Origin of the sequence: Enterococcus sp. AZ040, assembly GCF_050499185.1 — a bacterium.
Classification (GTDB): domain Bacteria; phylum Bacillota; class Bacilli; order Lactobacillales; family Enterococcaceae; genus Enterococcus_D; species Enterococcus_D entomosocium.
Genome location: NZ_JBMHEW010000001.1, coordinates 2,021,371 through 2,252,056, shown reverse-complemented (window position 1 = coordinate 2,252,056; position 230,686 = coordinate 2,021,371). Strand labels below are relative to the sequence as shown.

201 protein-coding genes, 1 tRNA gene, 1 pseudogene and 3 other annotated features (2 of these 206 running past the window's edge) are annotated in these 230,686 nt (G+C 42.5%); of the genes and pseudogenes, 157 read left to right on the top strand and 46 right to left on the bottom strand.

Annotated features, from left to right (window positions below):
- From IGK63_RS10355 to IGK63_RS10335, 5 genes are all read left to right on the top strand, one after another.
- Positions 1–1,934: the 3' portion of an HAD-IC family P-type ATPase gene (locus IGK63_RS10355; RefSeq protein WP_034872272.1), read on the top strand. Its footprint begins 733 nt before the window's first position; only the last 1,934 of its 2,667 coding nucleotides appear in the window; its start codon lies off the left edge, out of view; the stop codon is at positions 1,932–1,934.
- 209 nt (positions 1,935–2,143) lie between these two features.
- A complete protein-coding gene (locus IGK63_RS10350) occupies positions 2,144–2,551 on the top strand; it encodes a MarR family winged helix-turn-helix transcriptional regulator (RefSeq protein WP_008378808.1) in 408 nt (135 codons plus the stop codon).
- Between the two features lie 14 nt (positions 2,552–2,565).
- Positions 2,566–3,201, top strand: a complete 636-nt coding sequence (locus IGK63_RS10345; RefSeq protein ID WP_008378805.1) for a nitroreductase family protein — start codon at positions 2,566–2,568, stop codon at positions 3,199–3,201.
- Positions 3,202–3,215: 14 nt separating this feature from the next.
- Positions 3,216–3,503, top strand: coding sequence for a putative quinol monooxygenase (locus IGK63_RS10340; RefSeq protein ID WP_016613517.1), 288 nt, complete (start codon positions 3,216–3,218; stop codon positions 3,501–3,503).
- 2 nt (positions 3,504–3,505) lie between these two features.
- Entirely contained in the window at positions 3,506–3,865 is a 360-nt protein-coding gene (locus IGK63_RS10335) for a DUF1304 domain-containing protein (protein ID WP_016613516.1), read from the top strand.
- A gap of 132 nt (positions 3,866–3,997) precedes the next feature.
- Here IGK63_RS10335 and IGK63_RS10330 read toward each other — a convergent pair whose 3' ends face one another.
- The gene (locus IGK63_RS10330; RefSeq protein WP_016613515.1) at positions 3,998–4,600 is read right to left on the bottom strand and encodes an ECF transporter S component; all 603 of its coding nucleotides are present in this window, start codon (positions 4,598–4,600) and stop codon (positions 3,998–4,000) included.
- A gap of 110 nt (positions 4,601–4,710) precedes the next feature.
- Here IGK63_RS10330 and IGK63_RS10325 point away from each other — a divergent pair, with 110 nt between their 5' ends.
- The 3 genes from IGK63_RS10325 to IGK63_RS10315 all read left to right on the top strand — a co-directional run bounded on the left by IGK63_RS10325 (position 4,711) and on the right by IGK63_RS10315 (position 9,100).
- The gene (locus IGK63_RS10325) at positions 4,711–5,331 is read left to right on the top strand and encodes a TetR/AcrR family transcriptional regulator (protein ID WP_005225615.1); all 621 of its coding nucleotides are present in this window, start codon (positions 4,711–4,713) and stop codon (positions 5,329–5,331) included.
- 367 nt (positions 5,332–5,698) lie between these two features.
- A complete protein-coding gene (locus IGK63_RS10320; protein WP_016613514.1) occupies positions 5,699–7,204 on the top strand; it encodes an NlpC/P60 family protein in 1,506 nt (501 codons plus the stop codon).
- A gap of 33 nt (positions 7,205–7,237) precedes the next feature.
- Positions 7,238–9,100, top strand: a complete 1,863-nt coding sequence (locus tag IGK63_RS10315) for a glucosaminidase domain-containing protein (protein ID WP_016613513.1) — start codon at positions 7,238–7,240, stop codon at positions 9,098–9,100.
- Between the two features lie 62 nt (positions 9,101–9,162).
- Here IGK63_RS10315 and IGK63_RS10310 read toward each other — a convergent pair whose 3' ends face one another.
- Complete coding sequence (locus IGK63_RS10310) at positions 9,163–9,786, bottom strand: hypothetical protein (protein WP_005234960.1); 624 nt, start codon at positions 9,784–9,786, stop codon at positions 9,163–9,165.
- A gap of 488 nt (positions 9,787–10,274) precedes the next feature.
- Here IGK63_RS10310 and IGK63_RS10305 point away from each other — a divergent pair, with 488 nt between their 5' ends.
- The 3 genes from IGK63_RS10305 to IGK63_RS10295 all read left to right on the top strand — a co-directional run bounded on the left by IGK63_RS10305 (position 10,275) and on the right by IGK63_RS10295 (position 12,960).
- Entirely contained in the window at positions 10,275–10,652 is a 378-nt protein-coding gene (locus IGK63_RS10305) for a DUF7006 family protein (RefSeq protein WP_005234961.1), read from the top strand.
- Between the two features lie 138 nt (positions 10,653–10,790).
- The gene (locus IGK63_RS10300; protein ID WP_005234965.1) at positions 10,791–11,558 is read left to right on the top strand and encodes a putative ABC transporter permease; all 768 of its coding nucleotides are present in this window, start codon (positions 10,791–10,793) and stop codon (positions 11,556–11,558) included.
- A 205-nt stretch (positions 11,559–11,763) separates the two neighbouring features.
- On the top strand, positions 11,764–12,960 hold the full coding sequence (locus tag IGK63_RS10295; RefSeq protein ID WP_005234966.1) for a 3D domain-containing protein: 1,197 nt from the start codon (positions 11,764–11,766) through the stop codon (positions 12,958–12,960).
- Positions 12,961–13,258: 298 nt separating this feature from the next.
- Here IGK63_RS10295 and IGK63_RS10290 read toward each other — a convergent pair whose 3' ends face one another.
- Positions 13,259–14,728 (bottom strand): helix-turn-helix domain-containing protein, encoded by a 1,470-nt coding sequence (locus IGK63_RS10290; protein WP_005234967.1) that lies wholly within the window; start codon positions 14,726–14,728, stop codon positions 13,259–13,261.
- Between the two features lie 857 nt (positions 14,729–15,585).
- On the opposite strand from IGK63_RS10290, the gene IGK63_RS10285 reads away from it, so the two are divergent.
- The 18 genes from IGK63_RS10285 (at position 15,586) to wecB (IGK63_RS10200) (ending at position 34,770) form a co-directional block, all read left to right on the top strand.
- A complete protein-coding gene (locus IGK63_RS10285; protein ID WP_016613512.1) occupies positions 15,586–16,455 on the top strand; it encodes a hypothetical protein in 870 nt (289 codons plus the stop codon).
- 45 nt (positions 16,456–16,500) lie between these two features.
- On the top strand, positions 16,501–17,433 hold the full coding sequence (locus IGK63_RS10280) for an LCP family protein (RefSeq protein ID WP_005234969.1): 933 nt from the start codon (positions 16,501–16,503) through the stop codon (positions 17,431–17,433).
- Between the two features lie 15 nt (positions 17,434–17,448).
- A complete protein-coding gene (locus IGK63_RS10275) occupies positions 17,449–18,228 on the top strand; it encodes a YveK family protein (protein ID WP_008378786.1) in 780 nt (259 codons plus the stop codon).
- 9 nt (positions 18,229–18,237) lie between these two features.
- On the top strand, positions 18,238–18,945 hold the full coding sequence (locus IGK63_RS10270) for a CpsD/CapB family tyrosine-protein kinase (RefSeq protein WP_005234973.1): 708 nt from the start codon (positions 18,238–18,240) through the stop codon (positions 18,943–18,945).
- A gap of 23 nt (positions 18,946–18,968) precedes the next feature.
- Positions 18,969–19,733 carry a tyrosine-protein phosphatase gene (locus tag IGK63_RS10265; protein ID WP_016613511.1) on the top strand — a complete coding sequence of 255 codons (765 nt, stop codon included), beginning with the start codon at positions 18,969–18,971 and terminating at the stop codon, positions 19,731–19,733.
- 12 nt (positions 19,734–19,745) lie between these two features.
- On the top strand, positions 19,746–21,563 hold the full coding sequence (locus tag IGK63_RS10260; protein ID WP_016613510.1) for a polysaccharide biosynthesis protein: 1,818 nt from the start codon (positions 19,746–19,748) through the stop codon (positions 21,561–21,563).
- Positions 21,564–21,575: 12 nt separating this feature from the next.
- Positions 21,576–22,190 carry a sugar transferase gene (locus IGK63_RS10255; RefSeq protein ID WP_176257001.1) on the top strand — a complete coding sequence of 205 codons (615 nt, stop codon included), beginning with the start codon at positions 21,576–21,578 and terminating at the stop codon, positions 22,188–22,190.
- Entirely contained in the window at positions 22,187–23,053 is an 867-nt protein-coding gene (locus tag IGK63_RS10250) for an NAD-dependent epimerase/dehydratase family protein (RefSeq protein ID WP_016613508.1), read from the top strand. The genes IGK63_RS10255 and IGK63_RS10250 overlap by 4 nt, the downstream gene beginning before the upstream one ends.
- On the top strand, positions 23,050–24,273 hold the full coding sequence (locus IGK63_RS10245; RefSeq protein ID WP_016613507.1) for a glycosyltransferase family 4 protein: 1,224 nt from the start codon (positions 23,050–23,052) through the stop codon (positions 24,271–24,273). Before IGK63_RS10250 ends, IGK63_RS10245 begins: the two co-directional genes overlap by 4 nt.
- A 2-nt stretch (positions 24,274–24,275) precedes the next feature.
- Positions 24,276–25,298 (top strand): polysaccharide biosynthesis protein, encoded by a 1,023-nt coding sequence (locus IGK63_RS10240; protein ID WP_016613506.1) that lies wholly within the window; start codon positions 24,276–24,278, stop codon positions 25,296–25,298.
- Positions 25,295–26,404, top strand: coding sequence for a capsular polysaccharide biosynthesis protein CapF (locus tag IGK63_RS10235; protein WP_016613505.1), 1,110 nt, complete (start codon positions 25,295–25,297; stop codon positions 26,402–26,404). Before IGK63_RS10240 ends, IGK63_RS10235 begins: the two co-directional genes overlap by 4 nt.
- A 2-nt stretch (positions 26,405–26,406) precedes the next feature.
- Complete coding sequence (gene wecB / locus IGK63_RS10230) at positions 26,407–27,531, top strand: non-hydrolyzing UDP-N-acetylglucosamine 2-epimerase (RefSeq protein WP_034872267.1); 1,125 nt, start codon at positions 26,407–26,409, stop codon at positions 27,529–27,531.
- Positions 27,528–28,616 carry a hypothetical protein gene (locus IGK63_RS10225; protein WP_016613503.1) on the top strand — a complete coding sequence of 363 codons (1,089 nt, stop codon included), beginning with the start codon at positions 27,528–27,530 and terminating at the stop codon, positions 28,614–28,616. Before wecB (IGK63_RS10230) ends, IGK63_RS10225 begins: the two co-directional genes overlap by 4 nt.
- Positions 28,613–30,076, top strand: a complete 1,464-nt coding sequence (locus tag IGK63_RS10220; RefSeq protein ID WP_422708817.1) for a hypothetical protein — start codon at positions 28,613–28,615, stop codon at positions 30,074–30,076. Before IGK63_RS10225 ends, IGK63_RS10220 begins: the two co-directional genes overlap by 4 nt.
- Positions 30,077–30,261: 185 nt before the next feature.
- On the top strand, positions 30,262–31,152 hold the full coding sequence (locus tag IGK63_RS10215) for a glycosyltransferase (protein WP_429972494.1): 891 nt from the start codon (positions 30,262–30,264) through the stop codon (positions 31,150–31,152).
- A 43-nt stretch (positions 31,153–31,195) separates the two neighbouring features.
- Entirely contained in the window at positions 31,196–32,407 is a 1,212-nt protein-coding gene (locus IGK63_RS10210; protein ID WP_429947922.1) for an oligosaccharide flippase family protein, read from the top strand.
- Positions 32,404–33,618 carry a nucleotide sugar dehydrogenase gene (locus IGK63_RS10205; protein ID WP_016613498.1) on the top strand — a complete coding sequence of 405 codons (1,215 nt, stop codon included), beginning with the start codon at positions 32,404–32,406 and terminating at the stop codon, positions 33,616–33,618. The genes IGK63_RS10210 and IGK63_RS10205 overlap by 4 nt, the downstream gene beginning before the upstream one ends.
- 18 nt (positions 33,619–33,636) lie before the next feature.
- A complete protein-coding gene (wecB, locus tag IGK63_RS10200) occupies positions 33,637–34,770 on the top strand; it encodes a non-hydrolyzing UDP-N-acetylglucosamine 2-epimerase (RefSeq protein WP_016613497.1) in 1,134 nt (377 codons plus the stop codon).
- A gap of 115 nt (positions 34,771–34,885) precedes the next feature.
- Here wecB (IGK63_RS10200) and IGK63_RS10195 read toward each other — a convergent pair whose 3' ends face one another.
- Complete coding sequence (locus tag IGK63_RS10195; RefSeq protein WP_034872263.1) at positions 34,886–35,500, bottom strand: helix-turn-helix domain-containing protein; 615 nt, start codon at positions 35,498–35,500, stop codon at positions 34,886–34,888.
- Between the two features lie 635 nt (positions 35,501–36,135).
- Here IGK63_RS10195 and IGK63_RS10190 point away from each other — a divergent pair.
- Positions 36,136–39,039, top strand: a complete 2,904-nt coding sequence (locus tag IGK63_RS10190; RefSeq protein ID WP_429972493.1) for a MucBP domain-containing protein — start codon at positions 36,136–36,138, stop codon at positions 39,037–39,039.
- Between the two features lie 82 nt (positions 39,040–39,121).
- Here IGK63_RS10190 and IGK63_RS10185 read toward each other — a convergent pair whose 3' ends face one another.
- Positions 39,122–39,793 carry a CPBP family intramembrane glutamic endopeptidase gene (locus tag IGK63_RS10185; protein WP_016613494.1) on the bottom strand — a complete coding sequence of 224 codons (672 nt, stop codon included), beginning with the start codon at positions 39,791–39,793 and terminating at the stop codon, positions 39,122–39,124.
- 234 nt (positions 39,794–40,027) lie between these two features.
- Here IGK63_RS10185 and IGK63_RS10180 point away from each other — a divergent pair, with 234 nt between their 5' ends.
- Positions 40,028–41,590, top strand: a complete 1,563-nt coding sequence (locus IGK63_RS10180) for a polysaccharide deacetylase family protein (protein WP_429947646.1) — start codon at positions 40,028–40,030, stop codon at positions 41,588–41,590.
- 71 nt (positions 41,591–41,661) lie between these two features.
- Here IGK63_RS10180 and IGK63_RS10175 read toward each other — a convergent pair whose 3' ends face one another.
- Complete coding sequence (locus tag IGK63_RS10175; RefSeq protein ID WP_016620542.1) at positions 41,662–42,546, bottom strand: helix-turn-helix domain-containing protein; 885 nt, start codon at positions 42,544–42,546, stop codon at positions 41,662–41,664.
- Between the two features lie 1,152 nt (positions 42,547–43,698).
- On the opposite strand from IGK63_RS10175, the gene IGK63_RS10170 reads away from it, so the two are divergent.
- From IGK63_RS10170 to IGK63_RS10115, 12 genes are all read left to right on the top strand, one after another.
- Positions 43,699–53,073, top strand: a complete 9,375-nt coding sequence (locus IGK63_RS10170; RefSeq protein WP_016613490.1) for an Ig-like domain-containing protein — start codon at positions 43,699–43,701, stop codon at positions 53,071–53,073.
- A 102-nt stretch (positions 53,074–53,175) separates the two neighbouring features.
- Positions 53,176–54,645: an adhesive domain-containing protein gene (locus IGK63_RS10165; RefSeq protein WP_016613489.1), complete on the top strand. Its 1,470-nt coding sequence runs from the start codon at positions 53,176–53,178 to the stop codon at positions 54,643–54,645.
- Positions 54,646–54,659: 14 nt separating this feature from the next.
- Entirely contained in the window at positions 54,660–54,968 is a 309-nt protein-coding gene (locus IGK63_RS10160; RefSeq protein ID WP_016613488.1) for a hypothetical protein, read from the top strand.
- A complete protein-coding gene (locus tag IGK63_RS10155) occupies positions 54,965–55,612 on the top strand; it encodes a WxL domain-containing protein (protein WP_016613487.1) in 648 nt (215 codons plus the stop codon). Before IGK63_RS10160 ends, IGK63_RS10155 begins: the two co-directional genes overlap by 4 nt.
- A gap of 111 nt (positions 55,613–55,723) precedes the next feature.
- Positions 55,724–56,767 (top strand): DUF916 and DUF3324 domain-containing protein, encoded by a 1,044-nt coding sequence (locus IGK63_RS10150; RefSeq protein ID WP_016613486.1) that lies wholly within the window; start codon positions 55,724–55,726, stop codon positions 56,765–56,767.
- A gap of 657 nt (positions 56,768–57,424) precedes the next feature.
- The gene (locus IGK63_RS10145; RefSeq protein ID WP_016613483.1) at positions 57,425–58,153 is read left to right on the top strand and encodes a LytTR family DNA-binding domain-containing protein; all 729 of its coding nucleotides are present in this window, start codon (positions 57,425–57,427) and stop codon (positions 58,151–58,153) included.
- Positions 58,154–58,181: 28 nt separating this feature from the next.
- The gene (locus IGK63_RS10140) at positions 58,182–64,112 is read left to right on the top strand and encodes a bacterial Ig-like domain-containing protein (protein ID WP_016613482.1); all 5,931 of its coding nucleotides are present in this window, start codon (positions 58,182–58,184) and stop codon (positions 64,110–64,112) included.
- A gap of 272 nt (positions 64,113–64,384) precedes the next feature.
- Positions 64,385–66,061: a potassium-transporting ATPase subunit KdpA gene (gene kdpA / locus IGK63_RS10135; protein ID WP_016613481.1), complete on the top strand. Its 1,677-nt coding sequence runs from the start codon at positions 64,385–64,387 to the stop codon at positions 66,059–66,061.
- Positions 66,062–66,073: 12 nt separating this feature from the next.
- Positions 66,074–68,104: a potassium-transporting ATPase subunit KdpB gene (gene kdpB / locus IGK63_RS10130; RefSeq protein ID WP_016613480.1), complete on the top strand. Its 2,031-nt coding sequence runs from the start codon at positions 66,074–66,076 to the stop codon at positions 68,102–68,104.
- Between the two features lie 48 nt (positions 68,105–68,152).
- The gene (locus tag IGK63_RS10125) at positions 68,153–68,689 is read left to right on the top strand and encodes a potassium-transporting ATPase subunit C (RefSeq protein WP_016613479.1); all 537 of its coding nucleotides are present in this window, start codon (positions 68,153–68,155) and stop codon (positions 68,687–68,689) included.
- Positions 68,690–68,701: 12 nt separating this feature from the next.
- Positions 68,702–71,302 carry a sensor histidine kinase gene (locus tag IGK63_RS10120; RefSeq protein WP_086299311.1) on the top strand — a complete coding sequence of 867 codons (2,601 nt, stop codon included), beginning with the start codon at positions 68,702–68,704 and terminating at the stop codon, positions 71,300–71,302.
- An 11-nt stretch (positions 71,303–71,313) separates the two neighbouring features.
- Positions 71,314–72,015, top strand: a complete 702-nt coding sequence (locus tag IGK63_RS10115) for a response regulator transcription factor (RefSeq protein WP_016613477.1) — start codon at positions 71,314–71,316, stop codon at positions 72,013–72,015.
- A 286-nt stretch (positions 72,016–72,301) separates the two neighbouring features.
- Here the strand turns inward: IGK63_RS10115 and IGK63_RS10110 are convergent, their stop codons facing one another.
- Complete coding sequence (locus IGK63_RS10110; RefSeq protein WP_016613476.1) at positions 72,302–72,733, bottom strand: GNAT family N-acetyltransferase; 432 nt, start codon at positions 72,731–72,733, stop codon at positions 72,302–72,304.
- A gap of 282 nt (positions 72,734–73,015) precedes the next feature.
- On the opposite strand from IGK63_RS10110, the gene IGK63_RS10105 reads away from it, so the two are divergent.
- Entirely contained in the window at positions 73,016–74,356 is a 1,341-nt protein-coding gene (locus tag IGK63_RS10105; RefSeq protein WP_016613475.1) for a peptidoglycan DD-metalloendopeptidase family protein, read from the top strand.
- A 77-nt stretch (positions 74,357–74,433) separates the two neighbouring features.
- Here IGK63_RS10105 and IGK63_RS10100 read toward each other — a convergent pair whose 3' ends face one another.
- Entirely contained in the window at positions 74,434–74,802 is a 369-nt protein-coding gene (locus tag IGK63_RS10100; protein WP_005235074.1) for an iron chaperone, read from the bottom strand.
- A 418-nt stretch (positions 74,803–75,220) separates the two neighbouring features.
- On the opposite strand from IGK63_RS10100, the gene IGK63_RS10095 reads away from it, so the two are divergent.
- The 23 genes from IGK63_RS10095 to IGK63_RS09985 all read left to right on the top strand — a co-directional run bounded on the left by IGK63_RS10095 (position 75,221) and on the right by IGK63_RS09985 (position 102,285).
- The gene (locus IGK63_RS10095) at positions 75,221–75,733 is read left to right on the top strand and encodes a hypothetical protein (protein ID WP_034872259.1); all 513 of its coding nucleotides are present in this window, start codon (positions 75,221–75,223) and stop codon (positions 75,731–75,733) included.
- On the top strand, positions 75,717–77,072 hold the full coding sequence (gene celB / locus IGK63_RS10090; RefSeq protein ID WP_016613472.1) for a PTS cellobiose transporter subunit IIC: 1,356 nt from the start codon (positions 75,717–75,719) through the stop codon (positions 77,070–77,072). Before IGK63_RS10095 ends, celB begins: the two co-directional genes overlap by 17 nt.
- Before the next feature lie 101 nt (positions 77,073–77,173).
- On the top strand, positions 77,174–77,902 hold the full coding sequence (locus IGK63_RS10085) for a GntR family transcriptional regulator (protein ID WP_008378710.1): 729 nt from the start codon (positions 77,174–77,176) through the stop codon (positions 77,900–77,902).
- Between the two features lie 790 nt (positions 77,903–78,692).
- On the top strand, positions 78,693–79,778 hold the full coding sequence (locus IGK63_RS10080) for a DivIVA domain-containing protein (protein WP_422705854.1): 1,086 nt from the start codon (positions 78,693–78,695) through the stop codon (positions 79,776–79,778).
- 137 nt (positions 79,779–79,915) lie between these two features.
- Positions 79,916–81,223, top strand: a complete 1,308-nt coding sequence (locus tag IGK63_RS10075) for a hypothetical protein (protein ID WP_008378705.1) — start codon at positions 79,916–79,918, stop codon at positions 81,221–81,223.
- Positions 81,220–81,594, top strand: a complete 375-nt coding sequence (locus IGK63_RS10070) for a hypothetical protein (RefSeq protein WP_005235091.1) — start codon at positions 81,220–81,222, stop codon at positions 81,592–81,594. Before IGK63_RS10075 ends, IGK63_RS10070 begins: the two co-directional genes overlap by 4 nt.
- On the top strand, positions 81,527–82,906 hold the full coding sequence (locus tag IGK63_RS10065) for a glucosaminidase domain-containing protein (RefSeq protein WP_034872257.1): 1,380 nt from the start codon (positions 81,527–81,529) through the stop codon (positions 82,904–82,906). Before IGK63_RS10070 ends, IGK63_RS10065 begins: the two co-directional genes overlap by 68 nt.
- Positions 82,899–83,942 (top strand): hypothetical protein, encoded by a 1,044-nt coding sequence (locus tag IGK63_RS10060; protein WP_008378699.1) that lies wholly within the window; start codon positions 82,899–82,901, stop codon positions 83,940–83,942. Before IGK63_RS10065 ends, IGK63_RS10060 begins: the two co-directional genes overlap by 8 nt.
- Positions 83,943–83,955: 13 nt before the next feature.
- Positions 83,956–85,410, top strand: a complete 1,455-nt coding sequence (locus tag IGK63_RS10055; protein WP_016613464.1) for a hypothetical protein — start codon at positions 83,956–83,958, stop codon at positions 85,408–85,410.
- Positions 85,411–85,448: 38 nt separating this feature from the next.
- Positions 85,449–85,772 carry a hypothetical protein gene (locus IGK63_RS10050; RefSeq protein WP_016610400.1) on the top strand — a complete coding sequence of 108 codons (324 nt, stop codon included), beginning with the start codon at positions 85,449–85,451 and terminating at the stop codon, positions 85,770–85,772.
- A gap of 22 nt (positions 85,773–85,794) precedes the next feature.
- Positions 85,795–86,493, top strand: coding sequence for a type IV pilus modification PilV family protein (locus IGK63_RS10045; RefSeq protein WP_016613463.1), 699 nt, complete (start codon positions 85,795–85,797; stop codon positions 86,491–86,493).
- Positions 86,494–86,536: 43 nt separating this feature from the next.
- Positions 86,537–87,223: a PulJ/GspJ family protein gene (locus IGK63_RS10040; RefSeq protein WP_016613462.1), complete on the top strand. Its 687-nt coding sequence runs from the start codon at positions 86,537–86,539 to the stop codon at positions 87,221–87,223.
- Positions 87,210–89,258 carry a hypothetical protein gene (locus IGK63_RS10035; RefSeq protein WP_016613461.1) on the top strand — a complete coding sequence of 683 codons (2,049 nt, stop codon included), beginning with the start codon at positions 87,210–87,212 and terminating at the stop codon, positions 89,256–89,258. Before IGK63_RS10040 ends, IGK63_RS10035 begins: the two co-directional genes overlap by 14 nt.
- Positions 89,259–89,272: 14 nt before the next feature.
- A complete protein-coding gene (locus IGK63_RS10030) occupies positions 89,273–90,847 on the top strand; it encodes a GspE/PulE family protein (RefSeq protein ID WP_429972492.1) in 1,575 nt (524 codons plus the stop codon).
- Between the two features lie 91 nt (positions 90,848–90,938).
- Positions 90,939–92,249 (top strand): type IV pilus twitching motility protein PilT, encoded by a 1,311-nt coding sequence (locus tag IGK63_RS10025; RefSeq protein WP_016613458.1) that lies wholly within the window; start codon positions 90,939–90,941, stop codon positions 92,247–92,249.
- 3 nt (positions 92,250–92,252) lie between these two features.
- Positions 92,253–93,464 carry a type II secretion system F family protein gene (locus tag IGK63_RS10020; RefSeq protein WP_016613457.1) on the top strand — a complete coding sequence of 404 codons (1,212 nt, stop codon included), beginning with the start codon at positions 92,253–92,255 and terminating at the stop codon, positions 93,462–93,464.
- Positions 93,465–93,542: 78 nt separating this feature from the next.
- On the top strand, positions 93,543–94,034 hold the full coding sequence (locus IGK63_RS10015; protein ID WP_016613456.1) for a pilus assembly FimT family protein: 492 nt from the start codon (positions 93,543–93,545) through the stop codon (positions 94,032–94,034).
- Between the two features lie 67 nt (positions 94,035–94,101).
- A complete protein-coding gene (locus tag IGK63_RS10010) occupies positions 94,102–94,854 on the top strand; it encodes a prepilin peptidase (RefSeq protein ID WP_008378680.1) in 753 nt (250 codons plus the stop codon).
- A gap of 108 nt (positions 94,855–94,962) precedes the next feature.
- Complete coding sequence (gene pilM / locus IGK63_RS10005) at positions 94,963–96,009, top strand: type IV pilus biogenesis protein PilM (protein ID WP_086316320.1); 1,047 nt, start codon at positions 94,963–94,965, stop codon at positions 96,007–96,009.
- Between the two features lie 2 nt (positions 96,010–96,011).
- Positions 96,012–96,635: a hypothetical protein gene (locus tag IGK63_RS10000; RefSeq protein ID WP_086316319.1), complete on the top strand. Its 624-nt coding sequence runs from the start codon at positions 96,012–96,014 to the stop codon at positions 96,633–96,635.
- Complete coding sequence (locus IGK63_RS09995) at positions 96,628–97,254, top strand: hypothetical protein (RefSeq protein ID WP_086316318.1); 627 nt, start codon at positions 96,628–96,630, stop codon at positions 97,252–97,254. Before IGK63_RS10000 ends, IGK63_RS09995 begins: the two co-directional genes overlap by 8 nt.
- A 21-nt stretch (positions 97,255–97,275) precedes the next feature.
- Complete coding sequence (locus IGK63_RS09990) at positions 97,276–101,319, top strand: pectate lyase-like adhesive domain-containing protein (RefSeq protein WP_429972491.1); 4,044 nt, start codon at positions 97,276–97,278, stop codon at positions 101,317–101,319.
- Between the two features lie 252 nt (positions 101,320–101,571).
- The gene (locus IGK63_RS09985) at positions 101,572–102,285 is read left to right on the top strand and encodes a demethylmenaquinone methyltransferase (protein WP_016613450.1); all 714 of its coding nucleotides are present in this window, start codon (positions 101,572–101,574) and stop codon (positions 102,283–102,285) included.
- A 97-nt stretch (positions 102,286–102,382) separates the two neighbouring features.
- On the opposite strand, the gene IGK63_RS09980 is transcribed toward IGK63_RS09985, so the two are convergent.
- The 5 genes from IGK63_RS09980 to IGK63_RS09960 all read right to left on the bottom strand — a co-directional run bounded on the left by IGK63_RS09980 (position 102,383) and on the right by IGK63_RS09960 (position 107,141).
- Positions 102,383–104,188: an ABC transporter permease gene (locus tag IGK63_RS09980; protein ID WP_005235129.1), complete on the bottom strand. Its 1,806-nt coding sequence runs from the start codon at positions 104,186–104,188 to the stop codon at positions 102,383–102,385.
- Positions 104,189–104,201: 13 nt separating this feature from the next.
- Positions 104,202–104,954: an ABC transporter ATP-binding protein gene (locus IGK63_RS09975; RefSeq protein ID WP_005235131.1), complete on the bottom strand. Its 753-nt coding sequence runs from the start codon at positions 104,952–104,954 to the stop codon at positions 104,202–104,204.
- A gap of 7 nt (positions 104,955–104,961) precedes the next feature.
- Positions 104,962–105,324 (bottom strand): YxeA family protein, encoded by a 363-nt coding sequence (locus IGK63_RS09970; RefSeq protein ID WP_005235132.1) that lies wholly within the window; start codon positions 105,322–105,324, stop codon positions 104,962–104,964.
- 168 nt (positions 105,325–105,492) lie between these two features.
- Complete coding sequence (locus IGK63_RS09965) at positions 105,493–105,843, bottom strand: hypothetical protein (protein ID WP_008378669.1); 351 nt, start codon at positions 105,841–105,843, stop codon at positions 105,493–105,495.
- Positions 105,840–107,141, bottom strand: a complete 1,302-nt coding sequence (locus IGK63_RS09960) for a DUF1576 domain-containing protein (protein ID WP_005235137.1) — start codon at positions 107,139–107,141, stop codon at positions 105,840–105,842. The genes IGK63_RS09965 and IGK63_RS09960 overlap by 4 nt, the downstream gene beginning before the upstream one ends.
- Before the next feature lie 361 nt (positions 107,142–107,502).
- Between IGK63_RS09960 and IGK63_RS09955 the strand changes: the two genes are divergently transcribed.
- A complete protein-coding gene (locus IGK63_RS09955; RefSeq protein WP_429972490.1) occupies positions 107,503–109,296 on the top strand; it encodes an oligopeptide ABC transporter substrate-binding protein in 1,794 nt (597 codons plus the stop codon).
- A 311-nt stretch (positions 109,297–109,607) separates the two neighbouring features.
- Here the strand turns inward: IGK63_RS09955 and IGK63_RS09950 are convergent, their stop codons facing one another.
- Complete coding sequence (locus tag IGK63_RS09950; protein ID WP_016613447.1) at positions 109,608–110,471, bottom strand: helix-turn-helix domain-containing protein; 864 nt, start codon at positions 110,469–110,471, stop codon at positions 109,608–109,610.
- 1,046 nt (positions 110,472–111,517) lie between these two features.
- Here IGK63_RS09950 and IGK63_RS09945 point away from each other — a divergent pair.
- From IGK63_RS09945 to IGK63_RS09935, 3 genes are all read left to right on the top strand, one after another.
- A complete protein-coding gene (locus IGK63_RS09945; RefSeq protein ID WP_008378663.1) occupies positions 111,518–112,360 on the top strand; it encodes a PRD domain-containing protein in 843 nt (280 codons plus the stop codon).
- Positions 112,361–112,529: 169 nt separating this feature from the next.
- The gene (locus tag IGK63_RS09940) at positions 112,530–114,431 is read left to right on the top strand and encodes a beta-glucoside-specific PTS transporter subunit IIABC (protein ID WP_016613444.1); all 1,902 of its coding nucleotides are present in this window, start codon (positions 112,530–112,532) and stop codon (positions 114,429–114,431) included.
- Between the two features lie 91 nt (positions 114,432–114,522).
- The gene (locus IGK63_RS09935) at positions 114,523–115,992 is read left to right on the top strand and encodes a glycoside hydrolase family 1 protein (protein WP_008378658.1); all 1,470 of its coding nucleotides are present in this window, start codon (positions 114,523–114,525) and stop codon (positions 115,990–115,992) included.
- A gap of 50 nt (positions 115,993–116,042) precedes the next feature.
- Here IGK63_RS09935 and IGK63_RS09930 read toward each other — a convergent pair whose 3' ends face one another.
- The 3 genes from IGK63_RS09930 to IGK63_RS09920 all read right to left on the bottom strand — a co-directional run bounded on the left by IGK63_RS09930 (position 116,043) and on the right by IGK63_RS09920 (position 118,174).
- Positions 116,043–116,228: a hypothetical protein gene (locus IGK63_RS09930; protein ID WP_016613442.1), complete on the bottom strand. Its 186-nt coding sequence runs from the start codon at positions 116,226–116,228 to the stop codon at positions 116,043–116,045.
- Positions 116,229–116,574: 346 nt separating this feature from the next.
- Positions 116,575–116,832 carry a hypothetical protein gene (locus tag IGK63_RS09925; protein WP_005235163.1) on the bottom strand — a complete coding sequence of 86 codons (258 nt, stop codon included), beginning with the start codon at positions 116,830–116,832 and terminating at the stop codon, positions 116,575–116,577.
- A gap of 106 nt (positions 116,833–116,938) precedes the next feature.
- Positions 116,939–118,174 (bottom strand): helix-turn-helix domain-containing protein, encoded by a 1,236-nt coding sequence (locus tag IGK63_RS09920; RefSeq protein WP_016613441.1) that lies wholly within the window; start codon positions 118,172–118,174, stop codon positions 116,939–116,941.
- Between the two features lie 100 nt (positions 118,175–118,274).
- On the opposite strand from IGK63_RS09920, the gene IGK63_RS09915 reads away from it, so the two are divergent.
- The 7 genes from IGK63_RS09915 (at position 118,275) to IGK63_RS09885 (ending at position 127,931) form a co-directional block, all read left to right on the top strand.
- Positions 118,275–120,476, top strand: a complete 2,202-nt coding sequence (locus tag IGK63_RS09915; RefSeq protein ID WP_429972489.1) for a glycoside hydrolase family 3 N-terminal domain-containing protein — start codon at positions 118,275–118,277, stop codon at positions 120,474–120,476.
- Between the two features lie 19 nt (positions 120,477–120,495).
- Entirely contained in the window at positions 120,496–121,848 is a 1,353-nt protein-coding gene (locus IGK63_RS09910) for a PTS sugar transporter subunit IIC (RefSeq protein WP_016613439.1), read from the top strand.
- 9 nt (positions 121,849–121,857) lie between these two features.
- Positions 121,858–122,763 (top strand): ROK family protein, encoded by a 906-nt coding sequence (locus tag IGK63_RS09905; RefSeq protein WP_429972488.1) that lies wholly within the window; start codon positions 121,858–121,860, stop codon positions 122,761–122,763.
- Positions 122,756–124,120, top strand: coding sequence for a glycoside hydrolase family 1 protein (locus IGK63_RS09900; RefSeq protein WP_016613437.1), 1,365 nt, complete (start codon positions 122,756–122,758; stop codon positions 124,118–124,120). Before IGK63_RS09905 ends, IGK63_RS09900 begins: the two co-directional genes overlap by 8 nt.
- A gap of 3 nt (positions 124,121–124,123) precedes the next feature.
- Entirely contained in the window at positions 124,124–125,095 is a 972-nt protein-coding gene (locus IGK63_RS09895; protein WP_429972487.1) for an alpha/beta hydrolase, read from the top strand.
- Positions 125,096–125,097: 2 nt separating this feature from the next.
- The gene (locus tag IGK63_RS09890; protein WP_016613435.1) at positions 125,098–126,798 is read left to right on the top strand and encodes a DUF4091 domain-containing protein; all 1,701 of its coding nucleotides are present in this window, start codon (positions 125,098–125,100) and stop codon (positions 126,796–126,798) included.
- Positions 126,799–127,043: 245 nt separating this feature from the next.
- Positions 127,044–127,931, top strand: coding sequence for an SDR family oxidoreductase (locus IGK63_RS09885; protein ID WP_005235175.1), 888 nt, complete (start codon positions 127,044–127,046; stop codon positions 127,929–127,931).
- Between the two features lie 81 nt (positions 127,932–128,012).
- Here IGK63_RS09885 and IGK63_RS09880 read toward each other — a convergent pair whose 3' ends face one another.
- Complete coding sequence (locus tag IGK63_RS09880; RefSeq protein ID WP_005235177.1) at positions 128,013–129,518, bottom strand: helix-turn-helix domain-containing protein; 1,506 nt, start codon at positions 129,516–129,518, stop codon at positions 128,013–128,015.
- A gap of 139 nt (positions 129,519–129,657) precedes the next feature.
- On the opposite strand from IGK63_RS09880, the gene IGK63_RS09875 reads away from it, so the two are divergent.
- From IGK63_RS09875 to IGK63_RS09865, 3 genes are read left to right on the top strand one after another with little or no spacing between them, the layout of a single operon-like run.
- Positions 129,658–130,278: a WxL domain-containing protein gene (locus tag IGK63_RS09875; RefSeq protein WP_016613433.1), complete on the top strand. Its 621-nt coding sequence runs from the start codon at positions 129,658–129,660 to the stop codon at positions 130,276–130,278.
- A 16-nt stretch (positions 130,279–130,294) separates the two neighbouring features.
- A complete protein-coding gene (locus IGK63_RS09870) occupies positions 130,295–131,344 on the top strand; it encodes a DUF916 and DUF3324 domain-containing protein (protein WP_016613432.1) in 1,050 nt (349 codons plus the stop codon).
- 18 nt (positions 131,345–131,362) lie between these two features.
- Entirely contained in the window at positions 131,363–133,522 is a 2,160-nt protein-coding gene (locus IGK63_RS09865) for a lectin-like domain-containing protein (RefSeq protein ID WP_016613431.1), read from the top strand.
- Positions 133,523–133,576: 54 nt separating this feature from the next.
- Here IGK63_RS09865 and IGK63_RS09860 read toward each other — a convergent pair whose 3' ends face one another.
- Positions 133,577–133,753: a hypothetical protein gene (locus tag IGK63_RS09860; protein ID WP_005235184.1), complete on the bottom strand. Its 177-nt coding sequence runs from the start codon at positions 133,751–133,753 to the stop codon at positions 133,577–133,579.
- A gap of 455 nt (positions 133,754–134,208) precedes the next feature.
- On the opposite strand from IGK63_RS09860, the gene IGK63_RS09855 reads away from it, so the two are divergent.
- Positions 134,209–134,577 (top strand): DUF7006 family protein, encoded by a 369-nt coding sequence (locus IGK63_RS09855; RefSeq protein WP_005235188.1) that lies wholly within the window; start codon positions 134,209–134,211, stop codon positions 134,575–134,577.
- Positions 134,578–134,855: 278 nt separating this feature from the next.
- Positions 134,856–135,218, top strand: coding sequence for a hypothetical protein (locus tag IGK63_RS09850; RefSeq protein WP_008378626.1), 363 nt, complete (start codon positions 134,856–134,858; stop codon positions 135,216–135,218).
- A gap of 50 nt (positions 135,219–135,268) precedes the next feature.
- On the opposite strand, the gene IGK63_RS09845 is transcribed toward IGK63_RS09850, so the two are convergent.
- Positions 135,269–135,703, bottom strand: a complete 435-nt coding sequence (locus tag IGK63_RS09845; protein WP_005235192.1) for a MarR family winged helix-turn-helix transcriptional regulator — start codon at positions 135,701–135,703, stop codon at positions 135,269–135,271.
- 58 nt (positions 135,704–135,761) lie between these two features.
- Positions 135,762–136,172, bottom strand: coding sequence for an organic hydroperoxide resistance protein (locus tag IGK63_RS09840; RefSeq protein ID WP_034872372.1), 411 nt, complete (start codon positions 136,170–136,172; stop codon positions 135,762–135,764).
- A gap of 185 nt (positions 136,173–136,357) precedes the next feature.
- On the opposite strand from IGK63_RS09840, the gene IGK63_RS09835 reads away from it, so the two are divergent.
- Both IGK63_RS09835 and IGK63_RS09830 read left to right on the top strand, forming a co-directional pair.
- The gene (locus tag IGK63_RS09835; RefSeq protein ID WP_005235196.1) at positions 136,358–136,633 is read left to right on the top strand and encodes a hypothetical protein; all 276 of its coding nucleotides are present in this window, start codon (positions 136,358–136,360) and stop codon (positions 136,631–136,633) included.
- On the top strand, positions 136,630–137,589 hold the full coding sequence (locus IGK63_RS09830) for an SPFH domain-containing protein (RefSeq protein ID WP_005235198.1): 960 nt from the start codon (positions 136,630–136,632) through the stop codon (positions 137,587–137,589). Before IGK63_RS09835 ends, IGK63_RS09830 begins: the two co-directional genes overlap by 4 nt.
- Positions 137,590–137,654: 65 nt before the next feature.
- On the opposite strand, the gene mprF is transcribed toward IGK63_RS09830, so the two are convergent.
- Together mprF and IGK63_RS09820 are read right to left on the bottom strand one after the other, a co-directional pair.
- Positions 137,655–140,201, bottom strand: coding sequence for a bifunctional lysylphosphatidylglycerol flippase/synthetase MprF (gene mprF, locus IGK63_RS09825; protein ID WP_005235200.1), 2,547 nt, complete (start codon positions 140,199–140,201; stop codon positions 137,655–137,657).
- Positions 140,202–140,203: 2 nt separating this feature from the next.
- The gene (locus tag IGK63_RS09820) at positions 140,204–140,929 is read right to left on the bottom strand and encodes an alpha/beta fold hydrolase (RefSeq protein WP_005235202.1); all 726 of its coding nucleotides are present in this window, start codon (positions 140,927–140,929) and stop codon (positions 140,204–140,206) included.
- A 266-nt stretch (positions 140,930–141,195) separates the two neighbouring features.
- On the opposite strand from IGK63_RS09820, the gene IGK63_RS09815 reads away from it, so the two are divergent.
- The 3 genes from IGK63_RS09815 to IGK63_RS09805 all read left to right on the top strand — a co-directional run bounded on the left by IGK63_RS09815 (position 141,196) and on the right by IGK63_RS09805 (position 143,597).
- Positions 141,196–142,221 (top strand): NAD(P)/FAD-dependent oxidoreductase, encoded by a 1,026-nt coding sequence (locus tag IGK63_RS09815; protein WP_005235204.1) that lies wholly within the window; start codon positions 141,196–141,198, stop codon positions 142,219–142,221.
- A gap of 198 nt (positions 142,222–142,419) precedes the next feature.
- Positions 142,420–143,295, top strand: a complete 876-nt coding sequence (locus IGK63_RS09810; protein WP_016613428.1) for a cation diffusion facilitator family transporter — start codon at positions 142,420–142,422, stop codon at positions 143,293–143,295.
- 131 nt (positions 143,296–143,426) lie between these two features.
- The gene (locus IGK63_RS09805; RefSeq protein WP_005235207.1) at positions 143,427–143,597 is read left to right on the top strand and encodes a hypothetical protein; all 171 of its coding nucleotides are present in this window, start codon (positions 143,427–143,429) and stop codon (positions 143,595–143,597) included.
- Between the two features lie 113 nt (positions 143,598–143,710).
- Here IGK63_RS09805 and IGK63_RS09800 read toward each other — a convergent pair whose 3' ends face one another.
- Positions 143,711–143,974: a hypothetical protein gene (locus IGK63_RS09800; protein WP_034872255.1), complete on the bottom strand. Its 264-nt coding sequence runs from the start codon at positions 143,972–143,974 to the stop codon at positions 143,711–143,713.
- Between the two features lie 171 nt (positions 143,975–144,145).
- Here IGK63_RS09800 and IGK63_RS09795 point away from each other — a divergent pair, with 171 nt between their 5' ends.
- Positions 144,146–144,649: a GNAT family N-acetyltransferase gene (locus IGK63_RS09795; RefSeq protein ID WP_016613426.1), complete on the top strand. Its 504-nt coding sequence runs from the start codon at positions 144,146–144,148 to the stop codon at positions 144,647–144,649.
- Between the two features lie 14 nt (positions 144,650–144,663).
- Positions 144,664–145,401 carry a MurR/RpiR family transcriptional regulator gene (locus tag IGK63_RS09790; RefSeq protein WP_016613425.1) on the top strand — a complete coding sequence of 246 codons (738 nt, stop codon included), beginning with the start codon at positions 144,664–144,666 and terminating at the stop codon, positions 145,399–145,401.
- A gap of 23 nt (positions 145,402–145,424) precedes the next feature.
- On the opposite strand, the gene IGK63_RS09785 is transcribed toward IGK63_RS09790, so the two are convergent.
- Positions 145,425–146,195, bottom strand: a complete 771-nt coding sequence (locus IGK63_RS09785) for a MurR/RpiR family transcriptional regulator (protein WP_016613424.1) — start codon at positions 146,193–146,195, stop codon at positions 145,425–145,427.
- A 171-nt stretch (positions 146,196–146,366) separates the two neighbouring features.
- On the opposite strand from IGK63_RS09785, the gene IGK63_RS09780 reads away from it, so the two are divergent.
- The 9 genes from IGK63_RS09780 (at position 146,367) to IGK63_RS09740 (ending at position 156,103) form a co-directional block, all read left to right on the top strand.
- The gene (locus tag IGK63_RS09780; RefSeq protein WP_016613423.1) at positions 146,367–147,758 is read left to right on the top strand and encodes a glycoside hydrolase family 1 protein; all 1,392 of its coding nucleotides are present in this window, start codon (positions 146,367–146,369) and stop codon (positions 147,756–147,758) included.
- Between the two features lie 12 nt (positions 147,759–147,770).
- Positions 147,771–149,075: a PTS sugar transporter subunit IIC gene (locus IGK63_RS09775; protein WP_008378600.1), complete on the top strand. Its 1,305-nt coding sequence runs from the start codon at positions 147,771–147,773 to the stop codon at positions 149,073–149,075.
- 387 nt (positions 149,076–149,462) lie between these two features.
- Positions 149,463–150,761 carry a PTS sugar transporter subunit IIC gene (locus tag IGK63_RS09770; RefSeq protein WP_016613422.1) on the top strand — a complete coding sequence of 433 codons (1,299 nt, stop codon included), beginning with the start codon at positions 149,463–149,465 and terminating at the stop codon, positions 150,759–150,761.
- A 27-nt stretch (positions 150,762–150,788) separates the two neighbouring features.
- Positions 150,789–151,040 carry a hypothetical protein gene (locus IGK63_RS09765; protein ID WP_016613421.1) on the top strand — a complete coding sequence of 84 codons (252 nt, stop codon included), beginning with the start codon at positions 150,789–150,791 and terminating at the stop codon, positions 151,038–151,040.
- Position 151,041: 1 nt separating this feature from the next.
- Positions 151,042–152,136, top strand: a complete 1,095-nt coding sequence (locus tag IGK63_RS09760; protein ID WP_429972486.1) for a DUF871 domain-containing protein — start codon at positions 151,042–151,044, stop codon at positions 152,134–152,136.
- A gap of 4 nt (positions 152,137–152,140) precedes the next feature.
- A complete protein-coding gene (locus IGK63_RS09755) occupies positions 152,141–153,253 on the top strand; it encodes an amidohydrolase/deacetylase family metallohydrolase (protein ID WP_016613420.1) in 1,113 nt (370 codons plus the stop codon).
- On the top strand, positions 153,237–154,343 hold the full coding sequence (locus tag IGK63_RS09750; RefSeq protein ID WP_016613419.1) for a DgaE family pyridoxal phosphate-dependent ammonia lyase: 1,107 nt from the start codon (positions 153,237–153,239) through the stop codon (positions 154,341–154,343). Before IGK63_RS09755 ends, IGK63_RS09750 begins: the two co-directional genes overlap by 17 nt.
- The gene (gene dagF, locus IGK63_RS09745) at positions 154,340–155,089 is read left to right on the top strand and encodes a 2-dehydro-3-deoxy-phosphogluconate aldolase (protein ID WP_016613418.1); all 750 of its coding nucleotides are present in this window, start codon (positions 154,340–154,342) and stop codon (positions 155,087–155,089) included. The genes IGK63_RS09750 and dagF overlap by 4 nt, the downstream gene beginning before the upstream one ends.
- A gap of 9 nt (positions 155,090–155,098) precedes the next feature.
- The gene (locus IGK63_RS09740) at positions 155,099–156,103 is read left to right on the top strand and encodes a sugar kinase (protein ID WP_016613417.1); all 1,005 of its coding nucleotides are present in this window, start codon (positions 155,099–155,101) and stop codon (positions 156,101–156,103) included.
- 106 nt (positions 156,104–156,209) lie between these two features.
- Here the strand turns inward: IGK63_RS09740 and IGK63_RS09735 are convergent, their stop codons facing one another.
- The 8 genes from IGK63_RS09735 to IGK63_RS09700 form a co-directional block, all read right to left on the bottom strand.
- On the bottom strand, positions 156,210–156,788 hold the full coding sequence (locus IGK63_RS09735) for a TMEM175 family protein (protein WP_034872253.1): 579 nt from the start codon (positions 156,786–156,788) through the stop codon (positions 156,210–156,212).
- Between the two features lie 99 nt (positions 156,789–156,887).
- Positions 156,888–157,448: a TetR/AcrR family transcriptional regulator gene (locus IGK63_RS09730; protein WP_010747950.1), complete on the bottom strand. Its 561-nt coding sequence runs from the start codon at positions 157,446–157,448 to the stop codon at positions 156,888–156,890.
- A gap of 2 nt (positions 157,449–157,450) precedes the next feature.
- Positions 157,451–158,374, bottom strand: a complete 924-nt coding sequence (locus tag IGK63_RS09725; protein ID WP_008378577.1) for a phytoene/squalene synthase family protein — start codon at positions 158,372–158,374, stop codon at positions 157,451–157,453.
- Entirely contained in the window at positions 158,364–159,851 is a 1,488-nt protein-coding gene (locus IGK63_RS09720) for a phytoene desaturase family protein (protein ID WP_005235239.1), read from the bottom strand. The genes IGK63_RS09725 and IGK63_RS09720 overlap by 11 nt, the downstream gene beginning before the upstream one ends.
- The gene (locus IGK63_RS09715; RefSeq protein WP_005235241.1) at positions 159,848–160,564 is read right to left on the bottom strand and encodes an ABC transporter ATP-binding protein; all 717 of its coding nucleotides are present in this window, start codon (positions 160,562–160,564) and stop codon (positions 159,848–159,850) included. The genes IGK63_RS09720 and IGK63_RS09715 overlap by 4 nt, the downstream gene beginning before the upstream one ends.
- A gap of 11 nt (positions 160,565–160,575) precedes the next feature.
- Positions 160,576–161,640 carry an ABC transporter permease gene (locus IGK63_RS09710; protein ID WP_016613416.1) on the bottom strand — a complete coding sequence of 355 codons (1,065 nt, stop codon included), beginning with the start codon at positions 161,638–161,640 and terminating at the stop codon, positions 160,576–160,578.
- A 315-nt stretch (positions 161,641–161,955) separates the two neighbouring features.
- Entirely contained in the window at positions 161,956–162,603 is a 648-nt protein-coding gene (locus tag IGK63_RS09705) for an HD domain-containing protein (RefSeq protein WP_016613415.1), read from the bottom strand.
- A 22-nt stretch (positions 162,604–162,625) separates the two neighbouring features.
- Complete coding sequence (locus IGK63_RS09700) at positions 162,626–163,516, bottom strand: dihydrodipicolinate synthase family protein (protein WP_034872252.1); 891 nt, start codon at positions 163,514–163,516, stop codon at positions 162,626–162,628.
- A gap of 336 nt (positions 163,517–163,852) precedes the next feature.
- Between IGK63_RS09700 and IGK63_RS09695 the strand changes: the two genes are divergently transcribed.
- Genes IGK63_RS09695 through IGK63_RS09685 form a run of 3 tightly spaced genes read left to right on the top strand, consistent with a single transcriptional unit; the run spans position 163,853 to position 168,064 of the window.
- Positions 163,853–165,685, top strand: coding sequence for a beta-glucoside-specific PTS transporter subunit IIABC (locus IGK63_RS09695; protein WP_008378572.1), 1,833 nt, complete (start codon positions 163,853–163,855; stop codon positions 165,683–165,685).
- A 46-nt stretch (positions 165,686–165,731) separates the two neighbouring features.
- Positions 165,732–167,195, top strand: coding sequence for a glycoside hydrolase family 1 protein (locus tag IGK63_RS09690; RefSeq protein WP_005235257.1), 1,464 nt, complete (start codon positions 165,732–165,734; stop codon positions 167,193–167,195).
- 20 nt (positions 167,196–167,215) lie between these two features.
- Entirely contained in the window at positions 167,216–168,064 is an 849-nt protein-coding gene (locus tag IGK63_RS09685) for a PRD domain-containing protein (protein WP_429972485.1), read from the top strand.
- 67 nt (positions 168,065–168,131) lie between these two features.
- On the opposite strand, the gene IGK63_RS09680 is transcribed toward IGK63_RS09685, so the two are convergent.
- Positions 168,132–168,533: an HIT family protein gene (locus tag IGK63_RS09680; protein WP_254905026.1), complete on the bottom strand. Its 402-nt coding sequence runs from the start codon at positions 168,531–168,533 to the stop codon at positions 168,132–168,134.
- Between the two features lie 172 nt (positions 168,534–168,705).
- Here IGK63_RS09680 and IGK63_RS09675 point away from each other — a divergent pair, with 172 nt between their 5' ends.
- The 4 genes and pseudogenes from IGK63_RS09675 (at position 168,706) to IGK63_RS09660 (ending at position 171,578) form a co-directional block, all read left to right on the top strand.
- Positions 168,706–169,686, top strand: coding sequence for an aldo/keto reductase (locus IGK63_RS09675; protein WP_005235260.1), 981 nt, complete (start codon positions 168,706–168,708; stop codon positions 169,684–169,686).
- A 75-nt stretch (positions 169,687–169,761) separates the two neighbouring features.
- Positions 169,762–170,165, top strand: a pseudogene (locus IGK63_RS09670) (MerR family transcriptional regulator).
- Between the two features lie 66 nt (positions 170,166–170,231).
- A complete protein-coding gene (locus IGK63_RS09665; RefSeq protein ID WP_016613413.1) occupies positions 170,232–170,792 on the top strand; it encodes an NAD(P)H-binding protein in 561 nt (186 codons plus the stop codon).
- Between the two features lie 168 nt (positions 170,793–170,960).
- Entirely contained in the window at positions 170,961–171,578 is a 618-nt protein-coding gene (locus IGK63_RS09660) for a YitT family protein (protein ID WP_008378566.1), read from the top strand.
- Between the two features lie 52 nt (positions 171,579–171,630).
- Here IGK63_RS09660 and IGK63_RS09655 read toward each other — a convergent pair whose 3' ends face one another.
- Genes IGK63_RS09655 through IGK63_RS09640 form a run of 4 tightly spaced genes read right to left on the bottom strand, consistent with a single transcriptional unit; the run spans position 171,631 to position 174,710 of the window.
- Positions 171,631–172,395, bottom strand: a complete 765-nt coding sequence (locus tag IGK63_RS09655) for an ABC transporter permease (protein WP_016613411.1) — start codon at positions 172,393–172,395, stop codon at positions 171,631–171,633.
- On the bottom strand, positions 172,392–173,303 hold the full coding sequence (locus IGK63_RS09650) for an ABC transporter ATP-binding protein (RefSeq protein WP_008378547.1): 912 nt from the start codon (positions 173,301–173,303) through the stop codon (positions 172,392–172,394). The genes IGK63_RS09655 and IGK63_RS09650 overlap by 4 nt, the downstream gene beginning before the upstream one ends.
- A complete protein-coding gene (locus IGK63_RS09645) occupies positions 173,300–173,527 on the bottom strand; it encodes a PLD nuclease N-terminal domain-containing protein (RefSeq protein ID WP_005235274.1) in 228 nt (75 codons plus the stop codon). Before IGK63_RS09645 ends, IGK63_RS09650 begins: the two co-directional genes overlap by 4 nt.
- Entirely contained in the window at positions 173,520–174,710 is a 1,191-nt protein-coding gene (locus tag IGK63_RS09640; protein ID WP_016613410.1) for a helix-turn-helix domain-containing protein, read from the bottom strand. The genes IGK63_RS09645 and IGK63_RS09640 overlap by 8 nt, the downstream gene beginning before the upstream one ends.
- A gap of 167 nt (positions 174,711–174,877) precedes the next feature.
- Here IGK63_RS09640 and IGK63_RS09635 point away from each other — a divergent pair, with 167 nt between their 5' ends.
- The gene (locus IGK63_RS09635) at positions 174,878–176,044 is read left to right on the top strand and encodes a glycerate kinase family protein (protein WP_016613409.1); all 1,167 of its coding nucleotides are present in this window, start codon (positions 174,878–174,880) and stop codon (positions 176,042–176,044) included.
- Positions 176,045–176,113: 69 nt separating this feature from the next.
- Here the strand turns inward: IGK63_RS09635 and IGK63_RS09630 are convergent, their stop codons facing one another.
- Positions 176,114–176,452: a RidA family protein gene (locus IGK63_RS09630; RefSeq protein ID WP_016613408.1), complete on the bottom strand. Its 339-nt coding sequence runs from the start codon at positions 176,450–176,452 to the stop codon at positions 176,114–176,116.
- Between the two features lie 269 nt (positions 176,453–176,721).
- Between IGK63_RS09630 and IGK63_RS09625 the strand changes: the two genes are divergently transcribed.
- The gene (locus tag IGK63_RS09625; RefSeq protein ID WP_016613407.1) at positions 176,722–179,286 is read left to right on the top strand and encodes an HAD-IC family P-type ATPase; all 2,565 of its coding nucleotides are present in this window, start codon (positions 176,722–176,724) and stop codon (positions 179,284–179,286) included.
- A 16-nt stretch (positions 179,287–179,302) separates the two neighbouring features.
- On the opposite strand, the gene IGK63_RS09620 is transcribed toward IGK63_RS09625, so the two are convergent.
- Complete coding sequence (locus tag IGK63_RS09620) at positions 179,303–180,754, bottom strand: helix-turn-helix domain-containing protein (protein ID WP_016613406.1); 1,452 nt, start codon at positions 180,752–180,754, stop codon at positions 179,303–179,305.
- Between the two features lie 812 nt (positions 180,755–181,566).
- Positions 181,567–181,779 (top strand) — a binding site (T-box leader).
- Positions 181,780–181,845: 66 nt separating this feature from the next.
- Positions 181,846–182,091, top strand: a binding site (T-box leader).
- Between the two features lie 58 nt (positions 182,092–182,149).
- Here IGK63_RS09620 and trpE point away from each other — a divergent pair.
- The 7 genes from trpE to trpA are packed head-to-tail and all read left to right on the top strand — an operon-like array spanning position 182,150 to position 188,559.
- Positions 182,150–183,556, top strand: a complete 1,407-nt coding sequence (trpE, locus tag IGK63_RS09615) for an anthranilate synthase component I (protein WP_034872251.1) — start codon at positions 182,150–182,152, stop codon at positions 183,554–183,556.
- On the top strand, positions 183,537–184,133 hold the full coding sequence (locus tag IGK63_RS09610) for an aminodeoxychorismate/anthranilate synthase component II (protein ID WP_005235288.1): 597 nt from the start codon (positions 183,537–183,539) through the stop codon (positions 184,131–184,133). The genes trpE and IGK63_RS09610 overlap by 20 nt, the downstream gene beginning before the upstream one ends.
- The gene (gene trpD, locus IGK63_RS09605) at positions 184,133–185,167 is read left to right on the top strand and encodes an anthranilate phosphoribosyltransferase (RefSeq protein ID WP_016613403.1); all 1,035 of its coding nucleotides are present in this window, start codon (positions 184,133–184,135) and stop codon (positions 185,165–185,167) included. Before IGK63_RS09610 ends, trpD begins: the two co-directional genes overlap by 1 nt.
- A 26-nt stretch (positions 185,168–185,193) precedes the next feature.
- The gene (gene trpC / locus IGK63_RS09600; RefSeq protein WP_016613402.1) at positions 185,194–185,952 is read left to right on the top strand and encodes an indole-3-glycerol phosphate synthase TrpC; all 759 of its coding nucleotides are present in this window, start codon (positions 185,194–185,196) and stop codon (positions 185,950–185,952) included.
- Positions 185,949–186,596 (top strand): phosphoribosylanthranilate isomerase, encoded by a 648-nt coding sequence (locus IGK63_RS09595; RefSeq protein ID WP_016613401.1) that lies wholly within the window; start codon positions 185,949–185,951, stop codon positions 186,594–186,596. The genes trpC and IGK63_RS09595 overlap by 4 nt, the downstream gene beginning before the upstream one ends.
- Positions 186,593–187,786, top strand: coding sequence for a tryptophan synthase subunit beta (gene trpB / locus IGK63_RS09590; RefSeq protein WP_016613400.1), 1,194 nt, complete (start codon positions 186,593–186,595; stop codon positions 187,784–187,786). The genes IGK63_RS09595 and trpB overlap by 4 nt, the downstream gene beginning before the upstream one ends.
- Positions 187,783–188,559, top strand: a complete 777-nt coding sequence (trpA, locus tag IGK63_RS09585; RefSeq protein WP_005235298.1) for a tryptophan synthase subunit alpha — start codon at positions 187,783–187,785, stop codon at positions 188,557–188,559. The genes trpB and trpA overlap by 4 nt, the downstream gene beginning before the upstream one ends.
- 153 nt (positions 188,560–188,712) lie before the next feature.
- Here trpA and IGK63_RS09580 read toward each other — a convergent pair whose 3' ends face one another.
- The gene (locus IGK63_RS09580) at positions 188,713–189,570 is read right to left on the bottom strand and encodes a PhzF family phenazine biosynthesis protein (RefSeq protein WP_034872250.1); all 858 of its coding nucleotides are present in this window, start codon (positions 189,568–189,570) and stop codon (positions 188,713–188,715) included.
- A 114-nt stretch (positions 189,571–189,684) separates the two neighbouring features.
- Here IGK63_RS09580 and IGK63_RS09575 point away from each other — a divergent pair, with 114 nt between their 5' ends.
- Positions 189,685–190,008 (top strand): hypothetical protein, encoded by a 324-nt coding sequence (locus tag IGK63_RS09575; RefSeq protein WP_016613398.1) that lies wholly within the window; start codon positions 189,685–189,687, stop codon positions 190,006–190,008.
- Between the two features lie 39 nt (positions 190,009–190,047).
- On the opposite strand, the gene IGK63_RS09570 is transcribed toward IGK63_RS09575, so the two are convergent.
- The 3 genes from IGK63_RS09570 to IGK63_RS09560 form a co-directional block, all read right to left on the bottom strand.
- Entirely contained in the window at positions 190,048–190,470 is a 423-nt protein-coding gene (locus tag IGK63_RS09570; RefSeq protein WP_429972484.1) for an HIT family protein, read from the bottom strand.
- A gap of 340 nt (positions 190,471–190,810) precedes the next feature.
- Positions 190,811–190,884 (bottom strand) — tRNA-Arg (locus IGK63_RS09565).
- 145 nt (positions 190,885–191,029) lie between these two features.
- Positions 191,030–191,728 (bottom strand): O-methyltransferase, encoded by a 699-nt coding sequence (locus IGK63_RS09560; protein WP_034872576.1) that lies wholly within the window; start codon positions 191,726–191,728, stop codon positions 191,030–191,032.
- Between the two features lie 576 nt (positions 191,729–192,304).
- Between IGK63_RS09560 and IGK63_RS09555 the strand changes: the two genes are divergently transcribed.
- Genes IGK63_RS09555 through leuD form a run of 4 tightly spaced genes read left to right on the top strand, consistent with a single transcriptional unit; the run spans position 192,305 to position 196,836 of the window.
- Positions 192,305–193,825, top strand: coding sequence for a 2-isopropylmalate synthase (locus IGK63_RS09555; RefSeq protein ID WP_016612263.1), 1,521 nt, complete (start codon positions 192,305–192,307; stop codon positions 193,823–193,825).
- Entirely contained in the window at positions 193,822–194,886 is a 1,065-nt protein-coding gene (gene leuB / locus IGK63_RS09550) for a 3-isopropylmalate dehydrogenase (RefSeq protein WP_016612255.1), read from the top strand. Before IGK63_RS09555 ends, leuB begins: the two co-directional genes overlap by 4 nt.
- Complete coding sequence (gene leuC / locus IGK63_RS09545) at positions 194,867–196,249, top strand: 3-isopropylmalate dehydratase large subunit (protein ID WP_016612253.1); 1,383 nt, start codon at positions 194,867–194,869, stop codon at positions 196,247–196,249. The genes leuB and leuC overlap by 20 nt, the downstream gene beginning before the upstream one ends.
- Positions 196,249–196,836, top strand: a complete 588-nt coding sequence (gene leuD, locus IGK63_RS09540) for a 3-isopropylmalate dehydratase small subunit (RefSeq protein WP_016612252.1) — start codon at positions 196,249–196,251, stop codon at positions 196,834–196,836. Before leuC ends, leuD begins: the two co-directional genes overlap by 1 nt.
- A 17-nt stretch (positions 196,837–196,853) precedes the next feature.
- Here leuD and IGK63_RS09535 read toward each other — a convergent pair whose 3' ends face one another.
- On the bottom strand, positions 196,854–197,507 hold the full coding sequence (locus tag IGK63_RS09535) for a uracil-DNA glycosylase (protein ID WP_034872574.1): 654 nt from the start codon (positions 197,505–197,507) through the stop codon (positions 196,854–196,856).
- A gap of 169 nt (positions 197,508–197,676) precedes the next feature.
- Positions 197,677–197,747: a sequence feature (ribosomal protein L21 leader region), on the top strand.
- A gap of 19 nt (positions 197,748–197,766) precedes the next feature.
- On the opposite strand from IGK63_RS09535, the gene rplU reads away from it, so the two are divergent.
- From rplU to IGK63_RS09350, 37 genes are all read left to right on the top strand, one after another.
- Positions 197,767–198,075, top strand: coding sequence for a 50S ribosomal protein L21 (gene rplU / locus IGK63_RS09530; RefSeq protein WP_005225751.1), 309 nt, complete (start codon positions 197,767–197,769; stop codon positions 198,073–198,075).
- Positions 198,076–198,101: 26 nt separating this feature from the next.
- Positions 198,102–198,446 (top strand): ribosomal-processing cysteine protease Prp, encoded by a 345-nt coding sequence (locus IGK63_RS09525; RefSeq protein WP_005225752.1) that lies wholly within the window; start codon positions 198,102–198,104, stop codon positions 198,444–198,446.
- 12 nt (positions 198,447–198,458) lie between these two features.
- Positions 198,459–198,752 (top strand): 50S ribosomal protein L27, encoded by a 294-nt coding sequence (rpmA, locus tag IGK63_RS09520; RefSeq protein ID WP_003126181.1) that lies wholly within the window; start codon positions 198,459–198,461, stop codon positions 198,750–198,752.
- A 109-nt stretch (positions 198,753–198,861) separates the two neighbouring features.
- Positions 198,862–199,326: a GNAT family N-acetyltransferase gene (locus tag IGK63_RS09515; protein WP_016612250.1), complete on the top strand. Its 465-nt coding sequence runs from the start codon at positions 198,862–198,864 to the stop codon at positions 199,324–199,326.
- 463 nt (positions 199,327–199,789) lie between these two features.
- Positions 199,790–200,725: a phosphate/phosphite/phosphonate ABC transporter substrate-binding protein gene (gene phnD, locus IGK63_RS09510; protein ID WP_016612249.1), complete on the top strand. Its 936-nt coding sequence runs from the start codon at positions 199,790–199,792 to the stop codon at positions 200,723–200,725.
- A gap of 95 nt (positions 200,726–200,820) precedes the next feature.
- A complete protein-coding gene (gene phnC, locus IGK63_RS09505; protein ID WP_005235328.1) occupies positions 200,821–201,609 on the top strand; it encodes a phosphonate ABC transporter ATP-binding protein in 789 nt (262 codons plus the stop codon).
- Positions 201,606–202,388: a phosphonate ABC transporter, permease protein PhnE gene (gene phnE, locus IGK63_RS09500; RefSeq protein WP_005235330.1), complete on the top strand. Its 783-nt coding sequence runs from the start codon at positions 201,606–201,608 to the stop codon at positions 202,386–202,388. The genes phnC and phnE (IGK63_RS09500) overlap by 4 nt, the downstream gene beginning before the upstream one ends.
- Positions 202,385–203,176, top strand: a complete 792-nt coding sequence (gene phnE / locus IGK63_RS09495; protein WP_016612248.1) for a phosphonate ABC transporter, permease protein PhnE — start codon at positions 202,385–202,387, stop codon at positions 203,174–203,176. Before phnE (IGK63_RS09500) ends, phnE (IGK63_RS09495) begins: the two co-directional genes overlap by 4 nt.
- Positions 203,177–203,321: 145 nt before the next feature.
- Complete coding sequence (locus tag IGK63_RS09490; protein WP_008378502.1) at positions 203,322–204,230, top strand: diacylglycerol/lipid kinase family protein; 909 nt, start codon at positions 203,322–203,324, stop codon at positions 204,228–204,230.
- Positions 204,231–204,327: 97 nt separating this feature from the next.
- Complete coding sequence (locus IGK63_RS09485) at positions 204,328–204,861, top strand: GNAT family N-acetyltransferase (protein ID WP_034872572.1); 534 nt, start codon at positions 204,328–204,330, stop codon at positions 204,859–204,861.
- A gap of 230 nt (positions 204,862–205,091) precedes the next feature.
- Entirely contained in the window at positions 205,092–207,866 is a 2,775-nt protein-coding gene (locus IGK63_RS09480; protein ID WP_016612246.1) for a sigma-54-dependent transcriptional regulator, read from the top strand.
- Between the two features lie 229 nt (positions 207,867–208,095).
- On the top strand, positions 208,096–208,590 hold the full coding sequence (locus IGK63_RS09475) for a PTS system mannose/fructose/N-acetylgalactosamine-transporter subunit IIB (RefSeq protein WP_026008065.1): 495 nt from the start codon (positions 208,096–208,098) through the stop codon (positions 208,588–208,590).
- Between the two features lie 68 nt (positions 208,591–208,658).
- Complete coding sequence (locus IGK63_RS09470; protein WP_008378493.1) at positions 208,659–209,651, top strand: mannose/fructose/sorbose PTS transporter subunit IIA; 993 nt, start codon at positions 208,659–208,661, stop codon at positions 209,649–209,651.
- Positions 209,652–209,681: 30 nt separating this feature from the next.
- Positions 209,682–210,485, top strand: a complete 804-nt coding sequence (locus tag IGK63_RS09465) for a PTS mannose/fructose/sorbose transporter subunit IIC (protein WP_008378492.1) — start codon at positions 209,682–209,684, stop codon at positions 210,483–210,485.
- 20 nt (positions 210,486–210,505) lie between these two features.
- Complete coding sequence (locus tag IGK63_RS09460) at positions 210,506–211,417, top strand: PTS system mannose/fructose/sorbose family transporter subunit IID (RefSeq protein WP_005235347.1); 912 nt, start codon at positions 210,506–210,508, stop codon at positions 211,415–211,417.
- Positions 211,418–211,533: 116 nt separating this feature from the next.
- Complete coding sequence (locus tag IGK63_RS09455; RefSeq protein WP_005235348.1) at positions 211,534–211,899, top strand: DUF956 family protein; 366 nt, start codon at positions 211,534–211,536, stop codon at positions 211,897–211,899.
- A 74-nt stretch (positions 211,900–211,973) separates the two neighbouring features.
- Positions 211,974–212,213: a GlsB/YeaQ/YmgE family stress response membrane protein gene (locus IGK63_RS09450; RefSeq protein WP_005225767.1), complete on the top strand. Its 240-nt coding sequence runs from the start codon at positions 211,974–211,976 to the stop codon at positions 212,211–212,213.
- Positions 212,214–212,427: 214 nt separating this feature from the next.
- A complete protein-coding gene (locus IGK63_RS09445) occupies positions 212,428–213,492 on the top strand; it encodes a M24 family metallopeptidase (RefSeq protein WP_005235349.1) in 1,065 nt (354 codons plus the stop codon).
- Positions 213,493–213,701: 209 nt separating this feature from the next.
- Positions 213,702–214,127 (top strand): Asp23/Gls24 family envelope stress response protein, encoded by a 426-nt coding sequence (locus IGK63_RS09440; RefSeq protein ID WP_005225770.1) that lies wholly within the window; start codon positions 213,702–213,704, stop codon positions 214,125–214,127.
- On the top strand, positions 214,120–214,584 hold the full coding sequence (gene nusB, locus IGK63_RS09435; RefSeq protein ID WP_016612245.1) for a transcription antitermination factor NusB: 465 nt from the start codon (positions 214,120–214,122) through the stop codon (positions 214,582–214,584). The genes IGK63_RS09440 and nusB overlap by 8 nt, the downstream gene beginning before the upstream one ends.
- A 293-nt stretch (positions 214,585–214,877) precedes the next feature.
- The gene (locus IGK63_RS09430) at positions 214,878–215,729 is read left to right on the top strand and encodes a bifunctional methylenetetrahydrofolate dehydrogenase/methenyltetrahydrofolate cyclohydrolase (protein ID WP_005235351.1); all 852 of its coding nucleotides are present in this window, start codon (positions 214,878–214,880) and stop codon (positions 215,727–215,729) included.
- Entirely contained in the window at positions 215,730–217,082 is a 1,353-nt protein-coding gene (xseA, locus tag IGK63_RS09425; protein WP_016612244.1) for an exodeoxyribonuclease VII large subunit, read from the top strand.
- On the top strand, positions 217,063–217,284 hold the full coding sequence (locus IGK63_RS09420) for an exodeoxyribonuclease VII small subunit (protein WP_005235356.1): 222 nt from the start codon (positions 217,063–217,065) through the stop codon (positions 217,282–217,284). Before xseA ends, IGK63_RS09420 begins: the two co-directional genes overlap by 20 nt.
- A complete protein-coding gene (locus tag IGK63_RS09415; protein WP_005235358.1) occupies positions 217,281–218,177 on the top strand; it encodes a polyprenyl synthetase family protein in 897 nt (298 codons plus the stop codon). Before IGK63_RS09420 ends, IGK63_RS09415 begins: the two co-directional genes overlap by 4 nt.
- On the top strand, positions 218,174–218,995 hold the full coding sequence (locus IGK63_RS09410; protein ID WP_008378483.1) for a TlyA family RNA methyltransferase: 822 nt from the start codon (positions 218,174–218,176) through the stop codon (positions 218,993–218,995). The genes IGK63_RS09415 and IGK63_RS09410 overlap by 4 nt, the downstream gene beginning before the upstream one ends.
- A 97-nt stretch (positions 218,996–219,092) precedes the next feature.
- Positions 219,093–219,542 carry an arginine repressor gene (gene argR / locus IGK63_RS09405; RefSeq protein ID WP_005235362.1) on the top strand — a complete coding sequence of 150 codons (450 nt, stop codon included), beginning with the start codon at positions 219,093–219,095 and terminating at the stop codon, positions 219,540–219,542.
- Between the two features lie 15 nt (positions 219,543–219,557).
- A complete protein-coding gene (recN, locus tag IGK63_RS09400) occupies positions 219,558–221,231 on the top strand; it encodes a DNA repair protein RecN (protein WP_008378481.1) in 1,674 nt (557 codons plus the stop codon).
- A 96-nt stretch (positions 221,232–221,327) separates the two neighbouring features.
- On the top strand, positions 221,328–222,059 hold the full coding sequence (locus tag IGK63_RS09395; protein ID WP_008378480.1) for an alpha/beta hydrolase: 732 nt from the start codon (positions 221,328–221,330) through the stop codon (positions 222,057–222,059).
- Positions 222,060–222,458: 399 nt separating this feature from the next.
- Positions 222,459–223,313, top strand: a complete 855-nt coding sequence (locus tag IGK63_RS09390) for a phosphate ABC transporter substrate-binding protein PstS (RefSeq protein ID WP_008378479.1) — start codon at positions 222,459–222,461, stop codon at positions 223,311–223,313.
- 97 nt (positions 223,314–223,410) lie between these two features.
- Positions 223,411–224,331, top strand: a complete 921-nt coding sequence (gene pstC, locus IGK63_RS09385; RefSeq protein ID WP_005235375.1) for a phosphate ABC transporter permease subunit PstC — start codon at positions 223,411–223,413, stop codon at positions 224,329–224,331.
- On the top strand, positions 224,331–225,215 hold the full coding sequence (pstA, locus tag IGK63_RS09380) for a phosphate ABC transporter permease PstA (RefSeq protein WP_008378478.1): 885 nt from the start codon (positions 224,331–224,333) through the stop codon (positions 225,213–225,215). The genes pstC and pstA overlap by 1 nt, the downstream gene beginning before the upstream one ends.
- Before the next feature lie 13 nt (positions 225,216–225,228).
- Positions 225,229–226,035 carry a phosphate ABC transporter ATP-binding protein PstB gene (pstB, locus tag IGK63_RS09375; protein WP_005225783.1) on the top strand — a complete coding sequence of 269 codons (807 nt, stop codon included), beginning with the start codon at positions 225,229–225,231 and terminating at the stop codon, positions 226,033–226,035.
- A gap of 31 nt (positions 226,036–226,066) precedes the next feature.
- Positions 226,067–226,825, top strand: coding sequence for a phosphate ABC transporter ATP-binding protein PstB (pstB, locus tag IGK63_RS09370; RefSeq protein WP_005235379.1), 759 nt, complete (start codon positions 226,067–226,069; stop codon positions 226,823–226,825).
- A gap of 11 nt (positions 226,826–226,836) precedes the next feature.
- Entirely contained in the window at positions 226,837–227,514 is a 678-nt protein-coding gene (phoU, locus tag IGK63_RS09365; RefSeq protein ID WP_008378477.1) for a phosphate signaling complex protein PhoU, read from the top strand.
- A gap of 525 nt (positions 227,515–228,039) precedes the next feature.
- A complete protein-coding gene (gene liaX / locus IGK63_RS09360) occupies positions 228,040–229,602 on the top strand; it encodes a daptomycin-sensing surface protein LiaX (protein WP_016612240.1) in 1,563 nt (520 codons plus the stop codon).
- Positions 229,603–229,651: 49 nt separating this feature from the next.
- A complete protein-coding gene (locus IGK63_RS09355; protein WP_016612239.1) occupies positions 229,652–229,960 on the top strand; it encodes a PspC domain-containing protein in 309 nt (102 codons plus the stop codon).
- Entirely contained in the window at positions 229,960–230,319 is a 360-nt protein-coding gene (locus IGK63_RS09350; RefSeq protein WP_005225788.1) for a phage holin family protein, read from the top strand. Before IGK63_RS09355 ends, IGK63_RS09350 begins: the two co-directional genes overlap by 1 nt.
- Positions 230,320–230,382: 63 nt before the next feature.
- Here IGK63_RS09350 and IGK63_RS09345 read toward each other — a convergent pair whose 3' ends face one another.
- A protein-coding gene (locus IGK63_RS09345; RefSeq protein WP_008378475.1) for a M3 family oligoendopeptidase crosses the window boundary here: on the bottom strand, positions 230,383–230,686 show its end. It continues 1,397 nt past the right edge of the window; the window shows 304 of its 1,701 coding nt (coding positions 1,398–1,701); its start codon lies beyond the right edge, outside the window; it ends in the stop codon at positions 230,383–230,385.

Below are 230,686 nucleotides of genomic sequence, written 5' to 3'. Positions count from 1 at the left end.
CAATCATTATTGCAGCGCTCTTTGCTGCGGTGGCAGTTTTGGTCGCAGGTATTTTGACGAATCAGCCATTTGTCGAAATGATCCATATTTCGATTATTTTAGCGGTCGCAGCCATTCCTGAAGCAATGCCAGCCGTTTCGACAATCACATTGTCTCGAGGCATGCGGACGATGGCCGAGCACAAAGCACTCGTCAAATCGTTATCTGCCGTCGAGACTCTTGGCGCCACCAGTATCATTGCCAGTGATAAAACGGGGACGCTGACAGAAAACCAAATGACGGTTGCCGAGATCATTTTAGGTTCTGGGGAAATGTTCAAAGTGACAGGAAATGGGTATGAACCCAACGGAAAATTCTATAAGGCAGACTCGGATGATAATTCCGAGATCGACGCAACCAATCATGATGCACTGCAAGGGATGGTTGCAAATGGCGCTTTATGTACCACCGCCACTTTACGTGAAAACGAAGGGCAATACGAGATCCTCGGTGATCCAACGGATGGGGCGTTTGTCGTTTTAGGTCAAAAGATTGGCATCGATCGGCAAAAAGAGCAGGACAGCGGGCTGAAGAAAATCGCAGAAATGCCCTTTGATTCCGACAACAAATACATGGTGACCGTGTATGAAGGAGAGCAACGGACATTGATCATCAAAGGGGCACCAGATGTCTTAATTGATTTAGCTGATGCTGATGCCACAGAAAAAGAACAACTTCATGAATACAATGACACGTTAGCCAGTCATGGGCAGCGGGTGATCGCTGTCGGTTGCATCAAGGATTATCAAGGTGGGACGGACGAAGCAGAACTGAAAGCAGCATTACAGGAAATCAAGATCCAAGGCTTTGCGGGCATCGTCGATCCGCCACGAACAGATGTCAAAGAGGCAGTGAAGGTCGCCCAAGAAGCGGGGATCCGAGTGAAGATGATCACGGGGGACCATCCGAAGACCGCATCAATGATCGCCAAAGAAATTGGCTTAAAAGATCATGAAAAAACCATGACAGGTCGCGAGATCGATGAATTGGCAGGGCAGGAAGGCTTTAACGAAAAAATCGAAGAAGTCGCTGTCTTTGCTCGAGTCTCTCCAAAAAATAAATTACAACTTGTGGAAGCCTTGCGTGAAGAAGGCGATATCGTTTCTATGACTGGCGATGGCGTTAACGATGCGCCGGCACTCAACGGCGCCGATATCGGGATCGCCATGGGGATTCGTGGGACAGAAGTAGCCAAAGAATCTTCCGATATGATTTTAACGGATGACCGTTTTGGAACAATCGTCGATGCCATCAAAGAAGGACGCATCATTTTTGACAACATCAAAAAATATGTTTCTTTCTTATTCTCATGTAATATGGTTGAGATCGTGACGATCTTTTTAAGTGTCATCTTCTTGATGCCAATGCCGATCCAACCGCTGCATATCCTTTTCTTAAATCTAGTCATCGATATTGCGCCAGCAATGGCGTTAGCCTTTGAACCAGCAGAAGACGATATCATGAAACGTCAGCCACGGTCGAAAGCTGATGGCCTCGTCAACAAACGCTTCTTAGGACGCATCATTTTAAGTGGTGTTGTGATTGGTTTGGTGGCGTTTGGCTTCTTCAATTTCTTGATGTTGACGGATCACGAGTTGCTTTATGCACAAACAGCGACCTTTACCTTTATGGCAGTAGCGCAATTGATGCATATTTTCAACGTTCGTAAGAGCAGCGGTTTTGGCTTAGACAAAACTCTCTTGAAAAACAAACCGTTGATGGGGGCATTGCTCCTTTCCGTAGGTTTGCAGCTTTCAGCAGTCTATGTACCGTTTATGAATGAGCTATTAGACACGATGCCAATTCAAGCCGGCACGTGGGGGATCATCTTCGCTGCTGCAGCGATCTCTACACTGATTGTGATGGGCTTGAAGAAACTCTTCCAATTAAAATAAAATAAATTCTCCAGTATTTTCTCAATACCGGAGTAACGAAGACCCGCAGCCTAATGGCGCAACTTCGCCAAAGGATTCTTGATTCGATCCTTGATGAAGTTCGCCTAGCTGCGGGTCTTTTTTGCTTACTCTTTACAAGCAAAAGAAAATGATTTATACTTGACTAGTCAACAGTTGACAAGTCAATGTTGAAAGGAGCGGTTTATGCAATGAATTTACGTGAGCTAAGCGGATTGCTGTATCGGATGAAAATCGTGAATCAAGAATTAACGGCGATCTTTGAAAAAGAGACTGGCTTTAGTCTGACCCGTTATCAGTTGCTGCAGTTTTTGAATGAGCAAGGACGCTGTACCCAAAATCAAGTACAGAATGAATTGAAGATCGATAGTGCAGCGGTCACTCGGCATTTGAAGATTCTCGAAGAAAAACAATTTGTGACACGGGAACGAAACAAAGACAATAACCGCGAGATTTTTGTTTCTTTGACACCGAAAGCACAAGCCGATTTGGCTAGTTGTGCTTCAAAGCATGCCAGCTCTGAGGAGTCGTTAGGCATCAATTTGACCGAAGAAGAAGAAGCACAGCTTCTAACATTACTTATGAAATTAGTTCCATGAAAGAAGGCAAACCCATGACAGAATACAGCAATAACAATTTTTCAGAGATTACCTTTGGCCGAAAATCGGTCCGTGTCTATGATGAAACCTACAAAATCCCCCATGAAGAAATGTTGACCATGATCCAAGAGTCAACGACAGCACCTTCCTCAGTCAATATGCAGCCTTGGCGCTTTGTCGTTGTGGAAAGCGATGAGCAAAAAGCAAAATTGAAACCGTTGATTCGTTTCAACGTCCGACAAAATGATACATCTTCTGCAATGGTCTTGATTTTTGGCGATATGCTTTGTCATGAACTAGGAGAAGAAATTTATAACAAAGCAGTAGCAGAAGGCAAAATGCCAGCGGAAGTACGTGACCAACAATTAGCAGCGATCATTCCTCATTACGAAAATCTTACAAAAGAACAAATGAATGATGTGGTGAAGATCGACGCTAGTTTAGCAGCGATGCAATTTATGTTAGTTGCGCGGGCGCATGGCTATGAAACCAACCCAATCGGCGGCTTTGAAGCAGATCAATTAGCAGAAGCTTTTGGCTTAGACAAAGAACGTTATGTTCCTGTCATGATCCTTTCAGTCGGAAAAGCCAAAGAATTAGGCTATGAATCCGTTCGGTTAGACGCAGAACAAATTACGACATTTCTATAAGAGGAGGGAAAACGATGGAAATCATCAATGCAACGTTTTACATCAAAGAAGAAAAGCGGGCAGATTTTTTAGCCGCTGTTACCCCATTAATAGCATCGGCAAGAACTGAGGATGGCTGCCACGGCTATCATCTCTATGAATCATTGGAAGAAAACAATCGGTTTGTCATGGTCGAAAAATGGGCGAGTCAAGAAGCGATCACCGCCCACAATCAAAACCCGCTGCTGCAACAATTATTCCAGCAAATGCCTGACTTTGCAGCCAAACCGAGCGAGATCATTGTCGCTCAACAAGGAGAATAAAGATGACGATTTTATCGACGATTTTAATTGTACTGGTTGCCTTAGAGTTTTTCTATATTCTCTATTTAGAAACATTTGCCACTACGTCCAAAGCAACGGCGCGGGTCTTCAACGTGACGAAAGCAGAACTTGAACGACCGATCGTTGTGACCTTGTTCAAAAACCAAGGGGTTTACAATGGACTCATTGGTTTGGGGTTACTGTATAGTATTACCTTTGCTTCAGCACCATTGGAAATCAGTCGCTTGTTGCTGATCTACATTATCTTAGTAGCTGCATATGGCAGTGTGACTAGCGACAAGAAAATTATTTTGACCCAAGGCGGTCTAGCGATCCTTGCCTTGCTGTCCACCTTTTTTTAACCAATAAAAGAAGAAGCCCCCTAATCTAAGAAAGCCTTTCTATACAATAGAAGCTTTCTTAAATCGGGGGCTTTTAATGTTTGGGCAAAGAGTACTCAGAACGTGAAAAAAATGATAGGATAAGAGAAGGGACTAACGATTTTCTGGACGTAAACTGGTTGCCGCAAATAAGGCTTTTACTAGAATGGGTGTTAAGATCGCAGCTGTGATCACCTCAGAGATTCCATTCGTTATAGCAATTCCACCGAGGGTCACGAATAAAGCCGAAGCATCGACACCATAGGTATTGGCAACTAAGCCAGTATATAAGGTTCCCATTAGGGTTAAGACCAAAACTGTATTGGTGATGGTCCCAAAGATTGCTGCAACAATCGAAGCAGCGACGACTTTTTTGGTCTTTTTGTAAATGATCGTAAACAAGAGACCAGCCACTAAGCCAACCAACACACGGGGAACCACCGAGATGATTGGGTTGGTGAAAACGGCAATGTCCAAGGGCGTTGTCGGAGAAGTAAACGCACGGATCATGGTAAAAACACCCCAGACTAAGCCGATGAACATCCCGTCTTTTGTCCCTAAAACGATGGCAGCGACGATCACCGTGATATGGATGATCGTTAAACTAGTGATACCGATCGGAATAAATCCAAGGAAAGGTACCATCGTCTGTAAAATAATAATAGCAGTCAAAATGGCACGAATGACAAGGCGATAGGTTTTGCTTTTTGTATTCATTGTAAAAACTCCTTTTTTTATAATGACACTCGTGTCATTTTTAAGTTAGGTTGATTATACAACAAAATGACACGAGTGTCATTAATAATGTGATGAAAGGAGCCAAAAAAATGGCGAAGAAGCAGCAGAGCGAATTGACTACAGCGGAAAAGAAAAAACAACAAAAGCGTGATTTGATTCTTGAAAGTGCCAAAGTCGTCTTTAGTAAGAAAGGTTTGATTGATGCGACAATGAAGGACATTATCGAAGAGTGCGGCATTAGTCGCGGCGGCATTTATTTGTACTTTCGTTCGGTGGATGAGATTTTTTTGGCAGTGTTAGAGCAGCGTTCCAAACGAAAATTTGATGATGTACGAGAGATGATCATGGAGCAAGTACCCTTTGAAACGATTTTAAACAAATATTTTTCCGACCATCGCAAGCGTCTACTCCACAGCATTTCTGACGGTATGCTGCGAGCCGTCTACGAGTATTACTATACGCATAAAACCGAAGCCTCCAGTTCACTGCAGCAAGCTCAACTCGCTGAGACGAAACGGACGATCCATGAGATTTTTCAAGTGGGCGTTCAGCAAGGTGTATTAAAAGATGAAAACTTGGCAGTGATTGCAGAAAACTATATGTTCGTGATTGAAGGATTAGGGATTTTGGCTCTGACCGGTCACATCACAGAACAGACCATTGATGACCAAATCGCCGTAATGAGACAACTACTCCCTTATCGTGAATAACACAGACAAAAAAACTCGCTCTTTTCTAGAAAACACTAGGAAGGAGCTTTTTTCGTCTGTTTATAACTTTGTGAATCAAGCATATTTTGCAGAAAATTAATGTAATAAAAGTGAAATCTACAACATTATTTATTTTTTCTTAAGAAAAAGGACTTTTTCTATGAAGTTTTCTTGAACAGTTGATACATAGGGATTCACTCGGCGTGTCGGTGGGATAGGAGTGGGGAACATGCAATAAAAAAACAGAGCTTATTTATGTAACTAAAATGTAAATCGCTTACGGATTGGGTTTGTTGCTGAACTATGGTAAAATGAAAATGGTCAAATAAATGAAAAAAAAGTTTTAAAATTGAATTTGGAGGATCAGATGAAGAAGAAAATCTTTGCAACAGTATGTATGTGCGGCATTGTATTGTCATCATTCGGCGGACCTGTGACCGTTTTTGCTACGAATCACGATCAATTGATCGAACAAAAAAATAACGAAATTGATCAGTTGAGGCAGCAACGTCAAAGCGTACAAGGGGAAATTGACGGATTGTCTGCAGAAATTGATTCGTTAAATCAAGAAGCAGCAATCATTTTAGCGCAGCAAAGTGATTTGTTGCAAGCGATCGAAGGATTGGATCAGGAAATCAGTCAGTTAGAAGAGCGCATTGCCAAACGCTCAGAAAACATTGAAAAGCAAGCCAGAGAAACACAAGTTAATGGAAAAGGCGACCATTTTCTAACAGCGGTACTAGAGGCGGACTCTGTCAGTGATTTAGTCGGTCGTTTGCATGCGATGACGACGATCATTCGAGCGAATAATGAAGTGATCGAACAGCAAAAAGCCGACCAACAAGCTGTTGAACAAAAGCGTGCGGAATCACAAGAAAAAGTGGCAGAATTGCAAGCAGCACAGAGCCATCTGGAAGCACAAAAAGGTGTTTTGGAAGCAAGCCAAGCAGAATTAAATGTCTTAGTTAGTAATTTAGCCTACGAAGAAGCAACGAAAGAAGAAGAAAAAGAACAGCTGCGTGCGGAAAAAGAAGCCTATGAAGCGGAGCAAGCGAGAATTCGTGAAGAAGCTGCCCGAGTAGCTGCTTTACAAGCCCAAGCGGAACAAGCGGCGCAACAGCAGGCAGAACAAGCTGCAGCGGAAGAAGCAGCCTTGAATGAAGCAGCTGTTCAAGTAGAGAGCACAGAACCTGACGCAGAAACAGAGAGCCCAGCGCCAGTGGAAGAGCCAGAAGCACCAGCAGAAACGCAACCAGAGGAAACGCAACCAGAGGAAACGCAAGAATCTGAACCGGTTGAAACACCAGAGGTTCCAGAGGAAACACCAGTAGATACACCAGAAATTCATGAGCCAGAAACACCAGTGACACCTGCAGCACCGGAGACGCCAGCGGACAGTGCACCTGCAGTTCCTGCACCAACGCCAGCACCGACGCCAGTTACACCAACACCGGCGCCAACGCCTGCTCCGTCACCTGCACCGATCGTGACGCCGCCAGCACCTTCTGCACCAGCATCAACAAATGGTGCTGCAATCGTGGCAGAAGCCTATAAGCATATCGGAAAACCCTATGTGTGGGGTGCCAAAGGACCGGACAGCTTTGACTGTTCTGGGTTTACTCGCTATGTCTTTTTACAAGTAACAGGGAGAGATATTGGTGGATGGACGGTGCCACAAGAAACAGCCGGTACAGTGATTTCCGTTAGCCAAGCACAACCAGGAGATCTTTTATTCTGGGGTTCATCAGGTAGCACCTATCATGTAGCCATTGCTTTAGGTGGCGGACAATACATTCATGCACCACGCCCAGGACAAAATGTTTCTGTTGGCAGCACCGCTCATTTTACACCTAGCTTTGCAGTAAGAATGTAAGAAGTAGCTAGCTGTAGTTTTAAGGAGAGACAAATGGAAGAAAGAAAACAACTTCGTTATCGTGCGAAGAAACAAAAAAGAGGGCTTCTTTACCGTAAAAGTGCGGCGGCAACCGCTGCACTTGTTAGTACGGTGAATATTTTGCCGATGAATGTTTTAGCAGATACACTCGAGTCAGCAGAAGCCCAAAATGGTGTTCAAGTAGTTGAAACAGCAGAGTCAACCCAAGATACATCGACGCATGATTCAGTGAGCATTGTAGAAGATCAAGAAGTGAAAGAGGGATCACCAGCAACTCAAGATAGTACCGATCCATCAGAAGCTGAAAGTGCGGATGGAGTAGACATCCAAGAGGTACCCGAAAATGCACCAGCAGATGATGCTTCTGAACAGAATGAAGCAGAAACCGATAGTGATATTCCTGTTCTGTCAGAAGAAGAGCGGATCGCCATTGAAACGAAGGTCATGCCCAACTACAATAATCCAATGGCACGTTCCAACAATCAGCAAGCATTTATTCAGCAAGTAGGACCAATGGCACAAGAAGTTGCCGGGGCAAATGACCTCTACGCTTCGGTCATGATTGCCCAAGCGATCTTAGAATCAGGTTGGGGGCAATCCACGCTGACCACTCTTGCAAATAATATGTTTGGTATCAAGGGATCTTACAATGGACAATTTGTAGAGATGCAAACCATGGAAGATGACGGGAATGGCAATCTCTATCCGATTATTGCTAGGTTTCGTAAATACCCCTCATTAAAAGAATCTTTTCAAGACAATGCGCACGTTTTGAGAACTACCTCATTTTCGCCGGGTGTTTTCTTCTACCATGGGGCATGGAAGTCTAATACAAATTCTTATCGTGACGCGACTCAATGGCTGCAAGGACGTTATGCCACCGATACTTCTTATGCAAGTAAGCTAAACAACTTGATTGAAACGCACAATTTGACCCAGTACGATACATCAAGTGGTGGCGGTTCAAATGATAACAACAGTAACAATTCTGAGCAGGCGATCAATAAGCAATTCAGAACAAATGCAGCACTCAATATCCGTTCGGATGCTTCCACTAGCGCCTCGATCGTTGGTTCATTGGCTGCCAATGCAACATTTGAAGCAGTAGCGCAAAAAACTGGTACCAGTGTGAACGGCAATACGACGTGGTATCGAATTCAAGGACGTGGCTGGGTAAGTGCTGCTCACGTGACGGAGATCTCATCGAATACGGGTGGAAATGATAACAACAATAATAATGGTAACAACAACAACAACAATAACAACAATGCCGAACAAAGCATCAACAAAGAGTTCCGCACAACTGCTGCCTTGAACATCCGTTCAGATGCATCGACTAGCGCTTCTGTTGTTGGCTCCTTGGCAAGTAATGCGACATTTCGAGCAGTCGCTCAAAAGACGGGAACGAGTGTCAACGGAAACAATGTGTGGTATCGAATTCAAGGACGCGGCTGGGTGAGTGCTACGTACGTGACAGAAGTGAACGCTGGAAGTAATAGCTCTGAGCAAAGCATCAACAAAGAGTTTCGTACAACCGCAACATTGAATATTCGCTCTGATGCGTCTACCAGTGCCAGAATAGTTGGTTCTTTGTTAAACAACTCCTCTTTTCGCGCGGTTGCGCAAAAGACCGGAACCAGTGTGAATGGCAACAACGTCTGGTATCGAATTGAAGGGCGTGGCTGGGTAAGTGCAGCGTATGTTCAAGAAACGAACACTTCCTCATCAAACAGCACCACCTATACCGTACGTTCGGGAGACACTCTATGGGGCATTTCGCAACGCTACAGTGTGACTGTGAATCAGTTGATGCAGTGGAATAATCTTTCTGGCTCATTGATTCTTGTAGGACAGCGTCTTGTAGTCCGTAGATAAAATGAAAAAACATCTGGAACCATTTTTGCGGCTATTTGCCAAAATGGTTCCAGATGTTTTGTTTATTCTTCTTTGAAGCTGTTCATGATCGCTGTTAGCTCGTCTTTTGAAGAGTCGTATAAGCTTTCTAACGTCCAACCATACAACTGAACATAATTATTGTCGGTTTCAAGTACATAATAAATATAGTGGATATTTAGCCCTTCAACTGTCGCTGGGAAATCAACGAAATAGGCCTTCGTGTCAGGAATTGGTAAAAAGGTGGCGGTCGTATCGAAGCTTGTTGCCAAATTTTCTTGAACCAATCCGAGATAAGTTTCTAAATCGGCAAAATCTTGTTTCGATTCAACGACTGCAGCTAAGTATTTCGTTTCTAACGCATCTGACAACATGAAATCATTGTCAGGATTCAATGAAGTGAAATCGGGTACCTCTTGCCAATTACTAGGCAAATCGATGGTATAGTTTGTTCCACTCACGCCTGTGATGGTTTGTTCCGAACTCGGTAAAGCCGCTTCGCTGGAAGAGCCCGTCGATTCTTGCGCGACTTCTGTTGACGAAGTCATAGATAAGCTTGTAGCGCTTGCATTTTCCGTGCTTTCTGAAGCTGGTTTCTCCTCTTTTGGCGTACAGCCAGCAAAAAGAAGTGTGAACCCCAATAAACTAAAAACAACACTTTTTCTCATTATTCTCACGTTCCCCTTTGTTTTCTATTTTCAAATAACCAACATTATTTAGTTAATCGTATAATAGGAAAGGAAATAACGCAATAAAATATTCTCAGTTACTGCATGAAAAGAAAAAAATAAAGGATTGTTAAATAATAAATTTAAAAAATGAAGCCGAAATAACTGACTGTTACCGCTTATTTTCACTTTTTTCTTAGATTGATGCAAAAGTTGATTATAAATACGGGGCGACTTTTGCTATGCTTTAGAAAAGAAAGGAAGCATTAAAAGAATAGTGAAGTTAAAAATTGTGTCGGTTATATCTATAAAATAATAGTGTGTTTTTTATTTATCTAATTGTTTTGAATAATTGTCAGAATTTTGTTGCGAAATACTATGGCTTCTTTCGATACAAAAAGTAGGGCGACATCAGCGACAGCCGGATAGAGAAAGATAGCTCAAAGCGGCGAGGAATAGAAGAAACATAAGATCTACGTTTAAAAATAATGGAACTAGGGGGAAGGAAATTGTTTTATCAATCAGTAAATGAGTATCTAGTAAAAATGAGAGAAGGATTATCTGCTGAAACCATTAAAGGTGAAATGCCATCAGTCTATGCGTACTGGTTAGCACAGGAAGCAGAATTGAAAAAAATATTGAAAAACAAAGACATGGCTTTTTGGATGGATATCCAAAGAGTTCTCTTGATCGATGCAAAATTAGTATTACTTCGCAGTTATATCAATGACTACGATTTTCACGGATTTTCCGAAGATGAGATCATTGCAAATGTGGAACAAGATCATTTTACCTTTAACAAAGAACTGTGTGGCTATAGTTTGAAAGAACAAGTGCACCCATCAATTATTTTTGGTGATCAATAAGCAACGAAAAAAGAACGTTCAAACAGGGAATAAGCTACTGCACTGATTCAAAATAAGACTGATTGATTTGTGGTATGATTGTGATGACAAGTACGATTGCACAGATCATTGTGACAGTTTGAAAAGGAGCGGATAGGTATGGTTCAATTTGAACGGATCATTTTATTATTTTTCTTGTACTCATTTATCGGTTGGCTTTGGGAAACCATTTATTGCTCACTAAAAGCCAAGCACTTTGTTTATCGGGGCTTCCTTGTTGGTCCCATCACACCCATCTACGGCTTTGGGATTCTTGGCGTTGTCTATTTATTGCGGCCATTGCATGAGCAAGTGATTCCACTGTTCTTTGCGGCAGCGTTGTTGGTTACCGTGCTTGAATATGTGACAAGTTATTTACTTGAGCGTTTTTTTCATGCCTCATGGTGGGATTATAAAGAAGTCCCATTAAATATCAATGGACGGGTGGCATTGCCGATTTCTCTTTTTTGGGGCGTGTGCTGTGTGCTCATTGTTCGATTTGTTCATCCGCAAATGCTGGAGATTGTTCAAACATTGAGTGCTCGCGTAGGATTCTTATTGCCAGTTTTCTTATTGATGGTTCTCTCTTTTGATATGGGCTATACCCTAGCTAACTTGGTTGCCTTTCAGAAAGCGGTGCAACAGGTCAATCAAGCCTTTGAACAGCACAAAAAAGAATTGGCTGAAAATATTGAGCAATATAAAAACGATTGGCAAGGGCGCTTCGCAGCGTTTCCAGAAGAATGGCGCGTATTAAAACAGAATCTACCGAGATTGAATTTCCATCAAAGAAGACTCTTAAAAAACTTTCAAAAGTTAGAAATCAATCAGATAAAAAGCAGTCAGGAATTGTCTCGATTTATTGAAGCGATCCGTAAGAAAAAATAAGTTTGTTACGGTAAGGTTACAAAAAATAAACCCTTATCAATGCTGATTCTTCCCACTTCTGACTGATTTCAGTTGAAAAAGACGATTAAAACACCCACTTTTACGATAATTTGTAACAAATTGTAAAGGTCCTGCAATAAAATTCTTCTTAAGAATTTGTATAATAGGATATGTTGGAAAACATAGTGAGAAGTGAGGGAATTTTTTGAAGGCAAAGAAACTACGAACAATCGTTGTCGCTGTCTTTGCGGCAGGAATCGTTTCTCCAATCTTTGCGCAGGCTGAGTCACTTGAATCATTGCAAGAGCAAGAAAGTGCCGTCATGCAGCAAAGTCAGGAAATCAGTACGGAAGTACAGATTGCATTGACTGATGTGAATGCGAAATACAGTGAGGTAGAAGAGCTAAAAGCTCAAATCGCTGAAAATGAAGAATCATTAGCAACAACCAAAGCAGAAATCAAAACTGCACAAGAAACAATTGAAAAGCGTGAAGCAGTCGTTGCGGAACGTATGAAAGACATCCAAGTCAATGGCGGGGCTACCAGAGACTGGACGGTACTGTTAGAATCATCAAACATCCAAGATTTTATCAATCGTGCCTATGCGATGACGATGTTACAAAACTTGGAAAAAGAAAAGATCGATTCATTAACAGCTGAAAAAGAAAAGCTAGAAGCTTTAGAAGAAAAAGCACAGTCAACACAGCAATCATTGAAAGAAAATCAAACCGCATTAGAATCAGAAGCCAAAACACTGGATTCAAAAATTGCGAATCTACAAGCCCAATTGAAAGAAAACGAATCAACCTTGGCACAAATCGCTTCAAGCAAAGAAGCTGAAACAGCCCGCTTAGCTGCTGAAAAAGCAGCAGAAGAACGAGCAGCTAAAGAAGCGGCAGAACAAGCAGCGAAAGAAAAAGCAGAAAAAGAAGCAGCCCAAGCTGCCGAACGTTCAAGCGCTTCTGAATCACAAGCGGCTGCTTCATCGAGCAGCGATACGACTGAAAGCAGCACCTCATCATCGAGCAGCTCTTCAAGCAGTAACAATAGCTCAAATAGCAGCTCAAGCAATACAAACAATAACAATAACAATAGCAACAACAGCAATACAAGTAGTGGTCGGACATTGATGATGGAATCAACTGCCTACTCTTATAAAGAAGCTGGCTCCAGTTTCTTTACAGCAAGCGGTACAGACTTACGTAAAAATCCAATGGCAGTTGCCGTGGATCCAAGCGTGATTCCGTTAGGCACCTTAGTCAATGTTGAAGGCTATGGCGTAGCACTAGCGCTTGATACTGGTGGCGCGATCAAAGGAAATATCATTGATGTTCACTTTGATAACGTAGCACAATGTATCCAATGGGGACGTCGTCAAGTAAAAGTAACGATTCTTGATTAATCAATCAACTAGCAAGAAGCAGCTCACTGAATGAAGTGGCTGCTTCTTTTTTTGCTTTTAATAGAATAAGGCATAAGTAGAGAGCGTATCGCTGTGTCAGTGCCGACCCGAACGATACGCTCTATTTTGATTTAAATTGCTCACAAGTCCTTACAATCGTTCTCTCAGTTATTTATTTTGTGGTGATCTAATCATACTAGAGAACGATATGCTTTTTAATACCTAAAATGAAAATGGGGCTGAAGAATCAGTTATGATTCCTCAGTCCCATAAATTAAAGAGTCAAGATTTTCATTTATCAAGGATTGAAGTTGGCATTCAGTTTTTCTTCTAAAGCTTCCCAGTCATGCTCATCGGGAAAAGTTTTGAATAGCAAATAATCAATGTCTTGGGCATATTCGGTAATGTATTCCGTATAGTTGGTGACGATCAAGTCAATTTGATTTTTTTCCAAATAGCCTGCCGACAATTCATTGGAGTCTGGAAAATAAAATGTCCGAGAGCTGCGCAAATAACGAACAGATTTGCATTTTAATAATTGGCATAAATAAAAGGGGCCTTCAAACAAAAAAGCGATATTCTTCTTTGCTTGCCAGTACAAAGATTTAATAGAGGTAACGTACATCGTAAGACTCGTTCCTAAGTGTTCCAGTGTGATACTGTCCCAAATTTCTCTGGCTAATGGTTGCGTCAACAGATAGTTTTTAAATAGATGGTAATCATCCATATACGCCTCTTCGACAAAATGAACGGTATCCGAAATCATATGGTTTAATAAGGGGGATAATAATTGCTTGATTTTTGCTACCGTAAAAAAGGATTCTACTAAGAGCCGGTCACGAGCGCTATCTTGAGTATCTGGCAAACAATCCTTGACAAAGGCTGCAGCAAGCTGCTTAATTTCAAGCCAATGATTATACTCTTTACAAAAGGTTTGTTCGATCGCCAAATTGCTGATCGAGCGACGGGTTTTTACCAATAAGAACAAATAAAGGACTTCCTCATAGGGAAGTTCTTTTTGGTATTGTTCACTCATTGCCTCGTTGATTTCAGAAAATAGCCGAAAATCATTATATTGCTCAAATATTTTTTTTATTTGCTTAGGCAACTCGATACCTTGACCCGCACAATGGCGCTCAAAGGTGATATACAAGTAATAATTGAATTCACCAAACGAACAAGCATGCTGGTCAAGTTGATAACATCTAGAAAAAGCGCTAGCAGTGATATTTTGGATGGCGATCGGCGGGAAAATCGTATGGGCAGTAATTTCCGATTCGTAATAGAAATCATGGAAAAACTTGCGAATATTGATCTCCTCACCAATAAAGCAAATAGGATTGGTTTGGATCTCCAAACGATAGAAAGAAAAAATCGGTTGCACTTTCCGCAAATAGCGAAGAACAGTGCTTTCTGATATATGGTACTTCTCTGCCCATTCAGATGAGCTATAAAGATCATTGTGGAAAATACTTTCGATGATATGGAACAGAATCTCATTGGCAATCAGCGCACGTTTTTTCGTTAAATAAACAGTGGAATGTTTGATCGAAAAAATATACCCCTTGTGAGAAGAGTCGATCGATAAACAATCGCCAAAGTACTCTTTTAGATCCGTCACATCCGTAACGATCGTTCGCGTGGTACTTCCTGAAATTTTTGCCAAACCTTGAGTCGAACATTGATAATTTTTCTCGAATGCCCTCAAAATTTTCAGCCATCGAATCGTTGCAGTGTTAGTAATAAAATTTATTTGAAAATTTCTCAAGACGTGGCTCCTTTCATGAACAAAATCGCAAATCTTACTTATTCATCTTAAAGAAGATAGGGAAGAAAAAACAAATCACGTATTTCATCGATTGGTGAAATCTATACCTGAGTCTATGCGAGATTTTTTGCATTTTCTATAAATCAACTGACGATCGGTATATATAGGTAGAAACACGTTTTTTCCAGCATGTCGAAGAAGATTGATGGAAATTGAATAGCCAGAGAGGGGCGAGACGATAAGTTTTTAGTGGTGGAATAAAAATTAAATGATTATTGTTTTTCGGGTGGCGATTGAATATTAAGGGGAATAGAATTGAAGAAAAAAGTCACTTTGCGAAAGACAACTTATAATTTTAACAGGAACGATTGACGTAAAAAAATAGCAGCCGCAATGGAAACCCTAAGTGCGCCAAGAAAAGAATTCAGCTTTGCCAAATTAATTTATAATAACAAGAAAAGTGTATAAAAATACTTTCTGAATTTCTTATCTTTTCTATTTATAATGAAAAGATGTTGAGAAAGTGAACGAATATAATCTCTTAAGGTTATTTTTCTATAATGTGACAACCTTCAAAGGTGATGAGAACAACGATTATAACTGAATTAATCATTATTTAAAATGAGGGTTTAAAAAAACTGTCAAGTAAAGTAGACGTTATTTATGGTTTTTTAAAATAACTGATGTTTGGCATTATATAAGTCTTTTATTGACGAAAAATATACCTTAATAAATAAAAAACGGGAATTTCCTTTATTTAATGATACATTTCTCTTATAATAAACTAGAATTGCCTTTATTATGTGAGAGGAAGGCAGAATGCTTAAACAAGCACAATTGAAGTAGGGAGTGTGTTCATGGGAAAGCCGTTAATAAAGACTTTGACTGTTTTAGCCGTTGGTATTGGCGCCGTTGCAATTTGTTTTATTGGTTACCGACAAAATAACCAAAGGCAATATCAGCAGCGAGTCGAATATGCACAGACAGCGATTGCCAGCGAAAAAGATCGCATCAATGAGTTGTCAAATGAAATTGCTGAATTTTACAGCAACGAAGATCAAACGTTTTTGCGAAAAGATCTTAAAGAAGAAGACGTTCTTAAAACAGTCGCAAAACTTTCTGCAGTGAAAGTATCTGCAGACGATTATGGGATCGATGATGATGCACTGCCAAGTGAGTCAGTGGAGATCCAACAAGAAAAAACCGCCCTTGATGATCAGCTAAAAGACATCGAGGCAAAATTAAAAGTACAAGCGGATACGGAAGCCTTATTTACTGAAGGTGTTTCAAATTGGCAAAGTGCTGAAAATGATGTCACCATTAGAGCTGATCTAAAAGAAACGGATGTCGGGAATGTCCGTGAAAATCTGAGCTTTTTTGAGGATAGTAAATGGAAAGAGTTAGTTGTTTCCTATTTAGAATATGCGGATACTCAATTGGACCGCATTGCAAAATTACAAGAAACTTTTGATGAAATGCTTGATGGGGATGAGGTGACAAGTGAAGTCACCTTAGAAAAATACCTGAGTGCAGTCGACAGTATCAGCAAAGTTCGCAACGAAGAATTGAAAGAGAAATTCACCGAATTAGCAGATAAAGTCGCTACCCAAATGGGGTACACAGGATACAGCACGTATACACCCCCCGCTTCAACAGAAAGTTATTCAGAGGATACATCCGCAGGAGATGGCACCTGGACAGACCAAAGTTCAGACACTGTTTACTAATTTAAAGATGTATCGAAGAAAATAGAGATAACTGGAGGAAAGCAAATGTCAAAAGGAAAAAAAATCTTTTTAATCATCTTTTCAATCGTTGCAGTGTTAGTCATCGGAATGATCGGTGTCGCTGCAAAATTATATTTTGATGTATCAAACTCAATTCAAGAAACCTATCAATCAGTCGAACGTGATCGAGAAGATCGTCTACGTGAAAATGATGTCGACCTATCCCAGAAAGATTCCTTCTCGGTTTTACTGATGGGGATCGATACCGGTGATTTAGGAAGAGTCGAACAAGGACGTTCTGATACCATGATGGTGGCGACCATCAGCCCACAAGACAATCAGACGACGGTGGTGAGTATTGGAAGAGATTCCTATGTTGATATCGTTGGACATGGGACGACAGATAAAATTAATCATGCCTATGCTTTTGGTGGACCAGCGATGGCAATGAATACCGTAGAAAAATTCTTGGATATTCCGATCGATCATTATGTATCAATCAATATGGCTGGTTTGAAAGAATTAGTCGATGCGGTTGGCGGCATTGAAGTTGATAATGAAATCACCTTTTCGCAAGATGGCTTTGATTTTGCTATCGGACGTACATCACTAAATGGCGAACAAGCCCTTGCCTATTCAAGAATGCGTTATGAAGATCCAAACGGCGATTATGGACGTCAAGAACGCCAACGTAAAATCGTTGAAGGGATCGTTAAGAAAGTCTTGAGTCTTGATGGAATCACCCAATATCAAACGATCTTAAATGCCGTTGAGCAAAACATGAAGACAGATATGAGTTTCGATGACATGCGAACCTTAGCATTTAACTATCGCAGTGCCTTTCAAACGATCAAACAAGATCAGTTGCAAGGGGAAGGATTCATGCAAGACGGCATCTCATATCAGCGTGTGAGTGACGAAGAACTAGCAAGAGTTCAAAAAGAGTTGAAAGCTCAACTAAATCTAGAGAATGAATAGGAAAGTGGAGAAAAGATGGAAGAAACAATTAGCTTAAAAGAAATATTCGCAATTCTACGGAAACACTTAGCTGCTATTTTTATTTCAATGTTTGCTGGTTTAGCTTTAGCAGGAATATTCACCTTCTTTGTCATTACACCGAAATACAGTTCACAAGCTCAGTTGATTGTGACATTGCCGCAATCTGAAACTACCAATGCCAACGATGTGAATACAAACTTGCAAATGATCAATACGTATAAAGATATGATTGTCAGTGACTTGGTTATGACACAAGTAAAGGATCGTTTGGAGTCTGAAAATAACCTTGACTTGACTGTCGGACAATTGAAAGAATCCATTTCGATCAACCAGTCACAGAACTCGCAGATGTTTTCCATTCAGGCAACTAGTACAAATGCAGTGTCAGCGCAAAATATTGCCAATACGACAGCATTGGTCTTTCAAGAAAATGCTCAAGATGTTATGAATGTTGATAAAATCTCAATCATTTCAAGTGCGGTAGCTAGTACTACACCAGTTTCACCTAACAACAAACTAAATTTAGCCATTGGTCTGGTATTAGGGATCATGGTCGGTGTCGGTTTAGCCTTCTTATTGGAGCTACTAGATCGAACTGTCAAAGATGATAAATTTGTAACCGAAACATTAGGCTTTACCGTATTGGGGACTGTACCCCAAATGTCACCAAAAGAATTGGCTGCGACCATTCAGAAAAAGCCGAGCGCACCATTTATTAAGAAACCACAAGGCGACAAAACGGCAGAATCACGCCGTAGTCGTAGCCGGGTCTAGGAGGGAACAATGATGGCAAAAAAACAAGAACGTACTGGGACACAGACACATGCAGTAAGTTTGATCACGCTAATTGATCCTTCTTCACCAATCTCAGAGCAATATCGTACGATCCGTACAAATATTCAATTTGCGTCTTCAGCAGATAAACAAATCAAGACCATTGTTGTTACTTCTTCTGGTCCAGGTGAAGGGAAATCGACAACTTCAGCTAATTTAGCGGTTGTTTTTGCAAAATCAGGACAACGAGTATTGTTAGTTGATGCCGATATGCGAAAGCCTACTGTATACAAAACATTCAGCTTAAACAATGCGAGTGGATTGAGTACCGTATTAAGTACCTCAACGAGCGTCCTTGAAGCAGCTCAAAAAACGGTGATTGATAATTTATCTGTCTTAACCAGCGGACCAAAACCACCAAATCCATCTGAGCTACTTGGGTCAGCACGAATGAACCAAGTGATGGAAGAAGCGAAAAACCTTTACGATGTGGTTATCTTTGATATGCCACCAGTTGTAGCAGTCACCGATGCACAAATCATGGCATCTAAAGCAGATGGGACGATCTTAGTGGTTCGAGAAAATGTTGCACGTAAAGAATCCTTAACAAAAGCGAGAGATCTTTTGAATATGGTTCAAGCAAGAATCATTGGGGTGGTCTATAACGGTGCCGAACACTCGAAAGATTCAGGTTACTACTATTATTATGGAAATTAATTAATTTGAAGGAGACGAGAGAAATGATTGATTTACATTGCCACATTTTACCAGGAATTGATGATGGTGCAGAAGACATCAATGCGAGCATTGCTATGGCTGAAAAAGCGATTAGCCAAGGAATTACGCATATCCTTTGTACCCCACATCATAACAATGGAAAATACCGCAATCCGAAGTCAGAGGTCATTTCTCTCGTTACCTCTTTACAAGAAGAATTAGACGCACGGAACCTGCCCTTGACAGTTCTTGAGGGGCAAGAGGTTAGGATAACAGGAGATTTAATTGAGGATATACAGAAAAATGACATCCTTTTTACAGATCTTGATGATACGTATATCTTGATAGAATTTCCTACGATTGAAGTGCCTACGTATACAGAACAAATATTCTTCGATTTACTACAGCTGGGAAAGATTCCAGTCATTGTCCACCCCGAGCGGAATGCTCATTTTAGAAAAGACCCTAACAATCTCATCCCTTTTTTGGATATGGGCTGTTTGGCACAGTTAACTGCGCCAAGTTATGTCGGCGTATTTGGAAAAGAAATCCAAAAAACAGCAAAAACAATGGTTGAACATAATCTTGTTCAGATGGTCGCTTCGGATGCCCATGGCGTTACAAAACGCACCTTTAATTTAAAAGAAGCTTATGAGCAAATTGAGCAAGATTTTGGCATGCTCAAAGTAACCTTGATGAAACAAGTAGCAAAAGATTTGATAAACGGGGATCAAATCAGTTTTCCAAATTATATAGATGTGAAAAAAAAGAAATTCGGGTTATTTTAGGGGGCAACTGGGTTGTTTGAATTAACGAGAAGAAGAAAAATTGTAACTTTAATAGTTGTAGATAGTTTATTGATCATAGCAGCAAATATTGCAGCAGTTTATTTTATGAAACCCTTTGTGGCGATTCCAAAAGAATTTACATTGATGTCGGTGAGCCTTTCTGTCGGTTTCTATCTTTTTTATGGATCAGTGTTTCGTGTTTTTTCTCGAATCAATCGTTACACGAACTTGAAAGAAATGATCGCTATCTTCTTGGCTGTATCATGCAGCGCTTTTACTTGTAACGTGATCTTGTTTTTCGGTGATGAAACCTATAGCATGCGCTTAGTGATCTTTACGTACTTTCTTTCGCTCTTTTTGATCATTGCTAGTCGATTGATATGGCGGATCTATATAGAAAGAAAAAACATGAGAGGGGCATCCAATGAGGTTGTTAAGAATACCTTGATCGTCGGCGCAGGTGAAGGCGGCAGAATTCTTTATAATAGCTTTGTAGGTTCGAAAACGGCAAGTGACATTAATATTATCGGATTTGTCGATGATGATCCGAATAAACGAAACACTTATCTTTCTGGAAAAAAAGTCTTGGGTTGTATCAGTGATTTACCTGATTTGATTCAAAAGTATGAGATCAATATGGTTACGATCGCTATTCCATCCTTGTCACGGAAAAAATTGCGGAGTATTTTTAGCTTAATTGAACCTTTGCATGTCAAAGTCAACACGATGCCATCAATGGAAGAAATCGCCTCTGGAAAAATCAGCACCTCACGTTTGAAGAAAATCGATGTCGTTGATTTGCTAGGGAGAGATGAAGTCAAATTGGATATCGACTCCATCAAAGATCAAATTACTGGAAAGACGATATTAGTGACTGGTGCTGGTGGATCGATCGGTTCCGAAATCTGTCGCCAAGTGATTCAATTCAATCCTAAAAAACTAGTTTTGTTGGGACATGGAGAAAACTCGATTTACTTAATTGACCGTGAGTTGAAAATCAATTTTAAAGACAATATTACCGAAATCGTTCCTGTTATAGCCGATATACAAGATCGAGAAAAGATGTTTGAAATCATGAAGGAAGTCAAACCGGATATCGTTTATCATGCGGCAGCCCATAAACACGTACCGTTGATGGAATACAATCCTAAAGAGGCAGTCAAAAATAATATTTACGGAACCAAGAATACTGCTGAAGCTGCCAAAGCCGCGAAAGTGAAGAACTTCGTAATGGTCTCTACAGATAAGGCCAATAACCCTCCTAACGTCATGGGAGCGACAAAACGCATCTCTGAGATGATTGTTACCGGCTTAAATGAAAAAGGGTGCACGAAATTTTCTGCTGTGCGTTTTGGCAATGTATTAGGTTCAAGAGGCAGTGTGATTCCAGTATTCCGTGAACAAATAGCAAAAGGTGGACCAATCACAGTAACTGATTTTCGTATGACTCGCTATTTCATGACGATCCCAGAAGCTAGTCGCTTGGTTATTCAGTCAGGGGCACTTGCTAAAGGTGGCGAAATCTTCATTTTAGATATGGGCGAACCGGTGAAGATTGTTGATCTTGCGAAGAACATGATTCGTCTAAGTGGTTATAGCGAAGAAGAGATTGAGATTATTGAAACTGGGATTCGACCTGGGGAAAAATTATATGAAGAGCTTTTGCTGGATAAAGAACGAAATGATAAAGCAGTCTTTGAGAAAATTTTTGTTGGGAATATCAAAGGATATTCATTGGAAGAGGTACTTTGTTTTGTAGAAGCACTTCCTAAAGACAGTGCTACATTGGCTAATGAAATTGTGAAATTTGCAAATGCTTCAAACAAATAGGAGTGGGTTTTGTTGTATAAGGATGGAATGAAAAGAATTATAGATTTTCTATTATCGCTAATAGGGATAATTGTTTTATCACCAGTACTATTACTATTATGTCTAGCGATAAAAATCGATTCAAAGGGTCCCATTATATTTAAACAAAAACGGGTTGGAAAGAATAAAACCTATTTTAATATTTATAAATTCAGAACAATGAAGATTGATACACCAAAAGAAATGCCAACACATCTTTTAGAAGACCCTGATTTTTATATCACAAAGGTCGGAAAATTTTTAAGAAAAACAAGTTTAGATGAACTGCCTCAGTTGTTCAATATTATCAAAGGTGATATGGCTGTCATTGGGCCTCGTCCAGCGCTATGGAATCAATATGATTTGATTGAAGAACGTGATAAGTATGGGGCAAATAATATTCGACCAGGATTGACTGGGTTGGCTCAAATTAGTGGTCGAGACGAGTTGGAAATTAAACAAAAAGCTCTTTTAGATGGGAATTATACTGAAAGCATTTCACCCTCTATGGATCTGAAGTGTTTTCTTGGAACGATTGTTTCTGTTTTTAAAAGTGAGGGTGTTATAGAAGGCGGAACAAGTAGTATTAAGAAGGAGGATGGGCAATGAAGCGTATCCTCATCACAGGAGAGAATAGCTATATTGGTACATCATTTAAAACATGGATAGAGCAATATAAAGAATATTATCAAATTGAAACGATTAGTGTTAGGGAGAGTACTTGGAAAGATGTTGATTTTTCTGTATATGATGTTTTGATTCATCTTGCAGCTATTGTTCACGTCAAAGAAAAGAATGAAGAATTGTATTACAAAGTAAATCGTGATTTAGCTATTAAAGTAGCAGAAAAAGCAAAGAAAGAACATGTACAGCATTTTATTTTTTTTAGCACGATGTCTGTTTTCGGAGTAGAGAGCGGAGCTATTTCTGCAGAAACTAAAATAAATCCTACAACACCGTATGGTAAATCTAAGAGAGAAGCTGAGATACAGATCGAAAGGTTAGCAACTGATTCTTTCAATGTAGCGATAATCAGACCTCCTATGATTTACGGTCCGCAATGTGTTGGAAATTACCAAAGATTATCAAATGTGGCAAAAAAAACTATTGTATTTCCTAAAGTAAACAACAAGAGAAGTATGCTTTATATTGATAATCTCCATTGCTTTGTCAAAGTAATTATAGATAATCAGTTAAATGGAACGTTCCATCCACAGAACAAAGTGCTCGTCAACACGTCTTTAATGGTAAATGAGATCGCAAAATTTCATAGAAGAAACATATATTTAATAAAAGGGTTCGATACCCTTATTTCTAAACTTTCGGAGCATAGCAACTTACTTCAAAAAGTTTTTGGCACGCTCTTCTATGATTCAACCCTGGAGGGTTATCCAGAATCGATTTTTAATAATGTGAAATTTGATTATCAAATCAGAGACTTTAAGGCTAGTATTGAGGAGAGTGAAAAGTGAAAAGAGATATACTATTTATGTGCCAATTCTTTTATCCAGAGTATGTTTCTTCGGCACTCTTACCTTATCAGACTGCTCAAGGATTAAGTAAAGCAGGTCTAACAGTCGATGTCCTATGCGGTTATCCTCGAGAATATACACAAAAAAATGAAAAAATACCAGTTAACGAAAAAATCGACGATATGACGGTTTATCGAAAAAAATATATCCAACTTGGTAGAAAGAATTTTTTAAGTAGACTAATAAATTACTTTTCATTTACATTCACAATATTATTGAATGTACGGATGTGTAGAAATTACAAAACAATCATTGTCTATTCAAACCCACCTATTTTGCCTGTAATATCCATTATTGCAAAAAAAATTTATGGATGTAAAATTGTTTTTGTTGCATATGATCTTTATCCTGAAATTGCTGAAAGAACAGATACGATTAGGAAGAATAGTTTTATTTCTAGATTTATGCGAAAAATAAATGAACGATTATATCCGGAAGCATCAAATATTGTGGCTTTGTCAAATGACATGAAATCGTATATTAAAAAAAATAGGAACATTGATCCAGAAAGAATAATAGTAATACCAAATTGGGCAACAGAAGAAAAATCATTGAATAAACTAGTGACACCGGAGTTCATAGAGATAAGTAATAAGTATCCACTCATAGTTTCTTATTTTGGTAATATGGGAACGGCACAGGATATGGATACCATTTTGAAGACAATTTCTGATGAACGTATTGCTAAAGAAAAAATCGCCTTTTTATTTGCTGGTCACGGCAATAAGAAAAAAGAAATATCAGAAGTCATCGCAGAAAAAAGTCTAAAGAATTGCTTTATGTTTGATTATTTAAGTGGGAATGAATTTAATGATGCTTTAAGCATTACTTCTATATTTATTGTTTCACTTGAAGATGGTCTCTCTGGATTAGCAGTTCCTAGTAAAACATACAGTTATTATCAAGCCGAAAAACCAGTAATTGCGATCATGGATACGAACACTGACATTGCTCGTGAATTATTATTAAATAACGCAGGGATCGCAGTGGATAATGGAGACTCGGAAGAATTAATAAGTAGTTTATTGACTTTAAATAATGATAAAACAACACTTCGCTCTATGAGTAAGAATATGTCAACCAAAGTTTCCAAAAACTATTGTAGAAATATTCAAATTCAAAAATACATTAAATTATTCAAAAGAATATTGGAGGAATAAAAGTGTTTAATAATAAAGTGTTATTAATAACAGGTGGTACAGGTTCATTTGGTAATGCAGTAATGAAAAGATTTTTAGACTCCGATATAAAAGAAATCCGTATCTTCTCTCGAGATGAAAAGAAACAAGATGATATGAGAAAGAAATACAACAATGACAAATTGAAATTTTATATTGGGGATGTACGCGATATAAATAGTGTTAAAAATGCAATGTACGGAGTAGATTACATATTTCATGCGGCTGCTTTAAAACAAGTTCCTTCATGTGAATTCTTTCCGATGGAAGCTGTTAAAACAAATGTCATGGGTACGGATAATGTTGTGACAGCTGCTGTTGAGATGGGGGTAAAAAAAGTTATTTGTCTTTCAACAGATAAAGCAGCTTATCCAATCAACGCAATGGGGATTTCAAAGGCAATGATGGAGAAGGTTTTTGTAGCAAAAGCAAAAACTGTGGCAGATGAAAATACAATGATTTGCGGAACTCGTTATGGTAATGTCATGGCATCCAGAGGTTCTGTGATTCCATTATTTATTGAGCAAATAAAAGCAGGAAAACCGTTAACTGTTACGGACCCGGGCATGACTAGATTCTTGATGAGTTTAGAAGAAGCAGTTGAATTAGTTGTTTTTGCATTTCAAAATGCAAAAGCAGGAGACATCATGGTTCAAAAATCTCCTGCGTCAACGGTAGGTGATCTAGCACAAGCAGTGAAAGAACTTTTTAAAGTTGAAAATGAGATTCAAATTATAGGCACCCGTCATGGTGAGAAAAGATATGAAACGCTTCTTACAAAAGAAGAATATCTCGTTGCGAAAGATATGGGCGGCTTCTATCGTGTACCAGCCGATACTAGAGATCTTAATTACGAGAAATATTTTAGCGAAGGCAGTACCGAATTGACACACGAAGGCGAATACAATTCTGATAATACGGAACGACTATCTGTAGAACAAATCAAGGAAAAATTATTAGCATTAGATTATGTTCAAGAAGAGTTGAAAGAGTGGAAAAATCGATGAATATTTTAGTTACAGGAGCCAATGGATTTGTAGGTAAAAATTTAATTGCAGAGCTTCGAAACGAAGGTTATGAAAATGTTTTTGAATGTGATATAGATACTCCTCCACATTTATTAGATGAATATTGCTTAAAAGCAGATTTTGTTTTCCATTTAGCGGGCGTGAATCGACCCAAGGAAGAAGAAGAGTTTATGGAAGGGAATTTCGGTTTCACCTCAGTTCTTCTAGATAAACTAAAGGAATACAACAATACATGTCCAGTAATGATATCATCCTCTATTCAAGCTGCTCTTAACAATGCTTATGGTCGCAGTAAGAAAGCTGGAGAAGATCTCTTACGAAAATATCAAAGTGAAACTGGAGCGAAAGTCTACATTTATCGATTCTCTAATTTGTATGGAAAATGGTCGAAACCAAATTATAATACGGTAGTAGCGACTTTTTGTTATAAAGTGGCTCGAGGTGAAGAAATAACCGTCAATGATAAAAATGCAGAAATTGAACTTTGCTATATTGATGATGTTATTAAGGAATTGCTGCATTGCCTTCAAGCAAAACCATTTATTGTCGATGACTTTTGTTCAGTAAGAGAGACGGATACAGTAACTGTGGGCGCTTTGAGAGATATAATTCTTTCTTTTAAAGAAAGTAGAAGAAATCTATCTGTACCTCAATTAAATCGTAGAATAGAAAAAAATCTGTATAGTACATTTCTTAGCTTTTTACCAGAGGATGAGTTTTCATATCCTTTAAAGATGAATATCGATGATCGCGGATCATTCACCGAATTTTTGAGGACTGAAGATCGCGGACAAGTCTCAATTAATATTTCAAAGCCGGGGATTGTTAAAGGAAATCACTGGCATCATACCAAAAATGAGAAATTTCTGGTAGTAAGTGGAAAAGGCGTTATCCGCTTTAGAAAGATTGGTTCTGAAGAAATTATCGAGTATTTTGTTTCTGGTGAGAAATTAGAAGTAGTCGATATACCTGTTGGTTATACTCATAATATTGAGAACCTAGGTAATACTGACATGGTCACTGTTATGTGGGTAAACGAAACGTTTGACCCTGAAAATCCTGATACTTATTACGTGGAGGTCTAGCATTGAAAAAATTAAAAGTTATGACAGTCGTTGGGACTCGTCCAGAAATCATTCGCTTATCTGCAGTTATTAATCGTTTAGAGAGTTCTGAAGCGATTGACCATGTACTTGTACATACTGGTCAAAACTATGATTATGAACTAAATGAAGTTTTCTTTGAAGACTTTAAATTAAAGAAGCCAGATTATTTTTTGAATGCAGCAACAGGTACAGCCATTGAAACCGTTGGGAATATACTGATCAAAATAGATCCAATTCTTGAAGAAGTAAAACCAGATGCATTTTTGGTCTTGGGAGATACCAACAGTTGTTTATGTGCCATTGCCGCGAAGCGAAGACACATTCCTATTTTTCATATGGAAGCTGGAAATCGCTGTTTTGATCAAAGAGTACCAGAAGAAACAAATCGAAAAATTGTTGACCATACAGCTGATATTAATTTAACGTATAGTGATATCGCCAGAGAATATTTATTGAGAGAAGGGCTTCCAGCGGATCGAATCATTAAAACCGGTAGTCCCATGTTTGAAGTGTTGAATTCTAGAAAAAAAGATATTGAGCACTCACCTATTTTGGAAAAACTAAGCCTTAAGCAAAATGAGTACTTTTTAGTATCGGCACATAGGGAAGAAAATATCAGTTCAAAAGAAAATTTTCATGATCTAGTGGATTCACTAAACTCAATTGCTGAAGAGTATCAATATCCAATCATTATTAGTACCCATCCACGGACAATGAAAATGATAGAAGCAGAGGGAGTTCAATTCCATAAATTGATTCAAACTATGAAACCTATGGGTTTTAATGATTATAATAAACTTCAAATGAACGCTAAAGCTGTTTTAAGTGATAGTGGTACGATTAGTGAAGAAGCATCGATCCTCGGGTTTAAAGCTTTAAATATCCGTCAGGCCCATGAAAGACCAGAAGCTATGGAAGAAGCTAGTGTAATGATGGTAGGCTTGAAGAAAAATAGAATTCTTGAAGGATTAGAAGTTTTAGAAACACAAGAAAATGATACTCTCCGACAAGTATCAGATTATTCAATGCCAAATGTATCTGAAAAAGTATTACGTATTATTATTTCTTATACAGATTATGTGAATCGTGTGGTGTGGTATAAATGAAAGTTGCGATTTTAAGTATAATGAATATTAAACATATGTCAATGATAAGTATTTATACAGATATATTAGATAAAAATGGTATCGAGTATGATTTAATTTATGTTGACAAGTATAATGAAGTGGAACCTAATACGGCGGCAACAGCCCATAAATATAACATTAAATTAAATAAAAGTGACAGAAAACTGATTAAATTACTTAAGTATTATAAATTTAGAAAATATGCGAGAGGAATACTATACAAAAACAAGTATGATCTCATAATTGTTTGGAGAACTGAAACAGCAATTTTATTTTGGGATATTTTACTAAAAAAGTTCCGAAATAATTTTGTTCTGAATATTAGAGATTATTTTTACGAGAATTTTTTTCCCATTAAGATTATACAAAAGTTGATTATTAATAATTCCAAATTTACAACAATTTCCTCAACTAAATTTTTAAAATTTTTGCCAACTAGTAAAAAATACTGCTTTGTTAATAGTTTAAATCCCATTATTTATAATGAAGTGAAAAATAAAAAAAATTATTTTGTTAAAGCAAATCCTATTAAATTATGTTTTATAGGATATGTTAGATTTTTTGAAGAAGATAAAAGATTATTGTTAAGTTTAAAAAATGATAATCGGTTTGTAGTACAGTATTTTGGTGCTGGATCAGATATTCTTAAAATGTTTGCAGAACAGAATAATATCTATAATGTTGAATTTAAATCTTCTTTTAATCCATCAGAAACTTTAGATTTGTTAAATGATTCAAGTATAATAAATAATCTATATGGAAATAAAAATATCGCATTAGACACAGCTATTTCAATTAAGTATTATTATTCAATAATTTTGAAACTTCCCATTTTGGTTTATAAGGATACTTATATGGAAGAGATAACTCGAAACTCAGGACATGCATTTGTATTTAATGGACAATATGAGAATTTAGGTGATAATTTGTATAACTGGTACACAAATTTAGATGAAAATATTGTTAATGATAACTTAGATAATGAATTGTCAAGGATAATTCAAGAAAACTCAAGTTTTGAAAAAAAGGTATTAGAAGTGTTGAGATGTGGTGATGATAATTGAAAACTATAGTTTCTATATTTTTAACGGTGACTTCAGTAATAAGTACTATTTTTTCTTTATTTTTCTATGAAAATTATCCAAATGGATATGGTGGGATGGTTTTTTTGCCATTTATATTTTTAGTACTATTTTTTCTATTTTATTATGACTATATTGAGAGTAATTCAAATCCATTTGTCATTTATGGAATAATTATAATGCAATGGATTCGATTCGTTTTAATGCCACCTTTTTGTGCAATGGCTGGAAATGATAATGGTATGATATATATAAATCCAACTGTTTCAAGTTTAAAATTAGCTATATTCTTTATGGTAATTGAATTCTTAGGTGTAAGTATTTTAGTTAAATTACTTGTTAAAAAGAATAAGCCAAAACTTAATAAAAATTACAGTATAACGGGAAATAGAATTGTTTATGGATTATTTTTTGCTTTTTCATTTTTGCTCTATTTTGCCTTTGCTAGAGGTAGTAACCTAGTTCGCTTTATTATGATAGACGTAGGAGAAGGTGAGCGTATTGGAGATGTTACAAATTTTATTGATTTAATAATAAGACAATTCGTACTTTGCTCTTTTATTTTATTTTTTGTAGTCTCTGTAAATCATTTTTGGATAAAGTACCTAAAAACTTCTAAGAAAAAATATTTTTATTTCTCCCTTGTAATTGCTTTAATTAACGTCTCAATTATTGTAGGTGAGAGACGTTCAGCTCAAGTTTATGCTGCGTTATGTTCTATTTGGATTTTAATCATATTGTTTCCTAAATTTAAAAATCTTATAATAACGTATATCTTAGTGACTGTGGGAATCATTTTGTTTTTTATGAGTGTTTATAAATTTTTTGGTGCATTTTTGTATGATTCATACACTGAGGCTCTTTCTAATTCAACTTTGGATACAGGATTTATTGCACAAACACTTCAAAGCTATTTTTTTGGTCCAGAAAATATAGCTATATCTATTGATTTTTTTAATGGTTTTAATACAAATATATTTCAATTATTCTTTGACTTTCTTCGGAGTATATTTGGCCTAAATTTTATATTCAAAGATATGGGAACAATAACTTCAATCCCCTTTAATACATTTGTATATGGCTTTTATCAGGAAACTGGTCACGTCTTATCGGGTGCTGCATATAGCTATGGTTTTTTTGGTCCCTTATTTATACCTTTGATATCTTCAATAAATATTGTCTTAGCGATTTTGATTGAAAATTTACTTTATCGTGTTAAATCTTTGGAGGTAATCTATATTCTGGTATATATATTGTCCAGATTTATTACTAATCTATTTGTTAATACTCCTCCTCTTATAAATCAGGCAACTCTAATGGGCTTTACTTGTTTGATGGTCGTTATTTTAGCAAATATTTTTAATCTAAAAATCAATAAAAAGGAAGGTGTAAATTTACTTGAAAGAGATGATATTAATATCATACGGGATAAAAGAATTTGATGGTCGATTGAATGAAATTATAAAATCGATTGAAAAAAATTATACCTTAAAAATGATTTGTTTGACCAATAGTAATGTTGCTCAAAGCGATAATCATGAATATATATATGTGAATAAAAGAAAATATCTGAGTATGAAATTGTATCTTGAATTTTTTATTAAATCCATAATTAATATATATAAAATTGGAAATAAAAAAAAAAAAAGAAAGATTAATTTTTATTGATAATTTTTATGCAGCACCTGTTGGTTTTGTAGCCAAAATTTTATTCAGGCGTGTAAAAATTGTTCAAGATTGTAGAGAATTATACTTTAGTGAAGATATGCCCAAACTAGGTAAAGTTTTTTGCTTATTTGAAAAAATGTTATTAAAAAAATCAGTTTTAGTTTTCTGTGCAAACAAGTATCGTAGTCAAATAATGAAAGAAAAATTTCAATTGGATTTTTTTCCAGAAGTTTATGATAATATTAGATTACTGGAATATCATCCGGAAACAGATATGGATTTTTTAGAAAAAAAATATCAATCTTTTTTTCAATATGAATGGAATATAATAAGTACCGGAGGATTTTCAATACTAAGAAAAACAGATATATTGATCCAAAACTTTAAAAATATTGATAACCTTAATATAGGCTTATATATTGCAGGTACCGGATCAAATAAAGATAAACAGATACTAAACAGCTTTATTGAAGAAAATAATATAGATAATGTACATTTTATAGGTCGTGTAGATATGAATGAATTGAAATTTGTAGTAAGTAAGTGTGATATTGGGATTGTGTCCTATCATCAAAATGACTTAAATAATGAGTTTTGTTCATCCGGAAAAATTTATGAATACATGGGTGAAGGATTACCTGTGGTCACAACAGAAAACACACCTTTAAAAATCTTATGCGATGAGAATATGATAGGAATTTCGGATAATAACTTTACTGATGGAATCATAGGTGTAATTAAAGATTATGTTTTTTATAAGAAAAATGTTAAAAGTTTTATGAGCGATTTTTCAGTTGAAGAAAATAATATTGATATGGCAAATAAAATTAAAGAGGCTATAGAGAATTGATAAAGAATATTATTAATACATTAAAAAAAGATAAATTTATTAGATCGGTTTCAGTTTTAGCAACCGGTTCAATATTATCTCAAGTAATAACTATATTAGTTTCTCCTTTTACAACAAGATTTTTTCTCCATCTGACTTTGGTTATTACACATTATTCACTACTGTTGTGTCTATTTTTGGACCTATACTTTGTTTAAAGTATGATATGGCTATAGTAAATTCAAAATATATAAATAAAATGAATTTACTGGTATTAGGTAGCGGAATAACAATAATTATAAGTTTTTTTGCTAGTTTTTTTTATGGTAAAATAGTTTTTAAACAAAATTTTAATATATTTGTTTTTTTAGTTCTTTTGTTGCTTCTTATGAGTTATGGAGCAAATAATTTATTAATTGCTCTGAATAATAGTAATTCAGAATATAAATTACTTTCAAAAGTTACTATTATTAAATCATCTGTTCAGGCAGTATTAACTATTATTTTTGGATTATTTAATTTAACTAAATTTGGCTTGATTTTTGCTCAGCTTATTAGCCAAGTGTCGGGTAGTTGGAAACAATCTGAAAGTATTAGAAATAAGCAAAATTTAGCAAAAGTTATATCGAGAAAAAAAATATTAGAAGTTTTTAAATTAAATTACAAGCAAGCATTATATAATACACCTGCCGCATTAATTACTACCTTAACATATTCAGTTATAAATTTATTTATATCATATAGTTATTCGAATGAAATGTTAGGTTTCTACTCTTTTTCTTATCGTATGCTTGGATTGCCATTTATGATTGTGAGTGCAAATTTTGCGAAAATATTTTTTAAGGAAGCTAGTGATGAATATTTAATAAGCGGAACATTGTCCACTACTTTTAAAAGATCTGTTAAGATATTATGTGCAATTGTTCTACCTTCAATGACTATACTATTTATTTTAGCGCCTAGTCTTTTTTCGATTATCTTTGGACAGGAATGGGTAGTTTCGGGCACAATTGTACAGATTTTAACTCCAATGTTTACTATAAGACTAATTGTGGATTCTATTTCTAGCGCATATATTGTTAGAGGAAAACAAAAGACTGAATTATGGATACAGTCTTTTTTATTCATTAGTGAACTAGTTATATTTTTTGTAAGCACTATAAACAACTTTAATATATACTATTTTTTAGGCGCAATATCTTTAATGTATTTTTTTGTATATGCCATAAATTTTTATGTGATTTTTAGATTAAGCTGTAGAGGAGATAACTCATGATTAATATAATTGGATTGGGATACATTGGTTTACCCACGTCACTTATTTTAGCGGCAAATAACAATAAAGTAGTTGGTACGGATTATAATATGGAACTAGTTTCCAAACTAAACAGAAAAGAATTAACATTTGAAGAAAATGGACTAGAAGATTTATTTAATGAAGCTATAAGTAAAGATATTAAATTTACTAATGAGTACATTGCTTCTGATGTTTATATTGTTACAGTACCAACACCATACGATAAATTAAACAAAAAGATTGATCCTTCCTATGTTATATCAGCAACGAAAGAAATATTGAAGGTATGCAAAAAAGATACTATATTAATTATTGAGTCTACCGTTTCTCCAGGTACAATAGACAAATTTATTAGACCATTAATAAAAGATTCTAATTTAGAACTAAATAAGGACATTCACTTAGTTCATGCACCAGAAAGAATACTACCTGGTCAAATGATTTATGAGTTAGAGAACAATTCAAGAACAATTGGGGCTGATCTACCGGAAATAGCTGAAAAAGTTAAAACCATCTACAAAACATTTTGTAAAGGAGAAATTATTTGCACTGATATTAGAACAGCGGAGATGAGCAAAGTTGTTGAAAATACATTTAGAGCTGTTAATATCGCCTTTGCGAATGAATTAACTAAAATAGCAAGATATGATAATCTGGATGTTCATGAAATTATTAGAATTTCAAATATGCATCCTAGGGTAAATATATTAAATCCTGGTCCAGGAGTGGGGGGACATTGCATACCTGTTGATCCGTGGTTTTTAGTTGGAGATTATCCAAGATTAACGAAATTGATTTCAGCGGCATTAGAAGTTAATGAATCTATGCCTGACCTAGTTTTAAGCAGAATTACAGACATAATGAAAGACCACGGAATTACTGATAAGTCAAAGGTAGGTATTTACGGATTATCCTATAAACAGGATGTTGATGATTATCGAGAAAGTCCAACAGTGCAAATGTTTGAGAAAATGGGAGAGCACTTCGCGGAACCTTTCAGAGTTTATGATCCAATGATTCATAATAGAGTAGTTCAGAGTCAAATCATGGATTTTGATTCTTTTATTAATGATAGTGAGATTGTGGTAGTAATGGTTCCACATTCACAAATAAAATCCCAACAAGATAAGCTTAAAAACAAACTAGTTTTGGATCCTCATAACATATTTGATTTTTCATACAAACTTTAACGAAAATAGAGGAATAAAATGAATAAAATTAAAATCATGACAATATTTGGTACAAGGCCTGAGGCAATAAAAATGGCACCACTTGTCAAAGCTATTGAAGAAGATCCTCGATTCGAGTCAATTGTAACTGTGACGGCCCAGCATCGCCAAATGTTAGATCAAGTAATGAATATTTTTGATTTATCAGCGGATTATGACTTAAACATAATGAAAGATGGCCAAACATTAGCAGGTATAACAAGTCGCGTAATAAAAGAATTGGATCAAATTCTGGAAGAAGCAAATCCAGATATTGTTCTAGTTCATGGTGATACGACAACAACTTTTTCGGCATCAATAGCTAGTTTTTATCATCAAATAAAAATTGGGCATGTAGAAGCAGGTCTAAGAACTTGGAATAAGTACTCTCCGTTTCCCGAAGAATTGAATAGACAGCTCACTGATGTTTTAGCAGATATTTATTTTGCTCCTACTGAGATGAGTAAGAAGAATTTAATAAATGAAAAAAGAAATGTCAGCGATATTTACGTTACCGGAAATACGGCTATTGATGCTATGAAATATACCATTTCAGACCAATATAGTCATTCTTTATTAACAGATATAGGAGATAAAAAAATAATACTAGTTACAATGCATAGAAGAGAAAACTTAGGAAATCCTATGAGGAACGTTTTCAAAGCGATAAATCGAATTGTCGAACGCTTTGATGATGTACATGTGGTATTCCCTATGCATAAGAATCCGATAGTTCGAAAAACCGTAAAAGAAACTTTGATTGATTGCGATCGAATTCATTTAATTGAACCATTAGACGTGGTGGATTTTCAAAACTTTGCTAATCATAGCTATATGATTATGTCAGATTCTGGAGGAGTGCAGGAAGAAGCTCCTTCCTTAGGAAAACCTGTATTAGTCTTACGTGATACAACTGAGAGACCAGAAGGAATAGAGGCTGGCACATTAAGATTAGTTGGTACAAGTGAAGATAAAGTATTTGTGTCTGCCAAAGAATTGCTTGAAGATAATGATATTTACGACCAAATGTCTAAAGCTTCAAACCCATACGGAGATGGATTTGCTAGTCAGAGAATTTTAGATGCTATTGCATACAGCTTTGGCTTAACTAATGAAAAACCTTCTGAGTTTTAAAACAAAGTACTCTGATATCTTGTATAAATATCAGAGTACTTTTCTATTTAATATGGATTTTAACTGTTTATCTGAATAGAATAAAAACACGCGTTTTTTAAACTGCTTAAATTATTTAGTAGATGAACTTCCGCCAATCAAACAAATAAATCACCCCAATTGCTTTAAACATCAAATAGACAAAATGACCATAATTATGGCCGATCAGATGTAACGCATCAGCGGAAGCTCCTTTATTCGACCAAAGGGTAAAAACTAATATAATGGCTAAGATCAACAGACCTTTTCCTAATGCAAAGACAATTGTTTTTGCAGGGAGGGGTCTTTTTTTTGTGAGGAAAAAAACGAATAAAAGGACAAAATTAACTAGTAACAAAAAATGTGCAGCAGCTGTCCATAGGGTCATTGTTCCTGTAGGTGTTAAGAAGTCGGTGAAAACGCAAGCGACGACTGCAGTCAAATTGAGCACATATAGAGGAAGGCGGAAGGTTGGTTTCTTTTCTTCACGCTTTATTCCTGGTTCTTCTGCTAATTGTTCTGGTTTCAGCAGTGCCTCTAAATCGATTTGATAGAGATCACTTAATTTGATCAATGTATCGATGTCTGGGGTACTTCGATTGTTTTCCCAATTTGAGATCGTTTGTCTGGTAACAAATAATTTTTCGGAAACTTCTTGTTGGGTGAGTCCTAATTTCAAGCGACTCTCTTTTATTTTTTCAGCTATAGTCATTTCAATGCTCCTTCTGACATATCCTATCATAAAGCGGTTCAAAGAAACAATTGTAAAGCTCGATTTAACGAAGAAATGCACAAGTGTATTTCTTCGTTTTCAAAAAATGAAAATAAAATGAGTTTAGCTTAGAATTTCGCATTGGGTATTCACGGCAACTCGATTATTGTTAGTGATTTTTTCTTTTAAATAATACCTAATTCAATTATGCTGAGTTGGAAATTTGAAAAAATATCTCTTTTGAAGATTAGGAGGTATTTTTATATGAGTCATTTAAAAAAGAAAGGAAATCTTAGGTGAAAATAGTGTCCTGTTTTCGGAAAACGGAAATCGTTGATAAAACAAGGATGCAAAGAAGCTTTGCGCTGATTTGCACTGGATTTGCTTGAAGGGAAGGGTACTTGAATTATAAAATTCTGAAGAGGTGATGTAGTGCAATGATAAATGAATCAGGTATACACAAGATAAAGGGCATTTCATGAGTCCGCTTAAAAACTTCAGCTAGGAGTGTAGCATACGATAAATAAAAAAATGTTTGTAAATTAAAATTTAATAAATTATAATGATTTTCAGGCGTGAAAAAAGCTTGAATAAAAAAGTCTAAATTTTGAAAAAGAAGGTTAAGGTGAAAGATTGTGAAAAAGAAATTTAAACATATTATGTCTTTAATAATCCTATTAAGTGCTGCGGTGGTAACGCCAGCATTTCAGGTAATGGCGGAAAGCGAAGGTTTTTCAGATTCCCAACAGTTGGAGCAAGACGAAAAGCTAGCTACACCATCTAATGATACAAATGATTCAACGGAAGCAGATAATGCTGCGATGACATCAATGACTTCATCGAGTGTGGATGCTAAAAACGAGCAAACGCAAGTCAACAGTGATAATGAAAAAAATATTTCTGAATCAGATATTAAAGAAGATTCTGCTGTAAGCACTGTAGATAAGGTCCCCTCATCTGTTAATGCTTCAGCTGCAAGAGCTGTCAATGGGCACCTGACGGTTCAAGTGTTAGATGGTAATTCAAACCAACCGATCCAAGGAGCTTATTTCACATTGACCTCCTCGACATCTGGTGAAGTGACATTGTTAGTCACGGACAGTTCAGGAAAGGTTACAATTCAACTTCCTTCAGGTGGCTATATTATTAAGCAAGTTGGTACCACGAATCAAAGACAAAACTATGCATTCACGTCGGTTGGAAATTCCATCACCTTGCAGCCTGGGGAAACGAAAACACTTGAACTCTACGAGCGTTTAATTACGGGGGAGTATGCTTTTGGAAACAGTCCCGATACGATTCATATTCCTGTAAACAGTACGTTTGATTTCTCAACCAAAGCATTAGGCATTGAGGCATTTAAACTAAATTTTAGCGGCAATATAGAAAAAAGCATTTCTGACTCGCAAATCTATCCTTACTACACCAATGTTGACCCAAGCAACCCAGGTTCCTATGTAGCAATTTTTATGGCTCGACAAGCCTCCTATAGCGTGAATACCACACATGTGGTCAATGTCATTGTCGATCCGGAGCAAATTGGAGAGGTAAATGTCCGATACCTTGATGGTCAAGGGCAAGAAATCCATGAGATGCAGACCTTGACCGGTACGATTGGTGAACCATATGATGTTAGCAACGAAGAATATAAGTTAACAATTGATGGCTACACGTTAGATGAAACTAAGTTACCAGAAAACAGTAAAGGTATCTTGGGAGAAACAGCACAGACGGTCACCTATGTGTATACAAAAAATCCCGTACCAGCAGCGGATGTAACGGTCGAGTACGTAAATACAGAAGGTAAAGAAGTTCATCCTTCTCAAACGATCAGTGGAAATGTAGGGGACCCATACGATGCTAGCACAGAACAATATCAATTAAAAATCGAAGGCTACACTTTAGACGAAACTAAACTACCAGAAAATGGTATCGGTGTATTTGTCGAAACGGTGCAAACAGTCACTTATATCTACACAAAAAATGCCGTACCAGCTGCGGATATCACGGTCGAATATATAGATACCGAAGGCAACGAAATCCACGCTTCTCAGACGATTAGCGGTAATGTGGGCAATCCATACGATGCCAGTACAGAGAACTATCAATTAACGATCGACGGCTATACACTGGATGAAAGCCAACTGCCAGAAAATACCACAGGAGTGTTTGGAGAAACGGTGCAAACAGTCACTTATGTGTATACAAAAAATCCCGTACCAGCAGCAGATGTAACGATTGAGTATGTGGATAAAGAAGGCAATGAAATACACGCTAGCCAAACGATTAGCGGTAATGTAGGTGAATCATATGATGCCAGCTTAGAAAAATATCAAATAAAAATCGAAGGCTACACTTTAGACGAAACTAAGCTACCAGAAAATGGTATCGGTGTATTCAGCGAAACGGTCCAAACTGTTACCTACATTTACATAAAAAATCCGATACCAGCAGCGGATATAACAGTAAAATACGTTGATACAGAGGGCAATGAAATTCATGACTCCCAAACGATTAGCGGAAGTATAGGTGATTCATACGATGCCAGCACACATCAATATAAAGTAACGATCGAAGGCTATACTCTAGATGAAACCCAGTTGCCAGAAAATAGTAAAGGTATTTTTAGCGAAACAGCGGAAACAGTTGCGTATATCTATATAAAAAATCCGGTACCAGCAGCTGATGTCACAGTGGAGTACGTGGATACAGAAGGCAAAGAAATTCATCCTTCACAAACGATCAGTGGAAATGTAGGCGACCCATACGATGCTAGTACAGAAAAATATCAACTAATAATCGACGGCTACACCTTAGATCAAAGTCAATTACCAGAAAACAATAAGGGTGTGTTTGGAGAAACGGCACAAACAGTCACCTATATCTACACGAAAAATCCGGTACCAGCAGCTGATGTCACAGTGGAGTACGTGGATACAGAAGGCAAAGAAATTCATCCTTCACAAACGATCAGTGGAAACGTAGGCGACTCTTATGATGCCAGCACAGAAAAATATCAACTAACAATCGACGGCTACACCTTAGATCAAAGTCAATTACCAGAAAATAGTAAAGGCTTGTTTAGCGAAACAGCACAAACTGTCACATACATCTACACAAAAAATTCTGTACTAGCAGCGGATATAACAGTCGAGTATGTGGACACCGAAGGCAAAGAAATTCACTCTTCACAAACGATCAGTGGAAACGTAGGCGACTCTTATGATGCCAGCACAGAAAAATATCAACTAACAATCGACGGCTACATATTAGACGGAAGTCAGCTGCCGCAAAATGCCAAAGGCACATTCGGTAAGCAGGAGGCAACTGTGACGTATGTTTATACAAAAGAAAACGTAGCAACAGTGGATAGTTCTGATAAAAAAGAAAAAGACCCAACAGCGACTGTCACTTCGAAAAAAAGCAATTCTGCGCAAAGATTGCCGCAAACCGATGAGCAGGGGACGTTGTTCCCATTTGTAGTTGGTTTGTGCTTCGTCGCCACAGCAAGCTGGCTTTATTTCAGAAAGCAAAAATAGCGATCAAGTAAGTCATTGGGGAAAGGCGTTACTGACTATCAAAAAAGGACAGCTACGATTCAGCTGTCCTTTTTTTGATTATTTAACGAAAGAATGAAATAAAACCGAGTCCATCATAAAGAAAATGACAGATCCAGCTGACCCAAACACTATTGGATTTTTTCCAGACGTAGTTGAGTGCCAATCTTGCGGGCATCAAGGTGATCAATAATTGTGCTGGATGAAAACCGTACGCTGGGATATGCCACAAAGCGAACAGCACACTGCAAATGATGGAAGACCAGAGGAAAGAGAATCCTTTTTTCTGTAAAGCTAACAAGAGATTGGTACTAAGCAACTCTTCTCCCATCAACATGAAGGGTACTTGTAAAAAGACCATTTGGACAGTGATGGTTTCGCCGATCGAGTTAGTTGTTGGTTGTCCAAAAATAGCGGCATAAATAAAGGAAAAGAACACGCCAGTCAAAATGACGAAAGGCACACCCCATAATAAAACGATGAACCGAAAATGCTTGAATTGTTCCAAAAAGGTCCTTCGTAAGAGAAAGTACCCTGCACCAAATGCCAAAATCACATTCCATACAGTACCAATGATGGATAAAACGGAATCGCTTAGGGGTGTATAGGGAAGCATTTGATAGGTTAAACCGATGACTAATGTAAGAATAAATAAATACGTTGCTGACTTGTGTTTCATTTTGAACACATCCTTTAAAGTAATTGCCACACGCTGAATTATAAACAGAAAAAACATCAAAGTACAAAAAGATATCTCTCATTATTTTTAAACGAAAATAAAACGGAGTGAATACGATATCATGGCTGATAGGCTTGCTTTTATTAGTATCAGAATAAAAGATTTCTTAGAACAATTCTCAAAAATGGTGAACAAAAAGAGAAGTTTATAAGAATCTCTGTAACACTGTTGAAATATTATTACGCTTATGTTACATTTTGTTTACGTTATTATGTTTTAGGGAGAATGTTTATGAAGAAATCAAGCAATTATTCAAATAATTCACAACATAAAGAAGCGACGTCTGAAAAACAAGCACCTTTTTCAAGGGTCGAATCACATCAAAAGCAAACAACGGGAACGGCAAGACGCACGCAAACCACCAATCGTCAAGTTTCTAAAAAGAAGCCAACCCATCGCAAGTATCTCTTTTCATTGATGACGCTGCTGACAATCGTCATTATCGCCACTGGCGGCTATATTGCTTTCACGTTGAAGCAGCAAGAAGCCTTGGCACGGGAAAAATATGAGGCTGCTGCTGAAAAGTTATTGGCATCGATCCAAGAAGAACAAGCTAAAGAGGGAATCCCAGCAAAACTCGAAACATTGTCTAATGGGGACAAGAAAGAATTGATTTTCCGACCAAAAGAAGAAAGTACGATTCCTGTCAAAGATGCAAGCAAGAAATTGTCGACCATGGCGAACAAATTATGCAAAAAACACACAGATAAAGAGACAGTCACCGTTGCTCGGATTGAAGCACAAGCGGTCGCATCGAAAGTGTCAACCTATTCTTTAAAAGCGGACAGCTATGTTTGGAACCGGGAAACTGGTCGCTTTGAAGATGCGGATAGCGTGGTTGCCGATCCAATTTTTATTTCCGAGAAAACCGGCAATGAATTATCCTTGAAAGACTTGGTTCCAGACGAGGGCAGCTTGCTAGGGATCCAGCAAGTCATTCAGCAAAAGATTTTAGACCAAGCCAAGGAACCTGATAAAGTCATTGATGCGGTCTTGGCGATGGATCGAATCACCTATGAGTCGAAATTTACGTATGATCCTGAAAAAATAACGATTCAGTTGCCACAAAATCAAACTGGTGTATCTGAGATCACGTTGGCGTACAAAGAGATTGCACCGTTTATTGATCCGGAACTTGTTAACGCGGATCAATTGAAAGAGCAACAATCGACATTGGACGAAAACAAAAAATATGTTGCACTGACTTTCGATGATGGCCCTAACGACACAACCACATTAGATCTTTTGAAGATTTTAAAGGACAACGATGTCAAAGCAACGTTTTTTGAATTAGGACAAATGGTGGATCGATATCCTGAAGTATCGAAAAAAGTCCATGAGGAAGGGCATGAAATTGCCAGTCACTCCTATTCACATCCGCAATTAAATACGTTGTCGCCGGAGGATGTCAAAGCGGAAATAACCAAAACTGACAAAGCAATCTATCAGGCAACAGGAGTCTTACCTAAGAATTTGCGCCCGCCGTATGGGGCGATCGATCAACAGAGCGCCCAAGCGGCAGGAAAATCGATCATTCAATGGAGTGTTGATACCGAGGATTGGAAGCTAAAAGATCCGAACAAAATTTTGAAGGTCGTACAAAATAATGTCTACGATGGTTCAATAATTCTGCTCCATGATATTCATCCGAAATCCGTTCAAGCCGTACCTGGTATTATTCAAACGCTGAAAGCGCAAGGCTATGAATTTGTGACGGTGGATCAGTTGCTCAATGGCAAACAAAAACCAATGTATCAATACTTTGGTGCCACAGATGAACGCAGTGTTAGCTAATAGCTCAAAAAGGAAGTGATGGCAATCATCGCTTCCTTTTTTTAAAAACGAACGCTGCAGTTGCCGCTTTATCACTCGGAGGAGGCAAATGCTCGGAGATAATCTTCATCCAATAGTAAAGCAAAATCATCGGCAAGGGCTTCTTGATCCAGTTCTCGCATAATAGCCAACATCTTTTGCGTGATCGTTTCACCAGCTTTTTGATCGCCGGTTCTTATGAGCAACACGCCTTGGAAAAACTTGCAGACGGTTTGGTGGAAAAATTCTTTGTAGTCTGTCGCTAAAAGTTTCAATTGGACAACGAGAACTTCCGTCGCATCGTACTGCTGGTGTTTTAGCGTATATTCAATCAAATTGATCAGCAAGGCGCAGTAGATTTCACGACCTTTTTCCATATCGATGTAGTACTCGAGCATCTTGGATACTTTTTTGAAAAAGAGGAAATTATGGTCGTTGTCCAGAAGATCGATGGTGTTGCCAAATAGTTGGATTTCTTGTAACGTCCAGCTCTCAACATCAATGAGGTAAGAAGTGATCGTTTGGCGATCGCATTCTAAAACAGCACTTTGTCGATAGACCCCATGTTCTGCCAAGCATTGTAGCATGCGAATTCGCGAGCGAACCTCTGCAATACGGATATTGTTCAGTCTACTAGTGGTTTGTTGTAGTTCCTGTAACAGCTTTTGTAAATTTGGCAGATCGTGTTTGTTTGAATATTGATTATACCGATGATTATAGCTGTTTTGCTCATCCAGGCGATAGCCATTCGCGATATAGAGAAATTCGTCGATATCCATTGAGAGATTTTCTAAAATTTGCAACAGAAGGTTGGCAGCAATTTGATGCTTGCCTTTTTCGAACTCGATGGCATAAGACTTTGAAATAATCGTGCCATAGACTTCTTTTTGGGTGAAGCCTTTTTTCAATCGGATTTGTCTGATCGTTTCGCCATACATAAGAAAGCCTCCGCTCTCGTTGAATTAATGAGATCTTGTATCCCCATTATAGTAAAGTAAAGCCAATAGAGGAATCTAAAAGGTCTTTTATTTCAGACTTTCCTTGATTTGGTGGAAGAAATCGTTCAGTAATCTTTGTGATAGAGGATCCTCAGAGGGGGATCGTAGAAAAGCGTGAGAACATTCGGTTCTCACGCTTTTTTAGACAAAACTGAGGCAGATCAATAGAAAAATCATTACTAGCCAATGCATCGTTTGTTGCTCCTTAAGTCGTATTAGAAGAAGTCAACTGGGCACCGGTGTTTCCTTCTTACCAACAAGTATAACCGCTTCGAGTAGAATGAACGCTTACGTCCGAAATGTAGGACCAAATAACTAGGTGAGGATGAAAAGCAGCGAAGAGCAACTGAAGAAATAATCGTTCATAATAGTGCTACGTTGATTTTGATAGAATAGTTTCATTCTTTTTTCACAGAACTTTCTGCGAGCGTTTCGATTCCTTTTTTTCGTTAGCAAGAGTTATTTTAGGTGATATCGTGAAAAAACGTCTAAATTATTTTTGTTTTTTTATTTGCGGAGGTAAAAAACGAGGTTAAAATCATGAAAAAACACAATCATCATTTTTCTCTATCCAGATGTATAAACATGCAATTGAAATCGTATTCATTATATTGATTAAACATAAAAAAAAGAAAGGTTAACTGACGAAAAAAAGCAATATTTTATCATTATACATTTGTTTATAAGATAAATATAAATAATTTCTGCTTGTTTATAAAATAAACCTTTTGTGTTTTGAAAGGTGAAATTCAGTGTTTTTTTAATTATTTATCGTGTTTATAATTTGTTGGAAAGAAATAAATTTGCTAGAATTTTGGTACACAGTGTGTTCGTTTAGTTATTTTATTTTTTAGTTTCACAAGAGTGAGCTAATGTGCTTCTAAACTATTTGAACAAAAATCACTGGGTTTTTCAGAAAGCATGCGAAAAAATCTTCGCTTTGCGATCGGTTACTTTTTGTTTTCTCTCTATGCCTTTAGGTGTTGGGTTGAAATAGATTTTCATCTGGTTTTAAAGGGGGAAAGAAGGATTCCAGAGATCATCAGTTTTATCTTTTGTCGGTTAAATTTTTTTCGAACAGGAGGAGAATGAATGAAAGGCATTAATTATAAAAAGCTCATGGATTCAAAGAAAAACACACGCGTTCGAACAAAGAAAAATATTATTGCGAATTTAACTGTCAGTGGAATGTTGTTGACAAGTACGGTGGTCGTGCCAGCAAGTTTGTTATGGGCACCAACGACGGTTGAAGCTGCTTTGGTTTCAGCTGAACTTTTCTCAGATATCACAGCGTCTAATAACTCAGGCACGAGTGCGTCTGCACCTTATGCAACTCCTGGTGCAACGAACCAAGTCAATTTCTCGATTTCTGGATCGAATGCAGTAACGGTTGATGTCTTGAATGGGGATAAAGTCGCGGTTGTTGGGGTTCCTCAAGGCCTTACTGGTTTGGTTCAACCGGCAGGGAATGCATCGATTTCCACCAATGTGATACTCCAACTGGGGAATTTCCCAGCCTTGCAAACACTGATCGGTACAGTCACACCAGCAGTCAATACCTTGATCAGCACGGTGGATGGAATCGTCAATCAAAATTTAGCTGATGCACTTGATATTCCGCCAACAATCGTTGGCGGCTTGCCAAATCCGTTGTATACAGCGGCTTCAATCGTGGATGTTAGCCAAGTGATTTCCGTCAACTTAGATGAAATCACTACCCAGTTAGACTTATTAAATCAACTTGGACAATTTGGCCAAGCGAATTTTGAAGTTCCAGCTGGACTAACCGATAACGAACGTGCCCTGATTGCCAATGTGGATGATGGTTTATTTATCGTTATCAATCAACGCATCAATCAAATTCTCGATAATTTACAAGCAGCCCAGATTCAAGTCAGTATTTTGGATGGTGCAAGTGGGATTCCAGGCATCGGTACCTTGATCGGTCAAATCAATACGTTGGTACAAAGTACCGTTAATACAGCTAAAGCCACTTTAAACGCAACGGTTGAAACGGCACAAACAGTCTTCAATGCAACGACAGATTTAGCAGATCAAATCGCTTCTGCATCTGTTTTAGGTCAAACCAATGTGGTCATTCCAACGAATGTCACCAGTCCGACCTATGCACAATTGGTTGAAAACGGCGTGGCGAATCCATCTAATCCTTATGAAGCCCGCTTCGAAGGAACGATGTCTCAACTTGATTTGATCACCATTGATTTATTTACGGATGCTGACGGCAATAACTCGATTTGGTTTGCGCCAGATACACCAGAAGATCAAACCGATACACCAACAATCAATCCATTGACAGCAGGGGAAACGACGATCAGCGGAACAGCTGAGCCAGGCGCAGCCATCACATTGGCGATCAACGGCGGTGCACCTATTACAACAACCGCAGATGGTGACGGCAATTGGACGGCGGATGTCCCTGAATTGGTGGAAGGCGATACAGTCACAGCAGTAGCGGAAGCTGAGGGGGAATCGGCGAGTGAGCCTGCAACGGCAACGGTAGCAGCACCAGTGGTTAATGCACCAACGGCTTCGATTACAGGAAATAGTACCGATGGGTACCCTGTGACGGGGACAGCCGCAGCAAATGCAGCCATTGAAATCACCAATGCCGAAGGTGAAGTCGTTGGCTCTGGTACGGCAAATGAGAACGGCAACTACAGTATCACGTTGAACCCAGCAGATGTAGCAGAAAATGAAAACTTGAATGTTGCCGCAATCGTCACTGCCGGTGGGCAAACTTACCGTAGTGGCAATACGCCAATCGTCGTTCCAGCAGACGATGCGGAGCAACAAACGGGAACACCAACGATTCAACCGGTGACTGCCGGGGATACAAGCGTCAGCGGAACTGCTGAGCCTGGTGCCTCGATTACTGTGACCGTCAACGGTGCAGATCCGATCGTGACGGAAGCCGATGAAGAGGGCAATTGGCGTGTTGATGTGGACGAAGTGTCAGAGGGCGATACGGTTTCAGCTATCGCCGAACTAGCAGGACAAACGCCAAGCCAACCGGCTAGCACCACCGTGTCCGCCTTAACAGTCAACGCACCAACGGCTTCGATCACAGGAAATAGTCAAGAGGGCTATCCAGTGACTGGAACCGCAGCACCAAATGCGGCCATTGAGATCACCAATGCGGATGGCGAAATTGTCGGAACAGGTACCGCCAATGAGAATGGTATTTATACAGTCACGTTAGATCCAGCGGATGTTGACGCGGAAGAAACCCTGAATGTGACAGCGGTTGTGACCGCTGGCGGCGAAACCTATCGAAGCAACCCAACACCTGTTGTGGTGCCTGCAGATATCCTGCAGACGGAAACACCAACGATCGATCCAGTCAGTGCTGGAGATACGACCGTTAGTGGGACAGCGGAACCGGGGGCAACGGTAACGATCACGCTTCCTGAAGGCGATCCAATCACGGCTGAAGCCGATGATGAAGGCAACTGGGAAGCAACGGTTCCTGAATTATCAGAAGGCGATTCCGTGACCGTCGTAGCTGAGTCTGAAGGCAAAGATCCGAGTGCACCAATCACCGTGAGTGTAAACGGTTTAACCGTGGCGGCGCCAACGGCTACGATCACCGGAAATAGCACAGATGGGTATCCAGTAACGGGAACAGCGACTGCCAATGCAGCAATTGAAATTTTGAATGAAGTAGGAGATGTCGTTGGTAGCGGAACAGCTGATGAGGATGGCAACTTCACGATCACCCTTGATCCTCAAGAGGTGACAGCTGGCGACAACTTACGAGTGGAAGCGATCGTGACGGCTGGTGGTGAAGACTATCGCAGTACAGGCACACCGCTTGTAGTTCCTGCAGATGATGTCGAAAATTTAACTGAAACACCAACGATCGACCCAGTAACAGCTGGGGATACGACCGTCAGCGGAACGGCTGAACCAGGGGCAACTGTGACGATCACGTTGCCTGAAGGCGATCCGATCACGGCAGAAGCCGATGACGAAGGCAATTGGGAAGCGACGGTACCAGAATTAACGGAAGGTGATACGGTAACAGTCGTTGCCGAAGTAGAAGGCAAAGAGCCAAGTGCACCGATTACCGTGACCGTTGATGGTGTGACTGTCAGTGCACCGAGCGCTTCCATCACAGGCAATAGTACGGATGGCTATCCGGTCAGTGGAACAACCACGCCGAATGCGGCAATTGAGATTTTGAATGAAGCAGGAGATGTCGTTGGTAGCACGACGGCGGATGACACGGGTGTTTATACCGTCATCTTAGATCCAGCTGATGTGACGCCAGAAGAAGCCTTGCAGGTGGTGGCAGTTGTGACAGCGGGCGGTCAAGACTACCGCAGTAATGCCACGCCAATCACGGTACCAGCAGACATTGAACAAACAGGGACACCAACGATCGATCCGGTCACAGCAGGTGATACCACGATTAGCGGAACGGCAGAACCAGGTTCGACGGTTACTGTTACGATTACCGGTCAAGAACCAGTAACGGCTGAAACGGATGACGAAGGAAACTGGCTTGCGGAAGTGCCAGCAGTCTCTGGTGATGATACAGTCACAGTCGTTGCGGAAGCCGAAGGCAAAGAGCCAAGCGCGCCAGTCAGCGTTGGAGTCAATGGAGTCACCGTTGCAGCACCAACAGCGATCATCAGCGGCAATAGTACCGATGGCTATCCAATCACGGGGACTGCTCCAGCGAACGCAGCGATCGAAGTGTTGAATGAGTCAGGCGATGTGATCGGTACTGGGACAGCCGATGGGGATGGAAACTATACGGTAACCATCGCACCATCCGATGCAGCACCAGAAGAAACCTTGTCTGTCGTTGCGATCGTTACAGCAGGCGGAGATCAGTACCGCAGTCCTGCCACACCGGTGACGGTCCCAGCAGATGAGCTTGAACAAACAGCATCACCAACCATCGATCCAATCAATGCCGGGGATACGACGATCAGTGGGACCGCAGAACCAGGCGCTACGGTGACGGTAACGATCCCAGGTGAAGAACCTGTTACTGGTGAAGCCGATGACGAGGGGAACTGGACAGTTGAAGTTCCTGAAGTTTCTGAAGGAGAAACCGTCACAGTGGTCGCACAAGCACCAGACAAAGACCCAAGTGCACCGATCAGTGTTGGAGTCAATGGGTTGACGATCGCTACACCAACCGCGACGATCAGCGGCAATAGTACCGCAGGTTACCCAGTAACGGGGACGGCACCAGCCAATGCAGCCATCGAAATCTTGAATGCCGATGACGAGGTCATAGGTACTGGCACCGCCAATGACGAAGGCCAATATACGATCACGTTAACGAGTAATGACGCGTCTCCAGCTGAAGCCTTACGGGTGGTGGCGGTAGTCACAGCCGGTGGTCAAGAGTACCGCAGTGCGGCTGCACCAATCACAGTACCTTTGGATCAAACTGCAGTCCCAACGATTGAATCGGTGACAGCCGGCGACACGACCATCAGTGGTACGGCTGAACCTGGTGCGACAGTCTCAGTCACGATTGGTGACGCAGAGCCAGTCACTGCCGAAGCGGATGACGAAGGCAATTGGACGGCAACTGTGCCCGAGGTTTCTCAAGGAGAAATTGTTTCTGTGGTAGCGACCCTTGATGGGGAAACACCAAGTGATGCAGCTACGGTCGTCGTAAATCCACTCACTGTGGCGACACCGACAGCAGCGATCAGCGGCAATAGTTCGGAGGGGTATCCAGTAACCGGAACGGCCACGCCAAATGCAGCGATTGAGATCTTAAATGCAGCCGGTGAGGTTGTTGGTAGCGGTGAAGCAAATGAGGAAGGTGCTTACAGCATCACATTGAGCAGCGACGATGTTGATCCTTCAGAAGCACTTCAGGTGGTGGCAGTGGTAACAGCTGGCGGCGATGAGTACCGCAGTACGCCGCTCTCCATCGTGGTACCAGCAGACCAAACGACCACCCCAACGATCGATCCAGTGCAAGCAGGTGATACATCCGTCGGAGGAACTGCCGAACCTGGTTCAACGGTGACGGTAACGATTCCTGGAGAAGATCCAGTGACTGCCGAAACGGATGAGGAAGGCAATTGGACAGTCACCGTACCAGAACTTTCAGAAGGCGACACGGTCACAGTGGTTGCTGAAGCTGAAGGCAAAGACCCAAGTGCACCAATCAGTGTTGGTGTCGGTGCCTTGAACGTGGCTGCACCAACCGCAACGATCACGGGCAACAGTACTGACGGCTATCCAGTCACAGGAACAGCACCAGCCAACGCAACCATTGAAATCTTAAATGCTGCCAATGAAGTGGTAGGCAGTGGTACTGCCAATGGAGACGGTGAGTATACGATCACCTTGACAGAAGGTGTTTCACCAGCAGAAACCTTGCGCGTGGTGGCTATCGTATCAGCCGGCGGTCAAGACTATCGCAGTCCGGCAACTACTATCGTGGTGCCAGAAGATAACGCAGAAGACCAAACAGCGGCACCGACTGTCGCACCAGTGATTGCTGGGGCTACAACCGTTAGCGGAACGGCTGAACCTGGGGCAGATGTAACGGTTGAACTACCAAACGGCGATACTGTTACAGTGGCAGCGAATGACGAAGGTGAGTGGACGGCAACTGTGCCGACGGTTTCTCTGGATGATGTCTTGACAGTTACTGCCTTGGCAGACGGCAAAACAGAAAGTTTACCAGTAACAGTGACGGTGCAAGGGCTGATCGTGGCAGCACCAACGGCAACGATTTCTGGCAATAGTGCAGATGGCTATCCAGTAACTGGTACAGCACCAGCTAATGCGTCAATCGAAATCTTAAATGCTGATGATCAAGTAATTGGCACAGGGACGGCCAATGAGAATGGTGTTTACACCGTTACCTTGACCAGTGAAGAGGCATCAGCAGGAGAAACGGTCCGTGTCATTGCCATCGTTTCAGCAGGTGGGGATGACTTCCGTAGTCAACCAACGGCTGTCGTGGTACCTGCGGATCAAACGGCGACACCAACGATCAATCCAGCAGTTGCCGGCGCAACAGAAATCAGCGGGACAGCCGAACCAGGAGCAATAGTCAACGTGACGGTCGGTGAGCAAGACCCAATCTCAGCCGAAGTTGACGAAGAGGGCAATTGGCAAGTTGATGTGCCAGAGCTTTCCGAAGGGACGACTGTTACGGCAGTAGCAGAAGTAGAAAATGAAACACCAAGTACACCAGCAACGATCACAGTCGGTGCATTAACGGTGGCGGCTCCTAGTGCGTCCATCAGTGGCAATGCAGCCGATGGTTATCCAGTGACCGGAACAGGACCAGCGAATGCGACCATCGAAATCTTGAACGAAGCTGGCGAGACAGTTGGAACGGGTACGACCAATGATGCAGGGCTTTACACGATCGATTTGACCAGTGAAAATGTCTCTCCTGAAGAAAACTTGACGGTAGTTGCGGTGGTCACAGCTGGTGGTACAGATTATCGTAGTCCAGCGACACCAATCATGGTGCCAGCTGAACCGGGTGAAAATCAAACAACGGCACCAACGGTTGATCCAATCAAAGCAGGCGATGAAACAGTTAGCGGAACGGCAGAACCAGGCTCAACTGTGACTGTGACACTACCTGACGGCACAGAAGAAACCGCCGAAACAGATGATGAGGGCAACTGGAGTGTCGATGTGCCTGAATTGTCTGAAGGGGATACCATCACAGTCGTCGCAGACAGTGACGGCAAAGACCCAAGTGATCCAATCACTGTCATCGTTGAAGGAGTGACTGTCGCAGCACCAACAGCTTCCATCAGCGGCAACAGCACGGATGGCTACCCAGTGACTGGTACAGCACCAGCCAATGCAGCGATCGAGATCTTGAACGCAGACAATGAAGTCGTTGGAACAGGCACTGCCGATGGAGACGGCAACTATACAGTGGACTTAACTGCTGAAACTGTCAATCCAGAAGAAACCTTAAATGTCGTTGCCATCGTAACAGCTGGTGGGAAAGAGTATCGCAGTAATCCAACAGCGGTCATCGTACCAGCAGATACGGTAGTGGATCAGACAGCTGCACCAACGATCAATCCAATCACGGCAGGAGATACCAGCATCAGTGGGACCGCAGAACCAGGTTCAACCGTGACGATCACTGTACCAGATGCGGAACCAATCACGGCTGAAACGGATGACGAAGGCAATTGGACAGCAGAAGTACCAGAAGTTTCTGAAGGCGATGCAGTCACTGTTGTGGCTCAATCACCTGACAAAGAGCCAAGCGCTCCAGTAACAGTTGGTGTGGGGGCGTTGACGGTCACTGCTCCTAGTGCAACCATCACAGGCAATAGCACGGATGGCTATCCAGTAAGTGGAACGGCACCAGCCAATGCCACCATACAAATCTTGAATAGCGATGGACAAATCGTCGGTTCAGGAACCGCAGACGCGGAAGGAAACTACAGTATCACTCTTGAACCAACAGCTGTTGCACCAGCGGAAAGCCTAACAGTCGTCGCAGTTCTGACAGCTGGCGGCAAAGAATACCGCAGTAATGCGACACCAATCGTGGTACCTTTGGATCAAGAAGAGCAACAAACTGCAACACCAACGATCGATCCAGTCAAAGCTGGCGATACGACGATCAGCGGGACTGCCGAACCAGGTTCGACGGTGACGGTAACGATTGGTGAAAATGAACCGATCACAACTGAAACGAACGAAGAGGGCAATTGGACAGTCGAGGTACCTGAAGTTGCGGAGGGTGATACCGTCACTGTTGTGGCACAATCCCCTGAAAAAGACCCTAGTGCACCAATCACAGTGAGTGTGGATGGCATCACGGTTTCAGCACCGACCGCTTCCATCACTGGCAATCCAGAGGATGGTTATCCAGTGACGGGGATGGCAGCACCAAATGCGGCGATTGAAATCGTGAATGAAGCGGGGGATGTCGTTGGATCAGGCAATACTGATGAAAATGGCAACTACACGATCACGCTCTCTGGTGAAGATGTTTCTCCTGAAGAATCATTGAACGTCGTTGCGATCATTACAGCCGGCGGCAAAGACTATCGGAGTAATGCCACACCAATCGTAGTGCCCGTTGAGAATACGATCGATCAAACCGCCACACCAATCATCGAACCAGTCACAGCTGGTGACACGACCATCACTGGTACTGCTGTACCGGGATCGATGGTCACCGTGACGGTAACGGGAGAAGAAGCGGTTGAAACCGAAGCAGATGAAGCAGGAAATTGGTCAGTGGAAGTTGCAGAAGTTTCTCGAGATGAAATCGTAACAGCAGTGGCGCAAAGTGAAGGAGAAACCACCAGTGAACCAGCAACGACCGTTGTTAATGGCATCACGGTCAACGCACCTTCAGCGTCAATTACTGGGGATTCCCAAGATGGCTATCCAGTAAGTGGGAACGGACCTGCCAATGCAGCAATTGAAATTCTTAATGAAGCGGGTGTTGTCGTAGGAACAGGCACGACCGATGAAAATGGTGACTATACGATCACATTGACTAGTGAGGATGTCGCACCAGAAGAAAACTTAACGGTTGTGGCGATCGTCACTGCTGGTGGGGATGACTACCGCAGTAATCCGACACCAATCGTCGTACCTGTCGATGATGAAAGCATCAAGACAGATACACCAACCATTGACCCAGTTACGGCTGGTGATACAACGATCAGCGGAACGAGTGAGCCAGGTGCTACGATCACCGTTACCATCAGCGATCCGTTAACAAGTAGATTCCTGACCATCTTCGCGGCTGAAGGACCAATCACAACGATCGCCGATCAAAATGGTGACTGGGATGTTGAGTTATCCGCGGAAGCGACGGAAGGCGAAACTGTTACGGTTCTTGCTTTAGCCGAAGGCGAAACCTTAAGTGATCCGACGACGACCGTAGTCAGTGCCTTGACGGTTGACGCACCGGTTGCCACGATCACTGGCAATCCTACCGATGGCTATCCAGTCTTCGGGAATGGTCCAGCCAATGCGACGATCGAAATCTTGAATGAAGCGGGTGACGTTGTCGGAACTGGAACGACCAATGGGAATGGTGCCTTCAGCATCACATTAGACCCAGAGGATGTTTCACCAGAAGAAACCCTTAACGTTGTGGCTATCGTTACAGCAGGTGGCAGAGAATACCGCAGTGCAGCAACACCAATCGTGGTACCAACGGGTGACAATGGTACGGATGGTACCGACGGCACGGACGGTAGCAATGGCACGGACGGTACCAATGGAACGAATGGTACCGACGGAAGCAACGGCGCTTGGGGTAACTGGGGCAGTTGGGGGAACAACAACGGCAACGGCAGCAATAACAACCAAAGCTGGTGGGGAAGTAAGTACCTACCGAAAACGGGATCTGAAGGAACTTGGTATGCTTCACTGATTGGGGCAGCAGTCTTCGTTGTAGGAGGAATTGGTTTGTTCTTCAAAGCAAGAAAGAAAAAAGACCAACAAAAATAGCATGACTTTACCAGCGGAGTGGACATCCTCCGCTGGTATCTCTAGTGAACAATAGTTTTGAAGCAATGATCATCGTTTCGTAAAGAAAGGGTTAGAAATGGTATGAAAAGCAGAAGGAGGGAAAAACGTCTTTACAAATGGACGATCGGCCAATTAATTCTCTTTTTGACCAGCATCAGTTTCGTCAATTTGTATCTTTTAACAACGACAATAAAAGCCGAAGCAGCAGTGAATGTTTTAGATGTGGAGATTTTAAGCAATTTAACGAGTGCCAATACAAGTGGCACCTCAGTAAGCGTTCCATGGCCAAGCAGCGTGACAAATCGACCAGTGACTTTTTCTATTAAAGGCAACGGCGGGTTGAACGCTTCTGTCAATGTCAGTGGGGAAGATAAATTTGCTTTATTAGCGATCCCAGCAGAATTGAGAACTAGCATTAGTGCCAATGGATCCGCATCGATCAAGACGTCGACCACAGTCAATATTGCCAATGTCCCACTTTTGAATGCGATCTTAACAGCGCTTGATTCCTTGACCAGTTCACTAAATCTCAACCTTGGGATTGTTCAAATCGATTTGACAGCGATCAATCAGCAGATTTCTTTACTAAAGACTGTCGGAAATATTGGGAATGTTGAATTTACCAGTCCGTTGCAGTTTACGACCCAGAAAGAAGCTTTATATGCCAATATGAGTTCGAACCTTGGTGTCGTCTTAGGAACCAATGTCCCGCAAATTCTACGGAATTTAAGTACCGCGATTCAAAATACCCAGATCCGAGTGATCGGCATCGATATTGGCGGCGTCGTGCGCGCATTGCTGCAAGGGTTGCTCAATACTCTACTTAGCACCGTGAACTCAGCGTTGAATGATTTGACAACTGTCCAAGAACAGCTGGCGGATGCAGCTGTTTTAGGAGCAACGGATGTTCAAATTCCGACGTTACTTTCAGGTCCGGGTCAGTTGACTGCAAATTGGACAGCTAATTTTTCCGCTTCTGTTTTGAAAGCAAAGCCGACGGACATCAATCTCTTGAACTTTAGTGCGCTAAATATCAGCAGTCGCCAAACCATGATTTATTTCATGGTCGAAGCACTGACGATGGATCGGACGAATCTACCGACTCAGCTGAATTTTGGCCGACATGCCATTCAAACGAAAAAGAGTGAGACGTGGCGGGCAACCGCCAACGGCGATCAAAGCGCAGCTGCTACAACTGGGATTTTACGGATCAATGATACCCGCAATCGGCAGAAAAAATGGCAAGTCAAGGTCAGACAATCCACCAATTGGGTCAATGGCACGCGAACATTGCCAGCTGCCGAATTAAGGGTTCAGCTTGGAACTGTCAATTCGACATTTACAGACGGTCGAGTGGTTTTACCTGATAATGCAACGATTGCCCTGCAGCAAAATGTCGAAAAAAATGTGGTGACGTTGGAAAATGCGGCATCGACTGGTGGACTGACTGTTAATTTTTCCCAGTTCAATTTATTTGTACCTGAGAAAACACCTAAATTTCAAGGTCAGTATCGCGCCACAGTCGTATGGACCGTTTCTGATACACCTTGAAAAGGAAGAGCAGAATGAAAAAGAATTCCCTTGTGCTGCTTCTGATTTTGATGATCGGCAGTTTCTGCAGTTTCGTTCCATCAGCAGTAGCCAATACGACGACTGGCAACATTGAGTTTTATGAAGGACCAACGGAAACAGCTAGCAGTGATTCAATTGATGAAGAAATTGAACCACCAACCAATCAAGAAACGGTCACTAACGTAGAAGAACCACTGCCGCAGCTTGCTGAAACCAATCACTTTTGGCTGCCCTTAATAGGTGGATTCTTCATTAGTCTGACATTGATCATTTGCATCAAAAAAAGGAGGATGGCAAAATGATTTCAAAGAAATCGGTAATAGGCACATTAGGGGTATTGACCGCCCTTAGTATTGTGACCACGGTGCAAGCGGACGACACGACCGGTGTCGTAGAATATACCTCTGGTGGCATCGTGTTTGACCCGGATAAAGGCGGGAGTGATCCCAATACGCAGCTACCAACGAATTTAGATTTTGGTGCCCATGAGATCCAAACAGAAAATGGCGAAACGTGGGTGGCTACTACGGATGGGACTGGACTACCTGGCGATGGGTCCACGCTGCAAAGAGGGGCAGTTGCAGTCAGTGATAACCGAGGACAGGCGAACTCTTCTTGGGCAATTAAAGTACGGCAAGCAACCCAATTTACGGCAGGAGACAGTACGTTGGACGGTGCGGTATTAACGGTAGATACGGGTACATTGACCAACAACTTAAGTTCGCCGCCAACCGGAACCAGTGATATTGCCAATGGCGAGCTTGATTTTGCGGCGATCAACAATGAATATGCTTTCTTGACCGCCAATGCTGGTGAAGGGATCGGTGAAACATCGATGCCTCTAGAACAATTTACCCTTTCGATCCCAGCCAATACGGAAAAACAATCGGCAACCTATCAAACGACCCTCGTTTGGACGATCAGCAGTGCGCCGACGACCCCATAGGTTAGTAGTCATTGCTTAACAGTTAGCAGAAAAAAAGCAGCTTGCCTAAGCGGCTGCTTTTTATGCTAGCTGATTTTTCTTTCCTATTTTGTGTAGAAAGGATCTGACAGGATGCATCAGAACAAACTTCGAGGCAAAGGATTTCAGTATTGGGTAGTAAGTATTCTAACGGTCTTATTTTTAATTGGTACTAGTAGTACGGGGGCAGCAGATTCACTTGATACCTTCGATGTTCAAATCAAATTGCCGGAGTCACAGCGGGACAAAGAGTTGATGTACTATGATTTGTTGCTGGAGCCCAAGGCAGAAGAAAAACTAGCAGTCATGGTTTCCAATAAAAGCGAGCAACCAATCAATCTACAGCTATCGTTTAATCGAGCGGTCACGAACATGACTGGCGTCGTTGAGTACTCTGGGGCAAATGAGGAAGCAACGCCTTCTGCTCCGTACGCGATCGAAGAACTCGTTACTTTGAGTGATGAAACACTTTCATTAGCCCCTAATGAACAAAAAGAAATCACCTTGACAGTCCGGATGCCATCTAAATCATTTGATGGGATTTTGGCAGGGGGACTATACGTACAGCAAACCGGCAGTGAAGAATTTCAAGGGAATGTTCAAAACCTATTAGCAAGAGAAGTGGCGGTATTGCTCCGAAATAAAGAGTCAGACATCCCGCCAGCGGTCCGAATTGAAGAAGCCCATTTGGAAGAGATCAACCGCCGCAATGTCATCATCGTAGCGGTGGAAAATGCAGCAGCCGATTATCTCAGTAAAGCCACGCTTGCTTATGAAGTGTTTCATGAAGGAAAAGCAACAGCCATCAAAGGAGAAAAAGAGATCCAATTAGCGCCCAATGCATTAATGAATTACGCACTTCCGCTGGATGGAAAGGAACTGCTATCAGGAGAGTATGAAATAAAAGCGACCCTCAAAGCAGCCGATCAAGAATGGCAGGGAGAGCCGACATTCCAAGTTGCAAGGCAAGAAGCGCAAGAAAGAAACGAGCAAGATGTCAGTATTGAAGAAACCGCTTCGTCGATCCTTCTCTATCTATCGATTGGGGGTGTTTTATGTTTGATCATCGCCTATCTGATTTGGCATAATCGAAAACTAAAACGAGCATTAAAAAAAACAGATGATAAAACCCCATGAGCACTTGTAAGAAATTCCTTATTAATATAGAAGGAAAAAAAGAAAACAATTAAAATTCACGGGATGCATGTAAATCAGAAGCATAATAAAAGCAGCAAACAGGCCATTTATTGTTCGAAATAAATGGTTTTTTGTCGTGTCCATGAAGATTCGATATGGTAAATTAAGTAGAAAAATTTTTTGATTGCATCTTGCAGCAGCGAACGATCACTTTTATTTTGATGGAAAATCTTCAGAGGAAACAGTTGATTACCCTTAACCGGACTGCCCAAAGAGAAGGTTAGCTTTTTTTTGCGAAAAAACGAAGAATAAATAACGATTAATATTTTATTTGAACGAAGGTTATTTTTTTTGAAATCATTAGAAAGGTTGGGCAGTAGTCGGTAAGTTTTGGAATTGTTAATTAGTTAAACTACTTAAAAAAACATAAGTTTTTATTGTTGTTTGCGCTTTCTGTCTTATAAATGTGTTAAGAAAGCAGTACGACGGGAACTCCTTTACTATAATAGGTTTAGACCAATTATAAAGTCTTTTCTTACTTTGTTTTTAATTTAAACTACCTTTTTTGCATAAACGTTTCGCTAATTCGTTTGAAAGTGCAAGCAGGCATTTTTAATTAAGAATACAATTAGAAATGATGTGAAAAGGAGAATTAAGATGTCTGCAAATTTGAGCAATTTCGCTGTTTATATAGTAGATGACAACTTTTTTAATGGAAATTTGATGAAAAAAATGATCACTGAAAGTCATGTTCCTTATTCTATGGTGGAGATCATTTCACCGGAAGGACTAGATTCTTTTCTTGAAGGGTACTTAACAGATGTGAACGATTTATTTTTATTTTCCATTGAAATGATGGGCTTTGATCGAAGTTTTCAATTAGCAGGGCGATTGAGGGAGCAGTGCAAAAAGTGTCAAATTGCTTTTTATGGTGCCTATGCGTCCAAAATCGAAATCAAGAAACTGAATCTTATCTGTCCTTTAGGAATCATCGATACAGAAGAAAAGGATGTGGCAATGCAGTTAAGAAATTTGTTAACAGAAGCAATTGAAGTGAAACGATCATTGCTGGGAAAAAAACACTTATTAAAAATTGTTAGTAAACGAGAGTTGATGATCGTTGATGCAGAAGCAATCAACTACATAACAACGATCAAAGGTGAGCGAAACCGAATCGTATTCCATCAAAAGAAATCAGTTGAGTGCATTGAAACTTCGTTAAAGGTCATCAAACAGCTAGATTTGCCTGAGTATTATAAAGTATTCAAATCGTACATTATTAATGCGCGACAAATCAAAATGATTGATCGAACAAACAATGTTCTTTGCTTTTTTAATGGGGAAGAATTAGAAGTTGGAAAAAAAATCCGTAAAGCAATCAGTTAAAACTACATATATTTAATGGAGGAAAAAAATGAAAAAGAGAAATAAACGAATTCGTCATGGCATTGTTGTTACCGCTTTAGGTCTGTCCCAAGTGATCACTCCGGTCATGGCGCTTGCGGAAACCACGGAACAGGAACAGACCATTCGTACTTTAGATAACTCAAATCATCTGCTGGAATCAACCAGCGGCGTTGCCAATGAAACAAACACAAGCGACGCGCAAACAACTGAGACTACTCAAACGGATCGTTCTTCAGAAGAAAGCGGCGAAGCAACCTCCAAGACGGATGCAGCAACAACGAGTCAAAGTGAAACGCCTGCTACAACTTCATCAACGCATACAGCAGATACTACAGATTCGACGCAAACAAGTTCTTCAGAAACTGAATCGAAAGAGGCAAAAGGAGCCGAAAAGAGTTCCCGTGTCAGCACCCGCATCAATGGACAAGAGCTTTTAGAAAAAGGCACATTACTGACGATTGCTGGTGAGGAGTTCAGTCAAACGGAAGAAACGCGGATTTTAAACAATAGTCCGGTAAAACTGAAATTAGACTTTGAAATCAATGACGAAGACTACTTAGCCGGCACCACTGCTGTTTTTGACCTGCCGGAAGGCCTTGGTTTTAGTGATATGCAAGGAACAAATGAAGCAATCAATGCTTCGTGGGCAGTAGATAGCGCCGCCCATCAATTAACGATCACCTTTAACCAATCCATTCATGATGCATCGTTTTCGATCGAGTTGACTAGTTATCTTTATTCAGAAGACAAGCCTCAGCTAACCATTGAGATAGGCGATCAAAACCAGACAAGCTACGCCATTGATTTGTATGAAGAAGTTGACCCGATTCAATATGTGTCAGAAAAAAATGTCTTTGGGATGCAAGGAATGGTTTACTACAATACTGATCGGACATTATCTGGAACGGAAACTCTTTCACTGCATTTGGTTGATACGCCGGGTGCGTCCTTCAAAAAGATTGAGACCCAACCGTTAAAAGTCTTCAGCTATGAAGTGGATATCAAAGGAAAGATCAAGCCAGAAACACAGACAGCATTAGTCGAAGGGACAGACTATACGATCACCTCAAATAGTCTTTACAATACTGCTGTTGAAATCAAACAGATGGACAAACAAAAGGCTTATGGGGTTTCTTATCAATTCACCATGAGTTTGACCGAGCTGACGGATTATACGCCTTCTTTTTCAAAAGGGTATCCAACGACCGGATTTGGTTCGGTACAGCTAAAACAAACAACTGCCCAAAACAGAGGGTTTTCCTTTACCGCAGCAACCAGTAAAGATGAAAAAGAAGTCGATTCTAGGTATTATATGGGGGTTGCTTCTGCCAGTTTTATGAATGGCCTTTCTAAAGGAAACTACTATGTATCAATTCATCAAATGCCGACGGAGATGAAAGCAGGTCAACAAATCATTCTTTCGAGTCAAAACGGACAGCCGATCACGGCGAAACAGTTAACAGCAAGAGACGCCTTCTATCAAAATGTGACTTTTACGGATTATTTTTCTGTCGAAAATAATGGGGACAAACTGATTGTGACGGCCACAAAAGACAGCAATCTCACTCTTGGTTCCACGAACATAACCGTACCCTTTGATCAGAAAGATATCATCCTCAATGTCTCGACACCGTTAATTGCTAATAAAGAATTCAAAATCGTTGAAGACAACTACGTCGAACCAATCAGTGTTCTTAATCCCAATAACGCTGAAACTGCTTGGGGAAATTATGATCAAAATGGTGCCTATGCCAGTGACACTTCAGTCAATATCGAAGGCAGCACCTCACAACCGATCGAAAATTTACAAATGTTTATTGAACATCCCGAGTATCTTTCTTTAAGAAAGGTACCAAAAGTCGGCTTCTATTATACTTTAGGAACTGATTATACGATTGAAGAAGTAGCAGGCGGAACGATGGTCACCTTTACGTCGCCCATTACCTATTCTGTTCAATTTGATATTGGCTTCAATTATGTGCCAGACAGTTTAGCACCGACAAAATCAATTCCTAACGATACAATTCCAATCACGATTTCCGCGACAGGACTTGACACGGTTCATACCTCCGTCTATACCGGAAGAAAACTGTATTCTGAACGCACGCTCCAAAGCAGTAAGAATCAGTTTTTAGTCAACGCTCGTCAAGATACCATCAGTGATTTGACTGTTGAGACCCATGTTCCGAAAAATACGGATGTTGTGTTTTCGATCATCGATGTTTCCAATGAACAAGTCAGTGGCATTTATCCACAGTACTGGGATCGTGGTTATTATGATAATCAAGCCATGAAAGAAAGCGATCCGAATTATCCAACGATCACCCATGATGAGGCAACCAACTATTATACCTTTGATTTTGGGACGACTAACCATCGCTACATCATTTCCTATCAGTACGCCAATGGTTGGCAGGAAATGAGTACGATTTATGTACCTGGTTTTGCAAAAGAGCCGCTATCAAATAATCAGCAAGGCTCAACTACCGTTTCGGTTTCCAATACAGCGACGGATATTATTGGGATTACTCAAAATACCGTGAATAATACAAAAAACATGACTCAGGTCAAGGTCACAACAAAAAATATCGATGATGGCTCGAAAAAAGTAGCAAATCCAACGATCCTTCTAAAATCATTGGGAAATACCAATGGTGAAATCGATCTTAGGTCAATCAATGTTTCAAATGTGCCAGACGATAGCTACGAAATCAAAGAAATTGACGGAGATGTACAGCTTGTCTTTTCAAACTATGTTTTAACGAAAAATATCGAAATCAGTTACAACGTACTTTCACAAAACGCCGGCCAAATCTCAGCTTCAGCAACGATCGTTTCTGATACGATTGATACCTTGTCGGAAGCCAAACGGACGGCTACTTCGACGGTGACTAACCTGCAATTTTCGGCAGGTGATTCAAACGGGATCATTTACAAAACTAGTGCGTCACTTGATGTTTATAATACCGAAGAACCAACTCAGAAAATTGCAGGCGTTACATTGATGCTTTGGAATCAGTTGACTGGAGATGTTATTTCTGTTGTAACGGATGAGAAGGGAGAGTATCAATTAGCTGATATTTATACAGGGACCTATACGCTTTATGTTTCCTACGTCCCAGAAGGTTACGTCATACCACAGGAACTTCAGCTTGGTAAAGAGGTGCAAGTGAACCGGACGGGCAATCATCTTTCTGTCGGCATCACACCAGAAGAAGACTTGTCGACGATCGACGCCAAAGATAGCACGATCTACGTGGGAGATGAATGGCATGCTGAAGACAACTTTGTTTCAGCGACAGACAAGCATGGCAATGCGTTGACCTTCTCGGAAATTACCGTCAACGGTGAGGTCGACACATCTAAAGTCGGCACTTATGAAGTCAAATACATGAATGGCAACGTGAGCGAGACAGCGACGATCACTGTGGTGGCCAACCAAGAAACGGTGGCAGCCAAAGACAGCACGTTATATGTGGGCGATGCATGGACACCAGCTGATAATTTTCTAGCGGCAACGGATAAAGACGGTAACACAGTGGCAATCACAGAAGTGACCATCACCGGTGAAGTTGACACGGATACACCTGGAGAATACCAAGTAATCTATCGTAACGGCAAAGCCGAAGCAACAGCGACGATCACGGTCTTAGCAGACCAAACTTCGGTTAAAGCCAAAGACAGCACCTTATACATCGGGGACGACTGGCATGCGGTTGATAACTTTGTTTCGGCAACGGACAAAACAGGAGCGAACGTTCCATTTTCAAATGTGACAGTTAGTGGAGCCGTGGATACTTCCAAAGAAGGCCAATATTTAGTGGTTTATCAAAATGGCAATCAAAAAGCAGTCGCCACGATCACCGTGGTTGCCAATCAAGAAACAGTCGTTGCCAAGGATAGTACACTTTATGTTGGAGATGCGTGGGAGCTTGCGGATAATTTTGTTTCAGCAACGGATAAGAAGGGACAACCGTTAAGCTTGGCAGAAGTCACCACCAGTGGTGACGTGGATACGAAAGTACCAGGAGAATACCAAGTAATCTATCGTAACGGCAAAGCTGAGGCGAAAGCGACGATCACCGTGATAGCTGATCAAACATCAATTAAAGCTAAAGATAGCACCTTATATGTTGGTGACGACTGGCAAGCAATCGACAACTTTGTTTCGGCAACGGATAAAGCAGGAGCAAACCTACCATTTTCAGCAGTGACCGTTAGTGGATTAGTTGATACGAGCAAAGAAGGTCAGTACAAAGTTACTTATAGCAATGGTAAAACAGAAGCTATTGCTACGATCACGGTTGTTGCGAACCAAGAAACGGTGGCAGCTAAAGATAGTACGTTGTATGTAGGTGACTCATGGGAAGCCGCGGATAATTTTCTTTCCGCAACAGACAAAGACGGCAAGGCATTGCCGCTAACAGAAGTAACCGTTGATGGCACAGTTGACACCTCTAAAGCAGGCAGATATGAAGTGGTTTATCGCAATGGCAAAGCCGAAGCGACTGCCACGATCACCGTGTTAGCTGATCAAACGAGTGTCAAAGCCAAAGACAGTACCCTATACGTCGGCGATGACTGGCAAGCTGCCGACAACTTTGTCTCAGCCACAGACAAAACGGGAGCAAACCTACCATTTTCAGGAGTAACCGTTAGTGGCTCAGTCGATACCTCCAAAGCAGGCGAGTACCCAGTGGTTTACCAAAATGGTCATGTCAAAGCAACGGCGACGATTACAGTCGTTGCGAACCAAGAAACCGTAGTCGCTAAGGACAGTACGATTTATGTGGATGATAACTGGCAAGCTGCCGACAACTTCGTGTCAGCCAAAGACAAGGACGGTAATGAGCTAAAACTTGCAGATATCACAACAGTAGGTACAGTCGATAGCGCCACACCAGGGAAATATGAAGTGATTTATCGCAACGGCAAAGCCGAAGCGACTGCCACGATTACCGTGTTGGCAGATCAAACGAGTGTCAAAGCCAAAGACAGTACCCTGTATGTCGGCGATGACTGGCAAGCTGCCGACAACTTTGTCTCAGCCACAGACAAAACGGGAGTAACGGTTGAATTATCAGGAGTAATGGTTACTGGTACCGTCGATACCAATCAAGAAGGCACATACGAAGTCACTTATACGAATGGAAAAGTCAGCGACATAGCGACAATCACTGTGGTTGCTCACGAAGAAACGGTCGTAGCAAAAGATAGTACAATCTATGAAGGAGAGATGTGGCAAGCCGTCGATAATTTTGTCTCGGCAACAGATAAAAGCGGACAAGCAGTCGATTATGATCAAGTATTGATTAGCGGTACAGTCAATACTGATGTGCCTGGAAAATACCAAGTCATCTATCGCAACGGCAAAGCCGAAGCCACTGCCACAATTACCGTGTTGGCAGACCAGACCTCTGTGACTGTGAAAGATAGCGTGATTTATGTCGGTGATAACTGGACAGCTGGCGACAATTTTGTCTCCGCTACAGATCGTGACGGTAAGTCACTCACGTTGGAGCAACTACTGGTGGACGGTTCGGTGGATACGAACAAAACGGGTACCTATCAAGTCACCTATTCAATCGTAACCGATGAAGCAGCAACTCCTAACTTTTTCGCACGCTTATTTGGTACTGACTCACAAGAAGCAGTCACCGCCACAGCGACGATCAAAGTCATTGAAAAAGCAGAAGAACCAGAGGAAAATGATAAGCAGCCAGAGAAAGATGATTCTAATAAAGGGCAAGAAAAACCAACGGATGCAGGACAGCCTGGTAAACAAAGCAAAGCGACCGCAAAGGACAAGCGGGTGTTACCAAAGACCGGTACAGCCATCACTCAAGGCTATTCGATTGCAGGAGTGAGCCTTATTGCACTAGCGGGGATCGTCTTCTTTCGTAAGAAACACACGAACAAAAGCAGAAAAACAAAATAAGTCTCAATGACTCTAACAGCGGATATCCTTAAGGATATCCGCTGTTTTTAGTTTGTTTTCTAAAAAAATCCTACAGTATTGCGGTTTTCTTGTCTGATAAGCAGACGTATAAAGAAGATATAAAGATGCTAGCAGAAGATTTACACTATTTTTATTTCTTTTTGCGTATGCTTACGTCATGAAGGAGTGAAGAATATGAATCTTGTTTTAGGAATAATCGGAGTGATCGTAATGATCTATCTCTTTTGGTACTTGTTTGAGGGGGGAGAACGATGAGTAGCTATTTTGTGCAAGGCTTTTTATTTTTACTGATCTTACTAGCAGCAGCGGTTCCTTTGGGCTGGTATATCAAAGAAATCATGCAAGGAAAAACACCGCGGTTTGTCCGCTTTATTCAACCCATTGAACGGTTGACCTATCGAGTGATTGGTTCGGTCAGCAAAAAAGAAATGACCGCCAAAACTTATCTATTTTCAGTCTTGGCCGTCAGCGTCTTTTCCATCATCGGATTGACCGGATTATTGATGGTCCAGCACTGGTTACCGCAAGGGGCGGCCGTTGAGAATTTGTCCTTTGACTTAGCATTGAACACAGCCGTCAGTTTTGTAACGAACACGAACTGGCAAGCTTACGCTGGGGAAGAAGCACTGACCAATCTTTCCCAAGCATTAGGCTTAACGGTGCAAAATTTCTTATCTGCGGCAGTAGGACTAGCCGTACTTTGTGCATTGATTCGTGGGCTGCAGCAAAAACAAAAACGAACGGTAGGGAATTTTTGGCAAGACATCACCCGTTCCTTGCTCTATATCCTTTTACCACTCTCATTGATTTTAGCGATCTTGCTCCTGTCTCAAGGCGTCGTCCAAACGTTGAGCAGCGGCGTTGAAGTCAATGGATTTGAGGGAGAATCCTTTTGGATGGCGCTCGGACCGGTAGCGAGTCAAATCGCCATCAAGCAATTAGGGACCAACGGCGGCGGTTTTTTTGGTGCCAACGCTGCCCATCCATTTGAAAACCCAACGATGTTCAGTAATTTTTTAGAAAACTTAGCGATCTTGTTGCTGCCAGCTGCTGTGATTTTTGCCTTTGGCTTTTGGATCAAAGAGTGGAAACAAGGACGTACGATCTTGATCACCGCAACCGTCTTTTTGATCCTGGCTTTTATTGGCGTAGTGATCAGTGAAGCTTATGGGCCGCAATTCAGTCAAGTGCTTGGGAATGCCAACCTAGAAGGCAAAGAAGTACGTTTCGGTATCGGTTGGTCGAGTCTCTGGGCAGTGAGTACCACCGCCGCTTCCAGTGGATCAGTCAATGCCATGCTGGATAGTTTCACACCACTCGGGGGTGCGATCCCGATGTTCTTGATGCAGCTGGGGGAAATCATCTTTGGCGGTGTCGGTAGCGGACTTTATGGCATGATCGCTTTTCTATTATTGACGGTCTTTATCGCTGGTTTACTCGTGGGACGAACACCAGAATATATCGGTAAAAAAATCGAAGCCTTTGACATTAAAATGACGAGTATCGTTATTTTGACGCCATTGCTACTGACGCTTTTCGGGGCTATGTTGATGACCTTGCATCCTGACATCATGAGCTGGCTAACCAACCAAGGCGCCCATGGCTTTAGCGAATTGTTGTATGCAGCAACTTCCTTCAGCAACAACAACGGGAGTGCCTTTGGCGGCTTGACCGCAGATACTGTTTTCCTGAATAGTTTGGGTAGTATCTTGATGTTCGTTTCACGTTTCGTTCCCATCGCAGCCATCTTGTACATGGCAGAAAACATGGGGGCCAAAAAGAAAACCGTTCGTAATGAAGGAACCTTGTCAACCACGAGTCCAGTCTTTGTCACGATGCTAATCATTGTGATCATCGTGATCGGTGCACTGAGCTTTTTACCAGCGATGGCTTTAGGCCCAATCGCAGACTTTTTTACAATGAAATAGGAGAGAGAAAAAATGAAAAAAATCTATCAATGGGCGATCGGCGAATCCTTTAAGAAATTGGACCCTCGCCAACAAATCAAAAACCCCGTGATGTTTGTGGTTTACCTAGGGGCGATCTTGACAACGATTTTATGTTTTCAAGAACAAACGGTCCCGTTGTGGTTTAGCATCAGTGTGACCGTCTTCTTATGGTTGACTATATTGTTTGCCAATTTTGCCGAAGCAGTGGCAGAAGGGCGCGGCAAAGCACAAGCGGATAGTTTGAAGCAAGCCAAAAAAGACATCATGACCTACAAAGTCATGTCCTTGGAAGATGTCGCCAAAGAGGCTTTTATCGAAATCCGTTCCTCCGATTTGAAAAAAGGCGACTTGGTTTATGTTCCTTCTGGCGAACAAATTCCTGCCGATGGGGATGTCGTGGAAGGTGCTGCTTCGGTGGACGAAAGTGCCATCACAGGAGAATCAGCACCTGTCATTCGTGAATCTGGTGGCGACCGTAGTGCAGTCACGGGAGGAACCTTAGTCGTTTCCGATTACTTGGTCATTAAAGTGACCGCTGAAAATGGTCATTCTTTTTTGGATAAGATGATTGCGATGGTGGAAGGGACACAGCGGAAAAAAACACCCAATGAGATTGGCTTGCAGCTGTTCTTAGTGACACTGACCATCATCTTCTTGGCTGTTTCCATCACATTGATTCCCTTTACTGATTTTAGCAGTCAGTTATCTGGTCGGGGAACGGCGATTTCCAGTGTGATCGTGATCGCTTTACTGATTTGTCTCGCACCAACCACGATCGGCGCCTTGATTTCCTCGATTGGGATCGCTGGAATGAGCCGTTTGACCAAAGAAAACGTCATCGCCATGAGTGGACGCGCGATTGAAGCTGCAGGAGATGTGGATGTTTTGCTGCTGGATAAAACAGGAACCATTACTCTGGGAAACCGCCGGGCCAGCGAGTTCTTACCGGTACCGGGGGTCACCGCCAAAGAGTTAGCAGATGCAGCGCAGTTGGCATCTTTTGCCGATGAAACGGCAGAAGGACGCAGTATCGTAATTTTAGCCAAAGAAGCCTTCAATATTCGTGAACGGGTATTTCAGCAAGCTGATGTCCATTGGATCGATTTTAGTGCCAAAACACGGATGTCTGGGATCGACTATCGTGGTGATGAGATCCGTAAAGGAGCTGCTGATACGATCAAGCAATACGTGACGGCAAAAGGGCAGATCTATCCCACTGCATGTGACGAGATCGTGGAAAAAGTCGCTAAAGCTGGTGGAACCCCATTGGTCGTAGTGAAAAATGGCCAGGTACTCGGGGTCGTTTATTTAAAAGACATCGTGAAAAACGGCGTCAAAGAAAAATTTGCCGACATGCGAAAGATGGGCATCAAGACGATCATGATCACTGGAGACAACCCTTTGACGGCAGCTGCTATTGCTGCGGAAGCGGGCGTCGATGATTTCTTAGCCGAAGCAACACCAGAAAACAAAATGAACCTGATTCGCGAATATCAGGAAAAAGGGCATTTGGTGGCGATGACGGGGGATGGAACCAACGATGCACCCGCACTCGCCCAAGCCGATGTGGCAATGGCGATGAACACTGGTACACAAGCAGCCAAAGAAGCGGGCAATATGATCGACCTTGATTCCAGCCCAACCAAATTACTGCAAGTGGTGCAGATCGGTAAACAGCTGCTGATGACCCGTGGGGCATTGACGACCTTTAGTATCGCGAATGATATCGCCAAATATTTCGCAGTGATCCCTGTTCTGTTTTATGCGATTTATCCAGAACTCGCAGCGCTGAACATCATGAATCTTGGTAGTCCCTTAACGGCGATTTTGTCCGCAGTCATCTACAATGCAGTCGTGATCATCGCCTTGATCCCTCTGGCGTTAAAAGGGGTCAAATACCAAGAAAAACCAGCCAGCCAAATGCTGCGGCACAATCTTGTCGTCTACGGCCTAGGCGGCATTATCGCACCATTCATTTGTATCAAGCTAGTAGATTTGCTTTTGTCAGCTGTTCTACTATAAGAGAAAAGAGAAGTCCATCAGAGATAAAGAGTCATTTAGGAGGAAAACATGATGAAGAACACCCTCTTTGCCAGTATCAAATTTTTACTATTTAGTACCGTGCTATTTGGCGGTCTCTATACATTGTTGGTCACCGGTGTCGGACAAGTCTTTTTTGCCCATCAAGCCAATGGCAGTCAAATCGTGGAAGGTGGAGAGGTCAAAGGGTCTGAGCTGCTTGCGCAACCCTTTGACCAAGCAGGTTACTTCCAAGGCCGTGATCAAACTGTTTCACAATTGTCGCCCTATGATCCGACCAAAAAAAAGACTGTAGCTGAGCGGACAGCGGCGTTACTGGCAGAAAACCCAACCCAAACCAGTGTGCCGATCGATCTCGTGACCGCTTCGGGTAGTGGCGTTGATCCTGATATCAGTGTCGAAGCGGCACTTTTTCAACTGCCGCGGATCGCTGACACAAGAGGCATCGATGAACAAACAATTCATGATATAATAAACAGAAATAAAGTAGCTGATCTGTTCTCCACGAGAGAATATGTCAATATCATGACCTTGAATCAGCAGCTCGATCAATTACCCGAAGAATAGGGGGAAGCATCTATGAGTGAAAACAACCAGCAGACGATCCCAGAAGAGATGCTGCTGCAAGCCGGCTTTGGACCTAAACGTGGCAAACTACGGGTGTTTTTCGGTTTTGCTGCCGGTGTCGGAAAAACCTATACGATGTTAACCGAAGCCCATGAGTGTTTGCTCATGGGCAAAAATGTGGTGATCGGCTATATCGAACCCCACAAACGTCCCGATACCAATCGATTGCTTGAAGGGTTACCACAAGTACCATTAAAGCAATACCAGCACAAGCAATTGACCCTATATGAGCCGGATATCGATCGACTGATCCAACTAAAACCAGATATCGTCTTGATCGATGAGTTAGCACATACCAATCCCATTGGTGCGCGAAACAAAAAACGTTACCAAGATGTTGATGAACTATTGCATGCAGGAATCACCGTCTACACGACCATCAATGTCCAGCATATCGAAAGTCTGAATGACATCGTGGAAAAGGTCACGGAAGTGGAAGTCAGAGAAACTGTACCCGACACCTTTTTCCAGCACGCCAGCTTACGAGTGGTGGACGTTGAACCAGACGAACTGATTGATCGGTTGGAACAAGGCAAAATCTATGCCGATGAAAATGCCAAGCGGGCACTAAAAAACTTTTTTACGCCAGAAAAACTTGATCATTTACGTGGATTAGCGATCCAAAAAGCTTCCAATCATATCAATCAAATGAACGGCGGTCGAAAACGAGTCCAAAGCAAGCTTTTGACGATCATTGATGATCGCTTGCCGAAAATGGCAGAGAAATGCATTCGTTGGACCGCCCGCTTAGCCCAAGGAGTGGGGGCGGAATGGACGGTGATTCAAGTTCGATCGTTAGATGATACACCTACCGAGGTGCCATTGGCAGAGCGTTTGGGAGCAGAAGTCATCAACATCGAAGCGGATGACAGTTTTGAGACCATCGTAGAGTATGCCAAAATGACGGGTGCCAGTGACATTATCATGGGGAAACAGGTTTCTCAGAAGTGGTTCCAAAAATTGTTTGTCGAGGATTTGGAAGACCGCTTGATTCGGCGCCTTGATGATATTGAGATCCATTTGATTCCTTTTAAAGAAAAAATGCAGCGACCACGGCTGACGTTTTCGCAATTATTTGAAGGCGGTGGTCGAGATTTCAGCTTGACCTTTGGGCTGATCATGCTCGCTACCATAGTGACAGAAGGCATGCAGTACTTACATTTCGGCGATCAGAATTTGATGCTGGTTTATATCTTTTTTGTTCTCTTAGTGGCACGTTACACGAGTGGCTATCTATGGAGTGCCATGGCATCGATCATTAGTGTCCTTTCTTACAACTGGTTCTTTGTCGAACCTTTGTATTCCTTGACGGTCTATAAAGCAGGCTATCCAATCACATTAGTGATCATGCTGATCGTTGCCTTAATGATCAGTAATTTGATGGTTCGATTGAAGACCCAGGCAGAAAATGCCAAGGAAAAAGAGCATCAAATGGAGATATTGTATGAGTTGAACAAACAATACATGGAAACGCGGAATGAGCAAGACATTTATGAAAGTACGACCACCTATTTGGCACGCTTACTCCAGCGAGAAGTGGCGTTATATGACAGGGAAGGTCACTTGAGAAGTCTGCATTCTTCAAGAGAAACATTGTCTCAAATGACTGGCAAGGATGAGAAAGCCGTCGCTTTTTGGGTCGTGAAAAATCAAAAAGAAGCCGGTCGCGGCACAGATACTCTGATTGGTGCCAATGGATTTTACTTGCCGATCGTTTTAAACGGCAAACCACTAGGCGCCCTTGGGGTAGAACGCAACGAGGAGCATCAGTTGGCCAATAGTCAATTGAATTACTTGCGCCTTGTGATCACCCAAATTGCTACCGTGTTGGAGCAAGTCTCTCTGGCGAGTGAGAAAGAACAGATCCAATTAGAAAACGAACGGGAAAAAGTCCGCAGCAATCTACTGCGTGCGGTTTCTCATGACTTGCGGACGCCACTGACGACGATTTCTGGCATTGCCGAAACATTGAGCGAAACCGAAGGCGCGATCAAAAAGGAAACGAAACAAAAGCTGCTAGGAGATATCCAAAGTGAATCCCAGTGGTTGATCCGCATGGTCGAAAACTTACTGTCGGTGACCCGCATCAATTTGACTAACATGGCGGTCAAGCGCAGTGAAGAACCAATCGAAGAAATTATCGAAGCGGTTTTAACGCACCTAAAAAAAGTCTATCCGCAACAAAAAATCATCGTGAAGATGCCCGATCAGCTGATTTTTGTCAAAGTCGATCCAATCTTGATCGAACAAGCCTTGTTTAATTTGATTGAAAATGGCGTACGCCATGGAACCGCCGATACACCGATTTTCTTGCGAGTTTTTCAGGAGCAAGAAGTGGTCATTGAAATCGAGAACCAAGGGGAGATCCCCCTAGGGCAATACCAAAAAATCCAAGCGAATTTGACTAATGACACCGAAGTGCCGGTGGATTCCAAAAATGGACTAGGCATCGGACTGAGTATCGTTAAAACCATCATCCATGCCCATGAAGGCAAATTGGCGATCGAAACGAAAGCTGGCAGTACCATCTTTCGTATTTATTTAAAGCAGTAAGGAGGAAGAGCATGCAGCGACATTTTTTATTGATTGAAGATGATTCGAATATCGTTGATTTTATGGAGGTCGTCTTGCAAAGAGAACACTACAACTTTACGTCAGTTGGCACGGGCATGGAGGCATTGATGCTCTTGCAGGAAGAAACTATCGACTTCATCTTGCTGGATCTGGGCTTACCGGACATTGACGGCATGGAGCTGCTGAAAATCATTCGTAAGCGCATGAACACACCGATCATCGTGATCTCTGCCCGCAAAGATGAACAAGACAAAGTGCAAGCGTTAGACCTCGGTGCCGATGATTATGTAACAAAGCCCTTCAGTACCAATGAATTATTTGCCCGTATCCGCACGGCATTGCGGCACAAGGAGTCAGCTGCCTTTAGCAGCAGCCCGATTCTCGTAAACAAGGAGTTAACGATCGATTTTGAGAAGAAAATCCTGTACAAGAATCAAAATGAGATCCATTTGACCAAAAACGAATACCGCATCATGGCAGTAATGTTCAAGAATTTAGGCAAAGTCGTCACTTACGATACGCTGACCAGTGAAGTCTGGGGACCTTTTGCAGCGGATGCACAAACCTTACGAGTCAATATCTCAAACATTCGCAAAAAAATCGAAACCAATACGCTGCAGCCAGAATATTTGATCACTGAAATCGGTGTCGGGTATCGCTTGCGGGAGTATCCAGCAGAATCTTCTGTATAAGTTCGATTCAATCCTAAACAGCCTCCTCCTAAAATTTAGGAGGAGGCTGTTTACTTTCATTGCATCGATGACCATAGTATCCACTGCTTTATACCATTTGACAGTGCCAATCCAAAGGAAGATGGGACTGCACGAAGGGGAAAATGTCGCTCATTCAAATTTTGTATATTTGTCCTATATGTATTGCTGGGAAATATGTTGTTTGATCAGTTATACTTTTTTTATTAAACAGTTTCCAAAGGGTTCGTTAACTAACAGGTAGAAAAAAATAGGAAAAAGAGCAGCATCAACGATGCCACTCCATGGTGTTTTCGATTTCATTGGTATCAGAATCCAGTTGTTCAGAAACGATGGTAAAGCCGTTTTTGAGATAAAACGCAATAGCAGCTGTATTTTTTTGGTAGACATTCAGAGTCAGCTTCTCGTGTTCTGCTTGTGCTTTTTGTAAAAGCTGCTTGCCAATGCCGTGGGCACGATAGTCTTTCAAAACGAAAATACCAGCGATATAATCACCCAACATCCCGATGAAGCCGACGGGCTGATCATCCACCGAATAGGTGTAAATAAGGGCATCAGAGAAGGCTTTTTTCACAAAATCATAGTTATCTTGCCAATGGGCAGCCGAAATAAAGTCATGGGCATCCAAATTACTTTGCAGCCAAATCTGGGCGATGGTTTCTAATTCAGAATCAGTAAATTGGGTCACTTGTTGTATCATGAGATCCTCCGTTTTTATTCAGTATAGCATAGGTACATTGCTGATTGCTGCAAATAGCGGCACTTTTGTAGGCAATCGGTCAGGAGACGAACCGCTTGATAAGTAACGAAGGTTAAATGACGAAGAAAAGCAATCTTTTTCGTTGAAATATTCTAACAATTTTGTTTCAGCTAGATGTCAATTTCTTGCAGCCAGATGTTATTTGTGTGAAAACAACCCCAAGAATGAAATCTTTCGGTATGCTAGAGAAAGCGATAAGACACATCTAGTTAAGGAGAAAAAATGAAAAAGACACTTTTGGTTGCAAGTTCACTTGTTTTGCTGACGCTGCCTGTCGTGACGGTATCCGCAGACAGCTTTGATCAGAAGATCCAGCAGCAAAATGAAAAAATCAATGACATAAAAAATGAATCTACCTCATTAGAATCACTGAAACGCTCCACAGAGGCAGAGATTCAATCGATTGAAGGAGAAATCCAAGCAATCCTACAAAAGAAAACGACGACGGAAGAAGAAGTCAATTCCTTGGCACAAGAGATCCAAGTCCTTGAAGAAAAAATCATCAAGCGCACAGAGGTACTGGCTAATCAAGCGCGTGACATTCAAACGTCGGAACCTTCCAATCGGTTGTTCCAAAAAATCGTTGATGCTGAATCCATCGGAGAAGCCATTCAACGGGCGATCGCTTCAGTAACGATCATGAATGCCAGCAATAGCATCGTCGAACAACAGCAAGAAGATATCGCAACGAGCCAGCAATTGGAAAAAGAGTTGCAGGAACAATTGGTTGTGATCGAAGAGCAGTCAAACGCATTGCAAGGAAAACAAGCGGAATTAGCTGATGTCAAATTGAATCAAGAAGTTGAACTAGCGGACCTTGCCTTGGCATTGAACACCGAAGAAGAGAAAAAAGACCGATTGGAAGCGGACCAAGCAGAAGCAAAACGGCAACGAGAAGCAGCGTTGAAGCAACTGGCTGAGCAAGAAGCACAAGAAGCAAAAGCGCGCAAAGAAGCAGAAGAAGCAGCAAAACGCCAGCAAGCAGCAGAAGCCGAGTCAGCAAAAACTGCTGAAAATCCTGCCGTTCAACAAGCAGCAGTGGCAGCAGCACAGCCGAAGACGGAAGCAGCAGTGGCGCCAGAAACATCGGTGGCTCCAGAAAAAACTGCAGCTACTCCTGCACCTGTGAAGCAAGCAACTGAGCCAAAAGAACAAGCAAGCACAGGTGGATGGCAAATGCCAGTCGATTCGGTTCATATTTCGAGTCGTTTTGGGTATCGAACAGATCCAACAGGGGCATCAGGAAATCAACATAATGGCATCGACTTTACCGGGGGGACAGGAACACCGATCTATGCGATTCAAGCAGGCGAAGTTGTCGAAGCGGGCTATGGTCCGTCAACTGGTAACTATGTGATCATCAAACATGCCAATGGCATTTACAGCTACTACATGCACTTTAGTACACTGCCAGCTGTCTCGGTCGGACAAAGCGTCTCAGCTAGACAATATGTAGGCGGTATGGGAACGACTGGAAATTCAACTGGCGTCCATCTACATTTAGGGATGTCAACAAGCTTATGGTCAGGATTCTTTGATCCGGCACCAGAATTGGGCTTATAATAGTCAGAAAATCCGCAGAAGCGAACAGGCTTCTGCGGATTTTTTGGTTGCTATTCTTTTACGAAGTCTCAATTGGCTCAGCGCCAAAAGCGGGTCATCTCCGCTTTGTCTTTCAGGTTGAAAGCGATCATGTCTTCAATCAATGCTTGATCGATCGGCTCAGTCCACTTGATGCGAAAAATGTTATCCGTATGGCTGTAGCCAGCTTTTTCAATGGCATCGATAAACTGTTCAAGACACTTGGTTTCTGGAGAGACAGAAAAGTGCGGTTTTGAAACGCTGAAACCGATAATAAAGGTTTCATGGGCGGTGAACATCGGCTGATTCCATTTAATGACTGGAACGAGGTCAGGAAATTTCTTGGTAATAGCGGCAAATAAGGCACGCAGTTTTTCTTGTTTTACTGGATCTTCAATGCTGGTTAAGTAAGTTTCTAATACATCCATTGGGAGATCTCCTTTCGTTTTAAGGAACGAGTACAGGCAATGTCGATTAATAAAAATAACGCATGTTTGAAATCAACTATTTTGTTACTTAGAGTGTACTGTAAAGTTAGTAAGTTGACAAACCTGTTGCCTTGCATGGGGGATAAAGCCTTCAGAAACAAACATTTTTTGCAAAAAGTAACGCTAAAAACAACTTTTTTTCTGCTCGAACAAAAGCCAAACATCAGGAACATTCCAGTATTATCCTGCACGGTTCCTTGAGATCAGCTTAACTTTTCAGAAATAACAAATGAAAAAGCAGATTATTTTCAGAGAAAACTTTCAAAAAGAAATCGGTTGCATTCAACAAGAATTCTGCTAGAATATAACTTGTTCGAACAAGTTGTTGAGCGAAAGCAAAAAGAAAGGAGGAGGACTTGTGACCAAAAGGAAACCGGTAACCCAAGCAGCCAAGAAAGAATATGCAAACAAAAGTATGCGGTTTAATCGTTTTTTACTTTTTCGTTATATGACTGCGATCTTTTTCTTTGTCAATCTTTATTGGACCCTATTGACTCTGTCTCAATGGACATGGGCTGGTTTGATTCCCATTGCCTTATTGATCGTTGATGGACTTATACTTATTGAACAAACTCAAAAATATTGGCAGCAATCGAATCGTTTACTGGTGACAAAAATCGGATATTGGCTCCAATTCGGTGTCAATCTGATTGCAATTCTATTTATTTTGATCGGACAGCAAGCAACATTGATTCCTTTTATGAATCAATCGGGTAGAGGCATCTTACTTGCCTTGTTTACTGTCGGCATGATCGCGTGCCTGTTCATCCAGCGTAAAGCGTGGTTGATCGAGCATGACCGCGACAAATATTTCACGTATTTGACTACATTTGAAACTCAAGGAGGAACAGTCAATGGATTCAGAAAATAACAAAATGTTTGCCTTCTTGGACCGCTACTTAATGGGTCCAATGGGGAAAATCTCACAATTACGGATCGTTCGTGGGGTCATGGCAGCCGGGATGGCGTCGATTCCTTTCACTATTGTAGGATCTATGTTCTTGATCATCAGCGTTTTACCCCAAAGTTTTCCTGTATTAGAGGGCATTTGGAGCACATCATTTGATAAAGTAGTTAATCTATATATGCTGGGTAATACTGCAACAATGGGGATTTTAGCACTATATTTTTGTATTGTCTTTGGATATGAGTATACTAAGATTCAAGCACAAGAAGAAAAACTTGTTTTAAGTCCAGTCAATGGGGCATTGCTTTCAATGATGGCGTTCTTTATGTGCTTACCGCAACTAGTGTTTGAAGGCGGAGTAGCCACGCTAGTAGAAGTGATTTCTGACGATCAAAAAATCATTAATGGTTGGGAAATCGGAGGAGGCGTTACTCGTTTAGGAACAACTGGGATCTTTACAGCGATCATCATGGCGATCATTGCGGTAAAAATCTACGCGTTTTGTGTGAAGCGCAATATTGTCATCAAAATGCCTGATACAGTGCCTACAGGTGTTTCTTCCTCATTTACTGCTTTGATTCCTACAGCGCTAATCGCACTTACTGTAATCGTCATCAATGGTGTATTAGTCGCAATGGGCACAGATATTTTCAAAGTCATTGCGATTCCTTTTAGTTTCGTGACGCAATTGACCAGTACTTGGGTCGGACTACTTGTTATCTACTTCTTCATGCATGCGCTCTGGATCGTGGGTATTCATGGGGCAACGATCGTGACCTCATTCTTGACGCCAATCGTATTGTCGAATATGGTGGAAAACCAAAATGGTGCCAACATTGCCTTTGCGGGTGAGTTTAACAATAGTTTCGTAACGATCGGTGGTTCAGGAGCGACGTTAGGAATGGTGATTTTCATCGCCTTCTTTGCAAAATCAGCGCAGTTAAGTGCTTTAGGAAAAGCAGCGATCGTGCCATCCTTCTTCAATATCAATGAACCGATTTTGTTCGGGATGCCAGTGGTATACAACCCGTACACAGCGATCCCATTCTTCTTAGCACCGATGGTTTCAATGTCCGTTGCTTATTTTGGCATCAACTTAGGCTTTGTTAACCCACCGATTGCCCAAGTAGCGTGGCCGACCCCAATTGGCTTATCCGGCTTTATTGGTTCAGGTGGTGACTGGCGTGCCTTTGTCTTAGCAATCATCTGTGCAGTCGTTGCTTTCTTGATTTGGTTCCCATTCATCAAAATGTATGATGGCAAATTATACAAGGACGAACAAGCAAACGCAACGAAGGCATAATCAATCCGTTTTTTTGATAAGCCGGCTATGAAAAATAGCTGGCTTTTTTTACGCCAAAGATCATAATAGTAGTAGAGAATCCGAAGGAAAGGAGTAGGCAGATGACGAAACTCAGTATTGAAGACTTAGCAGCAGAATTGATCAGAAAGATCGAAGCCGGTGATATTGGAAATGAGCAGGGGAAGATGCCTAGTGAACGAGAGCTTTTGGCAATTTATCCAGTTTCTCGTTATACGTTACGCCAAGCCCTCAATAAGTTGAGCAAGATGGGCTGGATCTACCAGATGCAAGGCCGCGGCTCTTATATTCGTTTTCATAACAACCAAAAACCGACCATTGAACAAGGTGATCTTGGCTTCAATGAAGACTTGACACGGGGCGAGAAAAACATTCGAACGGTCAAAGCCTCAAAGCGACTGGTCAAAGTATCAGAGGCGTTGTTTCTCCCAAGTCAAAAACAATTTGCGAAAGATCAGCACTTTATCGAAGTCCAACGGTTTCGCACGCTAGATGACAAACCGTATTTGATTGAGCGTTCCTATTATATACCTGAAATCGTAGGGGAGATCTCCGAAACAATGATGGAGGGGTCAATGTTCCAAGCTTTGGCAGAAGAAAAACAACTGACAGTTGCCTTCATCGACAAGTTCATCCAAAGCAAACCGCTATCACAGGAACAAGCTGCGTTTTTTCATCTAGAAGAAGGCATGCCCGCACTGATCGTACGAGACGACAGCTATCTGAGAAATGGGGAGCTATTAGCCTTTTCGATGATCCATTATGATTATCGGATGGCGACATTATACATGCATAAAAAGTTATTCGTTTAAAGCAAACTGATTTTCAAGAAACGGTTCTTTCTTTTTTTGAAGGCAAGAGAAAAGCAGCCCATCAGGGAGAAAAAAGACTTACAGTTGCTGAGCAGCGGACTGGAACCGGCTTTCAAACTGAGAGAAAAAGGATCGCTTCCAATGGATGAAAGATGACTGAGCAGTAAAACTATATAATAGGTAAAGAATCGATCAGCGACCTTGGCTTATAAGGTCGCTGTTTTTTTTTGAGGGGATTGATCGGCGGTTAGGAAGGCGTGATTGTTGATTTAAGATAAAGATCGTTTAAAGAAGACTATTCGTTTCCTTAATACGAGGATATTTTGCTCATTTTTTAACAATATCATGTGGATAACCGACTTGCTCTGACAAATATTTCATCAAGTGAAGAAATATCTGATTTTTCAATCTGTTTTTGCTTTGATACTATCAAATAGACAGCAGATGTTTTGCGAACGGAAGCCGTCTTTTCGTTTAATGGCTATTTTATTGAGAAACAGGCCGATTCACTGACTTGATTTCTATCCTCCAAAATAAATGGAGGTCGTGGAAATCATGGGGTGTGGTGGTTTTGCTTTCTTTTTTTGAACGAATGATGGCAAGAAGGAAACGGACATCACTGCTCAAAAGGTCACAGCAGAAACGTCAGCTCGTTTGAAAGAACGACCGCGGATAGAACAGCAAAAGTGCAACTTTTCACGAAAGCAGACGAACAAGCAGACCAATTTGTAGACACACTAAATTGTTAACGAATCAAATCATCGATGAGTGAGGAATCAGGAGGGGTAACATGGCATTATTTCGCAAAAAGAAAGATGAAGAAACTTACGAAGGCGTTCATGTCTACGACGAGGAATATGATGAAGAAGAGTACGACGAAGACGAGTACGATGATGAAGAATATGATGACGATGAGTATGACGATGAAGAATATGAGGACGACGAGTACGAGGACGATGAGTACGATGATGAAGAATACGAGGAAGACGAGTATGACGATGATGCCCAAGAAGAGCTGCTGGCATTAGAAAATACCGTTTCACAACTGACCAAGACCGTCGAACATTTGACCAAGCAATTGGAAAACAAACAAGAATCCATCAATCGGATGGCTTCGCAAGCGACGCAACAAGAAAGTATCATTTATGAAAATAAGCAGCTGCAAATGCGTTACAACGAGTTACAGCAGCAGTTAAAAGAAGCAGAACGTCAACAAGAAGCCCTCAAAACCAATTATGAGCAGGAAATTGAGCAGTTGACGAGTCAAGAAGACGAATTGATCGAAGTGGAAGAAGAGCTCGAACAATTGCGTCAAAGAGAAGATGAACTGCTAAAAGAATTAGAAGAAAAAAGCAAGCAAGTCCAAGCTTTTGAAGAAAAAGCGATTCATTTAGAAGAAAAAGCGGCGATAATCGAAAACTACAAATTAAAAGAAGTCGAAAGCATGCGCCGGATCACTTCGCTTGAAAATGAAAATCAACAGTTGAACTTGCGCTTGCAAGAAGCGGAAGCGAAATATCGGGATCTCGAACGTTCAAGAGTCGAACAATTGGCGGATAAGAATGTCTTACAGCGTGACTTGGAACGTGAGCTGGCAAAGGTCGAACAAATGAAGGACGAGCTGGCGACGATTTTGATCGAAGCAAAAGAAAAAGCACGGGAAACCGCTGCTGAAGCAGAACTGGAAGCCGACAGAAGACGTCAGATGGCGGAAAATGAAGCCCACAAGATCATTTCAGAAGCATCGATGGAAGTGATGAAAATCCGTCAAGAGATCAAGCAATACCAAGAACGACTTACGACGTTTCATCATGAATCGAAAGGGTTGTTTGAGCAGTTGATCCAGCATAGCAAAGTGTTGAATCTGCCAGACTAAAAAGAAGGTTATGAGTCGGAATAGACGAAAAGGTCTGCTAAATAATTTCCGAGAGCGACACGACAAAGGAGGGAAACCCACTAGGACCATATATGCTGTATAAGAAATCACAGGCAACAACTACGACTTGATTTCTTATGAGCATGTTGGTTATTGGGACGAATGTGACGAATGATATTTTAAAAATTGCCATCTATCCAACCTTGAGTCCAAATCTTGAGGAATTATTTTACAAACAAGAGGCACTTCCATCAGTAATCACTGCCTGTGACAACCTCTATCAAAAAAAGTGGCCGCTCAAATCGTCGATTCGCAAACAAGTGACGCATTACTTTGAGCAATTTTATTCCATCGAAGCCTTCACCCATCATATCGAGATGGAGATCTTACGGAAAAAAATCGATTACTCAAAATTACGCATTCCATTGGAACAGCAATTTCCTCAGTTTGTGTGGACGCAAATCGGCATCAATCATGTGTCCGATGAGAAAAGCAATTTGTTTTTGGAGTTTGTACCAATCGCATACACAGAAGAAGAGTTTCCCTTTACGATGCAGTTGCATGCTAGCTTGCAGCAGCAAGCCCCCGCTGGTGTAAGTGATGCGAACGACTTTAAAGAGCAACTGGTAAAAATCGTACAAAGCGTGATCGACGAACAAAATGTCACGTTTGTGAGTCGCCCGAAAGCGCAAGTCCATGAAGAAAAACGTCAGGGCAAAACCAATGCAATGAAAAAAGAACTGGAAGACACGCTCGAGTTCCAAAAGGTCAGTGCGGATGAGCCACCAAAGTTCAAAAAGAAAGTTCGAAAAAAAAGCAGCAAAAAAAAACAGTCAAAAAAAGCCAAGCAATTGTCCAAAGTCAACGCCAATGAATTAGCGTTGGAGGAAGAGGCGAAACGAGAACGAGCAAGCAAAGAGCGCTTGCGCTTGGCCAATCAAAAGCTTGAGATCTACATCGAAAACTTAGAAGCCTCTTTGATCAAAAATAGTATCCACTATTTAAACAGCTTGACCGATGAAGAAGACGAGAACTGGCATACGCAATTGAAAATCAGCTTACGAGAATATACCTATCTTTTTCAAAAAGCCAAATACCTCGAACAGGTTTGGCGCATCAATGACAATCTCGTACAAAAGATCGAAAAAATGACGTTGAACGAAAAAGAATTGACCTATGAGAGAGGGCAAGTGCAGCAAGTGGTCGACAACAACCTATCTGCTAAAGATATCAGTTTAGTTTTTTATGAATGCAGCGTGATTGAATCACGAGTCAAATTGTATGAGCGACCATGGTTTAGAAAACCTTACGCACGCATTATGAAGATGGACTATGACAATCTTTTACGAAAAGCCGCTTACTTTGATCTTCTCCAAAGCGAAAGCTATCTATTAGAAAAAAAAGCATTGATCGAAGGCAATACAGACGTTAGGAGCAGTCTATGAGAACCCAAAAGCAAAAACAACGATTCTTATTCTTATACCGCATCTACTTTATTGCTTCTTTGATCCCATTAGCGGTATTTTTGCAGCTGACCGCCTATTTTTATCTCTCTGCCTTTCGAGAATATGTCACTATCAGTCACTTGTTTTTACTCGCTCTTTTGCTAGGTTTTACGATGTATTTGCGGAACAATGCCTTTCATTATCAATTGCTGCTTGTGCAGCTTGAGAAAAATGAAAGCAAAGACCATGAACGACCAAAAAAAGGCACCAGCAAGAACAGCCCCAAGGAGGAGGATCAAGAAGATGAAAAAGCCCAGAAGAAACGTAAAAAGTCTGTTAGCGATCGGAGCATTTATCGGAATCATCAATAATCAAACGATTTCTGAAGCCATGGTTCGATCGATCTTAGGTGTAGAACCATCTACTTATATGGAAACCATCGATGCACAACGAGAAAGTCGTGGGCAATCGATAACGGATGCCCTCCGACCGGTCTCTTACGAAGGAGCTGACAGGATAACGGAGCAACTTGATACTCCTCCAGAACAAACAAAAGAAACCCTTCCAGAAGAAGCGGAGCAGGGCGAAAAAGGAACGGAAGTCCAAGTCGTAAATGATGTGGAACGACCGGCAGACGAGGGACAGACAGACGAGGAAGAAATGGAGAGCGGCACGGATGAAACAGAAAATCAAGAGGCCGAAGACGTTCCGTCGACGCCAGATCCTTCAGAAGGCGATCAACAGCCGAATCAGCCTGCTGGACCTGAAACGAATGAGCAAGAAACCAACGATACCAACAGCAGCAACAATAGCGGAAACAACCAATCAAATGGGAATCAAACCAATCAGGACAAAGAAAAAGAGCCCGATCCAATCACTGAAGAACCCGAATCGCCGATCGATGAAGAAGAGCGGGAAAGCAACTTTCAATTTTCGGTTTCTCGTAATCTAACGACACAACAATTCATCAATGAGATTGGTTCTGACGCGCAGGATGTTGCCTATAACAATGATCTTTATGCTTCAGTGATGATCGCACAAGCCATCTTGGAGACTGGCTCAGGAAATAGTGCCTTATCCAGTCCGCCAAACCACAATCTCTTTGGCATCAAGGGCAGCTTTCGTGGGCAAAAAGTGACCTTCAATACGCAAGAAGATGATGGAAGTGGTGCGTGGTATACGATCTCTTCCAATTTCCGTAAATACCCAAGTTACCGTGAATCCATCGAAGATTACGCTCGCTTACTAAGAGGAGGCATCACAGGCAACCCGCGCTTTTATGCCCCCGTTTGGAAAGAAAATGCCCCAACTTATCGGGAAGCAACTGCGTGGTTGACAGGGCGCTATGCTACGGACATCCATTATGACCAAAAGCTGAATGCGTTGATTGAGGCCTATGATCTAACCATTTATGATAATGAGCCGACCGAAGAGATTTTGGAAGAGATTGAACGCACACGTGCACAAGCAATCGAAGCAGCCCGCAAGGAAGAAGCGGAGACGACCCGTTCGTTGTTTGAAGACTTGCAAAGAAGCGCGGCAAATCGTCGAGGCTCAGGGAATTTGCCAGCGTCCATTCGGACCGTCAAGGATCGCTTGCAGGAAAATGCCAATGCCAATACTTATGCAAACCAATTAAGAGGGATGGAACGAGCGGGCAGCGAGGTAGATGCCAATGAGTAATCAGTCGCAAGCACCTAGAAGAAAAAAACGTCCGCCACAGCCTGCCAAACGTGAAAAAAAACGAGACCAATCAGAGGATACACCGAGAAATCCCCGAATCGAAAAGTTTCAGGCGCAAGGAAAGCAAGCCAGCCCTTCTAGTGGCAAGAAACGACCAAAAAAGCCGACCCAAAAAGAACCGACAGGACAGGCGCCTGTGAAAAAGAAACGAAAAAAAGCGGCTGGCACAGCGAATCGCCCCAAATTACCGACCGAAAAGCAGCATCCTAGCAAGCAAAAAGAAAGAGCAGCTGCCAGTACGACCAGTGAAGCACCACGCAAAAAGAAAAAGCGTCCACCGCAGCAAGCACGACCAAGTCAGCACAACGAGCAGGGGAAAATCAAAAAATCAAGTCATCCTAATGCCAAATCAAAAGGGACCCACAAGCACGGCAAAAAACCAGCGGAAGTTTCCCAGAAACGACGTCCCCCGCAAAAAGGCAAAGCCGCGACGAAGAAACCAACAGCCAAAAAGAAATCTGGCAATCTCGTACTGAAAATCATCTATCTGATTTTCTTGGTTTGTAGCATGACTGTCCTATTTACGTTTATCGGCTTATATGTGACTGATCAAAACGAAATGACAGTTTTTAATCATCGGGTGGTGCGTTTATCAGATAATGGGATGGCGAATCTTGACAGCTCCGCATTACGCACACAAGATTTGATCATTTTAAGAGAACAAGCCTTCACTCAAGTACAGCCAAACGGGCTCGCGGTCTTTACAAATGGCTCAGGAACCGGCTATATTGCTCGCCGAGTACTATCGATCGAGGCTGACGAAGAGCAGGGCTATCATTTATCCGTCATTGGTGATGGACAGGCATTTGGGGAAGAAGCCATCGAAGCAGACCGTTTCGTTGGAGAAGTCTCAATGAGTATCAACCATGTAGCAGATGTGTTTCGTTTTATTGATCAAAACTTGATATTATCCATCATCTTCTGTGTATCATTGATCGCCTTATTCATTCTATTAGGCATTTATCTCTTTACTTGAGAGCCGTCATTACTTGAGAAAAGAGGAAACAAGGGTGCAAAAAAAAATTGTGTTAAGAAATAGTATCGCGGGTCTGCTTTTCTTTCTTTTGTTGCTTAGCATCTTGATTTGGCAGAATAATCAGTCTATTCATATTCGTCGATTAGCGGATGAAAATGAAGTGTTCGAAAAAATCGAGATTTTGGAAGAATGGCAGGAACGAATGACCCTTACAGGGACGACGATCCAACGATCCGTTCGGGTAATGAACGCTAGTGAAGTGCCAGTCTTTGTCCGAGCAAGTTTTGAAGAAGTGCTGCGCTATATCGCGCCAGACAGTGAGGAAGCAGCTTTTGAGCAGGCGGCAGATGCGAGTGATGCGCCAGACTTATTACCAGTACTGTCTCGCTTTGATGAAAACGAAATTTTAGCAAGGGGGTATCAGAACGTGACCCAGCAGATCCCAGAACTCATTGGAAATGCTCTTGATGGTCAAGTGATGGTTTGGATCAGCGATGAGACGATCGAAGAGTTGGCACCCACGCCTCCCTTGGATGCCTTCGATAGTGAAGAGATGCAGGAGTTATTGGGGGAACTAGACGCTGAAGAACAGGAAAATCCTGAGAACTTCTACGATCGCACCGAAGGCAATGAAGAAATGGAGGAGCTACCGTCATCAGACTTGATCGATGGTCCACCAGATCTCTGGCAAGAACCGGTCCTTGTCGAAGCTCACTTCAGCTATTCCTTTCGACGAAACCAACAACCGGTCATGCAGAAAATGAGTGGGGAACTGCTGCTGCTCAATCCTGCTGATCCGGTTGCTGAGTGGACCTTTGAAGCAGCCAACTTGACCTATAGTTATTATCTTGAAGGGTATCGTTATTTTGTTCGAAACTGGGCGGAGTCGCAGCTAGCCAGCCCCTTTTCCACCAATGAAGAACCTACGGGATTCACGTATCTCGGAGAACAGGGAACGATTGACCAGTCGTCATTTGATTACACGACGACAGAATCTGGGTTAGGCAGTGCCTTTCAATTGCCAGAGATGATCAGTGCGTTTCCCGATGCTGCTGGGTTGTATCCGACCCAAACGGTGAAAACGCTAAGCAGCTTTGTCTCTGAAAGTCCTGCCCAGATCGATTCAGAAGCCATCATGATCGAATTCGGCTCTTTGAGCGATTACCGTCAGATCGATCGCAACACTTGGATCTATAATCCCGATGATGGCTGGTTTTATTATAGTTTCCCTTTGGACCGATCCTATCAAAGTGAAGACGGTTATGGCGTCACCCGTTCACTGATCGAACAAGTGATGATCGATACAAGTGTCGCAGATGATAGCCATCTTGCCTACGAACTTTTACCGAAAGTCGAAGTCATTCAAGCTTCTGATCGACAATCATTAAAGGAGGTCTTTCAGTTAGACAATGATCGGCCAGAGAGTGCTACTGCGATCATCTATCGGCATTTGTACTCACTTCAATAAGTTGCTAGAAAATAAGTCAAGGAGAGATTCACGTGAAAATGGTCATTGAAGAAATTGAATACCGTTATTTTCTTCAATACGGGAAGTATTTGGATTATTTCTACCAACAATATATGCAAGCGAATGTCGAAGATCCTGATGTTGAAAAAGGGATCGCCGAGATTCAGCGACTGGTTGAAGAAGAAAGGTATCATTATATCAGGGAACGAATCCGCATCACACGCAAAGCCAAAAAAAGTATTCCATTAGCTGACTACCCTGATTTCAATAAACTGATTCACTGGGGGTTTACCCTTAGCAAATTATCTTTTCTTGACCCAGATACAAGTATCAACCAGCTAGAAGAAAAGGATTCTCCTTGATCGGGGGCTAGGCAAAAAGCAGGTGATAAAACTGAAAAAAGGCAGACAAGCACATAAAGTACTTGATGAATCAGGGTTCAGCCTGGTTGAGATCCTTGGAGCGATCGTCATTCTCGGGATCGCAATGGTCATGATCGCCATGCTGATCATCCAAAACAACATGATCCTTAGCTACAATACCCGAATGGAAGAGGCCATCGCAGCACGAGATGATGTCAAGGAATGGCTAATATACCGGGCACAGACTCAAGACTTGGCGGATTTGAATATCGGGATCTTTACGGCTAGACCTTCTTGGATGATGGTCGATCCAGATAATCCCTCAGAAGTTCGCCGACACCATTTGGTCCTCGATAATTCAGGAATTCAATACAATGCGCAAGGGCAACCGATGTATGAAGAAATCCCGATTGCTGTAGATGATCTCAATCGGGGCCGATTTATTCGCAAGGTGGTATACGATCATTCTGGCGCTCATTTGCCGCAGCCCTTGGTAAATTCGGAAGAAAATCGCCTCTATATGGGAACGTACTTGTCGGAGAATGAAGAAACCACCAACTATTTGGTCAAGGTCTCCATTCGCGAAGACCCCAGACATGGACTGCGAGAAGACAGTTACGACCGTCGTCAGCTCGGGCTCGGACTTATTATTCAGGTCTTCGATAAACAAACGGGCGCATTTTTGACAGAAACGTATCTGCATTGGGTAGTAGACTATTGAAAGGGCTGGCTGTTCTTGCGGAAGTTGCAAAGGAGGGGCGCAGATGAAGCATCGATTACAGGATGAGCAAGGAATCACGCTTGTCGAATTGTTAGGGGCGATGGTCATATTCGGCATCATCATTGCACTCTTTTCTGGGACACTCTTTTTGATCGTCCAAGCCTCTGTTCGTCAAGGTCGAATTGCTGCCTTTCAAGGGATAGCGAATGAAATCTTGGCGCAAGCAGACCAAATCGCCAAAATTGATGGTATCTATGAACATGCGGGGTATTTAGGAAAATATGATAGTCTTCTTTTCCACGAGGAACATATTGTCAAAACAATGCCCGAAGGAACCTTAGGGGCAACGATTACGGAAGAGGGCAGTCCGCGAATGGTTGTGACGGATATCACAGATACCAACAATATTCGTGCCAGAGTCTATGATACGAAAGATCCTACGATTAAGTTAAAGATCATTCAACAAAAAAATGAGAATGAAGCGACGTTGACCCATCACTATACGCCAAATTATCGCGATACGTTCAGTATCCAGACCAAGTTTTTCGTTTTATTTTACACGGAAACGATCAACTTTGCGGATTATTATGATGATTTGACTGGCTGGTGGCAGATGGAGGAGCTGGTCACTGATTACCACAAGCAGATTATCTATAAACGAGAATTTACGATCAATTATCGTGACAATGAGAAAGCAAGAGGGGGGGTACCCGGGAATGGACGATGGTAGACAAAATGAAGCTGGTTTTGCGCTGATTTATGCCCTCGCGGCGATCATTCTTTCCTCTTTGATGATTGGCTTGGTCTTCCTTGTTGCTCGAAATGTCAATTCACAAATTCGAACGATAGATAGCTTCCGTCGAGTGGAAGATGTACACGAATATTCCTTTCAACTCGCTTCTCAGGAGCTAAAACTGAGAATAGATGATTTCATCACTCGAACCATGCAGAATGGCGGCTTCTATTCTAATAATAATGAATGGCAAGACCATCTAGATAACGAATTGAGATTTGTGCTGGACGAAGTCGATGTGAATGAGACCATCGATGATAAATTTTCTTTTACCTCCTCTGTCGTTGACTATGAATATAATGAGATCGCCCCTTATGTAATGACCAAATCTGGTGGGGAGCAAGGATGGATCCAATCCGCCTCGATGCTGCCAGATAAAACCAATCTTCAAATCATTATTCAAATTCAATCGCAAGTCACGGATCAGACGCAATTGGCTGAAGGGCAACCGCGAGTACATACAGCTTCTGCCGAATATATCTATGAAATGCAGCTTGAAGAAGAAGACCTCGAACAAAGACAAACACAGCTGGATATTTGGCGAAACATTTTTTATCCCTATTACTTACCCTCTACAGCAGGGCAAGCTGTATCCGCCGATACTTGGGTTCGAAAATTGTTTGAAGTCGCTGATTTTCAACGCGTACGTCCATCGTTTGATTATCTCGCTTTTGAATCGGATGACTTCTTGCAATTCGGGTTTGCCAACAATGTCCTGCAAGATTTTCAAGACGGCAGATTTTTAGATTTTCGAACAAAGCCGATTCTTAATTGGCTGCATTTCGATGGTTCCTTTTTCTTTAATCATGGGGTCCAGATGGAAGGACAGGGAAGCGGGCAATTTTCGGCAAAAAGTCTGCTTGCGATCCAGAATGATGGCGGACAGCCTAGTAACGGGTTGAACGTGATCAAAGACATCTTCTTGCAAGCCGGTTTAGGAATGTATATCGATTTGGGCAGTCGAGCTGGCAGTCGCTTGGTCCTCTCACAAGCATATACGGATATCCTTGCTGGAAACGTATGGATCAACAACACCAATAGTTCGGCTTCGAGAGTTGAGCAAGAAGGGGTTCTCTTTGCTGAAGGCCATCTAAATGTTTCCGTAAATTCACCGGATGCGGGCACTGGGTTAGGCGAATTAAATAGCAATTATTTTAATTTTTATCATCGAGAAGCCACGAAACAGAATCCTGCGGCAGATGGTAGTTTGACGTTTATGAAGCCGTCGATGGTTCTGACGAGCAGCAATTTTTATGCGGGACCAGTCACGGAAGGCTCGATCGTGCATAGTACCGAAGATACGGAACGAAGGATTACTGTTTATGGTGATTTTATGCTGACGAATACGATGATGCCTAGTGGTGGAACAATCGATGATTTCTCGTATTTTCAGAATCAAAATCAATTCACAGTGCCCCATGACCCGTCAAGAATCACATTGGATGGCAGCAATACCATAATGGAGGTTCACGGGCTTTCATTTATCGATGCGCCGAAAACTGCTCGTAGATTGGCATTAGCAGAAGCCGGCAGTTCAGCGGTTTTTGATTCTTATTATGAAGATCCAGCGTATTGGAATCAAATCACCTTAAAAAATGGTGCCCAGCTGATCTTGGGTCATACAGGCGTTGAACCCTTTCATTTAGCTGTGGATAGAGAGTCGACCTTTGTCATGGAAATACTGCCAGATTTGGCATTATTTGACCCGACTTTTTTAGCAACAGGGGCTCATAACCGTCGTCTTGAAGGAACGGTCGTTCTCGTACCTTACTATATGGATGACCAGGTGGAACTAGAAAATCAACTGCAACAATTAGGCGTCAATTATCGCGTCCGCGACTTTGAAAGTCAGGCACAACCGGGGGAGGTAACGATCCTCAGAAGTTTTTTGGATCGAAACATGTGGTCTGATGATGAAGCATATTTAACCGTTACACGAATGTTTGACTATATCAACAAACTCGATTATTGAAAGGAGGGCGCCAGTTGCCGCAATCAAGTGAAAGAACGCCACGTAGAAAACCTAGAAGGCCTCTCAAAAAGTCTGAGAGTAGTCCAAGTTCAACCACCGCTGAGAAAACACAAACAGGCAACCTGTTTGACTTAGAGATCAGCTCAGAGGTTTTGTCACTGATCCCCCGCTCGTTTGCCAAACAGCACAGCGTCTTTCCATTAGAAAAAAAAGGCAACCGCTTGACCGTTGCGATGGCAAACCCTGGGGATTATGCGGCGATCAATGAAATGCGTTTGATCACTGGGTTATTGATTCGTCCGCAAAAAGCCCACAATGCCGATATCCAACAACTGATCGTTCGCGATTACCCTTCTGAGATCAGTTTGGATGGCTTGAGCGACTCTCTCGTTGAAACCATCGATCCAGAAGGCGACTCAAAATTAGATGATTCGCCAATCGTAAAATTGGTCAATACCCTGCTGCAAGATGCAGTGGATCGGGGCGCCAGTGATATCCATTTCGATCCCCAAGAAAAAGGATTAGTTGTCCGCTTACGGGTCGATGGGGAGCTTCGTACCCATGAAAACTTGCCTAAGAGTATTCAGACTGGTGTGACTTCACGACTGAAAATCATTTCCTCCTTGGATATCACCGAAACACGTGTGCCACAAGATGGTCGGGCAATGATTCGTAACGGGGGCAACGTGGTTGATTTGCGGGTCTCGGTTTTGCCTGTCATTCATGGGGAGAAAGTTGTGATTCGGGTGTTGGATCGCTCCAGTGGCATTCGGCGCCTAGATGAGTTTCGCTTTGAACCGAAGGTATTGGCGACCTTTAAAGCGATTTTGCATAAACCCCATGGAATCATTCTTGTCACAGGACCGACAGGATCAGGGAAATCATCTTCCTTGTATGCGGCGCTGCAAGAGTTGAACACGCCGGAGATCAATATTATCACCGTCGAAGACCCAGTAGAGTTTCAGCTGCAAGGTATCAACCAAGTGGCAGTCAACAGCAATGTCGGTTTGACCTTTTCCGCTGGGTTACGGTCGATCTTGCGACAAGACCCCAATGTCGTGATGGTGGGAGAGATTCGAGATGGCGAAACGGCGGAGATTGCGATTCGGGCTTCCATGACCGGGCACTTGGTAGTATCCACCCTGCATACCAATGATTCCGTCAGCACCATCAATCGCTTAGTCGACATGGGGGTAGAACCGTTTCTGGTCGCTAATGCGTTAGAAGGCATCTTAGCTCAACGGCTCGTCCGAACCCTTTGTTCTTCTTGTAAGACAGTAGGACCAGCCAGCGACAAGGACAAGCAGTTATTTGAATCCTATGGCATCACGGTTACGGAACTGGCACAGCCTGTGGGCTGTCCAAAGTGTGGCAATACGGGATTCAAAGGGCGAATGGCCGTCCAAGAGCTGTTGACGATCGATGCCAAGCTGCGTCGTATGATCACGAACAAAGCGACTAACGACCAGCTGATGGATTATGTTCAGGAACGAAAGATGCGCTTTTTGTTGGATGATGGGTTAGACAAAGTGCAACAAGGCTTTTCCACCATCGAAGAAGTCTTGAAGGTGGTCGCTGCAGAAGAGTGAGGCGCTGATTGATTTATCGGTGATCCAGGGATCACCGGAGAACTACATACATTGTTTTAGAAGAAAATGCACATAGAAAGGGGCTGGTTTAATGGATCAAACGAGAGTGGCAACACAAGAGCGAGCAACCAAAAGGACGACGAGAGAAAAAACAGCTCCGACCCGTACCCGCATTCGGGAAAATCGTGAACTGAGAGAAAAAAAACGTGCCCACAGTCGCCAGAGCGATCAAGACCGATCTGTCTCGACGCGGGAGATCATTCAAAAAGCAGAACGGCAAGCAGTGACAAAAACGACGACTGCCAACAGTACACAGGGCGTCAATCGCAACGAAGCGGCGCAATTTGCTGCCATGTCACCTAAAGAGCGGATCGATCATTGGTTGATGATCGCCGTCGAACAAAAAGCATCGGATATCCATTTAGTCGAAGGCGTCCCACCGATTTTTCGTCGCCACGGCGACTTGCTACCGATCGAAGGGGTGCCGACCATCGACACCAAGGACATCGAAGCCATTGCCGAAATCCTTTGCAACCAACGGCAATGGGAGGAATTCAAGGAAAAAGGCGAAACCGATTTGGCCTACGAATTAGGCGACATCTGCCGCTTTCGGGTCAATATTTTCCGTCAAAAAGATACCGTTTCGATCGCCTTGCGGCAGATCCCCATCGAGATCCCGAAATTAAGCAAACTCGGTATGCCGACCGTCTTGCGGACTCTGATCCATAAAAGCCAAGGCTTGTTCTTAGTTACAGGGCCGACCGGCTCAGGGAAATCAACGACACTGGCTGCGATGCTGGACTATTTGAATGACACCAAAAAGACGCATATTTTGACGTTGGAAGACCCGATCGAGTACATCCATAACCACAAAAAAAGCATCGTTGCCCAGCGCGAAGTCGGCAGCGACACCCTGTCCTTTGGCAATGGCTTACGAGCTGCCCTGCGTCAAGATCCAGACGTCATCTTAGTAGGGGAGCTGCGGGATTTTGAAACAATCTCGATTGCTTTGACGGCAGCGGAAACGGGACACTTGGTATTAGGAACCTTGCATACGTCAAGTGCCCCAGCGACTATTGAACGGATCGTCGATGTCTTTCCTGCCGATCAGCAGACTCAGATTCGTACACAGCTTGCTGGCGCATTACTAGGGATCTTGTCCCAGCGCTTGCTGCCAACGATCGATGGCAACGGACGGGTAGCAGCAACCGAAATGATGCTCAATACCCGAGGGATCGCCAGCTTGATCCGTCAAGGGAAAACCCACCAGATCCATAATATGCTGCAGATGGGAAAAAACGAAGGCATGCATACCATGAGCGCTTCTTTAGAAGAACTCGTTGCTGCGGAACGGGTCGATGCCGATGTGGCAGATAACTTGATGGAGGAAGGGGGCGAATAGCCGATGGCACTCTTTGCCTATCAAGGCACCAATGTCCGAGGCGAAACGTTTTCTGGCAGCTTACGTGCCAATTCCTCCGTTGAAGCCCGCCAAAAGCTGCGCCAAAAGCATATCAAAGTCAACAGTTTGATCGAACAGCCAGAAACCTTGGCGAATAAAGAGATTCAATTGTTCAACAAAGTATCTCTAAAATTATTAGTTGCATACTTACGCCAGTTTTCGACATTGATCGCTTCGGGGATTACGATTGTTGATGCTTCACGAATGCTGGAAGAACAGCAAAAAAATCCGAATTTCAAGAAAATTCTTGGCGAAGTTCGGGATGAGATTGATGGCGGACGACCACTTTCAGAAGCCTATAAAGCCCACCCAAATGCTTTTCCAGTTTTGTTGACAAGCGTTATCGCCGTTTCGGAAATGTCAGGATCTTTGGAAAAAAACTTAACGGATATGGCGGATTACTATGAGAAAAGTGCTGAAAATCGGAGTGGTCTCGTAACAGCGATGGTTTACCCAATCATTTTGATCTTGATGACGTTTGTTGTAGGTATCATTTTACTAGTTATGATCGTCCCGATGTTTGTCGAAGTATTTGAAAGTTTTGATACAGACTTACCAAGAATTACTGTGATTACCATGGCTATCAGTGACTTTCTTCAAACTAGAGGATGGGTTTTAGCAATCTTTATTGTAGGCATTATGATCGGCTTTTGGCTCATCCGTCGAAATGAAAAAATCGATTTTGCCGTTCATCGTTTCATTTTAAAAATACCATTATTCGGTGAATTAGCGATTAAAAATAATTATTCACTGTTTATGACAACTTTGTCGACTTTACTGGGTAGTTCGGTTGGTATGGTCACAGCGTTGAATATGAGTCGGGATGTCGTGTCCAATAAATCAATCAAGCGAATCATTGATAATTGTGCCTTTCAAATAGAAGAAGGGGGCAAAATGAGTGATATTTTTCGTGGAAACATTAACGTTCCTTTATTAGTCACTCAGATGGTAGAAATCGGGGAAAGTACTGGTTCCCTTGAAGATATGCTGAAAAGACTAAGTATTATCTTTCAAAAAGAAGTGGACGAGTCCAGTAAACGAATCAAAACAGTTCTTGAACCGACAGTGATATTAGTTATTTGTGTCATTGTTGGATTGATCGTCGCTGCGATCATGGTACCGATGTTTGATCTTTTTGGTGCTATTCAAGGATAACAATTTGGATATTAACAGAGTTCCTAGACATTCTGTTTGATATATATTTTTAGGAAAAGTAGGAGGAGTAAATAAAGTATGCTTAGTGCAATTTTAGTAGAAGAAAAAACAGAAAATCGTTTTAACAAATTAATGAAAGATGAGACAGGTTTGTCGCTGGTTGAGTTACTTGCTGTTGTTGTGATCATTGCGATTCTATCAGGGATTGGTGTGATTGCAATCGGAAATATTATTCAGAACGCCCGTGAAGATGCAGCGATTTCAGATGTTCAGACTGCTTATTCGGCAGCGGTATTGCACCAGTCAACATCTGAAGGTCTTGCTAGTGGAGGAAATAATAATACCTTCACACTTGCTGATGTAAATACTGCTGGTCTTTATAATGGAGGGGGCTTCGCTTCATTATCAACTGTGCAATTCACTATTACATCAGAAGGGACATTAACAATGGATCTCCCAGCTGCTGCCCTATCTGCGGGAACAAAACCATCTGTTGCTATAACAGGTATGGATCAAGATGCAGTAAGCAGTTTAACACGTGCTCAGTTATTCGGTTCCGGAACACCATAAAACATTTAACATAAACATGAACCAAATTACTTAAGCACTACCACCCCCAGGAAAAAAGGAGTTTTTTATGAACGAAATTTTGCAACAGATCCCAATGGGCCTAATCATTGGTTATCTTTTCATCATAGGAATGTGTCTAGGTTCTTTTTTCCTAGTGGTTGGTTGGCGGGTTCCCAAAAAGGAATCCCTGCTGACTCGCTCGCACTGTGATGACTGCCAACAGACATTAGGTGCAAGGGACCTCATTCCAGTTTTATCATACCTTATTTTAAAAGGCAAGTGCCGTAAGTGTCAAAAAAAGATCCCGCTGATTGCTTTTCTTTATGAAGTGTTGATCGGCATGCTATTTACGGGTACGACCTTGCTGTTTTGGGGCACTGCTGAAGTGATTGCCGCTTGGTGTTTATTAGCCTTATTAGCCATTATTTCTGCCAGCGACATCTTCTATCAGCTGATCCCCAATAAAGTGTTAGCCCCTTTTTTCGCCGGAGGGATCGGTTTACGGTTGATCCAACCGCAAAATGAATTTTGGTGGTATTGGCTCGTCGGCTTCTTTGCTGGCTTCTTGCCATTGTATCTCTTAGCGGAGCTCAGTAAAAAAGGCATGGGTGGCGGCGATATCAAATTATTTGCCGTCTTAGGCGTGTATATCGGCCCAGTGCAAGTCTTGACGGTTTTATTTGTCGCTTCTTGCTTGGCAGTGATCTTTTACGTGATCCAAATGCTACGGGGCAAAGTCAAAAGCCGCTACATTGCTTTTGGTCCCTTTATCGCCATTGCTACCGGCATGGTTTATCTTGGCAGCGGCTGGTTCCTTTGAATTGGGTTGCTGACCTTGGCGTTTGCTTGATTTGCTAAGCAAGCGTTGTACATAGAAATAACGTTGGTTCCTTCATATAAAACCAACAAGAAGAAAGCAGGTCCTCGTATGTTTGGCAAAAAAACAATTCCCCGCTTAGTAGGGATCGACATCCAAAAAAACTGCATCCGTTACTGTACCAAAAAAGGTGACCGTCTCAAATACGGCGAGCTGGTTGTGAATGGTACGATTTTTAAAGATGATAAGCTGCGCAATCCTGATAGTCTTGAAGCCGCCTTCAATGAGATTGCCAAACGCTTGGGATTACGCACGATGAGTGTGGTGATCACGGCACTAAATTCTCGTCTGCTGATCAAACAGATCCCAATCGGTAAGATGAACTCGGAAAAAGAGATTCGCGAGTACTTGTATTTTGAATTGGGGGAGTCCATCTCTTTGCCTTTTGAAAACCCGATTTTTGATCTACTGATCCTTGGTAAAGGTAACAAGGAAAAAGCACCAAAAGCACAAAAGAAAAAAGCCAGCAAGAAGGAAGAGAAAGCAGAACCGCAAGCTGTGGTCATCCAGCGGAATCGGTTTACCATCAATGGCAATGTGCCAGTCGTGGTCACATCAGAGCCGATTTTGATTCAACTCGGCGACACATTGAAAAAAGGCGGCCATCAGCTGATGGGCGTCGATTGCAGTTTTCTGGCGTATAGTCGTATGTTTCAGCGACAGATCAACTGGAGTGAAAATTTTGTGCTGGTCGAGTTAGATGCTGGCATCGCTAATATCACCTTTTTTGAAGAATTGGTGCCGACTTACGTGCAGTATGAAGATTATAATCAAGCCAACTGGAAATATATTGAAAAAGCCCAATCTGTGCAAGTGAACTTTAGGGAAAGTGCGGAGATCCAAGCACTGGAAGGGTTAGCAGAAACCTTGAATTCGGTGATTGCTTACTATTATCAGGAAATCTCGCCTGATTGTGAATTGAAAAAAATCTACTTAGTCGGCGGTCATCCAATGCTGCGGAAAGAAGTCCAAGAAATATTTCATGAGTTGTCTTCTTTGCCGGTCAAAACGATTTCCGCAAAAGTAAGTGAAACCAGCAAGAAAAAAATTCCCGACCGCTATATCTTGGCTGCGGGATTAGCGACGAAAGAGGTGTAACCATGAACATCAATCTATTGCCTAATAAATTTATCCGTAATCGGGCGTTTGAAGTCATTCTTTCGGTTTCGCTTCTCCTTTCGTTAGTAGTCGTTGGGGTTTGTGGGTTAGGCTTTTGGTATTATCAAAGGCTGGTGACCAATAATCAAAGCAATATCATGTCTAGTCAAACAGAGCGCATCGTTTTCCAGCGCCAGTTAGAAGAGATGCTAGCGTCAAAATCTCAAGACCTGCAAGAATTCATTGCCTTGCAAAAGCAAGAGAAATATTTCACAGCGCCTATTATGGAAACCTTTGAGGAAGTGGCATCAGGAATCGATGTGACCATCAATTCGTATAATTTGCTGCTAAATGGCGAGGGGACAATGTCCGAAACAGCCCAAGACGGTACACCATTGTTTCCTTTGGTGAGCATGGCAGTCCAAGGGGATGTTTATGAAAGTCTGATTCGCCTTAAATCGGCTTTTGAAGCAATCGATTGGGTACATCATGTGACTTATCAATCTTTTTCTCATAGTTCAACGCCGCAAGATGGGCGCATCACTGTCTACCTCTCACGAATCGCTGCACCACAAGTGATCAGTGAAGAGAGCGAAGAGGAAAGCGAGGTGGAAGCGGATGACTAAAGTCTTTTTCTCCAAAAAACACATCATCATCTCCGCGGTAATTGCGCTAGTTCTCGCTACCTCCGTACTTATTTTCTGGCTATTTTTACTGAATCCCAAACGTGCCGAAGGGATCGAATTGGCTCAGGAATTAGCTGGGATCGAAGCAGAGATCCGCGACATTCAGGAACAGCTGGTTTACCTACAAGGGGAACCAGACCTTCTTTCCTCAGAGACGGTCAATGAGGTGCCGATCATTCCCAATGGCATGGCGATCGAGTCTTATTTTACCGATCTCGCTGCCCTTGAAACGGAATTGCCGATCACGATTTTGCAATCGACCTTTAATGAGGAGATGCTTTACCCTACACCAGAACAAATGGCAGATCAGACTGGTGACAATCCTTTGGCTACGCAATTTCGGGTCACAAGGATCGGCTTTGACCTCCTGAGTGAGACGAATGAAGGAATCGTGCGTTTTATTGATCGGATGGAAAACCTGAATCGCTTTTTAAAAGTTGAATCAGTCGAATATCGGCAAGGAAGCAATACGTCAGGAGCAGATGCGTTTTCGGCAAGTGTCGTTATCAAGCTGTATTATCTATCAAGCTTTGAAACGGGACAAGAACTGTTGGAGTAATCAAAGGAAAGGGGTGCCTAGATGAAATCATTTACTGTTCTAGCGACTGTCTCGAAAATCAAACTGGCTGCCGCTGCATTAGGGGTCTTTATCGTTATTTCTGTCTTGTATGCGGTCTTTGCTATCCATGGTGGCAATTCTTATGAAGTGTCCGGTCACTTTGACCCAGAAACAGGACAATATGTATTGACGATCGAATCGGAACAAGCCGCTGGCGAGACGCTTTTCTTGATGGCAAATCATGAAGCGCTGGTGTCATTAGAAATGTTTGAAATGCTTGAGCTTGAGGAAGCGACCTTGCATCCAGCTGAACAAGAGGGTGTTTATGGTGTGGCGATCGAAGTGGCGCCTACGGAAGAAACGTTGTCCTTGGCATTACCAGTTTCTTTAGGAGAAGAAGAAGCCATCGAATTTGTCCTTAAGCGGGGAAATCGGACGCTGCAAAAAATCGCTCCGCCTTCTCTCGAGGAACGACAAGCCTTGCGATTGGAAGCTGACAAGGCTGTAGAAGAAGTAGCCTTGCTTGACATTCAGCAGCAGGAAACCAATGAGTCAGCGGCAGTCGAACTGCTTTCAGAACGGGCGACGCAAGGAGAGCGTGCCGAAGTTTCGGACTATCAAGCGCTGCGGGCTGCTTTTAGTGATTCATCGATCTCTGAAATCGTGTTTCTCGCTGACATTACCGCTGATTATACGGATGAGGCCAACAATCGTTTAACAGCGTTGGATCGGTCGGTGTCCATCGATGGGAATGGCTTTACCTTAACCACACCGAAGCGTTTCAACACGAACGGGACACCAAACTATAGCACGAATCCTACTGGACGTTTCTTTGAACTGACGACTACCCATGATCATCAGCCAGCGGTCTTTGAGTTGAAAAATATGACGATCGATTTTCAGGGAAACAATCTAGGATTAAACGCGTTGATCTATCAACAATCGTTGGCAGCCTCAGCTTTTTGGACGGTCAAAATAGAAAATATCGAGGCAAAAAGTGGTGTGCTAGAGGGAAGTACAGGCAATAATTTCCTTTATTTGCAACAAGGAAATCTCGAGATTCGCGGAACATTCCATTGGGTGGCTCACAGGAACCCAGCCGCGGGCAACAGTTCAGATACTGGCAGCTTTAATGTCAAAAGTGTCTTGATCACAGATGAGGCGGATGTCAAGATCTCAAATACGCAGCCGATTTTTCGGCTCCGACCAGACAACAATAATATCTCAACCTCGTTTCGGGTCAATAAGGGTTCCAAAGTAGATCTCTATAGTGTCCAGTGGCAAGCAATTTGGGCAAATCTCGAAGGACGTACTAACGAGGTGATTTTTGAAGTCGATGGAGAAGGCACGGTCTTAAATGCCTCATCACAAATGAATTTAGCGGGAGCGAACGGCGCAATCATTTCCTTGATTGGACAACGGGATGAAACGCAAAATAAGTTTTCTCGTACGATTATTTCTGGTGGTGCGGTCGTAAACTCCTATTCTAGAGCGCCTGCTCCCACGAGTGGTGTACCGAGAGGAACCACTGCTTTTGTCAATCAAATTTCAAAAGCGGGATCGACCACCAAACTCGGCGGCAATGTGACGGTAACTGGGGAAGGGTCGCAGTTTAATATGTTTGGTGATGGGCAACATCATGAGTATGGTTCAGTTATGCGGTTTCGCTTAGTCGGGGAACAGACCTTTGTGCTTGCCGACCAAGGGAAAATGAATATCGTCAAATACCACGGAAATGCGGCTGCAGTGCGGATGTACGGGCGGAACAACGAGTTCTATGTGGAGTCAGCCGGTCAGTTGAATATCTTTAACCATGCAGGCACCAGAACTGCGGCAGATGATGGCATCTATATTGATGAAACAGGTTTTACCGTATTTGATCAGTACAATGATGAAGAACGAGAATTTGACCCATCTGCTGATTCCACCATTACTGCCAGTAATGGCTCAGATACGGCTGGTCGACAAGGCATTCAATTTCCTCTTGATGGCAGTGGAACTTCGGTTTTTCATGCACAAGGTGAAAACAGTCGAATCCATATCTATGCACATCGTGGACCTGCTGTTTGGATGCAAGGCGGAGAAGCCGAGTTCTTAGCTGGAAAAGACGCGACTTTTCGAATGGAAGGTCGGACCCTAGGTGCAAATAATGGAATAATCAGTTCGGTTGCCAGAAGCAATTTTGTGATTGATGAACCACTGTTTTATGACTTCCGAAATAACCGTCCGAATGGCGGACAAGCATTCTCAAACACAAATCGCAACAGTACCTTTACGTCTAATCGTGTTGGACTAGCGGTTTGGGAAAAGCGCAACGACGTGAATCTAGATGGTGATCCGGACAATTTCTGGAATCCACTGAGCTATCAACTAGGCAATGTCAATTTTGCACAAATCGTTAGTCCGCAGCCGGGAGAGCCTTTTTCAAATGAATTCAACAGTACGACTTTTAGGGGCGGGAATGCCTATACGCGATTTTCTGCCAATAATTATCCGCCAATGATCCAGCACTTAGTGACCCCGACCAATGCCGACAAAACCTTTTATGCCAAAGCGGTCGTTCCGTATGAATACACGGGGGCGATTCGCGATGCCTGGGATGATGAGGTCTGGGTGGAAGTTGCTTTGAAGGACGAAGCAGGCAACCAGCTTGAAACGCAATGGCTTTCCTCCAAATCAACTGTCGATGTTTTTGGTGAGGTGCATAATGGTGTGATCGCATGGACGCGGGACGACTTTTTCAAGACAGGTCAACGTTTTGAAGTGCTGCGTGCCCACCGAGGATTAGACCCCACGATGGAGGATGTTGACGATTCGATTTTCATTCATGCAACAGAAGAGAGTATTGCCGCTTTGCCTGATGCGGTCGTCGTGGATGTACGACCACCGACTGGTCTGCAAGTGGCAGAGGATCAGGTCTTTAATGAACGGACGACAACAGTTTCGGGGATCATGGATTTTCATTCTCCGCAAGACGACCAGCCAAAAGAGCGAGTCGCCATTTATGCGAGTACCGCGCAAGGATTGATCCGTGATGCTTCAGGTGACCCATATGTCATTACGCTTGATGCCGAACAAGGCAACTCCGTGCCATGGCAGTATCAATTACCACGTCGCCTTGATCCTGAAGAGGATGTGTATATCGAATTTTACGCGAAAGATTTTGCAAATGATCGTTACGACGATTTCGTAGGAACCTTACCAGATACGACCACGACGGAACCCAATGGTCAGTTGGGGAGCACGAATCCGTCCGCCAGCGATTATGAGGACTATTTAGGGTATCGTGATGCCATTGGCGATGAACGTTTCCCACCAGCGCTCTCCTTTGAAGTCACCAGTATTCGACCTTCTGACCCATCGATTACGTTGCGAGTACCGCAAAGCTTTGATCGTGATGAAGAAGGCAATCCGATTATCACCGTCGGCAATCAATTGATCTTGCGGACGATCGTAGAAAGCAACGATGCGCGAAATTCTGGGAAAGACGATATTGAGAATGCTGTCGTGACACTAGATATCTCGCCGAATTTATTGACGTTCTTAAATGTCGATACGCTCGTGTACCAAGACAATATAGCCTCGTCTAGTCTTTCTGGCGATCGTATCACGATCCACTTAGAACGACCAATCGCACCGGGGGATCGCATGGAATGGAACTTGACTGCTCGAGTGGATGAACAGGCAGCTGCTGGTAATGTTCTGACCCCGGTAACGATCAACGGTAGAGTTTCGGGGAATCAGCCAGAGACGGAAAACATTTTGATAGGGGAAGACAGTCTCACGCTTCAGACCGGCACACGCGCTGTCACTGGTGAGTTGATCAATCTTGCTGTTCATAACAATCAGCTGCAAATTTTTTATTCCAATCTTAGTACCTTTGACGTCTATATGGATGGCACCTTTTATCGAACATACAACGTGCAACAAAGACCCGTAACGGATTCTGTCACCCTTGACATTCCTGTTCATGACATCCGTAATTTGATTTCTGTGCGCTACAAAGATGAAAATGGCGCAGACCGTGTTTCTTATTGGAACAATATCTGGGACTTCATCGATTAAACGTGAACAACCTTTTTTAAAACAAACAGAAGAAGAACAGTCTTTCACTGCTGGATCCGCTTGTTGCTGACCGAATTGCCTTGGTCAACAAGCGGGGAGCTATGTAGGAAAGACTGTTTTTTTGTGGGGAAATGACTGGAGGAAAAGCCGAAAGCAGGGTTTTTGTTCCGCAGGTTTTTTCGTGCTAGACTAAAAAGCAGAAGCACGTGAAGCAACAGCAAAACGAAGGGAACAAAGAAAGGACGTGCCGCAATGGCAACAACAGCCAAAGAAACCAAAGTACATGATGTATTTGAATCGATCGCTTCCCGTTATGATCGAATGAACGGTATTATCTCCTTTCAGCTCCACAAACGGTGGCGCAAGGACACCATGAAACGGATGGCAGTACCAATGGGTGCGGAGATATTAGATTTATGCTGCGGGACCGGGGATTGGGCGTTTGCTTTAAATGAAGCGGTCGGTCCGACGGGGCAAGTGACCGGCGTTGATTTTAGCGAAGAAATGTTAACGGTTGCCAAAGCAAAGGCACAGAAAAAGCAACAAACGCAGATCCAGTGGCAGACCGGCAATGCGATGGCATTAAGTTTTCCAGACGCGCACTTTGATTATGTGACGATCGGGTTCGGGTTGAGAAATGTCGCGGATCGCCAACATGTCTTGGCGGAAATCCATCGGGTGCTGCGCCCAGACGGGAAAATCGTTTGTCTCGAAACATCACAGCCCACACTGATCGGCTGGCGGCAACTGTTTACTTTTTATTTTCACCATGTCATGCCGTTATTTGGCAAATTGTTCGCCAAAAGCTATCAAGAATATTTCTGGCTCCAGGAGTCTGCGCGGGATTTTCCTGACAAGGAGGCATTGAAACGGGAGTTTCAGGCAGCTGGCTTTGATGTGTTGCAAGTCAAAAGCTATGCAGGAGGTGCGGCGGCGATGCATATGGGCGTTAAACCTCAAAGCTAACGGCGTTTTTTTTCGATAGAAGAGCGACGAAATGAAAGAGACCATCAAGCGGATTGATGGTCTCTTTGCGTTGAGCAATTCAGAAAGTCTGTACGAGTTATTTTTTGTTTGGTCGTAAAACGATGTTGGTGTATAACCAGATGGTCACCACGTAATAAATGGCATAGAGAGCAATAAAGATGCCAAAGGGCAGCCATAGATCGTGGTACGGATCGATCATCAATGTTGTGAACATTTGTAATCCGAACAAGACATGGATCATCCCTAAGATACCAGGAACTAGGAAGAGCACACCAATCTCTTTGCGGATCGATCCTTTCAATAAGCTAGTCCGGGTTCCGATTTTTTTCAACATCGTATAGCGTTGAATGTCGCTGTTGGCCCCAGAAAGAATTTTAAACATCAAGCAGCTTGCTAACATCGTCAAGAAGGCTATCCCCAAGAAAAAGCCCATAAATTCAAAACCGGAGAAGAGACCATTATACGTGTCATAGACGAAGACCCGTTGCGAAAAATTCGTATCGGCAGTTTCAGTAGTATTGGTTTCTTGGTTTGTTTGCGCCAATTCATGTAATGCATCGTAACTTGCTTGAAAGTCTTTGACTTGCACCATTCGCAAGCTGGATTCAGGGGCATTGATTGTGTCAAAAGCGGTTTGATCGACAACTTGGATCTCTTTGCCTCGTTGTTCTGGCAAGAGGTAGCTACGCAATTGGTCCTGCGCGGTGATATCTTTGGCTAATTGGTCTCCCGACAGCTTGTTGTAGGTAACGTCGATACTCAACTGATTCGTACTGGTGCTGAGCAAGTTGTTCTTGTTGAATTGATCTTTATTGTAATAAAGGGTGTCGTCTGTTTCCTTCAGACTATAAGTGACATCAAGAGTCGGCTTTAAGGCTGCAACTTTTTCGTCAGAAGCATTTTGGGCATTATTCAAATACAAGTCATAAGGGGCAACGGATTTTGCCATAATTGGGATCTCGTTTTTGAAGCCCAGACCAACAGTCAAGGCACCTAATGCAAGAGCAAAGAGCATGGCTACCATCGATAGCATCTGCGTATAATCACGAATCCGAAAGCTTAGCTGAGACAAGGTGAAATTGTTTAACCTTTTCAAAGCAATGGCATCGGTCCTCTTCAGCAAAGATAAAATCGTGATGATCACGGAACGAAAGACAAGGTAGGTCCCTAAAATAATAGTAACTAGGGCAACACCGATCCCCACTAATTGGAATTTCATCAAGTCGCTCATCATATAATAACCGACTGCTAAAGAACAAATCCCTAAGACAGTTTGCAAAAAGAGCATGAAAGGACGTTGCTTGACTTGCGCCGGAGTGCTGGTTTCTCGTAACAAGGCTAAAATTGATTTCTTGGCAATTGCCCGTGCATTAAAGATAGCAGCGATCAAAAAGAGAATCGAGAAGAATGCAAGTGTCACGACTAATGCTTGTAGATTAAAGGCCGCATAATGGCTGATCTGTAAATTTAATTGGTTCACTAGTAAGGTATTGACACCACTGGCTAATCCAATACCTAGTAAAGAACCAACAGCAGTGGCGGCGATCCCGACCAAGAATGTTTCAATGAAAATCATTTGGGCGATCTTACGTCCTTTGGCTCCTAACATCATAAACATGGCATAGTCTTTTTGCCGCATCGCCATTAAGAAAGAATTGGCGTATAAAATGTAGGCAAAGGTGATGATTCCTAGTAAGACAGAACCAAAGCGAAAGATAAAAACCACCATACTGATGATCGAGTTGCTTTTTAAAAAGGCTTCATTGCTGGCCATTGATTCGAACATATAGAAGATGGCTGAGGCCATGACTAAACCAGAAAAGAGGACGATATAATCCTTCAACCGGCCTTTGATTCCGGTAAGTGATAATTTCCAAAGCATGTGTTCTTCCTCCTTATTGTTCCAAGTTTCCTAGAATGACAAGGATCTTGCGGTAAAATTCTTCCCGGCTTTGATCCTCACGTTTCACTTCTTGATGGATCTTCCCGTCCTTGATAAATAAAATACGTTGGCAATAGCTGGCAGAAAGGGGATCATGAGTGACCAATAAAATCGATACTTGGTCATTGGTATTCAAGTCGTCCATCATATTTAATAAGTCTTTGGCACTTTTTGAATCCAAGGCACCTGTCGGTTCATCCGCAAAAAGAATCGTTGGTTCCGTGATCAAGGCTCGAGCGGCTGCCACCCGTTGTTTTTGCCCACCTGAGATTGCTGCCGGATAGTTGTCGAGGATATGCGTGATAGACAAACGTTCTGCGACTCGTTTGATCCGTTGTTGGATGATCTTTGGTTTGACTCCTTGTAAAGAAAGGGGCACCGCAATGTTTTCAGAAGCTGTTAAGTTTTCTAGGAGATTGAAATCTTGGAAGATGAAGCCAATTTCACGGCTGCGAAAATCTGCCAAGGCATCGCCTTTTAGTTTGGTGATGTCGCTGTTGTTGATGCGGATCGTACCTTTGGTTGGATGATCCAAGGTTGAAAGAATGTTCAACAAGGTAGACTTACCGGAGCCTGAAGCTCCCATGATTCCGATAAATTCACCTTTTTCAATATCAAAGCTGATGCCTTTCAAGGCTTCGGTTTGTTTTTCGTTGGCTTTTCCGTAAACTTTAGTAAGTTCACTTGCTTGAATAATTTTTTCCATGATTAAGTTACGCTCCTTTTAATTGAGTTAGTGCTTTTGCGGGAATGTCTTTTTCTTTGACCTCTTCATAGCTGGTCACGCCTTTTTTCTCATTCCATGTAAGTTTCAAATAGGCTTCTTTACGCAAAGGCCGCTCTTGGAAACCATTGAAATCAAGGGTTTTGCTTTTGCCATTTTCGTCATAAGCCGGTAGTTCATAGTGGTATTGAGTATAGACATTGCCACTGTCATCTTTAGAAGTCGTCTTTTCGCCATCTGTCGTGATTTGGACATAATAGCTGTCGCCCCCCATGATGACTGATTCAGCAATTTGCAATGCACCAAATCCCACAAGCACGACAACTGCTAGTCCAATCAAAAATTTTTTCATAAATAGGTCACCTCGTTTTTTATTATGATGAAAGTATAACGCTAGTTTTCTGAAAAGGAGTGTGAAAAATCTATCAATAAACTTTCAATTTTGTCACGAGGAACGAACAAAAAAACGTTTCTGAATTGTGTGATCCACAAATCAGAAACGTCGTTTGCTTGTTACTCTTCAGTCATATTTTTTGCGAAACAGTTCAACGACTAGTTGTCCCTCATCATACATAATGGCGGCTTCATCGATCATTAATCCCAATAAATAGTAATCTTTTTCTTCATGGATCGTTTGATGACCGCCCAACAGTTCAACGTAATAGTTTTCCAAGGTACTGTCTCTTGGTGTATTGAGCATGTTGATAAAATGTTCTAGATCAGAGGGCTGTTCAGGGAAAGGGCCCTGCACGACTGCTTTGAAACCTTCTGCTTCAAAGGCCATCTCGCTCGTTATCTTTTGACAGTCATGGGACAAAAAGTAGGTGACTACTTCATCGACGATTCGTCGTGCCCGTTCTTTTTCAATCATTTTTTTCGCCGCCTTCTGATTTGTTGGTATTCATCTAACAATGGTACCATTGCCGCCGCGACAAATCCACTGGAAAAACCGTTATTGTATAAGTTCAATCCTCCATGTAAATAAGTGATATTTGTGACCAGTGCTGCATGGACGATGCCTGCTAAGATACCAGCTACAGGACCATAATACCCACTGATCGGAGCTAAACTTGTTCCAAAGATCGCTGTGAGTAATAAGCTGAAGGTGGATACATCAGAAGTCAAACCGACTTTGGTGGCTAAGACCACCCCAATCATCACGGGCAAACTATTTTTCCAATGGTTTCCAAAGGCACTGAAACCAATCACGGTCAATACAGCCCCTAAAAGTGGACCGGAAAGCTCGCCTTGCAGCAGGAAAATAAAGACTAACATCAAGAGCCCCATCATTGCCATGTTCATCATGGTGATTCCTAGTGAAAAAATTGTGACATAATCGGTCATCAGTTTCCCAGAAGTTTTAAAAAGATCCGTTAAACCTTTTATTGATCGTTTATTTAAAAAATAACCAATAAAAAACAAGAAAAAACAAAGGATGAGCAAGAAAGCCGTCAGATAATAGTGATAGTCAGTCGTCAATTGCTTGTTCGAATAGACTTCCATGTCGAATAATCGTAAAAAGCTAGTGAAAAACATAGTGATAATACCGGTGGCAAAGCCAATATTGTACAAAGAAAATCCTTGATGGAATTGTAAAAATTGTGCTGCCAGTGGGGGGAGTGTTAAGCCAATCAAAATGCCGATTCCATAACCTAACGCGATTCCTAGGGGCAAAGGTAAGCCTAAGCCAAATGCTAAGTAACTAATGACGGGTGAGGCAGCACTGCCAAATAAAGCGACAAGTGAGTACTGGGTTGAGGGCCGTTGCTGTATGTAAGAGTATAGATAGACACCCAAGGGAATGGGGATTGAGTTAAAGATGTTTTTTCCAAAAAAAGAAAAGCCGGATATGGTAAAGAAAGCTGCGATCATCGGACCACTAATAATGGTTCCTTGCTTTTTAGCAAGCAGGATACTAATCAAAGTCAATAAGCCGCTATTCAAAAAGGCGCTTCCGAGATTGCCGATTGCAAAATAATCAGAAATCAAATTGCTAGGGGCATTCAAAATAGCCAACGATCCTTGCCACAATGCCTGAGGCGGCGAGGTGAACAAGCCGAGTAGAATCAACACACAGCTGTAAGCCAGAAGCAACCGCTGAGTTAAGAGCTGTGAGATCGGTGCAAAAGGTTTCGATTTCGTTTGTAAGAAAATTCGTTTGTCTGACATAGTTTCACTGAACGCTCCTTTTTTTTCATAGTATCACATCTTTTCTCGTCTAAGAAGGTTTTTTTGACAGTTTCCACAAGGCGTTTTTCGAAAAATATGAGAGAAAAGGAACGTCATAAAAGAAAAACTTAAGAATATTTGAAAAAAAGCAATAGCGATTTATCAATGATTTTCGTCTTATTTTCAATAATTTCATAGATTGATGAAATTATTGACGGAAAGAGTTTTGAGAAAATTGTTATAATTTAGTTAATCTCGTTCAGATTTTCTAATAAAAAAGCCATTTTAAGATAAAAAAACTGTTTGCTTGGTTTTTTTATCAGTGAATCACAAATGAGGGGATTTAATAAGGAGGAAGAGTATGAAGAAAACGAAGTTTGGCATGATTACTTTATTGGCAGCGCTTGTTTTAGGGGCTTGCGGACAAAGTAACGAAGGTGGAACAGGTTCGACAGATACAGGAGAGTCGTCATCAGACGCTGCAGCATCAGATATCAGCACATTACCGTTAGCGGTAGTCAATGATGATGAAGTGATTGAAGGTGGAGTTTTAGACGTTGCTGTAGTAATGGACACCCAGTTCCAAGGATTATTCCAGTGGGAGTTCTATCAGGATGCCTATGACCGTGACTTTATGTTACCAAGTCATGAATATCTATTCTTACAAGATGAGGATTTTAAGATTATTGATGGTGGACCTGCAGACTTAGACTTGGATGTCGAAAACAATAAAGCGACGATCACATTACGTGATGAACTAAAATGGTCGGACGGGGTAGATGTTACAGCCGAAGATGTCATTTTTTCTTATGAAGTCATTGGTCATCAAGACTATGATGGCGTTCGCTACAATAATGACTTTACTAATATTGTTGGAATGGAAGAATACCATAGCGGTGAAGCAGATACGATTTCTGGGATCACAGCAGTTAGCGATAAAGTAGTTGAGATCGAATTTAAGGAAATGCATCCTGGAATGCAGCAATCCGGTGGAGCAATTTGGAACGCGGCATTACCAAAACATACCTTTGAAGGTATTGAAGTAGCAGATATGCCATCCAGTGATCCTGTACGGACAAACCCAATTGGTTTTGGTCCTTACAAGATGACGAATATCGTACCTGGGGAAACCGTAGAGTATGTTCCGAATGAACATTATTATGGGGGAACACCAACATTAGAAAAAATTGTGATGCGTAATGTTCCATCTGCATCGATCAATGAAGCACTAAATGCAAAACAATATGATTTAGTATTGAAAATGCCAACAGATACGTTCGATACGTATCAAGATATGGATGGCTACCAAATGTTAGGACGACCAGAACAATCATACACCTATCTTGGTTTTAATTTAGGAACATGGAATGACGAAACAAATAGTGTTGATTTTGATCCAAACGCAAAAATGGCCAACAAAGCATTGCGTCAAGCAATGGGCTATGCTATCGATAATGATGCGATTGGTGAGCGTTTCTACCATGGCTTGCGTTCAAATGGTACAACATTGATCCCACCGGTTTATGGTAGTTTGCACAGCACTGATGTGGAAGGCTACCACTTAGATATGGATAAAGCAAATCAACTCCTAGATGATGCTGGCTTTATCGATGTTGATGGTGATGGCTTCCGGGAAGATCCAGATGGCAATAAATTAACCATCAATTTTGCTTCAATGTCAGGTGGAGAAGTGGCACAACCACTGGCAGATTACTATGTCCAACAATGGCAAGAAATCGGTTTGGATGTCCAATACTCTACAGGACGTTTGATCGACTTCCAAGCATTCTATGACAAGTTGAAAAATGATGATCCAGATATCGATGTTTTCCAAGCTGCTTGGTCTACTGGATCAGATCCATCACCAACTAGCTTATGGGGACCAAATTCAGCCTTTAACTACACTCGTTACGAGTCTGAACGCAATACAGAATTGTTAGCAGCCATCGATTCAAATGATTCCTTCGATGAAGAAAAACGCAAAGAAGCATTTGATGCATGGCAAGAATATGCATTTGAAGAAGCGTTTGCTATTCCGACATTGTACCGTAACCAAGTTTTGCCGGTCTCTGATCGTGTCGCAAACTTTACGTGGGCATATGATCCAGATCATAATCCATGGGCGACTATCGGAGTGACTTCAGAATCTCGCTAATCGATTTGTTGAATCACTGAAATCAAAAGAGAACAACGCTTTTGTCGTTTTCTGAAAAGCCAGCTCAGTTTACTTCTATAGTTAACCGGAGGGATGAGTTGTGTAAAATCAAATCTGGGTCAGGATAAACCAGATACGTTTTAAGATTTTAGCCCGAAAACCAGTTAGGTCTACGCACCTAACTGGTTTTTTGTGTACAAGTTAGGCTAGCATTTGACTGAAAAACGCCTGTCCTTCAATAAGCAGACAGGCGTTTACGAAAAAGATAAATCATGTTTGTAAGGATATAGGATGATTCAAAGGGAAGAATGTTAAATGGAGATATTCGTCACGGTATGAATCAAGTTTTGCAGGTCATTTTTATGGTTCTGGTAACCGGCTTGTTCGATAACGATTAAGCTGTTTCTTAACACTTCTTTGTTTAATTGAGAAGATTGCAAATAGGAGTAAATTTCTTGATACAAGACTTGATGGATTTTCAAATAAAAATACAGAGGTGTATTAGGCAAGGGATGAGACAAAAGCAGAAACTTGTTAAGCAGATAGGAATCCTTACTTTCACTGGCAAAGGCGCAGCCATTTAAGATCACAACACTTAACAAATTTGCATAAAAGGGATCATTGGCGTAGTGAAGGATTTTTTTGATCCCATGATCTAAGTAATAACTGATGGTTTCTTGGTCAAAAATAAATAACAAATTTGAGAATAAGTTTAACTCAAAGCGCCCCCATGTTTCGATATCAAACAAGTATTGCTTTACCAGTTCAACTTCTTGGGTGTAAGCTCCTCGATTCATCAGAAATGATTCACGGTTGAGCAGCAGCAGGCCTTGGACATACAAAGAATAATAAAAAAAATTTTGTGTCTCAAAGTAGCGTTCCTCAAGGCTAGTCAAGTAGTCGATAGTCAGTGTTCGATCATAGTATCGGGTATAGAAATCTTGCACCAGCTGACGTTTTTGACCTGTGGCTTCGCTGTCGATCAACAGACTGAACTCATGAACCGTGATATTCATTTTGTCTAAGTAGTCAAACAAGGTTTGTGAAGAGAGATTTGTTTTGCGATTTTCGAAAGAAGAAAGGGTGGTGCGAGAGGAAATACCTTCGGCAAGCTTGGCTTGCGAGATTTTGCGATCTGTGCGCAGTTTTTTGATTAAAGAGCCTTGCTGTTTCATGGGGGACCTCCTTAATTGTGACGCATTTCTGAACAATGTGATTTTAATAACATGTTATCAAATATAATAGGGTATAGCAAATAATAAAGGAGGTCGTTTTTCATGGAATTTGAACCATTTGGTCCTTGGGAAATCAACCCATTTAAAAACTAGTACAGGCTTTCATTTAGAAACTTGTCATTGAAGGATCAGTGACAGATTGATAAATGAAATTTAGTTTACGTCCTGCTTTTTTCGCGGCGAACTGCGAACATTCTAAGCAGGAAAGAGAAGATCTTGAAGAATCGAAAGGTTATTTGGTTGATTCCCCCACTCAAAGAGACCTTTTCGTTTGTGGAAGTCATGAAACGCATGAATCGCGCAAGGTGGTCAGTCCCGTTGAATGTCTGTCATGCACCAGACCTTCCCCAATTTTCTGATTCTTTGTGATTGATCGTCTTTCAAGCATCATACTTCCAGCTATGACCGTAATGCACGAAGATTACGGTTTTTTGTGGTCTTATTGTGCTACACAGTAAACCTTGTATTTCAAGTGAACTAAAAGACCAAAGCTAGAAAAGAAATTCAGTGAGAAAGATAGTGAAAAAAAGTCAAAAACAAAAAAGAAAAACGTTTGCAAAAAAAGTGTTGACATTTTTTCTCAGAATGAGTACTATTATCTCAACGGAACACGAGAGTGTTCTCATTACTGGATTCGTTACTGTTCGGCAGGCAAGACCAGAGGAAAAAAGTGCATTGATTACCCAAAGTTTCTTGGGTTGTACACTTTTTTGCTTTGGTCTTCTTTTTTTGCTCCATTATTTCTATTCGCTAAAAAAGAACCGGTTCCAAGGTAAGGTCCAGTCATTGATCATCAAAGGAGGGGAGAAGTAAAACGCAATGAAGTGCCAGCTAGGTTTGACGATATCCTGCAGTACTGCCTGGAGCAGACATTTACCTCGTCACTTAATGGCAAGTCAGAGAAAGAAAAAAATACAAGACCTTCTGCATAGACGTCAAACGATGCAAAGCTGTGTATGCGCTATGCTGATCAAGGAGGATCGTTCGTGAAGATTATCAAGAGGATCAACAACAATGTTGTACTTTCAAAAGAAGATGAAGTTGAAGTGATCCTAATGGGAAAAGGGATCGGCTTTCAAACGAAACCGGGTGACCTGATTCCGGCTGAGCGAATCGAAAAAAAATACTACCCAGAAGATGACTTGACAGTGGAACATATGTCGAAAGTCATGACGAAGGCTGACGAGAAACAAATGGCCGTCATTTATGAAATCGTGCGTCTTTTTCGGGAAAGTGTTGGAACCGATTTCAATCCAAACGTTTATTTCACACTGATGGATCATATCTTGTTTGCCATCAGTCGTCAAAAGCAAGAAATTGTTTTGACCAATCCCATGCATTGGGAAATCAAGAAAATCTATGCCAAGGAATATGCGGTCAGTGTCCAAGCGGTCGAGTTGATCCGCAAAGAGCTGTATCCCGATTTTTCGCAAGAAGAAGCTGCGTTTATCACTTTGCATTTCGTCAATGCGCAAATTGAAAAAAGCGCCAATCAAAGTGCCTATGAGCACACCGAGTTGACCAACAATATTTTACGGATCGTTAAGTATAGCATGAACATCGAGTACGATGAGAATTCTTCCTACTTCCAACGGTTTGTGACCCACATTCGCTATTATTTAATTCGACAAAGTCAAGAAAAAGAAGAGCCAGTATTGGCTAATCCGATGATTGCCTTGGCTTTCAGCAGCTATCCGAAAGAAAAAGAAACCGCAGATTCGATCAAAGAATACTTATTTGAACAAAAGGGCTGGCATGTCAACGATATGGAATTGATGTATTTGATTCTGCATATCGGTAACTTAGCCGCTCACTCAAAATTAACCTAAGAATGGAAATGGATTCGTTACAGTTCGGCTGGCAAGACCTGCACTTTCTTACAATACTCGTTGAGGAGACCCGTCTCGTTTTTTATGGGTGATACTCCTGCTTGTTTATTGTAGAAATGGCCGGTCTTTTTATTTTTATTAAATGATCTATTAAAAAGGAGAAATCAAAATGGCAAAATATACTGAATTAGCACAAGACATTTTGGCCCACGTTGGCGGCAAAGAAAATGTCTCTTCTGTAAAACACTGTGTGACTCGCTTACGTTTCCACTTAAAAGACGAAAGCAAAGCAGACACAGATTATTTGCAAAAACGTGACGGTGTCGTGACCGTTGTCAAAGCAGGCGGACAATACCAAGTGGTTATCGGTAATCATGTGCCAGATGTTTACGATGAAGTGCTGAAAGTCGGCGGATTAGCCGATGGCGGCAGTCTTGATATCGACGAAGGCGACGAAAAGAAAGGCAGTTTGTTTGACCGCTTTATCGATGTCATCTCAAGCTTGTTTCAACCGTTCTTAGGTCCATTAGCGGCAGCCGGTATTTTAAAAGGGATCACAGCGCTACTTGCAGCAACTGGGATGGAAGCGACCAATGGAATCTATGTAGTAATGAATACCCTAGGCGATGGTTTGTTCCAATACTTACCTATGATCTTAGCCGTAACTGCTGCAAAGAAATTCAAGATGAATACCTATACAGCATTAGCGATTGCAGGTGCGATGGTCTATCCTGGTTTAGCAGAAAGCGTTGCTGAAGCGAGCAAAGTCTTTGGTCTAACCTTGACCTTACCAGCAGGTGGCTACTTTAATAGCGTATTGCCGATTATTTTAGCGATTTTTGTCGCTTCGAAAATTGAACAGTTTATGCGCAAAGTTACACCTGATGTAGTCAAAATGTTTGTGGTTCCTTTTGTAACGATTTTGATCACTGTGCCGTTGACCTTCTTTGTGGTAGGTCCAGTCGCAAATACAGCATCTAGCTGGATCGGTATTGCTTTCCAAGCGGTTTATGATTTCAGCCCAATCATTTATGGATTTGCTTTAGGGGCATTATGGCAAGTATTGGTAATGTTTGGTCTTCACTGGGGTCTTGTGCCATTGGCGATCATGGATATGGCGCAAAACGGCTCTTCGATTATTTTGACCGCCGCAGTGCTACCATGTTTCACGCAAACGGGTGTGCTAGCAGCGATTTGGTTGAAAACGAAAGAACCAAAAGTCAAACAAGGCGCAATGCCAGCATTGATCTCATCGATCTTCGGTGTGACTGAACCTGCGATCTACGGTTATACTTTGCCAATGAAAACACCATTTATCGTTTCTTGTTTAGTTTCAGGTTTCGTTGGTATCTACTTGTCAATCTTTAACGTTACTGGTTACGCAATGGGCGGTATGGGTATCTTCTTGTACCCTGCATATATCGATCCAGCAACAGGCAGCTTCCATAGCGTGATCCACTTAGCCATCGGTACAGTTATTGCAATCGTAGCGTCATTTATCATCATGATGTTATTGAAAGTACCAACTTTGTATACAACTGTTGATTCACCAGTCGACGGTCAAGCAACACCAGCAGCACCAGCACCAGAAGTAAAAACCGTTTCTGCCAGCGTCAAAGATGAAACAGTCAAAAGCCCAGTAACCGGTCAAGTGGTTGCTTTAGCAGATGTGGAAGACAAAGTCTTTTCTTCAGGTGCTATGGGAAAAGGGATCGCCGTTGAACCAGCGATCGGTGAAATCACTGCTCCAGCAGATGCAGAAGTCAAAATCTTGTTTCCAACAAAACATGCCATCGGCTTAGTCACTGAGGATGGGACAGAATTATTGATCCACATCGGCATGAATACGGTGGAACTTGAAGGCAATCACTTTACTGCCTACATCAACCAAGGAGACAAAGTCAAAGCCGGTCAAAAATTGATCTCTTTTGATACTGAAGCGATTCGTGCGGAAGGCTATTCCTTACTGACACCAGTCATCGTCACAAACTCTAACGACTACAGTGACATCCAAACGACACAGTCAAAAGAAGTAACAGCGAACGACAATTTGATCGAAGTCGTAAAATAAATGCGTTTATCGGCACGTCGTAGGATCAGTAAGAATGCTTTCTTACTGATCCGCTGTGTCGATCAATAAAGAAAAAGAAAGTAGGCTAATCATGACAGAAAAACAATTTCCAAAAGGCTTTTTATGGGGCGGCGCCACTGCAGCCAACCAATTTGAAGGAGCATGGAACGAAGGCGGACGTGGCCCAGCGACATCCGATACGGCGATCGCTGTCAAACCAGAAGACCGTAAAAACATGGCAGAATTTGCTGCACCAATGACTCGGGAAAAAGTCTTGTTTGCCTTAAATGACAAAGAAGGCTTGTATCCAAAACGTTGGGGATCAGATTTCTACCATCGTTACAAAGAAGATATCGCCTTGTACGCAGAGATGGGCTTTAAAACGTTCCGTCTGTCCATCGCTTGGTCAAGAATTTTTCCAAATGGTGACGATGTTCAGCCAAATGAAGAAGGCTTGCAATTTTATGACAACGTGTTTGATGAGTGTGCAAAATACGGGATCGAACCCTTAGTGACCCTCTCTCACTACGAAACACCTATCGGGATCGCGTTAAACTATGGCGGCTGGAAAAATCGCCAAGTGATCGATTTGTTCGTCAAATACGCAGAAACTGTGTTGACCCGCTACAAAGACAAAGTCAAATATTGGTTGACCTTCAATGAAATCAATATCATGGGGATCTCTGGCTATGTTGGCGGTGCCTTGTTATCCGAAGATGGCACGCAAAACCTTTCTGACATGTATCAAGCTGTGCATCATCAATTTGTGGCTTCTAGTTTAGCAACAAAATTTGCCCACGAAATCAATCCTGATATCAAAGTAGGGATGATGTTGGCACGGATGCAAGCCTACCCAGCTACACCAAATCCAGCAGATGTGATGGAAGAAATCAAGCGTGACCACGAGAATCTCTTCTTCTCTGATGTCCAAGTTCGTGGGAAGTATCCAGCGTATACGAAGCGCTTCTTTAAAGAAAACGGCATCGAAGTGACCTTCGAAGATGGCGATTTAGACATTCTTGCGCAATACCCTGTCGACTTCATGTCCTTTTCTTACTACATGAGTTCTATTGCCCGCCACAATCCTGAAGAAGGCGGCGAAGCAACGGCCGGCAACTTTTCTTTAGGCGAATCAAACCCATACTTGGAAGCCTCTGACTGGGGGTGGCAAATCGATCCAATCGGCTTGCGTGTGACTTTGAATAACTTGTACGACCGCTACCAAGTACCATTGTTTATCGTTGAAAACGGCTTAGGTGCCTTGGATACGGTGGAAGAGGATGGTTCGATCCATGACAGCTATCGAATCGATTATTTGAAGGCGCATATCGAACAAATGTATGAAGCGATCGAAGATGGTGTGGAATTGATGGGCTATACGCCTTGGGGTTGTACCGACTTAGTTTCGGCTTCAACGTCAGAAATGTCGAAACGCTACGGCTTTGTCTATGTAGACGCGGATGATGAAGGAAACGGTAGCTTTGACCGTTCCCGTAAAGATAGTTTTTACTGGTACAAAGAAGTCATTGCTACCAATGGCGGTAGTTTGTTACAGGATTAAAAAATAAACCAAAGCGGCTCTCAAAAAAGAGAGCCGCTTTTTTGTTGTGCTCAGTAAAAAAAGAAGAGAAAGGGGGTTAGCAGCTGCCATGCTAGAAAGATCAATGAAACAGTCAACGCCCATTTTTTCATTTTGGGCTTAGGCACAACGGCTTCGGGCATCAAATAGACAAGAGAGAATACTGTAAGAAAAAACAACAGGGTCAGTGGTTGGACGACAAAGGTCAGCCAGTTCATAGGGCAAGCTCCTTTTATGAGGATTGATGATTTGTTCTTTCGTGTTATTATTTTGCAAATTCATTATATATTTAGTTCGTTAAAAAGGCAAGGAGCTCATGGAATAACGATTGTGTGCAGGAAGGGGGGAGAAAAACGAGTGGCACATCCTTGTATTTTGATTCGAATCTTTCTAGAGTAACACAGTAAGCTTGAGGTTAGAATCAGAACTAGCAATAAAAAAGCCCCTTTTCAGGGGAGGGGAGTTCTTTAAAAAGATAGGAAGAAACCCGTGTATTTGATGAAGCTATTGGTCCCTAGTTACTGGGGACCTGACTAATTTACGTGGAAAACCCGCCACTGTCATTCACCGTTTTCTGATCCTCAAGTAGAAAATAAAACAAAGAAGACTAGCCGAAATCAAGAAACCCATAAAATAGAAAGTTAGCTGCATGTCAGGCATCGTATAGGAATACTCTAAAATCTTACAAACAAAGATCACTAAAGAAACCGTGATGGATAAGGAAACCCATGTGAAACGCGGCAATCGTTTCGTTACGATGATCAATCCTAACGAAAAAAAGATGACTGGTACCCAAAAGATCAAGCGAGCAAGTTGGATCATTTTATCTCTCCTCATTCAAATTGATTTGAGTAAAAGGATAGCTTACAACGTTTGTTATTAAAAATAATAACCATTGTTTCTGAGCATTTTTTCGGAAATTGTGTTTTCAACTTAAAGCATGGGCGTAATGCTGTTCTTTAAATTCTTTTGGTGTTTGCCCCGTAACTGCTTTGAAATTGCGGATAAAATGGCTTTGATTGGCAAAGGCTAATTGGGTGCTGATTTTTTCGTAGGAATAGTCTGTGAACAACAATAAATGTTTGGCTTCACTGATTTTTCGTTCCTGAATGTAACTGTGGATCGTTTTGTTCATTTCTTTTTTGAACTGATTACATAGATGGGTCTTATGTTTTTGAGTGATGGCTGCGAGGTCATCAATGGTCACTTTTTCATAGAGATGGCTGTCGACATAATTAACAATCGTCTTGACCAACAGTGATTTTTGCGCCAGCGGATAGCTATGCAGAAGCTCCATAAAGCGGTAGGTGGCTTCTTTGATATAGCGGAGGCACTCCTCGGCAGAATGAATATAAACCAGACCTTGGATCAATGAATCAGATAAGCCGAATGCTTGGTTGACTGGTACTCCTTCATCAATGCTCATGCGGGTCACGACAGCGACAAAGGCCGAAAACTTTAGTTTTAAGCCTTCCAGTTCATGAGGGGAAAGGGAAACACTGTAGGTCTCTTTCATTTTGTTAAATACCCAGACTACTTTTTCCGGCTCGTTTCGTTTGATGTAGTCAAGATAGCGCAATTCAAAATGATAGGAATCAAAGGTAGCTTCATGCACACGGCGTTCATAAAGATTGGTTTCCAAGCTAAGATCTGTTTGCATGGATCGGTCGTGGGATTCAGTTTGGTAATGCCAATGGATTTGGTCTTTTGCCAACGGCTGCTCCGCAAACAGCGTATAAAGCAGCTGGATGTATTCTTCAAAGGAGTATTTGTCTTCTTTGGAATAGTGCACATTGTAGTGGTATTCATGTTCAAGAAATAGGTAAGACGTATCTGGTGTACCAATCACTCCACAGGGTCCGATGACCATATAACAGGTTTTTCCAGCTAACTGAAACGCAAAACAACCAAGCATATATTTGCCGAAATGATAGAGATTTGCAACTGGGCCGTTCGTTTCTTCCAAATAGTGTTTCAGAGGATTCTTGGCTGTTAAGGTGAGTGGGGGATACAGCGGAGTCCCTTCTTGATCCAAGAGAATCATCGGGATCAAATATTTGCGATAAAGCAGATCCATGGCGGTCGTAAGTGTTGTTTTGTTCATGAGACACCTCAAAGTCCAAACATTGTTTTTTCTTTTAGTATAACGTAAATTTTTTAGCATTCAATAAACAATTTATTATAAACACTAGTTTTTTAGTATATCTAAGGAAGGATTCTTTCTATAATTCAGATAAATAAAACGGTTACAGGAAGGAGTAAACATGGATAGTAAAAAATTGAAAGAATTGTTTCAGCAATTGACGCCAGAAGAAAAAATCGCTCAGACGATTCAATTGAATGGCAGTTTAGTCATTGAAAATGAGGTGATGACTACTGGCCCGATGCAAGATTTAGGGCTTCCACCAAATTTGAAGATTCACGAGATTGGTTCGATTTATAATGTGAACGATTACCAAAAATTGATTCAGTTACAGAGGGAAACGTTAGCACACAGCCGACTAAAGATTTCTATGCTGTTTATGTCGGACGTCATCTACGGGTTTCGAACGATTTTTCCGATTCCCCTTGCCCAAGCAGGTTCCTACGATTTTAATTTGATCGGGCAAGCCGCTGAGATGACCGCCAAAGAATGTTACCAAAATGGCCTTCATGTGATCTTTTCACCCATGCTGGATCTTGTTCGCGATCCTCGCTGGGGCAGAGTGATGGAGTCGCCAGGAGAGGATGTGTATACTGCCAAACGTTTTGCTAAAAGCGTCGTGACCGGCTACCAAGGCAATCTTGATCAAGGAGTGGCAGAAAATCACGTTGCTGCTTGCATCAAACATTTTGCTGGTTATGGTGCACCCGAAGCGGGCAGAGAATACAATACGGTCGATATGTCCAATCAGCGCTTATTCAATGAATATTTGCAACCCTATCAAGCGGCGATCGAAGCCCAAGCACTGCTAGTGATGACGGCCTTCAACATATTGAATGGTGAACCTGCAACGGGTAGCCGCTGGTTGAACCGAGAGATTTTGCGCGAACGTTTCGGTTTTGATGGGGTACTGGTCTCCGATCATGCCGCCATCAAAGAATTGGTCCCCCACGGTTTTGTCAAAGATGAACGGGAGGCCGCTCAGAAAGGTTTGGAAGCGGGCGTTGATTTTGATATGATGACATCGGTCTATGCGACGCATTTGCCAGAACTGATTAAACAACCCGAATTAGCCGCGTTGCTGGATGAAGCAGTCTGGCGAATTCTCGTACTAAAAAATCAATTAGGTTTGTTTGAGGAACCCTATCGAGGGTTGAAAACGCAACAAACTGGAGAGGTTTTGTCGGATAAAGCCAAAGAGCTAGCCGTTAAGCTAGTAGAAAAAAGCTGTGTGCTGTTAAAAAATGAGGACAGCTTACCTTTGAAAAAGGACCAAACCGTCGCTGTGATCGGTCCTTATGGAGAAAGCCGGTTGACCTTAGGTTTTTGGGCGTCAGTCAGCGGCAAGCCACAAGACACGATTCCTTTAAAAACCGGTTTGCTGCAGCATTTCGCACCCGAAAACTTGATCTTTGCTCGTGGATACAATCTATTCGACTCGTATGAGCAATTTGGTCCTTTAAAAGCCGGGATCGAACAGCTGAATGGACCGATCGAACCAGAAGATCAGTTGCTTTTGGAAGCCATGGAAGCCGCCGAAGCCGCCGAAGTTATCGTCTTGACTTTTGGAGAGCAGTTTTTGGAGAGCGGCGAAGGGGCATCAAAAGCTCATTTGCAGCTGCCATTGAAACAAATTCGTTTGATCCAAGCGTTGAAAAAAACTGGCAAGCCTTTGATTGGCGTGCTTTACACTGGCAGACCGTTAGTCTTAACACAAGTGGAAGCATTATTTGATAGCCTGTTGCTCGTATGGTATCCAGGAACGATGGGCGGGATCGGGATCGCCAATCTGTTGAGTGGGCAGGCTTCTCCGACGGCAAAACTGGCGATGACCTTTCCTCGGAGTGAAGGACAGATCCCACTATACAGTGCCCAACTGCCAACGGGCAGACCTTTGACAGATAGTGAGCATTCTGATCGCTTTTTGTCAAAATACCGCGATGAATCAAATGAACCCTTATTCGCATTCGGAACAGGTCTTAGTTACAGTTCGTTTACTGGTGAATGGCTTGGTAGTGAAGTATCTAGCGAGACAATCCATTTGGCTTATCGAGTGAAAAACCAATCGGCAATAGCTGCAGAAACCGTCATCCAAATTTATCTCATGCAGCGCCCAGCGGCAATGGTTCGTCCAAGTCGCCAATTAATTGCGAGTGACCTCATCTCATTCGCGCCCCAAGAAGAAAAAGAGCGCAGATTGTCACTGCCGTTGTCAGAACTTGTTTTCTATGACAATCAAGGGAAGAAACACATAACCAAAGGTACTTATCGATTCCTAATGCGGATCGATCAAAAAGAAACGATGCTTAGTGTAACGATCTAAACTAAAGGAGTGAGAAAGAATGGAAAAATTAGAAGCATTTTTAAGTAGCAAACTATTACCAATGTCACAAAAATTACAACAAAACAAAGTATTGGCCGCTTTGATGGAGGGGTTTATTCGAACAAGTCCCATCACTTTAGGAATTGCGTTTATCACGATCATTGGAAATTTTCCGATTCCTGGTTGGACGGACTATTTGACGAAAATTGGCATCTTCCAGCATGTTGAAGCGATCACCAACGGAGCAACTGGCGTTTTTGCCTTGTATGTTGTATACAGTTTGGCGTATTCTTACGCAAAACAATTAGGAAGCAATGAACGCAATTCAGCGATTATTTCTTTAGCTAGTTTCATTATGTTGATGCCACAAACCGTCGCAACAACTGTCATGCAAGATGGCCAAGCAGTGGAACAAACGATTGGTGCCTTGAAGCTTGATTTCTTAGGCGGGCAAGGACTGTTTATCGGCATGCTGACCGCTTTGTTGGTCACTCGCTTTTATGCTTTCTTATCGAGAAAAAACATTATGATCAAGCTACCGGATAGTGTTCCCCCAATGGTAACCCAATCTTTAGCACCAGTGTTTGTTGTCACGATCATTTTTGCAGTCGTCTTTGTCTTACGTGTCTTATTTGGGTTTACTTCATCCGGTTCGATTTTCCAATTCTTTATCGATGTGATCAATGCGCCGTTGAACTCCTTAGTTGCCAGCCCGCTATCGATCATCATCATTATGGAATTATTAGCTGTTTTATGGTTTTTCGGAATTCATAATGCAGTTTTACAAGGACCACTCGGGGCGATTAGTATGACCATGGTCGTTTCAAATATTGCCGCTTACCAACAAGGACAAGCGCTGCCTTATCTGATTCCTTCAGTGATTTATATGGGCATGTATGCTGCTGGCTTCATGGGCTTTGTGACCTTCTTTATGATCCGCAGCAAATCGGCAAAAATGAAACAATTAGGAAAATTGTCGTTTATCCCGTCGATCTTTAACATCACAGAGCCAATCATGTTCGGGATGCCGATTATTTTGAATCCGTTGTTCTTTATTCCGCAAGTCTTTACACAATTGATCGCTGGCTTTGTGACCTGGGGATTGGCAACAACGATCCTCCCAATCAGCTTGAATCCAACCATGAGTCTATTGCCATGGACCACACCGACTTTTATCAAAATGCCCTTTTCAGGAGGGCTTAACTACACGATCTTAATGATCATCTGTATGCTGATCGGTATTGTTATGTGGTATCCGTTTCTAAAAATTGCGGATAAAAAAGAGTACGAATTAGAAATGGCTGCTGAAAAAAAGCAAGCAAGTGAAGCAGCAAAAATGACAGAAAAAGTCGTGGAAGAAATTCAAGCGTAAACAAAGGAAGTGGCACATTTGGTTTATTTAGGAATTGATATCGGTGGGACGCACATCAAAACGGGATGGGTTGAAAAAAATGAAGTCACCGACGGACGAAGTTTTCCCACCCCGGCAACGCTGGCGGCATTTAGTGAAACTATCAAAACGATCCTCCAAAACTATGCCCGTCAAGTTTCTTTCACGAAAGTGGCTATCGCAGTCCCTGGTTCAGTTAATGAAACAGGGACGGTCTTCTTTGGTGGTGCCTTGCCATACCTTGATGGGGTAAATTTGCCAGAATTGATCTGCCAGTTAAGCGATGGCATGGTGACAGAGGTTACTGTCGAAAACGACGCAAAAGCCGCCGCGCTAGGGGAAATGAAAGCCGGCAATCTGCAAGGGATCCAAAATGGTGCGGCGATCATTTTAGGAACCGGCGTGGGAGTTGGTCTTTGTCTCAATGGAAAACTCTATCGTGGGCATCATGGACAAGCTGGTGAAGTCAGTTTTATGATTCGTGACCGACAAATGAGAGGCGCGGACTCTTTTGTGGGGGTCGGTCTTTCGGCTGTCGGATTAATTGAGCGTTTGGCTGCTAGTATGGCTATCGCGCCTGATGGTCCTTTGGTCTTTGATACCCTTACGAAAACTGCTGATCCTGAGGCAGAGGCTTTATTTTTAACTTATACCAAAGAAGTCGCTGTCTTGTGTTTCGATCTTCAGTGTCTTTTAGCTCTGGAGAAAATCGTTATCGGTGGCGGGATCAGCCGTCAGCCACGCTTGATCGAAGCCATAGCTAGCAGCTATCAAGCTATTTTTAAAACCGCACCAATCATTGAGAAAACGCTGCAGCCAGTTGCGATCCAAGCCGCTTATTTTCAAGCGGACGCCAATTTGATCGGCGCAGCCAAGGAGGAACCGTGGGATGAGTAAATTTCCGGAAGCATTTTTGTGGGGAGCATCCACTAGTGCTTATCAAGTAGAGGGCGCATGGGCAGAAGACGGCAAAGGTCCCTCAGTGCAAGATCTCAAAGAGATTCCGCAAGGGACCACTGATTTTAAAGTAGCATCAGACCACTATCACCGATATGAAGAAGATGTGAAATTGTTTAAAGAATTAGGGTTAAAAGCCTATCGTTTTTCCATATCATGGAGTCGAGTCATGCCCGATGGTCAGGTCAACCCAGCAGGATTGGCGTTTTATCAAAACCTGATCGATCTGCTACTAGAAAACGAGATTCAACCGATCGTCACCGTTTTCCATTTTGACCTGCCCGTTGCGATCGCGAAGCAAGGTGGGTGGGAAAACCGAGAGACGATCCAAGCATTTGCTGATTACTGCCAATTACTGTTCGAAAACTTTGGTCATCAAGTCCCGCTATGGCAAACCATCAACGAGCAAAATGTGATGGCACTTGCTGGTTCGGTCATTGGGACGAGTCAAAAATCCATGAAAGAAAAATTTCAAGAAAATCACCATATGCTGGTGGCACAAGCATTGGTGACCCAACAGTTTCATGCAGGTAATTTTAGCGGCAAGATTGGCCCAGCACCGAATATCGCCAGTGTCTATCCAGCTTCTGAAAAACCAGCCGATCAGCTGGCAGCTCTTTCTATGAGTGCGCTGAGAAATTGGTTATTCCTAGATGCGGCTGTTTTCGGCACATACAACCATAACGCATGGCATTTGTTAGAGACGATTGGTGCAGCACCGACAGTCACTGAAGCAGATCGAAAGATTTTGGCAGCTGGAACATGTGATTACATCGCATTGAATTATTATAATACGATGACCGTCAGCAGCTATTTTCAAAAAGAGACAAAACTCGATCAACAGTCTGGTTTCGGGATTCCTGGCTTTTTCCAAACAGTAGAAAACACCCATTTGCCAATGACTGAATTCGGTTGGCCGATTGATCCAGAAGGCTTTCGCTTTACGTTGAACGAAATCTATTCCCGTTATCGTCTGCCTCTTTTGATCACGGAAAACGGCATCGGTGCCAAGGATGTTTTGACAACTGATGGTAAAATCCACGATGATTATCGCATCGACTACTTGCAGCAGCACATAAAACAGATGGCATTGGCGATCGAAGACGGCGTCGATGTGATCGGCTATTGCCCGTGGAGTGCCATTGATCTCGTCAGTACTCACGAAGGCATCGCTAAACGGTACGGGTTTATCTATGTCAATCGTACGGACGAGCAGCTGTTGGACTTGGCGCGATACAAGAAAGATAGTTTTTATTGGTATCAAAACGTCATCGATAAAAATGGGTTGGGAGAGTAAGCGATGTTTTTTCAGGAATATCTATTTGATCCAGAAGCGCAAGCCGGTTTGACAGTGTACCTGCATGAGGAAAAAGCCGAGTATGAACGGGTGGGCGATCGTCCGTTTGTCTTGGTGATTCCCGGTGGCGGCTACTCCTTTTGCAGTGAGCGGGAAGCTGAGCCGATTGCCTTAAATTTTGCTGCCCAAGGCTTTCACGCCGGGGTCTTACGCTATCATGTAGGGACACATCGCAGTTTCAGCCATTCCTTAGCAGATGCCGAAAAAGCGATTGTCAAAATCAAAGAACTAACCAGTGAATGGGGAATCGATGCCGAAAAAATCGCTGTGATCGGCTTTTCTGCCGGCGGCCATTTGGCAGCGGCGTTATCAACACTCTCCTCAATGAAACCGAGCTTATGTATTTTAGGCTACCCAGCGATATTGTCTTCATTTGCTACTGTGATGAAGATCGATGCCCCTTCATTAGAGGAATGTGTCACAAAAGATATGCCGCCCACTTTTTTGTTTTCAACCTTTGAAGACAATGTCGTTCCTATCGAAAATTCATTGGCGTATCTGCAGGCCCTAGAAGATCACGAGGTTCCCTTTGAAAGTCATATTTTCCAAAAAGGACGTCACGGTCTTTCTTTGGCGACCGAACGCTTCGGTAATCGTAAAGAAATGGTTGATCCACGTTTTGCCCGTTGGTTTGATGAATGCGTCGAATGGCTAGAGTTGAACTGGGCAGATAAAGTTGCCCAGCCAGCTTTGTTTCCTGATTTAGGGCAGTGGCCAATTCGGGCATTACTCGAGTCAGGTGAAAACAAACGCTTGCTGTTGCAGGCTTTTCCATCATGGGCAGACAAAAGCCGCTTAAAAATCGTAAAAAACATCAGCTTGCAGCAACTACTAACGATCATGCCAGAAGCTTTTGAGAATGTTTCTTATCAAGCGCTTGTTTTGCAGCTGATTGATCCTAGAAAGGAAGAGTAAAGATGAAAGCAATCCTGGTCCATGAAAGCTATAAGGCTTCAACAGAATTGATCACCCAAGAGCCACAAGCGATTGAACAGTTATCAGCTGTTCGTAACAGTACTGCTGCTTGTCAGTTGCTGCTGCACGATGGCAATCGCAATCATTATATTATTGGTGACGAGTTTTCGATCCCCGATGAAATCGAGATTCCCATGATACGTGTTGAGATTTTTAGCGAATTGCCGGTCAAAGCGCAATTCGTCGATTATTATGTCGGTCAGCAGGAATTGGCGTACGCCGATAAATTGCTTGAACGAACTGCCAAAACCTATCCTGGCGATCGCTTTGCGCCTCTTTATTTGGAGTGGCAGATCGATGAGACAATCAAACCGAAAGTTTATCCCGTGAAAATCAAGGTCTATCGGGCACACTTGACTAGCCAAGAGGAGTGCTTGTTAGAAAAGAACCTAACGATTGAAGTGGACACTTTTACTTTTCCAAAAGAATATTTAGAAACGTTCCACTTAAATATGTGGCAGCAGCCCAGCAATTTGGCTCGCACCTTTGACGTTCCGTTATGGAGCGATGCCCACTTTGACTTGATCAAGGAAATGGCTGAGAGTCTCGCTGCGATAGGACAAAAAGCGATCACAGTGATCGCCGGAGAGATCCCTTGGAAGGGCTGGTTCAATTACATCGTCAAAGATTATCCCGCCAATTTATATGAGTATTCGATGGTAAAGGTCAAAAAGACGCCAGACGGAGAACTGTCCTGCGATTTTTCTGTGCTGACACGTTACCTTGATTGTTTTTTTGCTGCGGGCATCAAAGATGAAATTGATGTGTTTGGTTTATTAGGGGTCTGGGAACCGCCATTTTTTCCGTTAGTCAACTTGGACCATCCAGAAAAGTTGGTGATTCGCTTTTATGATGAGGGGAAAGGCGCCTTTGGCTTTATTCATCAAAAAGCTGAGTTGCAGGAGTATCTACGCCAAGTATTTGATTATTTTAAAGGAAAGAATCTGTGGGAGAAGGTTCGCATCGTTTCTGACGAACCGAAGAAACATCAAATCGACAGTTTCCGAGCCTCGTTAGCTGTTTTAAAAGAAATTGATCCGTCGATCCAGATCAAAGCTGCTTTTGATAAAGAAGACGTGTTATTTGAGCTGCTGCCAGTGATCGATCATCCTGTGACTTCCTATTACTGTACTTGCAACCATTACGAAACACTAGCACAAAGCCATCCGGGCAAGATGCAGTACTATGTCTGCAATTATCCCGACAAACCAAATACCTTTTTGCATAGTCCCCTGTTAGAGACGCGAATGCAAGGAATCTTATCGTATCAGTTCAAAACAGACGGCTTTCTGCGTTGGGCCTACAATTGCTGGCCAGAACATGCTCGGTCCGATATTCGGTACAATACGAGCTCACTACCGATCGGTGATCTTTGTTTCGTCTATCCTGGCAATCACGGACATTTATTGTTGTCCCTAAGGTATAAACAACTACAGCGGGGGATTGAAGATTTCTATCTCTTGAAGACCGCTCAAGCTGTACAACCGCAGCAAACCGACGCCGTAGTATCAGATTTTCTTAAAGTTACAGACACGAAACACTGGATGATCGACAGCCATCACAGTCATCCCGATGTTTTTCTACAGACCGCAAAGGAGATGGAGGCCTTTCATCGGGCCCTCCTCGAACTGCTAGAAAAGTAGCAAAATCAAACACTGCACCCAGAAATTTCACTACGATTTTCCAGAAGAATAGTGAGATACCTGTGGGCGTTTTCACTACTGATTCACGCAGCTTTTTCGTTTTACTAGGCATCTGTTTTCTTACAGATGCTTTTTTTCTGGTGAGCGTTTCGTTTTTCATTCCCTCCATCTTCCTTTACACTTTTAAGTAAGGTCATAACAAACTATGACAAATAGAAGTAGAAATAATCAAGGAGGAAACGAGCATGTCAGAAAAAATCAACAATCCGTTAACGAAGTATTATGATGGCAAATTTGAAAAACAGGTGCAAGAAGCACCGGCAATTCAAGGAAAGATGCAGCCAGTACCTGATTGCGGGGAAGAAAGCTACGCAGGTTCAGGCAAATTAGCTGGACGCAAAGCATTAGTGACCGGTGGTGATTCTGGTATTGGTCGAGCAGCAGCGATTGCTTTTGCCAAAGAAGGCGCCGATGTTGCAATCAACTATCTTCCTTTTGAAGAAGAAGACGCGCAAGAAGTCAAGGCAGTCATTGAAAAAGCCGGACGCAAAGCAGTTTTGATCCCAGGAGACTTGAAAGATGAAACTTTCGCTCGTCAATTGGTTCATGAAGCAGCCAAAGAATTAGGCGGGTTAGATACGTTGGTTCTAAATGCTGGGATGCAACAAGCGGTGAAGGACATCAAAGAGTTGACTACACAACAAATTCAAGATACCTTTACAACGAATATCATCTCGATGTATTGGACAGTCCAAGAAGCGTTGGATTATCTGCCAGCTGGTGGGAGCATCATCACGACCACTTCGATCCAAAGTGCGGAGCCTAGTGCCCATCTTTTAGACTATGCAGCCACGAAAGGTGCTATTACTTCCTTTAGTAAAGGGCTAGCTGCTCAATTAAGTGAAAAAGGCATTCGGGTCAATACGGTGGCTCCTGGTCCAATCTGGACACCACTTCAAATTTCGGGTGGACAGCCACAATCTGCGATCCCAGAATTTGGTCAAAAAGAACTGATGAAACGTGCTGGACAACCAGTCGAATTAGCACCAGTCTATGTTTTCTTAGCCTCTGATGAAGCAAGTTATGTAACTGGTCAAGTTTACAGTGTAACTGGCGGTAGCTTCTTCGCTTAAAATTCCTAGGACTAAAATAGTAGAAAAAAGCTCGAGCAAAGAGGCTCGGGCTTTTTTGCGGATGAAAATGGAATCGGCAACTTATTTTCCTTGTTCGGCAAACATCTTGGTCATCATCAGTTGATTGATCTTTGCAAAAACGGCTGCCCACTCTTGCTCGGCTTGCAGGTTAGACAGTAAGACTAATTTTTCGGAAAACATCACTTCTTCATAATTATCCGTGATCAATAAATCTGCGGCTTCCATTTGTTTGACGAAAGTCACAGAAGCTTTAGAATAAATCGAACGAATCCTCGTCTCAATCATTTGCTTTGTGCGGTATTGAATCGTCGTTTGAATATAGATCGACACGGTCGGGGGCGTATTCATCTGTGTTTCCAAATACAAGAGATGAGCCAGATAAGGCAACTGTGTCTGTTCAAAATACTCTTTATCCAAGTCAGCAAATGGATACTTTTCAACATGGGTCAGTAAAAGTGTGCAGATTGCTTCATAGGTTCTGTCTTTAGAAGGAGCATTTTCAGTCAACAGTTGGTGTTCTAGCTGCCACACTTCCAGAAGATCGATGCCGATAATGATCGATAGATTGAAGACCAGTAGACAGCTGCTTAATAATTTTTCGAATTCGGCGGCTTCCTGACTTGGAGCAAAGGTATCGTGCCAATCTTTGATCATTGCAGTGAAAAAGCGCACAAGATCAGTATCAGAATGTTTGATCTCTTGGATGATCGTTTGATTCTTTTCTTGGGGAACAACCCCTGGCAAAAAGACATGCAAAAAGAAATTCAAGTAAAGATACTCTGACTGAAGCATCTTTTCTGAGGCATAATCGGCACTCAAAAAAAGTGATTCGAGAATTTCTTCTGGTAAAAAACAATAGAAATTCATCAATCCCATGTATTTTTCAGGAATCGGCGGCAAATATTTTTTCTGGATCGTTCGGCTGACCACTGCTTGCCAAAATGCAGCGAGTTTATTTTTCGTCAACGGATCAAAGTGAGAAACAGCAAAGAATGCCGTAAATTCTTCGACATTTTTATGGGAAACACTCGGCAAAAGCCACAAATCAGCAGGCGCACTTTGGGTCAAGAAACTGTAGGTGAAAATACGGATATCAAGCTCTTTTCCAGCAAGAACGATGCGATTATTCAGGTCTGTTCGAATTCGGATTTGAAATTTTTCCAATAGTTGGTTGATTTTCTTGATCAACCGATACATATGCGATTGGCTGACATGCAAATCCAAACATAATTGAGTCAAGGTCATTTGCGGGCGCCCAATCAAGTAATGAATCAGGTTGTATTGTGTGGAGTTGAGCAAGTAATGATACATCAATTGTGCATAAAAAGGTTCATCATCCTCTGTTCGATCAAGAAAATACTGATTGTAATGATTTTTTGATAGAAGCAGGTGAGGTGAGAGCAGCTGCAAATCTTCATTTAAAAAATAGATATATTTTTGCAGGCTTTTTTGCGGGATATTCAAAACTTCTGACAGTTGGACCAATGTCACTCCGTTGGAATTGCAGACAACTTTGAAAATCTCTAATTTCTTTTCTTCTGCGGGAGAAATGAATTCTCGATACATAAGGGATTCTCCTTTTTGGCGTTTTTTTTACGCTAAATCTGTGAACCGTATGATAACCATGATGGATTATACTTATGATAGATGAGAATAGAATGAAAAAACACCAATTAAATTATTATTTTTTAAGGCTGTTTTTTCGATGACCCTCGGTTTCTCATTAAAAAAAGTGAAGGAAGAGATGAAAATGAACAAAAAGGTACGAATGTTAGGTTTGGTCGGAATGGGTTTAGGAATGGCGCCCACTACGGCAGCTGCAGCAGAAGCGAATCCAACGGCTTCAATGACGAGTCAAGCAACACTAACGATCGAACAAGGAATCTTGTCACTGGATCAGGTGACCAATTTTAACTTCGGTACAAGCAGTATCCAAGATATCGCTACCGATGAACAAGTGATTCAAACAACGTCGGATGAAGTGACATCGATCACGGATTACCGTGGACCAAATCAAGCTGGCTGGCAGTTGACTGCGCAATTATCGAAAATAACGAATGCCAGCGATAACGAGCTAGCAAATGCCAAAGTCACTTTAAATGGTTCAACGGCTTCGGGCGATGCAACGCTAGTATCGGGCACCGAATTGATGGTAGGAGCAACAGAACCTACATTGATCGCTTCTGCTAATGGGACGACCGGCTTAGCAACCAATGACTTTAACTTTTCCAATGCTTCATTAACCGTACCAAAACAAAATGTGAACAGCGGCACTTATAGTGGAACGATCACTTGGACATTATCAAACACCTATCAAGCAGAATAGCAAGGAAAGGGCGACAATGAAAAAACAAATCAAGTGCTTCGTACTCATTAGTTTCTTTATCAGTTTGTGTTGCTTTACGAAAGTCACCGGTCATGCACAGACCACACGGTTCACTGTAACCCCAGAACTTCCCCAAAATCAAGTCAGTGACGTCAGTTATTTCGACTTACTGGTAAATCATGAGACCGAACAGAATTTGACCGTTGCCCTTCATAATACAAGTTCAGAGCCGTTGACCATTAAAGCAGCAGCACTAAATAGTTATACGGCCTCTACTGGGATCATCGCGTACCAAGCAGAACAGACCGCCGAAGAGAACCAAGGAATCTCGTTTAGTCAATTGATTGAAAATCCGAGACAGACGATCCAGCTTGACCCTGGAGAAAGTCGTCAGGTCCATTTTACCCTTTCAATGAAGGCAAAAGAATTTGCAGGAGAAATACTTGGTGTGTTTGACTTTGAAGAAGAACCGGCGGAAACAACTGAAAGTCAGCAAACAAATCTGCAAGCCAACTATAAAATTCAACAAGGGATCCGCTTGCGTCAGAATGTAGCAACCATGCCTGACCCCCAGTTGTCTTTGGTCAATTCTGAGGCGGTGGAAAGATATGGTTCTACAGCTCTCAAAAGTAGGATCCGCAATGATCAGCCCACAGCCTTTGGCAACATCACTGTCAGAACAGTGATACGTGAGCAAGATAGCGGCAACAAGGTCGGTGGGTTTTCTGCAGAGAATTTTCAAATAGCTCCGAATTCGGTTTTGGAGCTGTTTAGTGCCTTTGATCAGAACATTCTCGAACCGGGGACCTATCTATTACGGATTGAGTTGAATGCGCCTAAAGGAACATGGGTGTTTGAGGATTCGGTGGTGGTTGATCGCAAGCAAGCCAACCTTATCAACCGTCAGACAACGTTAGGTGCAGCGTATCTTCAAAAACAGTACTGGCTCTATGCAGGAGGGCTACTTCTCTTTCTGTTTGTCCTACTTCTCTTTTTCATTTTATATAGGAGACGTAAAAAAGCAGAAGCAGATGTTAGGCTGTCAGTGCAAGAAGAATCAGAATGAAGAAAGCGGAGGACAGTGATGAAAAAGTTTGGCATTATCCGATGGGGCTATGTGTTCTTTTTTAGCATTTTGCTGCTATGTGGGAAACAAGAAATCGTCCATGCTGCGGTATCTGCGCCAGATTTTCCTACGTTAGCGATTGACGATTCTCTGATCACTCCTGTGGGACAAGCGGGGTCGCCACAAGGGGAACCGGGCGTTAATTATGTTCAGATTAATGATGGAGCTACTACCAACTCCAGTGGTGGTGTCTGGTTCAATAAGCCGGTTTCTTTTACTCGCTCTTTTCGGTTAGAAATGGCATTTTGTATCGATAATACAGCAACGGACAGCGATGGGCTCGCTTTTGTGATGCAAAGCAATGGCTTAAATGCGCTGGCAGAACAAGCAGGACCGACGATTGGCGTCTGGTCAAATACAGGAGGAACGACTCCTTTAAATACGGGGGCAATCCCGCAAAGTTTTGCGATTGAATTCGATACGTTCTATAATAATGCCGGTTTGACTGGGGACGGTATGATGGATCGCGATGTTCCTTCCGGCCATCATATCGCATGGAATTTTCCCGGCTCAAATGACGCATATACCACCGATGGCTGGCTGATTATCGATAAAGTCTTAAATCATCGTGATACGGTATCAGTAAGTGATATTTCCGATGGGGTGTGGCATAGTTTTACAGTAGTTTTTGATCAGCCAACGCAAACGTTGCGTTACACCGTACCAGATTTCGGTGTTGATGTGACGGTACCTGTTGATGACACCTTCAAATCAAATTTGAACCTGACTAATAGTGCACCGGTCTATTTTGGTTTTACTGGTGCAAACGGGGGCTATGTTCAAGAAAAAGCAGTGGCGTTTGTCGATGTTGAAGGATTAGTAGAACTTGAGATGCGAACCGGTGTTTTTGAAAAAGACCCAGTCAAACTATTGTTGGATACTGGTACGACACTTTCCCAGCCAGCCACTGTCGACAATAGCAAAACCATTACTTATGCGACCTATCTCTCCTATAAAAGCACCAGTGATCTAGCTGACTTGGAATCGGGAATCTTGCTCTCATCGCTTTTTCCAGAAGGACTATCATTAGTTCCCGAGGCGGTTTATTTTGGAAAAGCCAGTGAAATCATGGTTAATGGCATGCCGGAAGGCGGAACTGCCTTACCTTTTGTCATTGAAAATGGGCAATTGGTTGCGACACTGCCTGACATGGTCAAAGGGAATGAATACATCGTTCACTTTTCCGTCAATTACACAGAAGCGCCGCTCAATCAGAATTTAGATATAGCCATCCCTGTCCAAACTGTTTTTAATGGAAATGCTTTTGTTTCCAGTATGACGTCAGGTGATCCAGAAATTCATTATTATCAAATGACTGGAATCTTTCCACCAACGCTTACAACAGGTTCGGCGTCATTGGCAGAATCAAAAGCAGACCTGCAGATCGTGCGGCAAAAGCGCAATTCCTATATACCGATCACGATTGATGACCAAAACTCGACCCAAGCCAAAATATATGTCACGGAGTTCTTTACGGAGGATGTGACAATCACCGAAACCGATTTCTCTGAAGCAGCGTTGGTTGAACGGGGAACATTGTCGGAGCCGCTAACGGATACATTGGTGTTAGACACCGAAGAACTAGAACCAGGCACAACCTATTATCTGGCTTCCTATGTGATCGATACAGAAGGCAATCGATCGGCGACACGTTATTATGGGATTGACTTTCGTGGGATTGTAGAATTTCAGCGTGCGCCTGCTTCAATCACAGCGACAGTGACCTTGAATGAACTGGTACGATCCATCAGAGACGATGGCTTTGCTTATATAGCGATTGCTTTTGATCAAGAAGCCCTTTTGTCTATCAGCAATACCAGCGAAGGAACCTGGCAGTTAAGTGGACAGATAAAGGATTTTATGCTAGAGCAGCAACTATTGGCAGAGGAAATTCAGTTGGTACTCTATGATCCGGTGACCAATCAGCTGGTGGCTTCTGTCACTTCTGAAGAGCAAGTGATTTTCCAGCAGGAGCCAACAGGAGCAACGGACTTAACCTTGGATCTTCAGGAATATGATTGCTACTTTCGCTTTGTCCCCAAGTTAGATTTGATTTTACCAGGTACCTATACAGGCACAGTCGACTGGCTGTTGGAGAGTACAATCATTAATGAATAGCAAAAAAAACGCCTAGAAGGCGTTTTTTTCGTCTAAAAGTTTATGTCGGTCCCTTTAACTTTGGCGGCTTTTCGCAATTTTTAAAACTAATGATAGGCCTGCTAAAGCAAAACTGCCGTATTTAACGAATTTTTCCAAGGATTCTAAGGTTTGCTGTTTTTTGTGTTTGCAGTCTGGACAGCTTTTTTCATGGGCATTCATTTTTTTTCCACATTTACAATGACTCTTCATCTGTGATCCACTCCTCGTTTCGTTTTATTTTGATGACTTTCTATAATTTAATTATACATGTTGTATAAGGTTCTGTCTGAAATTATGCTGTGTAAGACGTTTGTTAAAATGAGAAAAAACCTACGTTTATTGGGGGGAGGCGTGGAAGTGTGTAATTGCGAGGCTATTGGCAGTTACAGAGCCCGATGGGTAGGAATCGCTATAGATAAAAAAGGAAGGAAATCTGACAATTTTCTCATTTTCGATAGGTGCTGAATCGCTTTGCTTATCAGTTTAGCAAAATTTTGCTATTGTGGAGTAAGATTAGGGGACAAGAAAATACGCTTCTCTTTTTTTTCTATATTCTATCCTTAATCTGAGAACGAAAATCACCGATAGTATGCTATATATAAGAACAAGGAGCCATCCTTGACAATGTCGAATATGGCATTTGAATGAAAGGATTGATGAAATAAGTGATTTCTTCAATAATTTATACCGATACAAAGGCTTATTTAGATAAAGTGCTAGACCAAGCACTGTTGGATCTACTAAAATCTGATTATCCTAAAGTCTATGAACACGTGCAAAACTTGATTGTTGCTATGGAACAAACGATCCAACAAATTGACAGCACAAATTTTTGGCGGTTGATGCCGGAAATTTTAGGCTATGATTCTCGCTTTGTTTTGTTGAACTCGCTGCAATTGTCAGAAGACAAACTGTTGACGGAAATCGAGATTATTCAGATGATCGAACGTGATTTTCCGAATTTGAATAAAGAATTTTGTGGCTATTCCTTAAAAGAACAAGAGCATGAGAGTTTGATCTTCAGTGTTCAATAAACACTTCTCGTAGGAATATCAAGTAGAGTAAGAAAACGACTAGCTGATCTAGTCGTTTTTTTTTATCAAGAAAAAGAATAATTAGACATGTTATTTATCATTAAAATAAAAATTATTTTGAAATTATGAATAAAATAGATTATTATTGGTATATAATCCTTTTAGTGAAAGAAAAAACAATCGAAAAAAGCAAGAGGAAAGCCAGCTGACTGAAATAGCTGCGATTGTTTTAATTTAGAAAATAAGAACCAGCCTCATCGGCATGGAAAGGAGCAATTATGGATTACTTGAGTTTTTCAAAAAAAGAGTGGGAAGTCTTAGTTTGTTTTTGGGCTGTGGATGAACCTCTGTGCTGTACAGAATTTAGTGAACGTTTCGGCTTAAACCGTAACACATCACTGTCCGTGATTCGCAAGTTAGTAAACAAAGGAGTTCTGGAGATTGCAAGTATCAAAATGAGCGGATCAGTCTTGGCTCGTCGCTTTCAGCCAGCTGTAAGTGAATTGGAGATATTACAGACAGGCCTAACCGATGACCAGATTTTTGAATTAGTGAAAATCGCCATCAGAAAAATCGAAGATCCTGAACAATTAACCCAGTTGCTAAATGTGATTGGTGAATTGAAAACTAAAGCTTCTTAAAGAATACTCGTTTGCATGATAAAAAAATGATCCGCTGTGAAAACAGCGGATCATTTTTCTTGTTCTTGAAATTTTTGTACCATTTTTGTCGTCAATTGATGGAGCACGGACAGTTCTTCCGGTTCAAGAGGCAAGAATTCGGTCACTCTGTAGGGGATCTCTAACGCTTGTTCATGAAGCGCTTTGCCTGAGTCAGTCAATGTGACACGCAAAGAACGTTCATCGTCTTGATTTCGATTTCTTACTAGGTAGCCTTTTGCTTCAAGCTTTTTTAAAACCGGTGTCAGTGTGCCAGAGTCGAGACATAATTGCTTCCCCAATGCTTTGACACTGATCGCTTCATCTTCCCATAACACCAACATCACTAAATATTGGGTATAGGTCAAATTCAACGGGTCCAGTAAGTCTTTGTACTGTTTGATAATTTCTTTTGAAGCGGCGTATAGAGGAAAACACAATTGGTTTTCTAACGCTAAGACATTCATGTTTTCACCCCTTTTTCTAATATCCGCCTCTTATCATAGCTGTTTTTTCAACGAAAGTCTACTCGCTAACGGCCTTGACAGTCACTTCAATGTTGCCAGCTGTGGCTTTTGAATAAGGACATACGGTATGAGCGATCTCAAGCAATTCTTGTGTTTCTTCTGTTGACAATCCTTCGATTTGACCTTCGATCTCAACACCCAAGACAAAACTGGATTCGCTTTCTGCGTATAAGGTCACTTGTGCGCTCACCGTAGAAGCACCATCGATTCCTTTGCTGCTTTTCACCAATTCAAGGGCACTGTTGAAGCAAGCACTAAAACCAGCTGCAAAAAGTTGTTCTGGATTGGTAGCATTTTCGACACGTTTGCCAGGTGCAGTGATGTTTAGCTCAAATGAATGATCGGGACTGTGTACTTCTCCTGAACGGCCACCAGTGTTGATCATTTTAGTCGAATACATTTTTTTCATCATTTCTTCACTCCTGATTTTTATATTTTGTACAATTAAATTGTATGCAATTTAAATGAAAAATGCAAGGAATTGGTTTTCGTTCTATGTTTTTTTTCTAAAAAAAAGCGTAATCAGCATAAGTTTACTGTTCTCTTGGGTGAAACGTGCTATCATAGTTAGTAACACTTGTAATAGATTAACAAATGAGTTTGAAGCTTCAAATTTACTGCGTGAAGGCAAAGAGGGTGAAAATCATCGTAGATTATATGGAAAAACGAGCGGTAGGGCGCTATTTTCGATCGTTGACGGATCATTATTCAGGCTATATACGGCTTTATGGCACCTATACAGAATATCGGGTGATTGCAGGGATTCCTGCTGAAAATGTCATGTTAGAGATTATCGGGGTTGAAAACGGTGTCTTATTGACCCGTGTAAACAATACATTATTTGAAAATGGAAGAGGGTTTTTACAATGATCATTATCCAAATTATTTTAGTTATTTTAGTATTAGTGATTCTGATTTGGCTGATTGCAAGCACTGCTGTGATTGTTCGTCAAGGGGAAGTCAAAGTTGTCGAAAGTTTTGGGAAGTACGTTCGAACGTTGGAACCAGGGCTTCATTTTCTTGTTCCGATTTTGTATACAGTTAGAGAAAGAGTGTCCTTGAAACAGATTCCTTTGGAGATCGAACCCCAAAGTGCAATCACAAAAGATAATGTAATCGTTCAAATTGATGAAGCAATCAAATACCATGTCACAGATGTGCGTGCCTTTGTCTACGAAAATGAAAACTCCGTTGTTTCAATGATCCAAGATGCCCAATCGAACTTGCGGGGAATCATCGGGAAAATGGATTTAAATGAAGTTTTAAATGGGACTGAAGAAATCAACGTAGCGTTGTTTACTTCAATCAAAGATATCACGGCAGGCTATGGCTTAGCGATTGACCGAATCAACATTGGGGAAATCAAAGTTTCGCAAGAAATCATTGAATCAATGAACAAATTGATCACTGCCTCTAGAGACAAAGAATCGATGATCACAAGAGCCCAAGGTGAGAAATCTTCTTCAGTCTTGAGTGCAGAAGCCAAAGCTTCTCAAATGACGATCGACGCCGAAGCCCGAGCGGAACAAACTCAAATCGATGCCGAGGCGCGGGCAAAGCGTGTACGGATTGATGCCGAGGCGGAAGCAGAACGAATCGCGAAAATCACTGAAGCTGAACGCAAACGGATTTTAGCCATCAATGAAGCAATCAAAGAAAGCCAGCTCGACGAGCGCTCACTATCATATCTAGGGATCGAAGCCTTCAGAGATGTGGTGAATAGCAATACCAATACGGTCATTCTGCCATCAAATATGACGGAACTGGGAAATATTCCAGTCGTCAAACAACTTTGGGAAAATGCACCATCTAAATCGGCTGAATAAGTTAAGCACAACAATTGAAAAAGGTTCCCATACTCCGAGAAGAAAGAGGAGTATGGGAACCTTTTTTACTTCGTTTTTTCCGCCGATTGATTATCGACGATCAAGAGGGCCATCATGACATACCCGATCCAACTATCCCGAGAGTATAAAATGTAGCGAGGGGACCAAGAAGCGGCATATTTCTGTTTGTATTCGCGTAACCCTTCAAAAGAATAGAAACGAGAACCAAAGGTGTAAACGAGATAGGCGATCCGCTCTTGCAAGAAACTGCTGCGGAAAGTACCAACGTTGGCTAATGGTGCCATGCCTAAATCAAATTGTTGGTAGCCTTGTTCTTTAAAATAGTCGAATAGCTGAATAAACAAGAAATCCATCGTTCCATTCGGCGCTTTTTCAGGATCGTGGCGCATCAAATCAATGGATGCTAGGCCTGTTTGATAGGTGGGCATAAAGGAAGCGAATGCGACGATCTCCTGTTGCTGATTACGGACGACAGCAATTGGTGCGGTGCTTAGATAGGATTCTGAAAAGAACCCAAGGGAGAACCCTTTTTCTTTCCGTCCATCTAGCCAGTTGTCAGAAATTTCCTTAAGCGTTGCAAATGTTTCGGCTGAAAAGGGTGGGGTGAGCACATCAAAAGTAAAGCCTTCTTTAGTGATCTTATTGTTCAATGCCCGCTGTCCCTTCATTTTCTTTCCTGAGAGGGTGAAGCTAGGTAGATCCACATAAGCTTTCTCACCGAATTTGATAAAGTCATACCCAAATTCATGCAGCAGCATCACCATTTCTTCACTACTTTCATAAAAGACCGGCAGATAATTCCATTGATCCATTTCTGTTAAGAAAGTTTCCAGTGCCTGTGGAAAGTCTGCTTGCTTCCCAGAAGGATCCCCCATGACTAAACATTTGTTATTAAAGGTCGTAAATTGAAAAAAGACCGTCGGCTCGCCAATTTCTGGATACACGTATACTTTCTTGTCTTTTAGATACACCAGATGGCTGTCGCTGTTGCCACCGTAAGTATTTAAAACATGTTTCACTTTATCAGTGGCAGCACTGACGCCTAATTGGTGTTTTGGTCCCATCAAGTACCGGGCAAACAGCAGCATCGCAATGGCGACGAATAAAATCGCAACGAACCCTTGCAGCCATAATTTTTCAGAAGGGAAAAGCAAAAAATCCATCGAATGGTGATGCGTTGGATGTCGATTGATATGAGGCATATTGTAGACCCCGATAATGACATAGAGGATCGTCAACGAACCAATTAACAAACCATCGATCGTCAGCCATTCCCACGAGAAGACGAGTTGTTTACGGAACAACTCGCTTTTTGAAAAAATCATGATTGCTAATAATAATAGAAGAAACAGCATGGTCGAAAAACGGAAGCCAGCAAAAATAGCATAACCGATTGTTGCTGCAATCAACAAAAGCGTCGGCACGTACGCGCGACTGACACGGGCAGATATCCCTCGACCGGCAATTAAAAAGAGGTAACCGAGAAAAATACTCGGGTACTGCATCACAAAATTCAAGCGAATCGGATTGAGGTGGGCCAACCATTTGATTTGATCAAAGGCTTCTGGAATCGTAGCGGAGAGCACCAACATCGTTCCCGTCAAATAAAGCAGCAACACCTCGATCTTATGGAATACCTCCAACAACAAGCTTTTGGGGATACCAGAAAAGCGCTGGTTGAGGGAGACGCCGACATTTTTTGAGAAAAAAAGCAAACCGATCAAAAAGGGAATGATGTAATAAAACAGGCGGAAAAGCAACAGCCAAGCAATGACACTTTCACGGGGAATCTGCAGTGAGCCCATTCCCATGATCATCATTACATCAAAGGTTCCAAGTTCTCCGGGAATCATCGAAACGATCCCAATCACGGAGGCAGCGATGAAAAGTGGCAACAATTGAAACACATCCACCGAGATGCCCATCAAGAGACCAGTCGTAAAGAAGGCTGCAAAAACACCCAGCCATTCTAATAAGGAAGCGGCGATCAACTGCAGACGATCACGCCGTTGCAGTCCACCTAAGTAAGCATTTTTTTTGGAAAAACTAAGGGCATAGACAACTGGAAAATAAAGACTACCGCCTAAAAGCCAGATCCAATACTGTTGCAGATAATCTGTCGTTGGACCAAATAAGACGAAGGCTAGTGCAGCAAGGGATAAAATCGAAAGACCAGACATCAGGTAAATAAAAATCTTCGAAATTGCTTGGGCAACTTCTTTGCCTTTTTTTCCTTTGCCGTAAAATTCCGAGCGTAATCCGATGCTGATGAAGCCGCCGAAGCCGATTAAGTTGTTCATAGTGTTGATGATCCAGCTGGTTTCCAGCAAATAACGGCGATCAGGTTTGTCCCCTAATAGGCGGTTCAAGACAATGTCATATAAGACCATTGGCAAGACACATAATAACCCAATGACAGCCATTAATGCCACTCGCCAAAGTGCCAGTTGCGCAAACAACTCTTTTAATTGATCAATGGAGATCGTCTTGCTTAATGAAAGCAGTTCGCCCAACACGATCACGGCTACTGCAATCAAGAAGAGTGTTTTAAACAGTGAGCGGTGGTCGCGGAGCCAAGTAAAGATTCTCATAGTTATTCACCGACCTTTTCTAAAAAAGATAATACTTTCGTGTTAAATACCTCTGGATTCTTTCGTGCAAAACTATGTCCTTGTCCTTTGACGACGATAAAATTGGACTGAGGGATACTGTTTGCAATATAAAATGAATGGGAAAGCTTGATCGAATCACGTTTGCCGACCAAAATCAATGTCGGCACACTGAGGTGATTCAAATCGGCTGTAGATAAACCGATTGGACGAAACAACAATCCCAAAATAGGGAGAAAGCCCCGCATTCCTTTTGAGAATGGGGAACAAAGCCAAACGATCAGATATTGCAAGACACTCCCCATTCGAGAAAAGAGTCTAACTCCCCGTGGCTCAGTATTGCCCGAGTTTAAAATCATACAACTAACATACTCAGGGTAAAGATGACAAAAGACCATTGCTAGATTAGCCCCATCACTAAATCCTAATAGGGCGATTTTAGACAAATTTTCTTGCTGAATGATTGCTAAAAGATCCGTTGCCATTTTAAAAAAATCGATCTTTTTCTGTGTGTTAGTGGACTTGCCATGCCCACGGCTATCGATTAAGTACAATTGATGTTTTTGTCGCAATGCGTCGACCTGCTTTGAGAAATAGGCACTGCTACCGCCATTTCCGTGCAATAAAAAAAGAGGGCATCCTGAACCGGTTTTTTCATAATAGAGGACAGACCCATCCGGTAAGGGTGCGTAACATTTTTCAACTTTCATTTTTTCACCTACTTTCTAAGAGTATACCTTGAAGTCAGTAGCTATCACAAACATATCACTAGATAAAATGAGAAAAAATAACATTCTACTCATTTTTTCTTTAGCAGATATTTAGGAAAAGGCTTTTTTCTTTACAATGTAAATAAAAATAATCGACTAAGTTAATTAATTTGTTTTCAGAAAATTCTTTACAAACACGGTTTCGTTGACTATAATCGAACTAACTAATTGAGAATGATTTTCATTTATGAAAGGGAGGCTAGCCAATGACCACTATAGCAGATGTTCTGATTATCGGAGGAGGGCCCACGGGGCTCTATGCGAGTTTTTATGCTGGATTACGTGATCTATCGGTCGTATTGTTTGAAGCACAAGCCGAATTAGGCGGGAAGATCAATTTTTATCCTGAAAAAATGGTCTGGGATGTGGGTGCATTGCCGCCAACCAAGGGGAAGAAAGTCAAAGAACACTTGATTGAACAGGCTAAGTTGTTTGATCCAACGATCTATCTGAAAACGAAAATCATCGAATTGACCAAGGAAGACGATCTTTTTTATGCAGTGGATGACCAAGGGAGGACCCATGTTGGACGCACCGTTTTAGTTTGTATTGGCGGCGGTGTCGTTTCTCCGCAAAAATTGCCTTGTTTCATCCATAATAATGTCGACAACTATATCCACTATCAGTTTCCTGACCAGCAAGCGATCCAAGGCAAACATCTTGTGATCTCTGGCGGCGGGGATGCAGCAGTTGATTATGCGATTGAAGCGGCGTCTTATGGGGCAAAAGTTTCGCTTTGTTATCGGGGCGAGAAATTGAAGGCCCATGAAGCACAAGTAAAGAAGATGAAAGCAGAAGGGATTCAAGTGCTGATGAATCACACGATTGACGGGGTGAATCAAGCCGAAACCTTTAATATGGTTCTAAGATTAAAAAACAGTGCTAACCAAGAAACTATCGATTTTTTATGCGATCATTTGTTGATCCAACATGGCTATGACCGGGACAGTGCCTTGTTAGATAAAGTTTCCTTTGATCTCGCACGTCATGAAGATTTTTATTTGAACTGTGAGATTCCAACAAAAACCAGCCATCCCGGTGTGTTTGCAGCTGGTGACATCCATTACTTCAAAGGTAAAGTGAATCTTTTGGCAGGCGCCTTTCAAGATGCTGCGCAAGCAGTCAACCAAATCAAACACTATTTAGAGCCGACCAGTGTCCCACAGGCGATGGTTTCTTCCCATAATGAGAAATTCAGTGAAAGAAATCGACAGCTGCTGGTGAACGAGTAGCAGCGATTCTTTGTGAAAGAAAAAAACAAAAAACAGGATTCCCTCTGGAGTCCTGTTTTTTGGTAGCCTCAGAACAGAAATTCGTTTCACTAGAAGTGAATGTTTGCCACTCCTAAAAAATAAAATCTCTCAAATAAATGATGCAATTGATGAAAATTTCAGCTATTATTTTCAAGTTGACTAATTGGAGGGGATGACATGAATCAAACAAGATATACAGAATTAAAACAAGCAGAAAGAGGCGCCATCTTAAGTATCGTTGCCTACATTTTTGTTTCCATCGCCAAACTAGTTATTGGTCGTTTGGCAAACTCTGAAGGATTATGGGCGGATGGATTAAACAATGCGACGGATATCGTAGCTTCTATCGCTGTTTTGATCGGTTTGCGTTTGGCTCAAAAGCCAGCAGATGAAGACCATAAATATGGTCATTGGAAAGCAGAAAATGTGGCGACTCTCGTAACATCCTTGATTATGCTGGCGGTCGGTCTGCAGGTTTTATGGTCCTCCATTCAAACGATTCTACTCGGTGAAACGCAAAGTCCCGATATGATTGCGGCAATCGTCGGTATCATTTCAGCTATTTTGATGTATGGCATGTATTACTACAATAAGCGATTATCCGCTCGCGTAAAAAGCTCCGCCTTGCTAGCAGCTGCTAAAGACAACCGCAGCGATGCGTGGACAAGTATTGGAACGGCGATCGCTATTTTTGCCGCCTCATTTGGTATCGGTTGGTTAGACAGTTTGACTGCGATCGTGGTAGCTCTTTTGATTATCAAAACCGCCGTTGATATTTTTCGCGAGAGTGCCTTTTCACTTTCTGATGGGTTTGATGAATCGTTAGTCGTGGAGTATGAAGCGGCAATCGCTGGTTTTTCTGAAGTGAAATCTGTTAAATCGATTCGAGGAAGAATGTATGGCGCCAATGTTTTTCTTGATGTCGTCGTGACGATGGACAAATCTTTGACGGTTGAAAAGAGTCATAACGTGGCAGATGCTATTGAAGATCTCTTAGCTGATCGTTTTCAGGTGTTTGATACTGACATCCACATTGAGCCAGCTACCGAATAAATTTTCTGGCAAAACCTTGGTAGGACAAGGATGTAAACCACCCGTTTCCTGTTTGTAAACTGAAAAGTTCTTACGGAACCTGCTCATTCATGGCAAACTAGAGGTAACAAAGGAAGAAAGTAGGGAGCCCTATGAATAATAAGCAGGTAGTAGAAAATGAATTAGTTATTTCTTTAGATAAAATGGATGAAACAGAAATGATGGCAATTTGCCAACAATATATTGCGGCTATCGATGATAGCCAAGTCCTCTTCGCTTTACTGAAAAAAGTTCAAGCCTCTAAAGCAGCAGTAAGCAAATAAAAAAACCGGCATCTTATGCATTGATGTTTTCCACAGCGAAAGCGAAAGGAGCATTGATCAACAGGAAAAGATGCCGGTTATTTTTCGATTTGTTCAAGTCTTTTTAAAAACTTTTAAAGGACGTTTAATAGTGCGGTTAATCCATAGATGAGCAAAGAGGCTATTCCTAAAGGAATAATGCGTCGAAATATAATCTCTTTCAAGCGCTTGCCTGCTTGTCGTTCTTTTTCATAGTTAGAATCATGAGCGTGTGCTTTAAATTGCTGAGGAGAACGAGAAAAGATCAAGCCATTGGTCATCGATAAAACCCATCCAATCAACACCATGAAGAAAGAAACAAAAATGATTGCCAGTAAAAGTAGTTGTAAGAGTTGCATCGTATTGCTACCTCCTTTTTGTAGCCATTTTTTCACTTCTAGTTTACCATCTTTTGAAACTTTTAGGGATCTTTATTCAACGTGCCCTTTCTTTTTTTGGTTCTTCCCTTATAATAGAGATATTTATAAGCGAGTTTCTGTTTCGCACAGCAACAGAGAGAAGGGATTCTTATGGCAATTACACAAAAAATCATTCAATCACCAGAAGACTTCCAAACGTTGGATCGTTTGATCAAAGAAATCTGGCCAGAAGTGTTTACACCAATCATTGGTTCAGATCAAGTCGCGTATATGCTGGCTCATTATCAATCACCAGCAGCGATTCAAAACGAAGTCCAGCAAGGAGCCGTCTATCTTTTACTAATGGAAGGTGACCAAGCAGTGGGGTATACAGCGTATGAAGAAACGCCGCAGCAGATTTATTTAAGTAAATTGTATCTCCACCAATCCACTAGAGGCAAAGGCTATGCCAGCCAAGTCTTTGATTGGTATGAGGAAATCGCCTCAGGCAAAACGTTGCATTTAAACGTCAACAAACAAAATCAGCAAGCGATCGCTGTTTATGAACATCGCGGCTTTGAACGCGTTTCTGAACGCACCGTTACGATTGGTTCGGGATTTGTTATGGATGATTTTATTTATGAGAAGAAGATTGCTGGAGACGAAGGGGCGTAACAAGGAGAAAACGAATGGAACTCACTGCCAAGAATAAGTCGTTCAGTAAGAAAGAATGGCAACTATTTCAATACGTTTTAAATCAGCAAGCAGAAGTCTGTTCGATGTCTATTCGTGAACTGGCTGATACAACAAAAACTAGCTCAACGACTGTTCTGCGGTTTTGTCGAAAATTTGATTGCGAAGGTTTTTCAGAATTTAAAATCAAATTGAAAAAGACGTTACAGAAACAAGGAAAGACTGATCGATTATTCAAACAAGATAAAAAAGCCCTGCACTATTTTTTTGAACGTATGGATGAATCCTTCTATCGAGAAACATTATTAACGATTGCTAAACGAATAAGCAAAACAAAACTTTTGATCTTAGCCAGTGATAGGGAATCAACACTTGCTTTGATCTATGCCCAACAAAAGTTTGCACGTTTAGATAAGATCGTGATCGTAGAGGAAGAAGCAACATCGATTAAATCCCTTTGGCGAACCTTAAGTAGCGAAACCACGTTGCTAGTCTTTTCTAATAAAGGCGCCGATCCATTCCTTGAATCTTTGATCACTGAATGTAGCCTCGCTGGAATTTCAACCATTTCACTGACAAATCGTTCAACAACGTCAATTGCTAAACTATCTGAGCGAAATTTTGCTTATTATTATTCCGATAATCAAGAAGCTGATTCATTGTCCTCACAAATTCCAGCCATTTATTTGGTGGAACTTTTATTTGATTTAGTTACTGATTGTGAAGGCCGCTGAATAATTAAAACTACCTACGCCTATCAGAGAAGTTCTTCTGATAGGCGTATTCTTTTGGCAATTTTTTCAATTAAATAGATTGCTGGTAGCTGAGAAGTCAGTTCAATGGTTTTCTCTTTTTTTTGACTAGCTTTAAAAATGGTTTCTCTTTCGATGTAATAGGGCACCGTTAAGTCGGATAACTGGCTGATGGTTGAATCTTCGGTATTCGTGATGGCAATTATCTGACACTCTTTTTGATTTAACTTTTGTAAGTATCGAATCATTTCTTGTGTTTCCCCGGAAATCGACAAAACAATGATACCGGTTTTGCACAATATGTCTTCTGGAAACCAGTCGATAGGATAATTTGAGGGATCATCAACTTTTAATGCCGTTTTTCCTAAGTCAGTAAAATAGAGTGCACCATATTCCGCAATCGTTTCAGATAAGCCTGATCCAATAAATAGCACAAAGCTTTTGTTCTTAAGAATCTCTGTTGCTCGATTGATTCTCTCAGATAAAAAGGGCTGGTTTACTCGCTTTAAGAAATCAATTGTTTGAGATTCATCACTATCGGATATTTTGGATTTTACGAGAGAATCTAAGTAAAAGCGCAAATTGATCTTAAATTCGGTAAACGTATCACATTCAAATTTCTTGCAAAAGCGGCTAATACTAGCAGTACTGGTATGAGTCTCTTTGGCAAGTTCTTTCATCTTCATTTTAGACACTGAAGCCAAGTTTTTTGATACAAATCGGTAAACCTCGTATTCTAGTGCAGTAAGTTCAGGATTGTAGTCAAGAAAAAGCATGATGCACCTCCGTAACAAAGTGTTTTTTTTGTGGAACAAATGACAAGGGATGAAAACGTTCTCTATTTAGGATTATAACATTATATTGATTTTACTTCATGCTATACTTTCGTTGTTCAATAATGTAAGCGGATGCTTCGCTTAGTAAAAAAGGAATTGTAGGAGGGCGACATGGAGTATAATTTTTCGAAGGACTTTTTCTGGGGTGCAGCAACGAGTGCGACACAATCAGAAGGAACGATAGCTGGAGACAATAAAGGAGAAAACATTTGGGATTATGCATCAAAAAACTATAACCATCGGTTTTTTGAAGGAGTTACAACAGAACATACATCAAGGTTTTATCAGGAAATGGAAGCGGATTTGGATCGAATGGCGGCACTTTCTTTTAATTCTTTTCGGACTTCGATCTCTTGGTCACGTCTTATTCCCGAAGGTATAGGGGAAGTTAATTCAGAAGCTGTTGACTTTTATACCAGAATGCTTGATGGGTTAAATCAAAGAGGCATCAAACCGTTTATCAATCTTTATCACTTTGACATGCCAATGAAATTACAAGAAATCGGCGGATTTGAAAATCGTGAGGTCATCGAAGCGTATCGGGCGTATGCGAAAATTTGTTTTGATCTATTTCATGAGAAAGTTGCGTACTGGTTTACCTTTAATGAGCCGATGATTCCAGCAGAAGCCGGCTATTTGCATGACCGACACTATCCTTATGTAGTAGATTTTAAACGGGCGGCACAAGTACTTCACCATATCATCCTTGCTCACTGTGAGGCAGTTAAGGTCTTTCGACAAGGAACTTATCAAGGAAAAATCGGTATCATCATGGATGTGATCCCAGTTTACCCAAGAAGCCAGCATCCTGCCGACTTAAAAGCAGCGGAAATGGCAGACCTCTTCTATACTCGCTCCCTTAATGAAGCGATTTTAAAGGGTCGTTACCCACAGGAGTTAAAGGCTATTTTAACGCGCTACGACCAAATGCCACGAATGGAAGAACAAGATCTTGCTTTGATTGCTGAAACAACGATTGATCTGTTAGGGATCAATTATTACCGTCCACGGCGAGTGAAAGCCAAAGAATCATTGCCTAATCTCGAGGGAGTTTTTTCGCCAGAATGGTTTTACGATGATTACGAGATGCCCGGCAGAAGGATGAATACTTCAAGGGGGATTGAAATTTATCCTCATGGCTTGTATGATATCGCCAAAAAAATCCAGTTAGAATACGGGAATATTGATTGGTTTGTTTCAGAAAATGGCATCGGGATTCAGGGAGAAGAAACATTTATCGAAGGGGGGCAAGTACAAGACAACTATCGGATTGCTTTTTTAAAAGAGCATTTAATTGAGCTTCACCAAGCAATGACGGAGGGTAGTAACTGTCTGGGGTATCACATGTGGACATTTGTGGACTGTTGGAGTTGGCAAAATGCGTTCAAAAATCGCTATGGCTTTTATCGCTTAGATTTAGAAACAGGAGAAAAAACGGTGAAAAAGTCTGGTCTATGGTTTAAAGAAGTGATTCAAAGAAATGGTTTTTCAAACGAATTTTAGGAGGTTTTTATAATGAAAGTTTTAGACTCGGTTGCAATGAAGTTATTACCGATTGCCAATGCTATTGGACAGCAGCGGCACTTGCAGGCAATTCGAAATGGGTTGATTTCTATTTTGCCGCTCACGATCGTTGGCTCTTTTTTCACCATTATTTTAAATTTGCCGATTCCTGGTTATACCGAATGGGTCGCTCCTTATTTACCGGCACTTGACATTCCTTTTCGATTTACGGTGGGGCTAATGTCTCTCTATGCCTCATTTACGATCGGCTCCAACTTAGGTGCAAGTTACAAACTCGATCGGATAACAAGTGGGTTTTTATCCATGTTAGCGACGATTTTAATGGTCGTTCCAATCAATTTGGCGGAAGGCATCAGCACGACAGGAGATGCCGTACTTGCAGGAAGGTATTTACCCATCGCTTCACTTGGATCACAAGGATTATTCGGTGCGATCATTGCGGCGCTAGTTTCAGTAGAGATTTATCATTTTACGAAAGCAAAAAACTTGGAAATCAAGATGCCAGAAGGCGTACCTCCAGTGGTAGGAGAATCCTTTGCGGCATTACTGCCAACATTGCTAGTTATCTTAGTCTTTTGGATTCCGCGACACTTTTTTGGTTTTGATTTAAATGGATTGTTGACGATCGCCATCTCTCCTTTAAAAGGGTTCTTAACGGGAAATAATTTGATTGGTGGGATCATCACACAATTTGTAATCTGTGTATTCTGGGTATTGGGTATTCATGGCCATGCCGTTTTAGGTCCCATCATTCGCCCGTTTTGGGATCAGGCAATTTTAGAAAATGCAGAATTGTTCCAAAATGGGATGTCTGCCTTTGATCTACCAAATCTTTTTACCGAGCAATTTTATCAATGGTATGCCCAAATGGGTGGAACAGGATCAACGCTTGCATTGGTTGTTTTGTTTATGTTCTCCCGTTCAAACTATTTAAAACAATTGGGGCGTCTTTCCATTTTACCGGGAATTTTTAATATTAATGAACCAATGATCTTTGGGACACCGATTGTAATGAATCCGCTATTGGCGATTCCCTTTATTCTAGTGCCAATTGCTAATACCATTATAGTTTATATCGTTACCGCTTTAAATTGGATGCCTAAGATGATGGTCAAACCACCATTTTCAATTCCCGCACCTCTTGGCGCATTGATCACCTCAAATTGGAATTGGGTTGCTTGTTTGATGGTCTTCGTCTGTTTCTTCGTTTCGTTAGCGATTTATTATCCATTCTTCAAAGCATTTGAGAAACTTCAAGTGGCGCAAGAGCTAGAAACAGTTAAAGAAGGTGAGTAGAATGGTTCTAGTAGTGAGTTGTTTGCTCTTGATTTTTCTGACCCATCTTCTTTTAGAAAAAAATAATGCTAGAATCACGCTGGCTTTTTGGAAACTATTACTTGTTTCCTTACTTTTCTTACTCAGTTTGTTTTTCCTGTTGATCCGCACTCCTTTGGCGCCAGTTTTCATTTTGTTACTTATCATCAATTGTACCGTCATCCAAAATCGATTTATGTATCAGTATCGACCGAAAGGACAACGATAGGACGCTTGATGGTTACTGTAAGAAATGTTATTGCGAAAAGATTATTCTATCTACTGTTTAAAAAACTATTTACGAACCTTGATCCTCTGTGCTATTATCCTTGTATAAACATTATAATGTTATAAACTAAGGAGGCAATTATGAAAGGGTTTGTAGAATTTATTGAACAGAAATTGATGCCGATTGCAAATAAAGTGGGGATGCAACGGCACATGGTAGCGATTCGAAAGGGGATCATCGCTACTTTACCATTAACGATCGTTGGGTCGTTCTTTACGATTTTGCTGAATTTCCCCATTGAATCGGTCGCTGCGGTGATCGAACCGTATCGGGAAGTTTTGGATATTCCATTTCGTTATACAGTCGGATTATTGGCATTATATGCAACGTATGGGATTGCTTCATCGCTAGCCAAAAGCTACAAGCTGGATTCATTGACTGCGGGTATTTTAGCAACGATGTCCTTTCTTGTAACCGCTGCACCACCGTTGCGAGTCTTTGATTCTGTGAAAGGTATCATTGATGCCGGACGTTATATCAATGTGGCCAACCTAGGCTCCGGCTCTTTGTTTGGCGCGATCGTTACGGCAATCTTGTCCGTTGAAATCTATCGTTTCTTTATCGTAAAAAACATCACCATCAAAATGCCAGATGGTGTGCCGCCAGAAGTGACGAATTCATTCATGGCGTTGATTCCCGGTGGAGCGATCCTGATTTTATTCTGGGTGATCCGTCATATGCTTGGTTTTGATATCAATGGCTTTTTAAGTAATTTGTTGATGCCGTTAAAAGACGTGCTAGCGGGTAACAGCTTGTTTGGTGGTTTATTGACTGTCTTCTTGATCTGTTTCTTCTGGGTACTGGGGATTCATGGACCAGCCATCATGGGTCCTGTCATTCGTCCATTTTGGGATATTTCCATTGCTGAAAATATGGAAGCCTTCCAAGCATCTGGCAATGCGCATGAATTGCCTAATATTTTTACAGAACAATTTTTACAATGGTTCGTGTGGATCGGTGGAGCCGGTACGACCTTAGCGTTGGTCGTTTTGTTCTTCTTCTCCAAATCAAAATACTTGAAACAATTGGGACGTTTGTCCATCTTGCCAGGCCTATTCAATATCAATGAACCAGTGATTTTCGGTGCACCGATCGTAATGAACCCAATCTTAGGTATTCCTTTCTTGGTGGCACCGTTGATTACGACAACGATTTCTTACTTCGCTACCATTACCGGTGTTGTACCGATGATGGCTGCCAGACTTGGGTTTGCCATTCCAGCACCAATCGCCGCCTGGATGAGTACGGACTGGAGTATCGCAGCAGCGATTTTAGTGATCGTCAACTTCTTTATCACACTCGCAATCTATTACCCATTCTTTAAAGTCTTTGAGAAACAACAGATTGCCCGAGAGCAAGAAGAAGAAACAGCCGCTTAAGCAAAACAAAAAGAGTGAGGTGCAAACATGGGGATTTATGCCATTTGTTTATTTTTGGGTTGTCAAATTTGGTTAACAAAATCAGCACAAGGGAAAAAAATTCAAGAAGTGCCGTTTTGGCGGATGCTTTTGTTCGGGATTCTTGGCGTTGCTGCAGCGATCCTACTGAGCCGTCAGTTTCCGTGGGGACCATTTTTGACGATGACGGCGACGATTGTTTGCAGTTCGCTTTTACTGACACGTTTTACTGCTTTTTATGAAGAAATGAGGATGAGATAAGTTGAAAAGAAAACTAGGAGTATCGGTGTATCCCGATCACAGTGATTTTGAAACAGATAAAGCCTATCTGCAATTAGCCCATGATTATGGCTTTAGCCGCATTTTTATGAGTATGTTGGAAGTGAGTGACGGCAAAGAAAACGTGCAGAAAAAATTTAAAGCGTTGATTGATTTTGCCAAAGGATTAGGCTATGAAACGATTTTAGACGTGGCACCAGCCATCTTTTCTGAACTAGGCATCTCCTATGATGATTTGACCTTTTTCCATGAACTAGGTGCCGATGGAATTCGTTTAGATTTAGGTTTTGACGGCAACAAAGAAGCGATGTTGACCTATAATCCCTTTGGTTTAGCTGTTGAATTGAATATGAGCAATGATGTGGCGTATTTAGACAATATTTTGACCTATCAAGCCAACATTCCTTACTTATACGGCTGCCACAATTTCTATCCGCAAGAAGGGACTGCCTTACCCTATGATTTCTTTGAAAAATGCAGTCGTCGTTTCAAGGAAAAAGGCATTCGAACCGGCGCATTTATCTCTTCTCAAACGGGAACGATCGGACCTTGGGATATCAATGATGGCTTACCGACCTTAGAAATGCACCGAAGAATGCCTGTAGAAACTGCCGCAAAGCATTTGTTTGCCACAGGCTTGATTGATGATGTCATTATCGGCAATGCTTATGCTTCGGAAGCAGAATTGGCGGCACTAGGAGCGATTGATCGCTACCAGACCGCATTTGCGATTGAATTTGTGCCTGAAATCAATGAAGTTGAACGCCAAATCGCCCTGGACGAGCAGCATTACCGTCGAGGCGACATCACCGATCGGATGATCCGTTCCACAGAAGTTCGTAAAAAGTATAAGAACCATGACAATCCTGTCCATGACCACGAAGGCGTCTTTCAACGAGGGGACGTTGTGATTGGCAATGATCGTTTTGGCAAGTACAAAAACGAGCTGCAAGTCGTGCTAGAGCCTCACTCAGATCCACGAAAAAATAAAATCGGTTCGATCGTCGAACAAGAGTTAGTTCTGCTGCCCTTTATCCATCCTTGGTCGAAATTCACTTTCACAGAGAGGAAGGTGTAACGAAATGTTTGATTTGATTATTCGTCAAGCCCGCACGATCGATGAAGAAGTATTTGATATTGGGATTCAAGACGGCAAAATCACTGCTCTGGCACCCACGTTGCAGGAGCAGGCGAAACAAGAGCTGACCTTAGCAGAAGGGGAGTTCTTGTCAGCTGGTTGGATCGATGACCATGTCCATTGTTTCGAGGAAATGACGCTCTATTATGATTATCCAGACGAGATCGGTGTCAAACAAGGCGTCACGACCGTTATTGATGCGGGGACGACTGGCGCCGAAAATATCCATCGGTTTTATGATTTAGCCAAAGAAGCCAAAACCAATGTCTTTGCTTTAGTCAACATTTCCAAATGGGGCATCGTAGAGCAGGATGAACTTGCGGATCTGTCAAAAGTCAAAAAAGAATTGGTCAAAGAAGCGCTGCAGAAGTTTCCTGACTTTATCGTCGGGATCAAAGCCCGAATGAGTAAAACGGTGATCGGCGAAAATGGCATCACGCCGTTGAAATTAGCCAAAGCGATCCAAGCTGAAAATCAACCGTTGCCTCTGATGGTCCATATTGGTTCAGCACCACCGAATTTAGCAGAGATTCTCGCTGAATTGGAAGCAGGTGATGTGGTGACCCATTGCTTTAACGGCAAAGCCAATGGGATTTTGGATCAGACGAACCAAACCATCAAGCCTTTCGTCTTTGCTGCCTATGAAAAAGGCTTGGTCTTCGATATTGGTCATGGGACAGACAGTTTCAATTTTGATGTGGCGGAGACGGCCTTTGCCAATCAGCTAAAGGCTTCTTCCATTAGTACGGATATCTACATCCGCAATCGTACCAATGGACCTGTTTTTGATTTAGCGACGACTATGGAAAAATTAGCGGTCGTAGGGTATGATTGGCGTGAGATCATCGAGAAGGTGACCAGTGCCCCTGCGAAGCAATTTCATTTACAGAACAAAGGCGAGATCGCATTGGGATATGATGCTGATTTTACGATTTTCCGCTTTGAAGAGGGCGAAAAGGAATTGACGGATTCTAACGGCAATCGCCGAATCACGACACAACAGATCGTGCCGCAAAAAGCGGTGATAGGAGGGGAACTTTTTGACACTGAATATTGAAGAACTAGGCTTGAAAGAAGTCATCAATGCTTCTGGCAAAATGACGATTCTAGGTGTCTCGAAAGTCAGCGAAGGCGTGCTTGCAGCCCAGCGCTATGGCGGGGAGCATTTCTTTGAAATGGCAGATCTAGCAGAAAAAACCGGTGCCTATTTAGCAAAATTGTTGAAAACGGAAGATGCGCAAATCGTTTCTTCCGCTTCGGCGGGAATCGCCCAATCAGTGGCGGCACTCATCGGTCAAGGAGACAGCTATCATTTGTACCACCCATATAGTGAGAAAATCAGCAAGCGGGAGATCATTTTGCCCAAAGGCCACAACGTAGATTATGGCACACCGGTGGAAGTGATGGTGGCGCAAGGCGGCGGAAAAGTCGTAGAAGCAGGCTATGCCAATATGTGCACACCCGAGCACATTGAACAGATGATTACGCCCGAAACGGCGGGGATCCTCTACATAAAGAGTCATCATACCGTTCAAAAAAGTATGCTGACGGTAGCAGAAACGGCCCAAGTTGCCAAGGCACACGATCTTCCATTGATCGTTGATGCGGCTGCTGAGGAAGATTTGTTTGCCTATACCCAAGCAGGTGCTGATTTAGTGATCTATTCAGGTGCGAAAGCACTGTCAGGACCAAGTGCTGGCTTAGTGATCGGCAAGCAGCCCTATGTCTCTTGGGTGCGCCTGCAATCCAAAGGTATTGGTCGAGCAATGAAAATCGGTAAAGACAATATTCTCGGATTTACCCAAGCCGTGACGGATTATCTAGCGGAGGGAACAGAATCTGGCGCTTCGATGCAAGAGCGCCTACAACCATTTATTGCGGCAATCAATGAAATCACTGGTTTCGAAGCAAAAATCGTTCAAGACAGCGCCGGCAGAGACATTTATCGAGCGAGTGTCAAAGTGAAAGAACCAAGTGCCAAATCAGTAATCGACGCGCTAAAAGCGGGAGAACCAGCGATTTATACCCGTGAATACCAAGCCAATAACGGCATTATTGAATTTGATATCCGAGCAGTCAATGAACAAGAAATGGCAGTGATCACCGATCGCTTACAAGAAATTATGTTAGGAGCAACCCAAAAATGAAAACTTCACCCAATTATTTCGCTGACCGTGTCTGTCTGAATGTGTTAGCAAACTCTATTGAAAATGCGAAAGCTTGTTATGAAGCAGCAGAGGGCAACATCGTCCTAGGTGTTTTATCAAAAAATTATGCTAGCGATGAGGCAGCCATCGTTGACATGAAAACCTATCAAGCGGCAACAAATAATGCCCTTTCTGTTGGACTTGGTGCTGGCGACCCCAACCAAAGTGAAATGGTCTCCCGAATTTCCGCTGTTCTACAGCCACAGCATGTTAACCAAGTGTTCACGGGAGCGGGGACCTCACGAGCTTTGCTAGGACAATCTGAAACGATCGTCAATGCCCTTGTTTCACCAACGGGAAAAGTCGGCTATGTCAATATTGCTACTGGACCATTGAGTTCACAAACTCCAGCTGCAGAAGTCCCCGTCGAAACAGCGATCGCTTTATTAAAAGATATGGGGGCTAGTTCTATCAAGTATTTTCCAATGAAAGGGTTGGCTCATAAAGCAGAGTATCAAGCAGTAGCAGAGGCTTGTGCTGCGAATGATTTTTATTTGGAACCGACCGGCGGCATCGATTTAGAAAACTTTGAAGAAATCTTGCAGATCGCTGTTGATGCAGGAGTGAAAAAAGTCATTCCACATATTTACAGCTCGATCATCGATGGCGAAACAGGGGACACACGCCCTGAAGATGTACAGACATTAGCAGAAATGACGAAAAAGGTACTGGCAGCAGCCAAATAGGGGGGATCAATGATGCGGATCGGTGCTTACGGTGAGGTAATGATGCGGTTGACACCACCAGAATATCGAACACTGGAACAGACCCACTCTTTGCGGATGGATTTTACAGGAACAGGGGTCAATCTGTTAGGCAATTTGGCGCATTTCGGCTTGACCACCTCGATGCTGACACAAGTGCCAGCCAACCGTTTAGGGGATACGGCGAAAGCCAGCTTGCGTTCCTATGGGATTCAAACAGCATTTGTTGGCAAAAAATACAGCCATATCGGCAGTTATTTCGCCGAGATCGGCTACGGCGCTCGTCCGACTTACGTGACTTATCAAAATCGCCATCATAGTTCCTTTGGCGTTTCAGGTCCAGAAGAATATGCCATTGATGGATTTCTAGAAACAGTCGATCTCATTCATATTTGCGGGATCTCTCTTAGTTTGACTGAGAAAACCTGGAAAACTGCATTGGCTTTGGCGAAACAGGCCCATGTAAAGCAGATTCGCGTCTGCTTTGATTTTAACTTCCGCCCAAGCTTGAATGAAGAATTAAATCGTGAGGTACTAAAACAACGGTATGAAACGATCCTGCCTTATTGTGACCTAGTTTTCGGCTCTGTCCGTGACTTGGAGGAGCTGCTGGCATATCCCTTAGAGGAAACAGAAGGTGCCGAGCTTGCGTTGATCCAATCCTTTATTGACCAGTATCAACTAGAATGGTTCTGCGGGACACGCCGTCTAGCCGTGGAAGACAAGCAATTTATCAGTGGAAGAATCATTACGGCGCAGGATGCCTATGAAACGGCACCGCAGCTGCTGCAAGTATTGGATCGGATCGGGGCAGGGGATGCCTATGCCGCTGGTGTATTATTAGGCTATGCCGAAAAATGGTCGCTCCAACGCACTGCTGATTTTGCAATCACGAATGCTGTATTGGCTCATACGATGCTGGGAGATGTCCCATTAACCACCAAAGAACAAGTGGAACAAGTCTTACGGGCACCTGGGAAAGACTTGATTCGCTAGAAAAAACACTTGCGTCCTTCTCCTAAAAGCGATGGATGATTGCGCAAAAGCAGCCGATTGTTCTGCTTTTGCGCAGTTATCCATCAAGAGAAGGACGCAAGTGTTTTTATTGTTTTAAAAAGGTTTCTACTTTTTTCTCAGGGATCACCCACAACAATAGCACGAGACTATCCAGCGTGATGATAAGTAGTGGATGGACCAGCCAGCCGAGGAGCAATGCCAGCACGTTGATAAACAACGTAAAGTAGAGTTTCTTGTATCCGCGAAACAGTTCTACGATGGCTTGATTGTCAGGGTTGGCACGCACCAAGGACTTTCCTACAAGGAAATAGCTGAAATCCGTCAATAAAATGACAGCTCCGTAAAGCAGTTGAGGGGCAAGAGCGACTGGATAACGACTGACCCATGACGTTACAAAAGGAAAGAGGGTTAGTGCCAGGATCAATAAATGATTCGCCCACAAGGTCCAACCGTCAATTTTAGATACTACTTGAAATAGATGATGGTGATTGTTCCAGTAGATCGCTAACATCACAAAGCTAATCAAATAAATAATAAATTGCTGTTCCACTCCTAAAAAAGAAGCAAAGGTATCGCCTTCGGGCTGGTGCAATTCCAGTACTAATAAGGTCATTACGATCGCAATGACCGCATCCGTAAAGGCTTCGATTCGATTTTTTGACATGTACATCCATCCTTTTAAGTTTCTGTTTACTGGATCAGTGTACGCGATTGTCAGAAATTCGTCGAATGATTATTCTCGGGACAAAAGCCAACGTTCCAGCTATTTCGCAATTGGCCCATTGCCTAGTGCACCGAATAAAAACAAATCGATCGCTTCTGGCATCTTGTCTTCTTTTTCTGGTGAGTCCAAGTGAGCCGCCATCAGCACTAATAACTGGCTGGTAACAAATTCTGGATCGACATCCGAACGGAGATTGGAATCACTGCGACGGAACAAGTCAAGAAACGGTTCTTTGTAATTTTTCCGCCAAAGCAAGTACAGTTTTTTTGAAGTGTCCTCAGAAACGGTATGCTGAATGTCGTGCATCATCATATAAAAATTGATGCGATGCCGACTTCTTAAAAAAAGAAACATGTTTAAGATTTTTTCAGAGATCGTCAAGGAAGTATCTTCAACAGTCTGATTTAGTTTTCCAGAAACCTCTTGTGCCAAAGAGACCATCACTTCATAATAGATGGCTTCTTTGCCTTTGAAGTGATAATAAAGATTGGGTTGGGTGATGCCGACGGCTTCTGCGATCTGTCTAGTAGAAGTTGCTTGATACCCCTGCTGCATAAACAGGTTTTCTGCGACTCGTAATATTTTTTCTCGCAAGTTCAAAGTCAGCCCTCCCAACGTTCCTGACGAAGCATTTTTTTCGCGGTAAACAAAAGTTGGATTTTCCGTTGTTTCGGTACCGCTGTTTTTTCAGCAAATACTTGATAGTTGTTTTTGCGGATCACAGTCAAGATTTCCCGATAGATCAAAGCAGCTGCTAATAGAGCTTCACGGCAATCTTCATCGATTTGCGGCATCATGACAAAAGATTCCTGATAAAGCGTCTCAGCAAGTTGCGCTTCGTGTTCCCACATCTCGATAAACTGCTGGTTTTGATTGCCAGCTGCTAATGCCTCTCGCGAAAGGTTGAATTGCGCCAAGACCGTTTGTGGCAAATAGATGCGGCCCATTCGCAGATCCTCGCCAATATCACGTAAAATATTGGTGCGTTGCATCGCTTCACCCAATTTTATGGCGGGCTCTTGAATCGCAGCGGCTGTTTGTGAGAGAATCGGCAAGAGCATCAGACCCACACTGCCGGCTACGTAGTAACTATAGTCGGAAAGCTCTTTTTCAGAGGTGGGCTGCTGGAAGTCAAGGTCTTGTTTTTGTCCCACCAATAGATCGAAAAAGGGTTGAAACTGTAGGTCAAACTGTTGGAAAGAAAGGGTCAATGCCCGCCAAATGGCTTCATCAGGATCTTCTTCCTTGATGGCTTGCGGCAAGTCGATCGCATCGCCGGTTAATAGTTCTTGTATTTCTTCCAAGCGTTTTTTCATGGCTTCGATCAACAATGGGTCATGCTTTTCATCGACGGCATCATCGGCACGTCGGCAAAAGGCGTAGACGGCATAGACGGCGCGTGCTTTGTCTTTTGGCAATTGAGAAAAGGCGGTATGAAAGTTTTTCGAATGCTTTTTTATGATGGCCTCACAGTATAAAAAATCGTTGTCGTATTCATCAAAGACGCTTAATGATTTAACGGTCATCTTTTAACAACTCCTCCACAGCTAACTTGGCACTTTGCATCACGATTGGCACACCCGCTCCCGGATGCGTACTGCTGCCGCAGAAGTATAGGCCTTCTGCATAATCAAATTTATTATGGGGACGATAGTAATTGCTTTGCGCCAAGGTTGGTTTCAAGCCAAATGTCGCACCGTTGTAGGCATTGAACCGATCATTGAACGTATCTGGCGTATACATTTTTTCATACACGATGTGTTCATCGATATCCGTAAAGATCGTTTTTTCTTTTAATAATCCAATGATCTGCTGGCGGTAGCTTTGAATCGTTTCATCCGTCCATTGATCAAATTTAGATAATTCAGGTACTGGGACTAAAACATAAAGACCTTCTTGACCATCAGGTGCTAAGGAAGCATCTTTCAGGGTTGGACGATACAAGTAGAAGGATGGATCTTCTGGCAGCTTGCCAGCCTCGAAAAGATCGTCTACATTGCGTTTGAAATCATTGGCAAAATAAATGCTATGGAGTGCGCTATCTTCATATTTTTTGTCCAGTCCTAAATAAAGCAAGAAACAAGAACAAGAGTAATCCATCGAAGCGATTTTTTGATTGGTGTATTTGCCGCGTTTTGATTCATCAGGAATCAAGCTTTCCATAGCATAAGGAAAATCAGCCGCACAAATCACGGCATCTGCGGTGATCGTTTCTCCATTGACACGAACGCCTTTGGTTTGCTTGTTTTCGATCAATAATTCATCGATTGGGGTATTGTAATGGATCGTTCCGCCTAATTCTTGGAACAAACGTGCCATACCAGTGGCTAATGTATACATGCCGCCTTTGATGAAATAGACCCCATACATCAACTCGATCATAGGGATGATGGTATAAAGGGACGGCCCTTGGTAAGGGGAGACACCGATATACAAGGTTTGAAACGCCAATGATTTTCGCAGGCGATCATCTTTGACAAATTTAGAAATGGAAGAGTAGGCGTCACTAAACGTTCGCAGCTTTAACCCTGCCCATAATGATTTGGGATTGTAAAAGTCTCGCCATGTCCGAAACGACTTGGTGATGAAGGACTCTTTGGCGATCACATAGCGTTTGTAAATATCTGCTAAAAAGGCAAAATAGCCTTGAGCATCTTCTTCCGAGATCGCTTCTAGCGTTTTGGTCAATTCTACTAAGTCGTTTGAGAAGGTCAGCGGTTCGTCTTGAGCAAAATACAGCTGCAGCATCGGATCGACTTTCTCCATAGGAATATAGTCATTCGGATCAACGCCAGCAAATTCAAACACTTCACGATAAATTTCAGGCATCATCACGATGGTGGGTCCCACATCAAAGGTAAAGCCGTTTTCCTTGATCTGATTCATTTTGCCCCCAGGTTGACCTTCTTTTTCGTAGAGGGTGACGTCATAGCCAAGTTTTTGCAAACGGACAGCAGCAGCTAATCCTGACACGCCCGCACCGACAACAATAATTTTTTTCATGCTTGCTCCTTCTGCGAATCACTTGATTCGGCTTCTTTTTTCGTGTGTTCTTTTTCTTCTAAAACGCCATCCTTCATGACGAGGACCCGATCACAATAATCTGTCAAACGGGTATCATGGGTCACCATAATGGTGGCTTTTTGTTTTTCTTTGGTTTCTTTTGCTAAGATTTTGACGACTTCGACGGCTTTTTTTGAATCAAGACTCGCCGTTGGTTCATCTGCCAAAATGATGGTGGGATCATGATAGAGCGCTCGGGCAATAGCCACACGCTGCCTTTCACCACCAGATAGTTCATCGGGGTATTTGTTCTGCAGCTTTTCAATCCCTAGTTGTTCAAACAATTCAGTAGCTGATTGCTCTTGGGGTTCTTTGCTGACCTTATCCACCAATTGAAGTTGCTTTTTGACCGTCAAAAAAGGGACAAGGTTGGAAGCTTGTAAAATAAAGCCGATCTTTTTGAAACGAGTTTTTGCCCTTTGCTTTTCTTTTTGTTTACTAAAGGGTTCGTCATTGATAAATACTTCGCCTTCAGAGGGAGCTTGTAGACCACCGGCAATCGTCAGAAAGGTACTTTTCCCAGAGCCGGAAGGACCGATGATGGCGACAAATTCGCCTTTTTCTACCGAAAAGTTGGTTTCTTTCAAGGCTTCAATCGTCGCGTCCCCATCTTTAAATGATTTTTTGACTTGTTTGAATTCAATGGCACTCATGTTTTTTCCTCCTATCCGATTGCTTTCAATGGGTCGATTTTTACAATCGTTCGCACCGAGAAGAAAGCACCTAGCATCGCGATCAGAATCATCATTACACTGATACTAGCAAAGAATAATAGATTGATTTGGAATGGCACTGCTGCAGGTAACACGAGGGCGGTACCGATCGTTGCCAACCCACCGATCAAAACACCCGAGGTTGCCAATAAGAACGTTTGGGCAATCACCGAAAAAGCAATGTAGCGGCTAGAGATCCCTTGGGCTTTCATGACACCGAAAATTTCTGATTTTTGCATCGTTAGTACATAGATAAAAATACCGATAACGATGGCAGCGATCACGATCAAGAACCCGATCATAAAGCCAAAGGTCAGCACTTGTGCGTTGTAACCAGGCAATTCATTAATAAATTTGCTGATATCCGTAGCGACTAGATCATCTGGCACTTCTTTGATTTTGCCACGAGTTACGATCGCGTTGATACGGGCATTTTCTGAATCATCTTCTTTTTCAAAACGAATCTCTTGATAGGCACCGATCGAGGTGTAGAGGACCGGAGCAACACTGAAGCGGGCGTTATCTGTAAAACCGACGATTTTCAATTTTTTGTCACTGCCGGCTAATTTGATGGTGTCACCAATGGAAATCCCGTATTCTTCCTCAATGCTGCTGTCTGCGACCGCTTCATCATCTGACGCAAACATCTCGCCATCGATAATATTTGGTGCTAGAAATTGATCTGGATCAATGCCGAAAAAGGTGACATCGACTTTTTCACCGTTGTCTTCTTTAGTCACTACCCCAGCGGTTTGCGCCAAAACAGCTTTTTCTGGTGCATCGACTTCGTCATAAAGACTGCGAGGAAGCATCGACATGTTTAAATTATCATTTGCTTCTTCAGTCAACAAAATTTGATCTGCCTCCCATTTGTCGACCGCCATCCGATTATCTTGAGCCAACCCATACGCTAAGCCAGTTAAAAAAAAGACCAGATAGGCGATTAAAAACATGACCCCTGTGACTAGGGCGTAACGCAATTTGGAATGGCGTATTTCATTGATTGCCAAAAACATAACGATTCCTCCTATTATTTTATCACTTGATAAAATAAAAATACCATTTTTTTTATTTTCAGCAAACTATCTTGCTTACAAAGAGTAAATTCGGTGAAAAAAGGAAGGTTATTTAGAAGGGCGTCTGTTGATTGAAGAAAACCAGTTGCTGCCCCCTGATTTCAATAGGAGCGTAGGAGCAGCGAAGGAGCGGGGGATTTTAGTGAAAAAAGAACTAGGATAACAGTAAAAGCCCTCTGATTCAGCGCACGCAAACACTTGGCGTATTTTGAAATCAGAGGGTTTCTATTTAAAGTCTGGTGCTGGATCAAAGTGTCAATCGTCAGTTTCTTTGCTTGTAGCGATAACTAACGGCACGATTTTTTCAAAGGTGTGGCGGAAGCTTTCAGGTTGTGCTAATTTTTGATAACTGATCGCCAAACCGTCTTGGTTTTTGCGATAATCCAACCAAACCTTCAGCTCACTTTGAGGACCATATTTCTTTGAAATGTACTGATACGCTTCTTGGTGCAATTGTTCTAGATCTGTGAGTTGCTTTTTCTCATAAGCAAAAAGCAAGGTTCGCTTGAGGATTCGCTCAAAATCTAAGGCACGATCGGCTTCGGAAATAATTTTGCCATAAAGCGAGCGAGGCTCATAGGGCAGCGAAGCACGATGGTCTTCTACTGCTTCGCCGATCATTGAAATGACTGGAGGAGAGAAAAAGCGTGGCAACACAGCATCTTGTTCAACGATCTTGCGGGAATTGCTTTCGTGGTTTTTGCGGCCATAGAGCAAGCCGATATCATGGTAGGCAGCTACCGTATAGACGATATTCAGGTCAACAGGCAATGTTTCAGCAATCTCAAAACTATTTTGGATCACTTGGTGGACGTGCGCTGGGGAGTGACTGCTATCCAATTGGTTGTATTGTGGGATGATGGAGCTTTCAATATAGTGCTTTAGTTGTGGATCAATCTTCATTTGTCTGGTTCTCCTGCCTTTCTTATGCTAGATGAGGGGGAATTGAGCCAGTGCCAAACCGATCACTCGTTTCTAGACCTAGCGGCTGACGACAAAAGCCAAAGGGCTGTCCATCAATGGTGATTTGCTGCTTGAGCCACGGAAGGTAACTGATGGTATCTGTTGGATCGCCGGCAGCTGCTTGTTCCATTTTCTGCCATTCATCCGACGTAGAAATCGTTGCAGCACCTTTGAGTAACCCTTGCCAAATCACCTGGATCTCCTCGGGACAAAGGTTTCCTGCCATTGATGACAGCCCGTTAAACCCTAGTGCGACCTTTTCCGCCAAGTCCGATTCACCACCAGCATAAAAACGAAAATCGGCAGCCGTCTTTGTTTTTAGTTGAGGCACTCGCTCCTTACTGCCAGCTTCTTTTAAGCCGATCACCCGAGGGTCAGCGATCAAGGTCAAGAGACTTTCTGCAGATAAATCAAAGCCCGTGCGGCGGGGATTGTTGTATAAAATAACTGGTTTTTCGCAAGTATGGATCAATCCCTGAGCATAGAGGACGGCTTCCTTTTGGGTCAGGCAAAGATAAGGGGGAAAGCCTAAAACCACACCATCGATTCGGGGATTTTTGCTGATTGCTTCTGCCAACGCGAGCGTTTCATGAAATACGATGCCAGCTAAACCGAAGAGGACTTCGAAATCGGCTGCCCAGCTGGTTTCTTGCGCTAAGGCATGTAGAAGCTGTTTTTTTTCTGTTAAGGTCAATGAGTGCTGTTCACCGGTGGAGCCGCACACCAAAACCGATTTGATCCCTTGCTTTTGTAGTTGCAAGATATGAGCGATCGTCCTTTTCGTGTCAAGTCTTTCTGCATGATCAAATGCTGTTGGGACGGCAACATGCAGTGAGTGATTCAATGAAGTCATCCGATTCATCCTTTCTTGTGATACGTTTAGCCAGCGATGTTCTTCTTGCTTCTGGTGCAAGCCAAGGAAGACGAAATAACTGATTATCCACTAAGTGTAGCAAACTTCTCGTTTCAGCAAAAGGCTTAGCAAAATATTTTTAAAACGGTGGTTGCGTTTTCAAATAAAGCATGGTATTATGCAAGTAATAAAACAGGCATGTGACTGGTAATGCAGGCAGGACCTATAAAAAACATGGAAGGGATCGTTGGATTCCGTTCAATGTTTTTGTAGGTGTTGTCTGCTTTTTTCTTTGTTTGGCCAACAAAGGAAAACTAATTAAAGGAGAAGAAAATTATGAATGTAAAAGAAACGGCAACTGCCATCGTTGAGTTGATTGGCGGAAAAGAAAATATCGCACATTTGGAACATTGCTCCACACGCTTGCGCTTTACCTTAAAAGACAATAGCCTCGTACAAAAAGATGCCTTGGAAAAAGTCGATGGCGTGATTGGGGTGCGACAAAATGTCCAATGCCAAGTCATCATCGGCAATGATGTCGTCGAAGTGTATGATGAGGTTATGAACGTGTTAGGTCATGAGCTAACAGCGGATGGAGGAAGTGAAGGCAAACAAAAACAATCGTGGGGTGCGGTCCTGCTTGATTTTATTATCTCGATTTTTCAACCGTTGATTCCAGCGGTCGCTGGTGGGGGCGTCTTGAAATCCTTACTGCTACTTGCTTCTGTCACTGGATTGATGGACAATACCAGCCAAACGTATCAAATTTTGAATCTGATCGGTGGCGCACCATTGTATTTCTTACCGATTTTAGTGGCGATCACCACGGCAAATAAATTAAAGGTCAACCAATTGGTGGCGGTTTCCGCTGTCGGTGCCTTGATTTTGCCTGAACTAACAACACTATTGACAGATGGCGCAGCTTTCATGGGCTTCGGTTTACAAAATATCGCCTATGCGTCACAAGTATTTCCAGCCATTTTAACGGTTTTATTTTACGCTCAAATTGAAAAACTGTTTACCCGAATCTCACCAAAACCGATCCGTATCTTCTTTGTTCCAATGATGAGCTTAGTTATTACGGTTCCAGTTGCTTTATTGATTTTAGGCCCATTAGGCTTTGAAGTCGGAACGATTTTCTCAGCAGCGATCATTTGGCTGTATGCCCATTTAGGTTGGGTGGCAACGGGGATCTTAGCCGCTGTTTTACCATTGATGGTGGTTACCGGTATGCACAAAGCTATGATTCCTTATGCTGTTTCGTCCATGAGTGAGATGGGGGCAGAGCTGTTATACTTACCTGCCTCATTGGCACATAACATCGCAGAAGCCGGTGCTTGTTTTGCGGTGAGTGTTCGGACCAAAGACCAAAAACTTCGTTCAACCGCTGTTTCTGCAGGCATCTCCGCCCTTTTTGGCATAACCGAGCCTGCTTTGTATGGGGTGACGATCCTGCACAAACGAGTGCTTTACGGCGTGATGGCTTCCAGCCTAGTTGGTGGTGCAGTGGCTGGGTTATTTGCCATCAAGGCCTTCGCATTAGTTGGTCCCGGTCTAGCAAGTATCACTATGTTCGTCGATGAAGCCAACCCGATGAATCTTGTGTGGGCATTAGTCACGTTAGGGGTATCCTTTACTGTTTCCTTCGTCCTTGTCCTTTTCTTATTCAAAGACAAAACAGTGGAAAATAAGACGACAGTTGCCGATCCGAAAGCCGAAGTATTGAGTAAACCAGTAGAAGGCCAAGTGGTAGCCCTATCTGAAGTCAACGATGAAGTCTTTTCAAGCGGTATGATCGGAGAAGGTTTCGGGATCATCCCGACGTCTGGCGAATTGATCGCACCAGAAGATGGCGAAATCACGATGTTGTTTGAAACCAACCATGCGATCGGGTTAAAAACTCGTAATGGCGCAGAATTGCTCTTTCATATCGGCTTGGATACCGTTCAATTAGAAGGCAAACACTTTACCCCTTACGTGAAAGCGGGGGATCAAGTGAAACAAGGGCAACCCCTGATTCAATTTGATCTAGATGCCATCAAAGCAGCTGGGTTTGATCCAATCGTGATCTGTGTGGTCACCAATCAAGAAAACTTTACGGTCAAACCGATCGAATCAACCGATGAGCGCAACGAGCAAGGTGTTTTATCGATTGCACCGATCGTCTAAACCAATGAGCAATGCAACAAAAACAATGTAAAAGGGGATTGAAAAAATGACTGAAACAACTTTTCCAAAGGACTTCTTATGGGGTGGCGCTATCGCCGCAAATCAAGTAGAAGGGGGATGGAATCTTGGCGGCAAAGGCTTGTCGGTAGCGGATGTGGCTACTTACAAACCTCATGTCGACGTGAAAAACTTTGCGGCACATATGAGCGTGACTGTTGAAGCCGTCAAAGAAGCAATGGCGGATTCAACGGATACCATCTATCCAAAACGCCGAGGGATCGACTTCTATCATCGCTATCCAGAAGATTTGGCTTTATTCGCGGAGATAGGTTTTAAAGTATTGCGTTTATCGATTGCATGGACCCGCTTGTTCCCAACTGGGGAAGAAACGACACCCAATCCAGAAGGGATCGCTTTTTACCGCAATGTCTTCCAAGAAATGCAGCGTTTGGGAATCAAACCGATCGTAACGTTGTCTCACTATGAGATGCCGTTAGCGCTTAGCTTGAAGTACAATGGCTGGGTGGAACGTAAAGTGATCGATGACTTTGTCCGTTTTGCGACCGTCTGCTTTGAAGAATTTGGGGAGTATGTGGAGTATTGGCTGACCTTTAACGAAATCGACAGTATCCATCGTCATCCCTTTACAACAGCAGGTCTCATTCCTGAGCAATCAGAAGCTGGTAAGGAAGAGCAAGACGTATATCAAGCCCTCCATCACCAATTTGTGGCCAGCTCATTAGTGACAAAAATCGCCCATGAAATAAATCCCGACAACAAAGTCGGCTGTATGATCACGAAGTTGATGACGTATCCATTGACTTGTGACCCATTGGATGTTGAATTAACTTTAAAGAAAAACTTGGAAAATGATTTTTATGCGGACGTTCAAGTCAAAGGTGCTTATCCGCGAATGATTGAAAAAGATCTCGAAAAACGGGGCATCAAGATTGAAATGGCACCAGAAGACCGCCAAATCTTAAAAGATCACACCGTTGATTTTCTTTCTTTCAGTTATTATATGTCTATGGCTGAATCAGGCGACCCACATGCGGAACGGACACCGGGCAATACGGTTTTAGGGGTAAAAAATCCCAAGCTGCCGTCAACTGAATGGGGCTGGCAGATCGATCCTAAAGGCTTGAAAATCTCCTTGCTTTCATTGTATGATCGGTATCAAGTGCCATTGATGATCGTTGAAAATGGTATGGGTGCCGTGGATGTCCTTGAAGACGGTCAAGTGCATGATCCGTATCGGGTCGATTATTTCAAGGCACACTTCAAACAAATGAAGGAAGCCATCGATGAAGGAGTCGATTTGATTGGTTATACTTCATGGGCACCGATCGATCTGGTCAGTGCGGGGACGTCACAAGTGACGAAACGCTACGGCTTCATTTATGTGGATGCCGATGATGAAGGAAACGGCAGTTATGACCGTTTGAAAAAAGATTCCTTCGATTGGTACAAAGAAGTGATCGCTACCAATGGCGCAAGTTTGGCAGAATAAACAGTGAGGAGCGAGAGTGCATGATTTACATCAAGAAAGTCTTAAATTCAAGTGTCGTACTTGTTGATAAGGAAGGCCAGGAAATGATTGCACTTGGGAAGGGGATCGGCTATGGAAAGAAAGTCGGCGACAGCATAGCCGATACCCAGATCGATCAAGTTTTTCTGCCAATCGATGAAAAAAAATCGGGTCAGTTTGCCGATTTGGTGGATGAGATTCCGTTGTACTATTTTGAAATGACCAAAGAAATCGTTCAGCTGGCGCAAAAAATGCTGCCCTATCCGCTAAATTCAACGATTTACCTTACCTTATCGGATCACTTGCACTTTGCTGTGGAACGTCAGCAAAAAGGCTTGAGTGTGACGAATCGACTCTATTGGGAAATCAAGAATTACTATACGGAGGAATTTCGAGCCGCCGAACAGGCACTACGCTTGTTGAAAGAGAAGTATCAAATTGATCTGGCGGAAGAAGAAGCCTCCAATATCGCGTTTCATTTGATCAATGCCCAGTCGAACACCGAGGAAAATCAAGATGGGTTGAAAAAAGCCAAATTGATCGGGTTGATCGTCAATATGGTACGCTACTCGATCCAGCAAGACGTCAACACCAATTCGATCCATTATAATCGCTTTATCACCCACGTGCGTTTCTTCGTTGACCGGTTCTTTTTGGATGGTCTGCTGCAAGAAGAAGACGAAGGACTATACCGTCAAATGTGGGCTCTTTATCCAAATGCTATGGAGATCGCGACAAAAGTCAAAGCCTATATCGATAAAGAATATCAAACGAAGATCCCTGTCAATGAAATCGTCTATCTAGGCGTTCATATCAATCGGTTGATGAACCATTCAGCGATCAATTCCTAAGCGTCCTCATTTTTAACAAACACAAACAAGCCGTTTCCCTTTGCTGGAAGAAACGGCTTGTTTGTATTTAGTAGGCTTGCTTGTCAGGAATCACGCCTCGAACGCCGCCTTTTGGTTCCTCCACGTCGCCTTGGTAGCGTGGGATCAAATGACAATGGCAATGAAAGACCGTCTGTCCGGCAGCCTCCCCGCAATTGAAGCCGATGTTGAAGCCGTCTGGTCGATAGGTTTCCAACAAATAGGCTTTGCCTTCCTGCAACAAAGCCTGCAAGTCTTGTAATTCCTCTTGGGTGAGGGCAAAATAATCCCTTCGATGTTCTTTGGGGATCAATAGCAGGTGTCCAGGGGTGACGGGAAACTTATCAAAGATCGCATAAAAGCGTTCGTTTTCAATGATCGCATGTTTTGAGGCAGTACAAAAAATACAAGTCAAAATCTTCCGCTCCTTTTTCTCAGCTAGATAGCGTATCGATACTTATCTTTAGTGTACCAAAAGCTGATTCGAAATGAAACGCACGACAAAAAGCATGTCATTATGAGTCATTTGCGAGTAAAATGAAAAAAGTTTGCTGATTCGCTTGACTTAGAGTGCACTTCAACCTGTATGCTTAGTGTAACTTGAAAAACAGGAGGACGAGCAAATGAACTATGTAAAATTTGGCAATACGGGACTTGATGTGTCACCATTATGTTTAGGGACAATGGGATTTGGCGATCCCAATAGTGGCTTTCATGAGTGGGTGTTAGAAGAAGCAGATAGTCGCGAAGTTATCAAAAAAGCCTTGGATCTAGGCATCAACTTTTTTGATACGGCAAATGTCTATTCTTATGGAGCGAGCGAAGAAATCGTCGGTCGAGCATTGAATGATTTTGCTCCGCGGGATGAGATCGTGGTTGCCACAAAACTGTATTCAAAAATGAAGCAACGGCCAAACAGTGGAGGGCTGTCTCGAAAAGCGATCTTTTATCAAGTCGAACAAAGCTTAAAACGCCTACAAATGGACTACATTGATTTGTATATCATCCATCGTTGGGATTACCACACGCCAATTGAAGAAACCATGAAGGCCTTACATGATTTGGTGGTTTCTGGAAAAGTGCGCTATATTGGTGCATCCGCGATGTACGCTTGGCAATTTGCCAAAGCACAAGCAGTTGCAGAGAAAAATGGCTGGACCAAATTTGTTTCGATGCAAAATCACTTAAACTTGCTTTATCGAGAAGAAGAGCGAGAAATGATGCCCTTGTGTGCCGATCAAAAAATTGCCGTGACGCCATATAGTCCTTTGGCTGCTGGACGTTTAACAAGAGATTGGGGTGCAGAGACCAAACGGTACTTAACGGATAAAACCGCCAATCAAAAGTACGACAAAACGATGGAACAAGACCGGGAGATCGTGGCACGAGTCGCAAAGATCGCTGACAATCACCAAAGCAAACGGTCGCAAATCGCCTTGGCTTGGTTATTGCAAAAAGAACAAGTGGTCGCACCAATTATTGGCGCAACAAAAGAAAGCCACTTATTGGATGCTTTACCTGCCCTTGATCTAAAGCTGACTGCCGAAGAGATTGCTTATTTGGAAGAGCCTTACTTGCCTCATGCAGTGGTAGGAGCGGAATAACGAGTAACAAAAGGGCTTCTGGCTCGTAGCATACAAAACGATCTAGGAAAAAATGCAAAACAAGGAAGTGAAGCCATGAATATCAAAAAAGTCAGTGAACTGAGCGGTGTCTCAGCTGATACCATCCGTTACTATGAAAAAATTGGGCTGATTCCGCCGGTCAAACGCAATAAAAACGGTGTTCGGGATTTGATGATGACGACTTAAAATGGATCACCTTTACTAGGCAAATGCGTAATGCTGGACTATCGATTGATGGGTTGAGTCATTACCTGGCTTTATTTGAAGAAGGGCGAGGGACGGTTCCTGAGCGCAAGCAGCTCTTAGCAGAACAAATTGCGGTACTCAGGGAGAAAATCTCAGATATGACGGAAGCTGTTGAACGTTTAGAATACAAACTAGAACATTACGACGAGCATGTTCTGCCGACAGAAGAACGGTTACGTCAACGAAAAGCCAATTTGGTCACTAAGTCTTAATGACTGAATTCGCTACTATGGAAATTGAAACGTTCTGCTCAATGGAATCCAATAGAAAGGAAGCTTATGAAACGACTTGCGATTTTAGGTGCTGCTGGAACGATTGGGCAGCTGACACGACAAACACTTTTAGAAAGAACCAATTTCTCCCTAGTACTCTATGCCCGCCAGGCAACGGAGCGTTTGCAACAGATTGATGCTGCGCGTGAGACGATCATTGATGGTGACTTTCTCGATTTAGGACGACTCGTTCGGGCATTGCAAGGTTGCCAGTCGGTTTTTTTGACGGATATCCATGATCCGCGGGCAACGCTGCGGGTGATCGAGGCGATGAAATTAGCAGAGGTCAGCCAATTGATCAGTGTCGCACCAGAAAGAAACCTTTGTCATTCAGAGGCATTAAAGCAATTGGTGTCCGCAACTGATCTTTCCCTTTCCCCGAAAAAGCATCAGCTGATTTTGCAGCAAAAAAATCGCTTGATGTCCTATCAATTGATTAAAGGATCAGAATTGTCGGTTTACTTTGTTCATTTGCCGTCAGAGAAGAAACGTATGGCGAATAGAAGAGCATGGCGGGAATCTGTTGTAGAAGAAATCCTTTCCGCTTGTGATTGCTGTGCAGCTTAACAGCAATCTTAAAGGAATGAAAAAATAGCAGAATACTTTCTTGAAGGTCAGAATCAATTTTTTCATGTTTTCATGAAAAAATTGGTTCTTTCTTTTACGATTTTTTTGATAGAATAGACAGAAGCTTTTATACATAAAAATAGTTGCCAGATCGAAAGGAGAACGTTGATGGAAACACTTATCAAAAAAAATCTTGCTTTATTGCTTGGGGTGCTATGGATCTGCATCGCATTAAACTTCTTCCTTTTACCTCACAGCATTGCTTCTGCCGGCGTCGGGTCGATTGGCTACCTCATCGAAACTGGCTGGTCGATCAATCGCCATATCGTTGTCTGGGGTATAAATTTATTGATGCTGGCCCTTGCGTTTTTACTTTTGAAACGAGAGGTCTTTGTCAATACGGTTATCGGTAGTTTGGCATTTCCCGTTCTTCTAGCACTTTTACCAGAAATTATGCTGCTGCGCTTTTATTCCATCTCATTGATTTTAGGTAGTTTCTTCTTTAGCTTCGGCATCTTTTCGCTCTACAAAATTGGTGCGTCTAATGGCGGTGTGACGATTCCGCCACTAATTTTGGAAAAATACTATGGCATTCGCAGATCTAGTGGGGTTTTCTTGACCAATTTGATCATCATCTTATTGAACCTTCTGATCTTTTCTTGGCAAGAAGCACTTATTTCTGCCTTTTCAATCTACTTGATTGCCTTCTTCATGCGGCTCTTCATGAGAATCGAACAAAAAATGCAGGCCAAGAAATCTGTGAAAGTCCAAGGAACAGCAAAATAGAGTAACATTTCAGAAGCAAAACATCGGTGCAAAAAATCTGCACCGATGTTTTTTAATATTTTCTTTTTCTTAGAACAGCTATGGAACCAGTCAAACAAGCGATGATCAAAAAGCAAGTTAACAACAGTGCTGGCAGCAGTTCCCCTAGTTTGATTTGGTCGGTTAAGTAGTTAGGAAATTGGCTGGAAAGGGAATATGGATTCCAGTTTGTTACTTGACTCCATAGGTTGCCTAACATGCCCATCAGATAACAGACGCCAATAAACAACAAACCTTGATAGATACTTTTAGCAAAGCTGGAACCTAGCAGCAGGATGCTGATTGCTAGTAAACCGAAAAGCCAATAGCTGACCAAAGCGCTAGGGACTTGAGCAGCGCTGGAATCATCGAAATAAATCATCGTATAAAAAGCACTGACACTGGCACTTAGGAGGTAACTTAAAGACCAAAGAATCATTAAATAGCAAGCTTTTGCTATGACGATCGTGGTTTTTGGTAAGCCTCTGGTGATCAGCTGAATAAAGGTACCCTGATTTATTTCGGCTGAGAGCGTATCGGTAAAAAGAATCACAAATACTAGCAGACCAATCGTGCCGATGTTGCTGTAAAACTGAAGCCACGAATCGATCGATGTCGGATCAGCAATCGTGATTTCAATCGATTCCGGCATCATACTGGCCATCAGTTCTGGCATGATTTTGGCAGTAAAGGGAGAAAGCATACCAATCAGGGCAAACAGGATCAAGCAAATCAGTAGTTTTTTGCTGCGAAGACCGCCGAGAAACTCTTTTTTTAAGAAAACAAGAAACGCATTCATTTGATCACCTCCAAATAAATCGACTCTAACGATGGTTCGATTCTTTGAAAGGATTCTGGGACAATGTGTTGTTCGTTCAGCAATTGTAGCAGCTGTGAACCGATATTGGTTCCAGTTTGTTCATCGATCAGTAATTGATTGTTCTTTCTTTTTGCCGATATGCCGTGGATTGCTAACACTTTGGCAAATTTTAAATGGTCACCTTCGTCGGTAAAGACAATCCCAAAGACGGTTTTTCGATAACGGTTTTTTAAGGAATCCATCGTTTCGAACGCACGGATCTGACCTTTGTGCAAAATCGCAATATAATCTGACAGCTGTTCGACATCTGCGAGAATATGAGAGGAAAAAAGCACTGTCGTTTCTTCTTTGATTTTTTCCAATACATCAAGAAATGCTTTGCGTCCTAGAGGGTCTAGTGCGGATGTTGGTTCATCACAAATCAAGATGGCGGGGCGGTTGATCAGAGCTTGGGCTAACCCTAGACGTTGCTTCATGCCGCGAGAAAAGCCAGCGATTTTTTGTTTCGAAGCTTCCAGGCCTACCAACTCTAAGACTTCCATCACTCGCTGAGGCTGAAAAGATTCTTTATTTGGCTGAATTTTTCCGCAGAAAGTCAAATATTCTACAGCTGTCATAAAAGAGTAAAACTGCGGCACATCTGGCAAATAGCCGATCCAGCGATTGGTCTTGGTTGAGCCAAATTGTACTGGTTCGCCACAGACAGTGATTTCGCCTTCATCAATAGGGAGTAACCCTAAAATCGCTTTCATGGTGGTTGTTTTGCCGGCGCCGTTTTCCCCTACAAATCCCACGACACTCCCTTTGGGGACCGAAAAGGATAGGTCTTGTAGCACTTGTTTGTGCCCAAAACGTTTGGATAAGTGATTGATCTCGATCATCTTCATTGTTGATCCCCTTTTCCAAAAGCAAAATAAAGGATAGGACCGATCAGGCTAACAAAACAGGCGATGAAGAGCCAAAGAATACGAGAGCCAAACTTAAATTGTTCTTGTTTTAAAATATCTCGAACTGCCAAAACGATCAAGATCAATTGCAAAAGAATCAGAGGGATCAGTATGGGCAAATAATCAGATATATTTTCTGGTACGTTTAGTGAAAAACTATTCATGTGAGTCACTCCTTTGCGAATTAGATACTTGTTCAGCCAGATTGCTCAAGCGCTGAAACAACTCTTTAAATGGGGGTTTTTCTTGATACGGTTCAAACAAGGGTGTCAGCTGTGCTATTGCAAGAAATTGTTTTTTGACACTACCTGAGTTACGCGGGATCTGACTCCCTAATTCTAATTCACTGATCCACTCATCGATGCTGTTGAAATAATCATCTCCTTTCAAAACGATTTCCTCTGGAGTAGCTTCTAATATTTTGACATACAGCGTTAATGCTTGTAACAATAAGCTTTCTTTTCCTAAAGCAGCAAACGAAACCATCCCAGCGGCTAGAAAATTCAGTAAAGAGAGGGGATGCAATTCGGCCAGTTGGAAGCTCTCGCTGAGTGCCAGTCCACGTGCATAGGTTTTTTCCAGTTGCTCCTCGTCTTGTGTGAGCATTGCTAAATAATTCGTTAGCAAACTCATAAAAATAATTAAGTACTGGTAAATCGCACTTTGCGTAACGATCTCAGCTTGTTGCAACTGATTTTTTTGCTGAAATGCTGCGGCAATCAACGGTTCGCTAGGTAAAAAAGAGAGAGTTTTCGTGCCAAGGATCGCCAAGACTTCTTCTGGCTTGTTTCTCATCAGAAGACAATAAGCATCGATCTGTTTCGCTTGTTGTGCCAGCTCACTGTCTCCTTGGTCCATGATCCGTTGGTACAGGGTTTCTGCTTCCTTCAAATAGGTATTTTTCTTTGCTTCCATCAAAGCGTCTTCGTAAGTTTGCCCTTTCGGGACGCCTTCTACGGGGACATCCGGCAACAGATCCCAATGATTCAAGTAAAAGGACCCCATTTGTAATAAGAATGGATAACAAGAGTAATACCGTTTGGTAAAACTTTGAGCAAGAGCGAGAACTTCCGTTGGTGTTTTTGTTTGGAAGGCGTCTTTTAATAATTGATAGATTCGCTGGATCTCTTTAGGTGATAGCTGCGAATCTAAAATCAACAATTCATCGACGCTGCAATCAAAATACGCCGCTAATAAGGGCAGTGAAGTGATATCTGGATACGTCTGTCCCGTTTCCCATTTTGAAACGGATGCTTTTGACACGTTCATAAATGCTGCTAATTCTTGCTGCGTAACGCCTCTGTGTTTTCTTCTCCGGGCGATTTCCTCGCCAATTGGTAAGTCCATAGTACACCTCCGATAGGTTTGTTTGATATACTTCTATCATAAGAGGAGAAGGGATAACTTACAATGGATTACTAGTTAACTTTTGGTTGATTTGATTAACCATAGGTTGATTATTAACGTAGGTGCCCCCATCTCTGGCAAAGAGATGATCTAGAAGGAGAGGCAGAATGATGAAAATTGTAGCAGCGATTGATTCCTTCAAAGGAAGCGCCACTTCCGCAGAATTAAATCAAGCGGTCTTAAGCGGGTTTTCAGACCAGTGGGAAAAATGTAGTATTCCCATCGCTGATGGGGGAGAAGGCTCAATGGCAGCAGTCTTTGCTGCGTTTGGAGGCAATTACGAAACGGTTCCAGTGACCGACCCATTAGGTGGTAAGTTGCAAGCCCGTATGTTGGTCACAAAAATCAATGAAGAAAAAATCGCTTTGATTGAATCTGCGGAAGTGATCGGATTGCAACTCGTGGAACCTAGTGACGAGACCACCCGCAATAGCTCTTCTTTTGGTTTAGGCCAAATGGTCTTAGCAGCTTGCAGACAAGGAGTGAAAAAAATTTACCTGACCCTTGGCGGTAGCGGCACTTCTGATGGGGGCGTAGGCTTTTTACTTGCGTTAGGAGCAACCATTCAAAGAAACGAGCGAATGGAAAACAATCCTTTGCTGCAGGCAGAATCTCTGGAGCTCAGCCAGTTGAACCCTCTGCTTGCACAAATTGACCTGTTTGCTTTAGCCGATGTAACAAATCCTTATTCAGGTGAACAAGGATTTGCGTCAGTTTTTGGTTCACAGAAAGGGGCAACCAAAGAAACGATCCAGCAGTTGGATCAACAAGCAAAGCGTTTGGCTGAACACATCAAGCGGACCACGGGGATCGATTTGGAAGTCCCTGGTTCTGGTGCAGCTGGGGGCCTTGGTGGTGGGGTTTATTTGGCAGGTGGTCAGTTGGTTCCGGGATTTTCGACGATTGCTTCCTTGATTGGATTTGAGGAAAAAATCAAAGGAGCAGACTTATTGATCACCGGTGAAGGTCGTATCGATGGCCAAACAGCTAGGGGGAAAGTACCCTATGGTGTCGCTTTGCTCGCTCAAAAACGCCAACTCCCAATTGTTGCAATCTGTGGCTCCCGAACCGAACGTCTCGGCGAACTGTCGCAATTGCTTCCAACAGTCTTCAGTATCCAACAAGGACCAGTTTCCTTGGCAGAAGCGATGGAAAAAAAGCGAACCTTGATTAATGCTCAACAGACTGCTCAAGCCATCGCCGGCTTAGTGGAGCAGTGGCAAAAAAAGACCGGATCAGTTCCTTCAGAAGGCACTGATTTTCCAACCAAATAAGAAGCAAACACCAAAAAACTTCGTAGGGAAGGCAATCGCCAGTACGAAGTTTTTTGGTGTTGCGCCTTTTTAAGCCAAGGTGGCTTGTGCTTCAATCTCCACTTTAAATTCAGGGGCAACCAAGCCGGCAACGATGACGAGACTCATGGCCGGTTTGTTTTCTGCCAAAATGGTTGTGAATGCCGTACGGACAGCAGCTAAGTAAGCAGCATCCGTTAAAAAGACGGTCATTTTGACCACTGATGACCAAGACAGTTGATTGGCTGATAAATGCTCTTCGATTTTCTTCAAAACGATGGCTGTTTGCTCTTGCGGGTCCTCAGGTGTGGCTCCGTCTTGTGACGGCGTTTGACCAGAAATGAAAAGAAAAGGTCCTTGCGCGATTTTTGTATCGGTATAGATTGCCATTAATTTGGCTCCTTTCTTCTATCTTACCTTTGGATGATGGGGACAGATAGCAATTGATTGGGTGTGTCTTAGTTTACTTGATTACACCTGCAAAAACAATCAACAAACGTTTTCTGTTGGTTTTGTGAAACCACGGGACGAAGCCGCCCTTCCCCTTTAATAAAAACACTCATTTTTTTCAGGCTCCACTGAAATTATCGCCAGAATTTTATGGTTTTAATGTCTTATACTATGTTCAGATCAAATAAATAAACAAGGAGGAAAAAAATATGAATTGGTACAAAAACACAACAGAAGAACTATTACATACGTTGCAAACAACACGGCAGGGCCTTTCCTCCGAAGAACGCAACCAGCGTTTAGCAAAGCAAGGTGAAAATAAAATTACTGAGGCTGCGCAGATCCCTACATGGAAGAAAGTCGGCAAGCATTTTACAGACTTACTGATGTTGGTCTTAATCGTCGCAGCCGTCTTAAAAGGGGTTTCGGGTGATTATATCGAAAGCGGCATTATTATGGCGGTCGTCGTCATCAATGGATTAGTCGGCTACTGGCAAGAGCGTAAAGCCCAAGAGTCACTGGATGGGTTGAAGCAATTCATGGGGCAAGAAGCAACAATTTATGTTCATGGCCGCAAGAAGAAAATTGCTGTTTCTTCCTTAGTAAACGGAGATTTAGTCGTTTTAGGACCAGGAGATGTCGTACCAGCAGATATGCGCTTGATCGAAACCCATGATCTTGTGATTGAAGAGTCTATCTTAACCGGCGAATCTGAGCCAGTTCAAAAAATGACCGAACCTATTACTCAAGAAAGTACGATTGGTGACCAGCGGAACATGGCGTTTTCTGGTACCCATGTAGAAAGCGGAACTGCCAGCGGGATCGTCGTTGAAACAGGAGACGATACACAAATCGGCCAGATCAATCAAGCAATTCAGTCTGTGAAAGCGCAAGAAACCCCGTTGATCAAAAAAATGAAGCAATTGAATCACCAAATCTTTAAAGGCATTATCGGATTAGTGATTTTCTTGATCTTCTTTACTACCTTCCGCTACGGCTTTGATCTTGATCTCTTGTTCTCATCAGGTATCGCATTAGTTGTAGCAATGATTCCTGAGGGCTTGCCAGCCGTGCTGACCATGATTTTATCGATGGGTGTCAAGGAAATGTCTGAGGAGCAAGCAATCATCAAAACGATGCCATCAGTGGAGACACTAGGTGCCATGACGGTGATTTGTTCAGACAAAACAGGAACCTTGACCAAAAATGAAATGACGGTCGTCGATGTCTTAGTTGAGTCAAACGTGGATAAAGCAACGGTGCTTGATATCATGGCAAATTGTCAAGATTTGAAGCAAGACGAAGGACAAAAGGCAGCTGAACTCGTTGGAAATCCAACCGAAAAAGCCTTGTTACAATACGCAGAATCAGCGCAGCAACCATTGCGTAAAACAGTCGATAAAATTCCTTTTAGTTCCTCTTACAAGTACATGGCAACACGCCATCAAAATCAAGAAGAGCCGAATGACTCGGTAGTGTTTGTCAAAGGTGCGCCCGAAGTGTTGCTTGAGAAAAGCCAACTGACTTCAGATCAAAAGCAATGGTGGTTAGATGAAAGTGCAAAATTAGCAGCGAAAGGGCAGCGGCTGATCGGCTTTGCGCATCTGACGCTGTCGGCACAGGAGTCCTTGTCCCACGAAGCACTCATCAATTTAACCTTTGTTGGGATCGCTGGCATCATTGATCCTCCGAAAGACAGTGCCATCAAAGCAGTAAAAGAGTGCTTGCAAGCGGGCATCCAAGTCAAAATGATCACAGGAGATCATGGCAAGACCGCTCAAGCTATCGGCAAGCAAATTGGATTGAAGCACACGAATCACGTGTTGGAAGGGCTGGAAATCGATCTGCTGTCTGAGGAGGAGTTGCAGCAAGCAGTCCAAAAGACAGATATCTTTGCTCGAACGACCCCAGAGCATAAATTACGGATCGTTAGTGCTTTGCAGGCGAATGAAGAGATTGTCGGAATGACCGGCGATGGTGTAAACGATGCACCAGCGCTGAAAAAAGCCGACATTGGGATCGCTATGGGGATCAAAGGCAGTGAAGTAACCAAGCAAGCAGCCGATATGGTTTTGGCAGACGATAATTTTCATACGATCGCCAATGCCGTCCGAGTGGGTCGACGGATCTACGATAATTTGAAGAAAACCATCAACTTCTTCTTACCAACGGCTGTTGCACAAGGATTGATCGTTATTGCGGCACTCTTGTTGAACCGACCACTGCCACTGACACCTGTACAAATTTTATGGGTAAATATGGTGACAACCATCACGCTTTCTTACGCACTCGGTTTTGAGAAGGCAAGTGCGGATGTCATGAATCGACCACCACGGCCAATCAAAGAAGGTATCTTATCTTGGTACAGTCTGTTCCGCATCTTCTATGTCTCGCTGTTAATCATGATTCCTTCCTACGTCTTAGCGATTCAGTTTGAAGGAACGGTCCTTCAACAAAGCATGCTACTGCAAAGTATCGTCTTTGCTCAAGCAGTCTACTTACTGAACTGTCGTGAGCTGGTAAAGCCGGCGTTGAATCGCCAACTCTTTGCCAATAAAGCACTCTTAGTCTCCCTGGCACTACTGATTGTATTGCAGGCAGCGATTTTCCTAACACCTATCGGACACCAGCTTTTAGGGATTGGTTCTTTGACGCTGATGCAGCAGTTGAGTATTGCAGCCAACGGGGCACTTCTTTTCACAGTCGTCGAAGGTGAGAAATTTATTACAAACAAGCTGCAAGGACGTCAAAAAGCTGCCCCAGTGAAACAATAAAGGCAGCTTGATGATTCTAGTGATAACTTAAATAATAGGTTTGAATGAGCTCAGTCACTTGATTGAGCTCATTTTTGGTCGGTACCATCGATAAATAAAAGACTGGGACAGGGGCATCATCTAATGGGAAGTTTGACAAAACAAAATCAACGTCGGTTGCCGATAGCCCTTCTAGTTGACCTGGTTCGATCGCCGATAGTAGAATACGTGCTCCGAGAAAGTCATTCAATTCTTGCATAAGGTAAGCTTTCCATGCTGGCTCCCCTTGAAAGATAAAGTATCCCTTTGCCCGGATAGGGTTGATTTGTAAAATAGCCTGTTGGATCAACAAGGTGGTGGTTGACCATAAAGGAAAACTCGTTTCCCTTTGACTGTTTGTCTGTTCTTCTAAAAAGTCATGGATCGTTGCTTCTATCGGTAGCGAGTAGGGCTGATTCAAGCGCTGGATCTCGTGAAATTCTAACCCAAACCATTCTGAGAGTTTGGCAGACTCTTGCGTTTTGATCAAGAGCAGCAACAGATTCTCAATCAGCTGCGTCCCACTAGCGAGAGGTAGCTGCAACGAGCGGGCTAGTTGTTCGACAAAATGGGTCGTTTTAACGTGAATGGTTTGATACGTTTCAAGAGTCGCTTGAATTGTTTGGGACCAATCGTTATTGTAGTTCCAGCTTTCTAAAAAACAGTAGAAGCTAAAGAAGTGTTCGCTGCATTCTAAATATACGCCTTCTTTTTGGTAGAGATGACTTAATGGCTGTTGGAAAAGACCGTAAAGGGGATCATCCCCATTAAATTCGAAGGAATCCATGCGGCAATTGGCCTTGATACGGATTGTATTGATAAAAAACCAGCAAGTACCGAAGATTTGTTCTACGTCGATTTGGAGTTTATCTTTGCCCAGACGCTGTAAAAAATGTTGATAGTGGGACTCATGAATTGTATATTCCTCAAAAAAGTAATTGTTATGGGTATAAGGCAGTAAAAGTCGATGGAAAAAGACCCGAATATTGATCTCACTTCCTTCAAAGCGGATCACGCGATTTGTGATGCGAATCCGTAAGGAAAAATCCGTCAAACTTTTATTTAATTTTGTAATATGCCGCCGCAAAGTTTCATAGGAAGTTCCCGCTTGGCCAAGAATTTCTTGCGTGCTAAGTTCGCTGGAAAAAAGCAATGCTTTCATTAAAGAAACACCGATTGATTGAGGGAAAAACGTTTCCCATAGCTGACTCATCAACAATGGCCCATCATGGGTCAAAGCAAAGCCATTACTGGCGGCTTCAATCTGCCAACCTTCGGGTAATTGTTGACGAATATAGGTTATATCAGAAAAAACCGTTCGTTCCGTCGTATCGATCAATTTTGCTAGTTGCTTGGCAGTGATCATTTTGTGATTCGCCAGTTGTTCCAAGAGAAGGATCTGACGTAATAAATCCTTCTCGGTAATGATTTTTTTCATCATCCCATCCATGACAAAAACTTCCTTTCTGAGTCTTTCGTGTTCTTTTTGATTTTATACGAAAAAGGCAAGTTTTGCTATTTCCAATTCACCGAATGATGTTTTTCTATTAAAAAAGATGGAATGGGTATCCTTCTGAGTAACTGTCTAAAGGAATGAGGTTTTTTATGTGTTTTAACGGTTAGAGGTCTATCATATGTTCGTATTTCTTCATTCGCAAATACAAAGAATAACTTTCTTTCGATAATTTTATTTTTGAGGAAAAAAGACTCTTTTTGCGAGAGGCGTAGAGTTTTCGATGGAGAGCAGAGTCGATGATCCATTCAATTTCTGCTTGTTCTTCCTCTGATAAATCGGCATTTTTCTCATTGGATTGAATGAGAGAGTAAGTAAATTCTAAGCAGCTCATTTTATAAATAAAGGTGGAGAAATATAATTTGTCTATGTGCATTTAATCACCCTTTCTTATATCCGGTTCAATCATATAGAATAATATTTTGAATAACAATTCTGTTTTTTCATGATGTCATGAAAATTTTGGGTAAATGTCGATTTTTTGGTAAAAGATAGCGAATATTTCGTAGCTTGATCTTCACGTAAGGGTTATAAAAAAACAAATATTATTTAAATGGATCAGCAACTATAATTAAGTAATCTGAAAGAAGTGAAGGGCATTTTTGGCCTAAAGAATGTGTCGTCATTTTGGTTAAGACAAACCGTTGCAGGATGTTTTCTTGTTTTGTCAAAAGGAGTCAAAAAAATAAAATTCGCTTTTTCCTGTTGACAGATCAACAAAAGCCGCGTAATATAGCTACCAATAACTCATTAAGACTAGACAAAAGAGAAGTATGAGGACGTTCGTCTTGCAGAGAGCTGATGGTGGTGCAAATCAGCAGATTGACGCTTCAGAAATGGACTTTTGTGTCGAAAGGCTGAAATCAGTAGGCTTTTTCCGGGAACTCCCGTTACAGAGAACGATCGTTGATAGACGATCTAGAGAACCAATTGAGGTGGCACCGTGAGTAATCGCCCTCAGGCAGACAAGTTTGTTTGCCTGAGGGCTTTTTTGTTTTTCTTGCCCTTCAACCAATAAAAAAATAAACGTAAAATCAAACTAAGAGAAGTACTTGAGTCTTTTTTGGTTACAGAAAGTCGGCGGTGATGAGAGTTCGGCACCAAGAAATCAAGGAAATGGCCTTAGCCGATCATTTTTTGAACCCTTTTTTGGCAGTAGGAAAATGCGGGAACTCCCGTTATAGAGGAAGACCGTTGTTAGACGGTTGATAGAGAAGAAGTTGTTTATTTGGGCAACTTCAATTGAGGTGGTACCGCGATCATTCGCCCTCAAGCAGACGTTTTTATGGCGTTTGCTTGAGGGCTTTTTGTTTACAAAGAAAGGAGCAGCTTATGTATCGAATGGAACGAATCAACAGCGATTGTTTGACACCTGTCTCAGTTTTTTTACGGATTCAAGGGGCGCATAAATGTTTATTGGAAAGTATTCCCAGAGAAGAAGATACCGGACGCTATTCGATCCTTACCTTTGATCCCGTTCAGAAAATGACCTTTAAGGATGGTGTTTTTCAAGTGGAGGATCTTTTGAAAAAAACGGTCAACAAGTACCCGTGTCAGGACCCTTTAAAAGAAATGGAAGGGTATGTAGTCAAAAAGGAAATTAGCGCTTTACCGAATCTACCGCTGCAAAGTGGGGCTATCGGGTATGCGGGCTATGATATCGCCGCTTGCTATGAAGACATCGGACAACTGCCCGCAGATGAATTGCAAGTGCCTGATATGGCCTTTTGGCTTTTCGAAACTTTTCTCGTTTTTGACCATCAGACGGAAACTTTAACGATCATTCTTGAAAATTGCTATAGCCAAAGAGGAACCGTCGAGATGGAGCAGGTAATGCAAGCAGTGAAGCAGCAGTTAAGGACACCAGTCGCCGCTGAGACCCGTGTATTGTCAAACGAAAAACTGCATTTTACTAGCAATGTCACACAGCAAGCCTTTGAAGCGATCGTTCAAGAGGCGAAAGCCCGAATTACGGCGGGAGACATGTTCCAAGTCGTTCCTTCGCAACGTCTGAAAGCGTCATTTAAACAAGAGCCCTTTGACTATTACCGCAAACTACGAGTGACAAATCCTTCCGCGTATCTCTATTATCTTGATTTCGATCACGGATTTAAAGTGATTGGTAGCTCACCTGAAAGCCTGATTCGCGTTCAAGGCGACGAAATAACCACGAATCCGATCGCTGGTACCCGCAAACGAGGTGCAACCAAAGCAGAAGACGAAGCTTTGGCAAATGAACTATTGGCAGATGAAAAAGAACGTGCAGAGCATCAGATGCTGATCGATCTTGGGCGCAATGATTTAGGGCGGATCGCTGAACATGGGACGGTTCATGTTCCTTTATACATGGTGATCGAGAAATACCGCTATGTCATGCATATCGTTTCGGTAGTGGCTGCCAAGCGCAGAGCAGGTGTGACGGCAATGGATGCCTTGAAAGCAACCCTGCCAGCAGGCACGGTCAGCGGGGCACCAAAGATTCGTGCCATGACTCGCATCTATCAGTGGGAAGCTGTTCGAAGAGGGGTCTATGCTGGTGCAGTTGGTTATTTTTCACGAAATGATCAAGCGGATTTTGCCATCGGGATTCGGACATTGGTATTGAAAGACGAGATCGCTTATGTCCAAGCAGGGGCGGGGATCGTTTATGATTCTGATCCTTCATCTGAATACCAAGAAACATTACACAAAGCCAAAGCACTATTGGAGGTGTCAGCCAATGATTTTACTCGTCGATAATTATGATTCCTTTACGTATAACTTAGTCCAGCAATGTCCAGCGGATACGATCGTCTTGCGAAATGACGATCCAGAGCTTTTTATTGTTGCTAAAGAAGCAGATGGCATCATTTTTTCCCCGGGACCAGGCCGTCCCGAAGAGGCAGGATTCATGATTTCTTTGATCAAAACATACCATGATAGCAAGCCGCTTTTAGGCATCTGCTTAGGTCATCAAGCCATTGGTGAAGCGTTTGGTGCCAAAGTGGTCCAAGCACCAGCTATTATGCACGGCAAGCAATCGACCCTTACGTATCAGAAAAAAGGCGTATTCGAAACCTACCTAGGAGACATGACTGTCATGCGCTATCACTCGCTTGTCATTGAGCCAGCGACACTTTCAGCGGAATTTGAGGTGTTGGCTGAAACAGAAGGGATCATCATGGCGATTCAGCATCGCGAAAAACCAATCGTAGGACTCCAATTCCATCCAGAATCAATGGGAACAAACGAGGGGGCATTTTTCATAGAACAGTTTCTTAAACTCGTCTCGGATAATACAGAAAAAACACAAGATGAAAAAAGGAGGAATCTTTAATGCAAGCACTAAAAAAGCAGCCGCCGCAACAAATCACTCAGCAATTATTTAATGGCCGTCATTTAAGTTATCAGGAAATGCGTCACTTTGCTCAAGGAATTTTAAGCGGGGTGTTTTCAGAAAGTCAATTGGGGGCAGCATTAGTTGCGATGAAGATCAACGGCATCACAGCTGCCGAATTGACTGCTTTAGCAGAAATTATGTTAGAGCATGCCGTGACCATTCCTTATGAAGGAGGAGACACCATGGACAATTGCGGCACTGGTGGCGACCACGCCAATAGTTTTAATATCTCTACTACGGCTGCCTTCGTTTTAGCAGCTGGGGGAATCACGATGGCAAAACACGGCAATCGCAGTATCTCTAGTCGTTCAGGCAGTGCCGATGTCTTAGCATGCTTGGGGGTGGCAATTCAAGCATCACCAGAAAAAATCGCCGATCTATTAGCGACAGTCGGCATCGCTTTTCTCTTCGCCCCGTCGTTGCATCCGGGCATGAAAGCAGTGATGAAAATACGGCAAGAATTAGCGACACCAACGATTTTTAATCTATTAGGCCCTTTGATCAATCCTGTTCCGTTGACTACGCAACTGATCGGTACTTACGCTGGCGAGAGCTTGGTAGACACCGCTCAGGCGTTAGGCAGTCTTGGTCGGCAACGAGCAATGGTGATCCATGGATGTAATGGGATGGATGAAGCCAATTTGGCAGGTGAAACGGCGATCAGTTTTTATCACGAAGGAAAGGTGAGGAATTTTTCTTTGGATCCGCAAGCGTATGGCTTTACGCCAGCACCGATCGAGGCGATCGTCGGCGGAGATGCGGCTCAAAACGCCGCGATCTTAACAGCAGTTTTGAAAAATCACCCTTCCGTTTATCTAGAGACAGTGGTCTTAAATGCAGGGTTAGGCTTTTATACCAACGGCAAAGCCGCCACCCTAGCGGAAGGCTTTGCGATGGCACGAGCGTGTATCGCTTCGGGCGCGGCCTACGACAAACTGCAGATGCTGATTCGTCAGTCAAATAGCCATTAACTACGAAAGCTGTAAGGAGGAGAATCATGGATTTTTTAGAAACGATCATCCAGAAAAAAGTTGAAGAAGTTGCCGCGATGCCACAAGAAATCGAAAAGGTCGTAACCAAACGTCCATCATTTTATCAGCAAGTCAAGGACCGACCACAAAAAATGCACCTCATTGCTGAAATCAAGCGTACTTCACCCTCAAAAGGAGACATCAACCAAGGAATCGACCCAGTCACACAAGCGCAAGCTTATGAAGCCGCGGGTGTCAGCGGGATTTCCGTTTTGACCGACCAGCAGTTTTTTAAAGGCTCGCTGGCAGATCTTGAAGCAGTCAGTAATGCCGTTTCGGTGCCTATACTATGCAAAGACTTTATTATCGACAGAAAACAATTGATTCGCGCCAAGAATGCGGGTGCCAGTATTGTTTTATTGATCGTGGCCGCTTTAAAACCAGAACGCTTAGCCATACTTCATCAAGAGGCAATAGCACTAGGGTTGGAAGTACTCGTTGAGACTCATAATGCGGCTGAATTTCAACAAGCCCAAGCCTTAGGGGCCAAAATCATCGGCGTCAACAATCGTGACCTAAAAACCTTTGACGTTTCCTTGGATGTCAGTGTTGCTTTAGCACCTCAGCCGTCAGAGGCGGTTTACATCAGTGAATCTGGTATTCGAACTGCCTCCGATGTGCTGCAGCTTGCACCGTTTTATCATGGAGTCCTCGTTGGAGAAACGTTGATGAGAAGCAATCGAATTGCTGAAACAGCTGCAGATTTGCAGGTGAGCCGCCGATGACCAAAGTGAAAATTTGTGGACTCACCGAACGGCTGCATGTCGAAACTGCCATCAGTGCAGGAGCAGATTACCTTGGCTTTGTTTTTGCCGAAAGCCGTCGGAGAATCGATCCGACACAAGTCCGCAAGATAACGGAGCAAGTACCCCAAAATGTAGGGAAAGTCGGGGTTTTCGTTTCTCCAAGTTTTGAAGAAGTGCAAGCGGCAATTCAAGCCGCCCAGCTGACAGCGATTCAGCTCCATGGAAAGGTTCTGCCATCTTTGCAAACAGCCATCCAGACAGGCATTTTTGCGCATCAAAAGATCGCAGTGATCCAAGCCTTTGATGGAGAAGCAGAGACTTTAGAACAAGATTTCCTAAGCTGCGATGCAGATTTTGGGTTATTGGACGCTCCAGTAAGAGATCACCCTTATGCTGGCGGCAACGGCCAATTCTTTGATTGGCAAAAAGCGGCGAGAAAACCGTTACCGTTGTCTGAGCGATTTTTTATTGCTGGCGGTTTGCACGCGGAAAATGTAGAAGAGGCGATCCAACTTTTTAGGCCTTATGCTGTCGATGTTTCTTCAGGCGTTGAAACCCAGGGGAAGAAAGACAGTCGGAAAATCGAACAATTTATTTACTTAGTAAAGGAGAAGATAAAATGACCCAATACCCCACAGAAGCAGGTTTTTATGGTTCTTTTGGCGGGCAGTTTGTGCCAGAGACATTGATGTATGCAGTCAAGCAATTGGAAACTGTCTATCGTGAAGCACAAGCGGACGCAAGTTTTCAAGTAGAATTACAGGAATATTTGCAAGAGTATGTAGGAAGAGAGACCCCCCTTTATCATGCACAGCGCTTGTCACAACACTTAGGCGGTGCCAAAATTTATCTGAAGCGAGAAGATTTGAATCATACGGGCGCCCATAAAATCAATAATGCGCTAGGGCAAGTGTTATTAGCAAAGCGGATGGGGAAAAAGAAAGTGGTAGCGGAGACAGGTGCTGGACAGCATGGCGTCGCCACAGCGACTGCGGCCGCGTTGTTCGGTATGGAATGCACGATTTTTATGGGTGCGGTAGATGTTCAGCGGCAAGCACTAAACGTCTTTCGAATGGAATTGTTGGGAGCAAAAGTGGTTTCAGTCACTTCAGGCAATCAGACATTGAAAGATGCTGTCAATGAAGCGCTGCGTTACTGGGTCGCAACCGTCGAGGACACCCATTACGTGATGGGTTCCGTACTCGGTCCGCATCCTTTTCCAGAGATCGTTCGAGATTTTCAAAGTGTGATTGGCAGTGAGACACGACGGCAACTATTAGAAAAAGAAGGACGACTGCCGACGACAGTCGTTGCTTGTGTTGGCGGCGGCAGCAATGCGATGGGAATGTTTTACCCTTTTATCGATGATCAGACCGTTCGTTTGATTGGCGTTGAAGCAGCTGGGAAAGGTGTGGATACTACTGAGCATGCGGCGACCTTGACGAAAGGCAGTATCGGTATTTTACATGGTACCAAAATGCATCTGCTGCAAGACGATGATGGGCAAGTGATCGAACCTTATTCGATTTCAGCTGGTTTGGATTATCCAGGGGTCGGTCCCGAGCATTCTTACTTGAAGGAGATTGAGCGAGCGGAGTATTTCGCTGTCACTGATGAAGAAGCCGTTGACGCCTTTTATCTCTTGTCTCAAATCGAAGGCATTATTCCTGCTTTGGAAAGTGCTCATGCCGTTGCCTATGCCCTAAAGCTAGCCCCAATCATGACACCCGAAGAACGCTTAGTGATCTGCTTGTCTGGGCGAGGGGACAAAGATGTTCAACAAATCAAAGACCGGAAAGGAGCAGCGAAATGACCAGCAAAACATTGACGATGAAACTAAAGGAGCGCCAAAAACAAGGCAAGCCACTATTTGTTCCTTATATTATGGCGGGTGCCAACGGACTGGAACGCCTGCCAGCAGAAATCGAACTGTTGACGACACATGGCGCAGCGGCCATTGAAATCGGCGTGCCCTTTTCAGACCCAGTCGCAGATGGAGCGGTCATCCAAGCAGCTGGAATGCAGGCATTAGCCAATGGGACCACTTTAAAAAAGATCATTGCTTTGCTGCAAACCATCCATTCCGAGGTTCCACTGGTATTGATGGGGTATGCCAATTCATTCTTTCATTATGGGATTGAACAGTTAGCAAATGAGTTAAAAGCGACAAATGTGAAAGGGTTGATTATTCCAGATTTACCTTTTGAACATCGATCACTAGTAACCCCTACTTTTGATGCGGCGGATCTCGCGCTGATCACACTGGTCTCTTTGACCAGTCCTCCAGACAGAATTCAGACGCTGATCGAAGACGCGGAAGGATTCGTTTATGCTGTGACAGTGAACGGTGTCACTGGAGAAGATCGCCAATACAACGAACAGCTGGATCAGCATTTGCAAGCCATTTCGGAAAAAAGTCCGATTCCAGTATTAGCTGGTTTCGGGGTCTCGACCCACGCAGATGTGCAGCGCTTTGCCAGTGTGTGTGAGGGGGTAGTGATCGGTTCAAAAATCGTAGCAGCGCTACAAAACGAGCCACTGCCTAAAGTCAGTGAGCTGTTAGCAGAACTCGTTGGTAAGCCATAGAAAACAATGTGAAGGAAAGAACCCGAATTGGGTTCTTTTTTTATGAGAAAACTAGTATTCGAGGTACTGATGGGCTGCTATGGAAAAAAGAACGTGATGTGTGAAGAGGAAAAGAAAAAAGGCTGATTGAAGATCAGCCCCAAATTGTCGTGATTATGCCAGTGTATCGGTGTCGATGGTTACTGTCTCGCAAAAATGCCCTCTGCCCCCAACGTAAACATGTTGGATTTCCTTTCGCGAAGTCGTAACGAGTTTGACAAAGATTTCAGAAGGTTCACCTAAATTGCTGCCTTGTTCAAAGCGATACACTTCTTTTTCGAGGGCACACTTTTGATACAAGAAGCAAGCCAAGGCGGCATTGGAAGTGCCTGTGGCAGATTCTTCATTGATGTCAAACAATGGAGCAAAGTTACGACAAACGATTCGTTCTTTTTCCATTGCATATAAGTGCATGCCAACTACTTGTTGAAGCGCACTTACTTTTTTTATTTCCTCAAAATTAGGTGCAACTTGCTGCAACTGGGCCGTTGTTTTGATTGGAATAAGGATATCCTTTAATCCAGTAGAAACGATTTGAATAGGAATTTGATCATTGATAGCATTGGTATCAAAACAGTCAGTTAATTGTTCTAGTGAAAGTACATCTGAAAACAGTGGTTTGTTCTGTTCCATGAAAATGACACCGTCTTTGATGGTGATCGACAAACGTCCGGCGTTGGTGTCGATGCGATACTGTTGCTTGGAAAGTTTGTTTAGATACGATAATAGTGCAAAGGAGGCAATTGTTGCATGTCCGCATAAGTCAACTTCTTCTTTTGGCGTAAAATAGTCAAATCGGAAATCGGCCTGCGGGGATTTCGATAAAAAAGCTGTTTCTGAAAAGCCTAACTCTTTTGCGACGGCTAACTTTTGTTGTGGCGTAAGAGGCTGTTCCAACAAGACGACTCCAGCCTTGTTGCCACCCGTTTGATTTTTACTAAACCCACTTGCGATATGTACCGTTATCTCCATAGGACACCTGCTTTCTTTGTTCTTGTTAAGCATAGCATAATTTTTGCAGGGATAGGTTAAGAAAACGGATTGGTTAAGCGTGTTATACTGAAGGTAAGACAGAGGAGGGACTATATGAAGAGAGCGATGATCCTTTACCCAATCATTTTTGTAGACTTTCCCTTCGGATATGAACACCAAGATTTGCGTCAGTTGATCGATACGGTGATTTATTTGAAAACACCACTAGATATTGCTTTTGCTCGTCAGATTAAACGGGATTATACGAACGAATCAAAAGAAGCGATTTTGACTTGGGCAGATACTTATCTTTCCTATGCAAGAGAGCTATTTGTTTTACACGAACAGATCATTGCTGAAACAGCCGACTATGTACTGGATGGTGCTCTACCAGCTGATCAGCTAGCAGAACAAGTCAAGTATTATCAAGTATTTTAAGAAGCGCTTTTAAGCAAGATTTAGTCTACTGAGTTTTGTTTAATCTCCCTTACTATCTGTTTCAGAGGTCAAAAATGCCGCTGCTTCCTCTAAAGAGAGCGCTGCTCCATTGAATGTGGGCCACGCATTGATACCGTCACATTTTTTTCTCGGAATCAAATGAAGATGAAAGTGAGGGACTGATTGACCCGCTGCTTGATTTGCTGCGCTTAGCAAATTAATCCCATCAAATCCTAAGCGAGTGACACAATGATCTGCTATTTTTTGAACCGTTTGAATGAGGTGAGCAAGAAGAACGGGGGCGCAATCTAAAATACTGGTGTAATGTTTTTTAGGAATAACCAGCATATGATAATCCACGTCTTTGGCATGATCAAGGAAGGCGCAAACACTGTCATCTTCATGGATTACATGGCTTTTTATTTTTCCAGAGACGATGCGGCAAAAAGGACATTCTTCCATCAAAATTCCTCCTATGGAATAAATTTTGTTAGTTGTGTTCGAGAAGTATAATATCTAAAAATGTGAAGCTACGGGATTATGGGAAACCATAAACGATCTTTGTAATTAAGCCGCTCTTTGAGAGGATAATATCATATTTATTTAGCAGTTAAAACTATATGTGATAATTAATGATGTTTTAGATAATTAGTTAATAGGTTGTTTGCAAAAGAAAAGCACCGTGCTGCTGATTTGTGGTAAAAGTGACGTTTGAAAAAAGTGGTTTTTAAAAATTTATCAAAAAAAATCGTTAGGAATCAAGATTCCTAACGATCTGCTAGTGCAATGCACGATAATATAACGTTCCAGGAGGGATTCGAACCCCCGACCGTTCGCTTAGAAGGCGAATGCTCTATCCGGCTGAGCTACTGGAACAAATAATTTTCAGCGAATGCTCACTTCGCCTAAGCTGTTGAAATCAATCAGCAACAAATAACATTATAGAAAAAGGGCGCAGCAATGTCAATCGCTTTTCGCCCTTTTCTTATTTTTTCTTTGAAAAAAGGAAGCGCAGCTGCCCTCAACCTTTCTCAGGTTCCTCAAGAATTACGCTATCTGCTTCTTTCGTAATGAGAATCACACCATCTCCTAAAGGGACAAGCGTGGAGGTCAGCTGAGGATGGTTCATCACGGTATCCAAGAAAAGATTCAATTTGCGATGGATCGCTCGCTGGTTACGAGGGATTTCTTCGATGGGGTGTAGAATCGTTCCAGCTTGAAATACGTCATCCACCATCAGCACACCGCCTTTGCGTAATAGACGCAGACATTCTGGTAAAAATTCAATGTATTTTGATTTGGCGCTGTCCATGAAGATAAAATCATAAGGGCCACTCAATGTAGGTAGGACGTCTGCCGCTTGTCCTTCTAATAGCGTGATTTTTTCTTCATTTCCTAAGCGAGCGTAGGTTTCTTTGGCTTTGCGGATCATGACGTCAAAGCGATCGATCGTTGTGACATGACCATCTTTCACACATTGCGCCATCAAGCTTGAAGAAAAACCGATCGCTGTGCCGATCTCAAGGATTTCTTTTGGCTGGAGCTGTCCTAATAAAAACTGCAAAAAGACCACTGTTTCATGTGGGATGATTGGCACTTCTTTTTCATGAGCGGCTTGCTCGATTTCACCAAGTTCGCCGGGTAATTGCTTTTGTTTTTCACGCATAAACGCCACTAGTTCTGGTTTGACTACTGGACGATGCATCATTTCGTTGCGCATCTTCATCCTCCTAATTTATCGCTGCCCCTTATTATACGAATAACTCACCTTAAGTTCAATCTTTTCGAGTCTTTGGAACAACAAAAAAACCAGTCATAAGACTGGCAGGATAAAGGGGTGAAAAATATTTTTGGGATATTTCTATCATAACGGTGTTATGTGGAGGTTTGGTTAAAATCCTGTGAAGATCTCGTCAGGTTCTGCTTAAATTTTCATCAAGGAAGAAAAGCAACCCATCAACAGGGCAAAAACGAACTTTTTATCGAAATATTCAGAAAATTCAGGGAAAAGTGTTGACAGAGGAACCTGCTGTTTGGTATCTTCATAACAAGATAAAAAAAGTGATAGGTGACGACGATGGATAAACGATTGAAACAAACAGCTGCATTTTTATTATTATTATCGTAAGGACTCTTTTTCTATGACCCGCCTTTTTTAAGGCATCATTTGAAGAGTCCTATTCGCATTGCATGAAGGAAACCCTTTATGGAGTGCTTTTTTTATACCATTTTTTCAATTGTGTTTGAATGAGGTCGCGCCAAGCGTGCTCCTACCACTGCTAAGGAGGAAATAGTGATGAGAAAAATCCAGTTTTTTGATACGACATTGCGAGACGGTGAACAGACCCCGGGAGTCAACTTTAATACGAAAGAGAAGGTTCAACTGGCGCTGCAATTAGAAAAATGGGGCATTGATACGATCGAAGCAGGTTTTCCGATTGCATCAGAAGGAGATTTTCAAGCAGTCAAAGCGATTGCTGGGGCGGTGACGAAAATGACCGTTGCAGGACTTGCCCGTTGTCAGAAAAAAGACATTGATCGTGCCTATGAAGCTCTTTATCAAGCCGTCGATCCACAGATCCATGTCTTTCTAGCAACGAGTAAGGTGCATCGCCAGTACAAGCTGAATATGACGAAAGCAGAAGTACTCGCTTCCATCAAAGAACATGTGGCTTATGCGCGTGAACGCTTTGAAAAAGTTCAATTCTCGCCAGAAGATGCCACCCGCACCGATAAAGCCTTCTTGCTTGAGGCGGTTCAAACAGCGATTGATGCCGGCGCGACGATCATCAATGTGCCCGATACAGTAGGGTTTACCAATCCTACGGAATATGGAGCGCTTTTTGCCTATTTGATCGCCAATATCAAAAGCGAGCAGCAGATCACTTTTTCTTCCCATTGTCATGATGACTTGGGAATGGCGACAGCCAATGCGCTGGCGGCTATTGAAAATGGTGCTGATCGGGTGGAAGGAACGATCAACGGGATCGGCGAACGAGCTGGCAATACTGCATTAGAAGAAGTGGCCTTGGCGTTGCATATTCGCAATGATTTCTATCAGGCTACCTCCAACATCAAATTAAACGAAACAAAACGAACCAGCGATCTGGTGGCACGTTTGTCAGGAATCACGGTACCGAAAAACAAAGCGATCGTCGGAGGCAATGCTTATGCCCATGAATCAGGGATTCATCAAGATGGCGTCTTGAAAAATCCTGAGACCTACGAAATTATTACCCCACAGTTGGTGGGGGTAGAAACCAACTCGTTGCCTTTAGGCAAACTTTCTGGCCGCCATGCGTTTGTCGATAAAATGCAGCAACTGGGCTACCAGTTTGACCAAGAAGAAACCAACGAATTGTTTAAACGCTTCAAAGAATTGGCAGATAAAAAGAAGCAAGTGACCGAACAAGATTTGCTGGCTTTGGTGGCCGATCAAGGCCGCAGCCAAGAAGGCGGCTGCGAGTTGGACGCCGTTCAGCTACAATACGTGTCCAATGGCCATCAAGGAGCAGTGGTTTCTATCATCAAAGACGAGGAAAAACAAGTGGCATCAGCCATCGGTGCCGGCAGTATCCAAGCTATCTACAACTCGATCGATCAGATTTTCCAGCAGCAGCCGAAGTTGTTGAATTATGAGATCACTGCCTTGACCAGTGGGGAAGATGCGCAAGCGGAAGTGCACGTGGTCATTGAATGCCAGGAAACCAATGAAAAAATCAGCGGGATCGGCTTAGACTTTGATGTCTTGCAGGCGTCAGCCAAAGCATATGTACAGGCTAGCGCAGCTCTAAAGAATCGAGGTGTCCTTGTTTGAAAAAGATCGTGGTTTTAGCAGGAGATGGCATCGGACCAGAAATTATGGACAGTGCCCTTGCGGTATTGAAAGCGGCTTGTCCTGACCATCTCCAGCACTTTCATTTTGACCAGCGGCCATTTGGTGGAGCGGCGCTGGCACTTACTGGAGATCCATTGCCGCAAGAAACACTACAAGCTTGCCAGCAGGCGGATGCGGTCCTTTTAGGAGCCATCGGTGATCCAGCTTGGGAAAACGCACCGACAACACCCGAGAAAGGACTTTTGAATCTGCGTCAAGCGTTAGGTCTATACGCCAATATTCGACCCATCAAAGTAGTTGATGCGGTGATTGCTTTGTCTCCCATCAAAGAAACGATCCTTCGAGGGACAGATTTTGTCATCGTTCGTGAGTTGACTGGCGGTATCTATTTTGGCGAAAAAGCAGAAAAACCTGAAGAAGCCTACGACATCAATCATTATCACCAAGCAGAGATTCGACGGATTTTGCGTAAAGCCTTTGAGATCGCCCGTACGCGGAAGAAGCGGGTTCTCTCTGTCGATAAAGCAAATGTGTTGGCGACTAGCCGGCTTTGGCGCCGATTAGCGGAAGAAACGGCACAGGAATTCCCGGATTGTCAGTTGACTCATCAATATGTTGATTCCGCCGCTATGAAAATCATCCAAAATCCCAAAGACTTTGATGTAATCGTGACCGAAAATCTCTTTGGCGACATTTTAAGTGATGAAGCCTCGGTTTTGCCGGGGTCATTAGGGGTGCTACCAAGCGCAAGCCATGGCGCAGAAGGGGTTTCTTTATATGAACCGATCCATGGCTCGGCACCGGATATTGCTAGGCAAAATTGTGCCAATCCGGTTTCCATGATTTTGTCTGTCGTGATGATGCTAAGAGAGTCCTTTCAAGAGGAACAGCTGGCAGATACCATCGAAAGTGCGTGTTATGAGGTAATGAATGCGGGGATCTTGACGCGTGATTTAGGTGGGACGGCAACGACAACTGCCTTTACAGAAGCGGTTATTGCACAGTTAGGAGTGAGCAATTATGGGGAAAACGCTGTTTGATAAACTATGGGATCGGCATGTGATCACAGGAGAAGAAGGGCAGGCGCAGCTGCTTTATGTCGATCTGCATATGATCCATGAAGTGACGACGCCGCAAGCCTTCGAAGGCTTGCGGCAAGCGGGACGGACAGTTCGCTGTCCCGAAAAAACCTTCGCAACAATGGATCATAATGTGCCTACCAAAGATATTTTTACCATCACCGATCTGGTTGCAAAAAAGCAAATGGATACGTTACGTAAAAACTGTCATGATTTTGGGATCGAATTGTGTGACAATGGCTCTGCCAACCAAGGAATTGTCCATATGGTTGGCCCAGAAGTAGGCTTGACCCAACCAGGAAAAACGATCGTTTGCGGTGATTCCCATACTGCCACCCATGGTGCTTTCGGCGCGATCGCATTTGGGATCGGTACGAGTGAAGTGGAGCATGTCTTTGCGACACAGACGATTTGGCAGACAAAACCGAAACGCATGGGAGTTGAGATCACCGGTCAGCTGCAGCCGGGGGTGTACGCCAAAGATATTATTTTGGCATTGATCGCGACGCATGGCACAGATTTTGGTGGTGGCTATGCCGTAGAATTCTTTGGCGAAACGATCCGCAACCTGACGATGGAAGAGCGCATGACCATTTGCAATATGTCGATCGAAGGTGGGGCGAAAATGGGCTTGATCGCACCTGATGAAACGACCTTTGCTTATGTGAAGGATCGACGCTTTGCGCCACAAGCGTTTGCCAGTGCGGTGACGGATTGGGAAACCCTGTATACCGATGAAGGTGCCAACTATGATGCCCTGATCACCTTAGACGCAGCAACCTTAGAACCTTACATCACTTGGGGCACCAATCCAGAAATGGGAGTACCGGTCAGCGAAACGTTTCCTGAAGTGCGAGATCACAATGATCAGCAAGCCTATGAATATATGGCACTGCACCCCGGACAGACGGCTGCCGATATCCCCATCGAATACATCTTTATCGGATCGTGTACCAATGGTCGTTTGTCTGATCTGCAAGAAGCAGCGGCGATTTTGAAAGGTCAGACCATCAAAGAAGGGGTCACTGGCATTATCGTTCCTGGTTCACGCCCTGTTCGTAAAGCAGCGGAAGCTATCGGTTTAGACAAAGTCTTTATTGAGGCTGGTTTTGAATGGCGGGAGCCTGGCTGTTCCATGTGCCTAGGAATGAATCCTGATAAAGTACCAGAAGGCGTCCACTGTGCCTCCACGTCAAACCGCAATTTTGTTGGACGGCAAGGGAAAAACGCTCGGACGCACCTTTGTAGTCCAGCAATGGCGGCAGCAGCTGCGATCCATGGGCGTTTTGTCGATGTACGAGAAGTGGTTGGAGGTGTTGGTTAATGGAAGCTTTTACGCAATTTGAAGGTACGACGCTGCCTTTGATGAATGACAATATCGATACCGATCAAATCCTACCGAAAAATTATTTGAAGCGCGTTGAAAAAACGGGGTTTGGCGAATTTTTATTTGACGATTGGCGCTATTTGCCGCAACGCAAGCCTAATCCAGCATTTATCTTGAATGATCCAGCATATCAGACCGCTCAAGTCCTCGTCACTGGTGATAATTTTGGTTCTGGCTCTTCTCGAGAGCATGCGGCATGGGCGCTGTTGGATTACGGCTTTAAAGCCGTGATTGCTGGCAGCTTCGGTGATATTTTCTATATGAATGCCACCAAAAACGGGCTGCTGCCCATCGAGCTGCCTTTGACTGTTCGCCAAAGGATCGCCTCGCTGCCTGCTTCTGAAAAAATCAGCATCGACTTGCCGAGGCAATGTGTGATCGTTGCCGGGGAGGAGCATTTCTTTGCAATCGATGCTACCTGGAAACACAAATTGATCCACGGTCTCGATGAGATCAGTATCACCTTGCAGGAAGAGGCGAAAATCACCGCCTATGAGCAGACGATTCCAGCGTATTGGCAGTAGGGCTAGGGGACTGGTCGTTATTCGTCGGCTGGTATTTGTGAAAGAATGTTTCTTAACCCTCGCCAATCAGCTTCGATTTGCGGAGTCAACGTCCGATTATAAAAGATCGCAGCGGGATGATACATCGGCACGATCAGATATTCTTTTTCCGACCATTGATAGCCATCCTTTGTCGGATTGCTTTCTTGAATTTTGGAACGGATCACTTCGCCATGGTGGTCTTTGATATAATAGGCGTTGCCTAATAATCGCTGTAGTCCGATATTGCCAACAGTTGCAATGACGGGCGGATCCACGATGGACAACTCGTAGTCAAGCAGTGGTGCGTGTAGCAAGACTTCCTTTTTGGTAGGTGTCCGATTGGGATGGACGATCTCATGGGCACCGCTGCGCTTGTTGATTCGTTCTTTGACGGAATATGGACGGCTGCGGACAGCGCTGGTGATGTAGACATCCTCACGGGTCAAACCGGCTAAAGCCAACGATTTCATCAATTCTTTTCCTGCTTGTCCGCTAAAAGGAATAAAATTCTCGATTTCGGTTCGACCAGGGGCTTCACCAACGATCATCAATTTGGGCTGCAGCGGTCCTTGACCTGGAACAAATCCTTCCAACGGATAACTGCGGGATGCCTGTTGAACGGCAGTGGCTAATTCTTTGGGGTATTGCATGAAAACTCCTCCCATTCTGTTTCGCTTGTGCTCTTTCTTCTATAGTAATAGAAAATAAAAAATGCACAAAAGGAAATGACTAGTAGCAAAAGAATTCTGTCTTTTCCTTAATTAGTGATTGACTTTAGGAAAACATTTTGATAAAGTTAATCTGTTGTAATTGTGGACTCCACAGCTACAACCGCACAGAACAAGTAGTAAGTACGAAAGTCACTTGGGATGGCGAGTCTAAGTATATTATAAGGAGGTGCTGTAGAGCATGTACGCAATTATCAAAACTGGTGGGAAACAAGTAAAAGTTGAAGTGGGTCAAGCAATCTACGTTGAAAAATTAGACGTTGAAGCTGGACAAAAGGTTACTTTTGATGAAGTTATCTTAGTAGGTGGCGAATCAACAAAAGTGGGTGCCCCAATCGTTGCAGGAGCAACTGTTGAAGGAACTGTTGAAAAACACGGCAAACAAAAGAAAGTCGTAACTTTCAAATACAAACCTAAAAAACATTCACACCGTAAACAAGGTCACCGTCAACCTTACACAAAAGTTGTTATTGACGCGATCAACGCTTAATTCTTACGAAAAGCAGGGTAACGAATATGATCAAAGGGACATTCAAACGAAATGACTCTGGTCGGATTGTTTCTTTTGAACTAGCTGGACACGCACAAGCAGGAGAATACGGCAAAGACATCGTCTGTGCTGCAGCATCCGCTTTAGCGATCAGTGCAGTCAATGGGATCGATGCTTTGGCTGGCGTTGCGCCAAAAGTTGAAGCAGATAACGAAAATGGTGGGTACTTATTAGTCACACTGCCTTCTCGTTTGACCCAAGAGCAGTCGAATATCGCACAAATTCTTTTAGAAAATTTGTTGATCGGCTTGCAATCAGTTCAAGAAGAGTACAACGATTATATCCAAATCAAAACTACTAAAGAAAACTAGGAGGTGCATCTCATGTTGATGAAAATGAATTTGCAATTCTTCGCTCACAAAAAAGGTGGGGGTTCTACTTCTAACGGACGTGACTCTCAATCAAAACGTTTAGGTGCGAAACGTGCTGACGGTCAAACCGTTTCAGGCGGATCAATCCTTTATCGCCAACGCGGTACTAAAATTTACCCAGGGGTAAACGTAGGTATCGGTGGAGATGATACATTGTTTGCAAAAGTTGACGGCGTTGTTCGTTTCGAACGTAAAGGCCGCGACAAAAAACAAGTATCTGTTTATCCAGTAGCGCAAGAAGCATAAGAAAATGACATCCAGATTACGTAAAAGTAACCTGGGTGTTTTTTTATACACCAATGAAACCGTTTTAACGAAATAGTTATTTATAATGGCTTAGATAAGGAGTGAAGCAATGATTCAATTAAAAGAAATCACGAAGGAAAACTATCGTGCGTGCATGAATTTGAAGACAACGAAGGAGCAAGAAGATTTTGTTGCGCCCAATTGGTACTCAATGTTAGAGGCGATCTATGAGGAACCACGTCAGGCATTTGCCCTCTACAATGGTGAGGATATGGTCGGCTTTCTCTTATTTAGTTTTTACGAAGCGGATGAGGATTATCCAAAAGCTTCGTGGTGGATCGAGCGGTTTATGATCGCAGAAAAATTCCAAAATCAAGGGTTAGGCAGTCAGGCGTTTCTTGCTGGGTTAGATTGGTTCAAAACCCATATCCAAGCGCAAGAATTAAGGATCTCCGCTGTAGATGGCAACGAGATCGCAACAAAGCTTTACGAACGAAACGGCTTTGTCTTGACAGGTGAAATGATTGATAGCGAGCATGTACTCTTGTTGCAGCTGCCAACGGATCAAGGGTAAATGACTCTTTCTACAGTAAAAAATGAGGTCAAAGGCAGAGGTTCTTAAGGGGATTCTCTGCTTTTTTTATTGGTGTTTTTCCGGTCCAAAAAGTGTGCCGTCATTTTCTGGCTAGATTTTTCAAGAAATTTTGTGCACTTAGGGTAAGAATTACGAGTATATCCATGCTTTGTTGTTCACAAAGTTCCTTTTGCGATTAACGAAATCTTTACACGTTGACAACACAAACCTTATATTCATTTGATACTCTGAGGAAGTAGAACAAATGGAAAGAAACTTTCGAAAAACGTTGATTATTGAGAATGTGCTCACGAATGATTTTGGTAAAAACACGAACATTATCAAAAAAGAAAACGTTCGTAATTCGAAAAAGATTGTTTTTGGTTCGTTGATTTTTTATAATCAAAAAGGAAAGTTCGGAATTCCGTGAGTTCGATTTTTTTAATGAAAAGGAGAAAAAGTGATGAAAGTTTGGAAGAAAACGGCAATGTTTGGTTTAGGTTTGGTGGCAGCAGTTACGCTGGCGGCATGTGGCTCAGGTGGAGCAAGTACTGACTCGGCGGCTGAAGAAGCAGGATATGTACCAGAAAAGTTGACCGTTCAATTTGTTCCATCACAAGCAGCAGAAACATTAGAAGCAAAAGCAAAACCACTTGAGCAATTATTAAGTGATGAATTGGGGATTCCAGTCACTGTGAGTGTTTCCACTGACTACAATACAATCGTCGAAGCAATGGCTTCGAAACAAGTAGATGTCGGCTTTTTACCGCCGAATGCCTATGTTTTAGCAAATGAACAAAGCAATGTTAAGGTGCTATTACAAGCACAGCGTTATGGCATCAAGCAGCCTGGTGGGGAATCAACGGATGAATTGGTTGATAGCTATCGTTCAATGATCGTCGTAAAAAGCGGCAGCGATATCAAAGAGTTGGAAGATTTAAAAGGCAAAATGATTGCCACGCAAGATGTTACTTCTTCTGCCGGTTATGTTTGGCCAGTAGCAGAAATGAAAAAAGCAGGCATCGATATCAATACGGATGTGACGACTGTTCAAGTCAAAGGCCATGACCAAGCGGTCTTATCTGTCTTGAATGGCGACGTTGACGCAGCGTTCGTTTTTGAAGATGCCCGCAACACGGTCAAAAATGATTACCCAGAAATCATGGATGAGGTAGAACCAATGTACTTTACCGAACCGATCCCGAACGATACGATCAGTGTCCGCAGCGACATGAGTGAAGAGTGGGACAAAAAAATCCAAGATGCCTTTATCGCGATCGGTAAAGATGAAGAAGGAAAACAAATCATCTCTGATATTTACTCTCATGAAGGATACGTTGTTTCACAAGACAGCAATTTCGACATCGTAAGAGAGTATGCGGAACAAGTCGGACAATAACTAATAGATGAATAGATCGGGAGGGTACCGGTAGTTGAGGTACCCTTTTCGAATGGAAAGCAATTTTTACCTAATGGAAAGAAAGTAGGAGAATCATGGCTCTAGAGAACGAAACGATTATTTCATTTCAGAATGTGACCAAGCAATACCCAAATGGGGTATTAGGTTTGAAGGACTTAAACATCGATATCAAAAAAGGGGAATTTGTCATCGTAGTGGGTTTATCAGGAGCAGGAAAATCAACGATGCTGCGCTCCATCAATCGACTGCACGAGATCACGAGTGGCGAGATTTTAATCGATAGCAAGTCGATCACAAAAGCAAAAGGAAGAGAGCTACGCTTGATTCGTCGAGACATTGGCATGATTTTCCAAAGCTTTAATTTGGTGAAACGTTCGAGTGTCTTGCGAAATGTCTTAACTGGGCGAGTAGCTTATCACCCAACGATCAAAATGTTGCTTGGTTTGTTCCCGCAAGCGGATAAAGAGCTGGCTTATCAATCGCTGCAGCGGGTCAATTTAGCAGAAAAAGTCTATACTCGAGCCGATGAATTGTCTGGCGGTCAGCAGCAGCGGGTTTCGATTGCCCGTGCTTTGACGCAAGAGCCGAAGATTATTTTAGCGGATGAACCGGTTGCTTCCTTAGATCCTTTAACCACTGAAAAAGTCATGAATGACTTAAAACGGATCAATCAAGATCTGGGGATTACCATCGTAGTCAATTTGCATTCTGTCCAATTGGCAAGAGAGTACGGCACGCGGATCATCGGGTTGCGAGACGGAGGCTTGGTTTTTGATGGCCCTGTCAGTGAAGCGACCGATCAGCGATTGAAACAGATTTATGGCAGCGAGATCATAGAAGAGCAGGAAGGGGCAGGACAATGACGACAAATACGTTGCCGAAACGCAGCGGACTATGGAAAAATGTTCTTTGGCTCGTCATTTTTTTAGTGGTATTGTTCGTTAGCGGCTCTATTTCAGGCGTTGATTTGGCACGGTTCTTTAGCAATAGCAGTCAAATGAATGTCATTTTACAAAAGATGGCTCATCCTGATTGGGCATATGCCAAAATCATTGTAGAGCCGATTTTACAAACGATCCAAATGGCGATCATCGGCACGACCTTTGGTGCACTGGCGGCTTTTCCGTTTTCACTTTTAGCAGCACGAAATATCATGACGAATCATTGGATCAGCGGTTGTTTCCGTTTTGTTTTGAATATCATTCGGACGGTACCTGATTTGATGCTGGCGGCTTTATTTGTTGCCATTGTCGGAATCGGTCCCGTTGCCGGGGTGATCTCCATCTCTGTGTTTTCTTTTGGGATGATCACCAAATTGTTTTATGAATCGATTGAAACGATTGATGAAGGTCCGATCGAAGCAATCACGGCTTCTGGAGGATCGAAGTTTGACATCATCCGCTATGCAGTCGTACCGCAAGTCATGAGCCATTTTCTTAGTTACTTGCTTTATGCCTTTGAGATCAATGTGCGGGCATCGACGATTCTTGGGTATATCGGCGCAGGCGGAATCGGTGTTTTCTTACAACGATCTTTAAGCCAATTTCGATATGACCAGACGTCGATTATCGTCTTAGTGATTTTTGCAGTTGTTTTGGTGATTGATACCATCAGTAATAGATTAAGGGAGCGATTGTTATGATGTTGCCAGCAGAACCGAAAAAGAAAAAAATACGGAATTGGCTGATCGCAGTAGTCGTTATCCTCCTTTATATTTGGGCTTTCGCTGGTATACCTTTTGCCGGCGTTAAAGAAAATGTCGGTCAAATTGTCGGCTCAATCTTTTATGGCCTGATCCATCCTGATTGGGGCTATGTTTATACCGGTGATGGCGAAGATTTGATCAGTTTGATGATCGAAACCGTTGCGATCGCCTTTGTAGGTACGTTTTTATCCTCAATATTAAGTATTCCTTTTGCCTTTTGGGCGGCGCGCAGCAAAAACAGCCCTCGCTGGCTATCAGGTTTCGGTAAAATCGTGCTGACGGCGATTCGAACGTTTCCAGAAATCGTCTTAGCGATCATGTTCATCAAAACAGTGGGTCCCGGATCCTTTGCTGGTGTTTTGGCAGTTAGTGTCCATTCCATTGGGATGTTGGCGAAACTCTATAGCGAAGCGATCGAGAACATGGATCACGGTCCTTCAGAATCGGTCGTTAGTGCGGGAGGAAATCGTTGGGATGTGTTAGGCTTTGCGACATTGCCACAATTGATTCCAGAATTTCTTTCTTTTACCTTGTATCGTTTTGAACTGGCTGTCCGTTCAGCTTCGATCTTAGGGATCGTAGGAGCAGGTGGGATCGGTACGCCGATGATCTTTGCCATCAATGCGCGATCATGGAGCCGTGTAGGAATCATTTTATTAGGGATCGTTGTGACGGTCACGATCATTGATTTTATTTCTGGGCGCTTGCGTAAACGATTGGTTTAATAAAATGAGGTGCGTACTCGAAAAAACACAGTCAGCATAGGCTGTGTTTTTTTGCAGCGGATAGGCGGATGTCGTTTAAGACAGGTTTCGTGAAACTTGTTATACTGGATTCATAGAAAATGAACCCAAACAAGGAGGCTGTTTTATGAAAGCATTATTGATCGTCAATCCAAGTTCTGGTGGGGAACAAGCGAAAGAATTTGAGGAGATGGCAGAAGAAAAGCTGCGGGAAGCTTTTTCAGAGGTCGTTGTCAAACATACCGAAAAAGAAGGAGATGCTACACGTTTTGCCTCTGAGGCAGCAGCAGAATTTGACAGTGTCTTCGCAATGGGCGGTGATGGTACCGTCAATGAAGCGGTCAATGGCTTAGCCCCTCATGACAAACGACCAAATTTCGGTTTCTTCCCGCTGGGCACAGTAAATGATTTAGCCAGAGCATTAGCGATTCCACTAGATCCCAAGGAAGCCATCGAATCATTTGCAGTGGATCACACCCGCAAAATCGATATTGGGCAGGTTAATCAAGACTATTTTACCAATGTAGTGGCGATTGGTATGATTCCAGCGGCGATCAACAATGTGGAAGTTGAAGAAAAAACCAAGCTGGGAAAAATGGCCTATTTTGTTTCTGGTCTACGGGAAGTGCGGAAAAATGAAAGTCATCCGTTTGAAGTGACCGCCGAAAATAATGGCGAAAAAACGACGATCGCTGTGGAAAGCAGTACGATGATCGTTGGTTCATCCAATACGATCGGCGGTTTCGAATCTCTTTTGCCTAAAGCGAGTACCGATGACGGCAAATTACATCTGATCTACTTAAAGGATACGAATCTTTGGGAAACTGTCAAAAGCGTGCCTGAGCTTCTCAAAGGAGTTACGGAATCAAATGATGTTCTTGGTTATCAAACTTTTGATAAAGCAACGATTCGTTTGACGGATGGGGCAACGATCGAAACGAATGTCGATGGTGATCCAGGACCTGAATTGCCAATCACAGTAGCGGTGCTGCCGCAACATCTTACCGTGTATTGCGGAGTTGAAAAAGCCCGCTAAATCATTCATAACTAGGAAACGATCCGTCAAAAGCGGATTGTTTTTTTTATTCAGAAAGAGTATACTGGGAAAAAAATTTACTGAAAGAAGGGGTTCTATGACGATACGTTCTGCCACGATTGCAGATGCGCAAGCCTTGACAGCAATCTATGCTTATTATGTAGAAAATACACCGATTACCTTTGAAACGGAGGTGCCATCGGTTCAAGAATTCGCGGAACGCATCGCCAAGACCTTGAAACGCTACCCGTATCTCGTTGCAGAAGAGGCTAGTGGAATTGTCGGTTATGCCTATGCGTCAGCTTATAAAGAACGGGCGGCGTATGATTGGACCGTTGAAGTAACCGTTTATTTAGCGCCGGATGCCAAAGCAAAAGGGCTCGGCACCGCTCTTTATCAAGGGCTTGAAGAAAAACTAAAAGCGCAAAACGTGGTCAATCTGACTGCGTGTATTACAGGAGGCAATCAACAAAGTGAGGCTTTTCATGAGAAGCTTGGGTATCGGAAAGTTGCTGATTTTTCGCATGTCGGCTATAAGTTCAATCAATGGCACGATGTGATTTGGATGCAAAAAGAACTGCAATGGTTTCCTGATCAGGTGCCAACGTTCATTCCCAATGAAAAAGCCTAACACATCCTGACTTTTGAATATCTTTTTTTGGCAAAATGCTTTATGCTGAGAGTAGCATGTGAAAGGACGTTCTATTGTTCTTTCGAACAAAGTATTTTGCTTTTTCTGTGTGGAAAAAAAGTTGCTTTTTTATAGAAAAATGAGTAAAGTATTCAAGTGGAAAAAACAAGGAGGCGAAGCTGTTGGGCAAGCGAATCGAACGGATTTATCAATATATCGTCGAAAATACGATGAGCGGCTTAGGGGAAAAGAAGGGGTTGTCTACTTCAGAAGTTGCCGATCATTTAGCCATTCAGCGCAGTAATGCCAGTAAGGATTTAAATAAGCTTGTCAAAGAAGGGCGCGTCGAAAAAAGCGACTCGCGGCCTGTTCGTTATTGGGCGGCAGGGGTCGATCCCAGCAGTAAGGAAAAGTATGTCCCAAGCTACAAAGAAAGTCGCCCGCAAAGAGAAAAAGCCTTCCCTCAACGAGTACAAGGAAAACCCTCTGACCGAGATATTTTTGCGACGATCATCGGTGCCAACGGAAGTATGAAAAACGCTGTTGAGCAGGCGAAAGCAGCGATCTTGTATCCGCCGAAAGGGCTAAACTGCTTGATCACAGGGCCTACTGGTTCTGGGAAAACGTACTTTGCCCATGCGATGTTCCAGTTTGCCAAAAGCAATCAAGTAATTGCCGATGACAAAGAATTGATCGTCTTTAACTGTGCGGACTATGCAAATAACCCAGAGCTTTTGATGAGCCATTTGTTTGGTTATGTACGGGGGGCATTTACGGGTGCCGATCAAGAGAAGATTGGTATTATTGATCAAGCGGATGAGAGTATGTTGTTTCTCGATGAGATCCATCGATTGCCGCCAGAAGGGCAAGAAATGATTTTTTACTTTATGGATCATGGTACCTTTAGTCGTCTAGGAGAGACGGGCAAAAATCATCAAGCGAATGTCCGAATCGTTGGTGCTACTACCGAAGACCCCAACTCAACGCTATTAGATACCTTTACCCGACGCATTCCCATCAATATTCAACTGCCCTTTTTTGAGAAACGACCCGCATCAGAAAAAGTCGATCTCGTTCGGGTATTAGTCGGGCAAGAGGCGACCCGTATTCAGCGGACGATCTCCTTGACAGAAGATGTGGTCAAAGCGTTGATCGGCAGTGTCAGTTTTGGGAATATCGGTCAATTGAAATCCAATGTCCAGCTAGTCTGTGCACGGGGCTTTTTGAATCATATGCAACAAGATGAGATTGAAATCGATTTGATCGATTTGCCAGAAGGGATTCGTTCAGGATTGATCGTTTTGGGGAATCGCCGCAATGAGCTGGCAGAGCTTTCTAAGATCCTTGAACCGAAGATTAGCATTCAACCGAATCAAAACTTAAACAATATTCAATCAGATTCCTATGAATTGCCTTATAATCTTTACGATATTATCGGCGACAAGGCTGCTCTGCTAAAAGCAGATGGGTTAGATCAAGAAGCGATCAATCATTTTATCTCAACAGATATCAATGTTCACTTAAAGTCTTTTTATAAAGATCACGGGTTTTCCTTTAACTCGGTCAATAAACTAAGTGAATTTGTCGATCAGAAAGTGATCAGTGTAACAAATCAAATCTATGAGCTGGTTCGACAACGCTTAAATTATGATTTTCAGCAAAATTTCATCTATGCCATGAGCTTACACATCAGCTCGTTTTTGAAAAAAATCCATTTGGGAGAAGAACGACAAACCAATGACAATATTCGTCAGATGGTAGCTGATTATCCTCAAGAGTTTGAAGTCGCCAAAGAAGTCCGCGATTTTATTGGTGATAGTTTCCAAGTGGCGATTCCTGAGAGCGAATCTTATTATTTAGCGGTTCTTCTGGTTTCTCTTAGAACCTCTCATTCCTCTGGGAAAATCGGCGTCGTCGTTGCAGCCCACGGCAACAGCACAGCCAGTAGCATGGTACAAGTGGTCAAACAATTGCTGGAAGTCGATCAAGTGACAGCGGTGGACATGCCGTTAGATATGCCCCCGGCTGTGGCGTTGAAAAAAATCGTGGATAGTGTACGGGCAGTCAATGATGGCAGTGGGGTGATCCTCTTAGTCGATATGGGGTCCTTAGCGACCTTTAATAATGAAATCCAACGAGAAACGGGTGTGGCTGTTCGAACAGTCGATATGGTGACCACCTCCATCGTCCTAGAGACGGTCCGTAAAGCGTCAGTGATCGGCACGGACCTCGATCAGCTCTATGATTCATTACGGAAGTTCCGCGGGTATGGAGCGGTCACTGTGGAAGAACCAGTGACACAAAACCACCATCCTAAAGCGATTCTAGCGGTCTGCGCTTCGGGAAAGGGAACGGCGCAGCGCATCAAAGAATTGATCCAAAGCTCATTGTCAAAACGTCAAAGCCAAAATGTCGAAGTGGTGACGTTATCGGTGGCGGATCTGAGGACGGACTTGGATCAGATTCAACAGCGCTACCGTCTGATTGCCGCAACAGGGATCATCGATCCCCATATCGACGCACCGTTTATTTCATTAGAACGTTTTATTGATCAAGATGTTGATCTACTGTTGGATGATATCCTATTAGAGAATGATTTGAGTTTTGAAGATGAAGTACAGCTAGATGATCGGCAGGCGAAAGAAATCTGTGTCCGGTATTTAGAGGAAAACTTTACCTATGTCAATGCGAAAAAAGTAGTAGAGCCGTTGTGGAAATTTGGCGAAGAGATCATTCACGATTTGGATTTGGTAGGGGCGCAGCAAGGCTTTCAGATCAATTTTGTGATGCATGGCGCAGGTATGCTGGAGCGGATCTTACTGCGGCAGCCATTGACTGTTTCTGAAATTGATTTAGCAGCGATGGAGGAGAATCCGCTTTATGGCCAATTGCATGTGCATGTCCAATCGTTTTCACGCTTGATGAATATCGAAGTGCCTAAGACTGAAGAGTACTATCTGCTAGAGCTGATCAAAAACCATCACGAAAAAGAAATGTATTTTTAATTCTTACAAATAATACAGATACACTAAAAAAGATACAGTATTTTTTAGTGTATCTTTTTTAGTGTATTATCTGAATGCTGATTCTTAAGGTTTTTTCAAGAATAGTGTATCGGAAAAACTTGGCACGCTTCTTGCTTCTATATAAGTGGATACAGGAGGTGATTGAAAAAAGAACAGATCCTCAATATGAAAAGCGGATCGATGGATGTAGGAGGCTTGCACAATGGGAATGGATATACGTCTTGCCCGAATCGACGATCGGTTGATTCATGGTCAGGTCGCCACAGCTTGGTCGAAAATGACTGGTATCAATCGAATCATCGTGGTCAGTGATGAAGTCGCAAATGACCAATTACGAAAGTTTCTCTTGAAAGAAGCTGCTCCACCAGGGATCAAATCCAATGTGGTGACAGTAGCGAAAATGCTTGAGGTGGCGCATAACACATTATTTAATACGCAAAAAGTCATGTTATTATTTACCAACCCTCAAGATGTCGTGACTCTGGTTAAAGGAGGCATTGACATTCGTTCCGTCAATATCGGCGGTATGAGTTTTTCAATGGGAAAACGAATGATCACTAATTTCGTGTCAGTCAATGATCAAGATCTTGCTTCATTGCTTTACTTGCAAAACCAAGGCATTGAAGTGGAGATACGCAAAGTTCCAGCTGATCGTAAAATCTTTTTGAAGGATATTTTGGAAAAAGAAGGTAGTCACCCTTAGTTTTTCGATGTTGTTTTTTCTTTCGTATTCGTGTCACATTTTTCAATTTTGATATAGGAGGTAAAAAGATGGTAGGAATTATCCTAGCAAGTCATGGAGAATTTGCTAACGGCATTTTGCAATCTGGTTCAATGATCTTCGGCGAACAAGAAAATGTTAAAGCTGTTACATTGATGCCAAGTGAAGGTCCAGATGACATCAAGGCAAAAATGCAAGAAGCAATTGCTACATTTGACGATCAAGAAGAAGTATTATTCTTAGTTGATCTTTGGGGTGGTACTCCTTTCAACCAAGCGAACAGCTTGTTTGAAGATCACAAAGACAAATGGGCAATCGTTGCTGGTATGAATTTACCAATGGTGATCGAAGCCTATGCTTCACGTTTTTCAATGAATACAGCGCATGAAATTGCTGCGCATATCGTTGAAACAGCTAAAGAAGGGGTCAAGGTCAAACCAGAAGAACTTGAACCAGAAGAAGCTTCAGCACCAAAAGCAGTGCAAGACGATCAACCTAAAGGATCACTTCCTCCGGGAACTGTTCTAGGCGATGGCAAAATCAAAATCGTACTTGCTCGTGTCGATTCACGTTTGTTGCATGGTCAAGTTGCTACAGCTTGGACAAAATCAGTGAATCCATCTCGGATCATCGTTGTTTCTGACGCGGTGGCAAAAGATGACTTGCGTAAAAAACTGATCGAACAAGCAGCTCCTCCAGGAGTAAAAGCGAACGTCATTCCAGTGGACAAAATGATTGAAGTTTCTAAAGACCCTCGTTTCGGGAATACGAAAGCTTTACTATTATTTGAAAACCCACAAGATGTATTACGTGCTGTTGAAGGTGGCGTTGATATTACTGAAGTGAACGTTGGTTCAATGGCTCACTCTGTTGGGAAAGTTGTTGTAAGTAAAGTATTGTCGATGGGTACAGATGATGTGAATACATTTGAAGATTTGAAAGAACGCGGCATCAAATTCGATGTGCGTAAAGTACCAAATGACTCTCGAGACAACATGGATGAAATCTTACGCAAAGCCAAAAATGAATTGGCAAATAAATAGAAACGTATTCAACTAAATAGGAGGTCTATCATGACTATTATATCTATGGTATTAGTAGTACTCGTTGCCTTTTTAGCTGGTATGGAAGGGATCTTGGATGAATTCCAATTCCATCAACCGCTAATCGCGTGTACTTTGATCGGTTTAGTGACCGGTAATTTGGAAGCATGTATCATTTTGGGCGGATCATTACAAATGATCGCACTTGGATGGGCAAATATCGGTGCCGCTGTTGCACCTGATGCTGCATTGGCGTCTGTCGCATCTGCAATTATTTTAGTTTTAGGTGGACAAGGAACTGCTGGTGTTGATACAGCGATTGCCGTTGCGATCCCTCTAGCTGTTGCTGGGTTGTTCTTGACAATGATCGTTCGTACATTGGCTGTGCCAATCGTTCACTTTATGGATGCTGCTGCTGAAGAAGGCAACATTCGTAAAATCGAAATGTGGCACGTGATCGCTGTATGTATGCAAGGGGTTCGTATTGCGATTCCTGCAGCTGCATTGTTGGCTATCCCTGCTGCAACTGTTCAAAACTTCTTAGAATCAATGCCTGCATGGTTAACTGATGGTATGGCTATCGGTGGTGGTATGGTTGTTGCCGTTGGTTACGCAATGGTTATCAACATGATGGCAACTCGCGAAGTATGGCCATTCTTTATTATCGGTTTCGTAATCGCAGCTATCTCTCAATTGACATTGATCGCTATCGGTGCCTTGGCAGTAGCAATCGCATTGATCTACTTGAACCTAACTAAAATGGGCGGATCATCAAATGGAGGCGGCGGCAGCAACACTGGCGACCCTCTAGGCGATATCTTGAATGACTATTAGAATCGAAGGAGGAGAAAAAAATGGCAGAAAAAATTCAATTAAATAAAAAAGATCGTTTAGCCGTAGCATGGCGCTCTACCTTCATTCAAGGTTCATGGAACTATGAACGTATGCAAAATGGTGGTTGGGCATTCTCAATGATTCCAGCAATCAAAAAATTATACAAAACAAAAGAAGACCGTGCCGCTGCTTTGAAGCGTCACTTAGAATTCTTTAATACTCACCCATATATCGCATCACCAATCTTAGGTGTAACTTTAGCGTTAGAAGAAGAACGTGCCAATGGCGCGCCTGTCGATGACGTAGCGATCCAAGGGGTAAAAGTTGGGATGATGGGTCCTTTAGCCGGTGTCGGTGACCCTGTGTTCTGGTTTACTGTACGTCCGATGTTAGGTGCATTAGGTGCTTCTCTTGCTTTAGGCGGAAACATCTTAGGCCCAATCATCTTCTTCGTTGCTTGGAACATCATCCGTTGGGCATTTATGTGGTACACACAAGAATTCGGCTACCGTGCTGGTTCTAAAATCACAGATGACCTTTCAGGTGGTTTGCTACAAGATGTAACAAAAGGTGCTTCTATTTTAGGGATGTTCGTATTAGGGTCACTTGTTCAACGTTGGGTATCGATTTCCTTTGCACCAGTTGTCTCAAGCGTACCGCTTGATGAAGGTGCTTATGTCGACTGGGCGAACTTGCCTTCTGGTTCAGCTGGTTTGCAACAAGCCTTCCAACAAGTAGCTGAAGGCCGTGCATTGACTGATACAAAAGTAACAACATTGCAAAACAACTTGGATCAATTGATTCCTGGTTTAGCTGCACTATTGCTTACTTTGTTATGTATGTGGTTATTGAAGAAAAAAGTTTCTCCAATCGTCATTATTATCGGTCTATTCTTAGTCGGTATCGGTGGACACTTGATCGGATTGTTATAATCTTTTCAATGATAGGTGCTTGGGGAGACCCAAGCATCTTTTTATTTATTCGCCAAACATGCCGCAAACACGTATAATAGGTAACGATAAGACGATATAGAATGGAGTAAGCGCAAATGGTACAATCCCTTAATACAAAAGTTGATTTGACGATCGATGCTACGTCTTTTTTAGGTATCAATGAATACGGCAAAATAATGATCGGCGATAATGCCTTTGAGTTTTATAATGATCGTGACAAACGCAAGTTTATTCAAATTCCTTGGGAAGATGTCGACTATGTGATCGCTTCGGTCTTGTTCAAAGGACGCTGGATCCCACGGTATGCGATTCGGACCAAAAAGAATGGGACATATACCTTCTCATCAAAAGAACCAAAAAAAGTTCTGCGGGCAATTCGCGAATACGTTGACCCAGATCATATGGTCCATTCTCTTGGCTTTTTCGATATCTTGAAACGGGCAATTACCCGTAGAAAATAACAAGAGAGCATATGTTTTTCCAATTGATTCTCAATATGTTACCCTTTTTATAAGAAAGTTTAGGAGGGGTTATTATGCACTTTTTATGGACATTGATCGTGGGAGCGGTCATCGGTTCAATCGGTGGCGCCATCGCAGGAGAAAAACGCGGTTGCATTTTTGATATCGTGGCAGGACTTGTGGGCGCATCAATCGGACAAGGTTTATTCGGCACTTGGGGACCGCAAGTGGCAGGAATGGCAATCGTGCCAGCAATCATTGGGGCAGTCATTTTCGTGGCTGTCGTATCATTCTTTTTGGGACGTAAAAGATAATTATCAAAGAAGCAATCCGTTGATTGGGTTGCTTTTTTTGTGGATTAAAGTTATCTAGAAAAGAACAACGAGAGAGCCAACTAGAGTCTTTTTAAAACACCATTCTTTAGGTTCGTATTGTTTGATTTTTTAGAAAACTTTTCGCTTACTTTCCGCTTTTTCTGGAAGTTTGTTATAATACTATCGTATAGAACAAGAAAGTAGGGAACGATACATGTTAAGAGTTGAAAAATTACGTGAAGCAATGAGAAAAGATTCGATTGATGGGTTCTTGATCACCAGCCCATACAATTTGCGTTACTTGACAAACTTTACTGGTACAACTGGTTTAGCAGTCATTACGTTGGACAAAGCTTTTTTTGTAACAGATTTCCGATATACAGAGCAAGCAGCTGCCCAAGCCCAAGGATTTGAGATCGTAAAAAATAGTGGACCGATTTTTGAAGAAGTTGCAACTATCTGCCAAAAGGAAGAAATCAATGTCTTAGCATTTGAAGAAAGTTTCGTCAGCTTTGCTGAATACTCCGTCTTAGAAGACTTGATTGAGGAATCCTCATTAGCTCCTGTATCTGGTATGATCGAGGCATTGCGGGAAGTCAAAGATGAGGAAGAGATCGCATTGATCCAACAAGCCTGCCATATCGCCGATCAAGGGTTCGAACATATTTTGAAAATGATCCGCCCAGGGATGACCGAAATCGAAGTGGCGAATCAGTTAGATTTCTTTATGCGTTCATTAGGTGCCACAAGCGTATCTTTTGAAACGATCGTGGCCAGTGGTCTTCGTTCAGCAATGCCCCATGGGGTTGCCAGTGAAAAAGTGATTGAACAAGGCGATCTGATCACGTTAGACTTTGGCTGTTACTATCAAGGCTATGTGTCTGATATGACCAGAACTTTTGCTGTGGGGGATCCTGGCGATAAATTGAAAGAAATCTATCAAATCGTGCTAGAAGCACAAGAAAAAGTCTTGGCAGCAGCAAAACCTGGAATGACCGGAATTGAACTAGATGCGATCGCCCGGGATCACATAGCTTCCTTTGGCTACGGGGATGCTTTTGGTCATTCAACAGGCCATGGGATTGGTTTAGAAATCCACGAAGGACCAAATGTCTCCTTCCGTGCTGATAAAGCATTTGTTGTCGGAAACGTCATTACAGATGAACCAGGCATCTATCTTCCAGGAATTGGCGGCGTTCGTATCGAGGATGATCTTTTGATCACTGAAACTGGTAATAAAGTGTTGACACATTCACCGAAAGAATTGATCATTCTCTGATTCATCGACCTTGTTTTTCAGAAAATTCATTGAGAATAGTGGGTTATTATAGATTCTCAGTGCAGAAAATGATAAACTTAGAGCGAGAAGAAACACTGTGCCATGGATGTTATTGATTGAATCAAGCGCTGGCTTGCTTCAAACGGAAAAAACGAGCGATTTTTTTACAAACAATACGGTACAGCTGTTTAGAATGGAGGCAAAAACGTATGAATGAAGATAAAAACCTTGTATTAAATGCAAGTCCTGAATTAGGCGAAATCGTCATCGCGCCAGAAGTGATCGAGATCATTATTGGGATCGCTGCTTCTAAAGTGGAAGGTGTCTATGGGATGCGAGGAACACTGGCAAACAGTGTCACTGAATTACTAGGCCGCGCAGCTCATGGCAAAGGAGTCTACTTAACGATCGATGAAACAGGGATCAAAGTGGATATCTACTGCTATATCACTTATGGGATGTCAGTGCCTAAAGTGGCAATGGAGATCCAAGAACGGGTCAAACAGCAAGTCTTATTTATGACAGATGTGCAACTGGCTGAAGTAAATGTTCATGTTGTGGCAGTCGTGCCAGAAAAAGTAGATTTACCAGACATCGAAGAATTATTTGGAAACGACGAGGAAGAAAATGAGTAAAGAATTATCACGGCATGAAATACGGAAAATGGCGTTACAAGCTTTATTTCCACTAGACTTTAACAAAGATTTAACGAAACAAGATGCCATCATGCATGCCATCGAGTTGGAACACCATGAATTGATTGATGAAGAACAAGAGCATTTTGTCCCTGTTTATTTAGATCAATTAGTGGCAGGTGTCTGTCATTACAAAGAAGCCTTGGATGAAGTCATTCAAAGTCATCTAAAAGCCGGTTGGAAAATCCAGCGTTTATCAAAAATGGACGTGACGATTTTACGAATCGCTTTGTTTGAAATGATCTATGTGGATAATGTGCCGAATCGTGTGGCTTTGAATGAAGCGATCGAATTAGCGAAAACCTTTAGTGACGATCAGTCAAGAAAGTTTGTCAACGGTATTTTATCGACAGTCAATCAAGAGCTAGAAACAAAAAACAACCAAGTAAGTGAGTAATTTTCAGCCTTAACACTATCGAACAAAAGAAAACAGCCTTTATTCGATCGAGGCAGAAACCGAACGATTTATGAGCAACCGCCTTGTTTTGACGGTCCTGCTTGATCGTTCGGTTTTTTTGCATACACTTTGTCGGTTTGACCTCGTTTTTTCCGAAAAAAGGGAGCCTTAGACGGTGTTTTTCTTTTCAGAAAATGCTATGATAGAAAACATGAAGAAGCAGATCGACAAACGATTGGTGCGTTTCTTTTTACAAAATAAGTCAGTATAATCAGGTTGGAGGAGTTGTCAGAATGGGTACATTGATCAATGGAAAAGAATTGGCTGAAAAAATGCAAGCGGCGTTTCTTTCAGAGACAGCAACACTAAAAGAGCAGGGTGTGACACCGGGATTAGTTGTTTTACTTGTTGGAGAAGACAAAGCAAGCCAGACTTATGTGAAAAATAAAGAACTAGCTGCGGCGAAAATCGGCATCAATTCCCGTGTTGCCCGCTATCCTGAATCCATTACTGAGGCAGAATTATTAGCAGAAATCGAACAGTTCAATAACGATGATGCCTTTCACGGCATTTTGGTTCAACTTCCTTTGCCAAAACATATCAATGAAGAAAAAGTGCTGTTAGCCATCAAACCGGAAAAAGATGTCGATGGTTTTCATCCAATCAATTTAGGAAAATTATTTGCCGGTGTACCTGACCGAATTCCTTGTACCCCTTATGGCATCATGAAAATGTTTGCTGCGTATGGGATCGAATTGGAAGGGAAAAATGCTTTAGTTATCGGCCGCAGCAACATTGTCGGAAAACCGATGGCGCACTTGCTCTTAGGGGCAAATGCCACCGTGACTATTGCTCATTCAAAAACCAAAAATCTGCCTGAGTTAGCGAAGCAAGCGGACATTTTAGTCGTGGCGATCGGCCGCGGTCATTTTGTCACAAAAGACTTCGTAAAAGAAGGGGCCGTGGTGATCGATGTAGGAATGAATCGGGATGCCAATGGCAAGTTGATCGGCGATGTGAAATTTGATGAAGTCGAACCGATCGCTAGCTATATCACCCCGGTACCTAGAGGTGTAGGACCAATGACGATCACGATGTTGATGGCCCAAACGATCGAGGCAGCAAAGGAGACAATGAAAAACTAAATGGCGCAAGAATATTTAACGGTGACCGCATTAACAAAATATATCAAGCGTAAGTTTGACGTCGATCCGTATTTAGAACGGGTTTATTTGACGGGGGAAATCTCTAATTTTCGTCGTCGCCCCAATCACCAATACTTTAGTTTAAAGGATGATGGTGCAAAAATTTCGACCGTCATGTTCAAGGGCGCTTTTGACAAGCTGCGCTTTCAACCAGAAGAGGGCATGAAAGTCATGGCGGTTGGCCGTATCACCTTGTATGAGGCAAGCGGAAATTACCAGATGGTGATCGATCACATGGAACCAGACGGTGTCGGTGCCCTTTATCAAGCCTATGAACAATTAAAGCAGAAATTGGCAGCGGAAGGATTATTTTCTGCACCGAAGCAGTCGTTGCCGAAATACCCGAAACGCATCGCAGTCTTGACCAGTCCTAGTGGGGCGGTGATCAGAGATATCATCACGACGACCCAGCGGCGTTATCCCATTGCTCAGATCGTTTTGTATCCAACCGTGGTACAAGGCAACAAAGCCGCGGATGATGTGGTGAAAAATATCCAACGAGTCGAAGCCGATGGTACCTTTGATACTATGATCATCGGACGTGGGGGTGGGTCGATTGAGGACCTCTGGCCTTTCAATGAAGAACGAGTGGCAAGAGCCATTTTTGACGCAAAAACCCCCATTATTTCTTCAGTGGGGCATGAAACTGATACGACAATTGCCGATTTAGTGGCGGATGTGCGGGCGGCAACTCCGACCGCAGCTGCCGAATTAGCAGTGCCCGTCCTATCAGAAGAGATTTTGCGGATCGAAGAAAGACAAGCCCGATTAGAGCAAGCTTTTATGCACCAGATCCAGTACAAACAAGAACGCTATCAGCGAGTGATTGGATCATATGTTTTTCGACAACCAGAGCGCTTGTATGAGGCACAGTCCATCAAACTCGATCAGTTGCAGCAGCGGATGCAGCAAGGTCTGCAAACCTTGCTTTATGACAAGGATCGCCATGCACAGCAATTGATTTCACGGTTAGCACAACAACAACCAAAAGCGCGATTGCAAGCTAGTAACCAAGAGGTCAGTTATCTTTCCCAACGCTTAATGAAAGCCATGAAAGATATTTATGCAGCAAAAGAAAATCAATTTGCAAATGCAGTCCAATCTCTTGATTTGCTAAGCCCACTGAAAATCATGGGTCGGGGCTACAGCTATACCACGAAAAATGAGCAGGTAATCAAATCGATTGATACGATCGAGCCAGAAGACCAGCTGACGATCCATTACCAAGATGGCCAAGCACTTGTCGAAGTTATTAGTACAGAAGGAGTTAATCATGGCAAATCCAACATTTGAAGAATCATTACAAGAATTAGAACAAATTGTAACCCGTTTGGAACAAGGGGATGTTCCCTTAGAAGAGGCACTAGATGCTTTTCAAAAAGGGATGGTTTTGAGTAAGCAATGCAAGGACACTTTGAGTAAAGCGGAAAAGTCCTTAACAAAAATGATGACAGAATCTAACGAAGAAGTGCCTTTTGAAGAGGAAAACCAATGAGTGCTTTAACAGAATTCACAAAAGAACACGCCCCATTGATTGAAGAAGTCATGGAGCGCTTTGTCAAAGAACACACCTCTGATCAACGATTGTTTAAAAGCATGCAGTATTCGATCCAAGCTGGCGGCAAACGTATTCGCCCGCTTTTATTGGCAGCAACAGTCGCCGCTTTTCACAAACCCGTCAATACCGCGGTGTACCAGTGTGCGGCAGCCCTAGAAATGGTGCATACGTATTCGCTGATCCATGATGATCTGCCAGCAATGGACAACGATGATCTGCGTCGAGGCAAACCTACCAACCATAAGGTTTTTGGTGAAGCTTTAGCGATTTTAGCTGGAGATGGTCTTTTGACGGCTGCATTTCAATTAGTCGCTATGGCGGAGATCGAAGCCAATCAAAAAGTCTTGCTGCTGCAGCAATTGAGTAAAGCGGCGGGAACACAAGGCATGGTCGCCGGCCAAGCAGCTGATATTCAAGGAGAAAACCAAGCCCTTAGTCTTGAGGAACTGATGTCCATTCATGAACGGAAAACTGGAGAATTGATCCGCTTTGCGGTGATTGCTGGAGGTGTCTTAGCCGACCAGACGGAAGAAGTTCTGCATGAATTGGATCGCTTTGCCCAGCATATTGGGTTAGCCTTTCAAATTCGCGACGATCTGCTGGATGCCACTAGTACGACCGAAGAGCTAGGCAAAGTTGTCCGTCGAGATGACGAATTGGCGAAAAGTACCTATCCTGCTTTACTTGGCTTAGCAGGCGCGCAGCAAGCCTTGACAGAAGAATTAGGCAAGGCCAAAGAAATTCTGGCGCAATTAAGTCAATACGGTCAATTTACGCCGGATGTTTTGTTGGCATTTGTGGAACGATTTGAGATTCGAGGGAACGCATGAAGAAAGAACGAGTAGATGTTTTAGCTGTCCAGCAAGGCCTGTTTGAGACCCGAGAGCAAGCCAAACGGGGAGTGATGGCTGGATTGGTGTACAAAGAAAAAAATAATGAGCGCCTAGATAAGCCGGGAGAAAAAATTGCCGCAGATACGCTGCTGCAGATCAAAGGCAAAAAGCTGCCTTATGTTTCTCGTGGTGGTCTCAAGTTAGAAAAAGCACTCAAAGTCTTTGATTTTGACGTAACCGATAAAATCATGTTAGACATCGGCGCATCCACCGGTGGTTTTACTGATGCGGCATTGCAAAATGGTGCCAAAAAAAGCTATGCATTGGATGTCGGTTACAATCAGTTAGCCTGGAAGCTGCGGCAAGATGAGCGAGTGATCGTAATGGAGCGGGTCAACTTCCGTTATGCAAAACCAACTGATTTTTTAGACGGTCTTCCAGATGCCGCTACGATCGATGTTTCTTTTATTTCACTTAAACTGATTTTACCCCCGCTATATGATATTTTGGTAGCGGATGGCGAAGTGATGGCGCTGATTAAACCGCAATTTGAAGCGGGCAAAGAAGCAGTCGGGAAAAATGGGATCGTTCGTGATCCCAAAACCCATGAACGAGTTTTGGAGGAAGTACTAGCATTTGCTAAGAAAACAAACTTCGATGTCTTAAACCTAAGTTTTTCACCAATCACTGGTGGCGAAGGGAATATCGAGTTTATCGTACATTTAAAGAAAAGCCTGCAAGAAGGTACCGCAGTAGGGATCGATATCCCGAAAGTTGTTGCATCAGCACATGAGACCTTTCATCAACCAAAATAAAGAATGGAAGAGAGTGGACATTTTACTTGTCGGCTCTCTTTCTTTCTTGCGCAAAATAGGATAAAATTAGTAGGAATTCATTCAGGAGGAACAAGAGATGAGAAAAAAAGAACGGCATCGCTTGATTACACGATTGTTAAGTGAACAAGATATTCAGAAACAAGAAGATTTTGTCGAGTTGTTAAAAGATCGCGGCGTCTCAGTCACACAAGCAACCATATCAAGAGATATCAAGGAATTGAAGTTAGTGAAAGTTCCTTCCCAAAAAGGTGGCTATCGCTACAGTATCCCGCAAGAGACAACGGAAGACGTGAGTGGTAAACTAGATAAAATCCTAAAAACGGCTTTTGTTTCTGTCGATCGAATGGACAAATTTGTGATCCTGCGCACACTGCCCGGCAATGCCTCGGCTTTGGCGAATTTAATCGATAAACGTTATGCCAAGGAATTATTTGGCACGTTAAACGATGATGACAACGTCTTGATGATCACTAGAACAGAAGCAGATACCGAGAACCTATTCAGGGATTTCCAACGTTACGTTTAGAAGAGGAGGCAAGGGATGCTTTTAGAATTGTCGATCCAAAATTTTGCGATTATTTCCAACTTGCACTTATCTTTCCATGAGGGAATGACGGCACTGACAGGTGAGACAGGTGCCGGGAAATCAATTATTATCGATGCGATGGGTTTGCTAGCAGGCGGTAGAGGTTCCAGCGACTATTTGCGTCAAGGAGCAGAGAAATGCCGTTTAGAAGGGATCTTCGAATGGCCGAATCAGCAGGAGTTCAAAGACTTGACCGCAGATTTAGGTATTGATGAAGAAGAAGTTTTGATCGTACAACGAGATATCTCTCAATCGGGGAAAAATATTTGTCGTGTCAATGGTCGAACCGTTACCTTGTCGGTTTTGCGTCAAATCGGTTTATTCTTGGTCGATATCCAAGGACAAAATGAGCATCAAGAGCTGCTGCAGCCAGAAAAACATTTGACCTTGATGGATGGGTTTGGGGATGATAGCTTTAAAGCGGAGCTTGCGGATTACCGTCAAGCCTATCAAAGCTATCGCTCTTTAGAAAAACACGTCAGGACCATTCAAGAAAATGAACAGCTATATGTCCAGCGAATGGACATGTTGCGTTTTCAACAAGAAGAAATCGCCCAAGCAGAATTGATGGGAAATGAAGAAGAACTGCTGATCGATGAACGAGAAAAACTGACCAATTATCAAAAAATCGTGGATGCTCTAGGGCAAAGCTATGGTGCCTTATCTGCCGAAGAAGTCAATAGCCTAGATGGGGTCAGTGTAGCTTTATCCGAGATCCAGTCAATCGCCCATCTTGATCCGGCTTACGAAAAAATCAGTGAAGCGATCCAAAGTGCGTATTACTTGTTGCAAGATGCAGCCACTGATATTTCGCGGCAAGTCGACAATCTTGAATTAGATGAAGGCCGACTGGAAGAAGTCATTTCGCGGCTGGAAACGATTCGTCAATTGAAGCGCAAATACGGGGAGTCGATTCCTGTGATTCTTGCTTACTATGATGAGATCAGTAAAGAAATCAGCGAGTCTGCCTATACAGAAGGTCAGTTGGAGCAATTAGAAGAAGAGCTTGCCCAAAAAGCTGAAGCAGTTTGGCAGCTGGCGGAAGCCTTGCACGTCAAACGACGTGAACTGGCTCATCGTTTAGAAAAAGAAATCGTTCAAGAGTTAAAAGAGCTGTACATGGAGCACGCACAATTTGAAGTACGGTTTGCACCTGGCTCAAAACAATTGAGTAGCAGCGGATTTGACACCGTAGAATTTTATTTGACCACAAATCCTGGTGAAGGCATGAAGCCGTTGGTGCGGGTTGCTTCTGGGGGAGAACTTTCACGGATCTTACTGGCCCTCAAATCAATTTTCTCTCGGAAACAAGGAATCACCAGTATTGTTTTTGACGAAGTTGATACTGGGGTCAGTGGCCGAGTAGCCCAAGCAATTGCTGAAAAAATCGCCAAGATCGCAGCCAATTCGCAAGTTTTGTGTATCACTCACTTGCCGCAAGTAGCTGCTGTAGCGGATAATCAATATTTTATTGAAAAAGCAATTCAAGAAGGACGGACAGAAACCCACGTCCGTAAACTATCTAAAGAAGAACGGGTGGCAGAGATCGCCCGTATGCTCTCAGGTGCAGAAATCACCGATTTAACGATCGAACATGCACGAGAACTATTGGCACTTGCACACCGATAAAAATTGGGAAACATTCGTAGAAAGATTCAGGAGATGATGGACCAGCAAGTTTCGTCTGCCATCCTTTCCTGATCTTCTTTTTTGCAGGAGGATATGATGAGAAAAAGAACAAAAGTTTTGATTGGTGTATTGGTCACCGTTGTTATTTTAACTATTGCCGGTTGGATCGGTTGGCAACAACTACACTACCCAGCAGTTGATGCTGCAGTCACAGCTGCGAAAGAGGCAGAAGATGAGGGGAATGTCCTTTATTTTGCTGGAGATGAAGAAAAGCCATTGGTCATTTTCTATCCCGGCGCCCTTGTCGATGCGGAAAGCTATAGTGTATGGGCAGCAGGTTTAGCGGAAAAAGGCTATCCTGTCGCGATCGTTAAAATGCCCTTTAACATGGCTGTTTTATCAGGCAATCGTGCAGAAGAGGTCTTGAAAGAAATTCCCCATAACTCCTATGTCATTGGTGGTCATTCATTAGGTGGGGTAATGGCGAGCCGTTTTGCAGCGAATCAATTGGCTGCAAACGACAAGGATTTAAAAGGGGTCTTTTTCTTCGCAAGCTATCCCGATGAAAAAGGGTCTTTGGCTGATCAGTCGATTTCTGTGCTATCGTTGACAGGGAGTCAAGATCAGGTGGTCAATCAAGAAAATTGGCAAGCTGCCCGCAGCTTCCTTCCAGAATCTACCACGTTCCAAACGATCGAAGGCGGCAATCATGCTGGCTTTGGTACCTATGGGTTACAAAAAGGAGAAGCCGCTGCTGATTTATCAAATGAAGCACAGCAAAAAGCCATCGTTGAGCAGATGGCTGCGTGGCTAAGTGAATTAGAGTAAAAAAAGACGGCAGAAGATGCATAGAAATGCTTCTTTCTGCCGTTTCGATTCAACAGACATTTTGGGGAAATGTTGATGAAATCGTGAAAACGCTGAACATAACAACATATTGTACTTGATTGGGGAAGCAAGATTAATAATTATGTTCTTTTAAAATACGTTTCCTCTCACAGTATAGCATAGCATACCTTCTGGATGCACGTAATTTAATTAAGAAATTCTGTCATTTTTTTTACGAAACAGTTATTTTGAGAAAGAAAAAAAGCGTTTTAAATAAACGAACGGACGCTGTTCCAGAAAAAAAAGCAAATAATAATTTTCATTAAATTCAACTAATGGTAAAATGAAAATAATTGATTTTTAAGATCAATGACTTACGAAAGTACAAGGAGCGTTATGATGAAAAAATTTAAACTTCTAAGTCCTATTATCGGATTGGTTATTTTACTCTCAGGATGTGCAAGCTGGGCAGATAGAGGAGAATCGATCACCGCAGTCGGTTCCTCTGCTTTGCAGCCGCTAGTAGAAACAGTTGCAGAAGAATTTCAAAACTCAAATCCAGGTCGGTTCATCAATGTCCAAGGAGGCGGAAGCGGAACTGGACTAAGTCAAGTCCAAGCCGGTGCAGTCGATATCGGAAATTCTGATTTGTTTGCGGAAGAAAAGCCAGGAATCGATGCTGATGCCCTTGTTGATCATCGGGTGGCAACGGTGGGAATCACACCAATCGTTAACAAAGGAGTTGGTATCACAGACATTTCCACAGAAGATCTAAAAAATATCTTCTTAGGAAAGATCACCAATTGGAGCGAAGTCGGTGGAAATGATCTGCCAATCGTTTTATTGAACCGGGCGACAGGTAGTGGTACGAGAAGCACATTTGAAAAATGGATCATGGATGGCGAAACCGCTATTCCTTCTCAAGAGCAAGATTCTAGTGGGATGGTACGCTCGATCGTTTCTGATACACCAGGGGCTATTAGCTACGTTGCATTTTCTTATGTGACTGATGAAGTCAATGTCCTTTCAATTGATGGCGTTGAACCTACGATTGAAAATGTGACGACGAATGATTGGAAAGTTTGGGCGTATGAGCATATGTATACAAAAGGAGAACCAACCGGATTAACTGCTGAGTTTTTAGAATATATGCTTTCTGACGAAGTCCAAGAGCATATCGTTGGGGATCTAGGCTATATTCCAATTTCCATCATGCAGGTGGAAAGAGACTGGGAAGGCAATATTGTTGAATAATCTTTACACAAAATTTACACAAGCTTTAACAGAAATTGATGTTGAACCGATAAACTAATGGTTATGAGTTTAGTTTGATTTTTGAGGAGGAACCCTCGTGGAAAATGTAAAAGAAGTGTTAACAAAAAAATCTAAGCGCGCAAGAATGGAACAAAGAGGAAAACTAATCAGTTTTCTTTGTATCGCGTTGATTGTTTTGGTTGTGATCTCCATTTTTTATTTCGTTGCTAGCCGAGGATTAGCGACATTCTTTGTAGACAAAGTCAATGTGTTTGACTTTTTGTTTGGTACCCAATGGAATCCGAGTGCTGTGGGACCTGATGGACAACCGTTAGTTGGTGCCTTGCCGATGATTCTAGGATCGTTCTTCGTAACGTTCTTATCAGCGATCGTGGCAACACCTTTTGCCATCGGTGCAGCCGTCTTTATGGTAGAAATCTCACCTCGTAATGGAGAGAAGATCTTGCAGCCGGTCATCGAACTTTTAGTCGGTATCCCTTCAGTTGTTTATGGATTCATCGGTTTGTCTGTCGTTGTACCAGCAGTCCGCTCCGTTTTTGGCGGTACTGGTTTTGGGATCTTGGCAGGGACGTTTGTCCTGTTTATCATGATCTTACCGACAGTGACTACGATGACTGTCGACGCTTTGCGGGCAGTTCCACGGCATTATCGTGAAGCTTCGTTAGCTTTAGGTGCGACTCGCTGGCAAACGATTTACAAAGTTGTTTTACGAGCAGCTGTTCCTGGTATTTTAACAGCGGTTGTTTTTGGAATGGCGCGGGCGTTTGGTGAAGCATTGGCGATTCAAATGGTTATTGGTAATGCGGCATTGATGCCAACTAGCTTAGTGACACCAGCTTCAACATTGACTTCTATCCTAACGATGGGTATCGGAAATACGATCATGGGGACAGTCCAAAATAATGTTTTATGGTCATTAGCCTTGATCTTGTTATTGATGTCCTTACTATTTAACATTGTTATTCGCTTTATTGGGAAGAAAGGAGCCTTGAAATAATGAATGCAAAACGTTCAGATAAAATTGCTACCGGCGTCTTGTATGCCGTTGCTGGAATCATTGTTTTGATTTTGGCTTCCTTATTACTGTACATTTTGGTTCGGGGGGTTCCTCACATTAGCTGGGAATTTCTGACCTCTTCTTCAAAAGCGTATCAAGAAGGCGGCGGGATCGGCATCCAATTGTTCAATTCCCTTTACTTGCTTTTAGTAACAATGATCATTAGCTTCCCGATTTCTTTAGGAGCGGGGATCTACTTATCAGAGTATGCAAAGAAAAACTGGTTAACGGATATCATTCGGACATCGATCGAGATTTTGAGCTCACTGCCTTCAGTGGTTGTCGGTCTCTTTGGTTTCTTAGTCTTTGTTATTCAGTTTGGTTATGGCTTTTCAATTATTTCTGGTGCCTTGGCATTGACCTTCTTCAATTTGCCACTATTGACGAGAAATGTAGAAGAATCACTTCAAGCAATTCATTACACGCAACGTGAAGCAGGCTTGTCTCTTGGTTTGTCACGTTGGGAAACGGTCACACGCATCATTGTTCCAGAAGCAACACCAGGGATTTTGACTGGGGTCATTCTAAGTTCTGGTCGGATTTTTGGTGAAGCGGCAGCGCTGATCTATACTGCAGGACAAAGTGCACCGGCCCTTGATTTTACAAACTGGAATCCATTGAGTGTTTCCAGCCCGATCGGTCTTTTCCGACAAGCGGAGACGCTGGCAGTCCATATTTGGAAAATCAATACAGAGGGCACGATGCCTGATGGCGCACAAGTTTCAGCTGGAGCTTCGGCAGTATTGATCATTGCCGTCTTGCTATTTAACTTTGGCGCCCGTGCAGCTGGCAAACGGTTGTACAAGAAAATGACGTCAGCATAAGGAGAATGACAGTATGAACGATTACAATTGGGATGATCGAAATATCATTACCTTCGATAAACCAGAAGATGTGGCGCTTTATACCACTGACTTGCATGTATGGTATGGATCAAATGAAGCCATCAAAGGCATTGATCTACAATTTGAAAAGAATAAAATCACCGCATTGATCGGTCCCTCTGGTTGCGGAAAATCAACGTATCTGCGTTCCTTGAATCGAATGAATGACGGAATCGCAAATACGAGAGTCACAGGAAACATCATGTACAAAGGGGTCGACGTGAACACGAAAGAAGTCGATGTCTTCGAAATGCGTAAGCGGATCGGCATGGTTTTCCAACGACCAAACCCTTTCAGTAAATCGATCTATGACAACATCGCCTTTGCTTTGCGACGTCATGGAGAAAGAAACAAAAAGAAATTGGATGAAGCAGTCGAAACCAGCTTGAAACAAGCCGCACTTTGGGATCAAGTAAAGGACAGCTTAGACAAAAGTGCTTTGGCATTGTCCGGTGGACAGCAGCAACGTCTGTGTATCGCTCGAGCAATTGCGATGAAACCAGATATTTTGCTTCTAGATGAACCAGCTAGTGCCCTTGACCCCATCTCAACCGGGACAGTGGAAGAAACTCTTATCAACTTGAAAAACGACTATTCAATCATCATCGTGACCCACAACATGCAGCAAGCTGCTCGGATCAGCGATTATACCGCCTTTTTCTACTTAGGAAATGCGATCGAGTACGATGAGACCCGTAAGATATTTACTCGTCCAAAAATTAAAGCAACAGAAGATTACGTATCCGGTCATTTTGGCTGAGCCGATTCGATCAGTAAACGGAGGCAAAACAATGGCAGAAGAAATTATTACATCGAAAGATCTGCATTTATACTACGGAAAAAAAGAAGCATTAAAAGGAATCGACCTTTCCATCAAAAAAGGCGAGATCACTGCGATGATCGGTCCTTCAGGTTGTGGGAAATCGACCTACTTGCGTTCTCTTAATCGAATGAATGATTTGATCCCTGGTGTGACAATTACAGGAAGTGTTGTCTATAAAGGGAAAGACATTTATAGTCCGAAGCAAGACATCGTTGATTTGCGTAAAGAAATCGGGATGGTTTTTCAGCAACCGAATCCATTTCCCTTTTCAATTTACGAAAATGTGATTTATGGGTTAAAATTAAAAGGAGTCACGGACAAGGCGATTCTTGATAAGACGGTAGAGGAAAGCTTGAAAGCAGCGTCTGTCTGGGAAGATGTCAAAGATAAGCTTCACCAAAGTGCGCTATCTTTATCCGGTGGACAACAGCAGCGGGTATGCATCGCTCGGGTATTGGCTGTCGATCCAGAAATCATTTTGCTGGATGAACCAACCAGTGCGTTAGACCCAATTTCATCTGGGAAAATCGAGAATACCCTTTTGGCACTGAAAGAACGCTATACCATGATCATCGTGACTCACAACATGTCACAAGCTTCAAGAATCTCAGATAAAACCGCGTTCTTTTTGGACGGCAACTTGATCGAGTTTAATGACACGAAAAAAGTGTTCCTAAGTCCAAGCAAAAAAGAAACAGAAGATTATATCTCAGGAAGATTTGGTTAGGAGGAAAAGGGATGTTGCGTACACAGTTTGAAGAAGAATTATTAAATCTACACAATCAATTTTATGAGATGGGGATGCTAGTCAGCAGCGCGATCCACAAATCCGTACGAGCATATGTCAGACATGATAAAGCAATTGCTCAAGAAGTGATTGAAAATGATTTGGCGATCAACAATATGGAAGTTCGTTTGGAGAAAAAGAGCTTTGAAATGATTGCTTTGCAACAACCAGTAACCACCGATCTACGAATGATCATTACTGTAATGAAAGCCAGCTCTGACTTGGAACGAATGGGAGACCATGCAGTATCGATCGCGAAGTCAACGATTCGGGTCAAAGGTGAAACACGGATCGCCGAAATCGAAAAAGAAATTTCTGATATGTCGGATTATGTGAAGAAAATGGTCGATAATGTTTTAGTTGCCTATGTAAAAACTGACCAAGAAGATGCCCGTATGATTGCCCAAATGGATGATCGGGTCAATGAGTATTACAAAGACATCTATTACAAAACGATCGAGAGTATGAAAGAAAATCCGGAAACCGTTGTTAGTGGAACCGATTATTTATCTGTTGCACAGTACTTAGAACGTATCGGTGACTACGTAACGAATATTTGTGAATGGATCGTGTATCTTGCTACTGGGAAAATCAGTGAATTGAATACAAACCGTACGGAAATGATTTAAGAAACCAGCTTAGGTTCTTGATCACTTATCTCTTTTAAAAGAGATGGGACAGACCGCCGAAAGAAGTTGACCTTTAAGGAGTAACTTCTCTCGGCGGTCTTTTTGATTTGGAAGAATCACTGAAATAGATGACGTGAACAAGATAGACAAATTATAAAATGGCTTCCCTAAAGATGGACAATGGAAATCGATTCTATCGTAACCGAATTTTTCAAGTTGAACCTTCTGCTCTTTTCATCCCCGACCCGCAGTGAAATGAACAATAGATCATTTACTCTAGCAGGCCTATTCCTCAAGGCTGCTATTAGCTGAAACTTTTGTTTCCAATGGTTTTTCGTGGTACTGTTAAGATAAGGAAGATCGTTTTGTGCCTAAAGTAATGAAGAAAAGTGCCGGTTCTGCTTGCCAATCTGCAGATTGAGAAAAACTTGGTACTTAAGACCTATGACACTTTTGCAAAAACAAGGCATAATAGGTTCGTAAGCTAAACTTGCAATCACACATTTGCTGAAGGAGGCAATTTCCATGAACGAAAGAGAACGTATATTGGATCTAGTAAAAAAAGGTGTGCTTTCTACAGAAGAAGCCTTAGATTTACTAGAAGGTATGGCAAAAGCCAAAGACGAAAAACAAATTAACAAAGCTGCTGCTGAGGTAACCGCGGATAAGAATGCGACAAGCCCATTTGATGATACTGAAAATGACGATGAGATGTTCACGTTTGACGGCGAAGAAAAACTTCGTCAAAACGAAGCGCAAGACAAAGAAAATCTTGAAAAGATTCTTGATGGCTTAGCAACGGAAGCCAACCAAGCATCTGCTGAGTTGGACGAAATCAATGCTGAAATTCTTGGCGTCAAAGAAGAATTAAAAGAAGCGCAAGAAACTCTGATGCAATTGAATACCAAAGAAGAATTGGATCAATTGTCAGAAGAGGAATTGGCAACACGTCATGAAACAGAAGCGACCATTACTGGCTTAGAAGAAACGTTAGATGGCTTAACCGAAGAAAAAGCAGAATTGGAAGCAAAACTAAAAAATATTCGCAAAGACCAATGGTCTCAAACGAAAGAGAAAATCTCTCAAAAATTAGATATTCCAGAAGATTGGAAAGAGCAAGCGACCGATACTATCAATCAAGTAAGTGAAAAAATGGTCGATGCCAGCACCCACTTCGGACACTTCTTGAAGAAAACGGTTCGAGCAGTAACGGATTCTGTTAACGACAACATGGAATGGAAAGATATCAACTTGAAAGTTCCCGGTGTTGCAGCGACGAAATTTGAACACACATTCAGCTATGACGAAACGGCAGCGACATTGATCGATGTGAAGTTAGCCAACGGCAATGTTTCCTTCCAATTATGGGATGAACCAGGTGTCAAAGTAGATGCCAAAATCAAACTATATGGTAAAATGGATGCGGCGGAGCCTTTCGATGCTTTTGAAGCAAGAAGCCAAATCAATGTCGATGATGAACGCATCTCCTTCCAAATTCCAAACAAACGCATTCGTGCCGATCTGGTTTTCTATTTACCAAAACGTACCTATGATCATGTAGCAGTAAAACTATTGAACGGAAATGTTACATTCAATGAATTGGATGCAAAAGATGTTTATACAAAATCAACAAATGGCAATATCGATTTCCGCAAAGTAAACGCATCGATGTTAGAGATTGAAGGCGTGAATGGAACGATCACTGTTCAAGAGGGTGAGATTTTAGATGCCATCATCGAAACAGTGAATGGCGACGTGACGTTGACAGCCACACCACAAAACACCGGTATTTCTTTAGTAAACGGCAATATCCGTGTGACCTACAAAGAAGAAACGGTCCAAAAATTAAACGCCAGCTCTGTAAATGGCAATGTTAAAGTAGCATTACCTGCAGGGATCGGTTTTGAAGGGATCGCCAAAACAAGTTTAGGTAGCATTAACAATCGCTTAAGTGAGATGGAAGTTGTACGGGAGAAAAAAGAACGCCTAAACCAACTATTGCAATTCCGTCGGGTTGCCGATAAAGTCGCACAAATCGATCTATCCACAACAACAGGAAATGTCTTTATCAAAGATACAGATAAATAAGAATAGTTGAGTATACACTCATTAAAGAAAAGAAGGAAGGTGTAGATAAATGAACAAAAAATTAACAAAATCAGCCAATAACGTTGTCATTACAGGGACTCTAGGGGGTCTGGCAGAATACTTGCGAATCGATCCAACTATCGTTCGCGTGATCTATGTCTTTCTATCTTTAGTGACTGCTGGGTTCCCTGGAATCACTTTATATATCATCATGGCGGTCTTGATTCCTTCAGGACGCAAGAGCTCCTCAGGATATGGTCATGACAATCGATATTACAAACAAAACAAATACAATGAAGCAAATCGTCCCCGTAAAGAAGCGGAAAAGGTAGAGGATGAGGACTGGAGTGACTTCTAGTGTCTTATTTTCAACGGCTTATCATGAATACACTGACGTTTGTCACATTGGCGGTTCTATTACCAAATATGATCCACGTTCAAAGCATTATGACTGCAGTGATCGCCAGTTTTGTACTGTCGATCCTGAATGCTTTGATTAAACCAATTCTGATCGTCATTTCATTTCCATTGACTTTACTGACGCTTGGGTTTTTCACCTTTGTGATCAATGCGCTCATGCTGAATTTGACTTCGTATTTTGTTGGGTCAGCCAACTTCGGCTTTTCCTCGTTTGGGGCTGCTTTATTAGTGGCACTGATCATGTCAGTGATCAATATGATCGTGACCGAACACCATATCGAAAAATATTCACGTTAAAAAGACGTTTCACGTTTTCTCCTACTAGCTACGAAGCTAGTGGAGAAACGGAAACGTCTTTTTTTAGTTTAACTGTTCTTCTTTGATGGCTGACAGATACGTATCTACTGCCTGTAAGGTTTCATCAAGCGCTCCTTTTTCAAAAGGTGAACGTAGATGAGCCAGAGCCAGGATCTCAAGAAATGTTTTCGTGCCGCCGACTTCGCAAATGGCCAAATAATCTTGCCAAGCGGTTTCGTCTTTTGCCACGATGAATCGATACCAAAATTGGAACGCACACACTTGTGCCAATGTGTAATCGATATAGTAGAAAGGTGATTCAAAAATATGCCCCTGTCTGAACCAATACAAGCCACGATCAAGGTCT

Bases quoted from the DNA above. Each gene is read 5' to 3' on its own strand.
- IGK63_RS10350 (WP_008378808.1), top strand. From the start codon at position 2,144: ATGAATTTACGTGAGCTAAGCGGATTGCTGTATCGGATGAAAATCGTG.
- IGK63_RS10345 (WP_008378805.1), top strand. From the start codon at position 2,566: ATGACAGAATACAGCAATAACAATTTTTCAGAGATTACCTTTGGCCGA.
- IGK63_RS10340 (WP_016613517.1), top strand. From the start codon at position 3,216: ATGGAAATCATCAATGCAACGTTTTACATCAAAGAAGAAAAGCGGGCA.
- IGK63_RS10335 (WP_016613516.1), top strand. From the start codon at position 3,506: ATGACGATTTTATCGACGATTTTAATTGTACTGGTTGCCTTAGAGTTT.
- IGK63_RS10330 (WP_016613515.1), bottom strand. From the start codon at position 4,600: ATGAATACAAAAAGCAAAACCTATCGCCTTGTCATTCGTGCCATTTTG.
- IGK63_RS10325 (WP_005225615.1), top strand. From the start codon at position 4,711: ATGGCGAAGAAGCAGCAGAGCGAATTGACTACAGCGGAAAAGAAAAAA.
- IGK63_RS10320 (WP_016613514.1), top strand. From the start codon at position 5,699: ATGAAGAAGAAAATCTTTGCAACAGTATGTATGTGCGGCATTGTATTG.
- IGK63_RS10315 (WP_016613513.1), top strand. From the start codon at position 7,238: ATGGAAGAAAGAAAACAACTTCGTTATCGTGCGAAGAAACAAAAAAGA.
- IGK63_RS10310 (WP_005234960.1), bottom strand. From the start codon at position 9,786: ATGAGAAAAAGTGTTGTTTTTAGTTTATTGGGGTTCACACTTCTTTTT.
- IGK63_RS10305 (WP_005234961.1), top strand. From the start codon at position 10,275: ATGGAACTAGGGGGAAGGAAATTGTTTTATCAATCAGTAAATGAGTAT.
- IGK63_RS10300 (WP_005234965.1), top strand. From the start codon at position 10,791: ATGGTTCAATTTGAACGGATCATTTTATTATTTTTCTTGTACTCATTT.
- IGK63_RS10285 (WP_016613512.1), top strand. From the start codon at position 15,586: ATGGGAAAGCCGTTAATAAAGACTTTGACTGTTTTAGCCGTTGGTATT.
- IGK63_RS10280 (WP_005234969.1), top strand. From the start codon at position 16,501: ATGTCAAAAGGAAAAAAAATCTTTTTAATCATCTTTTCAATCGTTGCA.
- IGK63_RS10275 (WP_008378786.1), top strand. From the start codon at position 17,449: ATGGAAGAAACAATTAGCTTAAAAGAAATATTCGCAATTCTACGGAAA.
- IGK63_RS10270 (WP_005234973.1), top strand. From the start codon at position 18,238: ATGATGGCAAAAAAACAAGAACGTACTGGGACACAGACACATGCAGTA.
- IGK63_RS10265 (WP_016613511.1), top strand. From the start codon at position 18,969: ATGATTGATTTACATTGCCACATTTTACCAGGAATTGATGATGGTGCA.
- IGK63_RS10250 (WP_016613508.1), top strand. From the start codon at position 22,187: ATGAAGCGTATCCTCATCACAGGAGAGAATAGCTATATTGGTACATCA.
- IGK63_RS10235 (WP_016613505.1), top strand. From the start codon at position 25,295: ATGAATATTTTAGTTACAGGAGCCAATGGATTTGTAGGTAAAAATTTA.
- IGK63_RS10225 (WP_016613503.1), top strand. From the start codon at position 27,528: ATGAAAGTTGCGATTTTAAGTATAATGAATATTAAACATATGTCAATG.
- IGK63_RS10205 (WP_016613498.1), top strand. From the start codon at position 32,404: ATGATTAATATAATTGGATTGGGATACATTGGTTTACCCACGTCACTT.
- wecB (WP_016613497.1), top strand. From the start codon at position 33,637: ATGAATAAAATTAAAATCATGACAATATTTGGTACAAGGCCTGAGGCA.
- IGK63_RS10195 (WP_034872263.1), bottom strand. From the start codon at position 35,500: ATGACTATAGCTGAAAAAATAAAAGAGAGTCGCTTGAAATTAGGACTC.
- IGK63_RS10185 (WP_016613494.1), bottom strand. From the start codon at position 39,793: ATGTTTTTTCTGTTTATAATTCAGCGTGTGGCAATTACTTTAAAGGAT.
- IGK63_RS10180 (WP_429947646.1), top strand. From the start codon at position 40,028: ATGAAGAAATCAAGCAATTATTCAAATAATTCACAACATAAAGAAGCG.
- IGK63_RS10175 (WP_016620542.1), bottom strand. From the start codon at position 42,546: ATGTATGGCGAAACGATCAGACAAATCCGATTGAAAAAAGGCTTCACC.
- IGK63_RS10170 (WP_016613490.1), top strand. From the start codon at position 43,699: ATGAAAGGCATTAATTATAAAAAGCTCATGGATTCAAAGAAAAACACA.
- IGK63_RS10165 (WP_016613489.1), top strand. From the start codon at position 53,176: ATGAAAAGCAGAAGGAGGGAAAAACGTCTTTACAAATGGACGATCGGC.
- IGK63_RS10160 (WP_016613488.1), top strand. From the start codon at position 54,660: ATGAAAAAGAATTCCCTTGTGCTGCTTCTGATTTTGATGATCGGCAGT.
- IGK63_RS10155 (WP_016613487.1), top strand. From the start codon at position 54,965: ATGATTTCAAAGAAATCGGTAATAGGCACATTAGGGGTATTGACCGCC.
- IGK63_RS10150 (WP_016613486.1), top strand. From the start codon at position 55,724: ATGCATCAGAACAAACTTCGAGGCAAAGGATTTCAGTATTGGGTAGTA.
- IGK63_RS10145 (WP_016613483.1), top strand. From the start codon at position 57,425: ATGTCTGCAAATTTGAGCAATTTCGCTGTTTATATAGTAGATGACAAC.
- IGK63_RS10140 (WP_016613482.1), top strand. From the start codon at position 58,182: ATGAAAAAGAGAAATAAACGAATTCGTCATGGCATTGTTGTTACCGCT.
- kdpA (WP_016613481.1), top strand. From the start codon at position 64,385: ATGAGTAGCTATTTTGTGCAAGGCTTTTTATTTTTACTGATCTTACTA.
- kdpB (WP_016613480.1), top strand. From the start codon at position 66,074: ATGAAAAAAATCTATCAATGGGCGATCGGCGAATCCTTTAAGAAATTG.
- IGK63_RS10125 (WP_016613479.1), top strand. From the start codon at position 68,153: ATGATGAAGAACACCCTCTTTGCCAGTATCAAATTTTTACTATTTAGT.
- IGK63_RS10120 (WP_086299311.1), top strand. From the start codon at position 68,702: ATGAGTGAAAACAACCAGCAGACGATCCCAGAAGAGATGCTGCTGCAA.
- IGK63_RS10115 (WP_016613477.1), top strand. From the start codon at position 71,314: ATGCAGCGACATTTTTTATTGATTGAAGATGATTCGAATATCGTTGAT.
- IGK63_RS10110 (WP_016613476.1), bottom strand. From the start codon at position 72,733: ATGATACAACAAGTGACCCAATTTACTGATTCTGAATTAGAAACCATC.
- IGK63_RS10105 (WP_016613475.1), top strand. From the start codon at position 73,016: ATGAAAAAGACACTTTTGGTTGCAAGTTCACTTGTTTTGCTGACGCTG.
- IGK63_RS10100 (WP_005235074.1), bottom strand. From the start codon at position 74,802: ATGGATGTATTAGAAACTTACTTAACCAGCATTGAAGATCCAGTAAAA.
- celB (WP_016613472.1), top strand. From the start codon at position 75,717: ATGGATTCAGAAAATAACAAAATGTTTGCCTTCTTGGACCGCTACTTA.
- IGK63_RS10085 (WP_008378710.1), top strand. From the start codon at position 77,174: ATGACGAAACTCAGTATTGAAGACTTAGCAGCAGAATTGATCAGAAAG.
- IGK63_RS10080 (WP_422705854.1), top strand. From the start codon at position 78,693: ATGGCATTATTTCGCAAAAAGAAAGATGAAGAAACTTACGAAGGCGTT.
- IGK63_RS10075 (WP_008378705.1), top strand. From the start codon at position 79,916: ATGAGCATGTTGGTTATTGGGACGAATGTGACGAATGATATTTTAAAA.
- IGK63_RS10070 (WP_005235091.1), top strand. From the start codon at position 81,220: ATGAGAACCCAAAAGCAAAAACAACGATTCTTATTCTTATACCGCATC.
- IGK63_RS10065 (WP_034872257.1), top strand. From the start codon at position 81,527: ATGAAAAAGCCCAGAAGAAACGTAAAAAGTCTGTTAGCGATCGGAGCA.
- IGK63_RS10060 (WP_008378699.1), top strand. From the start codon at position 82,899: ATGAGTAATCAGTCGCAAGCACCTAGAAGAAAAAAACGTCCGCCACAG.
- IGK63_RS10050 (WP_016610400.1), top strand. From the start codon at position 85,449: ATGGTCATTGAAGAAATTGAATACCGTTATTTTCTTCAATACGGGAAG.
- IGK63_RS10040 (WP_016613462.1), top strand. From the start codon at position 86,537: ATGAAGCATCGATTACAGGATGAGCAAGGAATCACGCTTGTCGAATTG.
- IGK63_RS10035 (WP_016613461.1), top strand. From the start codon at position 87,210: ATGGACGATGGTAGACAAAATGAAGCTGGTTTTGCGCTGATTTATGCC.
- IGK63_RS10025 (WP_016613458.1), top strand. From the start codon at position 90,939: ATGGATCAAACGAGAGTGGCAACACAAGAGCGAGCAACCAAAAGGACG.
- IGK63_RS10020 (WP_016613457.1), top strand. From the start codon at position 92,253: ATGGCACTCTTTGCCTATCAAGGCACCAATGTCCGAGGCGAAACGTTT.
- IGK63_RS10015 (WP_016613456.1), top strand. From the start codon at position 93,543: ATGCTTAGTGCAATTTTAGTAGAAGAAAAAACAGAAAATCGTTTTAAC.
- IGK63_RS10010 (WP_008378680.1), top strand. From the start codon at position 94,102: ATGAACGAAATTTTGCAACAGATCCCAATGGGCCTAATCATTGGTTAT.
- pilM (WP_086316320.1), top strand. From the start codon at position 94,963: ATGTTTGGCAAAAAAACAATTCCCCGCTTAGTAGGGATCGACATCCAA.
- IGK63_RS10000 (WP_086316319.1), top strand. From the start codon at position 96,012: ATGAACATCAATCTATTGCCTAATAAATTTATCCGTAATCGGGCGTTT.
- IGK63_RS09995 (WP_086316318.1), top strand. From the start codon at position 96,628: ATGACTAAAGTCTTTTTCTCCAAAAAACACATCATCATCTCCGCGGTA.
- IGK63_RS09990 (WP_429972491.1), top strand. From the start codon at position 97,276: ATGAAATCATTTACTGTTCTAGCGACTGTCTCGAAAATCAAACTGGCT.
- IGK63_RS09985 (WP_016613450.1), top strand. From the start codon at position 101,572: ATGGCAACAACAGCCAAAGAAACCAAAGTACATGATGTATTTGAATCG.
- IGK63_RS09980 (WP_005235129.1), bottom strand. From the start codon at position 104,188: ATGCTTTGGAAATTATCACTTACCGGAATCAAAGGCCGGTTGAAGGAT.
- IGK63_RS09975 (WP_005235131.1), bottom strand. From the start codon at position 104,954: ATGGAAAAAATTATTCAAGCAAGTGAACTTACTAAAGTTTACGGAAAA.
- IGK63_RS09970 (WP_005235132.1), bottom strand. From the start codon at position 105,324: ATGAAAAAATTTTTGATTGGACTAGCAGTTGTCGTGCTTGTGGGATTT.
- IGK63_RS09965 (WP_008378669.1), bottom strand. From the start codon at position 105,843: ATGATTGAAAAAGAACGGGCACGACGAATCGTCGATGAAGTAGTCACC.
- IGK63_RS09960 (WP_005235137.1), bottom strand. From the start codon at position 107,141: ATGTCAGACAAACGAATTTTCTTACAAACGAAATCGAAACCTTTTGCA.
- IGK63_RS09955 (WP_429972490.1), top strand. From the start codon at position 107,503: ATGAAGAAAACGAAGTTTGGCATGATTACTTTATTGGCAGCGCTTGTT.
- IGK63_RS09950 (WP_016613447.1), bottom strand. From the start codon at position 110,471: ATGAAACAGCAAGGCTCTTTAATCAAAAAACTGCGCACAGATCGCAAA.
- IGK63_RS09940 (WP_016613444.1), top strand. From the start codon at position 112,530: ATGGCAAAATATACTGAATTAGCACAAGACATTTTGGCCCACGTTGGC.
- IGK63_RS09935 (WP_008378658.1), top strand. From the start codon at position 114,523: ATGACAGAAAAACAATTTCCAAAAGGCTTTTTATGGGGCGGCGCCACT.
- IGK63_RS09930 (WP_016613442.1), bottom strand. From the start codon at position 116,228: ATGAACTGGCTGACCTTTGTCGTCCAACCACTGACCCTGTTGTTTTTT.
- IGK63_RS09925 (WP_005235163.1), bottom strand. From the start codon at position 116,832: ATGATCCAACTTGCTCGCTTGATCTTTTGGGTACCAGTCATCTTTTTT.
- IGK63_RS09920 (WP_016613441.1), bottom strand. From the start codon at position 118,174: ATGCTAAAAAATTTACGTTATACTAAAAGAAAAAACAATGTTTGGACT.
- IGK63_RS09915 (WP_429972489.1), top strand. From the start codon at position 118,275: ATGGATAGTAAAAAATTGAAAGAATTGTTTCAGCAATTGACGCCAGAA.
- IGK63_RS09910 (WP_016613439.1), top strand. From the start codon at position 120,496: ATGGAAAAATTAGAAGCATTTTTAAGTAGCAAACTATTACCAATGTCA.
- IGK63_RS09900 (WP_016613437.1), top strand. From the start codon at position 122,756: ATGAGTAAATTTCCGGAAGCATTTTTGTGGGGAGCATCCACTAGTGCT.
- IGK63_RS09895 (WP_429972487.1), top strand. From the start codon at position 124,124: ATGTTTTTTCAGGAATATCTATTTGATCCAGAAGCGCAAGCCGGTTTG.
- IGK63_RS09890 (WP_016613435.1), top strand. From the start codon at position 125,098: ATGAAAGCAATCCTGGTCCATGAAAGCTATAAGGCTTCAACAGAATTG.
- IGK63_RS09885 (WP_005235175.1), top strand. From the start codon at position 127,044: ATGTCAGAAAAAATCAACAATCCGTTAACGAAGTATTATGATGGCAAA.
- IGK63_RS09880 (WP_005235177.1), bottom strand. From the start codon at position 129,518: ATGTATCGAGAATTCATTTCTCCCGCAGAAGAAAAGAAATTAGAGATT.
- IGK63_RS09875 (WP_016613433.1), top strand. From the start codon at position 129,658: ATGACCCTCGGTTTCTCATTAAAAAAAGTGAAGGAAGAGATGAAAATG.
- IGK63_RS09870 (WP_016613432.1), top strand. From the start codon at position 130,295: ATGAAAAAACAAATCAAGTGCTTCGTACTCATTAGTTTCTTTATCAGT.
- IGK63_RS09865 (WP_016613431.1), top strand. From the start codon at position 131,363: ATGAAAAAGTTTGGCATTATCCGATGGGGCTATGTGTTCTTTTTTAGC.
- IGK63_RS09860 (WP_005235184.1), bottom strand. From the start codon at position 133,753: ATGAAGAGTCATTGTAAATGTGGAAAAAAAATGAATGCCCATGAAAAA.
- IGK63_RS09850 (WP_008378626.1), top strand. From the start codon at position 134,856: ATGGATTACTTGAGTTTTTCAAAAAAAGAGTGGGAAGTCTTAGTTTGT.
- IGK63_RS09845 (WP_005235192.1), bottom strand. From the start codon at position 135,703: ATGAATGTCTTAGCGTTAGAAAACCAATTGTGTTTTCCTCTATACGCC.
- IGK63_RS09840 (WP_034872372.1), bottom strand. From the start codon at position 136,172: ATGAAAAAAATGTATTCGACTAAAATGATCAACACTGGTGGCCGTTCA.
- IGK63_RS09835 (WP_005235196.1), top strand. From the start codon at position 136,358: ATGAGTTTGAAGCTTCAAATTTACTGCGTGAAGGCAAAGAGGGTGAAA.
- IGK63_RS09830 (WP_005235198.1), top strand. From the start codon at position 136,630: ATGATCATTATCCAAATTATTTTAGTTATTTTAGTATTAGTGATTCTG.
- mprF (WP_005235200.1), bottom strand. From the start codon at position 140,201: ATGAGAATCTTTACTTGGCTCCGCGACCACCGCTCACTGTTTAAAACA.
- IGK63_RS09820 (WP_005235202.1), bottom strand. From the start codon at position 140,929: ATGAAAGTTGAAAAATGTTACGCACCCTTACCGGATGGGTCTGTCCTC.
- IGK63_RS09815 (WP_005235204.1), top strand. From the start codon at position 141,196: ATGACCACTATAGCAGATGTTCTGATTATCGGAGGAGGGCCCACGGGG.
- IGK63_RS09810 (WP_016613428.1), top strand. From the start codon at position 142,420: ATGAATCAAACAAGATATACAGAATTAAAACAAGCAGAAAGAGGCGCC.
- IGK63_RS09805 (WP_005235207.1), top strand. From the start codon at position 143,427: ATGAATAATAAGCAGGTAGTAGAAAATGAATTAGTTATTTCTTTAGAT.
- IGK63_RS09800 (WP_034872255.1), bottom strand. From the start codon at position 143,974: ATGCAACTCTTACAACTACTTTTACTGGCAATCATTTTTGTTTCTTTC.
- IGK63_RS09795 (WP_016613426.1), top strand. From the start codon at position 144,146: ATGGCAATTACACAAAAAATCATTCAATCACCAGAAGACTTCCAAACG.
- IGK63_RS09790 (WP_016613425.1), top strand. From the start codon at position 144,664: ATGGAACTCACTGCCAAGAATAAGTCGTTCAGTAAGAAAGAATGGCAA.
- IGK63_RS09785 (WP_016613424.1), bottom strand. From the start codon at position 146,195: ATGCTTTTTCTTGACTACAATCCTGAACTTACTGCACTAGAATACGAG.
- IGK63_RS09780 (WP_016613423.1), top strand. From the start codon at position 146,367: ATGGAGTATAATTTTTCGAAGGACTTTTTCTGGGGTGCAGCAACGAGT.
- IGK63_RS09775 (WP_008378600.1), top strand. From the start codon at position 147,771: ATGAAAGTTTTAGACTCGGTTGCAATGAAGTTATTACCGATTGCCAAT.
- IGK63_RS09770 (WP_016613422.1), top strand. From the start codon at position 149,463: ATGAAAGGGTTTGTAGAATTTATTGAACAGAAATTGATGCCGATTGCA.
- IGK63_RS09765 (WP_016613421.1), top strand. From the start codon at position 150,789: ATGGGGATTTATGCCATTTGTTTATTTTTGGGTTGTCAAATTTGGTTA.
- IGK63_RS09755 (WP_016613420.1), top strand. From the start codon at position 152,141: ATGTTTGATTTGATTATTCGTCAAGCCCGCACGATCGATGAAGAAGTA.
- dagF (WP_016613418.1), top strand. From the start codon at position 154,340: ATGAAAACTTCACCCAATTATTTCGCTGACCGTGTCTGTCTGAATGTG.
- IGK63_RS09740 (WP_016613417.1), top strand. From the start codon at position 155,099: ATGATGCGGATCGGTGCTTACGGTGAGGTAATGATGCGGTTGACACCA.
- IGK63_RS09735 (WP_034872253.1), bottom strand. From the start codon at position 156,788: ATGTCAAAAAATCGAATCGAAGCCTTTACGGATGCGGTCATTGCGATC.
- IGK63_RS09725 (WP_008378577.1), bottom strand. From the start codon at position 158,374: ATGACCGTTAAATCATTAAGCGTCTTTGATGAATACGACAACGATTTT.
- IGK63_RS09720 (WP_005235239.1), bottom strand. From the start codon at position 159,851: ATGAAAAAAATTATTGTTGTCGGTGCGGGCGTGTCAGGATTAGCTGCT.
- IGK63_RS09715 (WP_005235241.1), bottom strand. From the start codon at position 160,564: ATGAGTGCCATTGAATTCAAACAAGTCAAAAAATCATTTAAAGATGGG.
- IGK63_RS09710 (WP_016613416.1), bottom strand. From the start codon at position 161,640: ATGTTTTTGGCAATCAATGAAATACGCCATTCCAAATTGCGTTACGCC.
- IGK63_RS09705 (WP_016613415.1), bottom strand. From the start codon at position 162,603: ATGAAGATTGATCCACAACTAAAGCACTATATTGAAAGCTCCATCATC.
- IGK63_RS09700 (WP_034872252.1), bottom strand. From the start codon at position 163,516: ATGACTTCATTGAATCACTCACTGCATGTTGCCGTCCCAACAGCATTT.
- IGK63_RS09695 (WP_008378572.1), top strand. From the start codon at position 163,853: ATGAATGTAAAAGAAACGGCAACTGCCATCGTTGAGTTGATTGGCGGA.
- IGK63_RS09690 (WP_005235257.1), top strand. From the start codon at position 165,732: ATGACTGAAACAACTTTTCCAAAGGACTTCTTATGGGGTGGCGCTATC.
- IGK63_RS09685 (WP_429972485.1), top strand. From the start codon at position 167,216: ATGATTTACATCAAGAAAGTCTTAAATTCAAGTGTCGTACTTGTTGAT.
- IGK63_RS09675 (WP_005235260.1), top strand. From the start codon at position 168,706: ATGAACTATGTAAAATTTGGCAATACGGGACTTGATGTGTCACCATTA.
- IGK63_RS09665 (WP_016613413.1), top strand. From the start codon at position 170,232: ATGAAACGACTTGCGATTTTAGGTGCTGCTGGAACGATTGGGCAGCTG.
- IGK63_RS09660 (WP_008378566.1), top strand. From the start codon at position 170,961: ATGGAAACACTTATCAAAAAAAATCTTGCTTTATTGCTTGGGGTGCTA.
- IGK63_RS09655 (WP_016613411.1), bottom strand. From the start codon at position 172,395: ATGAATGCGTTTCTTGTTTTCTTAAAAAAAGAGTTTCTCGGCGGTCTT.
- IGK63_RS09650 (WP_008378547.1), bottom strand. From the start codon at position 173,303: ATGAAGATGATCGAGATCAATCACTTATCCAAACGTTTTGGGCACAAA.
- IGK63_RS09645 (WP_005235274.1), bottom strand. From the start codon at position 173,527: ATGAATAGTTTTTCACTAAACGTACCAGAAAATATATCTGATTATTTG.
- IGK63_RS09640 (WP_016613410.1), bottom strand. From the start codon at position 174,710: ATGGACTTACCAATTGGCGAGGAAATCGCCCGGAGAAGAAAACACAGA.
- IGK63_RS09635 (WP_016613409.1), top strand. From the start codon at position 174,878: ATGATGAAAATTGTAGCAGCGATTGATTCCTTCAAAGGAAGCGCCACT.
- IGK63_RS09630 (WP_016613408.1), bottom strand. From the start codon at position 176,452: ATGGCAATCTATACCGATACAAAAATCGCGCAAGGACCTTTTCTTTTC.
- IGK63_RS09625 (WP_016613407.1), top strand. From the start codon at position 176,722: ATGAATTGGTACAAAAACACAACAGAAGAACTATTACATACGTTGCAA.
- IGK63_RS09620 (WP_016613406.1), bottom strand. From the start codon at position 180,754: ATGGATGGGATGATGAAAAAAATCATTACCGAGAAGGATTTATTACGT.
- trpE (WP_034872251.1), top strand. From the start codon at position 182,150: ATGTATCGAATGGAACGAATCAACAGCGATTGTTTGACACCTGTCTCA.
- IGK63_RS09610 (WP_005235288.1), top strand. From the start codon at position 183,537: ATGATTTTACTCGTCGATAATTATGATTCCTTTACGTATAACTTAGTC.
- trpD (WP_016613403.1), top strand. From the start codon at position 184,133: ATGCAAGCACTAAAAAAGCAGCCGCCGCAACAAATCACTCAGCAATTA.
- trpC (WP_016613402.1), top strand. From the start codon at position 185,194: ATGGATTTTTTAGAAACGATCATCCAGAAAAAAGTTGAAGAAGTTGCC.
- IGK63_RS09595 (WP_016613401.1), top strand. From the start codon at position 185,949: ATGACCAAAGTGAAAATTTGTGGACTCACCGAACGGCTGCATGTCGAA.
- trpB (WP_016613400.1), top strand. From the start codon at position 186,593: ATGACCCAATACCCCACAGAAGCAGGTTTTTATGGTTCTTTTGGCGGG.
- trpA (WP_005235298.1), top strand. From the start codon at position 187,783: ATGACCAGCAAAACATTGACGATGAAACTAAAGGAGCGCCAAAAACAA.
- IGK63_RS09580 (WP_034872250.1), bottom strand. From the start codon at position 189,570: ATGGAGATAACGGTACATATCGCAAGTGGGTTTAGTAAAAATCAAACG.
- IGK63_RS09575 (WP_016613398.1), top strand. From the start codon at position 189,685: ATGAAGAGAGCGATGATCCTTTACCCAATCATTTTTGTAGACTTTCCC.
- IGK63_RS09570 (WP_429972484.1), bottom strand. From the start codon at position 190,470: ATGGAAGAATGTCCTTTTTGCCGCATCGTCTCTGGAAAAATAAAAAGC.
- IGK63_RS09560 (WP_034872576.1), bottom strand. From the start codon at position 191,728: ATGCGCAACGAAATGATGCATCGTCCAGTAGTCAAACCAGAACTAGTG.
- IGK63_RS09555 (WP_016612263.1), top strand. From the start codon at position 192,305: ATGAGAAAAATCCAGTTTTTTGATACGACATTGCGAGACGGTGAACAG.
- leuC (WP_016612253.1), top strand. From the start codon at position 194,867: ATGGGGAAAACGCTGTTTGATAAACTATGGGATCGGCATGTGATCACA.
- leuD (WP_016612252.1), top strand. From the start codon at position 196,249: ATGGAAGCTTTTACGCAATTTGAAGGTACGACGCTGCCTTTGATGAAT.
- IGK63_RS09535 (WP_034872574.1), bottom strand. From the start codon at position 197,507: ATGCAATACCCCAAAGAATTAGCCACTGCCGTTCAACAGGCATCCCGC.
- rplU (WP_005225751.1), top strand. From the start codon at position 197,767: ATGTACGCAATTATCAAAACTGGTGGGAAACAAGTAAAAGTTGAAGTG.
- IGK63_RS09525 (WP_005225752.1), top strand. From the start codon at position 198,102: ATGATCAAAGGGACATTCAAACGAAATGACTCTGGTCGGATTGTTTCT.
- rpmA (WP_003126181.1), top strand. From the start codon at position 198,459: ATGTTGATGAAAATGAATTTGCAATTCTTCGCTCACAAAAAAGGTGGG.
- IGK63_RS09515 (WP_016612250.1), top strand. From the start codon at position 198,862: ATGATTCAATTAAAAGAAATCACGAAGGAAAACTATCGTGCGTGCATG.
- phnD (WP_016612249.1), top strand. From the start codon at position 199,790: ATGAAAGTTTGGAAGAAAACGGCAATGTTTGGTTTAGGTTTGGTGGCA.
- phnC (WP_005235328.1), top strand. From the start codon at position 200,821: ATGGCTCTAGAGAACGAAACGATTATTTCATTTCAGAATGTGACCAAG.
- phnE (WP_005235330.1), top strand. From the start codon at position 201,606: ATGACGACAAATACGTTGCCGAAACGCAGCGGACTATGGAAAAATGTT.
- phnE (WP_016612248.1), top strand. From the start codon at position 202,385: ATGATGTTGCCAGCAGAACCGAAAAAGAAAAAAATACGGAATTGGCTG.
- IGK63_RS09490 (WP_008378502.1), top strand. From the start codon at position 203,322: ATGAAAGCATTATTGATCGTCAATCCAAGTTCTGGTGGGGAACAAGCG.
- IGK63_RS09485 (WP_034872572.1), top strand. From the start codon at position 204,328: ATGACGATACGTTCTGCCACGATTGCAGATGCGCAAGCCTTGACAGCA.
- IGK63_RS09480 (WP_016612246.1), top strand. From the start codon at position 205,092: ATGAGCGGCTTAGGGGAAAAGAAGGGGTTGTCTACTTCAGAAGTTGCC.
- IGK63_RS09475 (WP_026008065.1), top strand. From the start codon at position 208,096: ATGGATATACGTCTTGCCCGAATCGACGATCGGTTGATTCATGGTCAG.
- IGK63_RS09470 (WP_008378493.1), top strand. From the start codon at position 208,659: ATGGTAGGAATTATCCTAGCAAGTCATGGAGAATTTGCTAACGGCATT.
- IGK63_RS09465 (WP_008378492.1), top strand. From the start codon at position 209,682: ATGACTATTATATCTATGGTATTAGTAGTACTCGTTGCCTTTTTAGCT.
- IGK63_RS09460 (WP_005235347.1), top strand. From the start codon at position 210,506: ATGGCAGAAAAAATTCAATTAAATAAAAAAGATCGTTTAGCCGTAGCA.
- IGK63_RS09455 (WP_005235348.1), top strand. From the start codon at position 211,534: ATGGTACAATCCCTTAATACAAAAGTTGATTTGACGATCGATGCTACG.
- IGK63_RS09450 (WP_005225767.1), top strand. From the start codon at position 211,974: ATGCACTTTTTATGGACATTGATCGTGGGAGCGGTCATCGGTTCAATC.
- IGK63_RS09445 (WP_005235349.1), top strand. From the start codon at position 212,428: ATGTTAAGAGTTGAAAAATTACGTGAAGCAATGAGAAAAGATTCGATT.
- IGK63_RS09440 (WP_005225770.1), top strand. From the start codon at position 213,702: ATGAATGAAGATAAAAACCTTGTATTAAATGCAAGTCCTGAATTAGGC.
- nusB (WP_016612245.1), top strand. From the start codon at position 214,120: ATGAGTAAAGAATTATCACGGCATGAAATACGGAAAATGGCGTTACAA.
- IGK63_RS09430 (WP_005235351.1), top strand. From the start codon at position 214,878: ATGGGTACATTGATCAATGGAAAAGAATTGGCTGAAAAAATGCAAGCG.
- xseA (WP_016612244.1), top strand. From the start codon at position 215,730: ATGGCGCAAGAATATTTAACGGTGACCGCATTAACAAAATATATCAAG.
- IGK63_RS09420 (WP_005235356.1), top strand. From the start codon at position 217,063: ATGGCAAATCCAACATTTGAAGAATCATTACAAGAATTAGAACAAATT.
- IGK63_RS09415 (WP_005235358.1), top strand. From the start codon at position 217,281: ATGAGTGCTTTAACAGAATTCACAAAAGAACACGCCCCATTGATTGAA.
- IGK63_RS09410 (WP_008378483.1), top strand. From the start codon at position 218,174: ATGAAGAAAGAACGAGTAGATGTTTTAGCTGTCCAGCAAGGCCTGTTT.
- argR (WP_005235362.1), top strand. From the start codon at position 219,093: ATGAGAAAAAAAGAACGGCATCGCTTGATTACACGATTGTTAAGTGAA.
- recN (WP_008378481.1), top strand. From the start codon at position 219,558: ATGCTTTTAGAATTGTCGATCCAAAATTTTGCGATTATTTCCAACTTG.
- IGK63_RS09395 (WP_008378480.1), top strand. From the start codon at position 221,328: ATGAGAAAAAGAACAAAAGTTTTGATTGGTGTATTGGTCACCGTTGTT.
- IGK63_RS09390 (WP_008378479.1), top strand. From the start codon at position 222,459: ATGAAAAAATTTAAACTTCTAAGTCCTATTATCGGATTGGTTATTTTA.
- pstA (WP_008378478.1), top strand. From the start codon at position 224,331: ATGAATGCAAAACGTTCAGATAAAATTGCTACCGGCGTCTTGTATGCC.
- pstB (WP_005225783.1), top strand. From the start codon at position 225,229: ATGAACGATTACAATTGGGATGATCGAAATATCATTACCTTCGATAAA.
- pstB (WP_005235379.1), top strand. From the start codon at position 226,067: ATGGCAGAAGAAATTATTACATCGAAAGATCTGCATTTATACTACGGA.
- phoU (WP_008378477.1), top strand. From the start codon at position 226,837: ATGTTGCGTACACAGTTTGAAGAAGAATTATTAAATCTACACAATCAA.
- liaX (WP_016612240.1), top strand. From the start codon at position 228,040: ATGAACGAAAGAGAACGTATATTGGATCTAGTAAAAAAAGGTGTGCTT.
- IGK63_RS09355 (WP_016612239.1), top strand. From the start codon at position 229,652: ATGAACAAAAAATTAACAAAATCAGCCAATAACGTTGTCATTACAGGG.